Here is a 230686-nt window from a genome sequence, read left to right on the forward strand (position 1 = left end):
ACAATGGTCGACTTGCGGTCTAGCCCGCTCTCAAGCGCTAAGCCAGTCAGCCGTCCCAGCTCATCCAGCGACTTCGACGTCTCGCCAGCCGGGATAATGGCATTCATCACCGTAAAGCCAGCCGTTTGCAGAACAGATTCCAAGTGCGCTAGATGCCGCTCAGCGACGTTCGCATCTGTAACGATCATAAGCGGCGACTTCTTGCTGATGCCATGACGCTCGAACAATTCCCCCGCCTTGTCAAGCAGTCCTTCCCCGATATAGATCGGGTAGGACCGCTCGCCAAGCTCGACAGTCAGCTCACGATGGCCGCTCATTAGTAGCTCTCCAGCTGCGCCAAGTAGTTGTTGTAGTTCGACGTAATCTCTTCCATGGAATCGCCGCCGAACTTCTCGAGGAACGCCTTCGCAACTTCCCATGCCACGACATGCTCCATAACAACGCTCGCAGCTGGAACTGCGCAGCTGTCCGAACGTTCAACTTGCGCAGTGAACGGTTCTTTCGTATCGATATCAACGCTTTGCAGCGGTTTGTACAAGGTCGGAATTGGCTTCATTACGCCGCGAACGACGATCTGCTCGCCATTCGTCATGCCGCCCTCAAAGCCGCCAAGACGGTTCGTTCTACGGTGGTAGCCGCGCTCCTCTGTGTACAGAATTTCGTCATGTACTTGAGAGCCGCGAATTGTACCCGCTTCAAAGCCGATGCCAATCTCGCAGCCTTTGAACGCATTAATGGAAACAACCGCTTGCGCGATACGTCCATCCAGCTTACGGTCGAACTGCACGTGGCTTCCAAGACCGATCGGCACGCCTTCGACGATACATTCAACGATTCCGCCAATGGAATCGCCTTCTGCTTTAATCTGGTCGATATAAGCCGTCATCTTCTCTTCTGTTTCTTTATCCACAACACGTACCGGCGATTCTTCCGTCAGACGGATCAGCTCTTCAAGAGGCAGGTTGTTCGCTGGCGCTTCGATCTCGCCGATGCGAATGACTTGTCCGCCAACTTTGATGCCGAACGCAGCCAGGAATTGTCTCGCTACCGCGCCAACAGCTACACGCGCAGCTGTTTCACGAGCGCTGGAACGCTCCAGCACGTTACGCAGATCTTTCAAGTTATATTTCAATCCGCCGTTCAGGTCAGCATGACCTGGGCGCGGACGGTGCACACGGCGCTTCTCTTCGTCGCTGCCTTCAATAGGCTCAATATTCATTACTGTCGTCCAGTGCTTCCAGTCATTGTTCTCAACGATAAGCGCGACTGGCGCACCTGTCGTCTTCCCGTGACGTACTCCGCCGACGATGTTCGCGGTATCCTTCTCGATTTGCATCCGGCGGCCGCGGCCATGCCCTTTCTGTCTACGATGCAATTGAAAATTCAATTCCTCGAAGTCCAGCTTCAGGTTGCTCGGCAAACCTTCAATAATTGCCGTCAACTGTGGACCATGCGTCTCTCCTGCTGTCAAATAACGTAAACTCACAGTAAAGTCCTCCCTCATTTTAAACACCGCAAACGATAAATCCATCTATGTATGTTTGTCTGCCAAAATATCTTTTGCTCATTATAGTATAGCGTCGCCGGTTTGACAAGGAAATGAAAACCGCTGGAGGATCGTTCATCCACGCCTGCGCTCGCACGAAAAAAGCTGCCCGCCGCACCTTTAGGCAGGTGAGACAGACAGCTCTATACAGCTTATACGTTAACCATTAGCGGAATGGTGGTTCCGCAACAACTGCGGGTCCACGTTCAAATTTGGATCATTCATAAGACCTTTCATTTGACTTGTATCAATTCCGAGAATTTGGGCGCATTCCTGGACGGTAATAAATCCACGCTTGTACGCTGTAATTACTTTTCGCTTGTCCATATTTGCACCTCCAATGCCATAACCGTGACAGCATTAGTATTGCAGAAGATGGAAAACGATATACACGCTAAGCCTTGCGGCGATAAAAGAATGTTTCGATGGATTCCAAATTATATTGAGCTGGCGAGAAAATCTGCTCCGTACTGCCGACGAACAGAATGCCGCCAGGCTTAAGCGCTTTAGAGAACTTGTGATAAAGCAAGTGTTTCGCTTCTTCTGTAAAATAGATCATAACATTGCGGCAAACGATAATATCAAAACCTGTGTCGAACGTATCATGAAGCAAATTTTGCTGTTTAAATGAAATATTCTTCTTCAGCTGAGGCGTAACTGCAAGTAAATCCTCGCCCTGCTTCACGAAATATTTGGACATATAATTGCGGGGTACATCACGTACAGAACGATCTTGGTACAAGCCCTGCATCGCCTTCTGCAGCACGACATTATCAAGGTCCGTTGCGAGAATTGACGTTCGGTCATGCGCGCCAAGCTCAGCCAAAATCATGGAGATCGTATAAGGCTCTTCGCCCGTTGAGCAGGCTGCGCTCCAAATCTTGACCCGGCTGTTGTTCTTCAGAGCTTCCGGGAGAAACTTCTTCTCCATCGCGTCCCACCTGCTTGGGTTGCGCCAGAACTCCGACACGTTGATCGTCATCCGGTCCAGAAACTCAGTCATCAGCTTCTTGTCTTTCTCAAGCCCACTCCAATACGCTGCGAACGTATCAAAACCGTATTTCTGTCGCAAGGTCGTCAACCGACGTTTCATCTGGGCTTCCTTGTACTGCGATAGATCGATTGCGGTCTTCTCTTTAATCTTCGTAATGAATAAACTGAAGTCCTTATCCTCTAACATGCACGAACCCCCATTATGCCGACTCTTGGTGGCAAAGTGTTAAGCTAAATCCACTGCTGAATGGTTTGGTTATAATCAACCAGCTCATGCGGCGCAAAGAAAATGCCGATTTCCCTTGCTGCGCTCTGCGGCGAATCCGAGCCGTGAATAAGATTAAAATTAGTATGTACGGCGAAATCGGAACGAATTGTGCCTGGAGCTGCTTCAAGGGCGTCCGTCTTGCCAATCAGGGCACGGGTCAGACCGATGACGTTATCTCCTTGCCACACCATAGCAAATACCGGCCCAGACGTTACAAACGCTACAAGAGGCGGGTAAAAGGGCTTCCCGATGTGCTCTGCATAGTGGCGTTCAGCGAGCTCAGGTGTAATCATCATAAATTTAGCAGCGACTAGCTTCAGTCCCTTCCGCTCAAAGCGTGATACTATTTCTCCGATTAACCCCCGCTGTACGCCGTCTGGCTTAACCATTAGAAACGTTCTTTCCATCGAAATTCCCTCCTTGACGCGATTAGTAGTTTCGTTTTCCTACAAAATGGGCGATATCCGTTAAATTCTTCTTTGCTGGAATGTTTGGCAAACTGCTTAGTGCTGCTATCGCTTTGTTGATATAGCGGTTCGCCATCGCGTCTGCAGTATGTATGCCCTCACTCTTACGTATAATGTTCAACGCCCGCTTCGTTTCCCCTGCTCCATTCGACTCACGAATTTTAAATATTTCCGCGAACAACTCCTCCGAATGTCCTGGTTCTTTCAGCGCAAGCAGCACTGGCAATGTGATATTGCCTTGCTTGATATCAGAGCCCGGCGGTTTACCGATCTGCTTCTCCGTGCCGAGCAGGTCAAGCAGATCGTCTCGGATTTGGAACGCCATGCCGACGTTGTAGCCGAACCGGTACAAGCAGCTAGCGGTCTTGCGATCCGCGCCTGCGGCAATTGCGCCCAGCTGGCAGCTTATTGCAATGAGCAACGCGGTCTTACGACGAATACGAAGCAAATAATTGCGAACGGATTGATCAGTATTGAAGAAATCACGAATTTGCTCCATCTCGCCAATGCACATCTGAACCATCGCATGCGATAAAATTTGATGAATTTGCGGGTTCTGAAGCTCAGTTGCGAGCGCAAGCGCTTTTCCATAGATATAGTCGCCAGTGTACATCGCAATCCGGTTATCCCATTTGGACTTTACGGTCAGCTGGCCGCGGCGCGTCTCCGCGTTGTCGATAACATCATCATGGACAAGAGAAGCCATATGTATAAGTTCCAGTGGCACGGCAATTTTCTCGAGCACATCGAGACGGTAGTCGCCGAACTTGCCCGCAAGCAGCACAACGACCGGACGTATCCGCTTGCCGCCTGCTTTGAGCAGATGCGTAGAGGCATCGCTAAGAAGCGCGTGATCACTCGTCACGCTGCTTGCGAGCTTAGCCTCGATGGCATCCAAATCGCTTTTCAGTTTGGCGTAAATATCAAGTAGTCTCATTTATTCACCTTAAGGACGTTTTGGTCTTCAAAAAATTGCATCTGTACTGAATTAGGTAGCAAGCCCAGCTGATGCGCATAATCAAAATAAAGTGTGAGCCCCGCCTGTTCATTCGCTCCGAAATCGTAATGCAGCTCCTTGAAATAACGGCTCCAATATTCCGGTTCGCCTCCAAGCAGCGTACAAGCTTTCTCTACGAGCGGTGTCAGCTCGCGCAAACTCTTCTCCTTGCTCTCCAATAACGCACGATGAACATCTGCAACCGCTTCTGGATATGCTACCGCAATTTCGCGGCGTACGGCTACGAGTGCGAACGTCATGCCGTAGCCTGTCCAATTGCGCCACAGCTCACCGAGATCAATGACCCTCCGGCCGCGCTTTGCATTCTCCCACGAAGCATGGATGGCTGTATCTCCGATGAGCAAGGCGGCATCTGCCTCCTCCAGCATCTCATCCAGCTTCGGTTCCATTGTAATATAGGATGGCTCTGCATTGTAATAGAGCTTCATGAGTATTTTGAGTAAATTAACGCTTGTTGCCGAGGTCGCTGTTAACGCAATCCGTCCTTTAAGCACTTCTTCAAGCGGCTTATTCAGGAAAAGCAATATCGAATTGACCCGTCCCTTGGCGCTGACCGATAAATCCGGCAGCAGCAAGTAATTCTCCGCGTTCTCCGCATAAGCGAACGACGACATCGAAGTGATGTCGATTTCGCCTTGACGCAGCGCGCGGTTTAATGCGGACGGCACCCGCTTCTCGATCTTGAACCGATCGGCTGGGAGCTGCTCCTCCGCATAATGAAAAATAGGCCAAACGTTCGCATAGTCAATGCGACCGACGGTAATCGGACGATTAAACGCCATGCTGTTCATCTCCCCATCTTCTGTACAAATCATGATCCAGCGGGAGCTGATCGAGTACTTTCCCAACTAGAAAATTCACCATATCGCCAATCGTTTGCGGTCCATAATAGAACGCCGGCATAGCCGGGATAATCTTAACCCCAAGCTTCGCCAGCGTAAGCATGTTCTCTAGATGAATCGCATGAAGCGGTGTTTCGCGGGGCACGATTAATAGCTTGCGCCCTTCCTTCAGCATAACATCCGCAGCGCGTGTCATCAAATCGTCCGAAATGCCGTGCGCGATCGAAGCAAGCGTACCCATGGAGCAGGGCATAATGATCATGCCTTCTACCCGGAAGGAGCCGCTTGCAATACTTGCGCCGATATCGGCATTCGGGTGAAGCTTCAGCCGTCCATTAGCGATAAGCTCCGGGAATGCAGCCTCGATCGCTTGTTGGCGCTTGGTTGTATCCCAGCCAAGCTCCTCCTTAAGTACACGCCAGCCTGCCTCCGTGACAACCAGATGCACGTCCTGTTCCGCTTCAATCAGACTGCGAATGAGCTGGATGCCATAGAGAGCGCCGCTTGCTCCAGTAATGCCGACGACCCAGCGTTTACGCGATGCTCCTTCTACCACTTATGAAGCACCACCAAATCAAGTAGTGCGGAGACGAACAAGACGACGCTCAGAGTGCCGTTCATTGTGAAGAATGCCGTCTGAACGCGGCTCATATCATCTGGCCGCACAATCATATGTTGATAGCAAAGCATGCCGACCGAGACAAGCGCGCCAATCAAGTACAACCAGCTTAGCGGCGTTAGCCAGAATAAAGATATGAATCCAATTGCGGTAATCAAATGAAATCCGCGGGCAAGGCGCAGTGCCCCAGCTTGCCCGAAGCGGGCAGGAATGGAATGAACGCCTTCCTTACGGTCGAAGTCGAAATCCTGACACGCATAAATAATATCGAAGCCGGCAAGCCAACAGACAACTGAACCATACATCACCCAAGCGGATGCTTCGAACTCACCTGTAATCGCAACCCAGCCGCCTAGCGGCGCGAGGCCGATCGTCAGCCCGAGGAAAACGTGGCATAACCATGTAAAACGTTTTGTATACGAGTAGAGCACGAGCAAGAAAACAGCAATCGGCATCAGCTTCATGCAAATCGGATCAAGCTGCGAGGCGGCAATAAACAGCACCACGAACGAGACTGCGATAAACAAGATTACTTCGCCGACTTTCAGTAAGCCAGCCGGAATCGCCCGCTTTGCTGTGCGCGGGTTCTTCGCATCAATGACGCGGTCAATGACGCGATTAAGTCCCATCGCAGCGCTTCTTGCTCCGACCATCGCGAGGATGATCCAGCCGATTTCCGCAAAGTGCGGAAGCCGGTTCTCCAGCATGACCGATCCGAGCAGCGCACCCATAAAGGCAAACGGAAGCGCGAAGATGGTATGCTCAAATTTAATCATTTCGAGAATTATTTTTATTTTGCGAATCATCCGTTGTCCGTTCCCTTCGTCCCCATGTGTAATGCCGCGACACCGAAAACAAACGGATAGACGCGCACATTGGTCAGACCGATCTCACGGTATTTGGCCGCAAGCTGCTTGGAATCCGGGAATGTCTTCAGCGACTCCGGCAGCCACTTGTACTGCTCGTACTTCTTCGCTACAAGCTTCCCGATCGCAGGCATGACCTTCTCGAAGTAGAAGTAGTAAATCCCTTTGAACGGCTGCCAAGTCGGCTTGGACATCTCCAGACAAACAACTTGTCCGCCAGGCTTCACGACGCGCATCATCTCGCGAAGCACTTGCTCCAGATCCGGCACGTTGCGAAGGCCGAAGCCGATCGTCGCGTAGTCGAACCGATTATCCTCGAACGGCAGCGACATCGCATTGCCCTGTACGAGCGAAATCTGATGATCCAGCCCATCGCGCTTTACCTTCTGCTTGCCAACGTCGAGCATGTTCTGGCTGAAGTCGAGTCCGACTATGCCTCCGCTCATGCTTTCTCTTGCCAGCGCAATCGTCCAATCACAAGTGCCGCAGCACAAATCAATCGCTGTCGCACCAGGTTTCATGCCCATCTTACGCATCGTAAATTTACGCCATGCTTTATGTCGGCCGAAGCTGATCAGATCGTTCATTAAGTCATACTTCGGCGCTATGCTCTCAAATACGGCGTGTACGTGTTCTTCTTTTGACTTGGATTGCATTGATTTCACCTAACTTTCTCTATTCAAAAGCCGATGCTGCCGGCAATAACGGCCGTAGAAACGACTCGCCGAGCTGCTGCAGCTCGCGGACAAGCTTATCGGATTCTAGCTTTGATACAAGTGACTGCACGTTCTGAACGGACTGTTTCAGCTTCTCGGCTAATTGGCCACGGACATCATACTTTGCCAGCAACGACATGGTAAACGCCGGCTCACTCGCTGCATCCGTAGTCAGCTTGCGCTTCTCTTCATCGGTTCCACTGTCCATGACATGCCAATAACCCCAGCTGCCGTCGAATGCCTCCGGCTTCTCACTGCGGATCAGTTCTTCCATGACAATCTCACAACGACCAACACTGTGAAGCAGTTCAGGCCAGATTAACGCCATCTTCTCATCAAGTATAGCAGTGAACGAGTGGAACAGCTCAGTCTTAATGCGCACATATTGCGATATATACTCTTCCGCAGTCAGCTTCAGCTGCTTCATCCGCGTGTAGAGAGTTACCTTAAGCTTGTTGACTTCCGTAACACCATTGCTGATACTGCGAATCATCTCAACCTGGCCAGCCTGCGCCAAAAGCTGATAGAAGCGGCTTGAGTAGTAGTCGCCAGCAAGCACCTTCAATTGCCGCGACCGCATCTCCTTCTCGTGGAGTCGTCCGGACTCGGAATCAATCATATCATGCGTATCCATGCCAAACTGCACGAGTGAAACGACGAGCGGATACAGTTCACTGTGAATCAGCGGCGTTCGCTGATTGGCTAGAAATGTAAAGAGCAGCCGGATCCGCGATTCAGGAAATTCCGGCAGCTCCGTGTGTGCTTGAATCATATCGTATTCAATGTACTTTTTAGCCATTTCAGGTATTCTATACGATTTCATTGTGGCCTAGCCTCCGGACAGTACAACGAGAGTGTTGCTGCTATTTATTGCTGCTTTTTAATCTAACTATTATAGCACTATGTTAACCGTTATGCTACAACTTGGATACGGACAACCGCAGCCGCTTTCGCCAAATTTCGTCATTAAACGACTCGGCGCCATTTAATTTTGACAGATCTGTGGACAGCCATGAATCCGTTTTTCGCACATCCGCCGCAGCGAGCAGCCGCAGCTTCGTTTCACCGCTCTCACCAGCTTGGCGAACAGGCGTAACGAAGCGGACTAGCACCCGGCTCACATTGTCGGTCCGGACAAAAGCAAGCTCGAGCAGCCGCTGCAAATCTGCGATCCATACTTCTTCAGCGTCCCCATACCCGTCAGTAGATAAATCAACGGACAGTACAGAGCCCTTCCATGCAACGCTCTTCACCTGAAGCGAGAGTCCGAGGCTCAGCATCGTGTCTACGATCACGTCGGAGCTCAGCCGCTTGACCGGAACAGGATGAAATACAGATACATCACCCTTGTTCTCCGATGTGCGATGCGCGATCAGCGGGAAGACTGATATGAGCAACGTGAGAGAGAGAGTAATTGAACAAGCTAAGAGAAGCCTTCGCCATTGTGACGACCACCGAGAGGATCTATATGACATGACTGCTTCCGCCCTTCACGCATAGAATGTCCACCTTCTCTTAGTGTACAAACTAAAAAAGCAGGCTATGCCTGCTTTTAACGTTCATCGTCCGTATCGACGGTGCCATATTTGGTTAGCACGGTTGCTTTGCCGCGAATCTTGATCGCGGACGTATGATTCGTGAACTGACAAATGAGCACTTCGCCTTTGTCGAGCTTCTCCGTATGATGAAATTTCGTATCTTGCCCGCGAGTCAAGCCAATCACCTGAACACCTTGAGCCTTCGCTTTGATGACGATATACTCGCCGTTCATGTCCTCCATGCGCACAGCCTCCGTTTCATCAAGCTTCTTGTTTTCCATATGTATATGAGCAAGCAACAGTCTACTGGAATTGCATACCCTTGTCAATAGAGAGTCCCCCGCGCTATTCTTTCACGAAAAACGCCCGAATGCGCTAAGCACTCGGACGTCATCAAACGGCGTTAACCGCTTCTTATTGGGAAACTTGATCCTTCAGAGATTTACCAGCTTTGAAAGATGGAATTTTGCTTGCTGGGATATCGATCTCTTCACCCGTTTGCGGGTTGCGACCTTTGCGCGCTTCGCGGCTCTTCACTTCGAAGTTACCGAAGCCCACCAATTGTACTTTATCCCCGCCTTGCAGCGATTCGGAGATGGCATCAAAAACGGCATCAACCGCTTTGGAAGCATCTTTCTTGGAAAGGTCAGTCAATTCGGCTACTTTCGCAATCAGTTCCGTTTTGTTCATTTCTTTCACCTCCCCTGACGGCAGTTCTTATGCACACCATTATCATCTTGTTTTACCGAAACCCGAAAAATTATACATGCAGGCTCTGGTGCAAAGAAATTCCGTTATGTGCAAATCCTGCATATTGATCACATGAACAGATTTATAGTAATACAGTTAGCACGTAGATTTCAAGAGGCTGTAGGCGATTTCCTAGGCAATTCCTAGGTTTTTTATCATTTTTACCGCTTTCACAGGCGAAAAAAAGACACGCCGCAGGGCGTGTCTTCCTTCTTTTACAAGATAATGGCAATCAAACCGCCAGAACCTTCGTTGATAATCCGGCCAAGAGTCTCCTGCAGCTTGTAGCGTGCATTGTCCGGCATCATCGCGATTTTGCCCTGGATACCCTCCCGCACGATCGAGTGGAGCGACCTGCCGAAGATATCGGATTCCCAAATCTTGATCGGATCGTTCTCGAAGTCCTGCATTAAGTACCGGACGAGTTCCTCGCTCTGCTTCTCTGTTCCGATAATCGGCGCAAACTCGGACTCGACATCGACGCGAATCATATGGATAGACGGCGCAGTCGCTTTCAGGCGGACACCGAAGCGCGAGCCTTGGCGGATAAGCTCCGGTTCATCAAGCGCCATCTCTGCAAGCGTTGGCGCTGCAATGCCGTAGCCTGTCGTCTTGACCATCTCCAGCGCTTCCGCGAACCGGTCATACTCCCGCTTCGCATGCGAGAACTCCTGCATCAGCTGGAGCAGATGGTCTTTGCCGCGAATCTCGACGCCGACAACCTCCATCAAGATTTGGTCGTACAATTCATCTGGCGCATAGAGATCGATCTCTGCGACCCCTTGCCCCATGTTCATGCCGCTAAGGCCGGCACGAGCGATAAACTCGTATTCCATGAACTGCGATACGACGCGGTCAACATCGCGGAGACGGCGAATGTCCTTCACGGTATCGCGTACGGAATTCTCGTAGTTGCTGCGCAGCCAGTGGTTATCGTTCAGCACCATAACCCAGCTCGGAAGGTTCACGTTCACTTCATGCACTGGGAACTCGTAGAGCACCTCGCGCAGAACGGACATGACTTCTTCTTCACCCATCGTTGCCACGCTAAGCGTAATGACCGGAATATCATACTTCGCTTGGAGCTCGCTGCGCAGCTGTAATGCCTCATCACTCTTCGGACGCGTGGAGTTGACGATGAGAACGAATGGCTTGCCGACTTCCTTCAGCTCGCCTATTACCCGCTCCTCGGCTTCGATGTACGAGCTGCGCGGAATCTCTGCAATCGTTCCGTCAGTCGTTACAACGACGCCAAGCGTCGAATGCTCCTGAATGACTTTGCGTGTGCCGATTTCGGCCGCTTCCTGGAACGGAATCGGTTCTTCGAACCACGGCGTCGTAATCATCCGAGGGCCATTCTCGTCCTCGTATCCTTTCGCTCCAACAACGGCATAACCGACACAGTCAACGAGCCTGATATTGACATCAAGCCCTTCCGCTACCCGAAGCTGCACCGCTTGGTTCGGTACAAATTTCGGCTCGGTCGTCATGATTGTTTTGCCTGCGGCGCTTTGCGGTAATTCATCAATCGCTCTAACCCGATCGGCATCGTTCGTGATGTTGGGCAGCACAACCGTCTCCATGAACCGCTTGATGAAGGTTGATTTGCCTGTGCGGACCGCACCGACGACGCCGAGGTAAATATCCCCGCCGGTTCGTTCGGCAATGTCCTTGAAAATGTCCACTTTCTCCACTGAATATCCCCTCCCAATCGTAATTCGCCTGTACATGGACGTACCGTACTGCTGTTTTGCCTCCTGCTGTTCGTCGTCAGGTTTCGCCGCTTGCGCTTCACACTAGCAGCGCAACTCGTACATGATTTTGGACTAGTAATAGCTTATTGCGTCCTCTTCCTGTTTATGACGAATGCAGCGATGAAATCTTATAGATTTCCATAAGCCTTAACGGTTCCGGCCTTCCAAGATTGAGATATATGAGAGAAAGACGTAACCTATGCATCACTCGAAAAAGTTTCTCTGCTGGCGCGGAGAAACTTCTTTGCGAGAATTCCTCAAAGTTACGCTGCGCCAGCTGTGAGATCTTTTTGGCGAGCCAACAAAAAATACTCCCGCCGCGATCGGCAGGAGTATCTGATGGGTTCGTGAACAGGTTATTTGGATGCGGCTTGCGGCTCTCCATTCACCAGGTGATAAACAGGCGATTTGACCGGGACAAAATCGGAGTTTCTGACGAGAACAGCGCGCAAATCCTCGCTTGCTGCTGGCTGTTTGCTCTCTTTGGAGAGTGCCTGCATAATGTCCGGCCCGTAGTCAAGATAGACCGTTCCTTTGGCATCAAGCATTGGCGTAAGCGTACTGCCGGAGAACATGCTGCGCAGATCCGGCTCCTTGTCATCCAGTGTCTTGAAGTCGATCGTAGAGAAGCCTGGATACAGCTCCGTGCTTGCGGGCAGCTTGCCGCTATGGGCATCGCTATACGCTTTAATAGAAGTCTGCAGGTCATTTAATTGCTGATAGACCACGAGATTCATAAGCTTAACAGTAGGATCGACATCCTCGTCAATGATTAAATAATAGAAGCTGCCGCCCTTCTCAAAGGCGGTTTCCGGCACGCTCGACATATACCCCATCCGCTGCAGCTTATCGAAATCGACTTTAAACTTCTCATATATCGGCGTGCTTGCTTCACTATTCTGCATAGGGAGCAAACCCGTATCTTTCTGATATTGGTCAATTACGGCTTGTACATTCATTATTGCGTCTTTCGGCGGCTTCTGATACTGGCCCAGCCTATCCTTCGGATACAAACAGCCGGACAGCATGACAGCCATACATAGTAGTACAATAGCTGCAGCCGCGCTTCGAGTCCCTCTCATGGTGCGTTTATCCCCCTAGCCTCACCTAAATTACCACAATTCATCTTCTTCTGCTTGACGCATCATTTGTTTCCGGACTGCTGCACGCAGCGGATCTTCCGGCACTTCTACAACGGTACGGCCGAATACTCTAGCCTGACAAGCGAGCCTTGTTCCCGAACGGTCAAGACCTGCGAGCTTATGACGCTCATTGTCATTCAGCGGAGAGAGTCCCGCAGAGCTGTTAGGAGCTGTCACTTTGCACATGAGACATGCGGCCTTGCCATCGCATCTCGTGCGAATAGGCACGCCTGCCCTTCTTGCGGCTTCCAGCACTGTCGTCCCTGCACGTACAGTTGCACTGCGTCCGGAAGGGAGAAATGTAATCGTCACGTTCAACGTAATCTCCTCGCTTCCTTATTCGTTCTTACATCCAGCTTACTGGATGAGACGCTGTACATTCGCTACCACTCTTGCCGATAGCTGATTTCTGGAGGCAATATACTGCACCGCCTCCGTATGCTGATCCGGCTCTCGCCGAATCTGAGAAGCAATAAGCGCTACGCGGTCTTCGCGCCCTCTAAGCACATTGAACCATAGCTCATGTCCCAGAGGAACAATGCCGAGCTGATAGTCACCTGCCTGAATGAAGGCTTGGCGAGCCGCTAACGTATCTCGAACTTCAACCCTATAACAGTCTTCGCCTGCCGTGACGACGAATCCGCCGACAAGCTCGACCTGAATACCTTCAATCAGGTAATGGCTGAGCACCGAACGATAGATCGGGCTCACAGATTGTTGCTGTTCATCGATGGAGTAAGGCAGCAGCGCCTGATGGAGAACTGCCGCGTCCGCTTCATCTGCGTATAGATCCAGGTCTCTGGGAAGTTTCTCAAGCTCCATTCCCCGCAGCAGCAGCCCTGTACTGCCGCCGATCTGCCACTTGGCCTCTGTTTCCTCGGCCGCTTCGGCAATTTTCTCAAGCGCACGGATGAATGGCGCAGCTTCGTTCATAACTCTCGTCCCTCCTCAGAAATAAGGCCGGTTCACAGCTACGATCGTGCCAGCGCCAGGCTTAATGATAGCCTGACAGCTCAGCCGGTAGCCTTCCTCCAGCTCTTGAGGCTCAAGACGGTCCCACTCTTCATCCGTCACTTCCTCCAGAAATTCCGCGCCAGCTTCAATGAGGCAACGGCATCTGGCACAAGTGCCCCTCGTGCACGAAAATGCAAAATCAACATTATGCTTGATAGCAAGATCAAGCAATGACATCCCAAACTCTGCTTCAACCGTTGCAAGTTTCGTCCGGCCTTTCAATTCCAGCATGTATAACTCGTCCCTTCCACTCCATAACTAGTAAGATCTAGGCTGCAAATTAGGCGATGGAGAATAGGCCGAGTAGCCCGCCAATTACAAGAAGCAGAAAAGCAGTCGTCGAGAGAATTCCCCGCAATATGCCTTTCGTCTTCAGCCTTGCCAGCGATATCATAACCGCAGCGATTGCCATTAAACCGATGCCTACAAAGGACACCCACATCTTCATCATTGGATCCATAATGCTTACGACCACCTTGTGCGCCAATTATGCATATTATTATAACACTTGTACGGTTTAATCAGCTACTTTTGCTGTAAATTACGGGCATCTGCGCAGAAGGCTATTGTATAGAAAAAAGGACTTTCGCAGTAAGCGGGCCAGGCAGCTGCCTAAGGCCGGTCGCTTCATACGAAAGTCACTACCATTACTTCTTAAGCAGCATAATCTTCATCAGCGTTTCGAGGTTACTCATATTCATGCCGCTCTTCTTCACGGCTCCAACGATGTCGTTAATCGTTTTGTCCGTCACAGGCACTTTCGCCATCGCAGATACGCTCATAATCAGCTTCCGAAGCTCTTCTTCGCTCTGCATTGTATCTTCAGTCACGCCGCTGGCAAGCTTCTTCACGGCGCCTTCTGTTACTGGCTTCCCTGTCTTCTTGTTCACAGCGCTCAGAACATCTTTGGAAAGATCCTTCTTACCGCTCAACTCCAGTCCCTCCTTCAAGTTTTTACAGCGTTAGGTAAAAACTTGCAATCGCTAGCCACCTGCCGTGAGGTGCTCCTAGCATCATATGAGGGAGGGATAAAGATGGTGTAGGCTATACGCCTGCCATGTCTTCTGTCTCGTGTGTGCGGCCGCGGCCCATGAGCGACTCAACTGCGCTGCGTGGCGTCTTGTTCTGGAAGAGCACGGCGAACAGCTGCTCCGTAATCGGCATCTCGACTCCGTAGTGATGAGCCAGCTCACGCGCTGCACTTGTCGTGCGCACGCCTTCGACGACCATGCCCATCTTGCTCAGCACCTCGTCAAGCGAGAGTCCTTCCGCCAGCATGGAGCCTGCGCGCCAATTGCGGCTGTGCTTGCTCGTACAGGTGACGACAAGGTCGCCGACTCCGGCGAGACCGGCGAAAGTTAGCGGGCTTGCGCCCATTGCCGTGCCGAGGCGGCTAATTTCCGCCAATCCTCGCGTCAGCAGCGCAGCCTTCGCATTGTCGCCGAAGCCAAGCCCATCCGTCAGCCCGGCGCCGAGCGCGATGATATTCTTAATGGCACCGGCAACCTCAACGCCGATGACATCCTTGTTCGTGTAGACGCGGAAGTGGCGCGTAATGAACGCATCCTGCGCCTTCTCCGCAGTTTCGATGCTGGCAGATGCGACAACAACCGTTGTCGGCAGCCGTCTGACGACTTCCTCTGCATGGCTTGGACCCGACAGAACGACAAGCCGCTCAATCGGGATTTGGAGCTCTTCCGCCAGCACAGTCGTCATCCGTTTGTATGTAACGGATTCAAAGCCTTTCGTCGCATGGACGCAAATCGCGTCAGGCTCCAAGAATGGCTGCGCCAGCCTCGCAACATCGCGCATCGCTGCGGACGGTGCTGCGAAGAGGACAAGCTCTGCTCCCGTAACGGCATGCTTCATATCCGTTGCAGCCGTAATGTTTTCTGGCAGGATCGCATCATTCAAATACCGGCTATTCGTATGGCGTGTATTGATCTCATCAGCTTGCGCCTCACCTCGTGTCCAAAGCGCAACGTCATATTGATTGTCTGCCAGAACTGTGGCCAGTGCCGTTCCCCAGCTTCCCGCAACGAGTACAGCTACTTTACGTTTCGTCGACATAGAGGCCTCCTACCCTTTTCTAGCACCAAGCTTATTCTCTTTACCTTGCAGCAGCTTGACAATATTCGTGCGGTGTCGAATGAATGCGAGAATACAAACAATTAGTCCTGCCCACACATAGGACATCGGCTTATCGCTTACATTCCATATGAAAATAGGTACGAGCAGGGCAAAAATAAGCGAGCCTAGCGAGACGAAGCGAGTAATCGCGATAATAACAATCGCAACGATACCGGCAATAAGCGTCGGGATAAAAGCAAGCGTCGCCATCGCGCCGACAGTAGTCGCAATGCCTTTGCCGCCCTTGAAGCCGAACCATACCGGCCAGTTATGCCCGAAGATCGCCGCCAGCGCGCACAGCACCGGTCCCCAATCTCCGCCAGCCATGTAGATGCCAAGCAGAACCGCTACGACACCTTTTGCAATATCAAGCAAGAATACCGCGATGCCTGGACCTTTGCCCAGTACGCGCAGCGTGTTGGTCGCCCCTGCGTTGCCACTGCCATGCTGGCGAATGTCGATTCCTTTTACCCATTTTGCAATTAATATGCTGAATGATAGCGAACCAACCAAATAACTAATGAGAATCGCAAGGACAGTATACACGAATAATCGCCTCTTTCTTCATAAATGCAGCAAACTGGTGCCCCGTGAACGGGACACCAGAAACGGACGCTGCAAAATTAATCTTCGTCTGATTTCTTTCTTGTGAAGATACGGACTGGTGTGCCTTCAAACTGGAAGGCTGCACGAATCTTATTCTCGAGGTAACGCTCATACGAGAAATGCATCATGTCCGGATCATTTGCAAACAGCACGATCGTCGGCGGCTTCACGGCCACCTGTGTCGCGTAATTGATACGCAGACGTCTGCCTTTGTCCGATGGAGGCGGATTAATAGCAATCGCATCCGATACAACATCGTTCAAGACATGCGTCGGAATACGCAGCGCATGCTGCTCCGACACGTGCTGTACTACAGGCAGCAGCTTATGCAAACGCTGCTTCGTCTTCGCCGAGAGGAATACAACCGGCGCGTACGTCATGAACAAGAAGTGATCGCGAATCGTCTTCTCGAAATTTTGCATCGTCTTGTCATCCTTCTCGACGACATCCCATTTGTTTACGACGAAGACCGCCGCTTTGCCCGCTTCATGTGCGTAGCCGGCAATATGCTTGTCCTGTTCGATGATGCCTTCCTCACCGCTTATGAGCACAAGAGCTACATCCGCACGCTCGATCGCCTTCAAGGCACGCATGACGCTATACTTCTCCGTCGATTCGTACACTTTACCGCGCTTACGCATACCCGCTGTATCAATGAGCACATATTTCTGACCGTCACGCTCGAATGGCGTATCGATCGCATCGCGCGTAGTGCCCGCTACGTTGCTGACAATAACGCGCTCTTCGCCGAGCAGTGCATTGACAAGCGAAGATTTGCCGACATTCGGGCGCCCGATTAGAGCAACACGGATGACATCGTCTTCATACTCGTCTTCCACTTCCTCTGGCAGCTTCTCGACAGCCGCGTCAAGCAGATCGCCGATGCCCATGCCGTGTGCGCCTGAGATCGCAACCGGATCACCGAAGCCGAGATTATAAAACTCATAAATATCGTCGCGGCGGTTCAAGTTATCGACCTTGTTCACCGCTACAACGATCGGTTTGCGCGAACGAAGCAGCATCTGCGCCACTTCATCGTCCGCATGCGTCAGCCCTGCTTTCGCATCAACCATAAAAATAATAACATCCGCTTCTTCAACGGCAAGCTCCGCCTGCATCCGGACGGACTTCATAATTTCGTCTTCGCCGTCGATTTCGATACCTCCGGTATCGACAATACTGAACACACGGCCGTTCCATTCGCCGGAACCGTACAGACGATCGCGGGTAACGCCAGGTTTATCTTCAACGATCGCAAGGCGATCGCCGATTACACGATTGAATATCGTAGACTTCCCCACGTTTGGCCGCCCAACAATGGCAATAATGGGTTTAGACATAGTTTCACTCCTCAAATTCTCTTGCCGACTATGATGATGAGACTTATGTGGCAACAGCAACCAATTTGTTTAGTAAAGATTGGGTACCTCAAATACTCACGCCTACCATCATAGCAAAAAACAGCGGGAATGGCTAACATTTCATGATTAGTGATGACTGACCAGAATAAAGCATCCGTTCTTTAAATCGTGTACGGCCGCATCCAATATTTTCTCGAGCAGAAACGCGGTTGCCTCACGCTTCTCTTCGTCAGGCTCAACAAAGATTGGAGCGCCGCCGGCCACCTTCTCATGCTCCGTCGTAATAATCGCTACAATTTTAGCCATGCTGCCGTTCTCCTTCCTGCTTATTCACGCTCGCCTCTGTTGGCATCCGCACCGCAGATTCCAGAATTGGAACTTTCTGAACGACTGCCATCGCTTTCTCCGGATCCAGCTCATGAGGCAGCAGGAAGATCGCAAGACGTCCATCTCTCATATCGAGCTTCGCGAGCGGCACGAGTGCAGGCTCACCATCGTCCCGATGAACGCCGAGTATCGTGCAAAGATCGAACAGAATCGCTTGCCTCTGGCCGAGATTGCTCAGCGTCGCCTTCCCGTTCGGATTGTACGGCTTCAGAATAATGCCGAGGCCTCGCTCCGCAATCAGCTGCTGATTCACTTTAAGTCCGACGTTCATGATGTAAATATCGCCGACGAGGAGATCCGGCCCGTTAACTACGACAGGAGCGATTTCCGCTTTCGCTATATGCGAGATAGACTTGCCTGATTTCAACCGATTGACGAGCAGCAGCGAGAGGATCCCCATAATAACGCCGAAAGGCAGCCCGAGCGACAGCGAAGCTAAGCTTGTCAAGAGCGCAGATAGAATAACGAGATAGTTGCGTCCTTCGAACACCATCGCGGTTCCTTCGATATAGGTAGATCCGCGGGACACAAGTTCCATGCTGTCGATCTTCGTCAATGTCTCCCGTTCCATGTTGCGGACATCGCGGAACTGCTGCGCTGCCAGCGTTAAGAACGTAATCGCCGTAAAGTCCTTCTTATACATCGCCGGAACAGCTACCGCGCCAAGCGCCGCTGCGATTACGCCAAGCGCAATATGGATAATGCGTCCATGCGGGTACGTCGGATATTGCCGGTAGTCCGATCGCAGCATCGAGAGCCGTGCAGTAATACCAAAAGCTACTCCAAGCAGAATGCCTAACAATACATGGTGCGGATGGCCTGCTAACAAATCGGTCCAAATGTGTTTGAGATCAAACATCCGTTATGCGCTCCCTCCCCTTTCGCCTCGGCCCTCCAACATTCGCAGCGTCTTCTCTTTGAGCCAGTGCTTCACATTCCCTGTCAATCTCGCAGCGCATAGAGCAATAACAAGACCATCCCACCATGTTGCAGTACCAATCATAAGCGGTTTCGAAAGCGCAATTGGGCTCAGAAGATGACTGCCCTCTGAGAGCACTGCGGCGAGTACGACAATGATGAATTGAGATTTAAACCGATCTGCGAGAAGCCCTGCGAACAAGCCTGCAAGAAGCGGTCCGTCCCATACGGGATGCACGACGATAAACACAGGATCGATGCCGTAGATATAGCGCATCCACATCCACATAAATCCGGTCAACAGCGCGGAGAACAAGACAAAGAGCATCGCGCCGACATTTCGCATGGCAATCAAGAGTGCAGCAGCTAATGTTACAGCGAGCAATCCGCTGCCTGTAATGCCGGCAGCTTCACCAATCGGCAGCTGAACGTAGTGCAGCAGCAGCGCGAACAAGATAAAGTACACGATTACTCGGTGCGGAACCCCATCCGTTACATGCTCCTTCCAGCCGGTCATGTACAAAATAGCCGCCATCGAAAGAAGCCAGAACGCAATAAATCCATCATTCACGATTGGTTTCACCTCATTGCCCTATTATGCGCCGCAAATGGTGAACCTAATCCAGTGCAGGGGCTAACAGGCAGCGGCAACCGTAAAATAAAAAAGAGCCGCCCCGCTAAGGGGCAGCTCTTTCAAGTAACTGAAACCAATTATTTCAATTTGCTCAACTTATCGCCGAAACGTTCAGCAAGCGTGAAGCTCATGCTTTCGTTGCTGAGCGAAACGTTCGGGTTGTTCAGCTCGACTTTAGGCTGGCGTGGTGCACGCTCGCCGCGTTCGCCGCGCGGTCTTTCTTCGCGAGGAGCTTGCTCAGGAGCTTCCTCAGTTTCTTTAATGCTGAGGGAAACACGCTTCTCAGCAGGGTTGAAATCAAGGATCTTCGCTTTCACTTCTTGACCTTCTTGAACAACTTCGTTCGGAGTTGCTACATGACGGTGTGCAAGCTGCGAAATGTGTACCAAGCCTTCAACGCCAGGCGCGATTTCGACGAATACGCCGAAGCTCACGATACGGCGAACGGTACCCGTTACGATGTCACCGATATTGAATTGGCCGCCGGATTGCTCCCAAGGACCTGGTTGCGCTGCTTTAATGCTCAGGCTGATCTTGCCGTTAGCCGGATCAACTTTAAGTACTTTCACGCGCACGGATTGGCCTTCTGCCACAACATCCTTCGGATGTGCAACATGCTGCCAGGACAGCTCGGATACGTGAACGAGGCCGTCGATGCCGCCGATATCAACGAATGCGCCGAATGGAGTCAAACGTTGTACCGTGCCATCAAGCTCTTGGCCAATTTGCAGGCCGCTGATGATCGTTTGTTTATTTTGTTCGAAATCGGCATCAAGAACTTCTTTCGCAGAAAGGATTACTTTGTTGTTTTCTTTATCGATTTCTTTCACTTTCACGCGAAGCGTGCGTCCTTTGTAATCGCTGAAATCTTCTACGAAATGACGCTCCACCATGGAAGCTGGAATGAATCCGCGTACGCCAACATCGGCTACAAGGCCGCCTTTAACTACGTCAGCGACAGTTACTTCGAATACTTCACCGGAATCGAAGCGGCTTTGCAAGGAATCCCAAGCGCGCTCGCCGTCGATTACTTTTTTGGAAAGAACGAGCTTTTCTTTCTCATCGTCAATGCTTACAACTTTCAGTTGTACTTCTTGACCAACTTGAACAGCATTTGCTGCGCTGTCGAGCTGTACGGAGGAAAGCTCACGGAGGGGAATAACGCCGTCATATTTATATCCAAGGCTAACGAACACTTGGTTATCTTCGATTTTGACGATCGTACCATTAACGGTGTCCCCTTTTTTCAAGGACACGAAATTGTCCATAGCTTCTTGGCTTTCCTGACTTACGGATTCTTGAACTTTTGTTTCTTCTGACATCGAAAATACCTCCTCAATTCATACCCCAACTTTATTTAAACGTGCAGCCTCAGATTGAAACACACCTCGCAGGAGCACCGTCTAAAACGCTAATAAAACCAGCTTCGCGATCCCGACACTAGCAGTCGGATGCGACTCGCTCTTACACTACTTACCCTTCCTTCACCATCGAGCGAATGCTCGCCATAATGGTGTCGGTTACACGCTCAAGCACATCAGATGATGAATCTTGAATAAAGGCCGTCATATCAATAGGCTTGCCATACTTAATGCGCATCTTACGGAATAAACGATAACGACCGATAATAGCCACCGGGATTACGACTGCACCGCTTCGGAGCGCGATCATCGCGGCCCCTTTCTTGCCTGCACTGTTGTCACCCGCACTTCTTGTACCTTCGGGGAATATCCCCATCACATTGCCTTCCTTCAGCAGCGTTATCGCCGTTCGGATTGCATCCTTGCTGACACCGCCCCGTTTCACCGGAAATGCGCCAAGCGTCCTGATGAGCTTGCCTAAGAGCGGAACCTCGAAGAGCTCTGCCTTGGCCATATAATGGACCTTGCGTCGCAGCTTCGTTCCGACTGTCGGCGGATCAAACAGGCTAATATGATTGGAACAAAGAACGACTGGCCCATCGGCAGGTATGTTCTCCATCCCCGTCGCTTCAAATCTGAAACAGACGGCGTAGATGATGCGCAGCAGACCACGGCAGATGTTGTATATCATAGTTTACTTCGCCTCCACCGTTTTGGTTCGGCATAAGTCTAGAATAACTGTGACAACTTGGTCAATTGACAGCTCTGTACTGTCAACAACTACAGCATCCTTCGCACAGGTTAGCGGAGATATCTCTCTGCTCTCATCGCTCCGATCACGTTCGGCGATTTCTTTCTCCAGTTGTTCAAGCGGTACGCTCTCGCTCCCGCTTAGCTCCTGGAACCGGCGAAGCGCCCTGACTCCCACGCTGGCGATTAGAAACACCTTCACTTCCGCATTCGGTAGCACATGCGAACCAATATCCCGTCCATCCATGACAATGCCTTTCATTGCTGCAAGGTGCCGCTGCATCTCAACGAGTTTCTTGCGAACCGCTTCATGAGATGCGATCTCAGATACCTGCAAGGTAACTTCGCGCGATCTGATCGCTGTCGTAATATCCTCGCCGTTCAAGCGGACAAGCTGTCCGTCTGGCCCTGGTTCGAGTGCAATCTCAACTGTTGTCATGAGCTCTGACAGTCTTGCCGCGTCACTAGCCGGAATGCCGGCCCGGTTCGCTGCGTAAGCGACTGCCCGGTACATCGCGCCTGTATCTATGTAGACATATCCTAACTGCTGCGCGACTTTGCGGGCGACGGTGCTCTTGCCTGCACCTGCTGGACCGTCGATCGCCACATTAATGCGGCTGCCCATGTTTCCCCCATCCATGCCCAACTTCCGTTGCCTCCTTGACTGTAACCTTGCGCGAATCGCCATTAAAAAAGCAGGCTCTGCCTGCGATAGTGAAAATTATACCACAGCACAAACCCAAGTGCAAAGAACGAGATGCCTGCTAGAAGGGGGTTCCTTCCAGCCGATCAACGCCCGTCACCCATAATCGAACCGCTGGAATTTGCAGTGCCAGCTGGCTTAAGAGGATTGCGGCAAGCAGCACAATAATGATCATTTTTAGTACTTTCGTCACGTTATCGAAGGCGGCCTCATAATGCTTCTGAGATCGGTCAACCATGGAACAAGCCTCCTCGTATTCGAACAAAGCTGCTCGAGATTAAGGCTAGCTTTTCCACACGTGGCAAACCTTATGCACTATGCGCATGCACTTATATGTACTATCTCTTGCGGAAATCCAGCTGACGTTCAAAGCAATAGCGAATGATGCGCTGTCTCTCGCTGTCATTAATCGTCGAGAACTTCGCCATGATCTGATTCTTCCCGCTCTCGAGCGGCTTGACGCGAACCACTTCCGCTTTGAACTGGGAGTGATCGATCGAACCGTTCCGGTAAGGTACAAGCAGCCAGCAATCGAGATCCATGCCTTGCTTAATCGGCCACTTCCCATCGATCAGGAACGAAATCCCGCCTCCGCCGACATCGTCAGTCATTCCAAGAATACGGATTTGACTCGCCAGCTTGATTGCAATTTCCAAATCAGCAGCAACACGCAAGAAATTACGGCGCTGCACCTTCGTAATGGCTTCAAGCTCCGGTTTGCGAATTCGAATCAGCTTAACGCCATCCTCCAAAAAGCCTAAGACATGGCTGTTAAAATAGTTCTTTACGCCTTCTTCAGAGACGAAATAAGCAGAAATCTCATCGCCAAGGAACAATCGTTTCAAGCGCCCCGTCTTCTCCAAGATTGGCACTTCAATCAGCAATTCTTCCCCGACAATATCAGCAATTCTGGACTTATACTCAACAGCCGCTTCCTCTTCATCGGAAGAAGCAACGTGCAAGAATAGAAACTGGTTTATCTTTGGCAGCATCTAAGCTTCCCCCCTCCAATAGTTCGATTATAGCATAGGCTGTCGAAATTTGGGGAGGAGCCTGAAAATAAAGAAAGGACGCGCATCCGTGCAGGTGCGCGCCTTTTATAAGGTTTTCGTTACTCCGGCATTTGCTCGATGGACTCCTCGACGCCAGTTACCGCGTTCACGTAAATTTTGTACAACACGCCATTAATATTGCCTACAAACTCATAGCAAAGCACTTCTTCACCCAAGTCGTTATCAATTAGCGACATTTGCTCCTTCTTCACCTTGAAGTCAGGATTTAGCACGGCGCGAGCTTCTGCGCTCATCAGCTTCGGCTTCGGCAAATTGCGCTTATGATGCTCATAGACGTAATCAGCAGCCTGCAACCCGACAGCTTCGCCGTTGTCGAGCGCGATCTTAACCGTCAGCTTCTCTGGATAGATCAGCACGCCATTCTGATTCGTCACACAGGTAAACACAGCCGTCGAATCATTCTTATCATATGTGATAGCTTTCATCTTCGGATAACCGTGTCTTGCAAGAAAATCAGCAGCCTTCTGCTTCGCCGTCTCGACTGAAACGATTGGTTTACCGACATTGCGCGGGTTCTCGTACCAGATCAGCTGTGCGCCCTGCTGGGTGTAGTCGAGCTCAATCGGATTGTCAGCGCCATTTTCTTTGTATGTAGCCGAGTATGACTCGTATTCGGTCCCTTTACCGTTCTCGGTGACGCGAATGCCCTTCGGATCATCGAGCTTCAGAAACTTTGCAGCAAGCCGCTTGATATCCTCTGGCGTACTCTTCTTGCCTGCAAGCATCTTCACCGTACGTTTCTCATACATGCTGGCAACCGAGGGACCCCAGTTGATTTCCGGATATTCGCTAACCTTCTTATCCACCGTCTTGAAGCCGTCGATAATCGTATTGTCCAGCGTCGATTTCTCGGTAGCAAGCGCAATCTCGACGTCCATCCAGCGCAAATTGTTCGCGATAACTTTATCCTGCACGCCGTAAAGCGATTTGGAGATGTCATCCGAGTCTTGGTACAGCGTCTTCAGCGTCTTAAACTCAGCAGGAGAGAGCGGGGTTTTGCTCAAATCCCGAACCGAGGTTTTATAAGAGAAATTGGCGATTTTCGATAAAAACTCCTCTGTCTTGCTGAACGGCAGCAGCGTAAGCGGCAGTTGGTTAATCTCGTTCTGCGCCTCGCTCGTAAGCCGCCATACATTCACAAGCCCTTTCCGGTGGAACGCTTGCGACGTGCTGTTCACCGCCAGCGTATTGCCAAGCTCCCGATGCAGCTGATCAACATGGTAGGACAGATCATGAAATGCCCGCTGGTACTGGTTCTCAGCTTTTATCAGGATGGAGTTTTTCTCCTGATGCTCTTGATAACCCCAATAGATCGAGCCGATGAAGAATAGCGTCATCACCGGAAACAGTATAGCGCTCAATCGACGATACATATGGCAAAAGCTCCTTTCGTATGCAAAACCTGGTGTTAGTTTGGTTTGCCGAAAGGAGCTTTATTCATTTTTGGAAACATATCCTGTTCTCTGACTTAAGACATGCTATAATGCGACCTCTTCCACGTCAAAATCATGGATGTTATTGCATAAGCACTGTTTGAAGCCGGTATCAATCTTGTCTTTCTCTCTGCGGCCTCGAAGAACGAACTTCTCACCGCACAAATTGCACCGAATCGCTACTTTGACACGAGCCGAAATCATGGATACCTCCTGGGTCTTTAATGCTTTTTCCCTTATTATGGACGGATATCCTAAAGCTTAATCTCTTCCTCGTGCCCCAACATCCGAAACGGAGAGCCGGCGTTAGCCCGGTTCATCTTGCGGACGCCTTTAATCCATAGATATACCATAAGCGGGACGATAAACCATGCCCAATACGTAGAGCCTGAGCCCATAATCCAGTCGTAGATGCCGTGCTCCAAGAGAGGCACCGCTGCAGCAAGGATCAGAAACTGCAGCATCTTCGGCTTCTCCGCGAATTTTGCTTTCCCTAAATAGTAGCCCATCGTCACGCCAAACAAAGCATGCCCCGACACTGGCAGCAGCGCACGAATAATCAGCGAGCCTACTGTTGCCGGCTGGAACACCGCATAAAGCACATTCTCAACCGTCGCGAAGCCTAGCGAGATCGCAACGGCATATACGATGCCATCGTAAGGCTCATCAAATTCGGTATGATTAAAAATAATATGGTACAGCACAAACCATTTGACCAGCTCTTCCACGCCTGCCGAGATGCCAAACGAGAAAAGGAACGGACTGTCGCCAAGCCACAGCACGAGCCCTCTCTGAAGCACCATAATCGGTAGTACGATGAGCACGCCTAGCAGAAATACCCGAATAACCATATGAATCGGCTCTGCGTCGTACCGATCCTTCAAATAGAAATACGTAAGCAGCGAAATGCCTGGCGCAACCGCAGCCGTTAAGATTGAGAAGAGCAGCATAGAAACGAATCACCTTCCGACGTAAAAACTTCTCGCGCGAGTAGCACCCTGCTCTTATAGCAGCAAGCGGCTGCGCGTCAGGATGTGTTATACCCAGCCGCGCAGCCGAACTGCTTCCGCCATTTTGCGCACGCCTACCATGTAGGCGGCAAGCCGCATATCTACTTTCTTCAGCATATGCAGCTCATAAACACTATTAAAGCCACGGATCATCATGTCGCGCAGCTTGGAATCCACTTCAGCTTCAGACCAATAGTAGCCTTGATTGTTCTGTACCCACTCGAAGTACGATACAATAACGCCGCCTGCACTTGCAAGCACATCCGGCACAAGCAGGATGCCCCGTTCTGTAACGGTGCGTGTCGCTTCGAGCGTCGTTGGGCCGTTCGCGGCCTCGACTATTATCTTAGCACGAATTCGATCTGCGTTGTCTGCCGTTATTTGGTTCTCGATCGCAGCAGGCACGAGCACATCGCAATCCAGCGTCAGCAGCTCATCGTTCGTGATCGTATTCTTGAATAGATTCGTGATGGTACCGAACGAATCACGGCGATCCATCAAATCTTCAATATCGAGTCCTTGCTCATTATACAACGCGCCGTTCACATCGGAAATACCTATAACCTTGGCTCCTGCGTCATGCATGAATTTCGCCAAGTAGCTGCCGGCGTTGCCGAAGCCTTGTATGACGATTCGCGAACCAGCGAGCGGAATGCCTTTCTTCGCCATCGCTTCGTCGATCATAATGGCGACGCCTCTTGCCGTTGCGCTTTCACGCCCCAGTGAACCGCCAAGCACGAGCGGCTTGCCGGTAATAAAGCCTGGCGAATCGAATTCGCGAATCCGGCTGTACTCATCCATCATCCACGCCATAATTTGCGAGTTCGTCATCACATCCGGCGCCGGGATGTCCTTCGTCGGCCCTACGATCTGGCTGATCGCTCTGACGTAGCCGCGGCTAAGCCGCTCAAGCTCCCGAAATGACATTTTGCGCGGATCGCAAATAATGCCGCCTTTGCCGCCGCCATATGGCAGATCGGCTATGCCGCACTTGATGCTCATCCAGATGGATAGCGCCTTCACTTCTATCTCATCGACATCCGGATGGAACCGGACGCCGCCTTTGGTCGGTCCTACTGCATCGTTATGCTGCGCCCGGAAACCGACGAATACCCGCGTCTTGCCATCATCCATCCGTACCGGAATCCGAACCGTCATCAAGCGCATCGGCTCTTTCAATAGCGCAATCATATCATCGCCATACCCAAGCTTCCGAAGCGCGTCTTCGATGACCGTTTGCGTCGAGGTCAATACATTGCTGTTCTCCATTCCATTCACAGGAATGTTCACCACCTTTTCCTTTGTAATATGAGCGGCAAAAGGTCAGGCTATGCGGTGAAACAAGAGTGCAGAACGTAACGCATAACAAACAAAAGCATCAGAAGTACGGAAAAACCGCATTCTGATGCTTTCATGACATTGGACTACTTTAGAAATGAGTGCAAATTTCGAGAACGGCTTTGGCAGGGACGATCACTTTACCGTATTCTTCAAGAACAGCGGTCGTGATTGAAGTCGCCTCTCCGTACTCGGCTAGCAGCGCAATAATCGCATGATAGCGCGGCAGCTCAAATCCAACAGGTTCGAACGCAAGCATATATTTACCGTTGTAGGCGTATAGACGTCCATCTTCGATCAGTTCGGCAGCCTTCAGCTGCTTACTTACGGAGATGACATCCTCGATGTCCCGAAACGCGTAAAGAACGATGTCGCTTTGTTCAAGCGTTACTTCCATCTCGTATACGTCTTCATCGTTCTCATCTTCCTGGGTGTGATCCTCGTTCTTCCCGTTCACTTTGCCGCGTGTCACGATAACGACCATTCCTTGAGCAGGCAGTGCGAACACTTCAACAGCAAGTGGGCCGTTGGCGTCAAAACCGAGCTCACTGTAGGCTTGATCCATCATTTCACTGAATAGCTCGTGCACCTTCGGAATTTCGCGCCACATGTCTTCCTTCTGGATCCCCCGCTCCAGCAAGTCGTCGAACGTCAGGAATATACGTATTTTGTCTTGATTGAGCCGTTCGATTTTCATGATAGGATCCTCCTCTTCGAAAAGCATCTGCTTCGTTCTCGGAGCAAAAACTGTCTTCGAAAGCACACTGAACGTGAACGCGTATCTGTTATACACAGCGTATGAAGCAAAAGCTGTTTGAGTGATTAAATTGTGCTATGTAACTATGTTAGCATGTCTGTGGGTGGAATACTACTCGCGGATACAAAAAAAGAATCGCTGCCTCGTCAATTGTTTATACGCAATTGAAGGGCAAAACGATTCTCTTTTCAGCACTTTATTTTGATTTTTTTAATGAGGTTTCGCTGCTTCCGCTTTAATTTCATCGACCTGCTGCTTAACTCCTGGATCACTATTTAGCAGCATCTCAATCTGGCTCCATGAATCTCTACCAGAACCGCCGCCTGCGGAGGCGCCTGTATGCTTTGGGACTGCATGCGACGCCTCGTGCGCAAATTGCCGGCTCACCATAGCACCCATTGCCTTACGTGTCACTCCGCGCGTCACTCCATTAAATGCTTGACCTGCAGCGCTGCTCGCCCATGCGAACATACCGGGACGCTTTCTCGCCACATAAGCCGCGGCCGCCATACCAGCAAGACCTCCAATAACAAATCCGGTCAATCTCACTCGTCAAACCTCCTTATGCTATGCTGCTGTAAGGCTCGCGTATAGATTGCCCTAGGCAGATTCGTTCATCCCAGCACAAATAAAGGAAGTAGTAAAGTTCGTGACAAAATCGAAATATGATACAATGAGGGCATTGTTTTGGAAGCGAATGCAGCCATGGGCAACAGGAGGTTTACTTATATGCCGAAACGACGTGCATACCAGATCAGTATCGCTACAATGGTGATGTTTCTAGCCTTGACTGGCTGCGGATCCTCGGGCAGCAATACGAAGACAGCTGTAAACAATCAAACGAATGAGGCATCGACCGGTTCTGGATCAACAAACACGAACGCGAACGCGAATACGAATACGAAATCAGAAACAAATCAGGAGCCTGCGGACAATGGCCAGACCGGCAATAATGCGAATCAAGGGACGACGAATACAGCCCCTGCCGATTCGAACCAAGCCGACAATCCGCCGATAGCGGTAGCACCGAAGAAGCTATACCGAATGAACAAAGTATACAGCTTCGTACCCATCGATAAGACGACGACCACGAACAAAGTCGTCCTTCTTACGTTTGATGATGGGCCCAAAGCTGACAAAACGGTCACTGCCCTGCTGGATACATTAGATAAGCATAAAGCGAAGGCCATCTTCTTCGTAAACGGGTACCGAGTAAAGGCACATCCGGAGCTGCTCAAAAAAATAGCCGATCGTGGGCAGACGATCGGCAACCATTCTTGGGATCATATCGACTTAAAGAAAGAAACGGAAGCTTCAGTGAAGAAGCAGATCGGCGATGTACAGCAAATTGTGAAGGATGTCACCGGAAAGGAACCCGTCTTCTTCCGCCCTCCGTTCGGCAATGGCAATGCTTTCGTGAAGAGCGTCGTTCGGGGCCACGGGATGCTCTATATGACTTGGTCGGACGGCTCGCTCGACTGGGACGCAAGCACGAAGGATAAGCCGGACAAAGTCATTGCGAACGTGCTCGAGCAGCTTCATCCGGGCGTCAACATTCTCATGCATGAGCTGCCTTGGACAACAGAAGCATTGGATACACTGCTTACGAAGCTCGAAGAGAAAGGTTATGGATTCATCGATCCGGATACGATCGATCTTGAGCTTAATTCTCCCCCTGCCGCGCAGACCGCAAAGTAATGCGATGCAGCTCCGGCGGGGTCATAAACCGGATCGGCAAGCCAGAGGTGCCGAATCCGCAGCTTACGAACAACCGGGTCAGCTTTGGCCCGGTTGTTCGCTTGCCCGCAAGCTCAAACCAGCCCCGCACGTACTGCGAGTCGCTCTTCCTACGCAGGACAGGCCCGATGAATGGAAGTGCAATCTGCCCGCCATGTGTATGGCCTGCCAGGATGAGATCTACAGCTGCATCATCAGGCAGCCTCGTTGCCAGAATCGGCGCATGCGCAAGCACAATGGTGCACAACTCGCCGCCATCCTCCGGCTCCCTTAGCGCAAGCGACAGCCGATCCCGCCTTGTGCGCGGATCATCAACACCGACGAGCCGGACTCGCCTTCCATCCCGCTGCTCCAGCACGACCGATTCGTTCACAAGCACGCGGACACGTTCCTCTGCGAGCATCACTTCCAAAGCTCTCATATCTTCATCAAAGTCATGATTGCCATAGACGAGGTAGATCGGCGCGATACGTGCCAGCTTCTGAATGTTGCTGCGGGTGCGCTCGAGCGGTACATTCCGTTCCCTAAGATCGCCACCGATCAGCACCAAATCTGCTCCTCCGGCTGCAATACACTTCTCTATCATTTTCTCAGGAATGATGCGGCGGTGAATATCCGAGATAAATAAGAGGTTTGTACCATCGAACGATGCCGGAAGCCGCTCCAGCACAGCGCTCTGTTCATCCAAACGATACTGATAGGACAAAATGACGAATAAGGCATAGCAAAACAATCCAACTATAACAACCGCTGCGGCTGCAAGCAGAAATATCACAATCGTTAGCTCTCCTTTCTATTAGTAGAGAGAGAACCGCAAAGTCACTAAGAGTATTGTCGCCCCCACAATAGCAATCCAATCATTAGCAGCACAAACAGAGCAATTACGAAACGGAAGAACCATTTCGTCATTTGCTGTTTATTGGATGGGTGGGCCTCTCTGCGCGAAGAAAGCTCCTTGTTCTCTTGTTCATTACCTGTACGTTGTTTCGATGTCATCTTATTATTGCTTCTTGCTTGATCTGGAACAGCATTTCGTCTGCCAAATTTCTCTACTCTGCTCATTTATGCCCTCCGAAAACGTATAACCAGACCCATTATCAAATCAATCAAGAAGTGCGCTGTTATTGGCGCCCATAAGGTACCGGTCTTAATATAGATCCAGCCAAGCGCGTAGCTAATCGCGAACACAAGGCCAGTTGGAATCCAGTGGCGAAGATAGCGGACATGGATTGTTGCGAAGATTATGCTCGTCCAATAGGGCCCGATATGATACTGCACGGCTCCACGGAAAAGCGTTTCTTCGCATATCGCGACAATGAGTGATATTACAGCGATATGCCATACAGGCCGATTGCCGAATATTCGCTCATTCACGCCTCCGTCATCGTTTGCTTCCTCTGGAACAAACCTCGCAACAAGCAGATCCACGACGATGACAGCAGCGGCTAATCCGACTCCCCAGTAAAGGTAGTCCAACTGGCTAGCCTTGGAGAATAAAAAGAATGGATTGCGATGCTGAAATAATAGCCAGATAAAACCGATAACTAAAGTAATCGCCTGTGTGGCGTATAAATTAATAAGCAGCATTCGATCATCCAGTTGGTCTATGCTTATTGTTTTCAGCTTTATATTTCGAATGTCGAATTTCTTCATGTTCAGCTCCTGGCATGGAAGGTTGATATTTCCTTTTCAAATCTTTTATCCTATACTTGTTTAGGACATCCGAAACATGACGTTCGTGCTAGATTTGCGGGAAGTCTATCAACCTCATTATACATATATATTTATTAATAGGACAAAGGGGATTCATAATGGAGAAACGACTAACACGTACCGAAATGTTCTTTAGCCTCGGGTTCCTATTCATGCTCATTGTCGCTGTTGGCGCCTTCTTCTATGGTGTACAGGTTGGATCAGACAAGACGGAAGCAAAGTTCGTTGAGAGCGCAAAGAGCTTATCCAGCAAAAGCGCCAAGATCGGCAGCTATCAGCAGCAGGACCTCGTATCATTCTATCATACTGTATTTTTACCTTATCGTGAATTTCAATCTGAATGGTTCGACACGATGCATAAGCTATCCACCTCGCAAATCAGCGATATCAGCTCTGCTCTGAAGGAGCTTGCAAGCATAGCGAATCAGAAATACAAAGAAGCGGAGCAAGCAAGCGTTCCGAATAGTGCATCACTGCTTCAATCGGCGCAGCTTGATCTGTTGAAGAGCCTCAAGATGTTCAGCGAGAATGCTCAGCGCGCTGCCGGGTCTTCCATGGATATGGAAGCCGGCGCGTTACTTAAAACGCTCAAGAAAGATCCATATTATATAGACGGCGTCAAATTCGCATTAAGCGGCCAACAGAATTACTACTCCGCAATGCAGAAGTGGGGCGCTTCGGTAGACCCGAACATCCCAAACAGCTTTAGCGCTACTTCGTCCATCAGCCTCAAAGGCTGGAGCGCACTACCGCTGACGATCAAGAATAAATTAATGGCCGATGAGCTGAACTCGCGTAAGCTGCTTGCGCCATACTACCCACAAGATCTCACCGCACGCGTCGATCAATTCATCGGCTCGGGCCAAGCTGCTACTATGAATAAGCGGACAGTCGCATCGGTCGTCGACTTGCTTATCCGTACGGACGCTGTTCGTCAAGGAGACTTTGCAGATAGCAAAGCGGAACTGTATGCCAAGCAATTAGTCCCGCAGCTGCCATTCTTCTTCCCAGAGAAATAACTTAGTCGTACTGAAAGCCTTCCAGAGAGGATACGGCAGCCATTCCGCCAACAACGTTGGTGAGGTTGCCGTATCCTCTTTCGCTTAAGTAACGGCAGACCGCGGCACTGCGTACGCCATGCGCGCAAATAATGTAGACTGGCTTCTCCATGCTAATCTGCTCCGCGCTTTCCTCGAAGGAGGATAACGGCATAAGCGTACTCTGATCGAGGTGATAATAGTTCCACTCTTCCTGCTCCCGCACATCGATGATCTGCTCATCGGCCAGCTTCCCGCTCTTGACCAGCTCCATGAAAGACTCTGGTTTCATATTGCTCCACTGCTCCACGTTCACTTCCCCCTCCTAATTAGTTGCGTCGATCATAACGAAATTTTCACAATTGAGCAAGTTTTAGTCATTGCTTTTATAGTTCTTCTTGCTATAAAATAGTAAACAATTATGCAGCCTTGTCTCGACATTAATCCGGTACAACATTAGCTTGACGTGTGATCGTGTGAATTGACCCTCACCTAAGCTGCTGCGTTTGTGCAATAGCTTTCAGGAGAGGGTCTTTCACTTCCACTATACATCTATCATACAAACGCTTTAGGAGGCAAATCCAACATGTTTAAAGTATTGGTATCAGATCCAATCAGCGATTTAGGCATTCAGAAGCTTATGGATGCAGATGATGTCATTGTCGACAAAAAGCCTGGATTAAGTGAAGATGAGCTAGTTGCAATTATCGGTGAATATGACGCACTTCTCGTGCGCAGCCAAACACGGGTTACAGCCCGTATTATGGAAGCCGGCAAAGCGCTCAAAGTGATCGGACGTGCAGGCGTCGGCGTAGACAATATCGACTTGGAAGCAGCTACTCAGCGCGGAATTATCGTTATTAACGCACCAGACGGCAACACGATTACAACTTGTGAGCACACGTTCGCGATGATGATGTCGGTAGCCCGCCACATTCCGCAAGCTTACCACAAGACGGTAGGCGGCGAATGGGACCGTAAGTCATTTGTAGGCGTTGAGCTTCGCGGCAAAATCCTCGGTGTTCTCGGCATGGGCCGCATCGGCAGCGAGGTCGCAAAACGTGCGAAAGCATTCGGCATGGTCATTTGGGGCTATGACCCATTCTTAACGGAAGAGCGCGCTGAGAAAATGGGCATCCGCCTATCCAGCGTTGACGACATCGTTCGTAACGCAGATTTCATGACGGTTCATACACCGCTTACGCCGGAAACGCGCCACATGATCTCGCGTCCGCAATTCGAAGTGATGAAGAAGGGTATGCGCATCGTAAACTGCGCACGCGGCGGCATCATTGATGAGCATGCGCTTGTAGAAGCTGTGGATCAAGGCATCGTTGCAGGCGCTGCGTTCGACGTATTCGAGGTTGAACCACCAGCAGCGGACCATCCGTTCCTGAAGCATCCGAAGATCATCGTAACTCCGCATCTTGGCGCATCGACAGTTGAAGCGCAAGAAAACGTTGCGATTGACGTTTCCGAGCAAGTACTTAACATTTTGCGCGAGCAGCCGTTCATGAACGCAGTGAACATGCCTCCTATCCCGGCTGATGTTCTGAACAAGCTGCAGCCTTACTTCGGTCTTGGCGAGAAGCTCGGAAGCTTCGTCGCTCAATTGATCGAAGGCGCAGTCGAAGAAATTACAGTGAGCTACGCAGGCGATCTATCCGAAGTCGACACGCAGCCGCTCACGCGTTATGTCGTACGCGGTGTGCTCTCTCATCACCTTGGCAAAGATCAAGTCAATGTCGTGAATTCGATGCATCTGGCAAAAGAACGTCACGTCAATATCGTTGTTCAAAAGTCGCATGTAGCGCGTGACTTCACGAACTCGCTCACTGTTGTGCTTCGTTCCAAAACAGCAACTCGCCAAGTAACAGGCACGATGCTTACTGGCTATGGTCCACGCATCGTTCAGATCGACCGTTTCCCAGTCGATGTTGCGCCAGAAGGCAATCTCATTCTGATCTCGCACAACGATAAGCCTGGTATCATCGGTAACGTTGGTACACTGCTTGGCAACAACAACGTCAACATTGCAACGATGCAAGTAGGTCGTGAGCTCGTAGGCGGCGCAGCTATTATGGTGCTGACTGTTGACAAAGGTGCATCCAAAGACGTTATTGCAGAGCTTGTGAAACTGCCTGATCTGAATAAAGCAAAAGAAATTAACCTCCTGTAACAAGTGTAAACGACTGACGCCGTCCTTATGGCAAAAGCTAACGTTTCGCGGAGACATTATAGAAATGCATATAAGCGAAGCATATAAATTCTATAATGTAATAAGCAGCGCCGCCCTTCTTCTGTTGGGCGGCGCTTTTGTTATGGGGATCGTGAGCGGGCGACTATCCATGAAAATGTTTCACGACCAACAAGATTTCTCTACTTCCTTCAACAAGAACCGACTTTATAATTGTTGAAAGCCGACCATCCATCACCGTCCGTCCGCCGGATCTCACGCTGCCTCACCATAGCAGCCTCTCAAGCAGCTGACACGGTCTCTCGATCAGCTTGCTCGAATATTCGACGGCATGAATAGGCTCGTGCCTCCAGCAACCCAATGCGGCAGGCTGAGCCGCCTTATCCATGGTCGTACGCATGCCAGGTGATTACTGAACAAAAAAGCCGTTCCCGAAGGAACGGCTTTTTGGGTTATTGCACTGGCAGCTTGATCGTAAATGTCGTTCCGGTTCCGAGCGTGCTTTCAGCCTTGATCGTGCCTCGGTGCGACTCGATAATGTTCTTCACGATGGCAAGCCCAAGGCCTGTCCCTCCAGATGACGCGCCGCGCGTACGCGCTTTGTCCGCTTTGTAGAACCGCTCGAAGATGAATGGCAGGTCCTCATTCGGAATGCCTTCTCCTTGGTCCCTCACCTTCAGCTCCACAAAAGGTTTATTGTCCACGGTAACCGGCTTCGCAGTTAGATGAATCTCGGCATGCTTAGCTGTATGCCGAATCGCATTGTCGAGCAAATTCGTGAGCACCTGCTCGAGACGGTCCTCATCCGCTTGCGCAATGATGAGCGGGCCATCAGGCAGCTCATAGCTCAGCGAAATCTCCTGCTCCTTGGCGAGCACCTGGAACTTGCGGTGCACACGCCGCACGAGCACAGACAGATCGGTAGCTACCAGCTTCATCTCGATATGACCAGCTTCCATGCGGGCAAGATCAAGCAAGTCTTTCACAAGCCGTCCCATACGAAGCGACTCTTCATATATGACCTGCGCGAGCTCCTTGCGCTCTTCCGGCGAGCCTGCAATATCGTCCAGCAGCGCTTCGCTGTAGCCTTGCAGCATAGAGAGCGGCGTCCGAATCTCATGTGAGACATTCGCAACGAAATCACGGCGGAGCTTCTCGAGCTTCGACTCCTCCGTTACGTTTCGCATAACGGCTACTGCGCCGCGAACGGTATCGTTCGACTTGAGCGGTGCCATAACTACAGACCAGACGCCACTCTGTACGTGGACTTTGTCCGTTAAATCCTTGCCCTCCCGAAGCACCTTGCGGAACAGCTCGAAGAGCGGTCCCGGCACTTGCGTTTGTGGACGGTAATCTTCCGCCCACTCCAGCTCGTTCCACGCTTCGATGAGCTCTTGACCGTGCGGATTCGCCAGAATGACCTGGCCTTCTGCATCGAAGGTGACAACCGCATCAGCCATACTGCGATGAACGCTCGCCAAATGCTCCTTCTCGTGATTCAGATCACGGATGAGCGTGTCCAGCTCAGAAGCCATATGGTTGAACGTATTCGCCAGCTCACCGATTTCGTCCGTTGAACGAATGGGAACCCGCGTCCGGTATTCACCTTGTGCGATCAAGTCCGCCGCTTTCTTCATTTGCAGCAAGGGCTGCGTAATCTTGGTCGATAGGAAGAACGCGAAGAACGTAGATAATAGAAACCCGATAATGGATGTATACACGAACAGCATCTTCACATCATGCGAATTCTTCTTGAACGCTAGATCTATATATTGCAGCAGGAACATGCCTAGAATAAGCAGCACAACTGCAACAAGCACAATAATCGTAATCCACAGCTTGCCGACAACGCTACGCCAAATCTTCACTTACTTCGGCACCTCTAGCTTATAGCCTACGCCCCAAACGGTAGTAATCATCATCGCCGCTTCCGGAGAAACTTTGTTCAGCTTCTCGCGCAGACGCTTCACATGCGTGTCGACGGTACGAAGATCACCGAAAAACTCGTAATTCCAGACGTCTTTCAACAGCTCTTCACGCGAGAACACCTTGTCCGGGGAAATCGCGAGGTAGTGCAGCAATTCATATTCTTTCGGCGTCAGACTGACTTCCTGACCGCCTGCCATAACGCGATGCGCATCATGCTCGATGATGAGATGCGGGAACACAATGTTGTTGCTCGTGATCGCTTCCTTCGTCAGGAATGCCGTCGCCGACGAGCGGCGGAGGATCGCTTTTACCCGATAGATCACTTCGCGCGGGCTGAACGGCTTCACGACATAATCGTCGGCACCGACTTCAAACCCTTGCACTCTGTTCATCTCTTCGCCCTTGGCAGTCAACATAATGACAGGTGTAGCCTTAATCTGGCGGAGTCTCGAGCACACTTCAATCCCGTCTATGCCTGGCAGCATGACGTCGAGCAGAATGAGATCAAAATCGTTCGCCGTTGCAAGGCGAAGCGCAGTCTCGCCATCTTCCGCTTCTTCAATGACGTACCCTTCCTTCTCCAGGTACATCTTAAGCAGTCTGCGAATACGCTCTTCATCATCAACAACGAGAATACGGTGAAGTTCTTCTGACATGTCCCTCAAGTCTCCTCTCAAGTCTTAACTTAATCGCGATCTTAAACACCTGCATAGGAGTGCAAGCCGACAAGGACAAGGTTAACCCCGATCAGCGTGAACATAACAACGACGAAGCCGATAACGGCAAGCCAAGCCGACTTGGAGCCGTGCCAGCCGCGGGATAGGCGGAAGTGCAAGTAAGCCGTGTAATAAAGCCAAGTAATGAGCGCCCATACTTCTTTCGGGTCCCAGCCCCAGAAGCGCGACCACGCAATATATGCCCAGATCATCGCAAAAATCAACGCACCTAGCATAAAGATCGGATAACCGATCGCGATCGCCCGGTAGCTGATTTCGTCGATATCGTCCGCATCAATATCACCAAGAAGCGGGTTAATCGCAGCTCCAATCCGCTTGCGAAGTGCAAGGCGGAGTAAACCGTATAGAATCGTACCGTTAATGATCGACCACGAGATGGTGTTCAGCTTGCGCGCTGCATTAACGCCTTTCATCCAGTGCGGCGTTTCAAACAGCGGTTCTTTCATGCCCAAGAACGAATCAACTGCAACGACTTGACTGTTGTAAGGCTTGAAGATCGGCGGAAGCGAGTACTCGACTGTCTCCGTCGTGGAGCTCTCAACGCCTTTCGCATCGATCGTTACATTCTCTTGCGTGAATGATGCTTCGTAGCCCGCGCCGCGGAAAGCAAACACGGAGCTGATAAACGCGATAATGATGATAATGACATACAGCGTGAACTCCACCCAGCGCTGCTCGCGTCTTGCTTTCTCGCTAGTTTGCTTGAAGTCGACCGTGCGAAGCAAGTACATGAGGCCAGCTGCAAAACCGACCGCGAAGAATGCTTCACCTGTTGCGGCTGTCGTTACGTGAACCTTCAGCCAGATCGATTGCAGCGCCGGGATGAGCGGCTGCACTTCTTGCGGGAACACCGCTGCGAATGCCACGATAATGACGACAAGCGGCAGTGTGAACAAGCCTAGCAGCGGCTTGCGGTAAATTGCATTGACGATGATGAAGGCGAACATAATCGCCATCCCCAGGAACGTCATGAACTCGTACATGTTACTGGTCGGGATATGACCTCCGCCCGCCCAACGTGTAAAGAAGAACGTCAGATGCGAAGCGAAGCCGAGCAGTGAGACGATGTAAGCGACGCGCCCCCAGCGGCGCACATGCTCCTCTGGGCTCCGGTTGCTCCACTTGCGCCCGAGCGCCGTAACGCCATATAACATAAAGCCAAAGCAGTATAGAAAGAATGCGACGATAAACGCGTCGCTGCTGAAATCAAGCAAACTCACGATTTGTTCCTCCCGTTATCGAGCGACTTCGGCTCTACGACGATGCCTATACCACGTAGCGCGGAAGCGACCTCGGCACGCATGCCGTAATTATTCTTGTTCGTATGTGCGCCAAGCGTCACTTGTCCGTCATCGATACGAAGCCATATTCTGCGGTGATGCCAGTAAGAGCCGATGAGCAGGCCGAACATCGAAATCCCGGCGCCGAACCAGATGTATGGCATTGCGCGATCTGTGCGGATATTCAGCGACGTCTCTACAGGAGCAAACTCTACGCCAGTCATAGCCGGCACCTTGATCTCAAACCGCTTGGCAAGATCACCGTTAATCATATCCTGGCTGAAGCGGACTTTATCGTTCTGCTTCGGAAAATACATATACGGCTCGCCGCTAGGAGCGAGGTCCGGTCCCTTCAGAACGAATACGAACGCAGGCGCATTCGGCTCGCGAGACTTCGTCGTCGGCTTGCCTTCCGCATCAAGCGCAAAGTCCATATACGTTTGCTTCAGTTCAAGCGTATAAGGTCCGAGGCTGTACGCAAGCTTCGGATCCTTCATCTCCAGATTGAACGGACCATACGTCTTGCCTGTTTTATGATCGATCAGCACCGGATTGACCGCCGCAAGCTTAGGCGTATCGTCGAATCCGAACTGATAAGCTTTCAATCCCTTATAAGAAAGCGGGTCATTCACGACGATATCGTGCTGCTTAACTTCTGTCAGCTGCGGCTGCTTCGACGGATCGTCGCAATCGGTGCTGCACGTATACAGCACTGCTCTCGTCTCATAGAGCTTGGCACGGGCAGTACCTTTGAGCTCCTTAGGAAGCTCCGCATCCGTATAATAGACGATCGTGAATTTCTCGTTCTTAATATAGTACTTCGTGTCGGGGATCTGGACGGTCGAGCCTTCCGGCACCGTCACGTAGTTATCCATCGCCCAGCCTGGCAGCGACCTGAGCAATACGGCAAGAAGGAACACGATGAGGCCGATATGGTTAATATAAGGACCCCAGCGGCTGAACCGGTATTTCTCCGCGAGCAGCGCATTGCCATCTTGGTGAACGCGGTAATGCTTGCGCTTCAATTGCTCACCAAGGCTGCTTGTCCACGTTTCTTCCGAACCTTCTACCCTACCTGCGTATACCGTCTTCTGGCGGGTCAGGAAGGTGTTATGCTTGCGGATTTGCTGCTTATTGAGTGCTCGGTACAGTGGCAGCACCCGATCAAGGCTGCATATAACGAGCGAAGTGCCAATCATGACAAGCAGAAGGATAAACCACCATGACTCGTACGTATTCGAGAAGCCGAGCTTGTAATACCATTTGCCGATCCAGCCATATCGTTCCTCATAATAGGTAGAGGGATCGAATGAAATGAAGGCATTTTCCTGTGTAAAAATCGTTCCAATCATCGCCGCCAGCAGCGTAATGATAATGAGCCGGATCGCGACTTTAACCGACGAGAAGAACTTCCATACGCGGTCGATCACATTCGGATTGGACTTCTGCGAGCGGCGGGCGATGCCGTCGTAACGCATTTCAAGCGGCGCATCATTGTCCTGTTCACCGGCTTCGAGCGGATAGCCGCAGCTTTCGCACAAGACGGTGCCTACCGGATTCTGGTGGCCGCACTCGCATTTCGTATTTTCAAACTCTAACACCTGTAGCTACCTCCTTCACGGCTAGGACTTCAGCAGCTTCGTGATGCGCTCATCCATGTCCTTTTCCGCCATTGCACCGACGAAAACATCCATAATCGTTCCGTCTGGCTTCACAAAGAAGGTAGTAGGATACGACCTTAAACCGTATTTACTCTGTACATCGTTGCGTTCGTTGCGCAGAATCGTGTAATTGATGTCGTATTGCTTCACGAAATTGTTTACAGCCATGCTGTCTTCACCTAAATTAATGCCAACTACTTCGAGCGGTTCCCCGCTATGCTTCTTGTACTGGGCGACCAAATCCGGCGTCTCCGTTACACAGCCCGGACAATATGTACCCCAAAAATTGATGACAAGCGCCTTCCCTTTGTAATCCGACAGCCGATGGGTCTTCCCGTCCGTGCCAAGGAGCGCAAACTCCGGAGGCTTGGACCCTTTGCGAGGAAGCTGTCCGTCCTTCGCTGCAAACAACGAGTGACCGATCGCATAACCTCCGAGCAGCAGGACGCCGAGAAAAATAACCAATTGAATCATTCTGCGGTTCGATTTCATAAAGTAACGTCATTCACCGCCTGTTCTTATGCTGCAAAATACTTCATTTGGACTATATTCATTATAACGAAAACTGGACGGCAATTGAGGTTGCCGCCGCTTGTTATTTTTGAATTTTATGTGTCTTGGTCGCCGCTCCGCGCAGCTCTTGGACTTCCTTCGGCGTTAAATGGCGGAACTTGCCACGGGCTAGTCCATGCAAGCCGAGATCGCCGAAACGTATTCTTCTCAGCAGAATTACAGGATGGTTGATCGCGTCGAACATCCGGCGTACCTGACGGTTCCGTCCTTCATAGATCGTAATCGTAATCGTTGCCTGATTCTTCTCTGTGTTAACATCGTGATATTCAACTTCAGCAGGCGCAGTCATTCCGTCCTCAAGCAGAATGCCTTGCTGCAGCCGCTCCAGAGCGGAACCGTGCGGAACGCCCTTCACTGTCGCCCAATACGTCTTCGGCACGTGATGGCTTGGATGCGTCAGCAAATTGGCGAATTCGCCGTCGTTCGTCAGCAGCAGCAGCCCTTCCGTATCGTAATCCAGCCGTCCGACCGGATAAACACGCTCTTTAATGCCTGGCAAGTAATCCTTAACAACCTTACGGCCTTGCGGATCGCTTGCGCTTGTAATAACGCCTTTCGGCTTATGAAGCATTAGATAAAGCTTGCTCTCGCCTTTGATCTGGCGCCCTTTAACCGTAATAACATCCACGGCCGGATCAGCCTTCACGCCGAGCGTTGTGACCGGTTCTCCATTAACCTCGACAACACCGGACAAAATCAATTCCTCACATTTGCGGCGCGATGCGACTCCCGCCTGCGCTAAAATCTTCTGTAAACGTTCCAAATGATCTTCACCTCACCCACCATCATACCCTAAATGATACAAGGAAAGAAAGTGCAGGTACTCCAAATAAGCTGGCTGCTTGGCATAACAATGGTTTATGTTGGAATGCCAAACAGCCCTCATAAGCGAATACCGCTATATAGGCGGCGTTCAGCTAACTTGGGCTTGTATTCTAAGTACGATTATTGGAAGACGATAAGACAAACGATGATTGCAGCTAAAAACCCGACCAAATCGGAGAATAGTCCAACTTTAAGCGCATACTTGCTTCTGCGAATGCCGACTGCGCCGAAATAAACGGTTAACACGTACAGCGTTGTATCCGTGCTGCCTTGAATCGTCGAGGCAATCCGTCCGATCATCGAATCGGGTCCATAGGTCTTAATCAGCTCAGTCGTGAAAGCGAGCGAGCCAGCTCCTGTTAGCGGACGAAGCAGACCGAGCGGCAGCACTTCGCTTGGGATGCCAAGCCCGTCAAACAGCGGACGAATGAGCGACGCCATCATATCCATTGCTCCAGAGGCGCGGAACATGCTGATTGCTACCATCATGCCGACCAGATGCGGAATGATGTTGATGGCGGTACCGAAGCCATCCTTGGCCCCTTCGATGAACGTTTCGTAGACCGGCACTTTTTTGAATGCGGCATAAAGCGGGATGAAAACTATCATGAACGGGATCAGCCAGGCTGATATCGTCGTGATCCATTCATACAATGGCCTCACCCTTTCCTTGTCCTGAAGCGGCAGCCCCAGGCGGCGCTTGCGGCATCGCATCGCTATGATGCTTGCTGGCATGATCGGTCCACTTTGGCGGTTTACGCTTGTCTCGTGTGCGGTACCAACGGTCCGCGAATATGGCTGCTGCGGTTGCAATTAAAGTGGCTGCAAGTGTTGTGCCGACGATTTCGGCGGGGTGTACGGAGCTGTAGGTCATTCGAATGGCAATTAACGTAGTTGGTACGAGGGTTATACTTGATGTATTGAGCGCCAGCAGCGTGCACATCGCCGCTGACGCTGTTTCTTTATCGGGATTGAGCTTCTGAAGCTCCTGCATCGCTTTAATCCCCATTGGCGTTGCGGCATTGCCGAGTCCCAATATGTTGGCGCTCATGTTGCTCATAATGTAACCAAGCGCCGGATGCCCTTTGGGCACATCTGGGAATAGAAACCGCACGACGGGCTGAAGCATAACCGCAATCTTGCGTAGCAGTCCTGCATCTTCGCCGATGCGCATAAGCCCCATCCAGAACACCATGACGCTGATGAGGCCAAAGCTGACCGTGACGCCGCTCTTGGCGCCTTCAAACGCCGCTTCGGTTAAAGCTTCCATTCTGCCATTTACGATAGCGCAGACGAAGCTGACGACTATGAAGAATAGCCAAATAAAGTTTACCATCCCGCCGCCTCCTTCCCACCAAACAAGGTCGACAAGGTCGATTTTAATGCATGCCAGAACGTATCGGATGAAAGGGTGCCGAATGCCGCCGCAGACGAATCACCGCCGATTACCCAAGATGGCTTATCCGCTGCTTTAATGCGCTGGCTCTGTGAATCATACACCGGTGTCGAGCCGATCTTCGTTTCACCGACGAACCAGTCGATCGTTCCTCGCTCACCTAGCAAATACGCCGTTGTCTTCATATTGATGAGGTTCATCTTCGAGTGAAGCTGTTCCTTCTCGCCTTCGGCAAACGGATAAACGAGCGTGCGCCCGACCGCGAACGGATAGCCGTTGATCGGCTGCCCTTTATGTGCAACCTCGCTCAGATGATAATTAGCAAAGCCGAAATCGAGCATCTTCTGATGATCGTTCCAATCATCGCCATCATTCAACGTAACCGCGACAAGCTGCTGACCATCGCGTGTTGCCGAACTGACAAGGCAGCGAAGCGACTTTTTCGTATAGCCGGTTTTGACACCGTCCGCTCCATCGTACATCGTGAGCATTTTATTTTTATTTTTCCAAAGATAGTCCCATTGATCGTTCGGATTCGGCGCGGTTTTGCGCTGTGTCTTCACAATCTCCTTGAATATCGGATTCTTCAGCGCATAAGCCGTCAGCTTCGCGAGATCGTTCGCAGATGAATAATGCCCTTCCGCATCGAGACCGCTCGGATTCATGAACTGCGAATTCTCAAGCCCAAGCATCTGCGCCTTCTCGTTCATCATGAGCACGAACCCTTCCTCAGAGCCGCCGACATGCTCGGCAATTGCTGTAGCAGCATCATTGCCGGACCTCAGCATCAGCCCATACAGCATATTGTGAAGGGTCATCTTCTCCCCACGCTGCAAATAAATCGAGGAGCCTTCTTTGCCCGCCGCGCGAATGCTCGTCTGTACCATATCGTTCAGATTGCCATGTTCAATCGCGACGATCGCCGTCATGATCTTTGTCAAACTCGCGATGAGCATCGGCTTGTCCCCATTATGGCTGAACAGAATCCGTCCAGATTCAACATCAATAAGCGCAGCTCCTCTCGCATGTGTCGTCACTGTTCGATTCGGTCCTTCAGCTGCCGAAGCCATATGAGTATTCGCTGAAGGCAAGCCCGAGAAGAAGATGCAGCTGGCAGCAAACACGCGAAATAGACCGATTGTTAAGCGGGTAAGCCTCATACAGTTCCTCCTAGTCTCCAAATGCGCGATCAAAAAACAAACATCCTTGTACAGTATATGAATGGGACATGAAATTATCCCAACCTGTCCAAAGGCTTAAATAGGGAGTGATAAAAAAAAGAAACCGCCCACATGGGACGGTTCCTTTCTCCTTTAATGGCCATCCATACTTTCGATGAGAACGGATTCCAATCCACTATCGCTCGTTGACGAATTTTTCTTGAACATGGTTTGAATTTTCTCGAACACCTGTGGCGCGGAATCAATAACTTTTTCCATAAGATGGGTCTGGTTATCAAGCGGTACAATCCGGACACCTTGACTGCCTACAACGAGAAAAGCAATCGGCGTAATGGAGACGCCTCCGCCGCTACCGCCGCCAAATGGCAGCTGCACATCTGCGTTATGGGCATCCCCCTTCGAACTATGCTCGTCGAAGCGAATATCGCTGCCGCCTGCTACGAACCCGAAGCCAACTTTGCTTATTGGCATTATGACGCTGCCGTCAGGGGTTTGGACAGGGTCGCCGACAATCGTGTTGACATCGACCATTTCCTTAATATTTTCCATTGCGGTTTGCATTAAGCCTTGAATTGGATGGTCAGTCATCGTAAGTTTCGTCCTCCTTGATCGAAGCGTTAATCTGCACCTTGCCGAATATAGCGTTCCCTTGCACAATGCTCATTATGTAATTAACTGCGCATGAGGATTCGCTGTAGACCCATGAATCCGCCTGGTATATTCTGGGCTTTACGCATTTTGAAGATAAGACGGATGGCTGCGAAGATCGCATACCCAAACGATAGCTTCGCCGTGAATTGGCCTTCTGTCTTGAAGTAAGCACGCTGATAAACGGGATCGACCGATACCTTCGGCTCGGCTGTCAGTCGAATGAACTGTGACAGCACACCGATCGCGGTTGTCTTCACTGACCAGATGAGACCTGTCAACATTGCCGTCCACATCGCATCATCCACGCCTACAGTCGTCTGCCATTTCCACTCTGTCAGCTTCACGTGGGAAAGTGTTTTGCGAACCCAGCCCAACATATCTTGCGTCTGCTTCAGCAGCAGCTGTGCCCGGTCGATCGACTGCATAATGGTGTGAGAGTTGATATGCTTCATGTGCGCATCGGTTTCCGATCCGCCGGCATTCTCTGCCGTCTTCTCTTCCTTGACCTCCACGTTCGTTAACTTAAACTTGACGATTGGTAGCTGCCAATGATAGTGGATAAGCCCAAACAGCGCACGAATGCGAAGCTCGGCATCATCATCGGTACCGATCCGCTGCATATGCCCTCGAATGACAACTGGCGAAAGCGCAGCAATAAGCAGCAGCAAAAAAAAGAGACCTGTCCCGATCATCCATCCGAACGGGTAGCCAAGCATAGCGCTTCCCCCATTTCCCTTAATAGGTCGGATATAGTATGACCTTGCGGACAAATCTCATTCTTTAATCTTCTTGCTCCTTATGCGATTCGGAATCAAGTTCTGAATCCGAATCCAAATCAGGCATCGGCATTTCTTCAATCGTCATCTGACGACCTTCGAACCGTTCAAACAGCAATTGGGTCTGCTCATCGAGCGAATCATCCGGAATCGACGACGGCTCCGGAAGTGCATCGAGGCCAGCAAGGCCAAAGTAATCGAGGAAGGACTTGGTCGTGCCATACAGAATCGGACGGCCGATCTGCTCGGCACGGCCCACCTCTTCAATTAGATCCTTGTTAACGAGCGATTGAAGCGCCCTGTCGCTCTTCACGCCGCGAATCTCTTCAATTTCAACTCGCGTGATCGGCTGGCGATAAGCGACAATCGACAATGTCTCCAGTGCAGCTTGCGATAAGCTCGAACGTGACGGCGCATAAGCCATACGTTCAAAATAAGCCGCATGCGCCGGATTCGTCGTCAGCCGGTATGCGCCAGCGACGAAGGAGACCTGTACGCCACGTTTCTTGCTCTTCAATTCCTTCGTGAGATCACCGACCAAACTTCCCGTTATTACTGCATCCAGCTGAAGAATTTCGGCAAGCTGCTTCGTCGTAAGCCCCTCATCTCCAGCCATAAACAGCAGTCCCTCAATAATCGACCTCAGTTTCGAGAAGTCCATCTAGGGCCGCATCCCCTCTCCAGTGCACGACAATATCATCAAACAGGCTGTTCTGAAAACAGCGAATATGCTTCATCTTCATCAGCTCGAGAATCGCCAGGAATGTCACCACAATCTCATGCCGGCTCATATCCTCTCGGATTAGCTTAGAGAAGCGAACCGTCTCGAATTCGCGCAGCACATCGATGATATCTCGAATCCGGTCTTTAACCGAAATCTCATCACGCTGAATGGTTGCAATGACATTTCGTCTCGATGCTTTGCGAAGCGCCTTCCGGAAAGCAGCAATGAGATCGCCGACATTTAAGCCTTTGACCGGATTCTCAGGCACGACTTTCATGAATGGCGTCAAATCTTCCGGTTCCTTCGTGTATACGAGGCTGCGCTCAAATTCCTGTTCCCTGAGCTGCTCGGCGATTTGCTTATATTTGCGGTACTCCACCAGCTTCGCGATGAGCTCATCACGAGGGTCCAGCCCATCATCGGGCCATTCCTCATATTGGTCATCATCAATGATCGGCGGCTTCGGCAGCAGCTGCTTGCTCTTAATGGAGAGCAGAGTTGCCGCCATGACGAGGAATTCGCTCGTTACCTCGAGCTCAAGCTCCTGCATCGCATTCAAATAGTCCATATATTGATCCGTAATTTCGCTGATGGACACCTCATGAATGTCGATTTCCGCTTTATCAATAAGATGAAGCAGCAGATCGAGCGGGCCTTCGAACGATTCCAGTTTATACGTCACCGCCATGGCGAGTGCCAACTCCTAAACATGAAAAATGATTTACTTTAAACCCTAGTCGATAAAATTCGCTGCGCGTGCAGGATCGTTGTTCCGATCGCTGTTGTATTTCGATTCCCCTTATCTTATAAGGCAATTTATTGTAGAAATCGAACTACAAAGGCGCAAATGATAGGCGTAAACAACGCAGATCATTTCGCCTAGGCGACCGCTAACGCTTCTCCACTAACGATTCTGCCCTCTTCGCTTCTAGTATCACACAAATTTCAATACAACGAAATAGCTTATTAGCCTTGAAGCACTTTCGTCAAATTCACCATTTCAATAGCAGTAACAGCCGCTTCCCAGCCTTTGTTGCCGGCTTTCGTGCCTGCACGCTCAATCGCTTGCTCGATCGAATCTACCGTCAGTACGCCGAAAATCGTCGGAATGCCTGTTTTCAGGCCGATTGCCGCAACGCCCTTAGCCGCTTCATTGCACACATAGTCAAAATGTGGAGTTGATCCCCGAATAACCGCGCCAAGCGTGATGACTGCATCATACTTGCCGCTCTCCGCCATCTTCTGAGCGATGAGCGGAATTTCGAATGCGCCTGGAACCCATGCTACATCGACTTCGCTATCTGCTGCGCCATGTCGCTTGAACGCATCAAGCGCGCCGCCAAGCAGCTTGCTGGAAATAAATTCGTTGAAACGGCCGACTACGACGCCGTAACGTAAACCTTCAGAAATTAAATGGCCCTCAAATACATGTGGCATTAATGATTCATCCTCTCGTATGTCCCTTTAATATATAAAGGGTTATCTGTTATTTGGATTCGTATTAGTTGGTTACATCGTCGAACTTAAGCAGATGGCCTAGCTTCGATTTCTTCGTTTGCAAGTAATTGTTGTTGCTTTCGTTCGAATCCATCTGAATCGGAACACGCTCGACCACTTCAATACCGTAGCCCTCAAGCCCGCGGATCTTACGAGGATTGTTCGTGAGCAGACGCATTTGGCGAATGCCAAGATCCTTCAAGATTTGAGCGCCTATACCATAATCGCGCAAGTCGGGAGCGAAGCCAAGTTTAATATTCGCATCAACGGTATCCAATCCCTGCTCCTGCAGCTGATAAGCCTTCAATTTGTTAATGAGGCCAATTCCGCGACCTTCCTGGCGCATATAGAGGAGTACGCCTTTGCCGGCTTCATCAATCTGGCGAAGCGCCGCTTCTAGCTGCGGACCGCAATCGCAGCGGTGCGAGTGGAATACATCGCCAGTCAAGCATTCCGAATGAACGCGGACAAGCGTTGCTTGTTCAGGATCAATATCGCCCTTGACAAGCGCAACATGCTCTTTGTTATCCACTTCGTTCGTGTAGGCTATAGCCCGGAATATCCCGAAGTCTGTAGGCATCTTCACATCGACGACGCGCTCCACGAGCTTCTCTTTCTCATTGCGGTAATGGATCAGCTCGCGGATCGTGATGAGCTTCAGTCCATGCTTCTCTTTGAATTCAATCAGATCCGGCAGACGCGCCATCGAACCGTCTTCCTTGATGATTTCGCAGATAACTGCAGCTGGCGCCGAGCCGCACATTCGCGCTAAGTCAATCGCAGCTTCGGTATGGCCTGCACGGCGCAGCACGCCGCCCTTCTTCGCTATAAGCGGGAAGATATGACCAGGTCTACGGAAGTCGTCCGCCTTCGTCTTCGGATCAATCATCGCTTGAACCGTCTGCGACCGCTCATACGCCGAGATGCCAGTTGATGTCGAGACATGGTCGACGGAGACGGTAAACGCTGTGCCATGGTAGTCGGTGTTGCGCTGTACCATAGGCGGCAGCTCCAGCTCTTCCGCTCGTTCCTGCGTAATTGGGACGCATACTAATCCGCGCGCTTCCGTAATCATGAAGTTGATGATTTCCGGTGTCGCTTTGCTCGCCAGTGCGATTAGATCGCCTTCATTCTCGCGGTCTTCGTCATCCACAACAATGACTGACTTGCCGAGCAGCAAATCCTGGATCGCTTCTTCAATCGTATTAAATGCTTGATCGCTCATTACGCTCACGCCCCTTATCTTTAGAAAAATCCGTTCTCAGCCAGAAACGCCGCCGTAATGCCGTTCTTTGCTGCCGGCTTGCTGCCTGCGTCAAGTGTGTCGCCGGCTCCTTTGAAATGGAGCAGATGATCGACGTACTTCCCGAGCACATCGCATTCAATATTAATGACGCTCCCCCCCTGCTTCCATTGAAGCGCGGTTTCACGCAGCGTGTGCGGGATTATAGAAACGGAGAAGCTATTATGATCTGCTCGCACGACGGTAAGGCTGATGCCATCCAGCGTAACCGAGCCTTGCGGAATGACGTAGCGCATGAGCGCTGGGTCATGCGGCCGGATCGTGAACACGACCGCGTTCACATCGTTCTCACGGGAGACGATTGCGCCTATGCCGTCCGCATGTCCTTGTACGATATGCCCGCCGAAGCGGCCGCCCGCCTGCATAGCCCGCTCGAGGTTCACTCGTTCGCCAGGACGCATATCTTTGAGGTTCGTATGTCGGAATGTCTGCGGCATCACATCGACGGTAAAAGCGTTCGGGTTCAATTCTGTCACCGTCAAGCAAACGCCATTTACTGCGATGCTGTCGCCGATTGCTGCATCCGTGAGGATACGCGAAGCTTCAATGGAAAGCACCATTGCCTCACCCTGTTTATACGTGCGCTTCAGCGTTCCGATCTCTTCAATAAGTCCTGTAAACATGCTTCGTTGTCCCCTCTCCCTTCGCTATAGTTTGGGGTTTATCAGCTGCGAGCAGCTGTATAATCCGGATAGCCGCTAAGCAGGAAGTCTTGCCCGACCCGCTCCACCTGCATCTCCTTGAATGCGATCGCATCTGCCATCAGCTCGAAGCCATGAAAATCAAACACGCCTGTTGCCTCGGCCCCGCCGATTACCTTCGGAGCGATGAACAGCAGCAGCTTGTCGATGAGGCCTTGCTCCAGCATTGCCCCGTTCAGCTTGCCGCCGCCTTCGAGCAAGATCGAACCGATCTCGCGCTCACCAAGCTTCCGCATCGCATCCGCAAGATCGACGCGGCTTCCGCTGCCGCAAGCGATCACTTCAGCGCCAGCCGCTTCAAGAGCAGCACGCCGCTCGGCGTCAGCTCCATCTACCGTGAGCACGATAACCCGTGCCGCCCGGTCCTGAAGCAGACGCGATTCAAGCGGCAGGCGCAGCTTCGAATCGACGACGATGCGCACTGGATGCACTGCCGGTACGCTCAATCGCGTCGACAGCTCTGGATCATCTGCCAGCGCGGTTTCCACGCCGACCATAATGCCCATATGCTGGTGCCGGAGCGTATGCGTTATCGCCCTCGCTTCCGGCCCGCTCACATACCGGCTGTCGCCAGTCTTGGCCGCAAGCTTGCCGTCCAGCGTCATAGCAGACTTCATCGTCACGAATGGCAGCCTCGTCACGATGTACTTGTTGAACATCTCGTTCATTCGCAGCGACTCTTGCTCAAGCAGCCCGACTTCCACTTCAATGCCGGCTTCACGCAGCCTTGCAACGCCTCTGCCTGCCACCTGTGGATTCGGATCCGTGCAGGCGACCACAACACGCTTCGCCTTCACGTCGATTATCCGCTCGCAGCATGGCGGAGTCCGCCCGTGATGGCTGCACGGCTCCAACGTGACGTACACCGTCGCGCCTTCCGCCTGATCGCCTGCCATCCCGAGCGCATGCACTTCAGCGTGTCCTTCACCGCGGCGAAGGTGTGCGCCGAGCCCAACAATTCGTCCATCCTTGACGACGACACAGCCGACGATCGGATTAATATCCGTCTGACCTTTCGCCTTCTGCGCCATATCGAGCGCAAGCCGCATATACATTTCATCATTCAACACTTCAATGGACATAACAAAAATCACCCCTTGGCGATTAGCCTACGGGGTGATGGGTTTCAAAAAACAGAAACGTGAAAGGGACGCATTCGAAGACACATTCAAACAAACTCAGCAACTATGTGAAAAAATGAACAAAGTTGGCGAGACATGAAAAAATGGAATTCGCGTACCGTCTCCTTCTCCCATCCAGACTATACTGTCGGTCCCGGATTTACACCAGGTCCACCGTTTCGCTTCGATTGTACTCCCTGCATAGGGTTCGCCAACTGAAGCAACCCGGGTCACGGACTGACAAAGTTAACAGCTGTCATTCGCTTAAACGAGAAGAGCAGCCCTTTGATCACCGCCGGTTGGGAATTTCACCCGACCCCGAAGGAAAAAACGCAAATACTTTGAGGAAATGTTACCACTTACGCCTTGAAAAAGCAACTTGTTTTGCACAATTCATACTTCTGGACTCGGCTTTATACACATTGCCCTATAACGCAAAACCCGCAGACGGTCACGGATGACCATTCTGCGGGTTCTAAATTACGCGTCGTAAACTTCGACTTTTTCCATTTTGTCGCGGCCTTGGAGTGCATCAACATGCTCCATGCCTTGAGTCACTTTACCAAACACCGTGTGACCGCCATCGAGGTGCGGTTGTGGCGCGTAAGTGATGTAGAACTGGCTGCCGCCTGTGTTACGGCCGGCATGCGCCATTGCAAGCGCACCGCGCTCATGCTTGTTCGGGTTGATCTCGCAGTTAATTTGGTAGCCGGGGCCACCAGTTCCAGTGCCGTTCGGGCAGCCGCCTTGAGCGACGAAACCAGGAATAACGCGGTGGAACGTCAAGCCGTTGTAGAAGCCGGAGTTCGCAAGCTTCTCGAAGTTAGCTACTGTGTTTGGAGCATCCTGATCGTGCAAATCGATGTGGACTTCCGAACCGTTAGCTAGTGTAATCTTTGCTTTTTTTGCCATTGTGGAAAAGCCTCCTTGATTATTTAGCTGCAGATGCTTGTTGCATCCGTGCAGGGACGAGGTCGTTACCGACAATATCATCCAACGATTCACGTTTTACAGCCAGGTCTGCTGCACCGTCTTTTACAAAGACGACTGCAGGGCGGCGAATGCGGTTATAGTTGCTCGCCATAGCATAATTGTACGCGCCTGTGCAGAATACAGCAAGTAAATCGCCGTTATTCGCCTTAGGAAGCTCAATATCGATAATTAATTTGTCGCCGCTCTCGCAGCATTTGCCCGCAACGGTAACGGTTTCTTCAAGCGCGTCATTCGCACGGTTCGCAAGAATCGCCTCGTATTTGGACTCATAAAGCGCTGGGCGCGGGTTGTCTGTCATGCCGCCGTCAACTGCGATGTACTTACGTACGCCAGGGATATCTTTGCTTGTCCCTACCGTGTACAACGTTGTACCTGCATCGCCGACCATGCTGCGGCCCGGTTCAACCCAGATCTCAGGAAGCGGGTAGCCTGCAGCCGAGAAGTTGGACTTGATCGAATCCGTGATTGCTTTCACGTATTGCGAGATTGGAAGCGGTGTGTCGCCATCTACATAGCGGATACCGAAGCCGCCGCCAAGGTTGATAACGCGGAACAGAATGTTCAGCTCATCACGTACTTGTACCGCGAAGCCAGCTACTTTATCAACCGCCATCACGAAGCCTTCAACTTCGAAGATCTGCGAGCCGATATGCGAGTGAACGCCGAGCAGCTCGAGGTTCGGTTGAGCGGAAGCTTCTTGAATCGCTTTGTACGCTGTGCCATTGCCAACGTCGAAGCCGAACTTGGAGTCCGTTTGGCCTGTCGAGATGTAGTCATGCGTATGTGCTTCTACGCCTGGCGTAATACGAAGCAGGATGTTGACCTTCTTGCCTTTGTCGCCCGCGAGCGCGTTCAGCAAGTAAAGCTCATTGAAGTTGTCGACTACGAAGCAGCCGATGTTCGCATCAAGCGCCATGTTGATTTCTTCCGGCGTCTTGTTGTTGCCGTGGAAGTGAATGCGTGCAGCAGGGAAGCCTGCTTTCAATGCTGTATAAAGCTCACCGTCGGAAACGACATCAAGCGATAGATCTTCTTGTTCTGCAATCGCGCACATCGCCATAACGCTGAACGCTTTGCTTGCATATGCGACTTGGAATTTCAAGCCTGCTGCGCGGAATGATTCTACATACTCCCGTGCGCGCTGACGAACGAGCGCCTCGTCAACAATGTAAAGCGGAGTTCCAAATTGAGCTGCCAGTTCAGTGGTATCACAACCACCAATAACTAAATGACCTTGTTCGTTGATTTTGCTAGTACCGTGTAAATACATATATTTCCCCTCCGAGTTCTCCTGGCTATACCCATAGTTAATGTTTGCACCATTTAACATCAGTATAGCGCATTCGTTCCATCCCCGAAATGGATAATTTCACATTTGATTTGCATTTTTTGTAGCGCGCTTCTTTCTGATCAGCTGCTTTCCATTCGGTATCCGTTCCATCCGCGATGATCAGTGCTCCTCGTTAGGCATACGGTCACGCTGCTGCGGCTTCAGATAATTCGGCCTTGTACGGTTTGAGAGCACCGGAACACGGATGAAAATGCTCATGAGCGCTTTGGCATCAAACGGAATAAATGGCCACATGTACGGGCGGTTGAACGAGCGCATCAGCGTCAAATAGACGACGAACAGCGTCGTGGCAATCATAAAGCCGGGCACTTTGAAAAGTGCGACCGTCACTATGAGCAGCAGTCTGACGATCCGGTTGGCGAGTCCAAGCTCATAGCTCGGCGTTGCGAACATACCGATTGCTGAGATCGCCATGTAGAGCACCACCTCGTTGACGAACAGCCCGGTCTTGACGGCAATGTCGCCGATCAAGATCGCGGATATCAAGGACATTGCGGTAACGAGCGGCGATGGCGTATGGATTGCAGCCATCCTCAGAAGATCGACCCCTAATTCAGCGATCAGAAACTGGGCGACCATCGGAATTTTGCCCGCCTCCTGTGCGCCGATGAAGCTTAGGCCTGGCGGCTTGAGCTCAGGCCGCAGCGTGAACAGAAACCACAGCGGCAGCAGGAACAAGGACGACGTAATTCCGATAAAACGAACCCAGCGCAAGTACGTGCCAATAAATGGTGTCTGACGATTCTCCTCTGCATGCTGGATCAGATCGAAGAATGTCGTCGGCAGGATCATGACGCTCGGCGTCGTATCCACGAACAACGCAATATGTCCTTCCATTAAATTAACAGCTACCGTATCCGGACGTTCAGAATAACGGACCAAAGGATATGGATTCCAGCCGCGCTTCACTGTCGCTTCCTCCAACTGCTTATCCGCAAGCGGAAGACCGTCTATCTTGATCAGCTTGATTTTATCCTTGATCGATTTCAATAACTCTTTATCGACAATGTCATCAATGTATGCGATACAAATATCCGTTTGCGTCCGATCACCGACCCGCATAATTTCGTAGCGCAGCTGCTTATCCCGCAGCCTGCGGCGCACTAAGGTGACGTTGGTCAGCATTGTCTCAACAAATCCATCGCGTGAACCCCTGACGACGCGTTCAAGAGAAGCCTCCTCTGGATTACGGGCCGGGAAAGCTTTGGCATCGATCAGAATCGCTGTCGCCTCGCCGTCGATGAACATCGCCGTGCCGCCAGAGAGAACATTGGTCATTACATTATCCCAATCCTGCTCCTTCACGACTTGAATAGCGGGGACATAAATATTGAAGAACGAGTGAAGGGCATCTGATGACAGACTGTCAGACTCTAAGAAGGTTAGCCGCTTGAGAACCTCGGTTAGAACCGTATCTTTGGCGAATCCGTTCATAAAGTAGAACGCTGTCCGTTTGTTGCCAAATGTCATCTCACGCACGACGATATCAAAGCTTGTTTTATAGCCGACATCCTCAACCAGCTTCGAGATGACGTCATCAATTTTGATCGGAATCGGCTTGACCGGTTTCTCTTGCTGCTTCTTCGACTGTTTGTAGTGGCTGATAATGGGCAGCTCAGACTCATCGAACGGCGGTTCAGTGAATACAATCTTCTCTTGGCCCCGAGGATGGCCCTCTGCTTGATGCTCTGATCCAGCTCCTGCCTCCTCCGATTTGTTCGCGCCATGCTCGTCGTACCAGAATACGTGCACCGGCTTCTTGAACGAAGCGCCGGATCTGTCTTCCCCGTTCTTATCACGATCAGTCATACGGTATCACCCTTTCATCAAGACAATCCTTCTACTTACGATTCATCATCCAACCATTGAAATACGAGCCAATCAAACAATGAGCCGGTTACTTTCCCAAGCACCATCGCCATTACGAGACCGATCATATAGCGACTTAACCGCATCCGTTTTGCGAGAATCGGGAGCACATTCATCACCTCGGTCAGCGCGGCGCCGAGCATGCCGACGAATATGCCGTCAAACGTTCCAATAATCGCGAGCGTCACCGTTCTCGGGAGCCACAGCCGCCATTCGAGGAAGTCAGCCAGCGACCAGAAGACCGCTCCGCTCATCACCGCTGTCTCAAACCAAAGCGACTTGCGAAATGCGTACGCAATTTGCGCGAGCCTTGGAATGATGTCCAGCACGATTAAGAGCGCCACGAACGCACTGCCGACGCCGAGCCCGCCGGCGAATCCGAGCACAGCGACGAACAGATCGGCCGCGATCATCCTAACCATCGTCTATACCCGCTTCCTGCTCGCGCTTGTCCGGCATGTTCGACTGCGGTTGCTCGCCTGGCTTATTCAACTGCGGTTGCTCATCCGGCTCGCTCTTCTTGCGCATCTCATCGGCAATGACATAGGCGTTGACGTTCTCTTCATACATGTAGAGCTCAACCTCGAGCGGATTAGGCTCTTCATTGAACCTTTTTCGAAACAGATGATTGAAGAACACCAGCATTCCGACGCCAATTCCGATTGAGTAAGGCACCTGGAACCATAACGGATGCTCGATCTTCCTGCCTGTAACCAGCTCCGTAATCCGGGTATGGACATCCTTCATATTGACGTCTGTGTGAAAATTCATTATTGCAAGCCCTGCACCGAAGAATAGCAGCAGCCAAGCTAGCATGAGAACCCACAGGCGAGGCTTGCGCGGCTCATCAGCGACAATGACGAGCACCTGCGGATCGCCATATGAATCGACAACCGTACCCGGTGCTGCGTCCCGGATCATCTTCACGATTTGGAGCAAATCAATGACGACCCGATTGCCGTCCTGTTGCCGGTGACGATGAAGAATAAGCGACTCCATCTGCTTCTCAAGGGCGGAATCACTGGAAAATAAACGGGCTGCCCGACCTAGCGTCACATGCTCGCCCGGTCTAATGCCCACCCGCTTGCGCAGCCGCAAATAGAGACAGGATGGCTGGCCTTCACTCATCCACTCTCCCCCTTACCGTTTTGTGCGATACATCCCAGATCTACTTCCTGCGAGCATGATTGATCCCTACGGAAGCATTGGCTACACGCGTTCATTTCCTCGTTAGTATGATTAAAGGAGCCTCAGGATAATCAGAGCAAACGCAGCAAAAAAAGCCAAATCGCCCTTGATGGGCAACTTGGCTTTGCGTTGTACTTGCATGCCGCAGCAGTCACTGCGCAATTTGGTTGCGTATGAGCTGCAATATTTTTTTCTCCAGCCGCGACACCTGCACTTGCGATATCCCGAGCCTCGCAGCGACCTCGGACTGGGTCTGATCACGGTAATAGCGCAGAAATACAATGAGCCGTTCCCGCTCCGACAAGCCGCCGATCGCTTCATTCAGCGCCAGCTTATCGAACCAGCGTTCCTGCGAATCGTCCGCGATTTGATCCATGAGCGTAATCGGATCGCCGTCGTTCTCGAACACCGTCTCGTGAATCGAGGTTGGCGGCTTATTCGCTTCCTGTGCGAAGACGACATCCTCCGGCGTAATGCCGAGCCGTTCCGCCACTTCCTTGATCGTCGGGAGCCTGCCAAGCACTTTGGACAGCTCGTCCTTCGTCTTGCGCACTTTGTTCGCTGTTTCCTTCAGGGAACGGCTGACCTTGAGGGTGCCGTCATCCCGCAGGAAGCGCTGAATTTCTCCGATAATCATCGGCACTGCATAGGTGGAGAACTTGACCTCATAGGACAGATCGAATTTATCGACCGATTTGAGCAGCCCGATGCAGCCAATCTGGAACAAATCCTCCGGTTCATAGCCTCGCCCCATAAACCGCTGGACGACGGACCAGACTAGCCGAATATTGCATTGTACGAGCGTATCGCGCGCCAGCGTATCTCCGGATTGACTAAGCGCTATTAACCGCTTTACTTCCGAATCATCCAAATAAGGCTGCGCCGTTTGTTTCATATTGACATCCATGCGGTCCAACCCCTATGCGCCTAATTGAAAAGCGCTTTTTTCGATTCGATGCGCTTCGTCATCGCAATGGACGTCCCATTGCCCGGCTGGCTGTGTACGTCGAAGCCGTCCATGAAGTTCTCCATAATGGTAAATCCCATGCCGGAGCGCTCCATCTCTGGCTTGGACGTATAAAGCGGCTGGCGCGCCAGGTCCAAATCTTCTATGCCGCGACCTTGATCCTTGACGATAAGCGTTACGGTGTCGCCTTCAATCTGACCTTCGATGGTGACCATGCCGCTTGGGTCGCTGTCGTAGCCATGGATGATCGCATTGGTTACCGCTTCGGAAATTGCTGTTTTCAGGTCGTTAAGCTCATCCAGCGTCGGGTCCAGCTGGGAGACGAAAGCCGCTACCGCAACACGCGCAAACGCTTCATTCTCCGAACGGGCGGAGAACGTAAGTGTCATCTCATTTCTTCCGTTCATGAAACGACCTCCAAACTTGTGAGCGCGAGCCGCTCGTTATCGTGAATCGGCAATATTTTAAACAAACCTGACAGCTCGAACAGCCGGTGGACGCTCTGATTCACGTCGCATACGACCATTTTGCCGCCCTTGGCCTTCAGCTGCTTGTAACGGCCGAGAATGACGCCAAGTCCGGAGCTGTCCATAAACAGCAGTTCCTTCAAGCTAAGAATGACATGGGCGCTATTGCCGCGCAGAATCGCTTCCTCCATCTTGAACCGAACAACATCGGCCGTGTGATGGTCAAGCTCGCCTCGCAGTCTAACAATGAGCACATTCCGGTAATGCTCCAATTCAACCTGCAGACTCATCTTGTTCACTCCTAATCTTAGATTGCGCATCAAAGCGAGGGATAGGTTAGTGTTGAACAAGCATTTCTACGTTTCTGCTGCCATTTCCTGCCCCCCGACAAAACTAGAAGAAGAGTGCTATGAGCAGACAAAATACGCTTCAACTCTGCAGATTTTGTATGTGAATGGTACGGTTTACGAGAACAGGCTGCCGCAGGACCGTTTGAACAGCGTCCACCAGCCTGCCTTATTGACAGACGCCGGTGAATCGACAGCGAACTCCGTCAGCACCTGATCGCCTTGGAAGACGATGAGCTTGCCTATCGGTTCATTGATCGTAATTGGCGCCTTAAGCGGATTCAGCTGCAGCTCATAGCGAATATCCTTCACGGAGCTGCCCTTCTTGAGCAGAACACTGTAGGAATGCTTAGCCTTCAGCTCCATCGACGGCTGCACGCCTTTTACTACTTGAACCGTGCCCATCGAATCGCCTTTTTTGAAAATCGTATGATTCATATACTGCGCGAACGAATAATCGAACATTTGGGACACTTCTGCGTTGCGGGTCTTCGTGTTCGGCTCTCCCATAACGACGGCAATGACGCGCAGATTGTCACGGCGTGCAGTAGCGGTGAGACAGAATCTCGCTTCGTTCGTGAAGCCTGTCTTAAGTCCGTCTGCGCCGGAATAGAACCGAACGAGTTTGTTCGTATTTACGAGCCAGAACGGCTTCTCGCTCGACTTGCGAAGGTAGTCTTGGTACATGCCCGTATACTTCGTAATTTCGCTATGCTTGAGCAGCTCACGCGACATCACGGCAATATCATGCGCAGACGAATAATGCTCCGCGGCAGGCAAACCATTGCAGTTGGCAAAATGTGTATTTTTCAGTCCCAATTCCTCTGCCCGCTTGTTCATCATATCGACGAATGCAGATTCGGTGCCTGCGATCTTCTCCGCCATTGCGACGGAAGCGTCATTGCCCGATGCGAGCGCAATGCCCTTCAGCATCTCATCGACACTCATCTGCTCGCCCGGCTCAAGGAAAATCTGTGAACCGCCCATCGAAGCGGCATACTCGCTTGTCGCTACTTTATCCGTCAGCTTGATGCGGCTCTGATCGAGCGCTTCCATGATGAGCAGCATCGTCATAACCTTCGTTATGCTCGCCGGCGGCAGTGCCGCATGGCTGTTCTTCTCATAAATAATCGTACCGCTGTCAGCATCCATAAGAATTGCTGATCGTGCAGACGGAGCCAAATCCGCGCTCGCGGACGGCGCCGTATTCGGTGCAGCCCCTTCTTTCGCCCAGCTTGCTGCCGGTGCGGACAAAACCATCATCGCCGCTATGCTAATAACGAGCAGTGGTTTCCATTTGCTGTTCATAGGTTGTTCTCCTCCTGAATGGTAAGTCAAGCCGAGGCTCGGCTAAAATCTCCATTCCTATTGTGGACGAACCAAGGGGAAATTATTCCAGCGAGTTCGCTTATAAAGCTAAACATATCATGCGGGGGCCGCTTCGCAGTCGAATGTTCTTCCGATCGCTGTTGTACTTGGGAAACTCTTAACAATATCAAATGTAATTTTCCAAGTACAAAGGCGACCGCTATCGCTTCTCCAGAATCATTCGGCTGCTGCCGCTCTTCGCCGGAATAAAAGAGAGAGCAAAAGGCTTGCCAGGGTGGATTTCCTGGCAAGCCTTTCTTTTGGGGGCCAAAGCGCTAACGGTTGGCACGCACGTTCTAAAACCTCAATTGGCTCTTTTGAAATCGTAACGGTTGTGAGGAACGTTATTTGGCGGTTTCGGCAGCAAATTCATTCGATTTGAGCCAAATAACCGCTGCGGCAACCGTTAGCTTTTGATGAAGGGGCATTATTCTGCAAATAAACGCTGCAGCAACCGTTAGCACACTTCACTTAATCAGCCTCCGTCTACTTCAGCCATCCGCATGACTGCCACACACACATAAAAAAGCCCAACCAGCTAAGACTGGTTGGGCTTCAACATGAAACAACTATAAGCGCTTCACGCCGTTCTCCGTCACAACGGAGAGCAGCAGAGGCGACGGCTTCACCGGTTCGTCTGAGAACGTGTAGGCGCTGCGAACTCGCTCCGCAACCTCGCTCGCCGTTGCATTCTCCTCACGAACATGCAGAAGCGCGAGCGAGTCGCCCTCGCTCACTTTGTCGCCAACCTTGCGCTTCATCGTGACGCCGACGGCGAAGTCGATGACCGACTCCTTCGTCGCGCGGCCTGCGCCAAGCAGCATCGCAGCGAGTCCGAGCTCTTCCGCTTGAATCGCCTGCACATATCCGCCCTGCGTCGACTTCACTTCAAGGATAAACGGTGCTTGCGGAAGAAGCGACGGATCGTCCGCAACAGCCGGATTGCCGCCTTGAGCTGCGATGAACGCTTTGAACTTTGCCAGCGCCGCACCGGACTCGAGCTTCGCGCGAAGCATAGCTTCCGCTTCTTCGAGGCTATCCGCCTCTCCGCCAAGCACGACCATATGCGAGCTCAGCGCGATACAGAGCGCTGTCAGATCCTCCGGACCGCGTCCATGCAGCGTGTCAATTGCTTCTTGCACTTCAAGCGCATTACCGATCGCATAGCCGAGCGGCTGATCCATATCGCTTATGAGCGCGGCAGTCTTGCGACCCACTTCCGTACCGATTTCCACCATCGCGTGAGCAAGCTTCTCGGAATCCTCCAGCGTCTTCATGAACGCGCCGCTTCCTGTCTTCACGTCGAGCACAATCGCGTCCGCTCCTGCAGCAATCTTCTTGCTCATGACAGAGCTCGCAATGAGCGGAATAGACTCTACCGTAGCAGTTACATCGCGCAGCGCGTACAGCTTCTTATCGGCAGGCGTCATATTGCCGCTCTGTCCGATAATTGCGAGACCGATATCGTTCACCTGTGCGATGAACTCGTCACGCGTAAGCTCCGTGCGAAAGCCTTCCATCGCTTCCATTTTATCAATTGTACCGCCTGTATGACCAAGACCCCTGCCCGACATCTTCGCAACGGGAACGCCGCAAGACGCAACAAGCGGTCCAATAATGAGGCTTGTCTTATCGCCAACGCCGCCAGTGCTGTGCTTGTCTACTTTAGTGCCATGAATCGGCGACAGATCCACCTGATCGCCGGATTCCGCCATCGCCATCGTAAGAAACGCAGTCTCTTCCGCATTCATGCCGCGAAAATATACCGCCATAGCCCATGCCGAAAGCTGATAGTCCGGGATTTCGCCTTTACTGTAGCCTTCTATGAGAAATGACAGCTCGTCCTTTGTAAGAACGCCGCCGTTTCGCTTCTTTTGAATAATATCTACTGCACGCAAGCGTGAAGCCTCCTTAAGTCAATTCCGCATATGTACATCTGCTTGCATTATCTCTGTGATACCACTCGCTTATACTTCTCCCGCTGCACTTTTACAATCATCTGATCGAGCGCTTGACTGAGCAAAATGACATCGGGATGAAGAAAGGTTTCCTTGTCTAGCGCCGCGGCAATCAACTTATTGCGCAGTCGCTCAAGCCGCTGGTTGTGATTTTCCATGTGAATCCCCGCTTATCTTATATAGATTCTCACGGACATTATACGACGATATGCAAACAAAGAATGTCACATTGAGTCGAGGGTATTGTTACAATTTTGTTACAATTAGAGCAATGTTACGACACCTTGCACAAGCCCAAGGAACTGCGATTTCACCCGCTCTGTCGTCTCCATCACTTCATCATGCGAAAGCGGTTGATCGAGAATGCCCGATGCCATGTTGCTAATGCACGAAATACCGAGCACTTCCATGCCGGAGTGCTTCGCCGCGATGACTTCGGATACCGTCGACATCCCGACAGCATCTGCACCCAAAATCCGCATCATCCGAATTTCTGCTGGCGTTTCATAGGATGGTCCGATTACCGCGATGTACACGCCCTCTTGCAAAGTGAAGCCTTGCTCCTTCGCAACACCGGCTGCCAGCTCGCGCATACGCTTGCTGTAAGGCTGAGACATATCCGGGAAACGGACGCCAAGCGCCGAATCATTCGGTCCGACTAGCGGGTTGCGGCCCTGGAAATTGATGTGATCGCTGATCAGCATCAGATCGCCTGGATTGTAGCCCGTATTCACGCCGCCTGCTGCATTCGTCACGATCAACTTTGTTGCGCCGATCGCTTTCATAACGCGAACAGGGAACGCCGTCAAATCCGGACCGTAGCCTTCGTACATATGGAAGCGGCCGCGCATAAGAACAACTGGACGACCTGCTAGCGTGCCGATAAGCAGCTCGCCGGCATGGCCTTCAACGGTTGAGATTGGAAAATGGGGAATCTCGTGATACGGAATCGTTACCGGATTCTCAATGTAATCGCCAAGAATTCCGAGACCCGATCCCATGATGAGGCCGACTTCCGGCTTGACTGATATTTTGGAGTTGATATAGGTTGCCGCTTCGTTAATATGAGTTGATTTAATTGCTTCCATCGTAAGAAAGCCTCCTAGAAAAAGTAATGGTATTTGCCCCTTGCTAACCCCGCTTAGCGCAGCTCAGCCAAGAAGGATGTGCCGTTCGCTGGCGGCTTCACACCGAAGTTATCGGCAATCGTCGCTGCAATATCAGCGAAGGTCGACCGAACGCCAAGCGAGGCAGGCAGCGTGAACGCCGGCGAGTACACGAGCAGCGGCACATATTCTCGTGTATGATCAGTGCCAGTATAGGTTGGGTCATTGCCGTGATCGGCTGTAATAATCAGCAAGTCCTTCTCGCCGATTAGCTCTGCCAGCTTCGGCAGGCTGCGATCGAATGCTTCGAGTGCCCCTGCGTAGCCTTGTGGATCGCGGCGGTGACCGAAGAGCGAATCAAAGTCGACCAGGTTCGTGAAGAGCATCCCTTTGAACGGTCGGCCTAGTGCGGCGAGCGTCTTCTCGACGCCATCGTCGTTGCTTTTCGTCGGCAGCGCTTCGGTAACCCCTTCACTGCAAAAAATATCATCGATCTTACCGACCGCAATCACGTCAAATCCGCTGTCCTTCAGCGTATTCAGCACCGTCGGCTCTGGCGGCTTCACCGCGTAATCATGCCGGTTCGGCGTTCTCTTGAACGCGCCTGGCTGACCTACATACGGCCTTGCAATAACGCGGCCGACGGCGTAGCGGTCGTCAAGCGTCAGCTCGCGCGCAATTTCGCAGGCGCGGTACAGCTCTTCGAGCGGAATAATCTCTTCATGCGCGGCAATTTGAAATACGCTGTCCGCCGAAGTGTAGACGATCCACTTGCCTGTACGCATCTGCTCTTCGCCAAGCTCATCAAGAATTTCAGTGCCGCTTGCCGATTTGTTTCCGAGTACGCCGCGGCCTGTCCGTTCTTCGAACGCATTAAGCAGCTCCGCCGGAAATCCGTCACTGAACGTTCGGAAAGGTACCGTTACTCTCAGTCCGGCAATTTCCCAATGGCCCGTCATCGTATCTTTGCCGACAGACACCTCGGCCATCTTCCCATAATAGGACCTCGCTTCGCCTTCAGGCTTCCAACTGCCAAGCTCCGCAATGCGGTCAAGGCCCCAGCTGCGCATATTCGGCAGTGCAAGGGCCGGCACTTCTCGCAAAATATGGCCAAGCGTATGGGAGCCCGCATCTCCGAAAACCGGCGCATCCGGCAGCTCGCCAATACCGACGCTGTCGAGCACGATTACTGCTATTCGATCAAATTTCATCGCTAGTATCACTCCGTACTTCGATTATTTCATTCTCGCCCGAGGGTGCGCAAGGTTGTACACTTCTTTGATACGCGGCTTCGTCAGCCCGACATACACCTGAGTCGTGGAGATGTCGGCATGTCCAAGCATCTCCTGAACGGAACGCAAATCCGCCCCATTCTCCAGCAGATGAGCAGCAAAAGAATGACGCAGCGTATGCGGCGTAATGTCGCTGACGATGCTAGCCTCCGCAGCGTATTTTTTTATAATTTTCCAGAAGCCCTGTCTCGTGATTCGCGCTCCTTGCAAATTTAGAAACAGTGCCTGCTCCGCCTTATCATGCTTCAGCAGCTTGTCCCTAACATTGTTTAGGTAAGCATGGAGCGCCTCTGCGGCAACTGCGCCAATCGGAACAATTCGCTCCTTATCGGCAGCGCCCATACAACGGATGAAGCCGAGCGGCAAATTAATATGATCGCAATTTAACGAAATAAGTTCAGATACCCGGATCCCCGTTGCATAGAGCACTTCAAGCATCGCAGAATCTCGACAGCCAGCGTTGTTGCTCGTATCAGGTGCTGTAAGCAGCTTCTCAACATCATCTATCGAGATCACCTTAGGCAGCTTCTTCTCCTGCTTTGGCGATTCCAGATGAATGGAGGGATCCGACTGCACATGCCGTTCCGTCACCAAATAATGAAAAAAGGCGCGAATAGACACCATATGCCTGGACATCGTCGCAACAGCTCTCCCCTGCTGCTTCAATTGAAGCATGTATAGGGACAAATGATGCTTTTGGATATCGGCTATTTGGGTTACGCCTTGTTCATGGACATATTCAATGAAATTCGACAAATCACGCTCGTAGGAGTCTAGTGTATTGCTGGATAGCCTACGACGTTCCCGTAAAAAGTGAATAAATGTTCTCAGATGCGCTCTCATAGGTCGTTCCTTTCCCGGATCTACAGCTTAGCAGGTTATCCTGCTATATTCCACAATCGCTGCACAATCTCCTGCCAAAGGACACCATATTTGTCGAATATACTTACACACTCTACTCCCCATACCAATAAAACAGCCGCAGCCGTTCATAAATACTGCTTCCATTATCTTGATAATCATCATGCTGAAACACTTTAAGCGCCTGGCCTTGCGGAACGCGGTACGGGTCCTGCGGCGCGATCCATACTGCAATAAACCGGCAGCCGCCGTACATCGTGATCGTGAAAAAGCAAAGCAGAAGCACGAACAAAACTCGTCTCAGCCATCTGCGAACTGACACCACCATACGCACTATGCTCCTCTCCATGAAACTTCGCCCTAGGAGTTGTCCTCTACAACACCTTATGAGTTCAAGGATTGAAACATGCATAGCTGCGATAGGCTGGTGCGGAGCTAGCTCAGTTTGTCAAAAGCAACGCTCTCGAGCAGCTGCTCCATACTGATATAAGGCATATTAACAGCACTAGCCACTTGCGGATGGGTAACGCGGCCTTTGTACGTATTCACGCCTTTGCGAAGCGGCTCGTTCGCTCTAACGGCATCTTCCAGCCCTTTGCCAGCGAGCTCCAGCGCATATGGGATCGTCACATTCGTCAGCGCGAGCGTCGATGTGCGCGGAACCGCACCAGGCATGTTCGCCACAGCATAATGCAGCACGCCATGCTTCTCGTAGACTGGATCTTTATGCGTAGTCACTCTGTCGATCGTAGCAATAGTGCCGCCTTGGTCGACCGCAACGTCAACGATGACAGCGCCTTTCTTCATCGTTTTGACCATTTCTTCCGTAACCAAATGCGGTGCGCGAGCGCCTGGAATAAGTACTGCTCCAATGAGCAAATCTGCTTTTTTCACTGCGCAAGCAATGTTATAAGGATTGGACATGAGCGTCCGAATTCGGCCGCTGAACACTTCATCTATATAACGCATCCGATCTGCGCTGCGCTCCAAAATAACGACGCTCGCACCCATGCCAAGCGCAATTCGCGCCGCATTCGTACCAACTATGCCGCCGCCGAGTATAATAACTTCCGCAGGCGGAACGCCTGGAACGCCGCCAAGCAGAATGCCTCGGCCGCCATAGAACGCTTCAAGAAATTGCGAACCGACCTGAACCGCCATGCGTCCAGCGACCTCGCTCATTGGAGTCAGAAGCGGAAGGCTGCCATTCGGCATCTGAATCGTTTCATAAGCAACTCCCGATACACCTTTCTCAACCAGCGCTTTAGTCAGCTCCGGCGCAGCGGCAAGATGCAAATAAGTGAATAGCAGAAGCCCATCATGAAAATAACCGAACTCCTCTGGCAGCGGCTCTTTTACTTTCATTATCATTGCCGCTCGCGCCCAAACCTCTTTGACATCATTAATAATCGTTGCGCCTTCCGCGATGTATGCATCGTCCGTGAAGCTGCTGCCGACTCCTGCGCCCGCTTCCACCAACACTTCATGACCGGCCGCCTTCAGCATTCCCGCTCCAGCCGGGGTCAGCGCAACCCGGTACTCACTTGATTTGATTTCTTTTGGAACTCCGATAATCATATGCGCACTCCCTCTCCTACTCCATGCTTCTTCATATGCAGGCAGAGGACGGGTTGACAGTCCTCCATGATACGTTTACCTTACATGCCTAAAAATATGTACGTAAGGTCAGCGTCTACCCATGCCCTTGTACGAATGTCTCCATACATTAGGAGTAACCGTTATACCATTGATCTGCAAAATCAAGTTGCCAAAAAGGAGGAGCATCTTTGCCAAATGTGGAACGGCTGCTGCTCAGCTGCTCAAAGAGCAAGTCTACCGGGTATACGTCGCGCAAGTTAATCGGATTCAAGCGTGACTCCGACTATAAGCAATGTATGGAAGAGCTGTCCAAGTACGGCATCCGTCCGGTGAAAAGCATCCAGAAAAGCCGAGTCATCTGCTGCCATTTGGACAGCCGCAGAACCGAGCAGCTGAAATCACTTGCTCAGCATCCGAACATCAGCTATGTCGAACCTGATTTCAAGATCCATGCGCATGGCTTTGTGCCGGGCAACGTGATTGGCAAGAGAATAAAGTCAGATCGCAAGCGTCCAGCCCCCTATACGCGTAAACGAGTGCAAACGAAGAGTGTGAACGTAAAAGGTCGAAGCTCCGCCTCATCATCGGATTCCAGCACCACTCCATGGAACCTCTCCCAGATCGGAGCGTCGAAGGTTTGGTCAACGACTCGCGGCAAAGGCGCAGGCATCGCGATTATCGATACCGGCATTGCAAAACACTCCGATCTGCGTATAACCGGAGGCGTCAATACGATGGGCGGGTCTTCGTATTATGATGATAATGGGCACGGGACGCATGTCGCCGGCATTGCCGCAGGCTCTGGATATTACAAGAGACCAGGCGTTGCGCCGCGGGCAAGCTTATACGCCATTAAGGCGCTGGACGCGAATGGCGCGGGATATGTATCCGACATCATTAAAGGGATTGATTGGTGCATCAAGAAGAGCATCCCGATCATTAATATGAGTCTTGGACTCGAAGGAGAAACGAGCAGCGCGTTAAAAGAAGCGGTGCAGCGTGCGCGCAAGAACGGCATCCTTATCATTGCATCAGCAGGCAATAACGGCTCAGTCGGCGGTCGAATCGACCAGCCTGCAAGGTATACCGATGCCATCGCCGTAGCCGCCTCTACTCGCGGCGGCAAGATCGCGAACTACAGCAGTCGCGGCTACGGCATCGACGTAACGGCACCAGGCAGCTATATCAAGTCGACATGGCCAGGCGGCCGCTATCAAACGCTCTCCGGCACTAGCATGGCGAGTCCGCATGTCGCTGGCGGAGCGGCGCTCCTGAAGTCGCTCCATCCGAGCATCACACCGTACGGCATCGCGCAGCGGCTCCGCAATACGACGAAGAAGCTGTCGAGCTACGGCAAACGTTCGCAGGGCTACGGATTAATTCAACTCGACGATGCGGCCGCAGTTGCGGACAATGGAGCTAGTACTGCCGCACGCACTCGTTCAACCGGGCGACGTCGTGGCACAAAACAATAGAAGAGCACAATTGGACAGCTTTTGAACAGCACAAAAAACTCCCTTCGGGAGCAGTGCAGAATTAGCATGAATGACTGCTACCTGCACTGCAAAAGGGAGTTATTGTTGTTCGGCTTTCGTACTATCGTTCTTGCTCCTGCAGCTTGCGCACACGCCTTGGAAATCGAGGCGGTGATCCACAACGGTGAAGCCGTATTCCTTCTCAAGCCGTTCCTCAAGCGGTCCAAGCCAATCCTCTAAGATCTCGCTCATAGTTCCGCATTGTACACAGATGAGGTGATGATGATGGTGCTTATTGTTATCAGCTCTCAGGTCGTATCTTGCAACGCCATCGCCGAAATTCATCTTCTCTACGACATGAAGCTCGCTTAACAGTTCAAGTGTCCGATATACGGTTGCAAGGCCGATCTCTGGCGCTTTATCCTTAACGAGCATAAATACATCCTCAGCGCTGAGATGATCCTCTTCGTTCTCCAGAAGCACACGTACTGTCGCTTCACGCTGCGGGGTGAGCTTGTACCCCTGTGACTGGAGCTGCTGTTTCACTTTGTCAATCCGGGATTCTTCCATGGCTTCCCCCCCTTACCACAACAACTAGTGCCATCACCAGAATCGGTTTGCTTTCATTATAGGTGCTCGTCAGGAGCAAAGTCAATTTTTTTTAGAATGATTACAATCCAGCGCTGGCTCCTTGAACGAGCGGGGCTGCCCATTGTAGCAGCAGAGGCGTTAGATAAGACTCGATCATCGCTGCGCCTAGCAAAAGCACAAGCATCATCGCAGTCTGTACGACATAACGAAGCAACGGCTGACTCAAGTTGCCAAATCGGCCGAGCAGCCGATTCTTCACAATGTAAAGTGTGAACGAAACTGCTGACACGCTGGCGATTAAGAACGCCGGAATCGCAATAAGATTTGCAGGAGCAACGGAGGCTAGCGAGAAGATCAGCCCTTTCCACGCGAACTGCCGCACGAGAGTGCCGACTGCGAAGCCGAGAAGCACGCCTTTCAAGAAGTCGAGTGCCAACACGAGCGGCATGCCGACGACGGTGAGCCCAAGCACCCATACGAGCAGCAGCCACTTCGCGTGAAACCACGCCCGATCCCAGAACGACTCGGTTCCGCTCAGCAACGTGCCATCCTGAATCCGGCCGATAAACTGCTGCACGTCGCCGGCAAGATCCTGCTGCTGATCCAGCGTCAGCGCATTCACGAGCAAAGCACCGAAGACGACGCCAACGACGAACAGGACGGAGACAAAAATATATAAATTCAGCTGTTCTCTCATCGTCGGCTGCATTGCGGAAGTGCGCATATCCCATACCCCCAAAAAGAACGAATGGTATAGAATATGTGTGGTAAGGGTTGTCTATGACTTTGGAGCTCGCTGCGGTACGCTGCGGTACAGTCATTCCGATGATCACTCCCGTGGTCTTCGACCAAAGCCATTAAGTGGAAATGTCCACTTATTACAGCCTAAAACAGCGCTAACAACAAATATAAATGCAAAAATCCACTTATTTGACCTTAAACCCACAAATCGAACCGATTTGGTCTATAATAAGTGGAGTTTTCCATCTATGGCCAACATTCCGCAAATCAGGTCGCAATAATTGGATTTTTCAACTTATCATGGGTCAGCAGAAGCGCAGTTTGCAACAATGAGCATTAGCTGCGCATACACGACAAGCTAGCCTACAGCCGCATGCTCACACCGAAGCTCCAATTACGCCGAGCTCACCATACCCCTGCCGGCACCCTCCGTGAGCATGTCGAGGGGAACTTTGGATGATCGCCGCGACAGCCTCTCCCGCCATACCCGCCACACAAAACTCACATACCCGCACCAGCACTTTCTACTGCCCCGCGCTCACCTTGCCATACTTTCCACCGCCGCCCGCTTCCAGCTGCAGCATGCCGCGGCGGGCGCTGGCTATTATCGCTGCGGCGGGTTCGCCCGCAATCGCCGCAATGGCAGCCTCCGGAACATCGTGGATAATCGCCATCTCCGTCCCGAACGCTTCGAGCAGCTTGCCCAGCTTCACTTTTCCAAGTCCTGGGATGAACTCCAGCGGGACCTGGTACACGTAGCGCGGGCGCCTTGCCGGCACATAAGGCTGCTCGCGTCCAGCCTGCTCCGCCAGCTCCAGGATGCGATCGAACACGCCGCGAACCTGCTTCAAGCTGCCGCATTGCGAGCAGCGCTCGGCGTCCAGCCGTTCTTCCACGAGCGAGCCGCAATTGACGCAATACGTGCGGTGATATTTGCCGAGTACAGGGTTCAACCCGTAATTCGTCATGATTCTCCGCCCCTCAGCTCCCTCAAGAGCAAGCTTCAGCTCGGCAAAGGACGGCTCGCCGAGCATTAGCTCATTATATTCTCGGCCGATTTTGGCAAGGGAATGGGCATCGGAGTTGGTCAAGAACGGATACGCATCAAGATCCGGAATGTAGCCCGCCATCTCACTATCTGCGCTCAGTCCAAGCTCAACGGCGTCGACGAGCGCTGGGTCCAGCGTATCGCTGAGATGATCCGAGCAGCTTCCGAAGAGACTCTTGTGCGGAGTGAAAATATGCGCAGGTATAAACAATCCCCCACGCATCTTCACTTCCTCCTGCAGGACACGGCTCGGCACATACAGCCGCTGCGAGCTGAGCTGCACATTTTTCATATGCCCCCTCATCCAAGCCGTTAGCGATTTCATCTTATCTAAATCCGGCATAAACACAAGATGATGCGCTGTCCCATAACCTGCGTCTCTCACTTCGATCTCCGCACCAAGCAGGATCGTCGTATCCCGATATCGGATGCCTCCGCCGCTAATTTCCGTCATTTCGCCGGACTCCAGCAACGCCTCGATATCCCTTTGCACCCCAGGGGAGTGGCAATCAATAACGCCTAGAAGCTGAATCCCCTTGCGTACTGCTGCCTCATGAGCAATATTGCGGAAGGTTAAGTCACGACTGCCGCTGATCTTCACAGGTTCGCCCCGTTCCGTGCGGCCAATATGCAAATGAAGGTCCGCAAATACACGCCGCAAACCTCCACTTTCATGCTTCATCATTAAATTTCTCCTGTCAGCCTATAGATGTGCCACGCGTAAACAGCAAGAATCGTCTTCGCGTCGCTAATCCGTTCTTCTCTTATATATTGCTGCGCCTGCTCGAAACTAATCGCCTCAACCGCCAGAAACTCATCCTCGTCCGGTGCGCTCTCGCCCTTCATAAGATCCTCTGCGATGTAGACATATAGCTTTTCATCTGCAAAGCCCGGCGATGTATAAAATGCACTCAGCGGACGCAGCTTGCCTGCGCGATACCCAGTCTCTTCCTCCAGCTCACGGGCAGCTGCAACCATCGGATCTTCGCCAGCATCAAGCTTGCCGGCTGGAATTTCGATTTGGAATTTCTCCATCGGCTTGCGGTACTGCTCGACGACGAGCATTTTATCATCGATTAACGCTAGCACAGCAGCGGCACCAGGATGTCTAACGATCTCACGCGTTGCCGTACCGCCATTCGGCAGCTGCACCGTATCCACCTGCAGCGAAATGATTTTTCCATCAAAAATCGGTTCTGTCTTCACAGTCACTTCACGGTATTGATCCGTTTTCTCCAGCATCTTCTCATCGTCTCCTTCGATTTGTATGCATAAGACCTACAACTCTCTCATATCTATCTATCAAGTATAGCAAAAAGGGGCGATAGAGTATGAAACAATATACAAAGCAGAACCAATTGGCGCTTGTCGGCAAAGCATGGGAAATCAAGCATCAGCTCAAGCTGCTGGCCAAAGCCAGCACCAAATCCGGACTCACAGCGCTTGGGCCAAGCCGCACGCTTCGCGAATACTTACAGTCCGCTCAATAATCCGCGCGAAGAACCACCTACACCTAATCCGCATAAAAGACAAAGGGGCTGCCTTGCCGCTAGAGTCGATCGGATGCGATCGCTACTGCGGCAGGTAACCCCTTTTTACTATTGCTTACGCTTTCTGTTCAGCAGCCTGTTCCACAATCGCCACTGTCAGCTCAGCTGTCTTCACAAGATCCGCTACTTTAATTTGCTCTTTCGTCGTATGAATATGCTCGTAGCCAATCGCCAAGTTAACCGTTGGGACGCCATGCCCGTTGAAAACATTCGCATCGCTGCCGCCGCCTGAATGGAACACCTTCGGTGTTCTGCCAATCTTCACAATCGCCGCTTTCGCAAGCACGACAACCGGATCGCCATCGCTAAAGTTGAACGAAGGATACATCAACTTAGCCTCGAATTCAGCTTTTGCTCCATACTCCGCTACGACCGCCTCAACAGCTTCACGCATCTGTTCGACTTGCTTGTCGAGCTTCTCCATGACGATACTGCGCGCCTCTGCGTCAAGCTTCACGTAGTCGCAGACGATATTCGTTGCGCCGCCGCCCTCGAAACGTCCGATATTCGCCGTCGTCTCATGATCGATACGGCCAAGCTTCATACGCGAAATCGCTTTGCCCGCTACTTGAATCGCGCTGATGCCGTCTTCTGGATTAACGCCGGCGTGTGCGGATTTACCATAGATTTTGATCGTAATCTTCATTTGGGATGGCGCTGCAACAGCAATATCGCCAATCGGACCGTTCGAATCAAGCGCATAGCCAAACTTCGCTTTCAGCTTCGAGCTATCCAGTGCCGCTGCGCCAACAAGTCCGCTTTCTTCACCAACGGTGATGACGAGCTGAATCGGACCGTGCGGGATGTTGTTCTCCTTCAACACGCGAATCATTTCGAACATCGCGGCAAGTCCTGCTTTATCGTCACTGCCGAGAATCGTCGTACCGTCGCTTCGGATGTAGCCATCCTCGTCCAGCTGCGGCTTAATGCCTTTACCTGGCGTTACGGTGTCCATATGGGAAGTGAAGAAAATAACCGGCGCATCCGTAGCGGAGTTCGCTGGAAGCATCGCAATCAAGTTGCCAGCTCCATGACCTGTAAGGCTAGCGGCGTTATCCTCTTCCACCGACAAGCCGAGCTCAATCAGCTTCTTCGTCAGCACATCGCAGATTTGGCGTTCATTCTTCGTTTCGCTGTCCACACGGACAAGCTCCATAAATTCCTCAACAATACGCTTCTCATTAATCATCGTCTTTCCTCCGTCCATCCTTTTCGTTTACAATGTACAATAACGTCTTCATTATTCTGTACGAAAGGAGCATGCTGACATGCGTTCCAATCCGCTTATAAAAGTATTCATCTGGGTTCTTATTGCGGCAATGCTGCTATCCACGCTGCTCGTTGGTATCGGCTGGATGTTCGAATAGTCCGCCGGATGCCTCTTCCACAACAAGCCCGAATTGCTTGCATATAAAAGGGGTAAGCTCCAGTGCAGCCTGTTCAACGCTCAGGTGATTGCCAGTTAAATCAGCGAATGAAGTGACGGCAAACTCCTGAATTCCACAAGGAATGATGCCACGAAATCCGTCCTTAGCAATGCCGGCACTCACATTAAGCGCAAAGCCATGACTCGTCACGAACCCGCGGCGAGTTCTGGCTTTATTAAACTTCACGCCAATGGCGGCAATCTTCTCATCGCCAACCCATACTCCGGTATATTCAGGTTTACGCCCGCCTTCAATGCCATATGTAGCTAACCATTCAATAATGGCCTGCTCTAGCTGCCTCAAGTAGCCATGCAAATCCAGATTCGCCCCGTCCAAATAAAAGAGCGGGTAACCGACCAGCTGTCCAGGCCCATGATAAGTAATGTCCCCGCCACGGTCGATCTGAAATACACCGATGCCGCGTTTGGCCAATTCTTCCTCGGAATAAAGCAGATGCTCGGGATGCTTCTGTGAGCCGATCGTATAGGTCGGCGGATGCTGAAGAAGGAGCAGCGTGTCACGTCGCTCCTCCTTGTCAATCTGTTTCACGTAGCTTTTTTGCATATCCCAAGCTTCGGCATATCCCATCATCGGAATATATTGGACATCGATCGCCTTCACGTTCGTTGTCATGTCTGCCTATGCCTCGTTTCAATACAGCTTCGTTTCTAGATTGAAGCCTTCCAGATTTTCTTTCACACGCTGCAGGAATCGTCCGCAGATAACGCCGTCCAAAATCCGATGGTCGAGCGACAAGCAGATGTTCGCCATCGAACGAACCGCTATCATATCGTTAATGACGACAGGACGCTTCACGATCGATTCACAAGTGACAATCGCTGCTTGCGGGTAGTTTATGATCGGGTACGACAAGATTGATCCGAACGAGCCGGTATTGTTTACTGTGAATGTACCGCCTTCCATATCGGAGAGCGTCAGCTTGCCATCGCGTGTCTTACGCGCTAGCTCTTCAATCTCGCGAGCAAGCCCAGCAATGTTCTTCTGGTCTGCGTTCTTGATGACTGGCACCTTCACCGCGTCTTCTGTACCGACAGCCAGACCAATGTGAATGTCACGCTTGACGATGATTTTGTCGACTGCCCAGACAGAGTTCATAAGCGGGAAGTCCTTGATTGCATTCACGACCGCTTTTACCCAGAATGCGAGGTAAGTGAGGTTCACGCCTTCGCGCTTCTTGAAGTCATCCTTCAGCTTATTACGGAGACTGACGAGATCAGTAACGTCAACTTCCATCATCATCCAGGCATGCGGAATCTCTGTAACGCTCTGGCGCATATTGCGCGCAATCGCATTGCGGACTGGGGTTACATCTATAAAATACTCGCTGCGTCCCGGCACTTGCTGGCCTTCGAGCTCTACTTGCGGGATACGCGGCGGCTCAGACAGATGAAGTCCAGTTGAACGAACCGGCTCCTTCGATGTGAAGATCGGCTGTGCGGGTTGAACCGGTGCGCTGCTCGCGCTCGCGCTTCGTGCCGCAGGAGCGCTCGCTCCGCGTCCGGACGCAACGTACGCAAGAACATCCTTGCGCGTAATCCGTCCGCCGATGCCTGTCCCTTGAATGTGGGACAAGTTAATGCTATGCTCCGCTGCTAGCTGCTGGACCGCTGGCGAATAACGATAACGCATGCTATCGTCTCCGCCTTCGGCAGCGATCGATGCTGCCCCTTGCGCGCGCACTGCAGCTCGCTCGCTGCTGCCAACATGGCCTTGCTGTGGCGCTGCAGCCGATTGCTGCGCGGCAGGAGCAGGAGCCGTTGTCGCATCATCGGCTCCCTCTTCCTCGATTTCGATCAGGCAGACCGGCGTGCCGACAGGTACAGTCTCGCCGGCGCCGACCAATATTTGAACCAACTTCCCTTGAATGGTCGAGGGTAGTTCAGCGTTTACTTTATCCGTGATAATCTCACAGATCGGCTCATACATGTCGATGACATCGCCCGGTTGCTTCAGCCATTTGTCAATCGTTGCGGAGACGAGCGATTCTGCGAGTTGCGGCATGATGACTTCCGTCACTTTCTTCAATCCGACCACTCCTTACATGATTGCGTTAGAGCTCTCCCTAGATTCTAGTAGAGCGCGAGACGCTTCATCGCTTCTTTCACTTTATCTTTATTCAGCATAAAGAATTTCTCGCCAGGCGGGTTTATCGGCATTGGCGGGACATCAGGGCCGCATAGACGCATAATTGGCGCATCCAGCTCATAGAGCATCTCCTCCGCAATAATTGCAGATACCTCTGCGCCGATGCCGCCAAATTTATTATCTTCATGAATGATAAGTACTTTGCCCGTACGGCGGGCAGCTTCAAGAATACCGTCCTTATCAATCGGCTGCAGCGAACGAAGGTCAACCACATGCGCGGTAATGCCTTCTGCTTCAAGCTCTTCGGCCGCTTCCATAATGAAGTGCAGCGGCAAGCTATAGCTGATAACCGTAATGTCATCGCCTTCGCGCAGGACATTCGATTTGCCAATTGGCACGATATAATCGTCTTCCGGCACATCACCGGAGACAAGCTTGTAGCACTTTTTATTTTCGAAGAAAAGAACGGGATCCGGGTCGCGGACAGCTGCTTTGAGCAAGCCCTTCGCGTCGTACGCCGTGTAAGGTGCCACAATCTTAAGCCCTGGCGTTCCGAAGAATACCGACTCCGGGCATTGCGAGTGGTATAGACCGCCGAAGATGCCGCCGCCGATTGGCGCGCGGATAACAATAGGGCAGTCCCAGTCGTTATTAGAACGATAGCGGATTTTAGCCGCTTCGCTGATAATTTGGTTCGTTGCCGGGAACATGAAATCGGAATACTGCATTTCGGCGATTGGCTTCATGCCGTACATCGCCGCGCCGATTGCGACGCCAGCGATTGCAGATTCCGCAAGCGGTGTATCGAGCACGCGCTCTTCGCCGAACTGCGCGAGCAGTCCTTTGGTCGTCGTGAACACGCCGCCTTTGTGGCCAACGTCTTCCCCAAGAATGAACACGTTCTCGTCGCGTTCCATTTCTTCCTTCATTGCGAGGCGGATCGCATCAATATAGTCCATTTTCGGCATCTTAGCGTCCTCCTTCGCCTATTGAATCATCGGCATATACATGTTTCAAAATATCTTCAGGCTCTGGGAACGGCGCCTTATCGCCAAAAGCTGTCGCATCATCGAGTGCAGCCTTGATCTCCTGCAGCATCGTCGCTTCCATCTCTTCGTTCCAGATACCGCAATCGATGAGATATTGCTTGAACTTCGGAATGCCGTCCTTGTCGCGGTGCGCATCTACTTCTTCTTTGGTCCGGTAGGCCATATCCTCATCGGAAGTGGAATGCGGTGACAACCGGTACATGACCGCTTCGACAAGTGTCGGACCTTCGCCGCTAGCTGCACGCTGACGCGCTTCTTTCATGACGCGGTAAATTTCTAGCGGATCATTGCCATCCACGGCTACGCCCGGGAATCCGTAGCCAAGGGCGCGGTCAGCGATTTTGCCGCTTACTTGCTTGTGAAGCGGAACCGAAATCGCATAATGGTTATTCTCGCACATGAAAATAACCGGAAGCTTATGCACCCCAGCAAAGTTCGCGCCTTCATGGAAGTCCCCTTGGTTGCTGGAGCCGTCGCCGAACGTGACGAAGGAAACGAAGTCCTTCTTCTTCATCTTCGCTGCAAGCGCAAAGCCGACTGCATGCGGAACCTGTGTCGTAACCGGGCTCGAGCCTGTTACGATTCGCAGACGCTTGCTGCCGAAGTGACCAGGCATTTGACGACCGCCACTATTCGGATCATCAGCTTTCGAGAATATGCACAGCATCAACTCGCGCAGCGTCATGCCAACAGACAGTACGAACGCGTAATCGCGGTAATATGGCAAGTAGTAATCTTGATCCCGGTCAAGCGCGAAAGCAGCGCCAACTTGCGCGGCCTCCTGGCCGATACCGGATACATGGAACTTAATTTTTCCTGCCCGTTGCAGGAGCAAACAACGCTCATCGTACTTGCGGGCGGTATTCATAAGCTTATACATTTCAATGGCTTGCTCGTCCGTAAGGCCAAGTGCCGCATGTCTGGATTGCGTCACGGCAGATTCGGATTGTGTCATGAGGGATGCCCTCCTTTTAGCTGCTATTATAACCAGGTACTAAGACTTGACTATACCCATTATAACCGAGTTCCTCTGAAAAAGAAATGTTGGATCCGCTGACTCATGTAAGCGATTTATTGAGAAAGGTGTTTACTATATAAAGATGCAGCAAGTGCCTAAAATGCGATTGATTTTCCATTCACAGCGAGCATTGCTTCACCAATAACTTCCGACAAAGTCGGGTGCGGATGAATTACTTGTCCCACTTCCCACGGTGTTGCATTGAGCAGCATCGCAAGCGAAGCTTCGGACAGCAGGTCCGTCGCATGCGGACCGACAAGGTGAACGCCTAGCACGTCGCTTGTCTTGGCGTCGGCGATGACTTTTGCGAACCCTTCGGTTTCGCCTAGCACATGTGCCTTGCCGATTGCCTGGAACGGCACTTTACCGACTTTAATATCATATCCCTGTTTGCGCGCTTCGTCTTCGTTAAGTCCGATCGAAGCAATTTCCGGTCGCGAGTAAATCGCCCGCGGTATACGAGAATGATCCGGTGCTTGCTCCTTGCCTCCGGTCATATGATCAACGGCTACAATCGCTTCATGTGCAGCAGCATGCGCAAGTTGAAGCCCGCCGTTCACATCCCCGATCGCGTAGATATGCGGCTCATTCGTCTGGAAGAAGCTGTTCACGCGGATGACACCTTTCTCAATGCGGACATCGGTATTCTCAAGACCGATTTCTTCGACATTCGCCTGCCGGCCAACGGATACAAGCAGTCGCTCTGCATTCAGAATAACAGTGCCATCCTCCGTATCAGCCGTAATTGAAGCTTGTCCATCATTATACGTATACGTCTCCAGCTTCAATTGAATGCCAGTTAGAATACGCACTCCGCGGCGGCGCAGCTGCTTCGTTAGCTCAGCTGAGCTCTCTACATCCTCACCTGGCAGCAGACGGGATGCAGCTTCAACGAGCGTCACTTCGATGCCGAAGTCGATAAGCAATGATGCCCACTCGACACCGATGACGCCGCCGCCGATAATGAGCATCGAGCTCGGCAGGTTGTCCATTTCGAGTGCTTCATCACTGGTCATCAGCTGACCTGGAACCGGCACCAAGCCTGGAAGCGTACGCGGACGTGAGCCTGTTGCGATAATGAGATGCGTCGGCACGATCGTTTCCATCTCGCCATCCTCATACTCAACCGCGACACTGCCGCTCTTGGGCGAGAAGATCGATGGTCCGATTACACGCCCTCTTCCTTTTATAACCGTAATCTCATGCTTGCGCATCAAATACTGCAAACCTTTATACAATCCTTCGATCGTATTCTCTTTGCGCTGCTGTATCTTCGGAAAATCAATGCTGACCGCACCTTCAGCGACAGTAATCCCATAGGTGTCCGCCTTGCGCAGCGTTGCATAAATTTCCGCGCTGTGCAGAAGCGATTTACTTGGAATACAGCCTTTATGTAAGCATGTGCCGCCGAGCTTCTCTCTCTCGACGATAATGACCTTCTTGCCTGCTTGTGCCGCCCGGATTGCGGCTGTATATCCTGCAATGCCTCCGCCTATGATGGCCAAATCGCATTGTAATGTCATGTTCGTTCCCCTCTCCAATTCACCTTGCTATACATTCCCTATTGTACCTTTTTTCGCTCCGTCAGAAAACATCCCCCACCTAAATGGACAAGTCAGGTGAGAAAAAGGTATGATATTACCGTATCTGCTGCATGTGTACAGGGGGATTTAATTAACGTATGAGACAAGTCATTATTCGATTTATTGCTGTCCTATTGCTTGTTATTCCAGGTCTTGGAGCCACATACGGCTTCCTGCTAATGAAGGATGCTGTATTTCATTATTTCTCATCTTTCGGCGATGAAACCGCAACTGTGCGCCATTTTGAATGGTGGATGTTTCTAGGTGGACTTGTGCTGTTCCTGATCGGTGTCGCATTCATCGGCGGCTGGACATTCTACCGCGACCGTAAGCGTAACTACGTAGCACCACGCTATCGCCAGAAGCGGCCTCGTCCGCCTCGGCCAGGCGTATAACTTAGGTTGTATGTAATAAAAGCGGGCACTCCTCAACTTAGGAGTGCCCGCTTGTTCGTTCTGGTTCTATCCGATTACGCGATCCACGATGCCGTAAGCGACTGCATCCGATGCGCTCATGAACCGGTCCCGGTCTGAATCTCGTTCAATTTGCTCCACGGACTGTCCGGTGTGACTCGCAAGCAGCTTGTTAATTTTCTCTCGCGTCTTCAGAATCCAGCTCGCATGGATTTGGATATCTGATGCCTGCCCTCTGGCTCCACCAAGAGGCTGATGAATCATAACCTCGCTATTCGGAAGCACGAACCGTTTCCCCTTCGCTCCACCAGCGAGTAAAATCGCGCCGAAGCTGGCTGCAAAACCGGTGCATATCGTCGAAACATCGGGCTTAATGAATTGCATCGTGTCATAAATGGAGAAGCCAGCCGTCACAGATCCGCCTGGACTGTTGATGTACAACTGTATATCTTTATCCGGATCATCAGCCGCGAGGAACAGCATTTGCGCCACAATTGAATTCGCCATCTGATCCTCAATCTCACCGCTCACCATAACAATTCGATCCTTAAGCAGCCGCGAATAAATATCGTAGCTGCGTTCCCCGCGATTTGTCGATTCAATAACGTATGGCGTCAAATTCATCGTATTCATCCTCTCAGGCCCGTTTATGATGCCATCATCATACTAACGGATGAGCCGATGCCTGTTGATATTCGAAGCTGACCGACAGCCTGAACCGGATCGATGCGCTGTTCTTCGGCATTCGCAAGCACGATCAGCGCCTGTGGATCAGCTGAACGGATCGCATTTACATACGCGTACAGCATGCTGTCGCTGACTGGATTCTCAGCGCTAAAATGTGCCGCACCGCTCATCTCGCGCTGCTTCAATCGAGAAAGCACCGATCGAGCCCTGTGCAGCGCGGCTTTTACAGCACCCTCTGATGTGGACAGCTTATTTGCCACCTCACTGCCCTTATAACCGAACAATTCCTTCAACAGGAAAACAGTCCGCTGCAGCGGAGACAAATGAGCGAGCAGCAGCCGTACTGCATACTCCATCTCATGCGAATCACCATACAGCCGAGTTAGAACGGCTTCATTGCGCTCAATGCGTCTTGCCAGCTGCTTCCTGCGCATATGGTCCACAGAAATATTTTTTGCAATACGCAGCAAGTAAGCAGTTGGGTTCGGATGCTCCACCTTTCCGTTCATGACAGGAAGGGCTCGCAGACATGTTTCCTGGACAATATCTTCAGCGTCCCAGGTCGAACGCGTAAGCGACAAGCAGTAACGGTACAGCACGAAGCGCATTTCATCGACAGTTGGCTTTGTTATCATTCTGGCACCTCCTCATCTGTTAGCTTGTGATGCATAACGTAAACGAATGAAGGTACGAAAAAGATACGCACAGAAAAATAAACAAAAATTAAATTAAACGACAGTTGTGGTTTGCGATTGCGTATTTCGGCGGAACATCGGACCAATTAGCGCGAAAAGCGTAAATGCGCTTCCGAGCATAATGAACATACTCTTCTCGGATATATATTGTATGCCAAAGCCGCTGATGCTGGGTCCGAGCAAGCTTCCGACACTGAAATGAATGGATGCGATAACATTCGCCGATGGCAGCAGCTCGCGCGGAAGCAAGTCAGCCGCGTATGCAAGGCCGAGCGAGAAGAACGAGCCGATACAACCGCCGATTAAACCGAGCAGCACGAATAACATGGGAGCGTTATTCCCTGCGAGCGGCACCATGAAGAACATGATGCCAGCTGCCAGTGAACAGAATATGAGAACTGGCTTGCGCCCGATCCGGTCACTTAGCATGCCGAGCGGGAACATCACAATTAGACTACCGACTCCAAGCGCAGGAAGCAACATGGAGATAACTTCTTTGCTAAGATGAATGCGAAGTCCATATAGCGGGAAATTACTGTTCATCGTCGCTTCCATCAAGCCATAAAGTATCGCCGGAAACAACGCGAACCATGCAATCCGGTACGTTTGCCAGTAGCGGTTCGTTGAAGCGGCAAGCTTCTCCGCTCTCTCGGGATAGATCGACGGTAACCTTAACACAAACATCAATATGATAATAAATAAGATCGTGTTCAGCGCAAAAGGCAGCCATTTCCCAATAGAGATAAAGTTGATGCCCATAGGTCCGATGCTAAAGCCGATTCCATATGCCATGCCATATAACGAGATATATCGTCCCCGGCTCGCCGGTGGGCTACTGCTTACAATCCAAAGCTGTGTGCAGTAATGAAGCGCACTGTCACCGATACCGACAGCGATTCGCAGAATAAACCAAATCCAGAGGGCATGCATGAACGGGAACAGAATCGTCCCAAAGCCTGCTATTACAATGCCAAACAGAATGCCGTATTTATAACCGATTTTCCTTATCGGTTTCTCGATGAAGAACATTGTGCTGAATGTGCCAATGTACAATGCCATCGAATTGAGCCCGTTGAGATCGGATGAGACGCCCCGCTGATCGAGCAGAATAGCCAATAATGGGAGCAGCAAGCCCTGATTCAAGCCTGATACGAGTGTGACCGATAGTAAAATGATTAACCTTTTCAGCGAAGGAACAGATGTATTTACTGATGTTGTCAAAACAATCCTCCTAGTTGACATGAAATACTACGAAATAAAAACGCCACATTCGCGGCTTGCACGAAAGTGGCGCTCCATTCGATTCGAGCTATTCTTTATCTTTTCACGACACTTTATGTTCGATGCGCAGCTTGTCTGCGACCATAGCGATGAACTCGGAATTCGTCGGCTTCGACTTGCTTATATTGATTGTATACCCGAACAAGTGACTGATGCTGTCGATGTTGCCACGTGTCCAAGCTACCTCAATTGCATGGCGAATGGCGCGTTCCACACGGGAAGGCGTCGTCTTGAATTTCTCCGCAATAGCAGGATAAAGCGTCTTTGTAATGGCACCGAGAATTTCGATATTGTTATAAACCATTGTGATCGCTTCACGCAAATATTGATACCCTTTAATATGGGCAGGAACGCCGATCTCATGAATAATGCTCGTAATGTTCGCATCCAGGTTTTTACCTTTTGCGATTGGCACAACGTTCGATTTCGACATTCCAGCAGTTGCAGACGTGGATGTAAACGTCGAAGAAACGGTCGGATTGCCAACGAGCTGGCGGATTCGGTTCGCGAGAATTTCCATGTCAAACGGTTTAAGTATGTAGTAGGAAGCACCAAGTTGTACCGCTTTTTGAGTGATGTTTTCTTGACCAAATGCTGTTAACATAATGATTTTAGGCATTTTAGGCAGATTCATTTCGCGCAGACGTTCCAGAACACCGAGGCCGTCAAGATGCGGCATAATGATGTCCAGAATAAGAACGTCAGGCACTTCATGAGACTCTTCCAGTAAACGAAGAACTTCCTCACCGTTATAAGCGACACCGGAAACTTCCATATCATTTTGTTCAGAGATGTACTCTGAGAGAAGGTTCGTAAATTCCCGATTGTCATCAGCCAACAAAACTTCAATTTTTTGCAAGGTATAGTCCTCCTTAGACTAAAATCCACACTCAAATGCAGTAACCGTCACTTAATACGTTTATTGTATTTGCTTATAAACATTTTCGACAGACCGAATGAAATTCCTTCTGTCGAATAATATTTTTCTTTATTTTTATTTTCAACTCATTTATAATGAATAATTTATTACACGAATCTTCAGAATTCGAATTAATTCGACATGAAACCAAAAAATCTTAAGGGGCTATGCCGCCTTAAGATTTAAGCTTGCTGGTTTCAACAATACTCCGGCATCCTGCAGCATCCACTCGATAAAGCATCCATAACCAGATGTAGGATCATTAACGAATACATGAGTTACAGCACCGATCAGTTTGCCGTCTTGGATTATTGGGCTTCCTGACATCCCCTGCACAATGCCACCTGTCTGCTCCAGCAATCGGCGATCTGTAATTTTAATTACCATCCCCTTAGTTGCAGGAGATTGCTGTTTCGTAACATGAACGATCTCTACATTGAATCGCTCAACCTTCTGCCCGTTTACAACGGTAAGCAATTGGGCTGGTCCTTCCTTCACTTCTTCCGCGAAAGCAACTGGAACCGATTGATCGTTATAGCTATGCGAAGGCAGCTCCTTCATTTTACCGAAAATACCAAATGACGTGTTCCGCTCAATATTGCCAAGCACTTTGCTTTCTTTCACGAACTGCGCTCTCTTCTCGCCTGGCTCGCCGTTCTGGCTCTTGTTAATGGAGGTTACGTTGGATTGCAGAATCTGTCCTTCGCCCACTTCAATGGGTGTTTGGGTATCCATATCGGTAATAACATGTCCAAGTGCACCATAGACGCCTTGATCTGGAGCATAGAACGTTAATGTACCCACACCAGCTGCGGAGTCACGAATATATAACCCCAATCGCCAAGCGCGATCTTCAGAATCAAACACAGGAACGAGCTTCGTATCGAATAATCTCGATCCTCTTTTCACTGTCAAATGAAGCGGCTGTTTCGTGCCACCAGCTTCCTCCGCCATTTCTGCTACCTTATGCACTTCGTTTACATACTTGCCATTAATACGAACGATGAGATCACCCAGTTGCAGCTTCGCTTGCTCGCCTGGAGATACTTTAGTGCCCTTCGCATCAACTACCTGATGATGACCGACAACCATTATGCCTGCAGATTTCACTTTAACACCAATCGTTTGTCCACCCGGAATGACACGTAAATCCGGTACAACGTTTACTCGAACGGTTTTGAAAGGAATTTTGCCGAATAATTTCAATTTCATCGTTGTTTTGCCGCTTTGTGATGATTCAATTGATAGTGGCTTGTTCAGATTAATCGAAAGTGAACGATCAGTTGAGCCGTTTACACGCAGCATATGCGAATCAACGGTTACTTGAGCATGTACAGGCATACCATAGTCTAATTGTTTCAACTGGCCGGAAAACAAACGAACTTCGTTCGGAAATGCGGCGAAATGTTGAAGTGGAGAGGATAGACCAAGCATGCAAACGATGATAACGAGAAGTAGACCCAGCCACCGCTTCCGCTGATTGGCATTCAATGACTTCACGCTCCCTGTTGCAAAATCGCTTGACGAGAAAGGTGGTTCGCCATTTGCGTACCTTTAAGTTATCCCTGCCCCTACTGTTTTATGTCGCCAAAAACATTCCCTGATTCCCTTCCATTACGCCCCCTTTTGCCTTACAGCCAAGTCAAGCATTTCTTGTGCATGATGGCGTGTTTTTTCCGTTACTTCCACACCACCGAGCATACGCGCAAGTTCTTCAATTCGTGTTGCAGAACTCATTTCCGTTACCATTGTAGACGTTCGCTCAGCAACAATGATCTTCTTAATTTCATAATGATGGTCTGCCATACATGCCACCTGCGGCAAATGGGTAATCGAGAACACTTGGCACTGGTTGGACAAACGCGACATCTTCTCAGCGATTGCTTGAGCAGCACGTCCGCTTACACCAGTATCCACTTCGTCGAATACAAGAACCGGAACTTCATCAATCGAAGCGAAGATCGTCTTGAGCGCCAGCATAATACGCGACATCTCGCCACCAGAAGCAATCTTGCTGATTGGCTTCATCGGTTCGCCTGGGTTCGGCGCAAAGAGGAATGCCGCCTCATCTATGCCGTTCGCGTGCAGCTTGTAGTGCTCGCCATCTTGCGCCTGCTGCAATTGGACGTAGAACTTCGTCCGATCCATCTGAAGGCCGCGCAGCTCGCTCTCAATGGCTTCCGCAAGCAGATCCGCAGCTTTGCGGCGTTGATCGGAAAGCTGCTTACCAATCATCAATGCTTGAGCGAACAGTCGATCCAGCTCAATTTGCAGGCGAGCCAGATGCTCGTCACGGTTCTCGATCTTATCAGCTTCTGACTGAATGCTCGACAAGTAGGACAGAATATCAGGGATAGTCTCGCCATATTTGCGTTTCAAGCTATTTATCATATCCAGACGGTCGTCAATATCCGCGAGCCGTTCTGGATCAGAGTCGACATTGTCCCTATAATCGCGCAGTTGATATACCGCATCCTCAAGCTGATAAAATGCGGATTGCAGCTGTTCAAGCAGCGGATCAAGAGCAACAGGATCATAATCCCGAATATCGCTAATCCGGCTTACAGCTCGACTGACTGCATCCACTCCTTTGCCTCCATGCAATAAGCTGTAAGCTTCAGAAGCGGAATCTCTGCGTTTCACTGCATACATTAGCTTCTGCTTCTCCTCGGCAAGAGATTCGTCCTCTCCCGGTTTTAGGCGGGCAGAAGCAATCTCCTCAATCTGGAAGCGATATAAATCAAGCATCTGCATATTCTGACGTGATGTATCTTCTATATCCCTTAGTTGAATTCGAACTTTATCATACTCGCGGTAAACACTGCGATAGGCATCTAAGGATGCAGCGACTGAATCACCAGCATACGAATCAAGCCACTCCAGATGCTTCTCCGTGCGCAGTAATGACTGATGCTCATGTTGACCATGGATATTGACGAGGCATTCCCCTGCTTCGCGCAGCATTGACAGGGTGACAATGTGTCCGTTTACGCGGCTGATGCTCTTGCCTTGCGCGGAAAGCTCGCGACGAACAACGAGTCCTTCCTCAGGCGAAGCATGAATTCCGAACGATTGAAGTGTGTACCAAACAGGATGAGATGGGGGCAGCTCGAACATCGCCTCGATCTCGGCTTTGTCACAGCCGTAGCGGACCATCTCTGATGCGCCGCGTCCCCCTACAACAAGACTGAGCGCGTCGATTAGAATCGACTTCCCTGCTCCAGTCTCACCTGTCAGCACATGAAATCCATCGTGGAATTTTACTGAAACATATTCAATAACAGCCAAATTGCGTATCGACAACTCGCGAAGCATAGTTGCTCTCCTCCTCCAGGTTCATTAATCCAAACATCAATGTCCTAATTCATTAATCCAAGCAGCCTGTCCACAATATCTTCGCTCTGCTGCTTCGTTCTGCAGATCAGCAGTATCGTATCATCTCCACAGATGGTTCCCATCACTTCAGACCACTCCATATTGTCAATCATGGCGCCGATGGCGTTAGCTGTTCCCGGCAAACACTTCATAACAACAAGGTTGTCAGTAAAGTCGATATGTAGGAAATGATCGGATAGTGTGCGCTTAAGCTTGTGGATTGAATTGCTCCGCGTCTCCTGCGGCAGCGAATATTTATATCGGCCATCCTCGATTGGCACTTTGATAAGCTGCATCTCTTTAATGTCACGGGATACTGTCGCTTGCGTAACCGCAAGACCTGTTGTCCTCAAAGTATCGACCAGCTCGTCCTGTGTTTCAATGATTTGGCTTGTAATCAGTTCACGTATTTTCATTTGCCGAACGCTCTTCATGAATAGCCTCCTAAAGTTGGTCAAGATTAACTGCTAGGTTCCGAAACGGAATGTAATTTTACGGATCGTGAGCTCCTTGTGATCTACGAACAAGACACCTTCACACTCTGGCAAGAGCAGTGCGTAGACGAGCAGTCTATCTCTAACCCCGCTGCCAGTCCAATCAATCGGCATCCGTTCTCGTGCCGTCTTCACAATATAATGTTTGCCATCTTTCTCCGCAATTAAATCGATGAACAGCCTGCTCTGAAGCATAGTGCCGTCAAGATCAATTGTGATTGGCACACGATATTTGCCATGCGTGACCTCGTATCCTGATTTCTCCAGAAACTGTACATTTACATCATCGTCCCGAACATCCTCTGCCTCGCTTAGAAGCAGCTTCGAGTTCATGCCTGGCGGTTCATGCAGCCAACGGTAGAAGCTGCGATACAACCAGAAAATGATCAATGCACCGGCAATAAGCATGACAAGCCAGTCCCCGTACCTTCCCAATCCAATCCCTCCCCCAGCATGAAAGAGTCACACTATTCATTTCGCGCTGAAGAACTAATTTCCTCTCCATCTGAGTATGATCGGCAATATCGAACATTCGTTTCCGAACACCTGTTGCCAAACGTCTGTTCGCTTTCGTTCTTAGTGTACCAAATATTTGCCGATCTGCAAAGAGGGCGCACGCGAAATTTTGCATCAAAACAAAAAAAGCCTTTCACTTCAGCAGCCGCCAAAATGAAAGACTTTCCTTATTGTTTGAAGTCCTGTGCGAACGTACCAGCTGCTTCCTTCACAAGTGCAGCAATCGCTTCCTCGCTCGGAGGAGTTGAACTGCTACCTGGTTCCCACAGCCAGTGGGCAAGGAATTCTATATTGCCTTCTCCGCCCGTTATTGGCGAGAATGTTAAATGCTGCAGCACGAACCCTTCTCCAGCAGCCATAGCAAGCACCTGATGCAGCACTTCACGGTGGACACTCGGCTCACGAACGACGCCAGACTTGCCGACCTTCTCGCGTCCGGCTTCAAACTGCGGCTTGATAAGCGCGACGACGCCAGCTCCTCGCTCGAGTAACGTGCCAAGAGTAGGCAAGATCAATTTCAATGAGATGAAGGATACGTCAATCGTCGCGAATGTCGGTTGCGCACCAGTCAAATCAGCCGGTACCGTATAGCGGAAATTAGTACGTTCCATTACATTGACCCGATCATCCTGACGAAGCGACCAGTCCAGCTGATTGTAGCCAACGTCAACCGCGTAGACGTAAGACGCGCCGTTCTGCAGTGCGCAGTCAGTGAACCCGCCAGTGGATGCGCCGATATCAATCATGACTACTCCATCCAGGTTTAGCTCAAACTGCCGGATCGCTTTCTCCAGCTTCAACCCGCCGCGGCTAACATAAGGATGAACAGCGCCTTTAACAATTATATTCGCCGAGCGCGGCACTTTCATACCGCTCTTCTCGATCCGCTCACCGTCAACAATCACAAGCCCTGCCATAAGCGCAGCTTTCGCCTTTACGCGGCTTTCGTAAAAGCCTTGTTCCACGAGTAAGACATCAATTCTTTCTTTTGCAATTGTCATCGGTTTCTCCTGCTCTTATACCTGACCCGGAACGCGCTTGCGGACGCGAGGCAGCAATGCTTTCAATTCTGTTGCAGCACGCTCTGCCGTCAATCCGATCTCTTGGCGCTGCTCCTTAATGGAACCATGCTCAACGAATATATCCGGCACACCCATAATTCGTACTGGCACGCCATGTTTGCCATTCAAGGAGTAGAACTCCATAATCGCACTGCCCAGGCCGCCGAGCTCGGAGCCTTCCTCAAGCACCAGTATATGGAGACCTTCTTCGGCGATTTGAAGCAGCATAGCTTCATCCATCGGCTTAATGAAGCGTGCATTCACGACGCGAACCTGCAGCCCTTCACGCTTAAGCAGCTCAGCCGCTTCCTCAGCAACTTGAAGCATCGGCCCGATAGCCGCGATAACAGCGGAATCGCCCTCGCGAACAACTTCCCATGATCCGATCGGGATCGGCTTCATCTCTTTATCGATTTGAACGCCGAGACCGCTAATTCGCGGATAACGAATACCAATCGGTCCATCATTATAATCGAACGCCGTCTTCATCATCCGGCGAAGCTCGTTCTCATCTTTCGGCATCATGAGCGCCATGTTCGGGATGTGGCGTAAAAATGCAATATCATATACACCCTGATGTGTTTCGCCATCCGGGCCAACGAAGCCCGCACGGTCAATCGCAAACACAACATTCGTATTTTGGCGGCAAATATCATGCACCACTTGGTCATACGCACGCTGCAAGAATGTGGAGTACACCGCATATACCGGCTTCATCCCTTCCATCGCCATCGCGGCACACATCGTCGCCGCATGCTGCTCTGCGATGCCGACATCGATCATACGATCCGGATATTTCTCCGCGAATTTAATTAAGCCGGAACCGCCAGGCATTGCAGGCGTGACTGCGACAATTCGCTTATCCTGTTCCGCCAAATCCATAAGCGCATCAGTGAACACCTCGGTGTACATCGGTGGTCCAACCGCTTTCAATACTTGACCGGATTCAATCTTGTATGGAGATATTCCATGCCATTTATGCGAATCGGCTTCCGCCGGCGAATAGCCTTTGCCTTTAACCGTAATAACATGAACAAGCACCGGACCTTGCACACGGCTTGCTTGCTCAATTGTCTCCATTAATTGCTCTAGATCATGGCCATCAACAGGGCCAAAATACGTCAATCCGAATTGCTCAAACAGAACCCCGTTCATGAGCAAATACTTCACGCTGTCTTTCAATCGCTCAACCGTCTTCGCGACCTTGCCGCCGATGGCCGGAATTTTGTTAAGCAGCTGATTTAGCTCTTCCTTCGCCTTCTGATAATGGCGGTCCGTTCTGATTTTGCCCAAATAATGGTGCAAAGCCCCAACGTTCGGTGCGATCGACATTTCATTGTCGTTCAGGATTACCATTAGATTCTTCTTCTCATGGCCGATATGATTCAGCGCCTCGAGCGCCATACCGCCTGTAAGCGCGCCATCGCCAATAATGGCAACGACCTTATTCCGCTCGCCCTTCAAGTCGCGGGCAAGCGCCATACCCATCGCTGCGGACAGCGAGGTGCTGCTGTGGCCTGCCTCCCAGACGTCATGCACGCTTTCCGAGCGCTTGACGAAACCACACAACCCTTTATATTGACGGAGCGTATCGAATTGATCTTTACGGCCCGTTAAAATTTTATGAACGTAAGATTGATGGCCCACGTCGAAAAGAAACTTATCTTTAGGGCTGTCAAATAAGTAATGCAGCGCAAGTGTAAGTTCGACGACACCTAAATTAGGCGCAAGATGTCCGCCCGTCTCCGACAGCTTCTCAATGAGGAACGCGCGGATCTCCGCAGCAAGCTGTTCCAACTGGGCTATCGAGAGGGATTTCAAGTCAGCCGGCTCATGTATATGTTCCAGTAACACGATATTTCCTCGCTTTCACGGGTATTCATTGATCCCGTTGTCCATTAAACGTCAAATGTGGCTAAATTATAACATAGTTCGTGCAGAAAGACCTAAGCATTGTCAAATTAATGATCACGATTCATCAAATAATCTGCAATTGCCATTAAATATTCCGGATTCGCGAGCTTCGCATCCACCAATGCTTGCTTGGATTCCTCCGTTAATCGTTCAACGAGCGCCGCAGACTTCTCCATGCCGAGCAAGAACGGATACGTCACCTTCTGCTGCTTTACATCGCTCTGCACCGGCTTGCCAAGCTTCGCCTCGTCTCCGATCAGATCGAGAATATCGTCTTGGATTTGAAAAGCAAGCCCAAGCTTCCTAGCGAATTGCTGCAGCGATTCCAGCTGCTGCTGCGTTGCTCCGCCGATTCTTGCACCGGCAAGAACGGAGAATACGATCAAATCACTCGTCTTGTGCAGGTGGATGTACTCCAGTTCAGCAAGCGAGGTCACGCCCTGTTCACCTAGTATATCCGCCGCTTGGCCGCCAACCATGCCCGGAGCGCCAGCCAATCTGGCCAGATCCGAAACAATAGCAAGCGCCGTCTCTGGCGAGGTGCCAAGCGCCACCGTGCGTGTAATCGCATAGAAGGCATGCGTGAGCAGGCCGTCACCGGCTAATATAGCCATCGCTTCCCCGTATACTTTATGATTGGTCAGTTTGCCTCTTCGATAGTCATCGTTATCCATTGCAGGCAAATCATCGTGAATAAGCGAGTAGGTGTGAATCATCTCAATCGCGCAAGCAACAGGCATCGCCTGGCTGCGAGCAAGGCTATCGCTCTGAACCGCTTCAGCAGCTGTCAGAACGAGAATAGGCCGCAGACGCTTGCCGCCTGCTTCCAAGGAATACATTATTGACTCCCTGAGAGCTGGAGGAATATCCCATTCCTGGGGCAGGGAAGTATGCAGTGCCTCTTCGATTTCCAAGACGGAGCGATTCAAATAGTCAGCGGTCGAAACCGAAGTCTTCACATTAATTACCTCTATTCCTCGTTTGCCGCTGCAAACGGTTTTTTATGTAAACCATTTTCCGTTTCGATCAACACTTCAATCTTCCGTTCAACATCCTCAAGCTTGGAGCCGCACAGCTGGGACAATTTCATTCCTTCCTGGAACAATTCGATCGCCGTCTCAAGCGGAACATCTCCGCTCTCCAGCTTGCTTACGATCGACTCGAGACGTTCCATCGCCGTTTCGAAGCTAATCGCCTGCTCTTCAACTACTTTTTCTTTAGCCGCCATCTGCTTTCGCCTCCCCATTGATTCCCCAAACTTGGCATTCCAGCTGACCGTCCGCAACCTTCACCTTCAGCAAATCGCCAAGTTGAACGTCGTTCACCGATTTAATAAGCCGCTTCTCCCGATCATCATAGACCAAGCTGTACCCTCTGGACATGACTTTCAAAGGACTCAGTGCATCAAGCTGCCTGATCGAAGCGAGTAAATTCATCCGCTTCTCCTTCATGTCAGCTGCCATCGTCGCTTGCAGCCGGTCCGACATACGCTCCAGCTGCTTCGCTGCAAGCGCTGCTTGAGCGCCCGGATGTACTTTCGCCAGCGCGTGGCCAAGTCGTGTATATCTATCTCTGCTTCGTTCCGTGAAGCGAATCACTCTCATTTGCAGCCTTTCCTCAGCGCGGTCAAGGCGCTCAGCATGCTGCAATAAATATTTGCGCGGATTGATGAATACCGGCGCTCTGCGAAGCCTTGTTAGCCGTTCCTTCCGGTTGTTCACCGTCATCCGCAAGCTATTCACAAGTCTCGACTCCGTCTGTGCCAGCCTGGATTTCAGCTCTTGCACACTCGTAACGGCAAGCTCAGCTGCCGCTGTCGGGGTCGCTGCCCTCAGGTCAGCGACGAAATCAGCTATCGTAAAATCCGTCTCATGTCCAACAGCCGATATAACCGGAATTACGGAAGCGGCAATGCTTCTCGCCACCGCTTCTTCGTTGAACGCCCACAGCTCCTCAAGTGATCCGCCGCCGCGGCCTATTATTAATACGTCGACTTCGGCTAAACGGTTCATCGTTTCGATTGCTTTTACAATTGAAGGTGCTGCGAGCGTCCCTTGCACGAGAACGGGAAAAAGCAGCACCGGCACTGATGGGTGACGGCGCTGCAGCGTGATGAGAATATCTCGGACGGCTGCTCCAGTCGCAGACGTAATGACACCGATTGCCTTTGGAAACTGCGGAATCGGCCGCTTACGTGCAGAGTCGAACAGCCCCTCATCCTGGAGCTTCTTCTTTAATTGCTCATAAGCGAGGTAGAGACTTCCGATACCATCTGGCTGCATCGAGATACAATAAAATTGATAATTGCCATCACGCTCGTAGACCGAAATATTGCCACGGGCAATTACTTTCGCGCCTTCCTTCGGAATGAAGGGCAGCCGCTGATTGTAAGAAGCAAACATGATGCACTTTATTCGGCTGTCCTTATCCTTAAGCGTGAAATACATATGACCGCTCGAATGATGTGTGAAATTCGAGATTTCCCCGCGGATCCACACATCGCCGAGAAGCTCGTCCGATTCCAACTTCATTCCGATATAGCGATTAATTTCTTTTATCGAAAATATTCGCGTGCGATCCGCCATCTTCCGCTCCTCACTCCTGAATTGCGTGTTGTTGTTTCGCCGCTTTCAACGTATTCAGCATCAGCATCGTAATAGTCATCGGTCCAACTCCGCCTGGTACCGGCGTCACATAGCCCGCTGTTTCCAGAACATCTTCGTAATCTACATCACCAGCGAGCTTGCCGTCTTCAAGGCGGTTAATGCCAACGTCGATAACGACCGCACCGGGCTTTACATATTTGCTGCCGATTGCTTTCGCTTTGCCGATCGCAACGACCAGAATATCAGCTGTTCTCGCGATTTCTTCCATATTCGCGGTGCGCGAGTGGCAAATCGTCACTGTCGCGTTCTCACGAAGCAGCAGCATCGAAACCGGTTTGCCGACAATGTTGCTGCGACCAATGACGACAGCATGCTTGCCTGCAATGGAACCAACTGTCCGCTTAATCAGTTCAATGACGCCAGCTGGTGTACATGGCAACAAGCTGTCATCACCGATGACGAGATTGCCTACGCTAACCGGATGGAAACCGTCTACATCCTTTGCAGAGCTGATCGCATCAATGACAGCTTTCTCATTAATGTACTTTGGCAGTGGAAGCTGGACGAGAATGCCGTGAATCGTCGATTGGTTATTTAGTTTATCAATTAGTGCCAATAGCTCGTCCTCGGATGTATCGCCGCTCAGACGATGGACCTCCGAATAGAAGCCTAGCTGCTGACATGCTTTCTCCTTGCTGCCTACATATACTTTCGACGCTGGATCTTCTCCGACAAGCACGACAGCAAGACCAGGCTGAATGCCATGTGCAGACAGCTTCGCAGTTTCTTCACCAATTTCTATTCGGATAGCATCCGAAATCGCTTTACCTTCGATACGCTGTGCAGTCATTTCGTAATCACTCCTGAATCCAAGTTATGAGGGCATCCAAGCAAAAACCGACTTTCGCTATCTCCTCGATAGGCGAGTACTATAAAAGGGACTAAATTTTCTTAAAGCCCCTTAAATCCTTTATAAGGGATCCAAGGGGCTAATGTAACGTAAACAACAAAGCATGTCACACGCCTAAGCGCTACGCCTTTGGTTTGAGCTCATCAAGCGCTTGCAGCAGTCGGCCAAGAACGCCATTGACGAATTTACCGGACTCGTCCGTTCCAAAATGCTTCGCCAGCTCAATCGCTTCATTGATGATCGCTTTCGGCGGCACGTCATCCCGGAACACAAGCTCATAACAAGCAAGACGTAGAATTTGCCGGTCAACACGAGACAGACGATCAACTTGCCAGCCCGTCAAATAGTGCTGCAGCATATCGTCAATCGCTGATTTGCGCTCGAGCACGCCTTGTACCATCTCGCGCACATATTCATCGATGCGGTGAACGTCCGCTGCGTCCGCTTCGATCTCATTCTCTTCCTGCACTTCATCCACCAGCATATCTACTGCGGATGCTGCGGTTGCTTCCTCATTCATTTCCATATGGTACAAGCTCTGTACCACAATTTCCCGCGCTAGCCTACGTTTCATGGGGCCTCCTGATTCATCACAATGTTCAAAATATGATCTCCTCCCTGCCCCGAACGAAGCCACATACGGGTCCGGGGTACGGAGGAGATCATAGTATTATTTAAACGGTCTCCATCGTTCCATTAGCCACTCGCTAAGGCGCTGCCATGGAAGGATAGGACCACGCTGCTCGTCTTTCAATTTGCCGACGGTATAGCCGATACAAAGGAGAAAGGCGAAGAAAAGCATATCCCAAAAACCTACAATAAGATAAAGAAGACCAAGAATGATACCTGTTGCTACACCGGTTATCCGTCCCCCGTAGGTTGCCCAGACTTCCTTCCACATCGGTATCACCTCTATTCTACGCGACTTTTAAAGTTCGCGGTTTGGATGATATTAGCTACAAATACAGAAACGCCTGCTACAGGAATACCTGTAATCTCTTCCACATGGGATTTGACGGCACGCTGTATTTCTTCCGTAAGAACCGGAATCGAGCTCTCACCATCAGCAATTGCGCGCAGCGACACTTCAATGCCTGCCTCGCTAATTCGAATTCGTGCTTTCAGTTCCTTCACGCCGCGCTGGCGGCTCGCTGCCTTCAAAGCCAGATTCTCAACCGTCTCAAGCGAGATGCGAATGTCGCCGAACTCCGTACGTTGATCAATCGAAGGCGAAGATGCATTGCTCCGTTTAAGCGATACGTAGAAGAAGCGAAGACTAAGGAGAAATACGATAGCGGAAACGATCAGTACAGTCGCCTGCAGCCAGTCGTAATCACCGCTGTATAAATTATGTACAAGATTGCTCAGCCAATCTTCTGGAAACCAGTACATGCCTGCGCAGAACGCAATGACAGCCACCGCACCGATTGCCAAGCTGTATAAGAACAATAGAAACTTGTCGAGCACTCTAATCAAAGCGAGATTCCTCCTTGTGGCGGACTAGATAAAACCCCCTAGCGCCGAGCGGCAAGCCCAACCACTAGGGGGTATGTCATCATTTTTTTACGACACTAATCTCTACTTTACTCGAATAGCGATCTCATCTTCTTCTGGTTTCTCCGCTGTTTTGAAATGAACGTCATGGATATGCACATTCACTTCTACAACATGGAGGCCTGTCATCATTTCGATGGAACGCTTCACGTTGTTCTGAATATTAGCCGCAACCTCAGGGATACGATTGCCGTATTCCACAATGATGGAGACGTCGACTGCCGCCTCACGCTGCCCAACCTCAACCTTTACGCCTTTGGACAAGTTTTTCCGGCCCAGAAGCTCTGCAATGCCGCCGGCGAAACCGCCGCTCATGCCTGCTACTCCTCTAACCTCAATTGTCGCAAGTCCAGCAATGATCTCAATCACTTCGGGTGCGATTTGAATAGTGCCCATGTCTGTTTTCTCATAGTCCGCTGCTAACGTACTCATGGTTATCCTACACCTCCCGTAAAGTTACGTTATTCCGCCATATTGGCTCAGGTAGCTTATCCGCTTCTTATTCCTATACTATAGCATTCCGGAGGAATTATGACAAACCAGTCCAATTGTCGCAAACCATGAAGATTCGCGATTATTCTACGGGATTGTTAATGTCATTATCCTCTAAGAACTTAATATCGAAATTGCCTTTCACGAACTTCGGATGATTCAAGAGCTTCATATGGAACGGAATCGTCGTCTTAATGCCATCGATGGCAAATTCGGCGAGCGCCCGCTTCATCCGAGCAATCGCATCTTCACGCGTTGCTCCCCAGACGATCAGCTTGGCGATCATCGAATCATAATAAGGGGAAATGGTGTAACCCGGATACGCGCCGCTATCAACACGAACGCCTAAACCGCCCGGAGGCAAGTAGAATTGAATCGTGCCTGGCGATGGCATAAAACCACGCTCCGAATCTTCCGCGTTAATGCGGCATTCGATCGACCAGCCGTTAATCTTCAAGTCCTCTTGCTTAATAGTAAGCTCGTTGCCTTCCGCAACGGAGATCATCTCTTTAATCAAGTCAACGCCTGTAATCATTTCGGTTACAGGGTGCTCAACCTGAATACGAGTGTTCATCTCCATGAAATAGAAGTTACCGTCTGGTCCAAGCAGGAACTCAAGCGTACCTGCACCCGAATAATTAACGGCAAGCGCAGCACGTACAGCTGCTTGGCCCATACGCTCGCGAAGTGCCGGACTAAGAACCGGACAAGGCGCTTCCTCAACAAGCTTCTGGCGGCGGCGCTGCACGGAGCAGTCACGCTCGAACAAGTGAACGGCGTTGCCGTGCTTGTCAGCCATAATCTGAATTTCAACGTGCTTCATGCCCGTCAAATATTTCTCAAGGTAAACGCCGGCGTTGCCGAAGGCTTTCTGCGCTTCCTGCTGAGCCGTCGAAATTTGCGAAATGAGATTTTCTTCGTTCTCTGCAATCCGGATGCCTTTGCCGCCTCCGCCCGCAGTCGCTTTAATAATGACCGGATAACCGATCTCGCGAGCGACGCGAATCGCTTCGTCCATATCCTCAACGAGGCCATCAGAGCCAGGAATAATAGGCACATCCGCTTGCTTCATCGTTAATTTCGCAACCGCTTTATCGCCCATTTTATTAATCGCTTGCGGGGACGGGCCAATAAAGGTCACGTTGCAAGACTCGCAAATTTCTGCGAAATCCGCGTTCTCCGCCAAGAAGCCGTAGCCCGGGTGGATAGCATCGCAATCGGTTAACGTTGCAACGCTCATGATGTTCGTCAGATTCAAGTAGCTGTCCTTGGATGCGACAGGTCCAATGCAATAAGCTTCGTCTGCCAGACGCACGTGAAGCGATTCACGGTCGGCTTCCGAATATACAGCAACGGTCTGAATGCCGAGCTCGCGGCAAGCGCGAATAATACGTACGGCAATCTCGCCACGATTTGCAATTAAAATTTTGTTGAATTTCATGGGTAAGCTCCTTTCGTGCATGCTATGTTCTTGATGTCACCTTCGCCTATTGCTACTCCGGTTTAACAAGGAACAACGGCTGCCCGAATTCGATAAGCTGACCATTCTCAACGAGAATGTCGACGATCTCTCCGCGAACTTCCGCTTCAAGCTCATTCATCAGCTTCATCGCTTCAAGAATACATACGATCGATTTCTCGTTAATGCGATCGCCCACGTTCACGAAAGGCGCTTTATCTGGCGAAGACGCGCGATAGAACGTTCCTACCATCGGCGATAGAATTTGGTGGTAGTTCTCATTTGCTGCCGGCTGTTCTGGCGCTGGCGCGCTCTGCTGCCCACTAGGAGCCGGTGCGTTCACCTGTGGCTGATAAGCCTGCGTATATGTAGGAACGACTGACGCGGCTTGTACATTCACCACTTCTGTTTTACCTGGTTTACGAATCATCAGGCGTGCGCCATCGTTTTCAATTTCAAGTTCATGTACAGAAGTACCGTCAACCAGCTTGATCAATTCTTTAATCTCGCTCAGCTTAAACATCGTTTCACTCCTAAAAATGTAGTGCATCTTCAGGGAAGATGCTTCTTGGTAACTATATTATTGGGGACGGTGCAATTTACCAAACCTGCACAATCCAAACCCCATTATAGCATAAACCACCCGGAACACGAACCCATTTTTTATATATGGCTAGATGGAAAAAAGCCCCACTGCTTATATCATTAGCAATGGGGCGCTCTCTTAGACCGTTACTTCACATATTGAATCGTCACTTGATCCGGCGATACGCCAAGCTCATTAATGACCATCGAGAGAATGCTCTCTGCTTGGCTGCGCTCAAGCTTCTCGCTTTGAACGACGACTTTGTAATGCTCGTTGTCATCAGATACGACAGCCGCATTGCTGAATTGCTTCGTCAGTTCTTCTTCAAGACCAGTGACCTTCGTGCTCTTATCTTCAAGCGAGTTCAGCTGATCAACTGCTGAGCCGGCAGCCTTCTCATTCTGTTTCGTATCGGAGATTGTGCTAAGAAGCTTGTTGTATTCCTCATAAAACTTCTGGTCGCGCTTCTCTTGCATTTGGCTGAATACACTCTCGCTAACCGCGCCGGATTTCTCGAGCTGCTTGAGCGTTTCTTGATCCGCCGCTGCTGCCGCTGCATTGTCTGCCGTTGCCGTGTTATCCTTGGTATCCTGCGAATTGTTTGCTGCTGCGGCGTCTGTGCCTGTACTCGCATCTTTGTTGCCTGTCACTTCGGATACCGTAATGCCGTTGTCATCGCCCGCTTTGCCGGAAGCCTCCGTTGCATTCGAAGCTGCTCCCTGCTCCTGCTTCGTGCCGTCAGTGACCATGTTGCTAGGCGTGCCTACATCCTCGGTGAACAAATAATAAGCCGACAAAATGACCATTAAGCTTAGCATGGATACGAGCCAAATCGTTTGCCTTTTGTTATTCATTTACGAACAGCCTCCCTTTTCATTGTCCAATTGGAATTTTATTGATGTTTGCGGGGAATAACCGAGATTCGGTTGACCGCAACATTAAGGCCCTTCTCGACAGCGTCGACAATGAGCCGTCTTACCGTACCGTTCTCTGCGCCTTTCGCAACGATCAGAATGCCGCGAATTTTAGGCTGAAGTCTCTTCACAATGATCGGCGCTTTGTCGCCGGATGTATCGTAGAGCACCACTTGTCCTTCCTTCGTGAGGGAGGTGACGGTGCGTTTGCCGCCATTCTTGTCGCTTTCATTCGTAATTTGCTGCGATTCCTTCTCGTTGAGCTGCACGACCGTTTCCTCGGTGGAGTCTACCGTAATCATCACATCCACAGTACCGACCCCAACGATCATCTCTAAAATCTCCTTCAGCCGATTCTCCAGCGAATGCTCAATGTCAGCGATAGGGCTGTCCGATTTGCTGCTATTGTTGAAAGCAGGATCGGTCGGCGGTGTACTAGAGGAAGTGGTTTGCTGATCAGAAGCAGGTACTTGGCGATAGTTGAGAAAAGAGTTCATGATGACAAGCGCGACTCCGATCCCACCTAGTATGAGCAGCCAGCGCATCGACTTCACCCGCTTCGGCCCGCCGCGGCCGCCTCCAAACGTTGACTCCAGCCCATCTAGCCATTTGGCCAACATCGCTCTCCCCTTTCCCTACTGTGCCGATTCAGCATCCGCTTGCTGCTGCATCACTTCTATTCGCTTCGGGTTCACGCTCCACCCTTGCCTTAGCACTTCCTTGACAGCCGCCGCCACTTCACTGCTAGCTGGTTGCTCTTCCTGGCTATCCGAGCCATTCGTCGATCCCGGTGAATCCGCTGACTGTTCTGTCATCGGCTGCACCGTAACTTCGATCGCTTCAACTTCATCGACCGGCTTCACTTCGTTCGCCGATTTGGAATCTCCTGTCGCCGTAGAGCTCTCCTTCGATTCCGAATCCGGCACCAGCTTCGCCAGCGTCACCACGATCGACTCAATTCTCGCCTGATCAATAGTGTCTGCGGCCGTCAGGTTCACTCCCACATCCGCCACTTGCAGGCCGGTAGCTTCTGTAATGCTGTCTTTCATCGATGAACCAAGTCTCTGCTCCACCAGCGCCAAGGCAGAAGCTTTCTGCTGCTCCTGAAGCTTCTTGGCATCATCTTGAATATCTTCCAGCGTCGGCATGCGGAACTGATTGTCATTCGTCGATTGAAACCAGTTATCCACCTGCTGATTCAGCCGAGCATTGAAGTCGCCTTGGAGCAGACGGATGATCGGCGTTAAGATTGTCAGCAAAATGATCAGCCCTGCGACGAGCCTCACATAGCGCTGCATCGCTTTGTTCGGCAGCAGCAGATCGATAAAGCCCGCCAGCAGCACAACCGCGATAATTTGCTGTAGCCATACGGCAAGCCAGTCCAGCATGCGAACCCCTCCTGCAACACGTGCTTCACCTGATCATGACCGCCGCATTGCCTGCTGTTAGCACGATTGTGATGGCCAGGAAGAACATAAGCCCGACTGCGGCGAGCGCAGCGAAGACATAAACCAATGTTTTGCCAATCGTCTGCAGGCAGGTCACGATAGGACTATCGCCGAGCGGCTGCATGATGGCGGCGGATACGTTGTAGATAAGAGCGAGCGTCATAATCTTCACAGCAGGGAATGCACAGAGGAACAGAATGATAACGACACCAGCGATCCCAATTGCATTCTTGACGAGCAGCGAGGCCGACATGACCGTATCGGCGGCATCGGAGAAGGTTCGTCCAATGACCGGAACGAAGTTGCCTGTTATGAACTTCGCCGTCCGCATCGTAACACCGTCTGTGACCGAGCCTGTCGCTCCTTGCACCGAGATGACACCGAGAAAGACGGTCAGCATAATGCCCATGAGTCCGACGCTGAAGCTCCGAAGCACATTCGCCAGCTGCGTTACTTTGAACTTATCCGACACGGCGCTTGCGATATGAAGTACCGCCGAGAAGAACAGCAGCGGGAAGACCACCGAGTAGATGACAGTGCCGACCGCGTTGATCATGAAGATAATGAGCGGATGCAGCACCGATACAGTAACGATACTCCCCATCGTGGCGAGCAGCGTCAGCAGCAGAGGCACCATCGCAAGCATGAACTGAATCATTCCGGTGATGGCATCCTTCGCGTAACCGATTGCGACATTGAAGCTGTTGACCGCCAGCACGATCATGACCATATAGGTGATGCTGTAGGCCACTTTGCTTACCGTATTGCGCTCGAACGCGGTTTGCATCGTCTCCAGCATCATGCTGAATACGGTCAGGATGACGATCGTTACAAGCAGCTTGCCATTGTAAAGGATTTCGTGCAGCACGTATCTCAGCAAGCCCGAGAGCACGGTTGTCAGCTTGAGTCCTTTACCGCCTGGCATGACCATCTCAGCAAAGCTTGGCACCTCGTTATCCGGGAAGAAGCCGCTGTACTCCTTCATCAGCTTGTTCCAGTAATCCTCAACCGCTTCCGTGTTGACGCCTTTCAGCTGTTGATTCGCAAGCGCAGCATTCACATCCGACGCGTTGTTATCAGGTTCTGTTCTCGATGGCGCCGATTGTTCCAACTTTTCCGTAAGTTCCCCCGGCTCGGCCCCTGCTGCTGCTGCTGCAACGGGCAGAAGTGCAAGTATGGATAGCAGCACAACGGCAACGAGCATCGCGCTGCGAATCAACCACCGCCTCATTACGTTCAACTCCCTACCGGCAACAGGCCGAGCACTGTTTCTACGATGACGCTGATGATCGGCACCGCGAGAACGAGAATGAGTATTTTGCCGGCAAACTCGATCTTGGTGGCTATGCTCTCCTGCCCGGCATCACGTACGATCTGTGAGCCGAATTCAGCGATATAAGCGATACCGATGATCTTGAGTATCGTCTTTAGGTAGATCGACGGGATGCCTGACCGATCCGCGAGCTGCTCGAGCACAGTTAGCACCGTGTCGATCTTGCCTACGACATATAAGAAGATGAACAGCCCTGTAAAAGCACCTAGCAGAAAAGCGAACATCGGTTTCTGTTCCCGCAGAACCAGAACGAGTGCTGCTGCAACCAAACCTAACCCTACAATTTGGATGATTTCCAAACACTGATCACCCGCCTAGCTGTAAAAAACTGAAGTTATTGAAATAAGAAAGTCGTTTTTATTTCCTGGAACAGTTCACCTAGTAATCGTAAAATCATGAACAGCACAATGATAAAACCGACGAGCGTCGCCCAATGCGCATATTCTTCTTTGCCGCTTTGCTTCAGAAGCGTATGGATCATTGCGGCAATGAAACCAATTCCGGCAATTTGAAAGATAGCCAACACATCAAAATTCATGCTTGCGGCACCCCACTAAAAAATCAAAATGACGACGAGTAGAGCAGTGAGTACGCCAAGACTCTTCCACATCTTCGCAAATCGCGAAGCATCTTCCCGCGCTATTTCTTCTTCTGCATGCAGTTGCTGCATCGCTAGCTTCAAATGCTTGATCTGATCTTCTCGATCGCTGATGCCGAGCGTCGAGCCGAGCCGCATGAGAGCTGCCTGCTCCTGCTGCCGCATTGCGGTATTCGGCCAGACCTGTGCTGCTGCCTGCTCCCAGCATTCGCGGAAGGTGAGCTCGGACTGTTCATCCAGCCTTCGCTTCACCTCGCGGAGAAAGCCTGCAGCCGGCTCCTGCACCATCGCGCTGCTACGGCCGATTGCTTCCGGGAGCGGCGTGAAGCCGTACCCGATTTCAGTCTCGAGCCGCGTAAGCGCGTAGATCAGCTGGCGGATCTGATTCGGGCGTGAAGTAAAGCGCGAAGCTTGTACGAACCCGATCATCGTGCCAGCGAAGAGAATGAGCGCAGCCCCAATCAGCTTAACCACTCGCGCCGCCTCCCTTCACTGCAGTAGGCTCACGCGCCGCTGGCGCTCGACTTACCATTGCCGCCGGCAGCACTCTGCTCATGAGGCTTCCCCCGCTCCGACGAAGCTCGACGATATGATGGAAAGCTCCCGCCTCGAGCAGATTGCAGAGCAGCGGACGTCCCCTTGCATCTTCCAAGTCATTGGCATGAGCGGTTGCTATAACGGTCACCCCTGCGTGGCTGGCATCCAGAATGGCTGCGCCATCCTCTTCGCGGCCGATCTCATCGACGATAATAATTTCCGGTGACATAGAGCGAAGCATCATCATCATTCCTTCCGCTTTAGGGCAAGCATCCATAACATCTGTCCGCGGGCCGACATTGAATGTGGGAACACCTTTGACGCAGGCTGCGATTTCCGACCGCTCATCAATAATGCCAACTTTGCGTCCAGGCCAGTCCGTTGCGGCAGGATGGCCCCAAGCACCACTGCTAATCGCCCTAGCCAAATCTCGTACGAGTGTTGTTTTCCCTTGCTGCGGCGGTGCGATGATCAGCGTCGAGTGCAGCGTCTGTTTCTGAAGATCAACGAGCTTCGGCAGCAGCCCTGCCGCCGCGCCGATTACTTCTCTGGCGATCCGCACATTGAATGCTGCGATATCGCGGATGCCACGGACATGGCCTTGCTCAAGGATCGTTCTGCCAGCCAGTCCGATTCGATGGCCGCCTGCGACTGTAATATAGCCTCGGCGTAGCTCTTCCTCCATCGCGTAGAGCGAATGGTTGGTCACGCGCTCTTGCATTTTGCGGCACAATTCCGTTGTTGGCTTGTACGCTTCCTCTGGCTTCGCAAGCAGCTTTCCAGTTGTGGATACGAACCAGAAGCCTTGGCTCGTACTAATTTCAAGCGGCCGGCCTTCTCGGATGCGGATCTCTTCAATAACATCTTGAACCTTCTCCGGAATTCGGCAAAGCACGTAGGCCAGCTCGGAAGGCAGCAAATGCAGCACTTTCTTCAGCATCGTTCTCCCCCTCCTGGGCAGCAGCTTCTACGCTAGATTGCTAGAATCGCATGATTGTCCAGCTTTGTATCCCATTCTATTCGAATGAGCCCAGCAATATGACAAATCTAGATGTCTATGAACGACTGATGGAAGGCTACTTCTTCAGCACCCCAGTCAAAATGCACGCGACACCGCCTACAATCCACAGCATTTTGCCAAACGACATTTTGTCCGAGAGCCCGACTAGACCGATCGTAGTGGTGGAGATAAGCACAAGCGGACCGACAAACGCCAGCGAGGAGTTCACGATTAGCGCCTTATCAATCTGATTGAGACGCAGCATGAGCAGAGCCGCCATAATTTCAAGCGAGCCGGAGAATATTCGGATTGTCGCCATGGTCAGTACGATTTTGTTCAGCATATCTATCTCCTTTCTTCCAAGAAATGCAAGATTCAGGACACTACGGAATGCAAATTGAAACTTGTCCTTCTACTTCTTCTACTACTATCACGGCTCTCTTCTAGCTTATGCGCGCTTGCTATTCTTTCATTCTCACAATATTGACTCTGAATGAGCCGCAGCCAGCACACGATCTGGGCGCATTGCATATATTGCTGTGGATATGAAACGAATGCGAGGAGATATCATGAAATCAATTTCTATGGCGGCTTGGCCTTCCGTACTAAGCGACCCAAGCGGCCAGCGTGAGCAGTCCAGCCATAACGCTCTCGAGCGCGGCAAAACGATGGTCATTGACAAAGGGCTCGGACGCCATGCGTTCTCCGATCTTCTTGAAACATCTGCAAGCTACATGGATTGCATTAAATTCGGATTTGGCACTGCACCGCTCTATCCGACCGATCTCCTTCTGAGCAAAATCGAACAGGCGAAGCGCTGCGGTCTAACCGTCATGCCAGGAGGTACACTGCTGGAGTCTGCTGTGCAGCAGGATGTTGTGCCTGCGTTCTTTCGCACGATCTGCCGGCTTGGCTTTAACGGTATCGAAGTGTCTGACGGTACGATCGAGCTTAGCCGCAAGCTGCGCACCGAGCTCATTCAAGAAGGGGTTAAGAACGGGCTTCGGGTCGTTTCCGAATATGGGAAGAAACTGACTGGCTCGCTTGTAGATGTGCAGGAGCTCGTGGTTACTGCCGAGGCTGACTGGCATGCGGGATCTGAGATGGTCACGATTGAAGCAAGGGAATCCGGAGTTGGCGTAGGGCTGTTCGATGCGAATGGAAACTGCGCGCAGAGCGTGCTGGAAACGGTAAGCCGCTCCCTCGGCGGAGATATCCGGCGCATCATGTGGGAAACGCCGCTGAAGCAACAGCAGGTGCTGCTGCTTCAAACATTCGGCTCCGATGTTCACCTCGGCAACATTCAGCCAGGCGAAGTATTTTCGCTCGAAACGATGCGGCGGGGGCTGCGTTCAGACACATTCTGCTTCGGTGTACATGTTGAGCCATTCGTTTATATGATTTGATTTGGCTGGCCGTGGTGGACCAGTCCTTGTAGGAAGGAAGCGTTAATCGTATGCAAATTGAAGTCATCTCCAACGTAAATGAGGCGCAGTCCGAGCGATTCGCTCATCGGACGGCAATCGTTATTGACGTGCTTCGCGCGACAAGCACGATTGTCGCTGCGCTTGCCTCTGGCGCTGCAGGGATCGTCCCTGTTGAAACCGTGCTGGAAGCAAGAGCGCTTCTATGCGATGGACAATTGCTGGCGGGAGAGCGATTCTGCCGCAAAATCCCCGGGTTCCACCTCGGCAATTCCCCCGAGGAGTTTACCGCCGAAGCCGTACGCGGCCGCCGGGTCGTCCTGACGACGACGAACGGCACGCGGGCACTGCACAAAGCGATGCGCTCCGACCATGTGCTGGCCGGATCGCTGAACAATGCGGCGGCATGTGCTCGTACAGCGCTCGAGCTGCGCCGAGATCTGGTGCTGCTGTGTGCCGGCAGCCATGATGAATTTGCGTTGGAGGATGGCGTATGCGCAGGTCTGATCATCAGCGAGCTTCAGACGATGTGCGCGACTCCTCTTGAGATGAATGATCTCGGCGCGGCCATGCTGGGACTCTATCGAAACAAAGCTGATAACCTGTATGACCTGATATCGGGGAGCGTAACGGGAAAAAGACTAATCAAATACGGCAGCGGCCGAGACGTTGAACGGTGCAGCTTAGTCAACTGCAGCACGATTGTGCCGCGTATGCAAGGTGACATGCTCGTGCATGGGTGAAGCTGACATACAAGGCTGAAGAGACATATCGGGTAGGCTTGTTCCATACACTGGAAGTATGGACGCTCTATGCTTATTCGCGGGGCGGCGACTACGTATTGAAGGAGTCGGGCAAGTATGAGCGGGGAAGTCGTATTAGTTGTATTGATCATTGTAGGCTTAGTCGGGCGCTCGCCGATTATTTCCACGGCGGCATGTGTGCTATTAATCGTGAAGCTCATACATCTCCAGCGCTTCTTGCCCACGATAGAGCGTAGAGGGCTGGAGCTCGGACTGCTGTTCCTCACCTTCAGCGTGCTTGTGCCTTTTGCCTCCGAACGCATCAGCTCCAAGGATATGCTCAGCGTCGTAACGTCCTGGCCCGGTATCCTCGCATTGACTGGAGGAGCCATCGCCACCTACGTCAACGGCAAAGGGCTCGAGATGCTCCGGCTCGACCCTCAGCTAATCGTCGGCCTCGTTGTCGGCTCGATCTTCGGCATCGTCTTTCTGCGCGGCATCCCCGTCGGCCCCTTAATGGCAGCCGGCATCACCGCGATCTTGTTCAAACTGTTCTCCTTTCTCGCAGATCGCTTCTAGCGTTGGAATGGGAATTATAGTAAGAAGCTCCATAGGGGGCTTCTTTTTGCGTTTCCGGTTGTTCCACGTTGTGTATCCCTGGGGGCATTCATTTGCTAAATCCGCGAGTTTCCCATCTATGTGTATCCCTAAGGGACGCTCTTTCCCCCCATGTAGAGTACTGGATACCCTTTCTTTACCAAACTCCCCTTGCCCTCCTTTTACCCTCTCTCATCCTCCACCTCGAGCCCCGCCACAAAACAAAAAACAGCAGCACCAAAAGGCACTGCTGCTCCATCTTATAGTCCTATATCCTATCGGCGATCCTGCGGGCCGCCAACGAAAGCTTGCTCAGCAGTATCAAGGTCGTACGCTGTGTGCAGCGCGCGGACAACATCATGCGTATGCTCTTCGCTGATTACGACGGAGAGACGGATCTCGGAAGTCGTTACAAGCTTGATGCTGATGCCTTGCTCATAGATCGCAGCGAACATTTTTGCAGCAACGCCAGGGTTGCTAACCATCCCTGCCCCAACGATGGAAACCTTCACGAGGTTCTCCTCGGAAGTCACTTCACGGTAAGGCACTTCAGCACGAATACGCTCTACAACTGCAATGGCTTTATCCTTATCCGTCAGAGTAACGGTGAACGCGAAGTCCGCTTTACCGTCTTGCGTGCCGCTTTGTACAATAATATCGACGTCGACGCCGCTCGATGCAAGCGCTCCGAATACTTTTGCAAGAACGCCTGGAATATCTTCGACACCTAGGATGCTAATACGTGCTACGTTTTTGTCAAATGCAATACCGCGAACGGCATTTCCTTGTTCCATGACTGCAGTCTCCTTCACACTTGTGCCTTCGTTTTGCGTAAAGCTAGATCGTACAACAAGATTAACATTGTAATTTTTCGCATATTCAACCGCACGAGGGTGCAGGACTGCTGCGCCAAGATTAGCCAGCTCCAGCATTTCATCGTACGTGATTTCATCCAGCTTGCGTGCGCACTTCACAACGCGCGGGTCGGTCGAGTATATGCCGTCTACATCGGTATAGATCTCACACACGTCTGCTTTGAGAGCTGCCGCCAGGGCAACTGCTGTCGTATCGGAACCGCCGCGACCGAGTGTCGTGATCTCGCCCTGTTCTGTCGCGCCTTGGAAGCCCGCTACGATTACGGCGAAGCCATTGTCCAGCGCTGAGAAAATCCGATCGGGTTGAATGTCAGTAATACGTGCCTTGCCGTGAACCGCTTCCGTTTGAATGCCGGCTTGCCAGCCTGTGAACGATTTGGATTTCAGACCAATTGCATCTATAGCCATCGACAGCAACGCGATCGATATTTGCTCGCCAACTGTGAGCAGCATATCCATCTCACGTGCAGGAGGATGGGCATTAAGCTGTTTAGATTGATCAATTAAATCGTCTGTAGTATCGCCCATTGCCGAAACGACAACAACGACTTTGTGGCCAGCCTCTTTATAATCGGCGATACGTCTTGCAACGCGCTGCATCCGCTCAGTTGAGCCAACGGAGCTGCCGCCGAATTTCATTACTATCAACGACACTGCTAATCCACTCCCAACGTTGTTCGATCTTCAGTAGAGTATGAAGTACTTTTATAACACAAGATTATAACACAACTGCATGTTTTTGAATATCAACAGACAACAAAAAACCGCACGGCACTAAGACCGAGCGGTTTCGTCTGCAATTAATTAAGCACGGGAAATGTACTTGCCATCGCGCGTGTCGATGAGAAGAACGTCGCCTTCGTTGATGAACAGCGGAACTTGCACGTTCAAGCCTGTTTCAACTGTAGCTGTCTTCGTTGCGCCTTGCGCTGTGTTGCCTTTAACGCCTGGCTCTGTTTCTGTTACTTTCAGGTCAACGTTATTAGGCAATTGGATACCGATGATTTCACCGTTGTAGCTTGTGATGTTAACTGTCATGTTTTCTTTCAGGAAGTTGATTTCCCACTCCAATTGCTTCTTCTCGAGCGTGAATTGATCGTAAGATTCGTTATCCATGAACGAATACTCAGTGCCGGAGTTGTACAGGTATTGTACGGCACGGTTCTCGATGTTCGCTTTGCCGATGTTCTCGCCAGCACGGAACGTTCTTTCAACTGTATTGCCATTGCGCAGGTTTTTCAGCTTGGAACGAACGAAAGCTGCGCCTTTACCTGGTTTAACGTGTTGGAAATCAAGAACCGTGAAGATATCGCCGTCTATCTCAACGGTTAGGCCTGTTTTAAAATCATTTACTGAGATCACTGGTATTTCCTCCTGTGGTTAGGTGATTTGATTCAAGGATTCAAACTCACCTTGCTATTGGTAATGCGGAGTTAGCAGACTCGCTGCTATTCCCGCTTTTTTATAAAACTCATTCCAAAATAAACAATGCCTTCGGAGATGAGGTTAATAACGAATTTCCATTCTCGGTAATGACGATGTCATCCTCGATCCGAACGCCGCCGAATCCCGGCAAGTAAATGCCCGGTTCCACCGTAACTGTCATTCCCGGCTCAAGCACAGACGTTCCGCCGACCGACACTCGCGGCGCTTCGTGAATTTCCATACCAAAGCCATGACCTGTTCCGTGACCGAACTTGTCACCGTAGCCATACTTCGTAATGATGTCACGAGCGATTGCATCCGCTTCACGGCCTGTCATGCCTGGCTTAATGCCGGCAAGTGCAGCCATCTGCGCTTCAAGTACAATTTCATAAATCTCGCGGTGCTTGTCTGTCGGCTTGCCAACCACGATCGTTCTCGTCAAATCGGAGCAATAGCCTTTGAGTAGAGCACCAAAGTCAAGCTTCACAAACTCATTATTGCCAATGATCCGATCGCTTGCAACACCGTGCGGCAGCGCGGAACGCTCACCCGATGCGACAATCGTATCGAACGAAGATGACGTTGCGCCCTTGCCCCGCATGTACATCTCCATCTCAAGTGCAACAGCGCGTTCGCTGATGCCTGGCTTGATGAAACCAAGGATGTGCTGGAACGTCTCATCCGCAAGCGCGCATGCTTCACGAATAACGGCAAGCTCTGCTTCATCCTTATACAAGCGAAGCTGTTCAATTGCACCCGACACCGGTACGAGCTCGATCGAGCCAAGCGCACCTTTCCAGTCAGAGTAGCTGCTGAATACGACATGATCCTGCTCAAAAGCAAGTTTGCGTACGCCTGCTTGTTCAGCCAGCTCCCTCACGGTCTCAATCCATTTCGGACCGTGCTCCACGACAGTGAACTGCGGAGCTTGCTGCGGAGCTTGCGTCATATAACGGAAGTCCGTAAGCAGCCAGCTGTCTGCAGCCGTGATGAGCAAATAACCTGAAGAACCTGTAAATCCGCTTATGTACCGACGATTAACGGCACTTGTTACGAGAATCGCATCTACCTGCAAGGCAGGCAGCTTATCTCGCAATCCGGCTAAACGTTTCTGTGTCAAAAGTATCACCCTTTTTCTTATTACTGCTTCAGTTGATTCACTAGTGCGTGAAGTCCAAGCACATAGCTTTGAGCGCCAAACCCTGCAATCTGTCCGACCGCAACTGGCGCGATGACTGAAACATGACGAAACGCTTCCCGCTTATGAATGTTCGATAAATGCACCTCAACGACAGGGATGCCGACACTGCTGATCGCATCGCGAATGGCAATGCTGTAGTGAGTGAACGCTCCGGGGTTAATGACGATACCATCAATATGGCCATAGGCCTCATGAATCCGGTCGATAATAGCCCCTTCGTGATTCGATTGAAAGAACGAAATATCCACGCCAAGGGATGACGCGGTCTCCTGCAGCAGCTCCTCAATCGCTTGAAGCGACATGGAACCGTAAACACCAGGCTCACGAATGCCAAGCATGTTTAAATTCGGCCCGTTTAATACAAGTATTCGAGTCATCGAGAATCCTCCCGGCGCATAGATCATTAGACATTTTACCACAAAGACCCTCGCTTTGAGAAGTGCTCGCCCTCACACTCATGCAATGCTCTTATTCGACCCCGCCGGCTCCCGTCCTGCCTCATCCGTAAATTCAAATACGATCGTATATCCAATGAACAAACCCCACAGCACGAATAAGCAGCACTCAGTAATCAAAGTCTCGTAGCCAATTTTGTTATAAGGCTTCGTCATGCTCATTGCAGGCCCAATCGTCATGAAGAGCAGCGCCCACCAGAGCAATCCATAGAGGATACCCGGCCACGGTCCGAACAAGCGCCCAAGCAGCAGCTTATAAATGAACGTTGCGACGATCGAGAACACAATGAACGCAGCAACTCCGACTAGATGCCCATACCACATTCGCAGGAAGGACTGCTTCAGGAACGGGTCGACAAGAAACCCAGGCATGACCTTCGTAAAGTTTATCGCAAAGAGCAGCCAATGCACCAAGCCCCAGAACAGCCCCGCAAAAAAGCCAAGTTTCAAGCAATACGCGGTAGGGTTCGTATGTGTGCTGCCGTCGTAATCGTTTTTTGTCCCTCTGTGCTGACCGTGCGTCTGTATTTTACGCAAAATAAGTTTCCTCCATTACCTTATAGTTGTGCATTGCTGTAATTGGGTAATAGTATGCGCAGCCGAGCCGCTCCCAAATCGGCTTGCCCCAAGTGAAATGAGGGAATGGATGGCGCTCGCAAATAGCGGCAGAATCAAGTACAATAGAGGTAGTGGGTAGCGTATTCATAGCTATTATCGAACTTATGTCTAACTAAAGGATGGTGATTCGCCCTTGTCTCAAAGCACACAAAATATTTATGGCGGACAAGCCGTCATCGAAGGTGTTATGTTTGCAGGCCGTCACGCGAATGTCACTGCCGTACGGCGCAAAAATAATGAAATTATTTTTTACGAAGTGCCGAGAACGTCAAAGCCTTGGATTCAAAAACTGAAGAAAATTCCGCTTGTCCGCGGCGTAGTCGCTATACTCGAATCGAGTGCGAAGGGCTCGCAGCATTTGAACTTCTCCATGGAATCCTACGCGGAAGACGAGCTCTCTGAGCCGAGCAAGGAATCCGAAACCAGCGATGCGAAACTGGCTAAAAAAGAAGAGAAAAGCGGTTGGAGCCTCAGTATGATCGTTGGCGTCGCCGTTGCAGGTATATTGTCTTTCGCTTTTGGTAAGATCGTTTTCACTCTCGTACCTGCCATTATTGAACAACTGCTCTTCCAGAACTCCTTCAACAACCGGGTCTTGCACAATCTTATTGAAGGTGTTATCAAAATTTTGTTCTTGCTCTCATATTTATATATTATCTCGTTAACACCGCTCATTAAGCGCCTGTTCCAATATCACGGCGCGGAGCATAAAGTAATAAGCGCCTATGAAGCGGGAGCGGAACTAACCGTCTCTAATGTTCAGAAGTTTACGCGACTTCATTACCGCTGCGGTAGTAGCTTTATCGTCTTCTCTGTACTCGTCGGCGTTATCGTCTATTCCTTCTTCCACTGGGATTCGCTCTGGGAACGGATTTACTTGCGTCTTCTGCTCCTCCCAGTTGTTCTAGGCGCATCCTATGAAGCGCTTCGCTTCACGAACGCGCTTCGCGATTTGCCTGTTCTGCGTTTCCTCGGCTATCCGGGCCTGTGGCTCCAGAAGCTGACAACGAAAGAACCTACGGATGACCAGGTGGCTGTGTCGATCGCTTCCTTTAACCGGATGCTTGAGCTCGATGGCCAAGTGAGCAAGCCGTAAAGAACCGTTTTGCAATTGAGTCTTAGATTCGGGAAGAAAGGGTGAGAACCATGCCTCGTAAAATGAGCCTGTTGTCCATCGTCATCCTTGTGCTCGTCGTCATCGGCATTGTTTCGCAAACGATCAGCAATCCCTATCAGCTTCTCATTCCAGTTGTTGTGTTCGGCGTTGTTTATCTGCTGTATAAGTTTCCGCCAGGCGGCGTCAGAACGAAAGCGAAGCCGCGGTACAAGACGCAATCCCGCAAAGATCAGCCTGCCAAGAGCAAGCAGCGCAAGAACATGCCTTTCCGCGTTATTGAAGGCGGCAAGGATGACGACAACCTACCTAAGTATCATTAACACGTAATTAATAAGGGGCATCCTTCAGCCACGGCTGAGGGATGCCCCTTTCGTATATTTATAAGTTATCGCTATTCAGCTCGGCATGAACCGACCGAAATTCCTCCAGCCGCGCCGGCTCTCTACGGAAAAACTCAACTAGCGTTTCGATGCAAGTGATTGAATCCCAGCTCAAGTGATGCTCTATGCCTTCGACATCTTTGTAGATGTTCTCTTCCTGAACACCAATGACAGTAAGAAACGATTCCAGCAAGTGATGGCGTTCCACAAGCCGCTTGCCCATCTTCTTCCCTTTACCCGTGAGCACGAGCCCCCGATATTTCTCATAGATCAAATAATGGTCTTTATCCAGCTTCTGAATCATCTTCGTCACTGAAGAAGGATGAACCTCAAGCCCTTCAGCGATATCCGAGACACGGGCGTAGCCTTTCTCGTCAATCAATTTATAAATCCGTTCCAAATAATCCTCCATACTTGGAGTAGGCATTTGCTCGTTCCTCCATTCACCGTCATCCCGTACGTTAGGATTGTTCGACTAGTGCTAAATTATGCTAACTGACTCTTCACTCTTAGTATTCTACACTGCCTTCTATAGGTGCCGCAACCTGTCCGTCTGAACTTTCCATGTTTGATCCTGCCCTTATACCACCAAACTACAGGTATGTCCGATGATCTTAAAGGAGGCAGCTTCCACCTTGATCACCACCTTGCTTGAAAGGCCTGCAGCTAAGAAATCCGTTCATGAGTCGTTCATTCCGGAACTTGTTTATTTTGAGCCCTCCGCACTCGATTATCCGAAAGGGCAGCACATTATGGAATGGGTCAAGTCGCTCGATATCCCTTACCGGATGACCACCTCCCATAACCGAATAACGAACCTGCCCGGCGAATCCGAGCTGGAGCAGTACAAGATCGCCAAGCGTACACTTGTTGTCGGCATCCGCAAAACGTTGAAGTTCGATACGTCCAAGCCATCAGCGGAATATGCCATACCAATCGCAACGGGCTGTATGGGACACTGCCACTATTGCTACTTGCAGACTACTCTCGGTGCAAAGCCCTATATTCGTGTGTATGTCAATACGGATGAAATCATGCAGGCTGCAAAAGGTTACATCGATGAGCGTATACCGGAGATCACGAGGTTTGAAGCCGCCTGTACTTCTGATCCGGTCGGGCTTGAGCCGATAACCGGCAGCTTGCGGGAGCTGATCACCTTCATGGCGGATCAGGAATACGGCCGTCTGCGGTTCGTGACCAAGTTTCATTATGTCGATTCGCTGCTTGATATCCGTCATAACGGCCATACCCGTGTTCGCTTCAGCGTAAATGCCAAGTATGTGATCAAGAACTTCGAGCCGTCCACGTCACGCTTCGAGGACCGCATCGAGGCTGCCGCCAAGATAGCCCGCGCAGGCTATCCGCTCGGCTTTATTATCGCGCCGATCATCTGGCACGAGGGCTGGCAGGAGGGTTATGCCGAGCTGCTCTCCTCATTGGCGGCGTCTCTACCGAAGGACGCGTCATCCGGGCTTACGTTCGAGCTCATCCAGCATCGCTTCACGAAGACAGCGAAGACCGTTATCGAGAAGCGCTATCCCCGCACGAAGCTTGAGATGGACATTGAGAAGCGCAAGTACAAGTGGGGCCGCTGGGGACAGGGGAAGTACGTCTACCCTGATGAACAAGCAGAAGCGCTCCGGATGTTTATCTCGGAGCGCATCTTTGAGCATTTTGAGGATGCAAAAATCGAGTACTTCACTTAAGAGTTCAAAGCAATCGCTGCAGTGAAATGAGCTTCAGATAAAAGGATGTGCCTGCGGCCGCTGTTGTTACGGTGTTCTATCTGATTAGATTAGATGGTTACAACACCTTCACAAAGGCGGCACGTAAACTCTCCGGCACAATCCTTTTTCTTCCGCTCTGTTCACTTTCGCTAATTATTGAATAAGTTCCGTACACATCAAAACCATTAAAACCATTAGAACTTAAGCCACTCTGGAGTAATCGAGTTCAGCCATATTGTGATTTGAGTCATTTGGTCGGTGAACAGAAGGATGCCCATAATCAGCATGCCTGCGCCGCCGACTTTCATCATTATGCTGGAATAGCGGACGATCCATCTCGTGGAGCCGATGAAGAAGGCAAGCACGAAGAATGGAATGGCGAAGCCAAGCGCGTACGCCGTCGTCAGCTCAAACCATGTGCCCGGCTCCGATGCTGCCATGAGCAGAATGCTCGCCAGAATCGGGCCGGTACATGGCGACCAGCCTGCCGAGAAGCCGATACCGAAGATGAAGGAAGCAAGATAGCCTGAGCGCTTCAGCCTCAACGGCATTTTTAGCTCTCGAAGTAAAATCTTAGGTTGAATGAGCCCCATGAGTATGAAGCCCATAAAAATGATTAGGACAGCGGACAATTGCCGAATCAGATCTTGATATTTCGAGAAGACCTCTGCGAATGCATTCGTTCCATACCCAAGCGTGTAATAAACGATGGAGAAACCAAGAATAAAGAACAGCGTATGGCTCATCGTCCGTATCCGCACTTCGCGGCCGGGATGCTCGCTCTTCAAATCACTGACAGAGACGCCTGTTATGTAGGACAAATAGGATGGATAGAGCGGCAAGCAGCAAGGGGAAACGAATGAAGCGATTCCCGCGCCGAACGCTGCCCATACCGTTACATCAGACATGATGTCACCTTCGCTTTCAACCTGCGCGATGTCTCCGGCGAACCGAGAGCAGCAGCAGTAATATTACAATTAAGAACATGACGATTGTTCCGCCTGGTGCCAAGTTCCATACACCTGCAGCCAACAGGCCGGCAACAACTGCAAGCTCCGCTATGACGACAACGGTAACGACAGACTGCCTGAAGCTCCTTGCGATAACAAGGCTGCATGCGGCAGGTATTGTAAGCAGCGCGGACACTAGGAGCGCACCTACGATTTTGATAGAGACACTAATAACAAGTGCGGTAAGCACACTAATCATAAAGTTAAAGAAACGTGTTGGCAAGCCGCTCACAGCTGCGGCATCTTCATCGAACGTAAGCAGAAACAGCTCTTTGGCATGCAAGCCTACCGATAGCAAAACGACAACTGTCACGATCCCGATTAACACCAAATCCGTCGTATCCAGCGTGTAGATGCTGCCGAACAAATAACCGCTGACGCTCACGTTAAAGCCCTTCCCCATCGTGAACAGAAGCGAAGCAAGCGCTACGCCGCCTGACATAATGATAGCGATAGAAAGCTCCGCGTACGTCTTGTACGCCTTACGCAGCTTCTCAATTGCAAACGTCGCCGCAAGAGCGAAGATGAGGCCTACCGCGACCGGATATACGCCGATCAGGAAGCCAAGCGCCACGCCTGCAATGGAGACATGCGCAAGCGTATCGCCAATCATCGAAAGTCTTCGCAAGACAAGAAACAGCCCCATGAGCGGAGCCGTAATCCCAATCAGAACGCCGCCGATGAGCGCCCTTTGAAAAAATTCCGTCGTTATAATATCCAACCTCTATACGCCCACTTTCCCTCGTTCCATCGAATGGCGCAGCTCTCGCAAGCTGTGCGATATATTCGTCTCCACGCAATCTTCCAGATCATGCGAGTGCCTCACATAAAACTTGATTTTGCCGGCTTCCTGCTTCGGCTGCTCGCCCAAGTAAGACCGGATCATCTCCATGTCATGCGATACCATCAGAAACGTAATATTATGATGCTGATGCATATGCTTGATGAGATGGAAGAAGCCCTCCTGCGTCTCGCTGTCGATGCCAACGGTCGGCTCATCGAGAATGAGCAGCGCGGGATTGTTGATAAGCGCCCGAGCGAGAAAAGCACGCTGTTGCTGCCCGCCCGACAATTCCCCGATCCGCTTGCCTGCTAGATCCTCGATCTTCATCGCGTGAAGCGCCTCGTCGCACTTGATGCTGTCGGCCTTCGTCACGCGCTTGAACAACTTGTTGCGGCTGAATAGCCCGGAGATGACAACCTCGCGAACGGTGGCTGGAAACAATGGATTAAACGAGTTTTTCTGTGGGACGTATCCGATTAAATTCCAATTGCGGAATTGCCCAATCGGTTCGCCGAAGAGCTTCACCGTGCCGCTGGTCGGCGTAAGCAAGCCTACGATCATACGAAGCAGCGTCGTTTTGCCTGCGCCGTTCGAGCCAATTAACCCGACAAAGTCCCGCTCCTGCGCCGTGAAATTGATGTGATTGATGACCGGCTTCTGCTTATAGGCAAATGATACATTCTCAAGCTCGATGATCGGCCGGTGACAGATCAAGGAAGTGGTATCATGCTGAGGTTTGTGGAGCATCCGTTTTTCCTTCTTTCTATTGTAAGGCTTGGACTAGATTTTGCAAATTCGCCTTCATGAGAGAGAAGTAATCTTCACCCTTCTTCTCCTGCTCCGGCGTTAGCCCTTCAAGCGGGTTCAACACCATCGTGCTCACGTTAGCTTCATTCGCAAGCGTCTTCGCAAGCTCATCGGAAACAAGCTCTTCGAAGAAAATAAATTTGATGCCATTATCCTTCACGAACTTCGTAATGCGGAGCAAATCTTGCGCTTTCGGCTCTGCATCAGGCGACAACCCCATTATAGCCACTTGTTTCAGTCCATAATCGCGTGCGAGATAACCGAACGCCTGATGGGACGTTACGATATCTTTGCGCGGAGTCCTCGAGAGGGCATCCGTATATTCCTGGTCCAAGTCTTTAAGACGCTGCTCTAGCTTGTCATAGTTAGCCGTATAAGCATCTTTATGTGCAGGATCAGCCTTCACGAAGTTCTTCAGTACCGTGTTCGCCATAATAAGCATCGACTTTGGGCTTACCCATGTGTGTGGATCAACATGCTTCGCATCCGTAGCGTCTTTATCTTCTTCTGGATTGCCGGAAATCTTCGTGATGCCTTCGCTTGCCTCAACTGTTATCAGCTTCGAATCGCTGGGCAATCCTTCTAGAAAATCGTCTACCCAGCCTTCAAGCCCCGCTCCGTTATACAAGAACAGCTGAGCTTTCGCGGCAGTATCCAGGTCGCGGCTCTTCGGACTCCAATCATGCGGCTCTACGCCAGCCGGGATCATATTAATGACATTCGCGCTCTCACCGCCAATCTGCTGAGCTAGAAAATAAAGCGGATAGAAGCTAGTGACGACGTTCGTTTTGCCCTCAATGAGCTTGCCATTGCTAGAGGACGCACATCCGGCGAGGATAAGAATGAAAAAAGCCAGCATCGCGGCTGACAAGACGAATTTGCCTATGAAACGTTGAATAAACATGAACCTCAGCACCTCTATCTATCTTATTCATAATCGTAAACATTACAATTAGATTATATAGACTGCAAAATATAGTGTCAATATGAAACCGCCGGAGCAATAAGCCCCGGCGGCATACGTTCATGCTTATTTCACAATTGCGCCATTCGGCATATCTTCAGGCACAGTTGCCAGCGTCAGTTGATCACCATGCGATGCGGCTAGGATCATGCCTTGCGACATTTCGCCGCGCAGCTTCACTGGCTTGAGGTTCACCACGCAAATAACTTTGCGTCCGACAAGCTGCTCCGGAGTGTAGAACTTCGCGATGCCGGATACGACTTGGCGCTGCTCAAAGCCGAGGTCAAGCTGCAGCTTCAGCAGCTTGTCGGCCTTCGGAATCGGCTCCGCCGCCAGCACTTGCGCGACGCGCAGTTCCACCTTCATAAACTCGTCGATGGAAATTTCCTCTTTCGCTTCAGGTGCTGCTGCAGCTGCCGGAGCTTCCACAGCCGCCGGCGCTGCCGCCGCTTGCTCCGCTGCAGGCGCTGCAGCCTCTGCCGCTTCAGCTGCCGCCGCTAAGCCGCCGCCCATTGAGACTGCGATGAACTCCATCTCGATCGCGACGTCAAGACGCGGGAAGATCGGATCGCCCTTCGTTACCTTCGTGCCGCCAGGCAGCTGGCCGAACTGCTTCGTGCTCTCCCAAGCCGTCAGCGCGCCTTCTTCAATGCCAAGCTGCTTCCGGACCTTCAGCGGCGCATTCGTAAGGAATGGCTGCAGCAGAATGGAGATGATGCGAAGCGATTCCGCCAGATGGTGCATAACGGAAGCAAGCTCGCCGCGTTTCTCTTCGCTCTTCGCAAGCGTCCAAGGCTGCGTCTCGTCAATATATTTGTTCGTACGGCTTACAAGCTGCCAGATGCCAGTGAGCGCTACGGAGAATTCCATCTTCTCCATCGCTGCCTCCACTTGCATGGATGTGCTTGTTGCCAGCGTCGACAACGTCTCGTCGAACGCCGTGACATTGCCGTCATACGCCGGAATGTCTCCGCCGAAATATTTGTCGATCATCGCAATGGTACGGTTCAACAGGTTGCCGAGGTCGTTCGCCAGATCGAAGTTGATCCGCTCTACGAAGTTCTCAGGCGTGAACGTACCGTCAGCGCCGAATGGCACCTCGCGAAGCAGGTAATAGCGCAGCGCATCTAGTCCGTAACGGTCGATCAGCGTAACGGGATCAACAACGTTGCCCTTCGACTTGGACATTTTGCCGTCCTTCATGAGCAGCCAGCCATGCGCGAATACTTTCTTCGGCAGCGGCAGACCGAGCGCCATCAACATGATCGGCCAGTAGATCGTATGGAAGCGGACGATTTCTTTGCCGACCAGATGAACGTCAGCCGGCCAGAATTGATCGTATTTGCTCGAATCGCTCGAACCGTACCCAAGCGCTGTAATGTAGTTCGACAATGCATCGATCCAAACATATACCACATGCTTCGGATCGCCCTTTACCTTCACGCCCCAATCGAACGTCGTACGGGAAACAGCAAGATCCTCAAGACCCGGTTTAATGAAATTGTTGATCATCTCGTTCTTGCGGGATTCCGGCTGGATAAACTCCGGGTTTTCCTCGTAGAACTTCAGCAGGCGATCAGCATATTTGCTCATCCGGAAGAAGTAGCTCTCTTCCTTTACCAGCTCAACCGGGCGTCCGCAATCCGGACAGTTGCCGTTTACGAGCTGGCGCTCCAGGAAGAACGACTCGCACGGCGTACAGTACAAGCCCTCGTAGTTTCCTTTATAGATGTCCCCTTGCTGAAGCAGCTGATCGAAGATTTGCTCAACGACTTCTTTATGGCGGGGCTCCGTCGTGCGGATGAAGTCATCGTTCGAAATGTCGAGCTTCTTCCACAGCTCCTTGATACCGACAACGATATCGTCAACGAACTGCTGCGGCGTTTGCCCTTTCTCTTGCGCCTTGCGCTCGATCTTCTGACCGTGCTCATCGGTACCGGTCAAATACCAAACATCATAGCCGCGCAGACGCTTGTAACGCGCCATTGCATCACCGGCAACAGTCGTATACGCATGGCCGATATGGAGTTTATCGCTTGGATAATAGATCGGCGTCGTAATATAAAAGGCTGGTTTCTTCTCACTCATTGGTCATTTCTCCTTCACGTTCATCTGTAAAAAAACAAAAAAAGCCTCATCCTCATATGGGACGAAAGCTTGTCGCTTACGCGGTACCACCCAATTTCCTCTCCCGAGAGCAGCGAACCATTAAATAGGTAAGCATCTCAAGAAAGCTTCATTAGGTCCATCCGAATATACGGATGAACGTTACGACCGTTAACGAGGTCAGCCGCCGCACCCTTGCATCAGCCTCCTAAACAACTGAATGCTCGAGCACGAATTCTCCAGGACCATTTTCCAAAAGCTGCGCCTTGCCGGTTTCCAGCTCCCCCGGCTCTCTGTAAAGGCCATATCCTCTGTACTTATCCGTTCATCGAATAATGATATTGGTAATGATTCTCTTGGGATCAACTATACCGAATCCTCCGCAGCGCTGTCAAGGGCGGCAGAAGCCCGTCGCTGCTGCATTTCTTCGCGTGTAGGCGGGACATAATCAATGCCTCCGGGATGAAAAGGATGACAACGGCAAATCCGTCTGACGGCAAGCCAGCTGCCCCGGAGCGGCCCATGTTTGTCGATCGCTTCAAGCGCGTACGCCGAGCAGGTAGGATAGAACCGGCACGTCGGCGGCTTGAGCGGCGATATAAACCTGCGATAAGCATGTATCGGCGCACTAATAACACGACGCATAACGGACCACCTCCTTCTTTAACTATAGTCGAAAATTCGGCATAACGCCAATCCACAGATCGAACTATGAACACGCGACATGTAATTTGTCGCGATTTTGTAGTTTTTTTGTCACGGAAATGGATTATTAAGCGTTTTCTATTGTGTTACGGTATGGACATGTCGCATAATTAGAGAAGAAAAAACTGTGATCACGCGACATCGATCACAGAAAAACCCCCACTCTAGGAGGAATACATTAATGATTCGCGTAGCAATGCTTAGCTATTGGCATGTTCATGCCTGGGACTACACTCGTAACGTACAAGCCAATCCAAACACAGAAATCGTAGCCGTATGGGACGAGATCCCTTCCCGCGGTCAAGCTGATGCAGAGAAGCTTGGCGTTCCATTCATCGCAGACCTTGACGAGCTGCTCGCTCGCACGGACATCGATGCAGTCGTTGTTGACACACCAACTAATATGCACCGTGATGTTATGGTAAAGGCTGCTCGCGCTGGCAAACACATCTTCACTGAGAAGGTTGTAGCGCCAACAAACGCAGAAGTTAACGAGATTCTTGCCGCTGTTAAAGAAGCAGGCGTGAAGTTCACTGTTTCCCTGCCGCGCCTCAATGATAACTATACACTTGCTGCACAAGAAGTATTGGCTAAAGGCTACCTCGGCCAATTGACGCAAGCTCGCGTTCGCCTGTCGCACAACGGCGCAACTGCTGGCTGGTTGCCAGAGCACTTCTACAACCTGGAGCAATGCGGCGGTGGAGCACTGATCGACCTTGGTTGCCACCCAATGTACCTCACTCGTCTGTTCCTTGGCATGCCACAAAGCCTGAACGCAATTTACGGCTATGTAACTGGCAAGGATGTTGAAGATAACGCAGTAGCAACGCTTCGCTACGAGAACGGTGCATTTGGCGTCGTAGAAGCTGGCTTCGTGAACCCTAACTCGCCGTTCTGCTTCGAAGTACACGGCACAGAAGGCACAATGATCTACGGCTTCGAATCCGATGAAGTTCTTGTTCGCAGCAGCCACTTGAAAGGTAACGAATGGGTTAAGATCGAGAAACCGGACAACCGCGAAATCGCCTTCAACCAATTCGTAGGCCACATCTTGAACAACACGGAAGCGACTGAGAACGTTAGCCTTGCAGCTGACCTCACGAAGCTGATGGAAGCAGCGAACATCTCGAACAAAGAGCGCCGCGAAGTTACAATCGCAGATCTGAAGAACTAATTCATCTTTTGAAGAAGGAGAGGTGGTACATGCATGGCTAAACCGTTTGCTTACTCGTTGATGGCTGAACGCGGCGACGCGATCGACAGGCTCGATATCCAGTTCCGCTGGGGCGGCTATGGCTTTCGCGTATTGCGCTGCCACCTCGCCACCTTCCCTCCTGGCAAGATCGTACGGTTTCATAAGCACTCGGAATACGAGTTTCATTTTATTCCTCGGGGCAAGGGGACGGTTATTATGGAAGATACCGTCTATCCTCTGCACGAGGGTCTCTTCTACTTGACGGGACCGAACGTCCTTCATCAGCAGGAAGCGGACTCGCGGGAAGCGATGGATGAGCTCTGTCTCCATATCGATATCGTACCGATTAAGGAAAGCGAGGATGAAGCAGCCTGGGGCGACCCGTGGGAGCGTCATGAAGCGGAGAGCTGCATGAATGCGCTGAGTGGTTTGCCGCTACGTCCGCATGTCGATCAGTATAATGCGATGTCGTGGTTTCTCACCGCCTATCGCGCTTGGAACGAGGGGCAACCAGGGGCATTCTCGACAATCAAGCAAGCCATTATTCAAATCTTGTTGCGCGCTTCACGCATGTCTTCTGAGCCAAGCCTCACCTTCGAACCTCCGTCCCGCAATATGAACGAGCATCGGTTTCGGATTGCAACGCAATTCATTCACGATAACTACGCACAGCCGCTAACGCTTCAGGAAGTTGCCGAACGAATTCCGATCAGTGCCCGTCAGCTGCAGCGGATATTCCGCGAGCAAGGCGAGGAATCGTTTAGCGCTTATCTGGAGAATTACCGCTTGTCCCAAGTGTGCTCCGCCATTATTGAAGGCCAGCATTCGATTGAGCATATTGCGCTCGAGCATGGTTTTGCCAGCAGCAATTATTTGTACTATGTGTTCAAGAAAAGATTCAACATGACACCTAGGCAGTTCCGCATCCAGCAAACGTCTTAGACTAAGTTGACAATTAAAGAGGAGATGACTCAAATTGGCTAAGCCTATTCGAATCGGTATTATCGGCAGCGGCGGTATCGCCCATGCGCATATTCGTCAGTACAAACAGATCGCAGACGTAGAAATTGTAGCAGTAGCAGACGTTATACCCGGCAAAGCACAACAATTCGTGGAATCGCTTTCATTAACAGATGCACAAGCATTTGACAGCCACCGTGCGATGCTGGAGCTTGATCTCGATGGTGTCAGCATCTGTACGCCGAACGTGTCCCATCATGTAACGACTGTTGATGCTCTTCGTGCGGGCAAGCAAGTCCTTCTGGAGAAGCCAATGTCCGTTACGCTTGATGAAGCAATTGACATGGTGCAAGCGTCCAAGGAAACAGGCAACATGCTCACAATCGGCTTCCAGCCGCGCTATGACCCGAACATGAAGCTTGTTGGGGACATCGTTCAATCCGGCAAGCTCGGCAAAGTGTACTATGTTGAAACTGGCGGCGGCCGCAGACGCGGTATGCCTGGCGGCACATTCATTAGCAAAGCGCTTGCTGGCGCTGGCGCAATGGCTGATATCGGCTGCTACTCGCTCGACATGGCGCTTAATGCACTCGGCTACCCTCGTCCGCTTACCGTGTCCGCGTTCACGAGCAACCATTTCGGCACAAATCCGATTCATCATTCTCAAGCAAGCCAGTTCGAAGTAGAAGACTTCGGCGTAGCGCTCGTTCGTTTCGAGAATGATCTCGTGCTTCAGTTCAAGATTTCTTGGGCGATGCATATGGATACACTCGGTTCGACAATGTTCCTTGGCTCTGAAGGCGGCCTGAAAGTGAATCCTCACGGCAAAGGCAACTGGTCAGGCGTATGGGACGGCAAAGTCGGCGACATCACACTCTTCCATGACTTCATGGGTCAACAGACTTCTACACCGGTTCCAGGTATCGAACATAATAAAGATCTGTTCTTCGAGAAAGTGCGCGACTTCGTCGATGCGGTTCGCGAAGGACGTCCAGCTCCAATCCCAGGCGAGCAAATCTTGATTCAGCAAGCAATCATTGACGGTGTACTCCGTTCGGCAGAACAACGCCGCGAAGTTGAGATCAAGCTACCTTACTAATTGATCGCTGCAATCATATCGAAATCGAAAAGGCCTTCATCAGCAGATGAAGGCCTTTTAACCTTTTTGTTTATTACCAGCGTGCCCCAGGCAGCGGCACGAACATCATGGCGAGCGGAAGATTGCTTCCGGCTGACAACGTGAACACGATCTCAACCGATTCCTCGCTATCGCCAGTTCGATATAACACCGCCGCTTCCTTATTATCTTTCAGTATGCTGGAATTTGTAACCGGAATAACCTGACCGTTAACCATAAAGGCGCCTGTGTAATAGCCGCCGCGCGCATTAAGCGCAATCAGAGTATGCGGCGCAACATGCGGCAGACTCAGCCGATATAGCACGCCGAAGTTACCGATGTTGTATTCCAGATCGCCTGTCGTATCGTCAATTCCATCCAAATACGTATCCATCGTCTTGTCGCCAAGCTTGATGTACTCTGCTGTGTTGCCCAGAATATCTGACATTTCGATCGTACGGTCAGCCTTATTGAACGTACCGCGAACATGCTTGCCGTCACGCGGCATTTGTGTCAAATTCGGCAGCTCTGCAAACACATTCTTATTCGATGCGACAACGACGATTTTGAACTGCAGCTCCTGATCCGCAAAAAGATCCGCGTAAGTCGTAAGAACATTGAGCGGCTTCATTGGAATTTTGGACAGCTCAGGCAGCACTTCCTTCGTCTCGCCCGGCTTAATCGTCATCCAACGTGGAGACGGATTGGCAATGAGAGATTGAAGATAACGAATCGTCGACATCTTCGCTGTATTCTCCACATACGGGTCAGGACCGCCCACCCCGATCGAGCTCGTGCTCAAATTGACCGGCATTCGATTATTGTTCGTTGCGATCAGATACATTTTGACCGGATACCCCATATGATTCACGTTATGGAACAAGAAACGCACTTGCCCTGTCAGCTGCGTTTCATACACAATGCCTTCTTGGAGCAGCGCTTCTGGGCTGTTGCTGCGGACCATCTGAGATTGTTCCGAGTGGAAGGTGTATGGCAATGAAGGCATTTTGAGCACAGCGCCACTGTCAATTGGGAACTTATCGCCAATCGGCGTGAACAGCTTGTAGTACTCGTCCTTCGTATAGAGCACTTCGCTCGTTACCGTTACCGTCTTCGTTACTGAATGTACCAAGCCATGACGGTCTACAACCTCAAGCGTAACCTGTTTATCGCCTGGCTCGAAGAAAACTTTGGCATTCCCCGTCCATGTCCGGCGAACGATCGCATTCTCATCATCGGTGCTCAAATCGGTGTAAAGGACATCCTCACCAATTCGGTACGTCGCCTTCTCTGTCGTAAAATCCGCTACAGGCGGTTGGTTCGCAGGTTTAACGGTAATTGTAACGGAGTACGGATCACTCCAGATGCCATTAATATCTTGAACCTGTCTTGTAATGGTATAAGTTCCTGGATCAGGAAACACATCCATTCGGCCTTCCCAGCGTTCATCGACGAACGGCGCATCCGCCGGATTATACGAACGATCCACATAGGTGACATTCGTTTGACCCGCGTAAATTTCTGCAGGCTGCACTTCGAAATTCGCTTTCGGCTGCTGCGGCAGGATGACCGTATTCCACGACAGTGTAATTGTCTTCCCCTCAACCGCGATTACGCTATCCGTCACAATGCCCCATGAACGAAGCGGCACCATGAGAGAACCGTTCAAAATATATGGAGCCCCTGTCAGCTTCACATTATAACCGTCCACATTCGCAGCTGCACTGTTCAACTTGAATTTCAACGTATGAAGCGGACCCGTTGCAATCGACTCTTTCGTCAGCGAGTTATACGAGATGTTGTAACCATATTGGGCGGCCACGGAAGCGAACGGAATAAACGAAACTCCATTAATCGCCGTAACCGGCTGTGCCGATTTCGTATATGAGCTATTATGCTTCATATTCTTGCTTCCAATTGTCAGCGTAAGCTTATCCGAATAATCTAGCGCTGACGCTGCTCCACCGGAAGCATAAACAAAAGGCATAAGCAAGAATGATAGAACCAACAACCATTTCAAAGATTTCATTATGCGTCTCCTTTTCCTCCACTGTTTCAGCCATGCATGTCACAATTAAACGCAGCTGCAGCTGATAAAGTTGCGAAATTAGTCAAAGAGACACGTATTAGACACATCTGATCGATGATTCTTTAACCGTTAACTCGCATATTCACAAGGAAAAATGACGCCATCACCACAAACGCAATAACGGTGAAAATCCCAATAACCGCGCGGGCTTTGCGCATTCGTGACAGCTTCAGAGCGTCATTCTCAAGACGCGCTAGCGAGACGGAACGATGAATAAATAAAAATACGATTGCGAGAGTAACAAAAACCATATTCGTAAGAAACCATAATTGCTGCCACATCATTATTAGACCTCTCCTAACATCCGCTTCCTTAGTTACTAGAGATGACTGTAACGGAATCAGCGGCGGATTGCAAACATGTGCTATAATGGGGCAAAAGAAGGTTTGTCTTGAACGCCCGAAAGGAATGACATTCGCACGATGACGACACAAGCTGCTACAGAACAGATCCGCACCTTTACCGGTTTCACTGCGGATGACTTTGACGTATTTGCCGTCCCTGGCCTCGAAGCGCGGATGACGGTATTAATTGAACGAATTCGTCCCAAGCTGAATGAGCTCGGCGAGCTTCTGTCGCCTTGGCTGACAGAATTGTGCGGAGAGCCGATGTTCCCGCATGTTGCTAAACACGCACGCAGAACGATTAATCCTCCGAACGATACGTGGATCGCGTACGCGCCGGGCAAGCGCGGCTACAAGATGTTCCCACATTTTCAAATCGGCCTATTCGGCTCGCATCTGTTCATCCAATTCGCCATTATTTATGAATCAGACAATAAAACCGTGTTCGCTGATCATGCGCTCGCGCAGATGGATGACATTATGGAGCATATTCCTGCTAGCTATGTTTGGTCAGGCAATCACATGGTCCCAGGCGGCGATACGCAAGGCGAGCTCGGCCGTGAAGGACTTGCGCAGCTGCTGCAACGGCTCCGCACGGTGAAAGCGTCCGAGGCGCTCTGCGGAATTACGATCGACAGAAACGACCCGCTCCTAAAGGACGGAGAAGCGTTCGTCTCGAAAGTGAAAGAAACGTTCCAAACTGTACTTCCTCTCTACAAAATGTCTTTCTAAGACAACCCGACCACAGCTGCCAACAAGCAAAAGGGCTGCCCGCGTGCCGACGATTATGTCGACAAGGGCAGCCCTTTCTTATGCAGCCGATCGTGATGACGATGATGCTCCCTATCACTCCGAAACTGCTGCGGAGATATCGTCGTCCAGCGGCGGAATTGCCGGCTGAAGCTGCTTAGCGATGTGAAGCCTAGCTTCTCGGCGATTTCGCCAGCCGATGCGCCCGAGTGCAGCAGCAGCTCTTCCGCGGCACGCTGCTTCATGATGCTTAAGTAATGCTTCGGCGCGATGCCATATACTTTCTTGAACACTTCATTGCAATGGCTGCGGCTAATGAAATATTGCTGCGCGATCTCATTAATCGTGGTCGAAGCGTGCACCGCTTCGAGCAGCTTTTGCTGGATGCCATGCGCCAGCTCCACCTCCGCGGCATGCAGCTTCTTGCGGCCGGGCTGCTGCTGCTGCTGCGCGTTCTGAGTGTCACGGTCAGCCAGCACGAAGCCGACCGCGTTGATGACGAGCTGCTGTACTGTCAGCATACAGGTTTGCCTAACGACCGGCGGGAGTTTGTCAATCGTAATTAGTCCGCTCGCCCTTTCTGTCTCGACAGCGTTGTTATTTCGCAGCTGATCGAGCAATCCTGCAAACAGGTGTTGAAGCGGTCCTTCTCGACTGGACAAATGGGCAAAATGCAGCTCCTTCAGCGCATTCGTCAGCTCCGCGTCATCAATGCCGAAATGGACGGAGAAATAGGCAAATGGCTGCGAGGACTCGTTAATGGTGCTATGCTTCACCCCAGGCCCGATGAACAGCCAATCTCCCGGATGGAGCACGACAGATTCTCCATGGATCCATTCGCCCATTTGACCGTATGCGCAGTGCAGCAGTTCATAGCCGCTATGCTCATGGAGCTGATAGGACCAGCCTGCCTCTACTTCCCGAAAGTGGCAGTTATACAATGCGGTCAGGCTGCGCATCGAATGAAAGTGAAACGGATTAATCAGCTCCATTACGCTCATAGGCTCACTCCTTCGTTTTGATCAACTATTCAGCCAATATTGTAGTCTTTCACTTTCATAGTAACGACAAATGGTCAAATCGCAAAGTGTTTTCGCTATAGTCACCTCTCTCGACCTTGCACTACAATCGATGTATCAAGCAAGGTGAAGGGGAGAAGCTCTCATGCAAGTGCGTTTGACCGATGAGCAATTGGCGTTCTACAAGCAGCACCATTATGTTGTCCTGCGACAAGTTGTACCGCAGCAGGCGCTTGATCGCGCTACGCAGATCATTAGCAAATGGGTCGATGAGCTTGTCGAGGCGTGGTACGACCAGAAACTCATTACTGACAAGCGTAATGACCTCGACTTTCAACATCGCCTCGTAGAGCTATGGCATGCTGCCGGCAAGCCAAAATATGGCCGGAGTCCACGCCGCGATCTCATCGGCGAGCCGATGTATCAATTTCTGAAGGAGCCTGCGCTCGTCGATATCGCCAGTCAGCTGCTGGCAACGGAGGATATCTCCGTACACGGCATATTCAATGCGAGACCCAAGCTGCCCGACCAGAAATGGACAGACACACCTTGGCATCAAGATGCCCAGTATTACCGCGATGCCGAGCATACGCACGTCGTGTCGATGTGGATGCCGCTGCAGCGTGTCACTGAGCACAACAGCTGTCTGCAAGTGGCGCCTGGCTTCTTCGACAATACGCTGCTGGACGGCGAGATCGATGCCGAGACCGATTTTCTCGGCTTGAAGCGTGAAGATGCCAATGCGCTAACCGGCATATCGATCGAGATGGATCCAGGTGACGTGCTCTGCTTTACGCAGCTGCTCCCCCACCGTGCGCTGCCGAACCGTTCAAATGCTGTTCGCTGGTCGATGGACATCCGCTACGAAGCGACGGCTGTCGCAACAGAGAGCGGCATGAGACAAGGGTTCATCGCGCGAAGCCCGCGTAATCCGCAGCTGGAAACAAGCTGCGACGAATGGCTGGGCAAATGGGTCTCCATTCCGGCTGGCAGCTACTAAAAGCCACTAAAAGCAAAGAAGCCTTACGGTCAACCCTCTTGAGAGGGTGCCGTAAGGCTTCTTTGTCGTTCAATTATGCTGCGTGGACAGCTGACGCCGCTGCTTTACGCTGGCGCTTCGATTTACGGAAGAAGAACAATTCGTAGATACAAGGTACGATCAGCAAGGTGAGCAATGTCGCTGCCGCCAGACCGCCGATTACGACGATCGCGAGGCTTTGCGATACGATGCTTCCGCTCTCGGAGGAGCCGAATACAAGCGGCAGCATCGCGGAGATCGTAGCGATTGCCGTCATCAGAATCGGACGGGCACGCGTTGTTGCCGCTTCGATCAGCGCTTCGCGGATCGTCATGTGCTGCTCGTTCTGTTTCACGCGGTCGATGAGAACGATCGCGTTCGTTACGACAATTCCGACAAGCATTAATGCGCCGAACACCGCTGTGAAGTCAGGCGAGATATTCGATACGATCAAGCCGACCACTGCGCCGATTGCTGCAAGCGGCAGCGAGCATAGGATGGCAAGCGGTGCACGCAAAGTCTTAAACGTAACAACCATGATCAAGTATACGATACCGATTGCAATCATCATGATGATGCCGAGATCTGCGAAGTCGGATGATTGATCTGCCGATGCGCCGCCAACCGTAAACTTGACGCCATCCGGTGCTTTCAGCTCGCCGACCTTCTTCGTAATTTCTTTACCTACGATCGACAATTGGCTTGGCTCGACGTCAGCCATTACCCGAACGTACGCTTTGCCGTCTTTGTGGTAGAACACACTTGCTTGCTCTGTCTTCACAAGCTTCGCAACGGAAGATACCGGTGCCGGGCCTTGTGCGGTCATTATCGTGAGATTGTTCAAATCAGCTTCTGTCTTCGGATCAACCGAAGGCTGCAGAATAACGCTAGTTACGCGATTATCAATGTTTACAGTGCCGAGCGGGATCGGGTTCAGCATGCCTTGCAGCTGCTGTGCCACTTCGCCGCCTTTGGACTTCAGCGGATCCATTTGGAACGTATACACTGGTTTCTTCTGCTCTTGATTCGATTTTACTTTAATGACGTCTTTCACCGGCTTGATGGCTGCAATGACTTGATCTGCGCCTTTCGCAATATCGTCAAGATCATCGCCTGTTACGTCAACCAAAATTTGCGTCGAGCTGCTGCCGCCTGCGAAATCCATCGCGCCGGCATTCAGGTCAGCACCAGGATACGAAGGACGCTGCGCCTTGATGTCATTGATGAGCTTATCGGCATCTGCGCCGTCTTTCATATCAACCAAGTAAGTTACGAGTGTCGGCGAAGAAACTTCACCGTATTTCGCGCCGTCAGAGCTGTTGCCGTTCTGCATCAGCGCCCAGTCGATATCATCGCGGGCACTTATGAATTTCTCAAGCTTGCGGCCTTCTTCTATCACCTTGTCATGCGGCGTATCGCTTGGATATTCCAGTGTAATGTTCAAATTCTGTACGTTCGATGAGTCGATTGCGCCCTTCGGCATCGACATGTATGCACCAACCGAACCGACGAGCAGTAGAACTGCGACTAAGAGCGGCACCCATTTGTGCTGCAAGTTCCAACCTAGGAAGTTTGCGAAACGTTTGGAGCCTTCATGCTCCTTCATCTTCGTATTACGCAGCAGCACTGCGCTCAAGATCGGCACGACGGTAAGTGCAACCAGCAAGGATGCCAGAAGCGAGTACGTCACTGTCAGAGCGAAAGGAAGCAGGAACGCTTGCAGCGAACCCCGGAGCAAGCCCATCGGCAGGAATACCGCTACGGTTACGAGTGTCGAAGAAGTAATTGCTGTTGCTACTTCTTTTGTTGCATCCATAATGAGTTGAACAGAGAATTGCTCTTTCTGCAGACGACGATAAATGTTCTCGATCACGACGATACTGTCATCGACGAGACGGCCAACTGCAACGGCAACGCCGCCAAGCGTAATAATATTAAGCGTAATGCCGGACATTTGGAGCAAATACAATGTAATACCTAGCGAAAGCGGGATCGATACGATCGTTACGAGTGTAGCGCGCAGGTTGCGCATGAACAGCAGGATAACGATTGTAGCGAACAATGCGCCCATCAATACTTCACGAAGCATCGAATTTACGGAATGAACAACTTGCTCCGATGTGCTCGAGAGCACTTTAATGTCGACTCCCTTCATCTCTTTGTTCAGACGGTCTACTTCATCTTGAACGCCATCGCCGACTTTAACAGCATTGGCATCTGCAGTTTTAGAGATTGTAAGCATAAGCACGTTTTTGCCATCGAGGCTGCTGATGCTCTCCAGTTGATTTTGCGGCTGTACATCAGCTACATCGCCAAGTGTAACGCCCTCAGTGACAGGCAGCTTGCGCAATGTATCCAGATCGTTAATCGAAGCTTCTACGTTAATGTTGCCGGAAGCGCCATCGATCGTTTTCTCTCCGATGGATGCTGCTACTCCGCGGTTTTGCAGAACGCCCATAAGTGCTTGGAAGGGTACGCCTTTGGCTGAGAGCTTAGCCGCGTCTGGCGTTATTGTAATGCTTGGATTCGATTTGCCGCCGAGCGATACGTCGCCTGCGCCGTCCACTTTCTTGAACGCGTTGATAACGTCCTTCTCCGCCTTCTCGCGGTCTGCTTCTTTGATACCGTCAAGATTGATCGATACCCAAGAGATCGGAATCATCGAGGTGTTGAATTGCACCACATATGGTGTCATAACACGTTCAGGAAGCTGCACGGAGCGAACAGCTGCTTCAACCTCTGCTTTCGCATCCTTCATATTTGTTTTTGAGTCAAAAGAAAGATCGATCTTCGAGAAGCCGTTGCCAGATGACGAAGTCATAAGGCTCTTCCCTTTTACGAATTGCACAGCCTCTTCAATCTTCGCTGTTACTTCCGTTTCCATTGATTTGGCATCATAGCCAGGCCCAATCGCGGCAATTGTTACCATCGGATTGTCGGCTTCAGGCAGAAACTCCATCGGGAGACGGTAATAACTGATGACCCCCATTACGAGTGCCATAAGCACTACTAGCTTCATTGCGGCTTTGTTATTGAAAGCCCATTTGGTAATCCATTGCATTGCTGTTCTTTCCCCTCTCATATGGTTCTCCTTAGAACTCCTTGTTAAAGAATACCTAATTCGCTTGTGCTGTGTAAACGTCTCTAGACCAGTCTTTATCCCCGACCTAAGACGGAGGCGCGAATGCGTCTTGAGACAAGTAGTGAGTGATTACTCACTTTACAAGTAATGGGTTGTTGAGTACTATTGAAGTGAGTAATCACTCATTTTATAACTCCAATTCAAGGATGTGATAATGTCATGTGTGCTCTAGCAATCGTAGAAGTACGTAACATCACGCGCCGCTTCGGCAGCAAAACCGTTCTCGACGACATCTCGTTCGGGGTCGAGCGCGGCGAGCTTCTCGGCCTGCTCGGTCCGTCAGGCTCGGGCAAAACAACGCTTATTAAGCTAATCACCGGCATTGATAAGGCAGATGGCGGCAGCGTCGTCATGCTTGGCGAGCAGATGCCGAAGCTGTCCATGCTGCAGCGCTTCGGGTATATGGCACAGTCCGATGCCCTTTATAACGAGCTCACAGCCAAGGAGAATTTAAATTTCTTCGGCTCCCTCTTCGGGCTGAAAGGCAAGCGGCTCACGTCCCGCATTCAAGAAGCGATGGCTATCGTGGGTTTGCAGGAGGATCTGAACAAGACTGTCTCTGCCTACTCCGGCGGGATGAAACGCCGCTTGTCGCTTGCCCTTGCACTGCTTCACGAACCAGAGCTGCTCATACTGGATGAGCCGACTGTCGGCATTGATCCGGTTCTCCGCCAGTCGATCTGGCACGAGCTCGGCGCGATGCGAGAACGCGGAACGACTATCATTCTGACAACGCATGTTATGGACGAAGCAGAGAAATGCGATCGGCTCGGCCTCATCCGCGATGGCAAGCTAACCGCGCTCGGTACGCCAGCCGCTATCAAAGAGAAGAGCGGCACTTCGACCATCGAAGAAGCGTTCATCTTCTACGGGGGAGGTGTGAGAGCATGAGAATCCGTGCGTTAGCTATTCGAATTATTCGCCAGTTTGTGCGCGATAAGCGGACACTCGCGCTCTTGTTCCTTGCGCCTCTGCTCATTCTTACATTAATGAAGCTTGTCTTTAACGGAAACTCAGTTGAACCAAATATCGGCGTCGTCCAAATTCCGAACGCAATCGTCGAACGGTTAGCGAGTTCAGACGCAACGGTTACAACGTACGATAATTCCGCAGCTGCCGACGAGGCTATGAAGAAAGGCGATCTAGATGCGGTGCTCTCGCTAGCTGGCGGTAAGCCTGCGATTATGCTTGAAGGCAGCGACCCTTCCACCAGCAAAATGGTACTGCTCCTGCTCCAGCGCACGATGAGCGCAGAAGCCCCAGGTGTCGCGCCGGCTGTCACCTATTTGCACGGAAGTGCGGATATGGCGTCCTTTGACTATTTTGGCCCAGTTCTGATCGGCTTCTTCTCTTTCTTCTTCGTGTTCATGCTCGCAGGTGTCTCTTTCCTTCGCGAACGGACCAGCGGCACGCTTGAGCGGCTGCTTGCGACACCAATTCGAAGATTCGAAGTCGTGCTCGGCTACTTGACCGGCTTTGGTCTGTTCACGCTTCTGCAGGCTGCACTCATCGCCTGGTATGCCATTGACGTGCTCGGACTGTATATGGACGGTTCAATCTGGCTTGTGCTGCTGATGAATTTGCTGCTGTCGTTAACAGCGCTGACGCTTGGCACGCTGCTGTCCTCTTTTGCAAGCAACGAGTTTCAAATTATTCAGTTCATTCCGCTTGTTGTCGTACCGCAGGTGTTCTTCTCCGGTCTATTCAACCTGGAATCCATGACGCCATGGCTGCAGCAGCTGAGCCACATTATGCCGCTCTATTACGGCGCAGATGCATTGCGAGGCATAATGATCCGTGGCGAAAGCTGGGGGGACATTCAGCTCGATATCTATGTTCTGCTTGGCTTCTCGACGACCTTTGCGCTGCTCAACATCCTTGCGCTGAAGAAGCATCGTTCGATTTAACAAGAACCTAGCGGATGTGGTATGATCGTGGCTAGCTAAAGGTACCGGGTCCTAGAGGAGTTGACGTGAAGATGACCGAAACGATGGAGCTGTGGATGGAAGAATTGCTGAAGAGCGAGGCCGCCAGCGAGAAAATGACGGAGAAGCAGGCGAAGATCTTGGCCACCGCCATTGAGGTGTTCGCCGAGAAAGGCTACGCCGCCTCTTCAACAAGCGAGATTGCGCAGCGCGCAGGAGTCGCCGAAGGCACGATCTTCCGCCATTATAAGACGAAGAAGGAGCTGCTCCTCTCCATCGTAGCACCGGCGATAACGAAGCTCATCGCACCATTCGTCCTGCGCGGCTTCGGCAAAGTGCTCGACTCGAACTACGAGAGCTTCAACGAGGTGCTGCGGGCAATGATTGAGAATCGAATTGAGTTTATCGCGAAGCATCGCAGCATTCTGAAGATTCTTTTGCAGGAAATTCCGTTTCATCCGGAGCTGCAATTGCATCTGCAGAAGGATATTCTCGCGAAGGTGCTGGAGCGTCTCCAGAAGATCGTCGTCAAGTTCCAAGCGCAAGGCCAAATGGTTGACATGCCTTCAATGACAGTTATAAGGTTGTGCATCTCCGCCATTATGGGCTATATCGCGGTAAGAACCGTCTACGGCGAACGTGAAGATGCCGTCTGGGACGATGCGCGGGAACGTGAAGATACGATCAAATTTATTATGCGAGGGCTTGGCTATAACGGTTAAGACCGGCTAAGCTTCAATCGTTAGAACCCTTTCTCTACAGTCTGAGCACCCCTACAACATCGGGTGCTCTTTCTTTTTGTCATCGGGACAGACCCAACAAGCAACAAAAAAGACGTGCCTGGATATGGACATCCATCACACGTCTTTTGATTCATTTATTCCGATATCGTTCTCGCCTGATGCGCCGGCGAATTGTCCAGCATGCGGAAACGCAGCAGCAGTGCGATTCCGGCAAGCGAGAGCAAGCCTCCTGCCACGTATGGCAGCGTAATGTCCACCGAGAACAAAGAAGCCCCGACGAGCGGACCAACAATTCGGCCGAGGCTGTCCATCGAAGAACTAAGTCCTGATGCGACCCCTTGTCCAACCGTCGTCTTCTGGGTAATCAATGATGTTACGCATGGACGGATTAGCGCGTTCCCGATTCCGAAGATTGCAAGATAGATTGTCGAAGTCGTCAAGGAATGTGCGGTTACGAGAAGCAAGAAGCCTACTGCCGAGATGATGAGACCTGCCGCAATATACATCGGCTCTTGTCCTTTACGAATACGTCTGCGAACGACTCCGCCTTGGATAAGCGCACCAACAAGGCCGCAGACGAGGAACATGACGCCAACCTGCAGCGGAGTTACATCGAAGCGCTTCATCCCGAACAATTGCAGTGTTGCTTCAAGGCCTGCAAGCGAAACCGATACGATCAGAGCAAGAATATACAAATATTTGAGCGAGCCGGTGAACGCCTTCCAGCGGGACGGCTTCTTCTCGGTAGCCGCTGCTCTCATCTCTGGTGTCAGTGATTCCGGCAACTTCGTCACGGCAATCAGAAACGTAATGAGTGCGAGCGCAGCTGCCGCGAAGAACGGCGTATTTTGCGATACGAGACTTAATAATCCACCAAAGCCAGGCCCGATCGTGAAGCCTAGGCCGATCGACATGCCGACAAGCCCCATGCCTCTTGTCCGTTGATCGGGTGGCGTAATATCTGCTACATAAGCGACAATAACGGAAGTTACAGCTCCTGAGAACAGGCCGCCTAACAATCTGGAAGCATACATAATCGGCAGGCTGCCGTCTGCAATGCCGAACAGCAGGAAGCTTGCAGCGAAGCCGAGCACACCGATGAGAATTACAGGACGTCGTCCGATACGGTCAGACAGGCCGCCCCATAGCGGAGACAGCAGAAACGCTACCGCAGAATAGACCGATAACATAAGGCCGGTATGGTATTCAACCGCTCCCGGACTTGCTTTTTTAATAAGCTCCGGCAAAACCGGAATAATAATCCCAAACCCGATAAATGTCGTAATTAGCATCAGCATGACGACGCCAAGTCGTTTGTCTTTGTTCATTTTGTTCCCTCCACTCCATCATCGTACCACAACTGCCTTATGTCTTGTTATGAACAAATGAAGAACAAACAAGAGCAGCAGATCGACACCGCTGACGAGAAAAGGAGCATGCGGTCCCAGCATATCCCATAGCTTGCCTGACATAATGCTGCCGAATACCGTTCCCAGCCCTTCGATGGTTAGGAAGAAGCCCCACACTGCACCCCGCTCCGCCTTCGGTATCGCTTGAGCGATTAGCGCATTCCAAGCCGGAATTATGCAGGCGTAGCCAATGCCTACGAAGGCGATAATAACCATAACTAGCGGCAAATTGCGCGTATAGCCTAAGACCGACAACGATACCGCAGCGACTAGGAAGCCTACATGCAAGAACCACTTTGTGCCAAACTTATCGACCCATTTGCCGACAGGAATGAGACCAAGCACGATAACGGCTCCACTGCAGATCAGATACATACTGTACTGCTGCGGCGTGAGATGAAGCACGGTCCGCGCGAATTGGGTCAGCACAGGGGTCAGCAGCCCGAGCGCGAAGTTCTGCATGAACATCGCCGGGTAGAGCAGCTTGCTCGCATGCAGAGACTTGCCCACCTTTGCTAAGTAGCTCCGGACGCGTGCCAGCCACGGCAAGTGCTTCTCTTGTGCACGCTCAGAAGCTGCGGCAACAGGCGCTTCGTCCCGATTTTCAAGCGCCAACGACTGCTTCCTGCCTGGTAAGAACCACGCGACAAGAATGACGACAATCATCATGACAAGCAATATTCGAAAGGCAGGTGTATATGTATGTACGATGAAGAAATTAATGACGATCGGCCCGCAGCCAACGCCCGTGAGCCATGCCATGTATACGACGCTCATAATAGTACCGCTGGATTCGTTCCCTGCAACTGTAGTCGCCCCATTGATGACACATGGCCAGAGCGGCGAAGTGCCAATGCCGAGCAGCAGACAAGCGACGACAATCCACCCGAGCCCGCTCGTGTACGAGACGATTACAACGGATGCGGTCGTGAACAACACGCCGAACAACATCACGTAGCGGTAGCCGATCCGATCGATGACCCAGCCAAGCGGGCTGCGGAATGCGTTATCACCTATATATTGAAGCGCGAGCGCCCAGCCGACCGCATAAGCGGACAGATCAAGCGATTCCCTCATATAAACTGGAAGAATCGAAACGAGCAAAGCCCCTTTCACGAATTCAACCAAATACATAATAATGAGGAGCTGGACGACAAATGGTGACGATAATACTTTTTTCCCTGCCCAGCCTTTAGCGATTCTCATACTTGTTCCCCTTCCATGCTTGCTTTGCACTAGACTCGTGTCCAAGTTATTCTAAGCAAAAAAGTTACTTGCAATCCCCCCTAGTTTTGCTATACTGGGCTTTGTTTATAAACACACTAACCACGAAAGGCTGGGATGAATGCAAATGGATCATACCCGGACTCCGCTGTTTAGCGCACTGCGCAGACATGCGGCCAATAACCCTGTTCAATTCCACATTCCTGGACATAAAAAAGGTCTAGGCAGCGATGCTGAATTTCGCGAATTTATCGGTGACAACGCGTTGTCCATCGACCTTATAAATATTGCGCCGCTAGACGATTTACATCAACCGACTGGCGTTATCGAAGAGGCCCAAAAATTGGCAGCCGATGCTTTCGGAGCTGATTATACCTTTTTTTCCGTACAAGGAACAAGCGGTGCCATCATTACGATGATTATGTCCGTCTGCAATCCGGGCGATAAAATCATAGTGCCAAGAAATGTTCACAAATCGGTCATGTCCGCCATTATATTCGCCGGTGCCCGTCCCGTGTTCATCTCGCCAGCCCGCGATTCGAATCTCGGTATCGATCATGGCATTACGACGAAATCCGTAAAACGTGCTCTTGACCGTCACCATGATGCGAAAGCGGTGCTCGTCATTAACCCGACGTATTACGGCATCTGCGCGGATTTGAAAGAAATCGTCGATCTTGTCCACAGCTACGATGTTCCTGTTCTCGTTGATGAAGCGCATGGCGTGCTCATTCACTTCCATGAGAAGCTGCCAATGTCAGCTATGCAAGCTGGTGCGGATATGGCAGCAACGAGCGTCCATAAGCTTGGCGGCTCAATGACGCAGAGCTCGGTACTCAACCTACGCAGCGGCCGGATTAATCAGCATCGCGTGCAGACGATCATGAGTATGCTGACGTCTACGTCGACCTCTTACATCTTGCTCGCTTCACTAGACACGACTCGCCGCAACTTGGCGATTAACGGTCACGAAATTGCGGAGAAAGCGATCGAGCTTGCGCAACATGCTCGTACCGAAATTAATAAGATGCCAGGCCTTTACTGTATCGGTGAAGAAATTCTCGGCGGCGAAGCGACGTACGATTACGATCCAACGAAGCTGACCATTCACGTCCGTCATCTCGGCATTACTGGCTACGAGACAGAGAACTGGCTGCGCGACCATCACAACATCGAAGTTGAGATGAGCGATATGTACAACATTCTCGCTCTGGTTACACCAGGCGATACGTCTGATTCGGTTGGTACGCTGCTGCATGCGCTTCGCGATCTGGCAGAACAGCATAAAGTGAATGAAGCGAATGAATTGATTGTCAAAATTCCAGAGATTCCACACTTGTCGCTGACGCCGCGCGAGGCATTCTATGCCGAGACGGAAGTCGTGCCTTTCAAAGAATCAGCTGGTCGGATCATCGCTGAATTCATCTATGTCTACCCACCGGGCATTCCGATTCTGCTCCCGGGTGAGGTTATCTCTCAGACGAACATCGACTACATCGTCGATCACGTCGAAGTTGGCCTGCCGGTAAAAGGTCCGGAAGACCGCAGCATTCAATTTGTAAAGGTAATCGTAGAGGAAGAAGCGATTTCCTAATCTCAAGAATCGAATCTATTACAGCAACGTTTGCCCCTGCTCTCCTTCATTCGAAGGAACGGCTGGGGTTTTCTTTTTGCTTGCTACCCTATTAGGACTGGCGGTTATTGTCAATCTTATTGCGATAATGCTATGATGTGGAAGGAGGTGGGCATTATGAGTCAAAGCGCTTACATCAAATTCGTGCAAGGTTCTGCCGTGGATCAACTCAGCCTAAGCGACGTGAAGGAACGGCTCGGCCGTTACAAGGAACAAACCTCGCTTACCGGTCAGCAATTGGCCTGGGACTATCAAGGCGCCGCATTTCCTTATACCATTGAGACGAAGCCCGGGGAAGAGAATCGGTGGTTTTACTTGAAAGGAACGACACCGCAGTACAATCATATCCTGTTCGGTGTTGGAACAGAGAGCGCTGGCGAAGCTACGATCTCGCATGTACAAGTGGTGCTTCCCGACTCCGCTACACATGGCGATAAGTCGAAGGCTAATGAGCTGTGCAAATATTTTGCCAAGCATCTGAAAGCTGAACTAACAATGTTTAACGGGCGTACCATTTACTATAATCCGCGCAAATAAGAAAACTCCGAGGCCCATGGGCTTCGGAGTTTCTTCGTGCATCGTGCTATAGGTTCTAAGCCTCGTTCTCACGCTGCGCGATTTCTTCATAAAGCTTAGTTACGCGTTCCCACTCCGTATCGTCTTCGATACCTACCAGGAATGCTTCACCGTCTTCTTCTTCAATACGGAAAATAATTCCGTCAGCCTCCGGATCGTTGCGGTCCAGCAATACGGAGTATACTTGGTCTTCCGATTCAAACGTAAATACCATCACCATCTCACGCTCGACGCCTTCTTCGTCAGTGACTAGGAAAACATGCTCTTCGTGGTCATGATCATGGTTGCAATTCTCATCATGTACGTGATCGCTCATTGTAAAGTAACCTCATTTCCATTCTTGATTCTTTTCCTTCGTATCGTAACATGTAAGCATCCTCAGGGTCAAACGAAAGCGCCTCTACTAAGTAAAGGCGCTCGGAACGGCATGATCCTACTTGGAATTGGACGTGATTGTCTTCTCAGACACGAGCTTCCAATCTTCCGATCCCGCTACTTTCATATAGAAGTTGATTGTATACTTGCCTGCCGATTCGAACTTATAATCGTAATCGTCTGTCCGATACCAGAAATTATCCTTGTCAATCGCAACGTTATTCGATTGAATCAGGCTCTCGTTGCCGCTTGGATTCGCAATCGTAACCCTCACAGCAGAGATATCGGTCTTAAGATCGTCAATTTGGGCGAAGACCTTGAACGAAATTTTATCGCCCTTGTTCACGTTTCCGAAGATCTTCGTGTCCTGGAAGAGGAACATGTGCACGTTCGGTTTGTAGATCGTTACTTTCTTGGAATTGTCGTCCCATAGTACAATCGACTGCAAGTTGTTGGCGATTTGTCTAATCGATAAGTAGGTTTTGCCGTCAGTGAAGATGCCGCTATCATCTAGCTCGCTCCCGTTTAAGAAGACCCGAACACGCTGTGAAGCTGCGTCCGCGAAGAGCATCGTTCCACCCCATAGCGACAACACGAGCGTCAAAAGGAGTAGTTTTCTGAACTTCATGGTTGTAACCTCCGTCCGTTAATCTGGATGTATGGTTATACTCACCAAGTCGTCCAAAGTTGCGCCAATTGAAAACATTTTTTCCTTACCAAATCCTGTCACATTATGTTGAATATTGCGCTTGCCCGGGAAATATTCAGGTCATAATCCTTTGCTCGCTACACGAACGTCCGGGTCAAAATGCAAGGTACGCCTTTGCCCACAGCCCCAGGCTGCTTCATGTTTTCGTAATAGCGCATCCCTCTCGCACATGGCGTTTTGCACACTCCGCATGTGTCCGACAAGACGAGCTTCAACACCGCCTGTTTGCGGTCTGAAGCGCTCTTCTTCTTCTTCTTTGTTGCTTTGCCTTTACCGGCCATGTTATCCGCACCTGCCCATCTTAACGATCCGTTCATAGCCATCGTATGTAGGCGGATGCGCCTTTGTGCTTGACCAAGGTTTTCCTTTTCATTTGTATTAAGAAGTGATAAATTTGAATGGAACCTATCGCTATAGGAGGACAATTGCTTGGATATCCAGATGCTCGGCACGGGCAATGCTTTTGCGAAGTTGTACTTCAATACCAATGCGCTGATCTATACGCAGCAGCATACCATTCTGCTTGATTGCGGCAACACAGCGCTGCTGTCCATGCACAAGCTGGGTAAATCAGTCAATGACATCGATGCAATTCTCATTAGCCATATTCATGCTGACCATATCGGCGGCTTGGAAGAGCTGGCCTTTCAGATGAAGTTTATTTATAAAAGAAAACCGCTGCTATTCATACCGGAAGCGCTTGTCACGCCGCTCTGGGAGAGCTCATTGAAGGGCGGTCTGCTGCAGGATGAGTGCGGGTCGCTTGACGAATATTTTGAAGTCAGACCTATCGTACCTGGAATTAACAATGAGCTGCTGCCGGGATTTACAGTCGAGCCGATTCAAACGGATCATATTCCGAACAAAATCAGCTATTCGTATTACATAAATGAGATGTTCTTTTATTCCGCCGATCTGAAGTTTAATCCTGAGCTTCTTCATAAGCTCGTGGATCGTGGCTGCCAGAGAATCTTCCACGATTGCCAACTGAGGCCGCCAGCCGTCGTACATACGTCATTGGACGAGCTCTCTTCGCTCCCAGATTACATTAAAGAGCGGATTTGGCTCATGCATTACGAGGATACGAAACCTGACTACGAGGACAAGGCTGGCATCATGCAATTCGTTGAGCAGCATGTGCGCTATACATTGTGAGATAGAAAATAGACAATATAAAAAGCCCGCTGAGCGGGCTTTTTATATTGAAGCTTATCTAGAAGTTAGGCAATTGATCGAGGTTGTTCGTTGGATCACCGTCGGCATTGCCTCGGATATACGTTTCGCCGTCTTTGCCTTTGAACGAGTTTACTCCGGCAATCGCACCGCTCTCTACTTCCGCAAGTGCCTCCTCATAGTTCAATACTCGTCCAGTGGACGTTTGGAACGAGGTTAGATCACCATCGCCATTCTTCTGCACCGCGACGAATGACTCTCGCTGCTCACCGGCTGCTTCTCCGGATTGTTCCGGCATTCTCATGTACATGGGGATTCCTCCTTTTGGCAAGTCATTCTTGTAGGATGGCTGATCGGAGGCTTAATTATGCGGGAATCGGAATTTATTGGCCATAAAATGAAAAAATCCGGGATGCCCTTTAGGAGCATCGCCGGATTTAAGGCGTGTTATCTTCACGTAGTGGAGGCTTCATTCTGCCCGTTTCTATTCTGCCTGACGACGGTGGCGGCCCAATTACTCTTCCTTTATCGGATGAATCATAAACGTCGCTGAATACTGATGTCGAGCTCGGCATAACCGTTTCTGACTGCTTGCGCAAGCAACCCGTACACACGAATAGGAATAGAACGATACAGCACAGCATGATTGTCTTCAAGTATACCACTCCCGTTGGTGAGATGGGATTAGTATACCCGTGAAGCTAACATAGCAAACATTTCCTCATTTACCGTTTGGATGCCTTCGCTTCTGGCGGGAGCTTTCTCTTCCATACAAAGGTTTCATCATAGGCGATCGTATCATTGATGACCATCTTGGCTACACACAAGCAAACCGTACCGACGATACCAAACAAACCAACCAGCCATACAAATAAATGAGCAGCTTCCGCCACTAGACAACCCGCCTCCTCAAGGTTAACCTCTTGAATACACCTTATGCGGCTCGGTGTCGATTTAGACTAATTTTTTGTGAAAAGTGGTTGACATCTATTTTGCCGTTTGCTATATTATTACTTGTCACTAATGAAGTAGCTCATATGATCTGATAGCTCAGCTGGGAGAGCACTATCTTGACAGGGTAGGGGTCACAGGTTCGAACCCTGTTCAGATCACCATAATTCAAACCGCAGAACCCTTGATAGATAAGGGTTCTTTTTGTTTATATAAGGAGAACTGAACTGTAATACAGCAAGGTTGATGTAAAGACTGATTTAAACGAACCTAGCTCTTGCCGAGACAGGCGATCTAGAAATACATTTTAAATAAAGGACTATGTCCACTCGAGATGATGAAACCATCTTTCGAGTGGATATGGTCCTTTTGAATGTATCAAGAGATTCAGATTCATTGTTTTTCCGTAACGCCCCGTCACCTGCAGCCCTTAGAAGTCATCCTTATTACCCGAGCGGTTCCATCGTGAAGGAACTGAATTGAGCATAACCCTCTAACTCTCCGAATACGCCTTTGGCATAGAGGCCAATTCGCGGCGCAGTGAAGCACAAGAAGCGATTGCTTCGTTCCGGGTAAAGAGATTCTGCTGATAATGCGATACCGGTTTCTTCGAAGACTAGGCCGTCTATGGAATAGAAAAGCGTAATAAGCTGAGTCCTCGGTTCTAAACGGATTTTAAGCCAAATCCGCTCGCCATGCTGTATAGGCAGGCGCCATGTGCCTAGCGTTGTCTTTAGCACGTTCACATATTGTCCGACCTCTAAGTAGAGACCTTCGTGCTCTTGATTCTCGTGCAAACGCTTGACGTCGAACGGCTGGGCCGCCGTTTGGCCGAGCCCATTGCGAACATTGAAGAACAGGAATGCATCTGTGTCCCGATACATCGTCATCCCGGCTTCCTCGCCCCTGCTCTCTGGATGGAAAGCTACCGTGGCGGTCGCTTCAAATCCAAAACTCTGCCAGCGCCTCGTTAATAGGAGCGTCGATTGCAGGGAATATGGAATAAACGGTTTACAAGCTATCCGAAGCCCTTCGGACGACAACGAATACCCCTCTTCAACAGGATGTCTAACCCATTCCCAATCGGGAGAAAGCTCGTTCCCTGTAAACGAATCATGGATCTCGCAAGCCGATGCATGTTCCTGTCCCTGTCCGGCAAGCGGCAGCACCATTGACGCGCAGGGTTCGCCCGCGTCTCCGACCGTGAACCATTCATCATCCGTCCATTGAACCGGCTGAAGGAACGTTTCCCTGCCAAGCGGGCAATAACCTCCCGGCGTTAATGGTCGTCCTCCGAGGTGGAACATCCACCAGTTGCCTTCCTCATCTTGAACGAGCTTACCATGGCCCGCCCGCTGTATAAGTTTCTCTGGATCACGTTGCGTAAGGACAGGATTATGCGGGCAAGACTCATAAGGCCCCCATATCGAACGGCTCCTCGAAAGAGTTTCCATATGATCGAAGAAGGTGCCACCCTCGGCAAGCATGAGGTAGTACCATCCGTTTCGTTTCAAGATATGCGGCGCTTCCGGGGCTGCGCCTCCCGTTCCCGGCCAAACCTGCTTCGCTTCACCGACGAAGCATGAACCATCATGCTTCATTTCATGCACCCATCCGCCGCCGAATACCAAATAGCGCTTCCCATCGTCATCGTTGAAGATCGACGGATCTATAAAGTGATGATTAAGAATGATCGCCTCGCTGTAAGGCCCCTCCGGCCGGTCAGCCGTGAACAGCAGCGTCGTGCAACGCGGCTGACCGTGATAATAAGGAACGACTACCCGGAACTTGCCGTCATAATAGGAGATATCAGGCGCGAATACGCCGAAGGAATCCGGCATCCCGGTTAGATCGAGCTGGCTCTTCCGCGTAATGACATGACCGATCGGCTTCCAATTCGCCAAGTCGCGGGAATGGAATACTTGAACACCAGGGAAATACTGAAACGTCGAGGTCACCATATAATAGTCGGAGCCTACTCTGACAACCGAAGGATCGGGATTATCTCCGGGTAGAACCGGATTGAAAACTCGGTGAGCCGCATCGGTGATCATGACCTGCTCCTTCCTCGGATCGGCTGCTCTTGACTTGGATTTGAAATTGGATTTGCATGCGGCCAAGGCAAGTCATACGAAGGGGTATTCACGTAGCGCTCCATCGATAGGCGCAGCGTGATACCAGTTCCAGCTGGCATGGAAACGTGCAGCCATTTCCCATTTACTTCTATTGTTTCTTGAACATTGCCGAGTAGGTCGGTTACTTCGCCAAGACCAAAGCTATGCTCGCCGAAAACGCCTGCTTGGACGATTAATTCTTGGGTCTCGAACAGGCTCGTGTTGACCAAATGCAGCGTCATGGAATCCTCCCCTAGCTTATCTACTAGGGCTGAAATTCCTGCAGGCAGTCCTGGACGTTTAGCCAGCGCGTCAAAATATCGCACGCGGCCATGCTGAAGCCCGCCATGCGAAATATGCATCGGTCCGCCAAGGGTCAGTTGAACAAGCCCTTCGAAGTAGAGCGGACACATCTCCTGCCAAATGTGAATGGCAGAGTAAATCCCATCGCTAAAATGCTCCGTCCAATTGTACGGATCTCCTTCAGGAGCGCGCATCTTGGCAAGCTGATTTCCAACCATTTCATAGTTCGCGCTTAGAATTCTCTCCGGGTAATCAGGGTTGAGCCCTCGAATGTACTGATACCACGGCTGCGTATTGCCAATATAATGCTTCGTTTCGCGGCCTGTTCTTGGATCTCTTCCTGAGAATGCCGGGACAATCACTTCGTTCCAGTCATGGTCCTTCGCAATTCGCTCAACACGGACCAGATCTTCATCCGCCATCGACATGGTCCAGAGATAAATCGGATATTTGGGAAGCGCTTCGCGGAAGTCCGTCCAACCGGAGTCAACATGTTTATAAGGAACAAGCCATTTGCCATCTTGCTCCCGTCCTAGCTTCCAATTGGCGTCCAGTTGCTCCCTTGCTAGCCGCAGCCCGTTCATATCCCCTGTTAACAAGACGGTATTCATGCAAGCGTTCGTCAGCGGTTCGATAATCGTCATAAACCCGTGCGGCCAGCGCCAGCCGTAATAGCCGCCCCACCACTTGCCATCATTATACTCTCCGATTTGCCCTGTCAGGCCGATGTTGTCGGGAATGATACCACCGTTTAAACGAGTCCGTTCCTGCCACGCCTCCACATAATCGATCACCCAGTGTTTCAGCTTCTGATCCCCTGTGTGAAGAAACGCATGCGTGATCAAGCCCGTTGCGTTCAAGTTAAGCGGAACATCGCCGCGGTTCATTCGTTCGTTCATCATTCGAATGATTTGCTTATAAATGCCGTCGTTCGACCAGGCGCATTTCATGCTTTCGAAATCCACGCCAGGAATATCTTCATATGGAGCTAAATAATCGTCGAGGATGCCACGGTGCGTGCTCCAATCCTCTTCATCGACTTCAAAACGCGGTCCTCGGCTTCCATTTAACGGTGAACGGATTAACTTCAAATCGGAATCATAATTGAGTGCTTCCGGGTCTTCCCCTGTGTACATCCGCGCAAAATTAACAGCGCGTTGGCGGTCCTTCAGTGTCGCGGGGCCCGCCAAGCCTAGGAAGTAGAGATATAAATAGCCTTCTCCGTGGTGCATCCAGTCATAGTAAGCATCAAATTCCCGGTGAAGTTGACCATACTCTGTCCACTGCCAGGTGATACCGTCCCAAATTTTACGCGACACTTCATAGAGCTCGCTGCTTCCGCCAAGGACATAGAGCAGTGCCAGGTTCATGAAGCCCTCATAAGGATCATCCGATCCATCCATACCCGGCCAATGATCAAACCAAATGAGCGTCCCGTCCGGATGCGTGTAACGTTCGACGAACTCTTTCGCAGACTTGTTTAAGGTTTCGAATAGCAGCTGCTCCTGAAGCGCCCATTGCGGAGGGACAATTCGTGACGACGCGCCTACTTTAGGCATGGTTGATGTCATTTCATTCACTCCTCTAACAACTAGTCAAACAATGGCTGGCCTTGAAACAGATCGTAGACACGCTGAAGTTTATCATTATCCAAGCCTTTCCCATCGCAGTAGGACAGATTGGTTCGAAGAGACTTCCGCGAAGACGTTCCCGTTAATGTCACATGTATAGCGGGATGACTTAAGCTAAAACGCATGGCCGGTTCAATAAGGCCCTTCGGCTCTGTCTTACGCAAGAATTGGAGCTGGTCGATACGGCTTAGAGCTTTGCGCGAGATTTCCTCTTCCAGAAAATGAGCAGGCGCATCCGCCAGCATGCCCAACCCCAGAACGCTGCCATTGATGACGCCGATACCGGTTTCCTGCGCAAAAGGCATCACATCATCCTTAGCCGTATGGTCGATTAGCATATAGCGGGTATAGAATTGAATGGCATCGAAGCTGCCTGTCCTCATATAATCCATCAGTAGAGGCAGGACGCGAGTCGTCACGCCGGTAAAACGAATTTTCCCATCCCGCTTCAGCTTCTCGAGTGCAGGAACCGTTTCGTTCATTATGAGATCCACCGGTTGCGTTTCCACATCGTGCAGCTGCAGGATATCGATGCAATCGGTTTGCAGCCGCTGTAAGCTGTCTTCAACAGAACGGATCGTGCTGTCGTAATCGTAGCGAAGATCCGAACGGACCGCTTTCGATGCGAGAATGACCTTATCTCTACGTCCAGCAAGCGCTTTGCCGATCCGGCGCTCGGATTCACCCATGCCATACTTCGGCGCGGTATCGATGAAATTGATCCCGGAATCGATTGCCTCGTGAACGAGGCTTTGTACCTCCGCTTCATCCGTCCTGCCAAAGTCTCCTGCAAGCGGTGCGCCGCCTAAGCCAAGCTTGGAGACGCGAAGACCGGTTTGTCCGAATGTTGTATAAATCATAGCGTTACCTCTTTCGCTGCTTGATGTAAACGAGGGAGAGCGCGAATGCCGTTCGCTTCTATCAAAACGCTGACAGGCGTTGTTTGCATAGGCTCCCACGGGAAATCGCTCTTCAGACCGATCAGACTCTGATCGATCGGAGTAAAGCCGAGCGCCAAAGCCGGCGAGTCCGGATGAAGTCTGAAGTCACCGTTCTCGGCATCCACGAAGAGCGGATCCTTGCCTTGTACGGTATGGACATCGTATCCATAAGCCGCTTTCCAGTTCTCGTAGGAGAGATAGACGGTATTCTTGTCGCCCATAAGTACATCCGTTGACCCGAACGGCTCGTAAATGAAATTATGATCGAGGCTCGCAATCCGCTCCGGCAGCTCGCCTTCATAGACGGATGTGTAAACGGGATTCCCCGCAAAACCTTCACGGAGATGTTCAAAGCCATAAATCGCGGTCGTATTATTGTTGAATAGAATGTTGCAGCCAAGCTTTAACCCATAGGAAACCTCGGCAAATTCCTGCATCCAGATTGCCCATGTCAGTCCGTTGTTTGCAATAATGTTATTAAAGACGCGATTCTCAATGCCTTTCTCCATAATGCCGAAAGCATGTCCCCCGTGTATCCCATATACGATGTTGTTTGTAACCGTCATGTAATCCGAGCAGTCATCCAAGTAGATACCGCCGAACCAATTACGCCAATGGTTCAGGTTGATGAAGTCGTGTACGCAGTTATGGTCATATACGTTCCCAGTACCCGTTCCCCAGGATTCAATGCCTGCTCCGTCCTCGGAGTTCATCATCACGTTAGATACGTCATTAAACATAATCCGGTTATTTCGGGTATAAAGGAAATCATAGCGGTTGTCTCTCGTCACAGGAATTCCATAGATATACCCGTGATTTTCGAGCACGCCGTAACGATCCCCTTTCATGGAAATGCCATATCTCGGCGCTTTCATAATGCGGTTATGAGAGATCTCGTTGTCACCGCTCTGATGAAGCTGTATACCTGAGCCTCGCGTCAGCTCGAATTTGCCGCTGTCATAGATGAAATTGTTGGATACAAGATTAAACTTGTTGACATAAGCATCTTCAGCTGACTTAAACGGCCCTTGGTCGAAGGACCAGCCCGTTAGAAAAACGCCATTTAAGCCGGATCCTTCAATCCAATTCCCATAAATTTCGTTATGCTGCGCATGCTTGTTGAGCCATACTCCACATACGCCGGCATTCAAGAGTCTGCAATTCTTAACCGTAATGAATTCCGCATTTTCCATATAAATAAGACCGTGCTTTGTCTCTTCGCGCTCTGCGTTGCCGTTGACAAAATCAATGGAGTCCACATAATCAAAATGTTTAACGGTATCCGTTAATTGAAGCTGCAGCCCTATAATTTGAATGTTCCTTACCGGAGCAGAAGATGAACTTCCAATCAGCCGGAACATATCTTTCATGATCGGTGCGGCAATGATTACACTAGAGATGTCCGAGCTCCGCGGCCAATAGACCAGTTCTCCTGCTTGTTCGTTCAAATACCATTGGCCAGGACCTGTAAGCGCCGCGCTCGCATAACGAATCCCCCATTCGTCGTGCTCGATTAAGGATTGAAATGACCAATTACGATCAACCTTCGCTTTATAAACGCCAAATTTGATGTGTTCCCAATTTGTAATTCGATGTCCTCCGTAGAGAATCGGCGTTTCGCCAGGGTAATTGCGGTATTGAACGTTAAATCCGTTTGAACCGCTATCCCGGTCGTCAAGCACGAACTCCCTATCCAGATAATAGAGACCCCCGCGCATATAAACGAAGGTATCCTCCTTCATTAGGCCATTAATCGAGCGAACGCAGTCGCGCGCCTTTTCAAGTGTCGCGAAGGGCTCTTGTTCTGTACCCGGATTACCATCACTACCATGAACAGCTACGTAATAATTCAAGTTCAACGCCTCCTGCAATCCGTTCTTAAACAGAAAGCGGCCATACTTGGAGCCCGTAGCTTCCAAATATAGCCGCTCGCAACTGTTATTGAACGTGATATTCCGTATATTGGGATGCTTTTGCAGTTGCGGCAGCCAGCTCGGTTTGAGCCCATTGGAAGTTTTTATCCGCACCTAATTTCGTTGCCTTATCGATAAGCTCGTCTTTAAGCACGTTGAATTGCGCGTCATTCTTCGCGTAGACCATCTTCCAGGACATCGATTTGAGAATTTCGCCCAGCTTCTGCTGAATAACCTTGATATCATCAGAAGGAGCTCCGGCAAGCGAAACTACGCCATCGTCTTGAACAACCGTCAGATTCTTCTTGGCATAGTCATACACATTCAGCGCGCTGTTCGTCGTGGCCCACTCTTGCTCGGCCGCCGTCAAGTTCTTCTTCACGAACTGCGACCAGCCTTCATGCGTAATCGATTCGTTCGTTCTAGGATCAATGTTCCATTTGTTTAGCATCAAGAAGCTTTCATAGCCGGCTGTGGAAGGATCGTTCTTTGCCACTTTTTCCAAGTATTCAGGCGAATACTCGTCTTTGCCGTTGTTGAGCGTCCATGCCTTGCCTTCGACGCCGTTCATCAGCTCTGTCGAGCCCTGCACGGTTGCGGAGTAGTTCAGCAGTTTAATGATACGGTCCGCATTTTTGGAATTTTTGCCGATGCCGAATACATACCCGCCGCCGACCGGCGATTCTGCTTGTATGAGCATTTTTGCTTCGTCTTTCGGGAACAGCGGGATCATTCCTGCCATCGGATTGGCTTTAACGAGATCGTTGCCGTTAAAGATTTGCGATTGCCAACCCCACATTGTCGTCAGCACGCGGCCTTCTTTCGTTTTGCTTTCTGCATTCGGCCATTTTTGAGAGATCGAATCCGGGTCCAGGAGGCCCATCTGGTTGGCCTTGTAATAGAACTGAACGCCTTTCATGTAATCGCTCGTTGGATCAAATACGCTCTTCAGCTGTTTTGTAGTTGGATCATACTCGGTAAACTGCAGCGTTCCTGCATTTGCGTTAACGCCCATATACCCCGGGAGCGTAAAGTCTACCAGACTCATGCTGATCGAATCCCAGTCGCTCCAGAGCTGCAGCGGATAAACCTTCTGTCCTTTGTCATTCTTCGGATATTCCGCTTGCATCGTTTTCAACGTATTCAGAAGATCGTCATACGTATTCATTGCAGGAGATCCGGCTTTTTTGTAGAGATCATATCGGGAATAGAGTGCCATATGAAGGAGGTTCGTCGGCTGGCTGACGCCGATTTGCGAAGCCAAGCCGTACAGCTTGCCTGTTCCGTCGCTGTAGTTATCTCTCATGTATTGAAGCATCGAAGGCAGATTATTTGTGATGTCAGGGCCGTACTGTGCGACCAGATCATCCAAAGACATCAGAACGCCTGCCTTGACAGCGCTTTCGAATTGTTTCTTATCCTTGAACTCGATGAGGTCCGGCATATCGCCGCTTGCCATTATTGCGGAAAGTCTTTCATCGAATTTATCGCCGGCGAAGATGTGATCGATTTTGAGACCAAACTTTTTCTCGAAGATCTCCGTTGCAATCTCGTCGCTTTGAACACCGGACAGATTGCTCGGACCAATTAACGCCGAGATCTTGACCGGCTCAAGCGGCGCACTCTCATCAGTCGCAGCCGTCGTATCGTTCGATGTCGTCGCATTCTTCGACGTGTCGTTCGAGGACGCCTCAATCTTCGTATTTCCAGTAACATCACCGTTGTTCCCCGTGTTCTCGCTTCCGCAGCCAACCAAACTGACCGATAGCATGGATACGATTGTTGCTGCCGCTAATACTGAAACCCTCTTCTTCATTCCCTTGTGCCTCCCCATTTGTATCTCGCATCTATATTGTAGTTCTACCCTTTCACTGCACCTAGCATAATCCCTTTGGTGAAATAACGTTGCATAATAGGATAAATGCAGACAATCGGGAGAATAACAACCATGGCAATCGTCATGCTGACCGCGGTTGGCGTGAGCGTGAAATTCGAGGCTGATAAGCCCGCTCCACCGTTAACCATAATCTTGCTGGCTAATGCATCCGCTTCCGACATGAATTTGTACAAGATAAATTGCAGCGTGTTCAGCCGTGAATCTGTGATGAGAAATAAATTATCACGCAGGTTGTTCCATTGATTGACCGATTCGAATACGGCAACCGTAGCAAGAATCGGTTTGGATAGCGGCACTAATATGCTCCAGAATATCCGGAATATACCGGCTCCATCGATTTGCGCGGATTCCTCTAGAGCGCTCGGAATACTCTCCAAATACGTCTTGATCAAAATGATATAGAATGGAGCAACGATGTAGGGAATGATATACACCGCGAATGTATTCATCAAATGCAGGTTCTTCATGTTGATAAACCATGGAATCAAGCCTGCATTGAAGTACATCGTAACGAGCACGAACCGGTACAGGAATTTCCTCATCAACATGTTGGGCTTCGTGAACAAGAACGCCAGGAATGACGAGCCTGCCAGCGTACAAACGGTACCGACAACCGTTTTCAGAATCGTAACCCACAGTGCCATGCCGATTCCGTCTAGCTTGAGAACTTGAACATAGTTTTCAACGTTAAACCCTTTCGGAAATACGACCAGCGCCCCGGAGGCTACCCACTTGTTGTCGCTCACCGTGAGCACGAAGATGTAGTACAAGGGAAAAATACATAGCAGCGCGAACAGGATAAACGCCGTACTGTTGATGAAGCTGAAGCTGACGCTCCCTAATGTCGCCTTTTGTTTCATAATGGGCAATCCCCTCTTTAAATGATTCCTTCTCCGCGAACCTTCTTCGAGGCATAGTTCACCGAGAACAAGAGCGCAATGCTGACAACCGATTTCAGTATGCCGACCGCCGTAGCAAACGAATAATTATAGCCCGACATGCCGTTTCTTATGCCGACATTGTAAACATAGAGATCTAGCACCTCGATGGAATCGGTGTTCAGTGCATTCTGGAAGACCAAATACTGATCGAGACCGTTATTCAAGAAGTTGGCTACGCTAAGCATCATCAGTACGAAGAAGGTTGGCATCAAATGCGGTACCGTGATGGACCACATGATCCGGAACCGCCCGGCGCCGTCGATTCTGGCAGCTTCATACAGCTCATTGTCAATCGACGTTACGGCAGCAATGTAAATAATGGCTGTCCATCCGATCGTTTTCCAAGCCAAGTACGCCGTTTGCGTCAGCCAAACGTGGTTCGAGCTGACCAAGAAGCTGATCGGATCATCAATGATATGGAGCTGGATCAGCAGCTTGTTGATAAAGCCGTCGGATTCCGAGAACATTGAGAATGCAAACGCATACACTAACGGCCAGCTCAGAAAGTTCGGAAGCGTTGTCAACGTTTGCACCGCTTTCTTCAGCGGCTCAAACTTCATCTCCACGAGGAATAGCGCGAAGATTAGCGGCAAAACTTGAACGAGCAAGCTTAAGAAACTAATGCCTAGCGTATTCGCCATAATCCGCTTCACTTCATCGACCGTGATCGGATCGCTGAGAATCATTTTGAAGAAGAAGAAGCCTTTGAACTCCGAGTCGAACAACTTATGGCCGAGCTTGTAATCGAAGAACGCATACAGCCATCCGTATAGAGGCAAGTAGTTGAACACGAATACCAGTGCAATGAAAGGCATGGCCATGTAAAACAGTTTCTTGCCTTCCTTCGCGGAAACGGTTACAGTTTTACTGCTTGCTGTGCTGCTCATGGTTGAGTGTCACCTCCCTTGACTCTAATGGTAACGGACGAGCAGGAAGGCTCTCAATTGTCAAAACTCTCAATCGTACTGTCAAAACTCTAGAGCCTTTTCACGCCATTATCTTTGTGCTATCTTAGATGCTAACTGGAGGGACCTGTCACATGTACAACGTACTGATCGTAGATGATGAACCGATCGTAGTCGAAGCATTGAGGAAATCAACCGTTTGGGATGACTTTGGCCTTGAAGTAATTGGGGACGCTTACAACGGAGTTGAAGCTCTTGAGCTGATGGAAAAACACCATGTCCATCTTCTGATTACGGATGTTCGTATGCCGCAAATGGACGGAATCGAACTTATTCGGAACATCCATCAGCGTGGATGGGATGTCAAGATTATTATCCTGAGCGGTCATGACGATTTCTTATATGTGAAGCAGGCCGTCAAGCTTGGCGTCGATAATTACATGCTGAAACCTCTGGACAAGAACGAATTCCTTGCAAGCATCTCAACGATCGTAGAGAAGCTGCAGGATACAACGAACCGTCAAATCGGACTTGCCGAACAGTTGAACGCGTTTCGCGAGAACATTCTGCTTCGATGGGTTACCGGGTCAATCACGCGGGCCGAATTACAAGAGAAGACGCAAATCGCGCAATTCGAGCTAAATTTCGATTGTTATCGCATTGCGTTAATTAAAGTACTGAACGGCGAAGATAACGCACGGAAGCATAGGTTTGCCTTATCGATCCGCGAATTGATGGCTCGGCAATTTAACGACGATACGTTGCGTTTGTCTTTCTGCGACACGTCTTATGACGTGGTTGCCGTATTCACTGAAGCGCGTGAAACAAGCGCTGGCTCCTCTCTGCTAGAACAGCTGAATCAATTTCTTTCCGAGATTAAAGCTCGAACCGACTTCCAAGTTCTAATCACGATTGGGCAACTGACAACCGACCTGCTTGGCGCTGATCTCAGCTATCGGACTGCCAAAGAGCTGCAGGGATATAGCTTTCTGTTGCCTCCAAACAGTCTGATCGATTCCGAGGCTGATACGAAGAACCACTCCGGACAAGAACAGTTACCCAGCCTTCCATACGAAACCATCAACAACTTGATCTTGGCTGGAAAGAAAGAAGAATGTCTGGAGTTGACGCGTGCTGCGTTAGAAGCTCTTCAAGATTCATCGCATCTCCCGCTTTCATTACTCAAGAACTCGCTGCTTGAGCTGCTGTTTCAAATCGCCAACACGGTGAAAAAGTCCGTTATTCATCCGCAGCATGTCCCGGATCAGTTCAGACATCTCTACCTTCGGTTCGAATCCTCGACCCGTTTCGATGATTTATCTAAGCTTGTTTATGACACCGTTGCGCTCGCTTCGGATCTCTTCGGGGACAAGGGCGGTACTGCCAATGCGACAATTAAACCGATCTTGGACTATGTCATGCAGCATTCAAATCAAGATTTATCGCTTAAGACGTTGTCTTACAAATTCAATATCAATGCTTCTTACTTGGGTCAGCTCTTCCGGAAGGAAACCGGAATCTTGTTCAGCAGCTACCTGAATGCGCTGCGAATCGAGAAGGCAAAAGTACTGCTATTGCAAACGGAAATGAAAGTGACGGACATCGCAGCCAAGGTTGGCTACTTGGAACCGAGCCACTTTTATAAAATTTTCAAAAAGGCGACCGGTGTTTCACCGGCAGAATTCAAATGAAAAAGCGGATACGCATCAAGCTGTTCACCCGAATCCTGCTGCTCTATATTCTGGTTCTATCCATCGCCCTCTATATTTTTACAGGGTATGTGTCCAGAACCTCCTATGGGTTGCTGAAAGAAGGACAAATCGGGATCCATCAGCAAATTATCGCAGCTATGCAGAATACGATGAACATCCGTACGAAGACGATGAAAGACATCTTGCTCAAGATATACGATGACGAGCAGCTCTTTGCTTACATCATGAGCATGATGGACGTTACGGACCAGTCAGGCTCTGCGTCCTTAGACTCCTATGAGAAAAAGAACATGGCTTACAAGCTCGAAGACCTGTTAAGCCTTGACCATAACATAAACAACCTCACCTTCTATAACAGCCATACGCAGAAAGCCTATTTGTACATGTATGATTTGGACTATACGTTCTTTGACAATACCGGAGACATCCTGCAGAACATTCCTCATTTAAGGGATTCGTCGCAGGAGAGCTTTATTATTCCTGCCCATCCGGGAAACTATATGGCTACACAAGCTTCCAAAAATTATTTTGGGATCGCCAGCAACTTCTACTATCCGAGCTCCAGCCTCTATCTTGGCCGTTTCATTGTGGAATTCGGGATGGACGATCTGCAAAATACCATCGATCAGTTTGGCAAAGACATGAAAGGCTATTTGCTTGTGTTAACGAAGGAAGGCGATGTTGTCTTCGATTCGTCATCGGCCTATTATGGGCGCAGGTATCCCTACTTCGAGCAGCTCCGTCAATCGTCGGATTCCGTCATGCTGGCCGAGGACAGTATTGTCAGAGTTGCCAACTCCGATCAGGATCCGTTCATCTATGCGGCCGTTTTGCCCAAGTCAGCATTGAAAAAGCAGCTGAATATATTTAACAACTCGACTTATATCGCAGCCATTATCCTGCTGCTCTTCATCTTCTCGGTTTATTTTTTTGTGACAAGCATTATATCCAAGCGGGTAAACCGGATCGTCAAAGCGATGAGCAAGACGGTTGAAAGCAACTTGGTTTACCGGATCCCTTTGAACAATAAGGATAATGAATTTGAACAAATCGCCATTCATTTCAACCAAATGTGTGACAGCCTGCAAGACCATATTAACAAGTCTTACGTTTACGAGCTGCAGCAAAAAATAGCGGAGATGAAGATTCTGGAGAATCAGATCAATCCGCATTTCTTGTACAACTCGTTAGAAGCGATTCGGGCAAGACTGGAGATAGACGGGAATGACGAGGGCGGAGAAATGATTCATTCGCTCGCTTCTCTCTTCCGCGCTTCGCTCAAAGCAGATTCGGTCGTCACGTTGGCTGAAGAGATCGACTTATGCAACATGTATCTCAAAATATTCAATGCCAGATATCAGAACTTCTTTAACTACAAGATCGAAGCCGAACCGTCGATCTTGGGATTTGGGATCATTAAGTTGATTCTCCAGCCACTCATCGAGAACTATCTTATACACGGCTTCGACCGTAAGCGACAGAACAATCTGCTTACCATTCAAGGCTATAGGGATGAGAAGGATCTGCGTATCACGATAGCTGATAACGGAAGCGGAATTGGACCGGAGAAGTTGAGCGAAATTAGGCAGAAATTAACTCTCCCTGCCTCATCCGCAGAAAGAAGAAGCATAGGGTTGTACAACGTTAACGATCGGATTAAGCTTTTATTCGGACCAGCCTACGGTTTGGAGATTGAGAGCTCCGAGCTCAAAGGGACGACGATTATCGTCCGAATCCCTTGCAAGCAGCCGGAGGACATCAAAGCAGCCCAGCTAGAGTTTTAAGAACGTATAATTGGGTAAGGCAACGCCAAGAAGGCTACCTCTTATCAACGATAAGGAGTGGCCTTTTTTGGTTCTATATATTTGCGCGAATATGCTTGGTCATTCTATTTTACCGGAATTAATGATCAGCACGGTAAAGGAACAAGTTACCTTGAGCGTCGGGTATACTTCACGCCAATCCATGCTCTTCCAAGCCCTGTAGCTCATATGGTTGCGAACCGCTATTCCGATTCCCAAGCTGTCGACATTATTCTTTTGCATATAGCGAATCATTTTCTGACCTTTCCCTTGAAGCTGAGCCTCAATTTGATGCTCGATCATCTTTCTTTCTTCCGGTTTGCTAAGTGAGAGCTTGCCGCTATATTCAAGAACCGACCCTTTCAAACGAATATGGATATTTACAGAAGGCAGCCCTTCGGCATGGCGATGAACCGTAATTTTGCGGTGGCAGTGCACGGAGCTCATCATGACGTTTTCCTCCGCTTTCTTCGCATCCCCCAGATGAATGCTTAATTCCCCTTGCTTAAATGAACGGCCGAGGAACGCAAATATCAAACCATCCTTTGCCGGTATCTCAACTACATAACGGTCATCCCGGAACAAGCCGATGCCGTCTATGACAATGTGCTCGCCCGTGTCCCTTAGGACAGGCATTACGGGATCGATCCCATCATCATAGTAATCTCGTATATATGAGTATAAAGTGGTTTTCGGAATGTTTCGGTTTGCAGCTTCCTTCTCAAGGAGTCCTTCTAAATATCTCCCTGTAATTGGATGCTGAGGATAGTTTTTCTCAAGCAGTGCCTTCGCATTACCTTTTACAACCGATAATTTCGTATGGGGTGAAATGGATGGATCGCGTATAAAGGTGTCGAGGTGCACCCTGAGTCCATCCTTCGCAAGCGAGATCCCAAATAACGAGTTGCGCAGCTGCCCGCTCACAAGCATCAAGCTGGTCTGCTGCGAAAGCTTCATTCTTGCCTCTTTACCTGTGACCGCAGTTGCGCTTAGTACCTCGCGCTGCGCCTTGGATAAAGGATCCGCCTTCGGCACGCTGATTGCAATTTCAAGCATGCCGCCATCCTTCTTGTCATAACTGTTCGTTTGCGTATAGCCGAGCTTCTCCAAAATCCGTTGATCTTCGCAGCTTGTTGCGAGTACTGCTATCAACAATACGGCAATTATCCTGTACAACCTCATCATCAAGTCACCGCCTCTTTCTTCCTCGTCACGCTTAGGACGATGATTAGCAGCAGCGGCAGACCGAATGCGATTCCAATTTCAACAAAACAAAGCCTCGTTATCCAAGTTTGAACATCGTTTATCGTTTCAGGCAAGAAGGCAACCGCATACGTCAAGAAGACCAGTATCAAAGCAGCTATATTATCCTTCAAACGCGGAAGCATGCTTCGGCAGACTTCCTTCGCAGACCATAGATACATGACGACGGTATTAAGTGTGGTGAGTAGAAAGAGACCATACAGTAAATTTTCCACACGCTCTACAAACGGCAGTTTGATATAAGCCATAATGTCCAAGCCGGGGTATAACATGATTTTGAGCTGATTCAGGCTGAAGAAGCCAAACGCGATAAAGCAAATACATGTATAAATCAGCGTCGTAATCAGACTGCCAAGCAATGTCGATCGAATCAACTTTGTTCTTGAATCGGAATAAGGAAAGAGAAGCAAACAAAGTTCGTAACCGAGATAGGCAGGATAGATTTTGACATATTCGATCCATGAGCCATCTCCGCCTTTGAACAAGAACGGAGTCAGCCTTGACCAGCTGAAATCATTAAAGAAAAAGAAGAGCAGCAGCATCATCCACATGGTCAGCCAGAAGAAGATCGTAGTCGCCTTCGAAATATTGTAAATGCCTTTTATTAAGAGCCAGAAAACCAAAACATCGAAAGCAAGTTTAAAGAACATCGGATTCGTTGTCGGAAATGCAAGCATTTGGAAGATTAGCACATACTCCTTCGCAACTAAGCACCCTAACAATGACCACACGCCTATGAGAAAGAGATAGAGAGGATATAGAATGATCTTGGGAAACGCTTGGCTCAAAATCGTTAAGATTGACCGTCCCTTGCCCATTTTATATACCGCACCAATCAGCAGTACATTGACAATCACGATAATTCCGTATCCAAGATTGGCCAGCCAACCGTTCGTGCCATATGCCTTACTTAACAGCTGTGCCAAAGCAAAGAGCACAACGCCAAGCTGCGTCATATTGATTAGTATTGTTATGTGGAAAGGGGAAAGCTTCTCTTGCGTATTCACGACTGCCTCACCTCTTCATCTTGTTCCTTACTGTATTAGGTGCACGAACTTGAGAGGGGCGCTCCTTTAACGTACTGAACGGAGCGCGAATGAATAAATCCTTCCACTCCTTTGGTTTAAAGGGGGCAATTGGCGACAAATAAGAGGTGCCTAGACTCCTTATGCCACTCAGATGAATAATGACGCCGGCCAATCCCATTGCTAGACCCATGTTTCCCCAGAGCCCGGCCAATAAAATGAGACCAAATCGAATAAGTCGAATCGATGCACTCATCGTGTAATTGGGTATGACGTATGAAGCGATCGTCGAGGAGGCGATTGCAATAATCAATATATTACTGGTAAAACCGGCTTGCACCGCTGCTTGACCAATAACAATACCGCCAACGATACCGATCGTTTGGCCGATCTTGGTCGGCAGCCTTGCACCCGCTTCCCTTAGCAGCTCGATGGTCAATTCCATGATCAATGCTTCGTAAACGGGAGGGAACGGCACCCTGCTTCTTGATTCAGCTAATGTCAGCAGCAAATTCTGAGGGATCATTTCATAATGATAGGTCGTCACAGAAACATAGAGCGCCGTGAATATCATCGTAATGAGAAGCGCTGCGAACCTCAGCAGCCGGGTTGCTGTACCGAGCATCCACCGCTCATAATAATCGTCCGACGAAACGAAGAATTCGTTGAAAGTCGACGGCACGGTGAAGGCTGTCGGGCTTCCGTCCATAATGCCGACTACTCGTCCCGCAACTAGCTTGGAAGCGATAGCATCAGGCCGCTCTGTCGTTAATATTTGAGGGAAGATGGCATAGGGACTGTCGTCTATAAGCTGAATAAGCATGTTCGTATCAAAAACAGCATCTAGCTCAATGTCCTGAATACGCTTCTTTAGCTCAAGAACAAAGTCCATATTCGCTATATCTTTGATATACAGAAGATAGACGTCCGACTTCGTAATCTCACCTACCTGAAGTCGCATGATCTTAAGGTGGGAGCTCTTCACACGCTGTCGGATCATGGAGAGACTTGCTCCGGCATTCTCGGTGAACCCATCATGAGGTCCGGTAATAGTGGTCTCAATCTCCGATTGCGTGACGGCTCGACCCTCATGTCTGGAAACATCAACCAAGTATGCTTGCCCATCATAGAATAAAGCTGCTTGACCGGATAATATGCCTTTGATTAGTTCTTTGGAATCTATCACCAAGACAAACTGCGATTGCCGAAAATAAACGGCCAATTTATCGCTTTCCATATTCAAAATCTGGTTCAGTAAGTCCCGATTCAGCTTGTCTGTATCTGTCAAATGTCCGAAATAAACGGCTTCGACTCCAAGATCCGGAAAAGAACGGTGAATGATATCAAAACAATCCTCGAATTCATGAAGAGTATGCTCGAGAGTAGGTAAAGAATGTTCATGGCTGCTAGTCATATTGACCTCGGATTGGATGGTTTTACCTTTCATTATGCATCTAAAGGAATCGCTCTAAACCCATACATAGGACAGTGATCTAGACGTTCCAACCTAAGAATGATGTCTTCGTATAAAGCAAAAGAAGCCTGCCATCATGGCAAGCTCCCTATCAAAGTTCCCGACTTAAACGTCGAAAGCCTTGAGAAATCAAGCATATTTCTGTTATTTGTTTATTTGCAGATTGTCTGATTCCGAATGCAATCTCCTTGACGGAACTCCGGGAAATCGCAGAGCAAAAGGAATAATGATAGCCGTGACCACCACGAGCGCGCCGATTGCCAGCACTCGCTCATCCAGAAGCAGCTGTACAAGCAGCGACAGCACGATGCCGCCCAGATTGCCGAATAGAAGCAGCAATCCGGTTACCACGCCAGCAGTTCTAGGTTCTGCCTTGGCTTCAGCGAATGATAGGACAATGGGCAAGTCGGCGAGCAGAAGCAGACCTGTGAGTGCAAGCAGAGACATAAACAACCAAGTGGGCAAGCCTGCCGCGAGGAAAATCAGCAGAACGACGCTAACCGCGAGCGATAGCACCAGTATGCGCCTGGCTCGATTTCCGCTCATGGCGAAGTCCGGCAGGAACGCCGCCCCGATAATGCCAGCCGCTGTCATGAGCCCAAGACCCGTTCCGACCTGCACCGAATTGTAACCGATTGCATCCGCCAGCACCTCAAGCCATGTCGCCAGCGTAATGAAAATGCCGAAGCCTGCAAACAGAAGCAGGCTGAATAGGCGCACCCACCGCTGTGACCAAATCTCCCGAAGCGTGCGAAGCAGAGGTGCAGGCGCTCCCTCCCCCGTCGCTTCCACATAGAGAGGATTATGCCGGAGCGCGAGTAACATCGCCACACAAGCGAATGCACTAATCAAAGCCTGTGTCCAAAGTACGGCAGGAAGTCCGCCCCATTCCATCAGGAAAGGCACCGTCACGTTGGAAATCATAACGCCGACGAACAAGCTGGCCGTGCCAATAGCAATCGCTATCGGTCGTTTTGGCGGTGCCACATAGAGAGTTGCTATTTTGTTAACCGCATTGAGCACAAAGGGCTGCCCCACTGCAATCGCAATTTGACCGACCAGTGAATAGTCATAACCAGGCACAACCCGGATAAACGCACCTGCTACGGTAAGTCCCGCTCCCCAAGCTAGCGCGCCGCGAAAGCTGCGATCCGCTGCAAAGCCAAACGGTATAGATAACAGGACATAAATAAGCGGAAACACGAGCGACAGCCACCCGACGGCATCCACCGATACGTTCCACTGCTCTGCAGCATCGGTTGTGACAGGGGTAAACGTGACCCAAAGTATCTGCGTGACAGCCGCAAGCGCGGCATATGCGATAATGACTGACCAGCGTGAAGCTGTTTGGTTCAAGCCGACGCCCCCTTGTTAATTGCTCACTATAGGAATTGATCTTGTCATTGAGATATTCCTTTCTATTGAATAAATTCCTTTATGTTAAATAAATATTTCATGTGCCCTCGGATTCCTCGCCTATTCTCCCTATTCCAAGCTGGAAATTCCACTCAATATTGGGATAGATCCGCTATCCAAACCTAACATAAACGAAATCTGGCATGAGAAGGCTATGCATGAAGTGAGAGTCAAAGGAGTGCCATTACAACCATGCTGAAAAAGATCATACTAGTGGCGGCAATGTCCACAACATTCACCGGATGTCTACACAAGTCGCAAGAGGCACCTAATCACGTAAGCCAGCCAAATTCGATCTCGACTAAGCAGCGGATTATCGACACTGTGGAGCAGCCCCTGCGCATGCAGGCAACAGGCACGGCTATTCGGTTATTCGTGAATGGAAATCAGTCAACCTCTTCCCCAAAAGTCATTAGCGGTGCTACCTATGTTCCTGTACGTGCAGCCGGCGAGCTCCTCAAGAAGACCGTGTCATGGGACGCGGCGACGAAAACGGTCTACATTAATGATCAGAATCAGTCAAGCCCGAAGCCTGCCAGTCACACTCTAAAGTTAATTGTTAACGGCAAACAAGCAAGCACCGCCCCTAAAATAATGAATAGCGTTACGTATGTTCCCGTACGAGCAGCCGGTGAACTGCTTAAGAAATACGTGACCTGGGATGCCACAATAAGAGCGGTTTATATTAATAACCAAGCGCATAGCAAGGTCATTTACTTCCCTGCAGCCCGCTACCCCCAAACGTCGGCTCATATTAAAAATGCGATGAGTCGAGGCGAGTCTCCGATCTGCACCATTGCTCGAGGAGGAGCTGATCATAATCGGGAGGAGTCGCTTAGCGGCATCCCAACGAAAGACGGCTACGATCGAGACGAGTTCCCAATGGCCATGTGTGCAGAAGGTGGAGCAGGAGCAGACGTTGCTTATGTGAAGTCCTCGGATAATCGCGGTGCAGGCTCATGGGTAGGCAATCGGATGCAGAGTTTCCCTGACGGTACACGAGTACTGATCGTCATTGATATGAACACGGGTACCGCCACCACCCCAGCTAAACCGATTGCGAAACCAACGCCCAAACCGACGACAACACCTAAGCCTGCAACGAAACCGAGCAGCGCTTATTACAAAAACTGTTCTGCCGTAAGAGCCGCAGGCAAAGCTCCACTTCGCAAAGGTCAGCCAGGCTACAGCACCAAACTGGACCGTGACCACGACGGCGTCGCTTGCGAATAAAAATTCACCTGCCAAAGAGACTTCCTAGAAGTTCAATTAGAACTTGCGGGAAGTCTTTCTTTTTTCTTGAGCTAAGCTGCCACTCGGGATAAATCCACTTCAATCGAGGAACGCTAATTGCTGATTATTTCTAATGGAGGGAGGCATCTAGTTGTCCACAGAACAGCTCAGTCCGTCATTACAGAACAATGAACGCGAGCTTAGTCTTGGATGTTCGGAACGCCTCCCCTTGAACGAGATAAGCCCATCTCATTTGACAACATATTGGAGCAGCTCTTTCCTATTGCAAGCATACAAACAGCGGACAACTTCGAGGATATCGAGAAGGACATCTTGTCCGGCTGTGCAGCTCTATTAATTGATGGCTACGAGCGAACGGTCATTGCTGACTTGAGGGGCTTCGAGCATCGAACTGTCGAAGAGCCTTCCACAGAAGTTACCATACAAGGCCCGCGCGAAGGATTTACCGAGAGCTTGAACGTGAATACGGCTCTCGTGCGCAGGAAGATTCAGAGCAAAGATTTGAAGATGGAATCCGTAACCGTCGGCAGTCTCTCAAGAACGACGATTGTCATCGCCTACATACATGGAGTCGCGAATGAATCGGTCATTGAAGAGGTGCGCAATCGCATTCGCAAGGTGCGGATCGATACGGTGCTGAGCGGGAATGTCATCGAGGAGTTTATCGAGGATCAACCGTTTACGGTTTTCCCGCAAGTGCAGAAGAGCGAGCGCCCGGATATCGTTGCCGCAAGCCTTGCGGAGCGCAAAGCAGCCATATTCGTCGACGGCACTCCGCTCGTCCTTATCGTCCCTTGTACATTATGGACCGCTTTCCAGTCGGTTGGAAGAAAAGTATATGGCTCATAACGCCAATCGTATTTGCCGTCTCGCTCCTGCCGCGAAATATTGACGATACGATCAATTTCGCCAACTTTTGGCGTGATGTGATCTTCCCCGTTAATTTGGTCGGCATCCCGATATTGTTATGGATTGTTGGGTCGATTCGCAAGAAATACGGCGCAAATGCAAAAACCGTATGAAGCTCTATGTTCCATACGGTTTTGAATTTAAAGCACTCTTCTTCCCCACATAATCCGATTATCCCAATTTCCGATCAGCTTCGTAATCGTGACCCCAGGATCGCCATACGTCTGAAGCACCTGATTATTCCCGATATAGAGTCCGACATGTCCGACGATATTGTTCGTCCTGTACCTGCCCGGCGTATAGAAGAAGACGATATCGCCCGGGATAAAATTTTTGCGTGACACATATTTGCCTACCGTCGATTGTGAACGTGAGGATCGCGGCAGATCGACCCCGACATGCTTGAAAATATACTGAATAAACGAGGAGCAATCGAACTTGTGGCTCTCTTCGTAGGCCGCTGCATTGAATTTGTAATCCACGCCCATGAAACGCTTCCCATACGAGATGACCTCGTCGACCTTATCCTGATCGGCTGTATTGTTCCCGTTCTCGACATCATTGCCATTGTTGCCATTGTTACCGTTATTGCCATTATTGCCGTTGCTGCCAGGATGGCCCCCACCAATGTAATTCCCGTATTCATCATAGTTGTCTGGATTATCGTAGTCGGGATTGTAATCGCCACTGCTCATATCCGTCGACTGGGCACGGAACTGATTCGTTCCAGGAGGTGTATTCACCAGCTCATTCGTAGGCGGTTGATGCTTCTGTGCCTCGATAATGACCGTACTGCTGCCGGAGTCCCATCGTACAGGCTGCTGGATGAGCTGAGACAAAGAACGAAGCTCCAGACAGACGTTGTTGTCGATCATCCGCGGCGCATCGCTCAGCAGAATCTGCTGATCGCCAATCTTCGCTTGTTTCGAGCCTACTTTAAATGTGTAAACCGGATCTGCATACCCCATAGAAGCAACGTGATTTTTCGGATTCTCATCAAAGCGGTACTGCATATATGCAGCCGCCCGCTCCGCAGGTATCCATACGCCGCCTTTTTCTTCCCAATGCCTCGTCTTAATCGTGGATGCTTGCCCTTGCGCTTTCAAATTGACGACTGAGCCTGCCGCATTATTCCTTGTGACGGTGCCGCCGCCATTGCCCGACGAGCATGACGCGAGAAGCAGCACAGCGCTCGCAAGCAGCATCGAGTGTTTCAGCATCTATCTTCCTCCCTTTTATGGTGATCAGCTAGCCTAAGGTTTGATTTTCCACACGGACATGTAGTATCACCTCAATGGCAGCGAACTATGCACCTGTAAGCAATTACCTTGCTGCCCATTCCTCGCTTAATGCGGGTACATATGCTGACGGAAAGGAGTGAACTTTGATGCCACAGTATCGGATCATCGTTGATCTGTCCGACCGCCAATTATATTTGCTGGATGGCAATATTGTCGTCAGAGGTTTCCCTGTCGGTATAGGCAAGATGCTCACAAGGACGCCAACAGGCGAATTCGAGATTATTAACAAGCAGCCGAGTCCCGGCGGTCCGTTCGGCGTACTATGGATGGGCTTGTCCAAGCCGCATTACGGCATCCACGGAACGAATGATCCAGGCTCAATCGGCAGAGAAGTATCTCACGGCTGCATCCGAATGTATAATGAGGATGTTCTGGCATTGTCCGCGCTCGTCCCGATCCATACGCGAGTGACCATTCGGCCATAGTCACTTCGTTTCCGAGCAAATAGCACCGCAAGTTCATGCAACATTGTGACATGTTGGTGCGTCTACATAGTACAAAGGCAAACAAAATAATCCAATAACTTTCGAGGTGAATGAATGTGAAGAAACCGCTACTCGTCATAACCATGCTTGTTGTGCTGTTTCTGGCAGTAACGCAGTCTGTGTGGGCGTTCTCCGATACGAAGAATGATCCGAATGATGTGAAAATCACGGAGCTGCAGAAACGCGAGATTTTGAACGGCAACGGAAGCAAGAATGATCAATTTGCGCCAAACGGCAAGCTGACTTATGCTGCAGGCATTACGATGCTGGTAAAGGGGCTTGGGCTTAACATTGATGATCTCCGCTTCTTCAAGAAGCCTGAAGTGTCCGACAGCTTCTCCATGATGAAGAATGATGCTTGGTATGCAGACACCTTCATTATCGCTGCGTACAATTCACTCGATCTCGCTAGAGATACGAACCCTGCAGCTAACATGACACGCGAGCAGTTCGCGCATCATCTGTACAAAGCGCTCATTCGCGCAGGAAACTTTGCCTTCAACGATCTCGGAGTCGTACTGAAGGATGAGGCTGACGTAAATCCGTCTTACATGGGCAGCATTCAAACGCTAATCACGACGCATATTATTGGAATAGATGCGAGCCAGAAGTTCAATCCGAAAGCCGCGATTACGCGCAGCGAAGCTGCTGGCTGGCTTTACAACACAATCAAATTCGTGGAGGACCAACCATCGATGCCAGTTGAACAACCGGACTCGTCACCGCTCTTTGAGGTGAAGCTTACAACGACAGCCGTTAATAACGATGTCAATGCTGTAACGGTGTCCGCGCAGGCACCGAACCCGGGCTACGGCGTACGAATCTCCTCGATCTCTTTCGAGGGCGATCAAGCGATTATTTATGTAGAGCCAACTTACCCGGATAAGGATAAAATGTACCCGCAAGTCATTACCGAAGTGAAAGCAGTCACCTATGTATCTTCTGCCTTCAAGCCAGTTCTAGGCGTATCTGGCAATTCCATTGGCGGCTCGACCGGAATCATCGGCGATAATGGCACCTCTGCCGCGAATTCAGATGGAACAGCTGCGTCAGCCGCAGAGAATCAATAAACGCGAAGAAGACCCTTCTAGCAAACAGATTGTTCGCTAGAAGGGTCTTTCTCTGTCTCTGTTAGGGCATGAATCCTGCCTGCCCGAAGTAAACTGCGCCTTCGGGCATATGCCGCTTCAGCTCAGTGACGAAGCGGTCAGCCGTCTTCGGCGTATAGAGCTCGCCATGGCCGAGCGCCCCATAACGCTCGGCCATCCCCAGCTGCGCCGAGCGTTTTCCGTTGCTGCCGTCGCCGCGGAAGAAGTCGTCGACGACAACGCGCGGGGCTGCATCCGCCAGCAGCGCGGGGAACGCATCGCTGCAAGGAAGCAGCGGCGACACAGCTGCTTGCACGGCGATGCCCGCTTCGCGAAGCAAGCGAAGCGCACGCAGCCTTGCGGCGATTGGCGGCGCCGCAGGTGTCAGCTCTTTGCGGACGGATTCGAGGTCCGTCTCCACCGTCATGCTGACGCGCACATGATCTCCGAGTCGATGCAGCAGGTCGATATCCCGCTCGACGAGCGGGCTGCGCGTCTGCACGAGCACGAATGCGGGAGGCGCTTCGACCATCGCCTCAAGCACTCGGCGCGTCACCCGCTCTTTGAATTCCGCAGGCTGGTAAGGGTCGGTCGCGGATGACATGAAGACGGTGACTTCGCCTTTAGATAGCGCCTTATGCCACTCTTTGCGGAACTGCGCCTCATCCAGTGGCTTGGCGTCCACCCACTCCCCCCACGGTTCGTTCCGAAACAGCGCAATGGGCATTCGCCTTACATAACAATAGGAACATCCGAACGCGCAGCCCGCATACGGATTCAAGGTGTAGCTATAACCCGTCAAATAACCGGATGCGGGGTTCAGCAAGCGGATAGGCGCTTTCTTCTTCGCACTTGCCGGCTTCGAATCAGTCATTACTCGCAGCCTCCCTACCTAGCAGCTTCAGCCTCAGTTACACTGCTGGCTGCATCATCCTGCTCTGTTCGCTCACTAATTGCCCAATCAATCTCTTGCATTCCGAGCTCAAGCAAATATCCGTTCGCACGCGAGAACGGCTTGCTTCCGAAGAATCCACGTCGCGCCGCAAAAGGGCTCGGATGCGCCGATTCAATCACTCGGTGCCGGCTCGCATCAATAGAAGCCGCTTTCTCCTGGGCATGCTTGCCCCACAGGATGAACACAATCGGCAGCTCCCTCGCATTCAATGCCGCAATGACAGCATCGGTGAACGTCTCCCAGCCGATTCCCTTATGCGAAGCAGGCTCCCCAGCTCTCACCGTCAATACCGTATTGAGCATCAGCACGCCTTGCTTCGCCCACGACTCCAGATTGCCATGCTCAGGAATATCGCAGCCGAGGTCCTCCCTCAGCTCTTTATACATATTTTGCAGCGATGGCGGTGTCTTGACTCCGTGCCTAACAGAGAAGCTAAGTCCGTGCGCCTGACCAGGTCCATGGTACGGATCTTGCCCAATAATGACGACTCGGGTATCCGCATAAGGCGTGAACCTTAGCGAGTTGAATACATCGATCTGATCCGGGTAGATCGTCTCCGATTCATATTGCTCCGTAAGCTGCGACATGAGCTGTGTGAAGTAAAGCTTCTGCGTCTCTTCCATTAGCACGGATGACCAGTCGTTCACAACATTCCAATGCATAATGCCCTCCATATAATGAAATAAAAACCTCCCCTGCAGCCATTCTGACTTTCAATCAGAAAGAAGCAAAGGAGGTGTTAATTCGTCGACTCTTAGCTATGATTCTATCATGCCCATTGCAAAAGCACAAAGCGATTACTTATGCAGCATATGGAACACTTGCTCAACGTCCTTGTCGCCCCGACCGGACAAGTTGAGGATCAGAATCTTGTCCTTATCTAGCGTTGGCGCGAGCTTCTTCGCATAGGCAACCGCGTGCGAGCTTTCAAGCGCCGGAATAATACCTTCCGTCCGCGAGAGCTCCTGGAACGCTTCAAGCACTTCTTCATTCGTTACCGTGACATACTCCGCACGGCCGTTCACTTTCATATTGCTATGCTCCGGTCCGATACCCGGATAGTCCAGCCCAGCTGCAATCGAATACGTCTTCTTCGGATTGCCTTCCTCATCGAGCAGCACGAGACATTTAAACCCGTGCAGCACGCTAGGCACGCCTTCCGTGAGCGACGGCGCTTGATCCGGCTCAACGCCGATGAGACGAACGGTTGGCTCGTCGATATAGTGAGCGAACGCCCCGATTGCATTACTGCCACCGCCGACGCAAGCGAGGACGGCATCCGGCAGTCGGCCTTCTTTTTCGAGAATTTGACGCTTCGACTCTTCGCTGATCACCGATTGGAAATGCTTCACCATCGTCGGGAACGGATGCGGCCCAACCGCCGAACCGAGCAGATAGAACGTATTGCGATAGTTTGCGATGAGATCGTTAAGCGCTTCGTCTACCGCATCCTTCAATCGGCCTTGGCCCTTCTCAACCGGAACGACTTTGGCGCCGAGCAGCTCCATCCGGAACACGTTCAGTGCTTGGCGGCGTGTGTCCTCTGCACCCATGTAGATGATGCATTCCATGTCGAACATCGCACATGCCGTTGCTGTTGCAACTCCGTGCTGTCCTGCGCCTGTTTCTGCAATGACGCGCTTCGCGCCCATTCGTTTGGCAAGCAGAATTTGTCCGATTACATTATTAATTTTGTGCGCGCCTGTATGGTTCAGGTCCTCGCGTTTCAGATAGATTTTCGCGCCGCCCCACTTCTCGGTCAGCTGCTTCGCAAAGGTTAGCGGATTCTCCCGGCCAACGTATTCGCGCAGATAATAGCGGTATTCTACATTGAATTCCGGGTCGTCTTTGTACTTAAGAAACTGAGCTTCCAGATGATCTAACACTTCCTGCAGTTCAGGTGGAACGAAGCTACCGCCAAACTCGCCAAAATATCCTCTTTCTGTCATCTCTCCAGCCTCCATAAGATCAATTTCGTTAACCTATGTAACCCCTTCCATTTTAAGGATGCATGTCCCTTTTTGTCAAAAGAATTCTGGATGCACAAAAAAACAAGACAGAGCGATGAGAACCGCTTTAATTTCGCTGAAAATGAAAATCTAACAAAACTCTAATACGAGTTAGAGATGTTCCTTAACACGATTCGCTTAAAGTAAACTTATCCACCGTTGAAAGTGAGGAATTTTTTTGAAACAGCTATTCCAATCCATAAGGGCTAAAATTTTAATTATTCTGCTGCTTGTCGGACTTGTTCCGTTACTCGCTGCATCATCACTATTCATCTACTTGCTAAGCGGCAACTTGAAGCACAATGCAGAGCAAACTCTCGAGCAGCGCGCCCAGCTAAACGCTAATGACTTAGATACATGGATGACTCAGAAAATTAACACTCTCGTCAATGTCACGAACGCACATCCCGAGTTTTTGGAAGCGAAGCCGGAGCAGGTTCTGCAAGTACTGCGCACTCTAGCTCAAAGCGATAAAGAAGTCGATGATTTCGCTTATGTAGATCCGAGCAAGATGGCATACGACACCAAAGGTCCTGTATTCGACGCATCGACCTTCACAAACATCATTCAAGCAGAGCAGCAGAAGAAGCTTCAGGTTTCCGATATTCTCGTAAAGGCGGGATCGGACCAGAAGATTGTTATCGTCGATAATCCGCTCGTGAATGCGAGTGGCGAGTTCCGTGGATTAACGCAGGAGCTTATTCTAGCGGATGAAATTTTAAAGCGGATAGAAACCATTAAATTCGGTACAAACGGATTCGGTTATTTGGTATCGCCTTCGGGTACGATTCTCGTCCATCCAAATGCAGATTTTATCAGGAAGAATATTTCGGATGTCGCATCGAGCGAAACCGCGAATACATTCAAGCAAATGGCGCTCTCCTCCGATAACGGTTATTTCACGGATAATTGGGATCAACAGCTGAGAAGCACATCTTTTGCCGCGATGCAGTCTACCGGATGGAAAGTGGTCATTACCATTCCACAAGCCGAACTCATGAAGGAAGTTAATAGCCTTACCCGGACGATCATCATCATTATCGTCATCTGCTTGCTGGCAGTCATTGCGCTCGCTGTTGTCGTAGCACGCCTCTTTCAGAAGCCGGTGCTGCAGATAAGCGCCTTGATGGAGATTGTCGCAGACGGTGACCTAAGAGAACGTCTGGACGCGAACGGTCACGATGAGATCAGCGCGTTAAAGCGCCATATTAACACGATGCTGGATGCCATGCAGAGCATGATCGGAAAAGCGCTCCAGACATCACGAAGCGTTGCAGCCGCAAGCACCGAAATTTCACTCAGTACCGACGAAGTAGCACGAGGCAGCATGAGCCAGGCTTCAGCATCGCAAGACATGTCCGATCTGTTCAGAGGATTGACAGCGGCAATACGCGGTATCGATCAAATCTCCACACAAGCGGCGGCGTTATCGGAACAAACGGTTGCCATCGCTGTGAGCGGCGGCGAAGCTGTGAATACATCAATTGAGGGCATGCAGCAGTTGAAGGAGAAGATGACACTGTTAGAGCGAGACTCCGCAAAGATCGGCGAAATTATCGATATCATCGATGAAATTTCAGAGCAGACGAATTTGCTCGCTCTCAACGCGGCCATTGAGGCTGCACGCGCAGGAGAACAAGGCAGAGGCTTCTCCGTCGTAGCCGAGGAAGTGCGGAAGCTTGCTGAACGTAGCGGGGAAGCAACGAAGGAGATTACAGAAATTATCAAGCAGATGCAGCAAAATACAGTAATGAGCGTAAATGCGGTCTCCGAAGGGGCAATCCAATCCCAGAAGAGCTTCACCGCATTCGATCAAATCGCCCAAATCGTCAATGAAACTTCGCAGAAAGTGAAGGAGATCAAGGTAGCCAGCCATTCCCAATTAATGCAAACTGGGAAAGTGATGGAAGCCATTGAATCCGTTGCAGCAGTAAGCGAAGAGACAGCTGCTTCCGCTGAGCAGACGGCGTCCTCCTCGCAATCTCTTGAGTACCTCGCTGAAGAGCTTAGCAGAACGGTCGATAGGTTTAAAGTGAATGGCTGAGTGACCCGTAAAAATAACAAGAGAAGCCACTAATGATGGCAGTATATTCTTATTCGGTTTACTCGAATTTTTACAATGCACACGAGATCTGGGGTTGGATCATATTTTATTCGGCACTGATTAGCTCAACAATTGTTTTGCTTTTCATCCTCATCACTAGCCCTATTAAAGTAATGAGAAGAATCATTCGTAACAGCACTGCAAACACCAAAATAGAAACTTTTAAATTGATTATTTATCTGTTTTATTTATTAATCTTACCTCATTTACTTTTTGCACTGATTTACTTATTTTGGGGTACTGCTACTCTTGCTAATAATATAACGATTTTTGAAGGAATCTATTTTAGCTTTTCACTGATTTTTTCTTTGCCAACCAGTAGTTCAATTGATACCTTTAAAGCTCACATTTCAAATGAGCATTCGATCCATTTTTTTTATATGCTGCATGTCATTTTTACAAAAGCATTTGAAATTGTTGTGCTTGCATTTGTCGCGTCTAGATTACTAAGATTTGTAAGTAACCACCAAGAAGAACGCTAAAAAAACCTCCTTATCTATCTAAAATAACTAGATGGACAAGGAGGTTTTCTGCTTTTGTCAAAAGAATGATGCAGAATCTCGGGGTATGCTCGGAATGAAGCGTTCAATCGCCCCGTCAAAAGGAAACTGATTCAAGGCGATCCGTTCCTGCAATCGCTCGACCTCTTGCCTAACTCTAGCAATCAACTCGGGAGGGTATTCGAACTTCACGGCGTGACTTACAAATTCATCCTCGTCAACGATCTCCCACTTACCGCGCTTATAGATGAGGTCAATATCCAAATCAACGAATGTGACCATACCGCCTTCCATTCGTGCCGGCTCACTAATGTTGCAATAGTACTGCACAATCTTCCCATCCACGATATCCGCGCTTACCGTAAACCAGGAATCGAACGGGAAACATTCGATCGTCCAATTTTCCACCGTAAACGTCTTACCTTTTGTAAAATGCTTCAGCTTCCTACCATTGTGTCCAAGGACGAAAATATGCGAGTCTGTTCGCTCAAGCAGCGTAGTCCGCCATTCATAATGCGGTCGATCACCGTATTTTCGAGCTTGTATGGTAATACTCGTTGACAACCACTTCGCGGTTTCTTCGAGAATGGTAAGATCGCGGAGCAGCATGAATCGATTAGAGGCTGCCTCGTTCTGCCGAAGCGCTGCCCTCATGAGCTGAATTGCAGTATCTATGTCCATCCATTCTACCTGCATGCCGAGAGCAATCTCTTCATCCGTAAGCGAAATGCTATTAGAATGCTGCATAACCTTCCCTACATAACAAGAGGAATGTTGGAAGAACTTATGGCGAGCTTTATGTTCCTCGATAACTCCTACTTCATGAATCACTTCGGCTTCGCAGCCTGTTTCCTCAAGAATTTCCCGCAGGAAGGCACTCTCGGGGTCTTCCCCTCCTTCAATGCCACCACCAGGAAGCTTGTAAAGCTGCAGCTTCGTCATATGCATCATCGCTACTTTCCATTCACTGTCGAACAGAACACCTCTAGCAGCATAGCGGGAGACGGTATCTAACCATTTTGGCGTGTCACCTGACCAATCGCTGTCTGTAATTCTTCTAATTAATTGCATCTGCTTGTCCTCCAATCCGCTGATACTAGCACGATGTGATCCCATAAATAAACAAGTTATATTGTTTTGATTAATTCCAGGTTTGCAATCGTGCTTTCCGTGTACACCTAATCACCATAAATTCCACTTATGCCGTTAAAGCCTGCTTTTATCCAGAAACGGATTGCTGGCCAATTCTTTTCTGAGCAAATATATAGACGTACGATATAGGCTGAATCAATGTTGGGATATCCATGGTATACGCTTAAAATCCCTATTAATTCATGATTATTTCTGCGTCTAATAACGAACATCCGATAGTTCTCCTTACTCCAGATGGAGGCAAATCACCAGAGAGAAACCATTGTTCGATCTGATTAGCCACATATTCATTACCTTCCCACTTGTTTATATATTGACTACCTAGATACAATTGCTGAACCTCAGCTATTTTGTTTCTAGAATGCTTCTAAACGTAAGATCTTTGGATTTCCATCTGTAAGGTAGAATAAAAGGTAGAATAGATACCAACTAAATCCGCCCCTTCGATATTCATCAAATTTAATAATAGTCTAATCGATAAGATATGGGAATATATGGTTGAGGGGGAAGCTGCGCGAACAGAACACGTTGCCAATCGTTTTAGAACCCAATTTTTAACATAAAAAAACTCCTCCTCATCGCTTCTAATGGCAAGTGATGAGAAAGAGTTAGTATCCATGCTATGTAGTTCTGGATACCAAATTTAAAATACTTAGGCACACAGAACCTTTGGAATTTGCAGACCACTTTAATATCCAGGAAAATAAAAAAACCTTGATTCATCAAGGTTTCTTGTTGGATGCCGAGGACGGGAATCGAACCCGTACGGTGGTCACCCACCGCAGGATTTTAAGTCCTGTGCGTCTGCCAGTTCTGTTAAACCGGCTGTTCCATCAACGTTTAATCGCTTTTCAATCCGCGCAATATTCTATCCAGTTCGCAGGATTCATTTATAATCTCTTCGTTAACTGAACCGATGAGAAGAAGATGGCCGAACGTAATCATACCACCTTTGTCCAATCCTGTGCACCTCATAACCAATCAAATTATATCTTCGTCTATCATACAATGTCAATTCTATACAAATTCCTTGAACACTAAAGTAACGGTGGGTTTGTCGTAGTCTATCAATATTGAAAGCATGGAACAAGCACTAAAAAAGACTGATCATAGTCTGACATGGCTTTGCTGCCAAGTTAGATCGATTTTGATAGACGTTGATCATGCAACCTTAGCTGCTCCCCCCCGGGAGGTCAAGGTCGAAATCCCCCCCTTCCCCCACGACCGCACATGCCTAGTAAGGCGAAAAATTCTCCCTAAATAAAATAACTCAACTATCGCCCGGACATGAATCAACTGGAACAAAGAAAGTATCACCCCGTTTAAGGGATTAGATCATGATTCGCTTCGTTTTTATAATGCCCGCTGCTCAAACGTTGCTTTTCAGACCGTACCAAGCCAGTTGGCCATAATGCCGATCATTAACCGTATCTAAATAAGAGCCGTCCCAATTGTGTTTAATAAGGGTTATGAGATCGTCAATGACACTTTCAATACGGAAGAGTGACCCCATGTTCGTGTTCAATTCCACTGTGTGAATAATGGTCAACTCGTGATTCTCGGTAAAGTTTTTGTGCAATGTGATTTTAAATTTGGCTTTAAATCGCCAGTTACAAGTAATGCGGAGCTCATAGCCATTTTCGAACCTACGCCAGATGTACGGTTCTCCGTTTGTGTGAGTATGGTATACATCTTTTGCAGAGTAGTCGGGTGTGAACTCAGTTTTATTACGATGCCAGTTGTTCAGGAACTTTGCTACACGCCAAAAATTATTATTAGGTTTCTTCATTGTTAACTCCTCCAATTTTGTTTGTGTCAATTTCAAATTCTTGTGTCAGTCATGTGCAATGTCCTGACACAGCGAAAGCCCAGTAACGACGCGGGTTTCAACGTTTTTGTGTCAATGTGTCAAAAGTTTGCAAACTTTAGCCACCCTACAGAATACAGAGAGTAAAGGTGTATACCTCTCTATTGCGAAATATCATTAAAATATTGACACAATGACACAAGAGTGCGTTAAACCCGCGCCATTACTGACTTTTTTCTGTGCCAGTCTTGTGTCAAAATCTATTTTCCGTGTCAAAAATCGGCACAGAAAAGGGTACGAGTATTTTCTACTTACGTACAAACCGTTTAACAGGATTGCCATCTTCCTTCCCTGTGTGTGCATTGAGCAATCGCTTACGTACCAGTTCAAGGTTGAAACGTTTCATTAGCTCGTTCCCAAAACGCTGTTTAGAGTAAGCATAACGGCGTTCCCCTCCACTCTCTTCATCCGAACGAAGGTATGATTTATAAATAACATCCAACGATTCATAATCGATCACATCATAACAACCATCCTGTTTAGCAGTGAGTGTTTCATCATATCCAGTAGAAGCCAGCCAATCACCGAGTTTGTCGTTGTTCATTTTGAATTCTTCCTTCTGTTGGTTACGCTTCTCGTTTGGAGATGGCTCACCTTTATTCTCGATCAGGCGATACATACCCTCGATTGCCAGTTTGAGAAGGTACTCTTTAGCATCATCTTCTTTTGCCAAAGTTTCAGCAGCAGTGTCAGCCAGCTTGTTCGGATCGAGTGCAAAGTTGTAATCGAATGGAATAATCTCCAACCGGCGATTGACTTGATTGCCTTCCTCACGAATGTTTGGAAAGAAGTTACTCGCCCATACCTGAACAACCTCTATCTTTGCCGTGAACGCTCCTTTGCCCTTGAACTCAATAGATTGGATACCACCTGTAATGAGCGACTTAATCTTGTCGAACTCTGGAATAGGCGCTGTCCCAATCTCGTCAATGAGATTGACCTTCTTTCCATATAGTTCAGCAACCTTGAACTGGCTCTTTGCAACATCATGCGGTGATAGCCCACCTATGAACTTCTGGTTAACCAGTTGCATGATCAGATGTAGGAAAAATGATTTCCCGTTGTGGGCAGTACGTCCGAACAAGAACCACGCGAAGCGCGGTAACAATTCGGGCGAAACGACTGAACCCAGTATTTCCTCCAAATTATCTCGTGTTGGAGCATGATAGTTTGAAATCTTGTTCAGAGTCTCGTCAATGAACGGTGAAAATGCGGCCCCATTGTAGTTAACATCAATTTTATAATCGAGGTAGACATCTGGTCTAAATGATTCAAGCCGCTGTTCAGCAACGTTCCACAGACCGTTTCCAACTGGAATATGTGTCTTGTGCCATTCTGAGACTTTCTTTGAAGACTCATAGATCGCCATTGCAACCTCACGTACCTGTTGAATGGTTAATGTCTCGTCCAATTCTCGGATAGTCTCGTTTACGAGTCGCATATTTGCATCCATCTTGTAAAAACCTTCGTCAGCATCGTAGTAGTACATGATGCCTGATTCATCACCATAACGGATAAGTTGGAAGTTTTGCTTAATGAACTTTGCCATGATGTAATGTTTGAATACTGGGAAACCTCTTGGCGATAGTTGCCACCATTGACCCAGTTGTACCTCGGTTTTGCGTTCTAATTGCTTTTGAGCAAACTCTTCCAGGTGAGATTGTCTCGCCTCAACGTATTCATTTTTGAACACACTCTCGATTACGGCGATTACTTCGCCCTCACCCCAATCGTCATTCTCTTTGATCTCGACCAGATACTTACCAATGATGTGAGCAGCGATAGATACTTGCTCCTTGGTTTGCCCTTGACTTGCCAACTTAGAACACCAGCGAAATAGGAAGTCATTACGGCCAGATGCGATTGGATAGTGTGGAAGTGCCTTCTCAGTGCCATCAGTTGGGGTTGTCCATAATGGAGCAAGCCAACCAGGGAATGCGTCTATTTCGTCCAGAATCGATTCAAAGAATCGTCCGTCGGTGTTCGGTGTTGGTAAAACGATGTAGCCTTTGCCGTGTGTACGTGTGTCCACCGATAAACCCAAGACGTTGTATTGTCCTGCAACTTGTTTGACAGGAAATTCAGGTGCATTGAAAACGAACTGTCTTCCATTCGGGGTAACGATACGGTGACACTTGACGTTCATCCCTTTCAGGATCGCGTCAACCATTTCTGGTGCGTTCTTACGGTGCGTCCGGTCGATGTCCAGAATGACCAACCCTTCTGGAATCTTAAACCCCAACCAACCGTCATGACCGCTTACCCAGGTTTCGCTAACGACCCTAACCTGACCATTGTAGTGAGGCTTGTTCCATCCGACTTGGCTCGGAGAGGGTTCCTTTGCCTTCTTATAACGCTCATCAGCCTTATGCCCTTCGTTCTCGTCCGAGTAACCTTTCAGACGGAATAGAGCAGGACTGGGAAATGCGTATTCAATCTGGTCATACCACACTTTTTTCTCGGTTAATTCCATTCAATTTCCTCCTCGTTTTTATGTTCATTTCTCTAACCCCTTGGAAAATTCGTACGCCTTGTTTGGTATTAAGTCTGACCTTGTGCAGTATCGCTTTACCGTTGAAAATGCCTTGAACATACTTGTCCAGCATGGACAACTCAATTAAATTGATTGCACTGCTCGCACCAATCTTGAAGAACGAAATTAGCTTCATATTTTAAAAAATGTTGCATCACCTCTCGCTCTCCTCAATCTGAAATTTGCCCTGCATCCGACTAATCACAGGTCACAATCGAAATTCACAATTGCCCACTAATTAATTTTCGTGACTAGATTCGATTTGGATTTTTACAAAAACGACTAGACCCGCTACACGAACCCTCCTTTCGGGTTTCATGTCGTAACAAGATTTGGATTTTTACAAATGAGATCAAAAAAAGCCCTGATCCACATTGGACAGGGATTGAGACAAGTATTTCAAAAGCACTTTACGACCTGTTACAATCGCTGAGCTACTATATGCCACCTCTGATTTATTTACGAGTCGATGTTGGGAACATACAGAAGTCTATAACGACCCCACCATTGATTCGATTGGCCCTGTAATCTGTCATTTTAGTTTTTGCACATTAAGCGAACGGGCAGGTTAGTTAAATAAGTTTTGGGGAAATTTACTTATGGAATTAGGTTAGATTTTCGTGGGCCATCTCTTCACTTTTTGTGGTTGCATTGTGGGTGGGGTTGATGAAAATATGAAAAAACACAAAATCACCGCTTACATTTTGTGAGGGAGTTAGATAATAAATTTTTAAGATTTAAAGCTTATTATATTCGTGATTTACATCGCATTTTTGAAAATAGTCGAGCGAGGTGGACGCTATTAAAAGGATTGAAGGGAATGAAAGATTAGTGAATCTGCATACTTTAAGAATTACGACAATTTGGTTTGGTATTATTGGGGTTTCTTTATTAATAGGTTCTTTAATGGAAGATCAAGGGCTTCCTTCGCCCCATTTATTTGCTGCACTTCTTGTTGGGATAATCGTGGCGTTCACGCCGTTCAACCGTTATAGTAAAGTAATTCCACCTGTTGTCTACACAGCTGCTCAGGCGGTTACGGGAGTACTCCTTGGCACTTATTTTAGCCCGTCATCTCTTACTTCGCTAGGGAATGCATGGCTAGTCGTACTCCTTGTCACTGGATTCACTTTGGTACTAAGTGTCCTTACAGGGCTTGCATTTGCTCGCGTGACAAAGACAGATATCGCAACTTCGACCTTAGGTATGATTGCAGGTGGATCTGCTGGGGTCATAGCTACGAGTGATGACCTAAAAGCTGACGGGCGACTTGTAGCATTCATGCAATTTGTTCGTCTTTTTTTGGTCGTATTCATCACCCCCCTTCTAGTCCGACTAGTCTTGTTACCCACAGGAATCTATGAACATACTGGGTCACTTGAAATTGAGGCCACCGGTCCAATTATCGCGGGGAGTATCTTCACATTATGTATTGCTGCAGTTGGAGTATGGGTAGGGGCGCGCCTTCGTATCCCTGCTGGCGCTTTGATTGTACCGTTAATATTTGCTGCCGTGTTGAGTCCGTTAAAACCATTTCACGGCCTCACATCACCTGAATTGTTACGGGAGCCAGCATTTGCTTTGATCGGTCTGCAGATTGGATTGCGCTTCGATATGGAAACTCTACGACGAGCTCGGCGACTATTACCTGCAATCCTGGGCTTTGTCTTAGTACTCATTGTTGTCTGTGGTGCTTTAGGTTTGGTTCTTACAAAGTTTGCCCATCTTAATTTGCTTTCCGGTTATTTGGCAACTACACCTGGTGGTATTAATGCAATAATGGCTATTGCTTTTGGGAGTGGGGCCGATACAACCTTAATATTTGCCATGCAAACCTTCCGTCTCTTTATCATGGTGTTGGTCGCAGTTCCTTTAGTACGCTGGTTGATACGCAGATATGATCCTAAAGAGATTTGAGGGTGAACAAGATCCACCACACAAATCAATGCAGCTACGAGGTGAAAGACAAAAGGATTTTAGCGATACTTTTAGAAGCCATGAGTTGGCTCCTTTATTTTTGTCACAATAGCTAGAAATTCTATGTGGTGTTGTTTAGACTATTATTGAAGTAACGGGAATTTAGTGTAAAGAAAGTTGTGAGTATAAATTTTTTTTCAAATGTAATGTTATTAATCGACATGTGGAGGGCGATCATGTTAGTCGCTTTGAAAATGACTGCTTTAATTTTATCGCTCGGAATAGATACACTTATGATTTCGATATCTTTGGGCTTTATTAATACTAGAGCCAAGAAAAAAATCGCGCTTACATTTGCCTTGGCTGAAACATTAATGCCTCTTATTGGATTATTCATCGGGAACAGTGTGGGTCAACTTATAGGTAATTGGGCATCTCTTATTGGAGGAATTGCCCTTTTAGGGGTCGCCGTTTGGCTAATATTCTTTGAAGACGAGGATGAAGCAGAAGAGAAGTTAGAGCGAAATTTGGTTGGATGGACTTTAATCGTAACAGCACTTAGTATCAGTTTGGATGAACTAGCAGTTGGTTTCTCAATTGGTTTTGTTGGAATACCTATTCCATTAACGATTAGTTTCATTGCACTTCAAGCATTCATTTTTACTTACATTGGACTTACATTTGGTTCGAAATTAAAAAGATACCTCGGTGAATGGTCAGAAAAACTTGCTGGTATCATTCTTGGATTACTTGGATTATGGATACTAATCGAAGCAATCATCCAAATTATACACAACTAAACTGCTGAAGATGGGCTCATTCAGCTAACGGGTACGATAGTTCAATTAATCCGTCCTTTTTGTGGGCGGTTTTCTTTTTGTCTAAAATCAACATCGTCCTGATCAATGATGATCAAAGATCCCTAAAACGGTGGTTTCCGGGAAACATCTCAGTTCTGTCTATGGATCATTGAAACAGCGCTTTTCAATTCCCGATATTCGTCCCTAAATCATTTTCCCTATAGTTGACTAGACAAACGCTTTAGGGAATAATAGAGTGTAGACATATCGGGAGGGGAATCACTATGGCTAAAATCGGGTATGCTCGTGTATCGACAAAGGATCAAAACCTTGACCTCCAACTCGACGCGTTGAAAGCGTTCGGCTGTGATCGCATTTTTCGTGAGAAGGCCAGTGGTAGGAAGGACGACCGGGAGGAGCTCGCTGCCTGTCTCGACTATCTCCGTCCTGGTGATGTTCTCGTCGTCTATAAACTGGATCGGCTTGGACGCTCCACAGCAAAGCTCGTTAATCTCGTCGATGAGCTGCACAAACGGGAGATCATGTTTGCAAGCGTTGGCGATAGTATAGACACGTCAACAGCTGCAGGAAAAGCGATGCTCACGATCCTCAGCGCATTCGCCCAGCTTGAAGCCGATCTCATCAGGGAGCGTACAAGAGACGGTCTAGAGAGTGCAAGAGCTCGCGGCCGTGTCGGAGGACGACCATCACAGGACAGAGATAAGCTCGCTCAAGCGCTAAAACTCCACGCCTCCAAGCAGTACACGATCCAAGAGATCCGGGACATGACCGGAGTTAGCAAGTCCGTTCTATATCGCGCGCTTCAAGCTCATTCCTAGTGGCTGGGCTTTTTTCGTTCAGCTCAAAAAATTGCCACCAACTCAGATCACACTACCTGTGCCCACACCAAGCAACCTAGACGAATAAATAGTAATTATTAGAATCCATGACACAGGACAAAAAAAAAGCCCCCACGAATGGGAGCATCGAAGCATATATCCAATAAACCTTGACGAATAACGTCTATTGATTCTTAGACTATCGTGCCCGTTAGCTGAACAGGCTGCCAACAGTCAGCAGATTGTTCATTGTTGCGGAATCGCACCCGTAGTTTTAGAGAATATCACTTACTTTGTAATAAAAAGCATCGGTTTGATGGAATTCTTAAAACGAAAAAGATAATGACTCAACAGGACTAGAATCCTATGAGCCTCTTTTCTGTTTTTATTTTGGGAAAGAAACCATTTTTCCGATTAGTTGAACCTCTGTTATTCGATATTCTAAAAAGTCCCTTAAATCCTTTGGATCTACATGGACTGACGATCCATCTAGATATTGTATACGAGCCATGTCGGCACCGCAGTAGGCTATTTCTTTATATATCATGTGGTATTGTTTAGGTGTTGGCGTATTCGTACTCAGATAGACAGAGATGGTTTGTAGCCCGTAACCTGGGGTGAGTACTCCGACTGAAGCCACGTTGTAATTCTTGAGACGTTCATAGATGCTCATGTAATCGATGCCGACTTGCGGTTTCGGTTTATGCACGTCTACCGTTTTGTTTGCGTTGTCCCATGTGTAGGAAATTCCAGCTTTTGCCAACAGGCTAACAGGAATCATAGTCCGATTGTTAAAGCTAATGACAGGTACGTCTGATACTTTCACAGGCGCACCGTCTATCGTGAGGCGTATTACGTCATTGCCCTTGTATGTTCCCCATAGGCTTGCTGCACTCACTACTCCAGATAAAGCGACTAGCCCTGCAATCGTCAGACCAATGACCCTCTTTTTCATTTTTCCATCTCCTTTATTTACGTTTCCAATAAGTCTATATATGCATTTTTCAACCTCTGCTCGTGATATCCCATTCAACAATCCTGCCCATTAGCTTAATCATTGGTAACTTTGCGTTTTTCACGAGACGCCCAAGATGATCTAAACACTGTTCACTATATGAGAAGAGTGTTATTTTTTCAGTACCCATATACACATAAATGGCTGTTAGGTTCCATTGTCTTTTACTTGGGTATAGATTTCCTATTCATTTTTATCATGAATATTGAATTGAAAAATAAGGTTCTTCTACAAAACTGCCCATTAGCTTAATGATCGATTGCTATGGGTATGACTTTGCGCGATTGGAAAGAACACCAGTCGGTGGCTATTCGTGTCGCTCTCTTTTTGCCGATAGATGTAATCCATCCATCCGAGAATGGATTCAAGCCATCTAGTGTGTGCGACCGCTGCAGCGTGAATATAATGTTTATATGAAGTCCCCACATCCTCGACAGAGTTGAATTATTATTACTGAAATGGTAAGTGCCAATGCAATTCCTAGCATCCAATTTCTAAACTTAAAAGTTTTTTTATTTTCTTTATATTTGAATTGAATTATTGCTGTATTAATATCTAAAAAAGCATTCTCATAATCAAAAATCTTAAGTTTATTTATTTTATCTTCTATCTCACGAGAGTTGTCGAACACTATGTTTTGAAGTTCATAGATTTTTTTATTGCACAAAGCAATAGCTGCTTGTAACTGCTGATCACGAATATCAAATAAGTCTTTTCTATACACTTCGGTAACAGAAAATAAAAAATCCAATCGATCACTATCTCTTGTATTAATGTATTTCTTACATTCAAATACAACTTCATTAAAATATAGCTCAGTTTCTTTTGCGTAATTGAATATTTGATTTATTATTTGTAGCTTTCGATAGTATTCTGAAACGGCAACACCGGATAATATCCCCAAAGTAATACTAATAATTATTGTAATAATAAGGTCATATGTTGAAATGATTAGTTCCTCCTGAATTAGATATTTGCGATGCGATTCGGTTAGGTTGTTGCAAGTGTTGAATTAGTCAATGATTACTCTCAGGCTCCAATTTCCTAACGACTTCAATAGCTTGAATGAGTATTCTGTCTATATCCTCAATAATATTATCTAATTCAGATAATAAGGATCGCTCTTTATACCTAAATGATGAAAAATCAATTTCGTTTTCTTTCATTACTGGATATCTTAGATTGACATGTAAATTTGATTTATTTAAGCTTTGATTTATTTCATTAAACTCATTAAATAATTTATTTTTCGGATTTGTTCCTGTATACTTAGAGATCAATTCTATAAACTCATAATTAAAGTGATGGTCTCTTCTTAGTATTTCTATTATCTTTTCAATATCATGGATTCTATCGATATTCTCTCCCGTCAATATCAAGAAACCTTTAAGTAACAATTCAAATCCATGTTGCATTAAAAAAATTGAAGGGACAAATGTATTAAAATCACTCCACTTTGTAGCCTCGAAATATGTATCCCATTCGATAGGATGATTGTCAATCAACACCCACTTGTTATTACTAACTTTGATCTGTTCCATAATTACTTTGCTAGTCTTGAGATATTGTTCAGATAATGTGAACCAAATATTATGATTGTTATTTCTCATATTTCCTCCAATTCAATTTCACATAACGTCTTTTTTACTAACTCCCTAAAATTATTCATATTATGGCATTCGCGAAGAGGTTGTACTATCCGTTAGCTCAATCGAGGTACTACCTACCCTCGCTTATTCATATGTAACGGCCTCAATCTCACTTACAGGGATATAGATAATTCCGTCATGCAGTCGCAGCGTTACTGTCCATTGTGTGATATCCTCTACCTTCCCCTGCATATGCTCCCCGTCGTCCGTCTTTACGGTTATCACCTGCCGTGACAGCTTGGCTTCTATTAATTGTAATCTAAACTTCTCCACCACCTCTAACGCCCTATTCGCCGTGATAATCACTTTCCAATAAACGATGCTCAAATGCCTCCTCCCATACACTTTTGTTAGGAAGTTTTGGGATACTCCGTTCTTAGACAGCTTAACCCACTTAAATCCGTATTCATTTCCTTCCCGCTCTCGATAACGGTTTCTGGCTATGCTAAAGACCCGTCCAGTAACCGTTATTTATACGCGCGCTTCATCCAGCAATAATAGACCCCCATTAATAATTCTAGCATCAGGACTTGTATCCAAGAGCACAGCCCATTGCCGCTGGTAATCGTGATCACATTGCCAGCGCTTCAAAATCCAATGTTGTGTGACCCTCGAGAAAGATTCCATTTTCAATACAGCTACTGTTACGGTTAAATGCGAGCACCAAAGACGGCACATAAAATGATGTGTAGTTTCAATACAGCTACTGGTACGGTTAAATAGGCATTCAGCCAATGACGCGGATTCATCAGCGGTAGTTTCAATACAGCTACTGTTACGGTTAAATATTGGAACAGCTTGAATTGGTAGAGGTAGGATACAAGTTTCAATACAGCTTCAGTTACGGTTAAATGCGATTCCCGGACGCAGACTACCTTGCAATCTGGTTGTTTCAATACAGCTACTGTTTCGGTTAGATTGAGTACATCGGGATCACTCGTAAAAACTTATCGTAGATTCAATACAGCTACTGTTTCGGTTAAATGGCTTTCTCATTCATAAATTTAACACCGGCAAAGTCGTTTCAATACAGCTACTGTTACGGTTAAATTGTCGGGGGGTCATCTTGAACGTATTGAGCGCATTGTCGTTTCAACACAGCTACTGTTAAGGTTAAATATTCCAACTTCACTAGACAGTTTGCCTTCTGTCGCGTTTCAATACAGCTACTGTTACGGTTAAATTGCAAGGGCTGGCGCATGAACGGTACCGTCCATGAGTTTCAATACAGCTACTGTTACGGTTAAATAATAGATGGTCGTATCGTTCGGCGTGGGCTCTTTGAGTTTCAATACAGCTACTGTTACGGTTAAATGTAAACGCAGGCCCTAGCACAAAAAGACATGAACTAGTTTCAATACAGCTACTGTTACAGTTAAATGCTTGGACTATTCCTTGCCGCCATTTTCACACCCGAGTTTCAATACAGCTACTGTTACGGTTAAATGCTGCCGATATCCTTGACTGCCAGATCGAAGACCTCTAATTTCAATACAGCTACTGTTTCGGTTAAATCACCATTGCGAGAAGAAGGTCGATGGCATGAAGTTGTTTCAATACAGCTACTGTTACGGTTAAATGAAACTGTTCAATCAAATTGTGCGGCAGCATCACCAGTTTCAATACAGCTACTGTTACGGTTAAATGTGCAACAAGTGCGCAGGAACTCTGACGATCAACTAGTTTCAATACAGCTTCTGTTTCGGTTAAATGCTAGGGCTATTCCTCGCCGCCATCTTTGTACCAGAGTTTCAATACAGCTACTGTTACGGTTAAATTACGCCAGAGTTTAAAGCCACGGCTGCTAAACGGATGTTCGATACAGCTACTGTGAATCTGACATCCTAGCGTCACACTCCCTTGTTTCAATACATCTACTGTTACGGTTAAATGATGCAAGCGGAGGACGAACCTGGCTTCGTTAACCTGTTTCAATACAGCTACTGTTACGGTTAAATAGCCCAAAAAATTCGAACGTACAATAATCCAATGTAGTTTCAATACATCTACTGTTACGGTTAAATGTGCGTACAACGCCTGCGGTGGGCACGGGGGCACTGATTTCAATACAGCTAATGTTACGGTTAAATGCTCTCGACGGAGGGACGTATCAGCTCGCGCCTTAGTTTCAATACAGCTACTGTTATGGTTAAAATGCTAGTAAATTCATGGTTTTGATTAAAAAGCTAGATATCAAAGTAATAACGCATCCTCCTTGCCCATGTATGAGAAACGATTAAATTTCTTAGTACCCGATGCTCTATCCAAATCCATAAAACGTTCACCATCGGATACATAGAATAGATCTCCTATCCTCTCTGTATAATACGATGGAAGTTTCGGCTTCCCTTTGTCAAAGCTTCTGTAGCTATACGTAAAATAAGCCATCTTCTCCTGTATGAGTGACAGTTCAATCTTCCGATTAGCAAATTCCAACTTTTTATCCTCCAAAAGATGTTTGAAGCGGTTCCAAACCTGACTTCCATCTAATGCTACGGTTTCTCCATTACCAGTATCGTATTGCACCGTATGATTAATGAATAAAGTGTAAGGCTTGTCTTCAATAAGCTGCATATGTTTCTCCACTTCTAGAAATTGCAGCGTCTGTACCATAGCGGTGAAATAAGACCAATGCTTCGAATCTGGCTTATTACGTTCTTCATTCAACCTCCCCATACATAACTGATAAAAATCCCCGAAGTCCTTGTTCTGCAGCATCTGTTGATAAAACTGGTAACGAAGATCGTACTCTGTGCGCTTATCTTTTCGATAGATCCTGGAAGCATCAAACATATTGAAGAAATATGCATGGCAGTCCACTCGTAAACAAGAACGATTGATCCGTCCAAGAAATTGTTCTTCGCTGTCGAGTATGGATATGTCTTTAAAACCAACATCCATATCAATATCCACTCCAGCCTCAATAACTTGAGTAGCCACAACTATCACATTCAATAAACGAAACTTCTTATTATCATCTTTACCAAGCTCGTATAAAACTTTCTTTCGTGAAAGATTACTATCATCCCCGGTTAGTTCAAATAGTTTTATTCCTGTATTTTCTCTTTCCAATCGTTCATAGAAGCTCCGCGCAGTGGCTTTTGTAATAAATTCGATAAAAAGCCGTGTTGTTACACCTCTTGCCCCTCGCTCCCTCAACACACCAATTACTTCTTTCAACAACAATTCCTCATTCAGTTTCTTATGCTGAAGCAGTTCAAAGTGCGGTTCGACCCGATTACGAAACAATGGATGTTGAAAATAATCCTCACGATTGACCACTAGCGAGCACGTCCTCACAGATGCATCTTCCAATAACACATCTAACTTAGGTAAAGTCGCTGACATAATGATAATTTTCATGTTAAGAATCTCGGCAAACGAACGAAGAAAATGGATGATTTCTTTCCAAATCTCGTTGCGATAGCTTTGAATTTCATCCAAAATAATTACACTGTTGCACAAATGGGTGAAAGCAAGGTTAGATTCCCGACCGACCCCAAACAAATAATTAAAAAAATTGACATGGGAAGTCAAAGTAACTGGGTATTGCATCATTTGCCGGTGTAAGAGCTCCGTTTTATAATCAGGTGAGATATCTGGTTCTTGTTCTCCTTCACCATTCATCTGAGCTTTCCCAGAAGCCAGTTCTTGCTCGGACACAATCGGTGTAACCGAATTGATGACCTGCATGCGATAGTGATTCTGCAAATCTGGTGGAAACACTTCATCTATTGTTAGTTTCGTTTGCTCGATCAACGCATTAAAAGGAAAAACATAAATTAGCTTATTGAACCCCTTACCACAATCGAGTAACTTCAAGGCTAAGTTGAGTGACATGAAGGTTTTTCCTGAGCCAGTGGGTGCTTCTAGATAGTATAAGGACTGATCAAGATTCTTCATCATTTGAGCTTCTGTCTCTAAAAACAAAGCAGCACGCAGCTCATTAATAGGGTCCATCTCAACCGTTTTATCCAAAAGATGATAAGCTTGTACCCCTCGATAAATCTCCTTATTATGAAACACTTCCAACACAGGCTGCAATGAACGCTTCTCGTTAAAATATTGAAATTCTGGTCTCACTCCCGTTTCAAAGGTATTTGTAGCATAAAAATCGCAAGCTACCATAGTCGAGTACAATAACTTACTCAGAATATAGAAGGGAAATGGAGAATGCCTATCGTTGAAACGATTATTGCGTCGGTTGCATACCTGTTCGTAGATATATGAATTTGCCTCACTATCTACTTTTTTATTCAGCAGACTTTCTTTATGCCGATAGTAAAATAAATAATCCGGTTTCTTAACTAACTGCTTCTGGAGCACTTCCAACTGCCGTTCAAATTTAGTTAGATCCCCATCGATTTCATCAATAGGGGCCAAATACGTGTGATGCCGTGAAATCACATAAGCAAATGTATAGAGGAAGTGTCTCATCACATTACATATTAATTCGTTTCTTTTGCTATTTTGAGAAAACTCTATAGTCTCGAGCTCTGGAAGATATATATGCAGGTACAATAGCCCCGACAGCAGCGCATGATTGGAATCACCAGACATAACAAGATTACCTAAATTCTCGTTACGCATCCGTTTCCTCTGAAATACTGGATTCAACTTACCCAAATCATGTAGATAAATCGCCTGTCTAAACCAATTGTTAATTATAAACTTCGCCTTTTCACAAAGGGGCTCATCCATAATCGTCATTCGTTCAATTGCTCTTCGAACAGCATCTGACAAGCCATTCTCCTCGCAGAGCTTATCCACAAATTCAAGCACTAGGTTAGAATGATCAATCAATAGCTCCGGCTCTCCCCCAGGGGATTTATCACCTGTATGTGCTTGCAAAATAAACTCTGCACCATCTATTAAATGCGCACGTAATCCCAATCTAACCCTCCCTCAAATTAAAAAAACCCAGGATGCAGTACACTGTCATCCCAAATTATGAAATTATATAAAATAAACAACGCGTTCCTCATCAACATAAAGGTTATGACGATCTGCATCCGAAATTGATTCTTGATCAATGGCGTGGTTTGTCATGACGAGAGGATGAAGGATATAGCCATTATTAGTTTCATTCAACCCCATCGGCATGAATTCTTTAAAAAAGCTCTTGCCGAGCTTTCCTTTAATTTTACCATCTGCATCACAGCGAATAGAATCTACCCTGTGTAAGGAATCGATGTAGCGAGGAGCATCAGATTCAGTAAGTTCCACTAATGCAGGGTCAGAGATTGCCGCAGGATGATCGTTTTTGCCCAAATAAGGCATGTATGCACTTTGCGACGACAGCATTAGTTCAGCTAACTTATTGAAAACTTCTGATGGTAGGCCTTCATCATCCGCTACATAAATCGTCCAGTGCGGCCTTTCAAGCCATTGCTCTCGTATAATTAACACATTGCCGTCTTCTTGACTAGCATATCCGACCGTGTTATTGAAGATTTGAATCTTTTTGGTAAAATATCCCCGATCCCCATACGGAACAATACTCACTCTTGCATGCTGAAGGACCTCATAAAACTCAGGGAACACTTGCTGAATGTCTGCTCTTTTGCGATTTCTACTCAAGGGATAGTTTTTGTCATACTGCTGCATGTACCCACCAAGTCCTAAAATTGCACCCAATAACCCGAACAAAGCGACCTTATGGATATGACTATAAGTAAAATATGCATACACATTCACATCTGGCTTTTTGAAAAATGCCGTTTCACCTTTTAATTCAAATCGAAGTGCTCGCATGGTGTTCCTCCTTAAGGCTTACCTTTAGCTTCCTTTTATAGTAATCTATGATTTTATAACTCATTGCGAGTAATGATGTTATATCTTTTTAATCCATTAATCCCCAAACGAACTTCTGCCGCATAATGATTCACATACAGCTCAATTTTTTCAATTTGATCATGCAAACCTTCAACAATATCCTCAATTTTCGTTAAATCATAAATTGTTTCCCCGGCTTCTTTATAAACCTCAACATAAGGATCGAGATTAGGTAAATAGCTACGTGAGTTTTCTTTGAATGTTATAAACAAGCTAAATGCATTTTCACAGCCAGCTTTACTATTCGTATTTAAAGCAGTAGCACCGATTAAAGCAGCATCCTTAAACGAGGCATAGGCTTCATCGGTATATCCGTCGAATAATTCCAACCCTGGTAAACCTATAAAATCATCATAGTGATTCGGGTTCACTGTGAATGGATAAATATAGTGGGCTTCATCTACTGTTGTTTTCTTACCAATTGAGGTTGCCTCGTTCTCTTCACTTTTCTCATTCGAATTACGAAAAGGTGATAATATATCCTGGACCTCAATATTCGTATCTGCATATTTATTGAAACCTTGTCCCATTTGTACTATACCGGTAAGACCTAAATTTTGTCCCTCAACAGCAAAAGTGGCTCCAAAATTCATTACATCCACACAAGAAAACAATTTTTTCAAAACGGTTACCGAATCCTTGGATACCTCTTCTTCAAACAAATACTGATATCGCTCCTTCAACTCACGTGGCAGCATCTTCTCGCCATCTTTTCCTTTACCGAACTTATAGGAACGAATGTATAGTACCCGTTCTCCTCTTTCCACCCAAAGTCTTTTCATACTATATTTCAACGCCTTATCACTGCCAAAAATAACACCATCGCTTGTCGTCTTAGGCAATCCAGTAAAATCTGCATTCCAATTCGCCATTCTACTGACCACACCTATTAAACCAATCACTCTTTTATTCATTTTCGACATTAACTTCCACTCCTTTAGCCGATTTTTCATACAATAGATTGTCTGCAAAAAGTCCAGCCATCATCATCTCACGTGCATCGCCTTGATTACCCTGCTCGGGTATATAACCATTGACCATCGCCATCATTTTATTAAATTTGCGATTTGTCGTTTTGATTTTATATTTGTACCGACTAAACGCATCGTCTAATCTCTTTTTCAATTGTTGCCCTGTACGCGCGCGTAAGAATGGTTCATACAGTTCACCAGTCTTCTTCTTGGTTTCGGATTGACTAACTAAGTAGTATGCCAGCTGTCCTACCGTAAAGTAGAACTCTTCATCTGATGAAAAACCATCAAGTTCTTCACCTGCCAATTTAACTCGCAATGCTTTGACTGTACTTTGAATACGGTCTCCCAACTTACTACCTCCTTGATTATTAAGAAAATTTTCAATCGAAAGCCGTAAATTATAGGTGTCTGCTAAATCTGGCAATCGTACAGTTTCTACATGTATTAATTGCTCCTCTAATAAACGAAGCGTAACTTTGGAAAATATCCCACGTACTGAAATGATAGTTCCTTTATGAAACCAATCGTGAAATGCCTGTCTGCTCTGTAAAAAAAGCGCAACCATCACCGTAGTAAAATCCTTTCTTTTCACATCAGGAGGATCATTCAGAAGAAATTGATTGTTCATCCGCCCTCGGAAAAATCTACTACTAATTGTTTTTTGTAAATCTCCTGCATCTCTAAGCGGTTTATACTCTTTAACATCATCATCCTTATCTTTCAATTCCAAAAAATTATTCCATTCTAATTCAATAGATAATGTAGATGGAAAAGGAACATTCTCAAAGCCGTGAAGCTCGTTATTTCTACCATCCATGTAAATATGCAGCGAGCCTTCAGGAGGCAATTGGCCCATCGTTGGAGCAAAGCCTGTCTCATACCCTAGCTTATTGGTCGTGTACTTAGGTGTAATCAATGACGAAGCTAACCATTCTGTCGCTTCCTTGGCCAATAAAGCTTCCTTTATAGAAACACGGTTGGGAGCTTCAACTCTCATTGTTTTATGCTCCATAAATGGCTTTTTGCTATTCATCGTCATATCTAAGCCTGGAAGTCCTACAAGCTCATCGTTAATCAGTTGATTGTAATCATTGCTGTTATAAATTTTCGGAATGGTATAGAGGTCATACTCGAATTTATAAACTTGCTCGCAGGATGGAGATTCTGAGGTTGTGACGGAATCTAATGAGAAGAAAAGCTTCACATACTTTTTGTATGAAATTTTTCTGATAAACTCGGTAAGTTCTGAAAAATTATTGTTATACCACTCTGTAATTCGTTCAGTCCTTAATAGACGGTGCGGGCTTTCTAAATAATTTAATGCTGATTCATAATCCGAAGTCCGGAAAACACTTAAGCGATCAATGTTACTCTTCAATGCTGGAATTAACTCATTCCATCTTAACTTCACTTGTTCAGCAATAGTTGCTTCTAGATAACGCCTGATATTTTCCGCCATGTTGGACTTGAGATCCTTTTTATCCCCAACAAAAACATCTTGCTTTACGAATAATGCATATGGATTGTTGCTATGTATCTGTTTCTTACTGTCTACCGGTTTGTTCATATTGATTAATGAACTCCAATAGTCTCTAAGTTTAAACCATCTTAATAATTCTACTTGTGTAGTTTCATCCTCTTTGGCACGAATCACTAGATGGTTTTGCTCGAATAGTGCGGACTGCTCTTCCCAGCTTTTGTCCAGATACAGCCTGATGTAAAGACCTTCCTTCAGTCTGTAGTTTTCATGAACAATATTGGGCCACTGCTGCTTTGCTTTTTCAAATCCGACCGTTAAATCTTTAATCATAATCTCTCACCTCAATGGGTTAGTCGAGACACTTTGCTAAACAAAAACCCGCTCCGACGGAAGATCCTTTTTCCGCTAGACCTGATCCCATCACAACATTAGCTAGCTTCTGTGAAAACGGATCATCATTAATAAATAATCTAAGTTTATTGCCCAGCATCTTACGCCCTTTGTACCTTAAAGCAACGGGCTTATGATTCTCAACTCGGATCCCTTGAATAAACGGTTGAAATACTTTCTCAGCTATCTCGGGTTCAAGGCGTTTAAACTTCTTCTCTGCATTCGCATGAAGCTGTTGTAACAAAATTTCGATACTATTTTCGTGCAGCCATGGCTTGTTATCAATCGTAACAATGGTTGGAGTAATTGTAATCATCTCCGTTACATGACGTAATTGCCTATTGCGTTGCTCACAGGAAATTAAATGAAAATATTCATCTTCACTACAGCTTTGCAAACAATTTTTTATCCGAGCAAGTGTGTCTTTTAACGAGCTTCGAATCGTCAGAATATACGCTCGACCTTTTTGGTAGATGCCATCCTTTTCTAGCGGATATAAACTGCTAAAATGATAGAATTTATAGACGATATCATAATGAGTACGTTTAAATTCGGCATCTGCTAACTGTGCACGATTAATCCATTGTCCAATATACTCCTGAATCTCTAGGTGATGAGTTGAAATCTTAACAAGCACAGTCACTTTTAACTCGTAGTACATTATCCTATACCTCGCTTTTCGTGGATCCATTTAGTATGGTTTAAACACTAATACTTCTAATATAGGTAAAATTACCCATTCCGTGACATAACTTTTTTCCTATAACATTAATTCCACAGAAATACACTTTTCCCTTTATTATGACGAAATTTTCCTCGCTAAAAAAAAACAGACCCCGTGGCGTAAATACCGGTGGTCTGAGAATTGTTATTCTATTTCATTTAATCGTTCAAGCGGCGAAAACTTAGCATGCTGCTTTGCAATATCAGTTCCAAACAAGTTCACATATACACGAACCATATCAAGACTTGTATGTCCTAATATTCTTTGAAGAGAAAAAATATCGCCACCCGCCATTATGTACATTTTTGCCATCGTATGGCGGAAGGTATGTGGAGATACTCGAACGCCTTTTATTCCAGCTGCAACTCCGAAGTTCTGAATATTCTCCTGCATAGTTCGCTTTTTCATTGGACTATTGTCGATATTGACGAACAAATAATCATGCTCCAGTAAACCCCGTATGGCGATATACTCCTTTAAATGCTTATCCAACGTCGCTTGGAAAGGAACGTACCTCTCCTTCCGACCTTTACCATATACGCGGATCAGCCTTTCTTTCCAGTTGATATGAGGAATTTGAATGGAAACAAGTTCGCTTGCACGACAGCCACATTCAAAAAGGCATAACATCATCACATAATCCCTGTAGCCGGTAAAAGTCTGCTTATTGGGTGCATCAAGCAAAATCCTCATCTGTGGCTTAGAAAAAGTTTCGATTATCCTCCGCTCGGATTTGATATTTGAAATACGCTCAAAAGGATTCTCCGTTATATAGCCTTCCATATTCAAATAGTTAAAAAATGCACGCCAGCCTCTCAAATATTTGTTAATTGTAGCGTCAACAACACCTTCGCTTCTTTTAGCAAGGATACATTCCTCAATAATCACCCGAGTTACTTCGACTGGACCACGAATTTCTTTATCTTCAATTAATCGTTTAAACATTCCAAGAACGTCTTCGTAATATTTGATTGTAAGCCCAGTCAGATTCTTGATTCGGCAATGACGTAAAAAAGTCGATATCGCGACATCCAAATCTGTTGATTCAGCCGCTAATTGTGTTCCTCCTTCACTTACCGCAGCAATCGTATTCTTTCGTCTTACTGGATGGTTTCTTTGCATAAAAAAAGCACCTCTCCTCCGCGTAATTGTCGTTAAAAAACGAATAAAGCGCGGTTATGAGGTGCGTTCAGGAAGGTCCTATCGCACAGGATTATGAATAAAGCGCGGCGCAAAACAACGAAAAAATCCGCCACACTAACGTCTGACTCGACGTTGGCATAAACGGATTAAACGTTGATATAAGTTGGATGCCGAGGACGGGAATCGAACCCGTACGGTGGTCACCCACCGCAGGATTTTAAGTCCTGTGCGTCTGCCAGTTCCGCCACCCCGGCATGAAAGTTATGATTGAGGAAATGATGGGCCCTGAGGGACTCGAACCCCCGACCAATCGGTTATGAGCCGACCGCTCTAACCAACTGAGCTAAGGGCCCTTACGATAATAATCGAAAGGTTGGTTGCGGGGGCAGGATTTGAACCTGCGGCCTTCGGGTTATGAGCCCGACGAGCTACCGAGCTGCTCCACCCCGCGATATCATCAATTCTCTTCAAACATTCAATGGCGACAAGAATTAATATACTATATGAGGCAAGTATTAGTCAAGCCTTAATATTCTAAGGGAGGAACCGAACACCAAATCGGCCTTTGCGCGACCGGAACACTTCGATTTCTTGGGGACACTCATAGCCGTACACCCACCAATCATTCTCCATCCTTCTTACTAAGCAGCCTGCCTGAAACTTGGTCTCGTACAGCTTCCCCCAATAGATCCATTTCATGTGCCTCGCTCCTTTCTTTGCCGTTTTGACTAGGATACCCGAATTTCGGAAAATCAAGCATTCTCCACCAAAACGATAAAAAACCGCACCGGCGCAAATGCACCGATGCGGCTCCTTTAACCATTGTAAAGCCTCTAATTATTATCCCTTAGCGCCACCTGGATTCACATACACGTCCCCGCCTACGCCACCGCCGCCAACCGGATCAAGCGGGCCATTCGGGTTGTCCTTGATCTTCTGCAGCAAGGCGTCGCCCTTCGTCTGCCATTCCTTCAGTGCATCCTCCACCGATTTCTTGCCCTGGATGATCTCCTGGAAGAGCGGCTGCGCAAGGTTCTGCACTTGGTACAGATTCTGACGCTCGCGATACAGTTTTTCTATCTCAGCATCCTGAGGCGGTACCGGCTTCAGCGCGTAGAACGCGCCGATATTATAAGTCATGCCTTCCTTCGGCTTCAGGAACGACTTACGAGATACCATCTCGTACGTGCTGCGCGACTTTAGCTTCGCCCATTCCTTGCTGTTATTGAAGCGAATGAAGTCCCACGCGTCTTCGCTGTTCTGCGCCTTCGCGTTAATCGCCATCAGATTGTTCATATAGATATTGCCGCCGATGCCTGGTGCTTCCTGAAACTGCGGCACTGTTACGACATCCCAGTCGATAACTGGTTTATTGGGATTTTTGGATGCGTAATCTTTCAGCTTCGACAGCTCGTTAATATAGTCGTAGCCTGCTATTGTCATGGCTAGGCGCCCGTTAATGAACAAATCGCCTTGGAACGGATCGTACACATCTTTAGCCGCATCATCAAGCGGTCGCGGTCCTCCGCCCCCGTTGTTGAGATCTTCGCCTGTCGGCACGATTTTCTCCTTGTATAAGCCAGCAAGGTCATTCCATACTTTGCGCCATTGAGGCTGGTCGACGGTCATTTTCTCCGCCTTGTTGTCGAACATCTTCAGTTGTAGCGGAGCCGAGTAGGACTGTGAATCATAATAGGGGTCGCCGCCCCAGCGGTTGAAGGCAAGCCCGAACTTACGCTCTTTGCCCTCTCCCTTGGCTACCCGCTTCGCAAGCGTAATAACGTCCGGCCATTCCATGTTGTCTGACGGCAATGTAACACCAGCATCCGTGAACAGCTTCTTGTTATAAAAGAGTGCTGAACTGCTGAATGTCGGCGTCAGTGCATATAAGTTACCATCCCCGGCATCCTTAATTCCGTTGATGACCGTCGGAACGAAGTCATCGATATCGAACTCGTCTTCCTGAATAATCGGATCAAGCTGCTTGAGCAGATTATCCTGTACGGCGCGCTTGAGATAAGTAGACTCGAGGATAACGACGTCTGCAGGATTGCTGCCTGTCAGCATCTCTTTCATTTTCTCATAAGGGTCTGGCTGCTTCTTATTCGGATCTGGCTCCTCGAATCGCTGTTCGTCATAGTTGATTGCGGAGACGATCTCGATATCAATGTTTGGATGCATCAGCTCATAACCATCTGTAAACTGCTGGCGCAAATACGGATCATTGTCCGAGTTCGAATACAAAAATCCGACGCGGAGGACATGCCGATCCGCATCGCTGTCGCTATCCCCTTTCGTACACGCCGCTAGCGTAGACGTGATCATGAGCGCGCTGACTGCAGCCGCTGCTGACCTCTTCCATACGACTCGCTTACGATTCTCTCTTTTCTCCATGTTCGGTTACCCCTCCAATGATTTAGGCGGTGAAATAATAATACGTTCCCCATCAAACTCCATCGACGCGCGATCTGTAATTTGCAGCGCGGTTAAATACGCTTTTGGGATTTGGAGCCTGCCCACGCGGTCTACGACAACATACTCCTCATGAATCGAATGTATGCCGCCTTCGCCCTCGCTATGGCCCACACCGTCCCCGCGCTGCTGAACGTCATCCAGGTTCGGATTTCTCTTTACAAACTCCGTGCTCGTCAGCCCATCCCGAATCGCCACCACCCGGTCAACTTTGCTAGCGAGCGATAGATCATGCGTTACGATGACGACGGTGATGCCAAGCTCTTGGTTCAGCCTGCGAAAAATATCCATAATGAGATCGCTCGTAACCGTATCTACCGAACCGGTTGGCTCATCTGCAAGCAGCAGCTTCGGCCGATTTGCGAGCGAGATCGCAATGGCAACCCGCTGCTGCTCCCCGCCGGAGAGCTGATGCAGCTTGTTGTGCATTCGCTCCTTCAAGCCGACCCATTCGAGCAGCTGCTTCGCATACGCGCGATCGAGCCGAGTGGACAGCATCATCGGCATCTCCACATTTTCGAGCGCCGTCAAGTACGGCAGCAGGTTACGAGCATTGCTCTGCCAGATGAAGCCGACCGTATCGCGTTTGTACGCAACAAGCTGCTCCTCCGTGATTTTGAGCAAATCCCATGGTCCGACATGAACCTGACCGGCAGACGGCCGATCCAAGCCGCCGAGAATATTGAGCAGCGTCGACTTCCCGCTTCCGCTGTTGCCGATGATCGCCATCATCTCTCCGTCTCGCACATGGAGATTGAGTCCTTGCAGCGCGACGACCTCGAGATCGTCTGATTTATAAATCTTTACAAGACCTTCGCACGTAATCATAATGCGGTTACCGCTCCTCCCCCATCTTCACGGCTTGATGAACACGCAATCTGCGGATGTGAACGAGCAAGAGCAGCGCACCCATCAGCATCATACAGCCGACGACGATATACAGCTGCGTCGTGTCCTTCGCCTCAAACACAACCCGGAATGGCGGAACAGAATTCGCCACATTATCCGTCGTTTGCAGGAATGGCAGGAACAGCAAGCTCGTAATCTTGCCAATGATAATGCCAAGCCCGATAGACAGCCCAGCTGTAAACAGCTGCTCGAGCAAGAGCATTCCAGTGAGCTGCTTGCGAGACAGCCCCATCGCTCTCAATACGCCGAACTGAACGATCCGACCAGACAGGTTGAAGAACCAGAAGAGCAGGTAGCCAACCAGCGATACGATGATCGAGACCAGGAAACCGAGACTTAGAATGCCGAACACACCGCCCCGAGTCGGATGCTTCGACTCCGCAGCGAGCTCGATCCGGACATCCTGCACATTCGCGAGCTCAATGCCTTTGCTCTCAAGCTCCTTCATGATCGGCCCGGTTAGCGCTCCTGGCTTCATTTTGAGCCACACGTCGTAAGGGATCATTGGCACTTGGTCGTAGATGTAATCGAGATTCGCGATCAGGAATGGCGATTGGTCCGGATACTGACTCGGCCAATACGGGACGATGCCGACGACGACGAAATCAATTACGCCGTCCGGCAATCCTACCGATATTGGAGAGCCCAGCTTCAGCTGATGCTTCTCTGCTACCTTCGAAGGGATAATAGCTGCATGCTCATAAAGCCCTAAGTTTTTCAAATAGTTATAGGGATGAGACGGATACAGGTCATTGCGGAACCAGCCGACTTTGGCAAAATCGACATTATCAATCCCCATCAATGTACCTTGGCCGATGGACTTGTCAGCTACAACGATGTTGGCTTTCGTCTGCAGCACGCGAGCCGCCGCTTCAACGCCGGTCAACGTACGGAATACTTCAAAGGGTGGTTCAGAATAGATAATTCTCGTCGGAACTGGCGTACTGCCCCCTCCGGAACCTGAACCGCCTGAACCGCCTCCATTTCCGCCGCTTCCTCCTCCGTTTCCTCCGCCGCCTTGACCGCCGCTTCCGCCATTGCCATCGCCTTGAGAGCCAGAGCCGCCAGTATTCCGCACCTCTGCAGTGCCCTCCCACACCGTCTGCATCACGACATCGGTACCGTACTTGTAGAGCGTTCGCTCCGTGGAGTTCAGATCAATCGTTCGTGCAGCTGAAGCGTTATAGACGCCAAGGCCGAGAGTTAAGATGAGCAAAATCATAAGCGGATAGTAGCCTCTCGATGAACGGGACAGCTGGGATAGCGTCAGGAATAAAGGAACAGGCAGCACCCTGCGGCCGATCCAATTAAACAGCTTCAAGAGCCATGGAAATACACGCAGGAAGAATAATCCCAAGGCGAATATCGCGAGTGCCGGCACGAAGAACAGAAACGGCTGCACGTTCAGCTGATCCGTCGTCAGATTACTCTTGAACGAAATCATCTGCCGTTCATTGAATAAGTACCAGCCGTATGCCGACACAGCGAGGAGCAGCACATCGCCATACCAACGCTGCCATAACGGCTTGCGGTCTGAACGCGCAAGCTGCTTCTTGTAATCGACAATAGACGCCTTCGCATAGATAAGGGCGGGAATAATCGTCGCGAGCAGCGCTAGCACGACTGCTCCTACACCAGCCAGAATCGCTTCAGTCGAGAATCCAACCGGAAGCGACTTCCGATTGACGAATTCGAGAAATCCATTAGCGGAGCCTATGCTCTTCGCCATAAACCAGCCGAGCATCGGCCCGATAATAAGCGCGATAATGCCTAGCAGCAATCCTTCAATGAAGTAAATACGGAAGATCTGCCGCGTTCCTGCGCCCCGGCTCCGCAGCACCGCAATATCGCTGCGCTGCTTATCCAGCGCTTGCCGCGCATTCATCGTAATGAAGTAGAAAACCATCGCGAGCATCGGCGCAGCCAGCGTGAACAGGAGCAGCTGCAGCTGCAAGCTCTGCTTCTTGAACTCGCCGAGCAGCTTCGCGAACGAAATCTCTACTCGCGTTTGCTTGAGCCGTTGATATAGCTCAATATTGAGTCGATCGAGCGTCTTCCCTAGCGGTGTCAGCTGCCTCGTTTGAATGTCCTTCAGATCAAACGCATAGAACCAGTTCGCGGTATGCATCGGGATTTTGCGATCCTCAAGCAGTCCTTGCTGGAACGCTTTCTCCCCGATCTGCAGCGTGCTCATCATGCCTTCCAGCCCTTGATACCAATATGGATCAGTATCGCTGAGCGGCTTGTATGCGCCGACGATCTTCACATGAAGCGTCAGATTGAGTCCGCTATAGATCGGATATTCGAACACGTCTCCAATATGCACGTCGCTTCGGTACATCGCTTCTTCCATCATTACCGCTTCGACTGTATCATCCGCCAGGGCTGAGTCTGCGTACCAGCGCCCTTGCGTCAGCTCGACTTTCTTATCGAGCCCGGACATCGTCGTCAGTGCCATTGTCCGTCCGCGGGATGCATCCACCTTAGTCGGATCAACAGGAGTGAGCTCTGCACTTCGGATCGAATAGCTCTGCACATAAGTGCCGAACGGGAATCCGATCTCCTTCGGCACATCCTCCCGCACATAACGGCTAACCTCCGCAAGCGCCTTCGTATCCGTCTTTCCAGTCGTCTCCTGATATCGCATTAAGAGAGAGCCTGCCGGCAATCCGCCGCTCTCATCCTTCAGGGACTGCGCGACAACCCGCTTCAGTGCACCGTCCGCATACATTGGGATGCTCGTTGCAAAGGCGACAGCAATAATTAACCCGACAAGCGAGCTTAACGTGAGCCATCTGGTATTCCACATTTTACGCAATAGAAATCGAAATAACGGCATCCCCATACGTTAACGCCCTACGACTTTCTGCCCCGGCTTCAGCCCTTGCAGAATCTCAACCTGCGTAGCCGTCGTTAGTCCGACCTCTACGTCTTCTTCGTGCTTGCCTTTCTCGTCCACTACCTGCACATACGTGCGTGAGCTAATGGTGCGGAGCGCTGACGGAGGGATAACAATCGCATTTTCCTTGCGATTCATAATGATGGAGACGGACAACGGTGTTCCGCGCGTCACACCTTTTGGCAAGCTATCGAGCTTCACCGTGAGAAAATCCTCAGGCCGTTCCGGACGCTGGCCTCCATTGCCGCCGCCTTCACCGCCGCTGCCCTGATCCTTCTGAACCGGAAGCTGCGCAACGACACCTTTCATCTCGCCGGCGTTGTTTATGTCCACGACAACCGGCATGCCTACCGACACGCCTTTCAGCTCCTCTTTGGTCATGACCGCTGCCGCCGTTAGCTGGCCCGTATCTGCAATGATACAGATAGGATCATAGGCTTTAATCAGATCGCCCTTCATCACATTCAATGCAACGACTGTACCCGTGAATGGAGCAAGCAGCACCGCTTTATCAATCTCCTCTTGCGAATCGACAAGATGCTGGCGCTTCTCTTCGAAGGCGATCTTGGCAAGCTCAAACTCGGTCGGGTCCATCTCATCCTTCTTGCGCAGCGTATCCTTCATCTGTACCTGATCCCGAGAGAATTGCAATTTATCGGTGCGCAGCTGCTTGCGCAAATCATCGACATCTAGGGAACCGATCGCTTGGCCTTTGGTCACCTTCTGACCGGCCTTGATGTTAAGCTCCTTCAGCCTTTTACCGTCGAGAGTGAAATAAAGCGTCTCTTCCTTCTGTGAAATCATCTTCCCAATTGCGGTCTTCTTCGTTTCAATCGTCGCAGTCGTTACTTCATATTCCGGCTTCTTCGAAATTTGCGGAGGTACAATTGCAGGCAGTACTTCCTCATTATCTTCATCCGGCAGCAGCGAACAGCCTGTCGTCATCAGGAGCGAGGCGCCTATAACAATAGCTGCCGCTGCTTTAGAGGAACGAACCGTCAACCATTTCGTAAACATGATCGGCAACCTCCAGAATCGTAGGATCGTGTGTAGTCATACAGATTGTCACTTGTTCAGTCTCGATAATCGCCCTGAAGAGCGACATCACTTGCGCAGACATGTGGGAATCCAGCTCCGCAGTCGGCTCATCGGCGAGCAGCAAGCTCGGTTTATGAGCAATCGCTTTCGCAATGGCGACACGCTGCTGCTCCCCGCCTGAGAGCTCAAAGGGCCGATGATGCATCCGCTTCGACAGCCCGACAAGATCAAGGCATTGCTGGGTTCGTCCCTTCCAAGTGCTGCTTGGCACGCCCGCCATTCGCAAGCTAAGCTCGACATTCTCATATGCGGATAAGAGCGGCATGAGCGCGTACGCTTGAAAAATAAAGCCGATCTCCTTGCGCCGCACCTTCGTCCTCTCGTCGTCACTCATCGCGTGGAAGGGGAGCTGCTTGAACGTAATTTGACCTTTGGTAGGCGTATCCAGACCTCCGATTAAATTAAGCAGCGTTGTTTTTCCAGAGCCCGAGCGTCCGCGAAGCATGACAAGCTGCTGCGGGTTTAGTTCCATCTCAATGCCTTTCAACACATGCAGCGGCTGACCGCCAACTTGAAACGTCCGCCATACGGAATCGGTCTTGAGCAGAGGCTCTGCATTCATTCTATATCTAACCCCCTCTCCGATTAGAAAACTCTAATCTAGCTATCTTTTAGACGCACCCGACCTCATTAAGGTTACACGCCTAAGCGACCGATTTTGATAAAAATTTCATTAAGAACCAATCTTAACCCCGCAGCGTGATGGCATTGCCGGACGAGTACCTTTTCAAGCCTTGATGGAAGAAGAGAATGCTTACCGCCAGGAAGCCCACTGTGATGGAGACAGCCTCCAAAAGAAATACCGCATCGAAGTCCCGAAGCAGTCCAATCGGCATATAACTGATGAAACCTGCCGGAATAATCGAGAACAGAAGCGCCTTGGCGAACCCCCGGAAGATATCGGACGGATACGTGGAAAGCGCGATGAAGCTGTTAAACACTTGTCTCGCGATCCCCTCGGAATTCCCCACATAGAAGGAGAAGCAGCCGGCAACCATCGTGACCGCCATAATCAATAAGCCGCTAATCAATAGGCTAGCCGTGAACAAGAGTACGCCTCGCAGCGAATGATCGCCGACCCATGCGAAGACGGTCAAGCTGAACAAGAAATCCCCGACCGCGGTTAGCGACATCCGGCTCGCCAGCACATGCAGCAGCACGGGCTTCGGTTGCGTCAAATAAACATCCATTTGTCCGCCGGAGACGATTGCAGCAATCTGGTTGAAGTTGCCGAACAGCATGTTCGACCAACCGAATCCGCCTGCCCCGATCGCCCAGAGTATCATCACGTCGTTTAGCTCCCAGCCATTCACAACCTGGAACCGACTGAAGAACAAGCTCCAGAATAATAGCCACATAAAGTTATTGATAAACATCATGCCAGCTAGCATGAAGAAGCTAAGCCTGTATTCCATCGCAGATGCGAGATTCACTTTCCAGCAGGTAAGCAGAAACTTCAAAGTTCCCCAGCTGCTCGAACCTCTCTGCCTCTCATTCGCACGATTGTTATCCGCCATTGACATGCAACTTTGCCACTCCTCTCCGGTACATCATCATAACGGCAGCTGCCAGCACAGCAATCCATGCAGCTTGTATGCCGAACTGCTCCATCACGCTCGCTTCGCCATAATTAACAGCGGTCCGAGCTGGAAAATACAACATCGCCTGAAACGGCATCCATTCGCATATCCGCTGAAGCCATTCCGGCATCAGATCGAGCGGAAGCAGCATCCCGCCGACCGTGAATTGGAGCTTGTGGAGGACGAATTCCATCCCTCTCGTCTCTTCGACCCAGAAAGCGCATAACGCCACAATCATATTGAGTAGAAAAGCAATCGTGATCGCTCCGAGCGTCAATGCGAGTAGACCTGCCCAGCCAAGCCCGAATGCCGGCGGCCCAGCGAACGTCCAAGCAATGATGCTGCCAACCGCAAGGTGGATGAAGAAGCGGAAGATCGCTTCCGCCATATAGGAGGAATAATGATATCCGACATACGATAATGGCCGTATGAGCCGAATAGCGATATCGCCATTTTTGACCTCGTTCTCCACGATTCCGCACAACGCTGGAACTGCCATCGTAATGGCTTCTGTGAAGACGAGGTACCAGATGATCTGCTTCAGCGTGTACCCATCGATCACCCGTGTCGTGTCGCCTTCATAAGCCGCGCCCCAGAGCTGAACGAAGACGAACAGAATGAGCAGCAGAAACGTCGATCGCATGAGAAAATCGGTTTTGTACGCCAGCTGCTGCCGCAAGGTGATCCGCGCAACAGCCGCTGCCTTCAGTCCTTTCAAGGACCAGGTGCCAAGCTGCCTGCTTTCATGCACATTCATGGCGCTAACCTCCCGATCCGTAAATATGTGAGATGATCTCCTCCATCGGAGGATCTTCAACCGTGACATCCTCCAGGCGGAACTGGCCGATTAAGCTGCCGAGCACCGTTTCGATCTCCGTCTGCTGCAAGTCGACGGCGAGCTTTATGCGTCTGCCCTCTGATTGCACAACTTCCGTGCCAATCATGCTCGGGAGCATCGCTGCGTGAAAACCGTTTGCCAAGGTGAGCGAAATGATTTTGCGGTTCAGCACTTCCCGCTTGAGCCGATCTACAGGCGCATCGAGCAAAATACCGCCATGGTGAATCACGACCGCCCGCGAGCACAGCTCCTCGACATCGCCGGCATCATGGGATGTCAGAAACACCGTCATCCCTTCTTCCCGGTTTACTTCGCGAATGAGCTCGCGAATACGCTGCTTCACGACGACGTCGAGTCCGATCGTTGGCTCATCGAGAAAGAGCAGCTCCGGACGATGTAGGAAGGATACTGCGATTTCGCAGCGCATCCGCTCGCCGAGCGAGAGCTTACGAACAGGAATGTTCAAATACGGTCCAAGCTCGAAGCGTTCGATCAGATCATCCCGGCGAGCGGCGTATTCGCTGCGGTTAAGCTCATAGATGCGGCTGATCAGATCGAAGGTGTCGATCGGCGGAAGATGATACCACAGCTGCGACTTCTGACCGAAGACTGCGCCAATTCGGTAAGCCAGCTTTGTTCGTTCGCGCCAAGGCGTCAGTCCCAGCACCTCCGCTTCACCGGAGGAAGGATGCAGAATGCCCGTCAGCATCTTGATCGTCGTTGATTTGCCCGCTCCGTTCGGTCCGAGGAAAGCGACCATCTCGCCGCGCTGCACCGTCAGGTCGATGCTCTTCACCGCGATTTTCTCCTCCCAATCTGGCTTGATCAGAGAGCGGATACTGCCGGTTAATCCTGCGCGTTTCTGTTTGACCGTGAATCTTTTGCTAAGCGCATGTGTTTGCAGTGCTACCGTTGCCATCTTTGTTTCTCCCCCTGTCTGCTCCTCGTTCGGCGGTGCCACTTAAGCGAATAAAACAAAAAAGACCTCCTGCGAGCACCGCCTGTCAATTGAGGCGGAACTTGCCGAAGGTCTTTTATCCCTACGGTGTAGCTTGACTATCGTCGTTAGCCCGGTTTCGCTCGGTTCGCCCATTCGCGGATCCCTAGAAACCCTTCCGTTTAATGTAACATGTTAGCATCCATTTTTTAGGATGGCAACAGATTTTTTGCAGGGATTGTCTCCACTTGAATCGCGCCGTTGGACGTCGTTACGTCAAGGCGGTGGTACTCCTCATCCCCTTGGCGAAAAGCAATGGTCTGGGTATCGCTTTCACCTTGCATATCAGCGTAAGTCTCCCCGTTCAGCATACAGCTCGCTCTTCCCCGACTGAACTTAAACTCGCCGCAGACGCCGGTAACGCCTTCCTCGTACACAATGTTGATTGCGCCGTTCTGTGTCTCCGCTTGCAGTTCAGACATCAGTCCGCCATCGAACGTTTCTTTACGCTGCTCAGTCTCTCCGCTTTTTAGAACCTGGACACTAATGGCCCCGTTCTGCGTCTTACAAGCCATTTGTTCAAAAGCAGCAGCCGCGTCAATGTTCCCGTTCTGCGTATGAAGGTCAACCTGTTCCGCGATCAGATCAGTCAGCGCAATCTTGCCGTTAGTTGTATGGCAATTAAGCTTCTCGTACTTGCCGCTAACCTGAATCTTGCCATTCGTCGTCTTCAGCACTGCCGTTTCCATAATGCCGGATTCGAGCTTAATCGCACCGTTCATAGAGGTCGATTTAAGATTCTCGAGCCTTGAGTCATTCATCTTAATCGTACCGTTATTCGTTGAAAGCTCGGCAGTTTCAGATAACAGCTTGTCTATCTTGAGAGTTCCGTTCATCGTCGTCGCTCTGAAATACTCAAAGCTCTGCGTCTCAGGAACATGAATGGTAATGACAATTCCATTCTCCAGTTCACGATCACGATCATTGTCCGCCGGCTTCATCGTCCATATGTATCGTTCCTCGCTGCGACTTACTAAGATTGACTGATTAAGCCATTCGTTCAGCGCCCTCTCACTCCACCCGTTCTGCTCTTTGAAAGTCGCCTTGACCTCTGTGTATGATTCGTCCCAGGTTTGATATTTGATCGAACCGTCATACGCGGTAAATTCCATTCGTTCGATTCTGGATGCATCGAAGGTGCTTGTCCACTCGGCGGCAGCAGCTTGTCCACTATCGGACAGCTCAAGCTCTTCACCTTGTTCTTCCTGTTGCTCTAGCGTAGGCGCAGCTTGAGATTGCGGTTGTGATTGCTCGAGCGCTTCAAGCAGCGCCAAGCCTTGCTCCGCGGTAATCTTACCTTCCTCAATCATTCGAATAATCATCGTCCGCTCTTCGTGCATCGCTCACCATTCCTCCTATTTTTTACTGGCTCCGATTAACTTCAACGCTTCTTCTACCGTAATTTCGCCTTCATTTAGCTTCGACAGGATCTGCTTCCGCTGCGAATCTTCCGTAACAGCTTTCTCGGGTGGCGTAGCTGCTGCTGCTGGTGTTGCAGGCGCTGCTGCTGCAGGCCAAGCTTGGAATCCGAGTGTGTCTACGATCTGATCGAGCCGATTCCTCACTGTCGGATACGAGACGCTAAGCTCCTTCTCCATCTCGCGGATGTTGCCGCGTACCTTCAAGAACACTTCGACAAAATGCAGCTGTTCCCCGTTCAGTGAAGCTAGTCTAGTCGATTCAAAATTCCCTCTTATCACTGTCGTGCAATGATCGCACTTCAGCTCTTGAATTGTCAGCTTGCTCTCGCAGACCGGACATTGCTGCGGCGGTGGATATTTCAGAGTTATCACTCCTTATGCAAGTGTGAATTGAATTATTCAATCTCTACATTGATTATATTAAAGCAAAATATAAATGAATTCAAGTTCTAAATTTAATAATTTGATTTCTAAGGATAAATCAGCTTTGAAGCTTAAAGTTCGGTATTAATCTTCAACTTTTCATGTCGCGAACAGTATGAGGCAGGTCATTCTCAAATTCGTTTATGCGGAATGGATGTATCAGAATTTCCAACCATGATTCACGAAGGACAGCATACCGCTAGTAAACTAATAATAAATAGCGCATTGCTGAGGTCAGCGATTAAACAGGTAGCGATAATGGCATCAACATCCGAGTCTAGACCCGTCTTAACGGGGATATTGCTTCATTGCGAGTATGATTGTCTTAACCTGATCGCCACTGATGGAATTCGCCTTGCCTCCCGAACGATACATATTAGCAATAATACAAACGAGAGCTTTAGTGCGATTATTCCAGCTAAAAACCTTTATGCAGCAACAAAAATGTTGAGCTATGGAGGAGAAACGGTTGAAATTGAGATGGGTAATAATCGAGTAAGCTTCTTCGCAAATGGGCTGAAAGCTGAATCCGCTCTTATTGAGGGAACATATCCATCCATCAAGAATGTAATCCCACAAGCTTGTTTATGCGAACTGATCATTGATAAAGACAGATTGTTGCAAGCAGTTGAATGTGTGACTGTATTGGCTAACGAAAGCATTATTAAGCTAACAGCTAGCGATAACCAATTAAAGCTTTATTCCAAAACAGCGGAAATTGGCGATATCGAGAATGAAATTCCTCTATTAGAGATGAACGGAGAACCACTTACCTTATCACTGAACGGAAATTATCTTATTGAATCCTTCGTAACTGTGATTGTGCGAGTGTCCGAATCAAATATTCAGGCAAAATGAATCCCATCGTCGTCCTTGCGAATGATCTCATTCAACCAACTCTGTTCTTACTTACTCCGATGAGGACTCCCTGAATGTGTGAACAGACATGAAGCTACAGCTAACGAATCATACACACCTTATTTTGTTCGTTAGCGCCCGCCCCACTTAGATCAATAGTTTGCGCGAGTGGCTCGAGTGAACCCAAACCAGAGTTACAGGAAGAAAGTGCCCGGGAGGAAGCCCCAGAAATCTCATTCTCCACAAAAAAAGACCTGAAGCTTCATTAAGCTTCAGGTCTTCATTCTATTATACGCCGAACGCTTGCGGGTTCTCGCGCCACGATTGCAGCAGCGCTACGTCACTGCTCTGAACGATGCCCTTCTCGGCTGCAACTTCGATCAGCGCCGAATAGTTGGACAATGTAGCGAGCGGAATGCCTTCCTGCTCGAATGCCGCCGCTGCGTGCGGGAACTGGTAAGTGAAGATTGCTACGACGCCTTGCACTTCGCAGCCAGCTTCGCGAACGGCTACAGCTGCTTTCAGCGAGCTGCCGCCAGTGGAGATCAGATCCTCGATCAGCACGACCTTCTGTCCCGGCTTGAAATGGCCTTCGATTTGGTTCGTCTTGCCGTGGCCCTTCGCTTTGTCACGCACGTACAGCATCGGCAGATTCAGCTTCTGCGCGACCCATGCCGCGTGCGGAATGCCGCCTGTTGCGATGCCCGCTACCGCTTCGCAATCCGGGAACTGCTCGCGAATAACGGTCGCGAAGCCTTCCGCGATCAGCTCACGGATTTCCGGATAGGACATCGTCAGACGGTTATCGCAATAAATCGGGGATTTCATCCCGCTTGTCCAAGTGAAAGGCTCATTCGGGCGAAGCGCTACTGCGTTGATGCTCAGCAGTCCGCTTGCGATTTCGCGTGGCAGTTGTTGTAGAGTTGTTGTCAACTAAATCAGCTCCTCGATGATGGATTGTAATGCTGCGCGCGGGTCGGCTGCTGCTGTAATCGGACGACCGATGACCATGTAGTCCGTTCCGGCTTCGATTGCTTGGCGCGGAGTCATAATGCGCGTCTGGTCGTTCACATCTGTGCCTGCCGGACGAATGCCAGGCGTGATGGTGCGGAATTCATCGCCGCAAGCTGCTTTAATTAGCACCACTTCCTGCGGGGAAGCTACGACGCCGCCAAGACCGGCTTGCTTCGTCAATTGCGCATAACGCACAACCGCATCCTGCACCGAACCGCTAATGCCGATTTCTTCGTTCAACACCGCCCTGCTAGTGCTTGTCAGCTGTGTTACAGCAATGACGAGTGGCCGCTGCAGCGACGAATCAGCTGCGATAGCAGCGTCCACGCCTTCCATTGCCGCTTTCATCATATCGACGCCGCCAGCTGCATGAACATTGAATACGTCAACGCCAAGCTTCGTAATGCTGTTCGCGCCGCCTTTGACCGTATTCGGGATATCATGCATTTTCAGGTCGAGGAATACTTTGTAGCCACGTTCCTTCAAGCTCCTGACGAAGCTAGGGCCTGCAGCATAATACAGCTGCATGCCGACTTTCATATAACACGGAATTCCTTCAAGGCTGGACACCAGCGCTTCCGCCGCCGCCGCGTCAGGATAATCCAGCGCAACCATAATACGGCCTGCCGCTTGCTCTCTCGTTAGACTCATTTCCGCTCCACCTTCCCGTGTTCTTCGCTATACGAGCATGGCGAAAGCCTGCTTGTGGGCAGGCTTTCGCGGCCGTTAACGACCGTAATCTCTATTATTTCTTCGCTAGCACTGGCATAGGACGCGATGCGAAGTTAATCGCTTCGAGCATGTTCAGCAATGCGCGAACTGTATCAAGCGATGTCATACATACAACGCCGTTCTCTACTGCTTCACGGCGAATACGGAAGCCGTCACGCTCTGGCGTCTTGCCCTTCGTGAGTGTGTTCACGACGAAGTGCGCTTGGTTCTCGCGGATCAGATCCAGAATGTTCGGCGAGCCTTCGCTCAGCTTGTTCACGCGTTGTACGCGCAAGCCAGCATCTTCGAGTGCAGTCGCTGTACCGCCAGTTGCGACAATGTTGTAGCCGAGCTCGTAGAATCCACGCAGAATCTCGATCGCTTCCGGCTTGTCTTTGTCCGACACGGTAGCGATGATCGAGCCTGTTGGCGGGATGCGCATACCAGCACCGACCAAACCTTTGTACAATGCTTTCGCATAATGATAGTCGCGGCCCATAACTTCGCCCGTCGATTTCATCTCAGGTGTCAGTGTCGGGTCAACGCGGCGCAGCTTCGCGAACGAGAAGACCGGCACTTTAACCGATACATACTCGTCTTCCGGCCACAGGCCGTTCGAGTAACCAAGACTCGAGAGCTTCGTGCCAAGAATCGCTTGTGTTGCCAGGTTCGCCATTGGAATGTTCGTTACTTTGCTCAGGAACGGAACTGTACGCGAGGAACGAGGGTTAACCTCGATTACGTACACTTCGTCCTGGAAGATGACGAACTGGATGTTCACAAGACCGATGACGTTCAAACCGCGAGCGATTTTGTCCGTAATCTCAACCATCTTCTGCTGCAGTTCCTGCGAGATCGATTGCGGCGGATATACCGCGATCGAGTCACCGGAGTGAACGCCGGCACGCTCGACGTGCTCCATGATACCTGGGATCAGAACCGTCTCGCCGTCGCAGATTGCGTCGACTTCCGCTTCTTTACCAAGCATGTAACGGTCGATCAGAACCGGATGCTCTGGATTGATTTTTACAGCTTGCACCATGTATGTCAGCAATTCTTCATCGGAGTATACGATCTCCATTGCGCGTCCGCCAAGGACGTACGATGGACGAACGAGCACCGGATAGCCGAGGCCCTCTGCAGCTGCAACCGCTTCGTCAACGGAAGTAACTGTTTTGCCCTTCGGTTGCTTAATGTTCAGCTCGTTCAGAAGCGCTTCGAATTTCTTGCGATCTTCAGCAGAGTCGATGCTCTCCAAGCTGGAGCCAAGGATACGTACGCCTGCTTTCGTCAGTGGAGCAGCGAGGTTGATCGCTGTTTGGCCGCCGAACTGTACGATAACACCGATTGGCTGCTCTTGCTCGATGACGTTCATAACGTCTTCGAAGAAGAGTGGCTCAAAGTATAGACGGTCGGATGTGCTGAAGTCAGTCGAAACCGTCTCTGGATTGTTGTTGATGATAACCGCTTCGTAGCCTGCTTTCTGAATCGCCCATACCGCATGTACCGTCGAGTAGTCGAATTCGATACCTTGACCGATACGGATTGGACCGGAACCAAGTACGAGCACTTTCTGCTTGGTTGTTTCCGTTACTTCGTTCTCTACCTCGTATGTCGAGTAGTAGTACGGCGTTGTCGCTTCGAATTCCGCTGCGCAAGTATCAACCATTTTGTAAACTGGCTTGAGGCCTTGCTCCAGGCGGTATTTGCGAATATCGTACTCATCGATCATCGTCGTGTGGTTGCCTTCGCGGCGAATTTCAGCAATGGAACGATCCGAGAAGCCTTTGCGCTTCGCAGCGTAAAGCTGCTCTTTGCTCAGAACGGACGCAGCGCGCAGCTCTGCTTCGAATGCGACGATGCCTTCGATCTTGTCAAGGAACCACCAGTCGATCTTCGTCAGGTCTTGAATGTTTTGCAGCGCGTAACCGCGGCGGAACGCTTCCGCTACGAGGAACATGCGCTCGTCATCCGGCTTCTGCAGGCGCATTTGAAGCACTTCTTCGCTCAGCTCGGCCGCGTCTTTCAAGTGGAAACGGTGTGTGCCGATTTCGAGGGAACGGACTGCTTTATGCATCGATTCCTCGAATGTACGGCCAATCGCCATCACTTCGCCTGTTGCTTTCATCTGCGTGCCCAGCTTACGGTTCGCGCTTGTAAATTTATCGAACGGCCAGCGCGGAATCTTCGATACGATGTAGTCCAACGTTGGCTCGAACATTGCATAGGTTTGACCCGTTACCGGGTTCACGAGCTCATCCAGTGTATAACCAACTGCGATCTTCGCAGCCATCTTCGCGATCGGATAGCCAGTCGCCTTCGATGCGAGCGCCGACGAACGGCTTACACGCGGGTTAACTTCGATGACGTAGTATTGGTAGCTGTATGGATCAAGCGCGAATTGTACGTTACAGCCGCCCTCGATGTTCAGCGCACGGATAATTTTTAGCGACGCCGAACGAAGCATTTGGTACTCACGATCGGACAGCGTTTGGCTTGGTGCTACAACGATGGAATCGCCTGTGTGTACGCCAACCGGATCGAAGTTCTCCATGTTACAAACGACGATACAGTTGTCGTTCGCATCACGCATAACCTCGTATTCAACTTCCTTCATGCCTGCGATCGACTTCTCGATCAAGCACTGGTTAATTGGGCTGTAACGAATACCTGATGCAACAGTCTCCAGAAGCTCCGTTTCGTTCGCGCAAATACCGCCGCCTGTGCCGCCCAGTGTGTATGCTGGACGAACGATGATCGGGTAGCCGATTTCATTTGCAAAATCAACCGCTTCCTGCACCGTCGTTACGATTACCGAATCCGGCACCGGCTGCTCCAGCTCACGCATCAGATCGCGGAACAAATCGCGGTCTTCCGCTTTCTCAATCGCTGTCAGCTGCGTACCGAGCAATTGTACGTTCTCGCTCTCCAGCACGCCTGCACGTGCCAGTGCAACCGCCATGTTCAGACCTGTTTGTCCGCCCAGAGTCGGCAGCAAGCCGTCAGGACGTTCTTGACGAATGATCTGTGTAACGAATTCCAGCGTGATTGGCTCGATATAAACTTTATCAGCCATGTTCGTGTCCGTCATGATTGTAGCCGGGTTGCTGTTGATCAGAACAACCTCGTAGCCTTCTTCCTTGAGCGCTTGGCAAGCTTGCGTACCAGCGTAGTCAAACTCAGCTGCTTGCCCAATGACGATTGGGCCAGATCCGATAACGAGAATTTTTTTCAGCTTATTATTTCTGGGCATATTGCAGTTCTCCTCTCAATGATGCAGCAAGCTCGGCTTGACGCGGTTTTTGCGGATTGTTCTTCTTATGGGTACGGATCATATCCAGGAAATCATCGAACAGGTAGCTCGAATCGTAAGGTCCTGGAGCTGCTTCCGGGTGATATTGTACCGAGAATGCCGGGAATTCCGCATGCTTGAGACCCTCGATTGTGCGGTCATTGTTGTTAATATGCGATACTTCAAGCTTCGTGCCTGCAACCGACTCTTCGACAACCGTGTAGCCGTGGTTCTGGCTTGTAATATAGCAGCGGCCTGTAGCCAGCTCCTTCACCGGATGGTTGCCGCCGCGGTGGCCGAACTTCAGCTTCGCTGTGTCAGCGCCGCAAGCGAGTGCGAACAGTTGGTGTCCAAGGCAGATACCGAAGATCGGATATTCGCCGAGCAGCTCTTGAATCATCTTCACCGCGTGCGGCACGTCTTTCGGATCGCCAGGGCCATTGGACAATTGAATGCCATCCGGGTTCAGGCGGCGGATCTGATCTGCTGTTGTGTCGTGCGGAACTACGACAACGTCGCAGCCGCGTTTCGTAAGCTCGCGGAGAATTCCGCTCTTCGCGCCGTAGTCGACCAACACGATACGCTCGCGGTCGCCAGGGCTCGAGAAGATGCTCTTCGTCGATGTACGAGCAACTTGATCGCGCATCAGCTGCGAGATGTTCAGACGCTCTGCAAGCTCTTCTACACGCTCAGCGCCAGTCGACAAAATGCCTTTCATCGTACCGAAGTGACGCAGCTTGCGAGTCAACATCCGTGTATCAATATCGCTAATTCCGATAATGCCATACTCTTTCAGCAGGCGGTCAAGCGTATATTCCGCTCTCCAGTTGCTTGGCACTGGCTCGTGACGACGAACGACAAACCCGTGAATATAAGGGCGAACCGCTTCAAAGTCATCGCGTGTAATGCCGTAGTTTCCGATTAGCGGATAGGTCATTGTCACGATCTGTCCACAATAGGACGGATCAGATAGCACCTCTTGGTAGCCTGTAATCCCGGTATTAAATACGACCTCACCCGCGGATTGTCCCTCAGCGCCAAAGCCGAGTCCTGTAAACAGTGTGCCGTCTTCCAACAACAATCTAGCTTGCATCCGTATCACTCCTAAAAGTTATTGCGAATCTTCCCATGTAGCAATTGAAGCATCCGCTGCGTTATCGAATTATGATCTTTATTTCGCTATTCTTACAGTTCCGACCAAACGACATTCCCATTCACGATTGTCGCTACCGGCCAGCCGTGCAGCTTCCAACCGCCGAACGGAGTGTTCTTGCCCTTCGAAGCGAAGCTCTCTGGATTCACTTCACGCTCGTTCTCAAGATCAACGATCGTGAGATCAGCCGGTGCGCCTGCTTGCAGCACGCCGCTCTTGAGGCCAAATACGCGAGCTGGATCTTCAGTCATGCGCTTCAAAAGGAATCCAAGCGTCCATTTGCCCGTGCGAACGAATTTCGTGTACATGAGCGGGAAAGCTGTCTCGAAGCCTGTGATGCCGAATGGAGCCAGCATCATCCCGCGTGCCTTCTCTTCTTGGCTATGCGGCGCGTGGTCGGTAACAATCATGTCGAGCGTGCCATCTTCCAGGCCTTCGATAACTGCCTGCACGTCACGAGGGGAACGAAGCGGCGGGTTCATTTTCCAATTTGCATCCATGCTAGGGATATCTTCATCCGAGAGGATCAAGTGATGCGGACAAACCTCGCCGGTCACTTTAATGCCGATCTGCTTCGCCATCCGAATCAGTCTTACCGATTGTTCTGTGCTGACGTGGCAGACGTGGTAGTGAACGCCGGTCGCTTCTGCGAGGAGGATATCGCGTCCAACGTGAATCGCTTCGGATTCGTTCGGGATGCCCTTCAAGCCATTCTCTCTTGCGAACTTGCCATCAGTCACCGCCGCGCCGACTACGAGGGAGTCATCCTCACAGTGTGCGATAACCGGCATGTTCATCGAAGCTGCCAGGTTCATCGCGTCCTTCATCATTTGCGCATTCTGCACGCCAACGCCGTCGTCCGTAAAGCCGATTGCGCCCGCTTCCTTCAGCGCCGCGAAATCTGTCAGCTCGCGTCCGAGCTCGTTCTTCGTAATCGCCGCATAAGGCAGTACGTTCACGATGCCGGCTGTTGCCGCTTTATCCAGTATGTAACGCACCGTTTCAGGCGTATCCGTTACTGGGCGCGTGTTCGGCATACATGCGATTGTCGTGAAGCCGCCGCGTGCTGCCGAGCGTGTGCCGCTCGCGATATCTTCTTTATATTCAAAGCCTGGTTCACGCAAGTGAACATGCATGTCAATGAAGCCTGCGGAAATCAATTTTCCATTCGCATCAATCGTATCATGGCCTGCCGTGTCTGGATTGCCTTCCGATGCATCTTGAATGGCTTGGATGAGACCATTCTCTACACGTACATGCTTGCGAGTCGCTTCGCCTCTCTGTTCGTCCCATACGAGACCGTTAAGTATCCATAATGCCATTGTAGGTTCGTTCTCCTTTATCGCGCTGAAGTATGTTGATTGACATCGATGTTAGGCTAGTGCCCGTTCAATAACAGCCATCCGAATCGGCACGCCGTTCTCCATCTGCGGGAAAATGCGTGATTGCGGGCTTTCGATGACCGCATCGTCGATCTCAACGCCGCGGTTAATCGGTGCCGGGTGCATGATGATCGCATGCGGCGCGATTGTTGCTGCACGTTCCTCCGTTAACCCGAACTGCTCGCGGTAAGCCTCTGCCGGTCCCATCATACCGTCTTCATGGCGTTCAAGCTGCACACGCAGCATCATGACGACGTCCGAGCGAAGAGCTTCTTCCATTGTGACATAAGGTGCGTTCAGCTCCGGCGCACGCAGATTGTCCGGCGAGCAGAACTTCACGTTCGCTCCAAACTTCTGCAGAGCGTACAAGTTCGAGCGAGCCACTCGGCTATGAAGCACATCGCCGATAATCGTGACCGTCAAGCCCTTCAGCTCACCGAACTGCTTGCGCATCGTATACAGATCAAGCAACCCTTGCGTCGGATGCTCATTGTTGCCGTCACCAGCGTTGATGAGCGGTACTTTGATCTTCTCGCTAAGCTCAGCCAGCACACCGTTCGGCTTTAGCCGGATGATGCCAGCGTCGATGCCCATCGACTCCAGCGTGCGGACCGTATCATAGATGGATTCGCCCTTCTGGACGCTGGACACGGCTGCCGAGAAATTCAGCACTTGCGCGCCAAGCCGTTTTTCCGCCACTTCGAAGGAGAACCTCGTTCTTGTACTATTCTCAAAAAACATATTCGCTACAAATTTTTCATGCAGCACCGGATTTAGCTTGTTCGAGCTGGCTTCCCAATATGCCGCCCGATCAAGAATCGAAGTAATTTCTTCTTGGCTAATCTCCTTCAGTCCGAGCAAGCTTCGTTCTTTAATCAATGTTGCTGTTCTCGTCATGTCCAAAGCTTCCTCCTTCTAATGGATGATTGTTACTTGTTCGTTCACGTCCACTTCCTGGAGGGACACTACAATTTGTTCAAGCTTCGAGGTTGGTACGTTCTTGCCGACATAGTCAGGTCTGATCGGCAGTTCGCGATTACCTCTATCTACAAGCACCGCCAGTTGAATGAGCTGCGGTCTGCCACAATCCATCAGTGCGTCCATCGCTGCGCGAATCGTCCGCCCGGTATAGAGCACATCGTCGAACAGAATGACTCGTTTGTCTTTCACGTTCACAGAAGCTGCATTGCCGATGGAGGCCTTCGAGATCCCGGCTTCCCGATCGTCGCGGTACGAAGTGATGTCGAGCTCCTGCACTTCTACCGGCGCACCTTCGATTTCGCAAATCTGTTCGGCTACTCGCTTCGCCAAGTAAATGCCTCTAGTCCGAATCCCGACAAGGACGCAATTGTCGATGCCTTTGTTCTTCTCGACAATTTCGTGGGCAATTCGCGTTAATGCGCGCCGTATAGCCGCTTCGTCCATAATGATGCGATGCTGTTCATCCATCTGGATCAATTCCCTCCTGGCGGTTCTTCACCGAATAGCTGCTTTAAACTGCTGGCTGGGCACAAAAAAAAACTCCTTGCGAGAGTTCGCAAGGAGTTTAACTGTTTACGCCGGTGATCAACTATAGGATGTAAGGCAAGCCCCGTCAATGCGTAGGCACGCAAAACGAATAGGATTGTCCTGCTATAAGTTGAATCAGCGAATCACGTTACCTTGCCAGCCTCTCTGGACTGAATTAAAGGTACTGCTGTTCATTAGAAGAATTATCTCATGAAAGAAACATCCATGTCAAGATTGTTTTCTTCTAATGCTACAGCGACAATTTCGTGATCCGTTCAATCGCTTTTTCCGTATTCTCGCGGCTACCGAACGCCGTCAAGCGGAAGTAGCCTTGACCTGCTTGACCGAAGCCCACACCTGGCGTTCCGACAATGTTCGCTTCCGACAGAAGCTTGTCGAAGAATGCCCAGGAATCAAGGCCGTTTGGCGTCTTCAGCCAAATGTAAGGCGCGTTCACACCGCCGAATACTTCAAGGCCGAGCGAAGAAAGACCTTCGCGGATAATGCCTGCATTCGTCATGTAGTAGTCGATGATGGAAGCGATTTGCGCTTTGCCTTCCGGCGAGTAAATCGCAGATGCGCCGCGTTGCGTTACATAAGATACGCCGTTGAACTTCGTTGTGTGGCGGCGGTTCCACAGATCGTTAACGAGCAATACGTTGCCGTCTGCATCCTTCGCTTTCAGCTCGCGAGGCACAACTGTGTATGCGCAGCGTACGCCCGTGAAGCCAGCTGTCTTCGAGAAGCTGCGGAATTCGATCGCAACTTCCTTCGCGCCTTCGATCTCATAGATGCTGCGCGGAACGTCAGCTTCTTGAATGAACGCTTCGTACGCGGAATCGTACAGGATGATGCAGTCATTCGCTTTCGCAAAATCAACCCAGCGCTTCAGCTCTTCCTTCGACAGCGTCATGCCCGTCGGATTGTTCGGGTAGCAAAGGTAGATAAGGTCTACTTTGCGGTCAGGCAGGCTTGGCGTAAAGTTGTTGGAAGCGTCGCATTTCAAGTAAACGATGTTCTCGTATTGGTTCGTTTCCTTATTGAACTTGCCGGAGCGGCCAGCCATAACGTTCGTGTCGACATAAACCGGGTAAACCGGGTCTTGTACGGCTACTACTGCGTTCTCGCTGAAAATCTCTTGAATATTACCAACGTCGCACTTCGAACCGTCGCTTACGAACACTTCGTTCGTTCCGATGTCGATGCCGCGTGCTTTATAGTCGTTATTGATAATATCGTTGATTAGGAAGTCATAACCTTGCTCCGGACCATAGCCGCGGAATGTGCCTGGATTCGCAAGCTCATCTACCGCTGCATGCATCGCTTTCGTAATCGCGTCTGGAAGGCCGCGTGTTACGTCGCCGATACCGAGGCTAATGATTTGAGCGTTCGGGTTATCTTGGATGAACTTCGTACGGCGTTTCGCGATTTCGGAGAACAGGTAGCTGCCTTGCAGCTGTGTATAGTTTTGGTTAATTTGCGTCATGGATATTCCTCACCCTTCGTTTCACTTATTACACTTTGAAACAATCATAGCGTATCGGGTGTATGAAGCCACATAAAGTATATGGCGAAAAGTTTGCACTAATCTACAGTTAGCGCTGCCGCAGAATCATCAATTCATGCTCAATATCTGACGGAATCGGCGCTTCGAATTCCAAGTATTCGCCTGTGCGCGGATGAACGAATCCAAGTACCGCCGCATGCAGTGCTTGCCCCTTGAGGCCGATCGTCTTATTCCGCCCATAGAGCGGATCGCCAGCGAGCGGATGCTCGATGTACTTCATATGTACACGAATCTGATGTGTACGTCCGGTTTCGAGCTTCAGCTCAAGCAGCGTATAGTCCCCGAATCGTTCAACCACTTGAAAATGAGTGATTGCGTGCTTGCTGCCTTTGTGAATGACTGTGAACAGCTTCCGCTCCTTTGGATCTCTTCCGATTGGCGCATCGACCGTTCCGTGCTCATGCGGCATATTGCCATGAACGAGCGCGAGATATTTGCGAGTGACGCTATGCTCCTTGAGCTGCGCCGCAAGCGATGCATGCGCAAGATCGTTCTTCGCCGCCATTAACAGACCCGAAGTATCTTTGTCGATACGGTGCACGATACCCGGGCGCATCACTCCGTTAATGCCCGAGAGGTCCTTGCAATGGTACATGAGCGCATTCACAACCGTGCCGGAATAGTGTCCCACAGCAGGATGAACAACCATTCCGCGCGGCTTGTTGATAACGATGACATCACTGTCCTCATAGACGATATCAAGCGGAATCGGCTGCGCCTCAATGACAGCTTCCTCCGGCTCAGGAATAATAACCGTGACCTGGTCGGCCACGGCTAGTTTGTAATTCGCTTTGACGGCTCGTCCGTTCACGAGTACAGCCCCGTTCTTGATCCAATCCTGCACTTGCGTACGAGATACGGTTCCTTCTTCGATGCTCTCCGTCACATATTTATCAAGGCGCTCGCCAGCATCAGTATCTTCAATCGTGAATGCTAGCGGTTCCTCACCCAATAATTCCTTGTTGTCCATTAAGCTCATCTTGTCCATTCCGTTCTTGTCTGTCATTTGAATCTCCGTTCTCATTCTTCGAAGTAATAAAAGCATCCAACAAAATCAGGACGACACCGACAAAAATACCAGAGTCTGCCAGGTTAAATATCGGGAACACATAGCTGCCAAATGTGAATTGCAGGAAATCGACCACTTCACCATACAAAGCGCGCTCCAGGAAGTTACCAAGTGCGCCGCCAAGAACCATACCAAGCCCCGACAAAAGCAAAATTTTTCCAGAGTTGCGAATTCTCGTTATGTACCACACGATGCCGACAATGACGATAATTGTAATGGCAACGAAAAAGATACGCTGATTCTGCAAAATGCTGAACGCCGCACCTTTATTCCGGACGGATGTAATGACGAAGAAATCGCCAAGCACAGGCTTCATCTCGCCGAGCGTCAAGCTGTGCTCAATCCATTTTTTGCTCAAATAGTCCACTACAAATACGAATACCGCGAGCCAATAATAGTAATATTTCACAGCATATGCCCCCTTGTCCCAAACATTGTAGCATATGAAGGCTATTGCAGACTAGAGGCGCTCCTGTCCCCCTTCTGCCAGTGTATCCATGAATGCCCGTCTCTAAAAATGGCGCACAGTGCAGAAACTAACGTCACGAAGCAGCGAAATGCAAATCACCACCATGCGAAGACGAAAAGAGGGCTTGCACTGATGACGAACCTAACGAATAACCAGCTCAGCAACTTGCGCAGCAGTCTAGTCGTGGAGAAGGCTGCCATCGAACAGCGGCTCGCCAGTAGCGATCATTATGGCTTAGCCAGTTCATACAAAGATTCCTCTGGCGATTTATCCTCCTATGATAATCACCCTGCCGATGCGGCAACGGACACTTACGAACGCGGCAAGGATATTGCGCTGCATGAACAGGAAGAGCTTCACTTGAACCGTATCAATGCAGCGCTGGAGGCAATGGAGAACGGCTCTTATGGCAAGTGCAGCACTTGCGGTGAGAAGATTCCGCACGCACGTCTGCAGGCGTTGCCAGATACGCTCTATTGCGCGGCGCATTCGCCTCGTCAGGACATCTCGGACCATCGGCCAGTGGAAGAACAGTTTCTCTATCCACCGTTCGGCAGAACGAGCATGGATGACCATGAAGATGGTTATAACGGCTTTGATGGCGAAGACGCTTGGCAAATCGTTGAATCGTACGGCAACTCCGATTCACCTGCCATGTCGGAGAACGCTAATGTGCAGCGATACGACGAAGTCGGCATTGAGGCAGACGAGGCTGATGGTTATGTCGAAACGCTCGAGAGCTTCCTAGCCACCGACATTACCGGCAAGCATGTCAGCGTAGTACGCAATAAAGAATATTACAGCTACATGGAGCATGAAGAAGGCGATCATACGCTGGAATAACAGCACTTAGATCGCCAAATTTTCGATCATTTGAACTTTTGATTCTTAGTAGGTCTTGCCTTCGAGCTGTCGCTGTACGATTCGAACAATGTCCGCAATGTAATCGCCGATAATCGGCAAATTGAGTGCGCCGAGCAACTGCAGCACGTAAAGAATTGTCGCAGCGAAGAAAGTAAATCCAATCGCAATGCCAATGCCGCGCGACGTGCCTGCGAGCAAGTTGCGCCATATAAGTGATAGCGGCCTATTCATCAGTAAAACGTAATCTGAAATTTGCGATCGCTCCATCCCGATGACGACTTTCTGCAGCCTTTTCTCCAGCGCGTCAATGGAATGTCGCACACCTTTCAGATCCTGTTCGTTGTTATCTTCCGACATGGATATATCCCTCCCCAGGGTGCATCACAAAAAAAGCCCATGCACGGCTTGCGGGGCAAGCGGCAAATGCCGCTCGCCCCGCAAGCTAAAGTACATGGGCGTTCGTGTTGTTTGCTGCTATGAGGTTACTATACCCTTACAACGGAAATTCCAATCTCGCGATCACCTAGCGATACACGTTCCATATCGTCTGCCTTCGCATACTCTACGCTCTTCAGCAGGACGTTCTCAAACAGAACGGATTCGAACGCCGTAAGCGCCGCTTGCAGCTCAGCATCTGCATCAAGCACGAGGTGAACACGCATCTCGATTGGCAGATCAAGCTTTTTGCGCGTATCTTGCACGGCACGAATGACTTCACGAACAAGACCTTCCTGTTCCAGCTCAGGTGTAATATCCGTGTTGATCGCAACGGTCAGCTGATAGCCGGAAGCCGATGCAAAACCGGACTTCGCTTGTTTCTCCACTAGCAGCTCATCAAGCGTAATGTCGAAGCTTTCGCCTTCCGCAGAAGCGAAGCTCAGCACGCCAGCCTTGACGATATCGCTAGTTTGCTGCGCCGTCAGCGACTTCAAGTAGCCTTGGATCGGCCCGACATGCTTGCCGTACTTCTTGCCCGCTACTTTCAGGTTCAGCTTGAACGTGAAGTCCACGAAGCCGCTGTCGCCGCTTGCGATCGTGATCGCTTTGACGTTGATTTCATCCTTGATGACATCCTCGTACGGCGCTAGATCGAACTCATTATCAAGGGCAACGATCAGCTCGGAAAGCGGCTGACGTGTCTTGATGCCTGTTTCGTTACGAACGTTACGTGCCAGCTCAACGATCTGTCTTGCTGTTTCCATATCACGCTCAAGCTTCTCGTCGATTGCGGCTTCATCTGCCTTCGGATAGTCCGCCAGATGAACGCTGCTGCCATCGCCAAGGTTCGTGTATACATCCTCGGCAAGGAGCGGAGCGAATGGAGCGATCAGACGGGAGAGGGTCAGCAACACGGAACGAAGCGTGCCGTAAGCATCCAGCTTATCGTCAGTTAAGCCGCTGCCCCAGAAGCGGTCACGGGAACGGCGGATATACCAGTTGCTCATCTCATCGACGAATACTTCAATGCCCTTCGCCGCATTCAAGAAGTCATAATTCGCAAGATACTTATTCACTTGCACGATAAGGCTGTTCAGGCGCGATACGATCCAGCGGTCCAATTGGTTGTCGGATACACGAACTGGCTGAGCAGCCGGGTCATATCCATCAATGGAAGCATAGAGCGCGAAGAACGCATGCGTGTTTACAATCGTATCGATTACTTTCGACTTCGCTTCGCCTACGATGCCGCGGGAGAACCGTTTACTGTTCCACGGAGCGCTATCCGCAAGAAGCGCCCAGCGGAAAGCGTCTGTACCATACTCGTCGATGATTTCCCACGGGTCGATAACGTTGCCCTTGGACTTCGACATCTTCTGACCGTTCTCATCGAGGATATGCCCTGTGGAGATAACCGCTTTGTATGGTGCTTTGCCGTTGTACAGCGTTGATACCGCCAGCAAGCTGAAGAACCAGCCGCGCGTTTGGTCGATCCCTTCGCAGATCATATCCGCTGGATACTGCTCGGCGAACGTTTGCTCATTCTCGAACGGATGGTGGTACTGCGCGAATGGCATCGAACCGCTGTCGAACCAAACGTCGATCACTTCGGATGTTCTTGTCATCACGCCGCCCTCGCAGTGCGGGCAATGCAGCTTCACTTCGTCCACATATGGTTTATGCAGCTCGATATCTTCCGAGATCGCTGTCGTCGAATGCGCGACGAGATCCGCTCTGCTGCCTGGGGAATGTTGGCCGCCGCAGCTATCGCAGATCCATACGTTCAGCGGCGTACCCCAGTAACGGTTACGGCTGATGTTCCAGTCTACGAGATCTTCCAGGAATTTGCCGAAGCGGCCTTCACGGAGGTGGCCTGGATACCATTCCACACCGCCATTGTTCGCGATGAGCTGATCCTTCACAGCCGTAGTCTCGATGAACCAGCTGTCTGTTGCATAGTAGATCAGCGGCGTCTTACAACGCCAGCAGAACGGATAGCTGTGTTCATAGCGCTCTTTGGAGAAGAGCAAGCCGCGCTCGCTAAGCATCTTTACGATATCTACATCGCACTCTTTAACGAAGCGTCCCGCAAGATCTGTAACGAGCTCCACATAGCGGCCAGCGTTGTCGACTACGTTCAAGAAGCTTACGCCGTTCGCACGGGCAACCTTGTAGTCATCATCTCCGTGTGCAGGCGCGATATGAACGATACCTGTACCGCTTGAATCGCTGACGAAGTCGCCAGGGATGATAAAGTGGCCATTCTCGACCTCCGCATAATTGAACGGAGGCGCATATTTGAGGCCCAGCAATTCTTCGCCTTTCAGCGTCGACCCAACCTCGTACTCGCCTTTAAACACGCTCTCCACGAGAGCCTTAGCGACGATGAACGCTTCACCCCCCTGAGCTACGCGTACATACTCCAGATTCGGATTAACAGCAAGCGCCACATTCGCCGGAAGCGTCCAAGGCGTCGTCGTCCATGCGAGCACAGACTCGTTCGAGCCAGCGAGCTTGAACTTCACCGTCGCACTAAGATCCTTCACGTCTTCGTAGCCTTGTGCCACTTCGTGCGAGCTAAGCGTCGTCTGGCAGCAAGGGCAATATGGGCTTACGCGGTGACCGCGGTACAGCAGCCCTTTGCTATGAATTGTAGATAAGATCTGCCAAACGCTCTCGATATAGTTATTATTCAGCGTAATGTACGGATCGTCCATGTTCGTCCAGTATCCGATCGCTTCGGTCAGCTCGCGCCATTGACGCTCGTATTCGAATACGCTGTTTTTACATTTGTTGATGAACGCTTCAACACCGTAGTTCTCGATCTCTTGTTTGCCAGAGATACCAAGTTGCTTCTCAACGCCTAGTTCAACCGGCAGACCGTGCGTATCCCAGCCAGCCTTACGCACAACCCGGTAGCCGTCCATCGTCTTGTAGCGTCCGATGAAGTCCTTGATGACACGGCCAAGCATATGCCCGATGTGCGGCGCACCATTCGCTGTCGGCGGTCCTTCATAGAATACGAAGTTCGGCTTGCCTTCCCGATTCACGATGGACTGCTTGAACGTATCTTCCTCTTTCCACTTCGATAGAACACGCATATCGCGGCTTCTTGCTTTCTCTTTCACATCGACGCGCTGCATACCTCATACCCCTTTTCCTGGTTCAAAATAAAAAAAGCCCCGCCCCTGTAAGGGACGAGACTAAATCTCGCGTTACCACCCTAATTCCAAGCTAAGCAAATAAACGCCCGCTAGCTTGGCACCTTCGTCACGGATGCATGCATCCGAGTTCCTTGTAACGGTGGACATCCGGCTGATGCTTACTGCTTATGGCGTCCATAAGGTTCTGCATCGCTTCTCGGAGATGATATTCCGCAAGTATAAGCACACCGGCTTTCAGCATAGACCGGCTCTCTGGGGAGCTAATAGCTTGCGTACTCGTTCTCGTCAACGAAATACACATATAGAATGATTATTACCATTTATACGCCATTCCATTACAAATGTCAAACCAAAACAAAACTTTCTTAACATTATAGAATGTTTACCGTCAGAAGACGGCGACAGCCGTTTACGCTTAGAACCCGCGACTGCTTTCCGCAGAAATGGTTGAAGGCGGTCCTTCGAGTGAATCCCAACTGTCATGGCTGAGCAGCTCAAGCTGCGCTTCCACGAGCGTACGGAATCTTGCGCGATAGATCGAAGCCTGCTTCTTCAGCTCTTCGACTTCAAGCGCGACTTTACGGGACTTGCTCAGCGATTCGTTAATGATGCGGTCTGCATTCTTCTCCGCTTCCTTCACGATCAGCTGTGCTTCCTTCTTCGCGTTGCCGCGTACTTCATCAGCCGCTTCTTGCGCGACGATAATCGTCTTGCTAAGCGTCTCTTCAATGTTCGAGAAGTGGTTCAGCTTCTCTTGCAGAGCAAGTGCCTGGTTCTGGATCTCTTTGTTCTCGCGAATGAGCGCTTCATAATCTTTAATGACTTGATCGAGAAACTCATTCACTTCATCCTCGTCGTATCCGCGAAGACGTCTGCCGAATTCTTTGTTATGTATGTCCAATGGCGTGAGCGGCATTGGGGCACCTCCTGAGTGTTATCGAAGGGGAAAAAACGTGAAGACGTTTAATCCTTCCAGAATAAGTCTACTTCTCAATTCGACAAGGGAAGCCAATTTCCTGCAAACAATTAGATATATTTGCCGATTTTGACTCTTACTCTGCCTTTTTTAGTTATTCCTTCAACAACAAGCACTTTGAAACGCCCGAGCCCTTGCATCGAGACGACATCGCCTTCCGCAAGCGGCGTGGACGGATCCTCCTCCACTCGCCAATTCACTCGGCATCTGCCAGCGCGAATCGGATCAACGATCTTCGTTCGACTAATCCGGTGCACGTCGCTTGCGATACCGTCCAGACGCAAAGAAGCCACCGACAGGTTCATCTCTTCCATGGCAGACACAGCCGGCTGCAGCTTCGCAAGCGGCAAAATTTCCGTCAGGACATGAACGCGGTGGACTTGACGCAGATGAATATTGATATAATCGGCGATCTCCTCCATAACGAGGCAATGACACTTGTCTTCGTGGATGTGCAGATCACCGACTCGGTCACGCTTAATGCCGAGTCCCAGCAAGGAGCCCAAATAGTCGCCGTGATCGAGCTCCAGATGGCCCTTTGTATCGCCGGATACTTCGATCAAAGCGATACCTTCCGGCTCATCGTCGAGATAGCGATAGTCCGGCGCGATAATAGCTCGTCTTCGTTCAGCGCCTTCGTATCCTCCGAACAGCTTGAGCTGTACTCCCTGATTCCGGTTCACAAGCATCGTTACGATCTCTGCTTGTCTCGGATCAAGAAAATCAGTCTTCTTCATCTCATGCAAATTCGCTGCCCGCTCCACCCATTCCTCTGCTCGGTCGACGAAAGCCCGCTCATCTGGATGAAAGTGAACATAGATCTCGTTCTTCATACGATCATATCGATAACCGAGATCAAACCAAGCGCGACGAAACGAAGTGCGAACAACGCGACGATCGGCGAGATATCGATTACTCCGCCAATGGACGGAATAAATCTGCGGAATGGCGCTAGATACGGCTCAACAAGCTTACTCAGCAGTTCGCCGATGAAGCTATCGCGCAAGCTAGGCAACCACGATAGCAGGACGTATGCAATAATCATATACGTGTAAATTTGGGATAGCGTCAATATTAGGCTTGCAATGCTCAACTTACGGTCACCTCATTTTTTTGTAGTCTTGCTCATCGACCAGCATTTCGGATATCGCGCCTTGAATCTCCACCGTGTCCGGTGTGCAAAGAAAAATATTCGCACCTACCTTAGAAATGCCGCCGTTCAGCGCATAGATCGTTCCACTTAGAAAATCAACGATACGTACCGCCTGATCGGAGCGAACACGCTGCAAATTGACGACGACTGAGCGATGTGAGCGCAGGTGGTCGGCAATTTCTTGCGCTTCCTCGTAGGAACGCGGCTCATTCAGTATGACGCGGACATTCTTCTGCGAATGAATGCTGACGATATTATTACCCTTTGCAGTTTGTTTACGTGCCTCGAAAGGAGAAGTTTCAACTTCTTGCTCTTCTTGGTTATCGATTCGCTCACGTTCTACGACTTCTTCTTCGTCTTGCAAGCCGAGAAAATTCATGAACTTGTTCATCATTTCCAATCGCCCTCTTTCTATTAGGTTAGTGCTGCGCCTTCATCACTGCGGGTGCAGCTAGCTCTTCCCGACAAGCACCGTTCCAAGTCTTAACCATGTAGCGCCTTCCTCGACAGCAACCTCGAAATCACTAGACATGCCCATCGACAAGCCTGTTATCGGCTTGCTCAGCACGGCGCTTTGATTCAATTCATCTCTAAGCTGCCGTAAGCCCCGAAACACGGGACGCGACTGCTCGCCATCGCTGTCCAGCGGCGCCATCGTCATCAAACCGACAGGCTCGATGTGCGAGAATGCAGCCAGCTCCTTGGCAAAATTCCCGAGATCCTCCGGTTGCAGGCCGTGCTTGCTATCTTCCCCGGAAACGTTCACCTGAATAAAGCAAGGTACGACAATGCCCAGCTGCTCCGCGCGGCGTTCAATCGCCTGCGCTAACGAAAGCCGGTCCAAAGAGTGTATGTATGTGAATTTCCCGACGACATCTTTTACTTTATTCGTTTGAAGCGATCCGATAAAATGCCATACAGCTTGTCCAGCCGGCGAATTGTCCGAGCTATCGTCCCAATTCGTCCCTGTAATTGCATTCCACTTCTCCGAAGCATCCTGCCAGCGGTTCTCGCCCAAATGAACGATGCCCGCTCCCAGCACTTGCTGCGTCTGCTGTACGCCTACATACTTGGTAACAGCGATAAGCTCAATCTCCGAGCGCGCTCTGCCGCTTCTGGCACATGCCTCAGCGACCCGCTGCTCTACATCATCAATTCTTTGCAGTAAGGTCACGCTTCAAAATCTCCTTCTCTCATACCGATCCAGCTAGCCATTCTTCCGGTCGCGCCGCCTTCCATTCGATGCGAGTAGAAGACATCCGTCGAGCAGCCGGTACACCACTCTGAACATTCGATATGGCTCGGCAAAATTCCTGCTTTTATCATAATCTGTCGGTTCAATTCTTTCAAGTTTATCCTAGCCTTGCCTGTTGTGGTCGGATGTACCAGCATGGATTCATCCAGCTGCAGCTCCTGAATGATCGGTTTCACGCGATCGAGTACAACATCATTAACCTCATAGCAGCAGATGCCAATCGACGGGCCGATCGCACCGCGTATCGTTGCAGGCTCACAACCGAAATTCGCCACCATCGCTTCGACCGTCTCGCGGGCGATCTCAAGCACGGTGCCTTTCCAGCCAGCATGCGCCAGAGCAACGACTTCCTGTACCGGATCATAGAAATAGAGCGGCACACAATCCGCGTAAAACGAAGTTAAGAGCATATTCTTCTCATTCGTAATAAGCGCATCCGTATCTTGCAGCGCAGCTGCACGGCTGTCCTTGCCTTTGCCGCGGTCTTCCGCACGCACGACATGAACATGGCTGCCATGGACCTGCTCCGCGCATGTCCACGCTTCGAACGAGTATCCGAGCGCTTCCGCGATGAGCTCACGGTTACGAATGACATGAGCATCCTCATCCCCAACATGCAGCCCGCAATTTAGCGATTGCCATGGTGCTGCGCTTACGCCGCCATCTCTTCCTGTGAAGCCTGCCGTTAATCCTTCGAACCCGTTCGTCCAGTCAGACAATAAAAAAAGCGAAGGCGTCTTCGCTGTATGTTCAATCCCTGCATCACTTGATCGTACAAATGGTTCCCTACTCATCGATTTCACCTCAAATTCCAGTTTACCATGCAAGCAGCCTCCCTTGCGAGCGCTCTGGCCCATCAGGAAGGCTGCTGCCTCAGTTCCTCATATCGAGTTTAGCGGCTTTCACGCACCTGCACGTCGTCCTCTTCCGCACGGTACACCTTCGCATCATCAATACGCACAAGTACGACATCCGTTCCGATCTTTACAATATTCCGCCACGGAATGATGACATCGGTACCGCCGCCGAACAAACCGAAGAAACGGGAATAATTCGGCACGACGATCGAATCAATTCGGCCTTGCCGCAAATCCAGCTCCAAATCGCTAACCTGCCCAAGCTTACGGCCGTCCACAATATTAATGACGTCTTTCGTTTGAAAATCGGAAATTTTCATATTCACCGTTCACCACGCTTCCAATAGGGCTGTTCCTCCAGCAATCGCTACTGTTATTACTATATGTGCCTAATGGGCAAAATGTCCTGCTAGGCAGTAATTAAGCCTTCGAAGCACGCAAAAAAACGGCGCAGTGCGCCGTTTCACGTTAAGGTCTATTAAGTTTTAACATGCTTCTGCATTTGCTGTATGGCTGACTTCTCCAGCCGGGACACTTGCGCTTGCGAAATGCCGATCTCGTCGGCCACTTCCATTTGAGTTTTCCCTTCGAAGAAACGCATAGACAGTATCATTTTTTCACGTTCATTCAGTTTATGCATCGCTTCGCGCAGAGCAATTTCTTCGATCCACGATACATCCTTGTTTTTATCGTCGCTAATTTGGTCCATCACATAGATGGGATCTCCCCCATCATGATAAATCGGCTCGAACAATGATACCGGGTCTTGAATGGCATCGAGCGCAAAGACAACATCCTCTTTTGGAACGTTCAGCGCTTCGGAAATTTCAAAAATCGTCGGCTCCCTTGAGTTTTTGTTCGTTAAGCTGTCGCGTACCTGTAACGCCTTATACGCAATATCCCGCAAGCTGCGCGATACGCGAATCGGATTGTTATCCCTTAAGTAACGGCGGATTTCACCGATAATCATCGGAACAGCATAGGTCGAA

Annotated in this window: 233 protein-coding genes, 4 tRNA genes, 2 pseudogenes, 1 riboswitch and 1 other annotated feature (2 of these 241 cut by a window edge); of the genes and pseudogenes, 40 read left to right on the top strand and 199 right to left on the bottom strand. The window is 49.8% G+C overall.

Annotated features, from left to right (window positions below; genetic code table 11):
* The 38 genes from aroB to AC0LWF_RS10100 form a co-directional block, all read right to left on the bottom strand.
* A protein-coding gene (gene aroB, locus AC0LWF_RS09915) for a 3-dehydroquinate synthase (protein ID WP_474651387.1) crosses the window boundary here: on the bottom strand, window positions 1–317 show its start. The gene continues 790 nt to the left of window position 1, outside the view; only the first 317 of its 1107 coding nucleotides appear in the window; its start codon is at window positions 315–317; the stop codon falls past the left edge of the window.
* On the bottom strand, window positions 317–1486 hold the full coding sequence (gene aroC, locus AC0LWF_RS09920) for a chorismate synthase (RefSeq protein ID WP_474651388.1): 1170 nt from the start codon (window positions 1484–1486) through the stop codon (window positions 317–319). Before aroC ends, aroB begins: the two co-directional genes overlap by 1 nt.
* Window positions 1487–1705: 219 nt before the next feature.
* The gene (locus AC0LWF_RS09925) at window positions 1706–1873 is read right to left on the bottom strand and encodes a hypothetical protein (RefSeq protein WP_474651389.1); all 168 of its coding nucleotides are present in this window, start codon (window positions 1871–1873) and stop codon (window positions 1706–1708) included.
* A gap of 67 nt (window positions 1874–1940) precedes the next feature.
* Complete coding sequence (locus tag AC0LWF_RS09930) at window positions 1941–2726, bottom strand: CheR family methyltransferase (protein WP_474651390.1); 786 nt, start codon at window positions 2724–2726, stop codon at window positions 1941–1943.
* A gap of 44 nt (window positions 2727–2770) precedes the next feature.
* A complete protein-coding gene (ndk, locus tag AC0LWF_RS09935) occupies window positions 2771–3214 on the bottom strand; it encodes a nucleoside-diphosphate kinase (RefSeq protein WP_474651391.1) in 444 nt (147 codons plus the stop codon).
* A 22-nt stretch (window positions 3215–3236) separates the two neighbouring features.
* Window positions 3237–4211, bottom strand: a complete 975-nt coding sequence (gene hepT, locus AC0LWF_RS09940) for a heptaprenyl diphosphate synthase component II (protein WP_474651392.1) — start codon at window positions 4209–4211, stop codon at window positions 3237–3239.
* Entirely contained in the window at window positions 4208–5074 is an 867-nt protein-coding gene (locus AC0LWF_RS09945; RefSeq protein WP_474651393.1) for a menaquinone biosynthetic enzyme MqnA/MqnD family protein, read from the bottom strand. The genes hepT and AC0LWF_RS09945 overlap by 4 nt, the downstream gene beginning before the upstream one ends.
* The gene (locus AC0LWF_RS09950; protein ID WP_474651394.1) at window positions 5064–5690 is read right to left on the bottom strand and encodes a UbiX family flavin prenyltransferase; all 627 of its coding nucleotides are present in this window, start codon (window positions 5688–5690) and stop codon (window positions 5064–5066) included. The genes AC0LWF_RS09945 and AC0LWF_RS09950 overlap by 11 nt, the downstream gene beginning before the upstream one ends.
* Window positions 5684–6559, bottom strand: coding sequence for a UbiA-like polyprenyltransferase (locus AC0LWF_RS09955; protein ID WP_474651395.1), 876 nt, complete (start codon window positions 6557–6559; stop codon window positions 5684–5686). Before AC0LWF_RS09955 ends, AC0LWF_RS09950 begins: the two co-directional genes overlap by 7 nt.
* Complete coding sequence (locus AC0LWF_RS09960; protein ID WP_474651396.1) at window positions 6556–7275, bottom strand: demethylmenaquinone methyltransferase; 720 nt, start codon at window positions 7273–7275, stop codon at window positions 6556–6558. Before AC0LWF_RS09960 ends, AC0LWF_RS09955 begins: the two co-directional genes overlap by 4 nt.
* Before the next feature lie 19 nt (window positions 7276–7294).
* The gene (locus tag AC0LWF_RS09965) at window positions 7295–8158 is read right to left on the bottom strand and encodes a heptaprenyl diphosphate synthase component 1 (protein ID WP_474651397.1); all 864 of its coding nucleotides are present in this window, start codon (window positions 8156–8158) and stop codon (window positions 7295–7297) included.
* A 94-nt stretch (window positions 8159–8252) separates the two neighbouring features.
* A complete protein-coding gene (locus AC0LWF_RS09970; protein ID WP_474651398.1) occupies window positions 8253–8810 on the bottom strand; it encodes a hypothetical protein in 558 nt (185 codons plus the stop codon).
* A 77-nt stretch (window positions 8811–8887) separates the two neighbouring features.
* The gene (mtrB, locus tag AC0LWF_RS09975; protein ID WP_090573989.1) at window positions 8888–9115 is read right to left on the bottom strand and encodes a trp RNA-binding attenuation protein MtrB; all 228 of its coding nucleotides are present in this window, start codon (window positions 9113–9115) and stop codon (window positions 8888–8890) included.
* Window positions 9116–9287: 172 nt separating this feature from the next.
* Window positions 9288–9563 carry an HU family DNA-binding protein gene (locus tag AC0LWF_RS09980; RefSeq protein ID WP_090573988.1) on the bottom strand — a complete coding sequence of 92 codons (276 nt, stop codon included), beginning with the start codon at window positions 9561–9563 and terminating at the stop codon, window positions 9288–9290.
* Between the two features lie 275 nt (window positions 9564–9838).
* Entirely contained in the window at window positions 9839–11317 is a 1479-nt protein-coding gene (gene spoIVA / locus AC0LWF_RS09985; RefSeq protein WP_474651399.1) for a stage IV sporulation protein A, read from the bottom strand.
* Between the two features lie 416 nt (window positions 11318–11733).
* Entirely contained in the window at window positions 11734–12459 is a 726-nt protein-coding gene (locus AC0LWF_RS09990; protein WP_474651400.1) for a hypothetical protein, read from the bottom strand.
* A 30-nt stretch (window positions 12460–12489) separates the two neighbouring features.
* Window positions 12490–12837 carry a 2Fe-2S iron-sulfur cluster-binding protein gene (locus tag AC0LWF_RS09995; protein WP_474651401.1) on the bottom strand — a complete coding sequence of 116 codons (348 nt, stop codon included), beginning with the start codon at window positions 12835–12837 and terminating at the stop codon, window positions 12490–12492.
* 39 nt (window positions 12838–12876) lie between these two features.
* Entirely contained in the window at window positions 12877–13452 is a 576-nt protein-coding gene (locus AC0LWF_RS10000) for a nucleotidyltransferase domain-containing protein (RefSeq protein WP_474651402.1), read from the bottom strand.
* A 15-nt stretch (window positions 13453–13467) separates the two neighbouring features.
* Window positions 13468–13764 (bottom strand): 2Fe-2S iron-sulfur cluster-binding protein, encoded by a 297-nt coding sequence (locus AC0LWF_RS10005; RefSeq protein WP_474651403.1) that lies wholly within the window; start codon window positions 13762–13764, stop codon window positions 13468–13470.
* Between the two features lie 49 nt (window positions 13765–13813).
* Complete coding sequence (locus AC0LWF_RS10010) at window positions 13814–13993, bottom strand: DUF2768 family protein (protein WP_474651404.1); 180 nt, start codon at window positions 13991–13993, stop codon at window positions 13814–13816.
* A gap of 187 nt (window positions 13994–14180) precedes the next feature.
* Entirely contained in the window at window positions 14181–14465 is a 285-nt protein-coding gene (locus AC0LWF_RS10015; RefSeq protein WP_474651405.1) for a stage VI sporulation protein F, read from the bottom strand.
* A 112-nt stretch (window positions 14466–14577) separates the two neighbouring features.
* The gene (locus tag AC0LWF_RS10020; RefSeq protein ID WP_474651406.1) at window positions 14578–15603 is read right to left on the bottom strand and encodes an NAD(P)H-dependent glycerol-3-phosphate dehydrogenase; all 1026 of its coding nucleotides are present in this window, start codon (window positions 15601–15603) and stop codon (window positions 14578–14580) included.
* Window positions 15604–15612: 9 nt separating this feature from the next.
* The gene (gene plsY / locus AC0LWF_RS10025) at window positions 15613–16209 is read right to left on the bottom strand and encodes a glycerol-3-phosphate 1-O-acyltransferase PlsY (protein ID WP_474651407.1); all 597 of its coding nucleotides are present in this window, start codon (window positions 16207–16209) and stop codon (window positions 15613–15615) included.
* Between the two features lie 77 nt (window positions 16210–16286).
* Window positions 16287–17609, bottom strand: a complete 1323-nt coding sequence (gene der / locus AC0LWF_RS10030; protein ID WP_474651408.1) for a ribosome biogenesis GTPase Der — start codon at window positions 17607–17609, stop codon at window positions 16287–16289.
* 147 nt (window positions 17610–17756) lie between these two features.
* Window positions 17757–17936 carry a capping complex subunit for YIEGIA gene (locus AC0LWF_RS10035; protein WP_474651409.1) on the bottom strand — a complete coding sequence of 60 codons (180 nt, stop codon included), beginning with the start codon at window positions 17934–17936 and terminating at the stop codon, window positions 17757–17759.
* Window positions 17929–18876 carry a YIEGIA family protein gene (locus tag AC0LWF_RS10040; RefSeq protein ID WP_474651410.1) on the bottom strand — a complete coding sequence of 316 codons (948 nt, stop codon included), beginning with the start codon at window positions 18874–18876 and terminating at the stop codon, window positions 17929–17931. Before AC0LWF_RS10040 ends, AC0LWF_RS10035 begins: the two co-directional genes overlap by 8 nt.
* A 3-nt stretch (window positions 18877–18879) precedes the next feature.
* Complete coding sequence (locus tag AC0LWF_RS10045) at window positions 18880–19506, bottom strand: YphA family membrane protein (RefSeq protein WP_474651411.1); 627 nt, start codon at window positions 19504–19506, stop codon at window positions 18880–18882.
* Window positions 19507–19646: 140 nt separating this feature from the next.
* The gene (gene rpsA, locus AC0LWF_RS10050; RefSeq protein ID WP_474651412.1) at window positions 19647–20891 is read right to left on the bottom strand and encodes a 30S ribosomal protein S1; all 1245 of its coding nucleotides are present in this window, start codon (window positions 20889–20891) and stop codon (window positions 19647–19649) included.
* Between the two features lie 151 nt (window positions 20892–21042).
* Complete coding sequence (locus tag AC0LWF_RS10055) at window positions 21043–21621, bottom strand: lysophospholipid acyltransferase family protein (RefSeq protein ID WP_474651413.1); 579 nt, start codon at window positions 21619–21621, stop codon at window positions 21043–21045.
* 3 nt (window positions 21622–21624) lie between these two features.
* On the bottom strand, window positions 21625–22320 hold the full coding sequence (cmk, locus tag AC0LWF_RS10060) for a (d)CMP kinase (RefSeq protein ID WP_474651750.1): 696 nt from the start codon (window positions 22318–22320) through the stop codon (window positions 21625–21627).
* Window positions 22321–22444: 124 nt separating this feature from the next.
* Window positions 22445–22621 carry a hypothetical protein gene (locus AC0LWF_RS10065; RefSeq protein ID WP_474651414.1) on the bottom strand — a complete coding sequence of 59 codons (177 nt, stop codon included), beginning with the start codon at window positions 22619–22621 and terminating at the stop codon, window positions 22445–22447.
* Window positions 22622–22721: 100 nt separating this feature from the next.
* Window positions 22722–23375, bottom strand: coding sequence for a flagellar brake protein (locus AC0LWF_RS10070; protein ID WP_474651415.1), 654 nt, complete (start codon window positions 23373–23375; stop codon window positions 22722–22724).
* A 119-nt stretch (window positions 23376–23494) separates the two neighbouring features.
* A complete protein-coding gene (ypeB, locus tag AC0LWF_RS10075; RefSeq protein WP_474651416.1) occupies window positions 23495–24829 on the bottom strand; it encodes a germination protein YpeB in 1335 nt (444 codons plus the stop codon).
* A 105-nt stretch (window positions 24830–24934) separates the two neighbouring features.
* A complete protein-coding gene (locus tag AC0LWF_RS10080) occupies window positions 24935–25093 on the bottom strand; it encodes a hypothetical protein (RefSeq protein ID WP_177182557.1) in 159 nt (52 codons plus the stop codon).
* A gap of 50 nt (window positions 25094–25143) precedes the next feature.
* Window positions 25144–25839 carry a glutamic-type intramembrane protease PrsW gene (prsW, locus tag AC0LWF_RS10085; RefSeq protein ID WP_474651417.1) on the bottom strand — a complete coding sequence of 232 codons (696 nt, stop codon included), beginning with the start codon at window positions 25837–25839 and terminating at the stop codon, window positions 25144–25146.
* 87 nt (window positions 25840–25926) lie between these two features.
* Window positions 25927–27168 (bottom strand): Glu/Leu/Phe/Val family dehydrogenase, encoded by a 1242-nt coding sequence (locus tag AC0LWF_RS10090; RefSeq protein ID WP_474651751.1) that lies wholly within the window; start codon window positions 27166–27168, stop codon window positions 25927–25929.
* Window positions 27169–27328: 160 nt separating this feature from the next.
* Window positions 27329–27934 (bottom strand): genetic competence negative regulator, encoded by a 606-nt coding sequence (locus AC0LWF_RS10095; protein WP_474651418.1) that lies wholly within the window; start codon window positions 27932–27934, stop codon window positions 27329–27331.
* 270 nt (window positions 27935–28204) lie between these two features.
* Entirely contained in the window at window positions 28205–28543 is a 339-nt protein-coding gene (locus AC0LWF_RS10100) for a hypothetical protein (RefSeq protein WP_474651419.1), read from the bottom strand.
* 180 nt (window positions 28544–28723) lie between these two features.
* On the opposite strand from AC0LWF_RS10100, the gene AC0LWF_RS10105 reads away from it, so the two are divergent.
* Entirely contained in the window at window positions 28724–29692 is a 969-nt protein-coding gene (locus AC0LWF_RS10105; protein WP_474651420.1) for a polysaccharide deacetylase family protein, read from the top strand.
* Here AC0LWF_RS10105 and AC0LWF_RS10110 read toward each other — a convergent pair.
* Genes AC0LWF_RS10110 through AC0LWF_RS10120 form a run of 3 tightly spaced genes read right to left on the bottom strand, consistent with a single transcriptional unit; the run spans window position 29658 to window position 31384 of the window.
* The gene (locus AC0LWF_RS10110) at window positions 29658–30506 is read right to left on the bottom strand and encodes a metallophosphoesterase (RefSeq protein ID WP_474651421.1); all 849 of its coding nucleotides are present in this window, start codon (window positions 30504–30506) and stop codon (window positions 29658–29660) included. The genes AC0LWF_RS10105 and AC0LWF_RS10110 overlap by 35 nt on opposite strands.
* A gap of 47 nt (window positions 30507–30553) precedes the next feature.
* A complete protein-coding gene (locus AC0LWF_RS10115) occupies window positions 30554–30793 on the bottom strand; it encodes a hypothetical protein (protein ID WP_474651422.1) in 240 nt (79 codons plus the stop codon).
* Window positions 30794–31384: a CPBP family intramembrane glutamic endopeptidase gene (locus AC0LWF_RS10120; protein WP_474651423.1), complete on the bottom strand. Its 591-nt coding sequence runs from the start codon at window positions 31382–31384 to the stop codon at window positions 30794–30796.
* A gap of 158 nt (window positions 31385–31542) precedes the next feature.
* Between AC0LWF_RS10120 and AC0LWF_RS10125 the strand changes: the two genes are divergently transcribed.
* Entirely contained in the window at window positions 31543–32463 is a 921-nt protein-coding gene (locus AC0LWF_RS10125) for a hypothetical protein (RefSeq protein WP_474651424.1), read from the top strand.
* A 1-nt stretch (window position 32464) separates the two neighbouring features.
* Here the strand turns inward: AC0LWF_RS10125 and AC0LWF_RS10130 are convergent, their stop codons facing one another.
* The gene (locus AC0LWF_RS10130; protein ID WP_474651425.1) at window positions 32465–32791 is read right to left on the bottom strand and encodes a rhodanese-like domain-containing protein; all 327 of its coding nucleotides are present in this window, start codon (window positions 32789–32791) and stop codon (window positions 32465–32467) included.
* A gap of 276 nt (window positions 32792–33067) precedes the next feature.
* Here AC0LWF_RS10130 and serA point away from each other — a divergent pair, with 276 nt between their 5' ends.
* Entirely contained in the window at window positions 33068–34660 is a 1593-nt protein-coding gene (gene serA, locus AC0LWF_RS10135) for a phosphoglycerate dehydrogenase (RefSeq protein ID WP_474651426.1), read from the top strand.
* Between the two features lie 470 nt (window positions 34661–35130).
* On the opposite strand, the gene AC0LWF_RS10140 is transcribed toward serA, so the two are convergent.
* From AC0LWF_RS10140 to ald, 33 genes are all read right to left on the bottom strand, one after another.
* Window positions 35131–36546, bottom strand: coding sequence for a HAMP domain-containing sensor histidine kinase (locus tag AC0LWF_RS10140; protein ID WP_474651427.1), 1416 nt, complete (start codon window positions 36544–36546; stop codon window positions 35131–35133).
* Window positions 36547–37263, bottom strand: coding sequence for a response regulator transcription factor (locus AC0LWF_RS10145; protein WP_474651428.1), 717 nt, complete (start codon window positions 37261–37263; stop codon window positions 36547–36549).
* Between the two features lie 41 nt (window positions 37264–37304).
* The gene (gene ccsA / locus AC0LWF_RS10150) at window positions 37305–38564 is read right to left on the bottom strand and encodes a cytochrome c biogenesis protein CcsA (protein WP_474651429.1); all 1260 of its coding nucleotides are present in this window, start codon (window positions 38562–38564) and stop codon (window positions 37305–37307) included.
* Window positions 38561–40225 (bottom strand): cytochrome c biogenesis protein ResB, encoded by a 1665-nt coding sequence (resB, locus tag AC0LWF_RS10155; protein ID WP_474651430.1) that lies wholly within the window; start codon window positions 40223–40225, stop codon window positions 38561–38563. Before resB ends, ccsA begins: the two co-directional genes overlap by 4 nt.
* A 21-nt stretch (window positions 40226–40246) precedes the next feature.
* Window positions 40247–40777: a redoxin domain-containing protein gene (locus tag AC0LWF_RS10160; protein WP_474651431.1), complete on the bottom strand. Its 531-nt coding sequence runs from the start codon at window positions 40775–40777 to the stop codon at window positions 40247–40249.
* 103 nt (window positions 40778–40880) lie between these two features.
* On the bottom strand, window positions 40881–41621 hold the full coding sequence (locus AC0LWF_RS10165; protein ID WP_474651432.1) for a pseudouridine synthase: 741 nt from the start codon (window positions 41619–41621) through the stop codon (window positions 40881–40883).
* A 182-nt stretch (window positions 41622–41803) separates the two neighbouring features.
* Window positions 41804–42292: a spore maturation protein gene (locus AC0LWF_RS10170; RefSeq protein WP_177182578.1), complete on the bottom strand. Its 489-nt coding sequence runs from the start codon at window positions 42290–42292 to the stop codon at window positions 41804–41806.
* Between the two features lie 37 nt (window positions 42293–42329).
* The gene (locus tag AC0LWF_RS10175; protein ID WP_474651433.1) at window positions 42330–43019 is read right to left on the bottom strand and encodes a nucleoside recognition domain-containing protein; all 690 of its coding nucleotides are present in this window, start codon (window positions 43017–43019) and stop codon (window positions 42330–42332) included.
* Window positions 43013–44149 carry a D-alanyl-D-alanine carboxypeptidase family protein gene (locus AC0LWF_RS10180; protein WP_474651752.1) on the bottom strand — a complete coding sequence of 379 codons (1137 nt, stop codon included), beginning with the start codon at window positions 44147–44149 and terminating at the stop codon, window positions 43013–43015. Before AC0LWF_RS10180 ends, AC0LWF_RS10175 begins: the two co-directional genes overlap by 7 nt.
* Window positions 44150–44392: 243 nt before the next feature.
* A complete protein-coding gene (gene ytfJ / locus AC0LWF_RS10185; protein ID WP_474651434.1) occupies window positions 44393–44848 on the bottom strand; it encodes a GerW family sporulation protein in 456 nt (151 codons plus the stop codon).
* Window positions 44849–44931: 83 nt separating this feature from the next.
* Window positions 44932–45627, bottom strand: a complete 696-nt coding sequence (locus AC0LWF_RS10190) for a DUF2953 domain-containing protein (RefSeq protein ID WP_474651435.1) — start codon at window positions 45625–45627, stop codon at window positions 44932–44934.
* A 64-nt stretch (window positions 45628–45691) separates the two neighbouring features.
* Window positions 45692–46348, bottom strand: a complete 657-nt coding sequence (gene scpB, locus AC0LWF_RS10195) for an SMC-Scp complex subunit ScpB (RefSeq protein WP_474651436.1) — start codon at window positions 46346–46348, stop codon at window positions 45692–45694.
* Window positions 46317–47099, bottom strand: coding sequence for a segregation and condensation protein A (locus tag AC0LWF_RS10200; RefSeq protein ID WP_474651437.1), 783 nt, complete (start codon window positions 47097–47099; stop codon window positions 46317–46319). The genes scpB and AC0LWF_RS10200 overlap by 32 nt, the downstream gene beginning before the upstream one ends.
* Before the next feature lie 278 nt (window positions 47100–47377).
* The gene (ribH, locus tag AC0LWF_RS10205; RefSeq protein WP_474651438.1) at window positions 47378–47848 is read right to left on the bottom strand and encodes a 6,7-dimethyl-8-ribityllumazine synthase; all 471 of its coding nucleotides are present in this window, start codon (window positions 47846–47848) and stop codon (window positions 47378–47380) included.
* Window positions 47849–47912: 64 nt separating this feature from the next.
* Window positions 47913–49133, bottom strand: coding sequence for a bifunctional 3,4-dihydroxy-2-butanone-4-phosphate synthase/GTP cyclohydrolase II (locus AC0LWF_RS10210; RefSeq protein ID WP_474651439.1), 1221 nt, complete (start codon window positions 49131–49133; stop codon window positions 47913–47915).
* A gap of 20 nt (window positions 49134–49153) precedes the next feature.
* The gene (ribE, locus tag AC0LWF_RS10215) at window positions 49154–49834 is read right to left on the bottom strand and encodes a riboflavin synthase (protein WP_474651440.1); all 681 of its coding nucleotides are present in this window, start codon (window positions 49832–49834) and stop codon (window positions 49154–49156) included.
* A 41-nt stretch (window positions 49835–49875) separates the two neighbouring features.
* Window positions 49876–50994, bottom strand: coding sequence for a bifunctional diaminohydroxyphosphoribosylaminopyrimidine deaminase/5-amino-6-(5-phosphoribosylamino)uracil reductase RibD (gene ribD, locus AC0LWF_RS10220; RefSeq protein ID WP_474651441.1), 1119 nt, complete (start codon window positions 50992–50994; stop codon window positions 49876–49878).
* Window positions 50995–51152: 158 nt separating this feature from the next.
* Window positions 51153–51363, bottom strand: a riboswitch (FMN riboswitch).
* A gap of 150 nt (window positions 51364–51513) precedes the next feature.
* The gene (locus AC0LWF_RS10225; RefSeq protein WP_090573944.1) at window positions 51514–51945 is read right to left on the bottom strand and encodes a peptidylprolyl isomerase; all 432 of its coding nucleotides are present in this window, start codon (window positions 51943–51945) and stop codon (window positions 51514–51516) included.
* Between the two features lie 19 nt (window positions 51946–51964).
* On the bottom strand, window positions 51965–53296 hold the full coding sequence (lysA, locus tag AC0LWF_RS10230) for a diaminopimelate decarboxylase (protein WP_474651442.1): 1332 nt from the start codon (window positions 53294–53296) through the stop codon (window positions 51965–51967).
* Between the two features lie 180 nt (window positions 53297–53476).
* Window positions 53477–55186, bottom strand: coding sequence for a spore germination protein (locus tag AC0LWF_RS10235; RefSeq protein ID WP_474651443.1), 1710 nt, complete (start codon window positions 55184–55186; stop codon window positions 53477–53479).
* A 35-nt stretch (window positions 55187–55221) separates the two neighbouring features.
* Window positions 55222–55668, bottom strand: coding sequence for a stage V sporulation protein AB (locus AC0LWF_RS10240; protein ID WP_474651444.1), 447 nt, complete (start codon window positions 55666–55668; stop codon window positions 55222–55224).
* Window positions 55661–56374: a stage V sporulation protein AA gene (locus AC0LWF_RS10245; protein ID WP_474651445.1), complete on the bottom strand. Its 714-nt coding sequence runs from the start codon at window positions 56372–56374 to the stop codon at window positions 55661–55663. The genes AC0LWF_RS10240 and AC0LWF_RS10245 overlap by 8 nt, the downstream gene beginning before the upstream one ends.
* Before the next feature lie 211 nt (window positions 56375–56585).
* Window positions 56586–57341 carry an RNA polymerase sporulation sigma factor SigF gene (gene sigF, locus AC0LWF_RS10250; RefSeq protein ID WP_090573939.1) on the bottom strand — a complete coding sequence of 252 codons (756 nt, stop codon included), beginning with the start codon at window positions 57339–57341 and terminating at the stop codon, window positions 56586–56588.
* 20 nt (window positions 57342–57361) lie between these two features.
* Window positions 57362–57808: an anti-sigma F factor gene (gene spoIIAB, locus AC0LWF_RS10255; RefSeq protein WP_474651446.1), complete on the bottom strand. Its 447-nt coding sequence runs from the start codon at window positions 57806–57808 to the stop codon at window positions 57362–57364.
* Window positions 57805–58158: an anti-sigma F factor antagonist gene (gene spoIIAA, locus AC0LWF_RS10260; RefSeq protein ID WP_090573937.1), complete on the bottom strand. Its 354-nt coding sequence runs from the start codon at window positions 58156–58158 to the stop codon at window positions 57805–57807. Before spoIIAA ends, spoIIAB begins: the two co-directional genes overlap by 4 nt.
* Before the next feature lie 174 nt (window positions 58159–58332).
* Window positions 58333–59523 carry a D-alanyl-D-alanine carboxypeptidase family protein gene (locus AC0LWF_RS10265; RefSeq protein WP_474651447.1) on the bottom strand — a complete coding sequence of 397 codons (1191 nt, stop codon included), beginning with the start codon at window positions 59521–59523 and terminating at the stop codon, window positions 58333–58335.
* Between the two features lie 629 nt (window positions 59524–60152).
* Window positions 60153–61481 carry a pyrimidine-nucleoside phosphorylase gene (locus AC0LWF_RS10270; protein ID WP_474651448.1) on the bottom strand — a complete coding sequence of 443 codons (1329 nt, stop codon included), beginning with the start codon at window positions 61479–61481 and terminating at the stop codon, window positions 60153–60155.
* Between the two features lie 47 nt (window positions 61482–61528).
* Window positions 61529–61699, bottom strand: a complete 171-nt coding sequence (locus AC0LWF_RS10275) for a Spo0E family sporulation regulatory protein-aspartic acid phosphatase (RefSeq protein ID WP_474651449.1) — start codon at window positions 61697–61699, stop codon at window positions 61529–61531.
* A 105-nt stretch (window positions 61700–61804) separates the two neighbouring features.
* Window positions 61805–62629 carry a purine-nucleoside phosphorylase gene (locus AC0LWF_RS10280; protein WP_474651450.1) on the bottom strand — a complete coding sequence of 275 codons (825 nt, stop codon included), beginning with the start codon at window positions 62627–62629 and terminating at the stop codon, window positions 61805–61807.
* Window positions 62630–62682: 53 nt separating this feature from the next.
* The gene (locus AC0LWF_RS10285; protein WP_474651451.1) at window positions 62683–63858 is read right to left on the bottom strand and encodes a phosphopentomutase; all 1176 of its coding nucleotides are present in this window, start codon (window positions 63856–63858) and stop codon (window positions 62683–62685) included.
* Between the two features lie 24 nt (window positions 63859–63882).
* Window positions 63883–64782 carry a site-specific tyrosine recombinase XerD gene (xerD, locus tag AC0LWF_RS10290; RefSeq protein WP_474651452.1) on the bottom strand — a complete coding sequence of 300 codons (900 nt, stop codon included), beginning with the start codon at window positions 64780–64782 and terminating at the stop codon, window positions 63883–63885.
* Window positions 64783–64894: 112 nt separating this feature from the next.
* Window positions 64895–65128: a DUF4227 family protein gene (locus tag AC0LWF_RS10295; RefSeq protein ID WP_474651453.1), complete on the bottom strand. Its 234-nt coding sequence runs from the start codon at window positions 65126–65128 to the stop codon at window positions 64895–64897.
* Between the two features lie 107 nt (window positions 65129–65235).
* Window positions 65236–66378 (bottom strand): alanine dehydrogenase, encoded by a 1143-nt coding sequence (gene ald / locus AC0LWF_RS10300; protein ID WP_474651454.1) that lies wholly within the window; start codon window positions 66376–66378, stop codon window positions 65236–65238.
* A 218-nt stretch (window positions 66379–66596) separates the two neighbouring features.
* Between ald and AC0LWF_RS10305 the strand changes: the two genes are divergently transcribed.
* A complete protein-coding gene (locus tag AC0LWF_RS10305) occupies window positions 66597–67874 on the top strand; it encodes a S8 family peptidase (RefSeq protein WP_474651753.1) in 1278 nt (425 codons plus the stop codon).
* Between the two features lie 99 nt (window positions 67875–67973).
* On the opposite strand, the gene fur is transcribed toward AC0LWF_RS10305, so the two are convergent.
* The 4 genes from fur to AC0LWF_RS10325 form a co-directional block, all read right to left on the bottom strand.
* The gene (gene fur, locus AC0LWF_RS10310; RefSeq protein WP_474651455.1) at window positions 67974–68444 is read right to left on the bottom strand and encodes a ferric iron uptake transcriptional regulator; all 471 of its coding nucleotides are present in this window, start codon (window positions 68442–68444) and stop codon (window positions 67974–67976) included.
* 100 nt (window positions 68445–68544) lie between these two features.
* The gene (gene spoIIM / locus AC0LWF_RS10315) at window positions 68545–69189 is read right to left on the bottom strand and encodes a stage II sporulation protein M (RefSeq protein ID WP_474651456.1); all 645 of its coding nucleotides are present in this window, start codon (window positions 69187–69189) and stop codon (window positions 68545–68547) included.
* A 541-nt stretch (window positions 69190–69730) separates the two neighbouring features.
* A complete protein-coding gene (locus AC0LWF_RS10320; protein WP_474651457.1) occupies window positions 69731–70939 on the bottom strand; it encodes an endonuclease Q family protein in 1209 nt (402 codons plus the stop codon).
* A complete protein-coding gene (locus tag AC0LWF_RS10325) occupies window positions 70939–71496 on the bottom strand; it encodes an NUDIX hydrolase (RefSeq protein ID WP_474651458.1) in 558 nt (185 codons plus the stop codon). Before AC0LWF_RS10325 ends, AC0LWF_RS10320 begins: the two co-directional genes overlap by 1 nt.
* Before the next feature lie 89 nt (window positions 71497–71585).
* On the opposite strand from AC0LWF_RS10325, the gene mciZ reads away from it, so the two are divergent.
* Window positions 71586–71744, top strand: a complete 159-nt coding sequence (gene mciZ / locus AC0LWF_RS10330; RefSeq protein WP_474651459.1) for a Z-ring formation inhibitor MciZ — start codon at window positions 71586–71588, stop codon at window positions 71742–71744.
* Window positions 71745–71859: 115 nt separating this feature from the next.
* Here the strand turns inward: mciZ and AC0LWF_RS10335 are convergent, their stop codons facing one another.
* Window positions 71860–72993: a M20/M25/M40 family metallo-hydrolase gene (locus AC0LWF_RS10335; protein ID WP_474651460.1), complete on the bottom strand. Its 1134-nt coding sequence runs from the start codon at window positions 72991–72993 to the stop codon at window positions 71860–71862.
* A gap of 79 nt (window positions 72994–73072) precedes the next feature.
* Between AC0LWF_RS10335 and prli42 the strand changes: the two genes are divergently transcribed.
* Window positions 73073–73171, top strand: a complete 99-nt coding sequence (gene prli42 / locus AC0LWF_RS10340) for a stressosome-associated protein Prli42 (RefSeq protein WP_177182554.1) — start codon at window positions 73073–73075, stop codon at window positions 73169–73171.
* Here the strand turns inward: prli42 and lipB are convergent.
* From lipB to lpdA, 5 genes are all read right to left on the bottom strand, one after another.
* Window positions 73130–73864, bottom strand: a complete 735-nt coding sequence (lipB, locus tag AC0LWF_RS10345; RefSeq protein WP_474651461.1) for a lipoyl(octanoyl) transferase LipB — start codon at window positions 73862–73864, stop codon at window positions 73130–73132. The genes prli42 and lipB overlap by 42 nt on opposite strands.
* A gap of 18 nt (window positions 73865–73882) precedes the next feature.
* Entirely contained in the window at window positions 73883–75253 is a 1371-nt protein-coding gene (locus tag AC0LWF_RS10350; RefSeq protein WP_474651754.1) for a dihydrolipoamide acetyltransferase family protein, read from the bottom strand.
* Window positions 75254–75321: 68 nt separating this feature from the next.
* Window positions 75322–76305 carry an alpha-ketoacid dehydrogenase subunit beta gene (locus AC0LWF_RS10355; RefSeq protein ID WP_474651462.1) on the bottom strand — a complete coding sequence of 328 codons (984 nt, stop codon included), beginning with the start codon at window positions 76303–76305 and terminating at the stop codon, window positions 75322–75324.
* 1 nt (window position 76306) lies between these two features.
* Window positions 76307–77341: a thiamine pyrophosphate-dependent dehydrogenase E1 component subunit alpha gene (locus AC0LWF_RS10360; RefSeq protein ID WP_474651463.1), complete on the bottom strand. Its 1035-nt coding sequence runs from the start codon at window positions 77339–77341 to the stop codon at window positions 76307–76309.
* A gap of 158 nt (window positions 77342–77499) precedes the next feature.
* The gene (gene lpdA / locus AC0LWF_RS10365) at window positions 77500–78927 is read right to left on the bottom strand and encodes a dihydrolipoyl dehydrogenase (protein WP_474651464.1); all 1428 of its coding nucleotides are present in this window, start codon (window positions 78925–78927) and stop codon (window positions 77500–77502) included.
* A 158-nt stretch (window positions 78928–79085) separates the two neighbouring features.
* Here lpdA and AC0LWF_RS10370 point away from each other — a divergent pair, with 158 nt between their 5' ends.
* On the top strand, window positions 79086–79382 hold the full coding sequence (locus tag AC0LWF_RS10370; RefSeq protein WP_090573916.1) for a DUF2627 domain-containing protein: 297 nt from the start codon (window positions 79086–79088) through the stop codon (window positions 79380–79382).
* Between the two features lie 66 nt (window positions 79383–79448).
* On the opposite strand, the gene clpP is transcribed toward AC0LWF_RS10370, so the two are convergent.
* From clpP to AC0LWF_RS10515, 29 genes are all read right to left on the bottom strand, one after another.
* Window positions 79449–80024 carry an ATP-dependent Clp endopeptidase proteolytic subunit ClpP gene (gene clpP, locus AC0LWF_RS10375; protein ID WP_474651465.1) on the bottom strand — a complete coding sequence of 192 codons (576 nt, stop codon included), beginning with the start codon at window positions 80022–80024 and terminating at the stop codon, window positions 79449–79451.
* A 23-nt stretch (window positions 80025–80047) separates the two neighbouring features.
* Entirely contained in the window at window positions 80048–80722 is a 675-nt protein-coding gene (locus tag AC0LWF_RS10380) for an RNA polymerase sigma factor (protein ID WP_474651466.1), read from the bottom strand.
* Window positions 80723–80815: 93 nt separating this feature from the next.
* Window positions 80816–82003 (bottom strand): MFS transporter, encoded by a 1188-nt coding sequence (locus AC0LWF_RS10385; RefSeq protein WP_474651467.1) that lies wholly within the window; start codon window positions 82001–82003, stop codon window positions 80816–80818.
* Between the two features lie 103 nt (window positions 82004–82106).
* Window positions 82107–82922 carry a sporulation transcription factor Spo0A gene (spo0A, locus tag AC0LWF_RS10390; protein WP_474651468.1) on the bottom strand — a complete coding sequence of 272 codons (816 nt, stop codon included), beginning with the start codon at window positions 82920–82922 and terminating at the stop codon, window positions 82107–82109.
* A 225-nt stretch (window positions 82923–83147) separates the two neighbouring features.
* Window positions 83148–84473: a SpoIVB peptidase gene (spoIVB, locus tag AC0LWF_RS10395; RefSeq protein WP_474651469.1), complete on the bottom strand. Its 1326-nt coding sequence runs from the start codon at window positions 84471–84473 to the stop codon at window positions 83148–83150.
* 123 nt (window positions 84474–84596) lie between these two features.
* On the bottom strand, window positions 84597–86297 hold the full coding sequence (recN, locus tag AC0LWF_RS10400) for a DNA repair protein RecN (protein ID WP_474651470.1): 1701 nt from the start codon (window positions 86295–86297) through the stop codon (window positions 84597–84599).
* Between the two features lie 44 nt (window positions 86298–86341).
* A complete protein-coding gene (ahrC, locus tag AC0LWF_RS10405; RefSeq protein WP_474651471.1) occupies window positions 86342–86791 on the bottom strand; it encodes a transcriptional regulator AhrC/ArgR in 450 nt (149 codons plus the stop codon).
* A gap of 33 nt (window positions 86792–86824) precedes the next feature.
* The gene (locus AC0LWF_RS10410; protein ID WP_474651472.1) at window positions 86825–87286 is read right to left on the bottom strand and encodes a hypothetical protein; all 462 of its coding nucleotides are present in this window, start codon (window positions 87284–87286) and stop codon (window positions 86825–86827) included.
* A 248-nt stretch (window positions 87287–87534) separates the two neighbouring features.
* Window positions 87535–88368 carry a TlyA family RNA methyltransferase gene (locus tag AC0LWF_RS10415; protein WP_474651473.1) on the bottom strand — a complete coding sequence of 278 codons (834 nt, stop codon included), beginning with the start codon at window positions 88366–88368 and terminating at the stop codon, window positions 87535–87537.
* Between the two features lie 15 nt (window positions 88369–88383).
* Window positions 88384–90282, bottom strand: coding sequence for a 1-deoxy-D-xylulose-5-phosphate synthase (gene dxs / locus AC0LWF_RS10420; RefSeq protein WP_474651474.1), 1899 nt, complete (start codon window positions 90280–90282; stop codon window positions 88384–88386).
* A 107-nt stretch (window positions 90283–90389) separates the two neighbouring features.
* Window positions 90390–91301: a polyprenyl synthetase family protein gene (locus tag AC0LWF_RS10425; protein ID WP_474651475.1), complete on the bottom strand. Its 912-nt coding sequence runs from the start codon at window positions 91299–91301 to the stop codon at window positions 90390–90392.
* 11 nt (window positions 91302–91312) lie between these two features.
* Entirely contained in the window at window positions 91313–91570 is a 258-nt protein-coding gene (xseB, locus tag AC0LWF_RS10430) for an exodeoxyribonuclease VII small subunit (protein ID WP_474651476.1), read from the bottom strand.
* Entirely contained in the window at window positions 91560–92927 is a 1368-nt protein-coding gene (gene xseA / locus AC0LWF_RS10435) for an exodeoxyribonuclease VII large subunit (RefSeq protein WP_474651477.1), read from the bottom strand. The genes xseB and xseA overlap by 11 nt, the downstream gene beginning before the upstream one ends.
* Window positions 92928–92937: 10 nt before the next feature.
* Window positions 92938–93798, bottom strand: coding sequence for a bifunctional methylenetetrahydrofolate dehydrogenase/methenyltetrahydrofolate cyclohydrolase FolD (gene folD / locus AC0LWF_RS10440; RefSeq protein WP_474651478.1), 861 nt, complete (start codon window positions 93796–93798; stop codon window positions 92938–92940).
* Between the two features lie 181 nt (window positions 93799–93979).
* Window positions 93980–94432 (bottom strand): transcription antitermination factor NusB, encoded by a 453-nt coding sequence (gene nusB, locus AC0LWF_RS10445; RefSeq protein WP_474651479.1) that lies wholly within the window; start codon window positions 94430–94432, stop codon window positions 93980–93982.
* Window positions 94433–94528: 96 nt separating this feature from the next.
* Complete coding sequence (locus AC0LWF_RS10450) at window positions 94529–94759, bottom strand: DUF2273 domain-containing protein (protein WP_474651480.1); 231 nt, start codon at window positions 94757–94759, stop codon at window positions 94529–94531.
* A gap of 11 nt (window positions 94760–94770) precedes the next feature.
* Window positions 94771–95334: an alkaline shock response membrane anchor protein AmaP gene (gene amaP, locus AC0LWF_RS10455; RefSeq protein ID WP_474651481.1), complete on the bottom strand. Its 564-nt coding sequence runs from the start codon at window positions 95332–95334 to the stop codon at window positions 94771–94773.
* Window positions 95335–95436: 102 nt separating this feature from the next.
* Window positions 95437–95844 (bottom strand): Asp23/Gls24 family envelope stress response protein, encoded by a 408-nt coding sequence (locus AC0LWF_RS10460; protein WP_090573847.1) that lies wholly within the window; start codon window positions 95842–95844, stop codon window positions 95437–95439.
* A gap of 142 nt (window positions 95845–95986) precedes the next feature.
* Window positions 95987–97345: an acetyl-CoA carboxylase biotin carboxylase subunit gene (gene accC / locus AC0LWF_RS10465; RefSeq protein WP_474651482.1), complete on the bottom strand. Its 1359-nt coding sequence runs from the start codon at window positions 97343–97345 to the stop codon at window positions 95987–95989.
* Between the two features lie 52 nt (window positions 97346–97397).
* Entirely contained in the window at window positions 97398–97886 is a 489-nt protein-coding gene (accB, locus tag AC0LWF_RS10470; protein ID WP_474651483.1) for an acetyl-CoA carboxylase biotin carboxyl carrier protein, read from the bottom strand.
* Between the two features lie 209 nt (window positions 97887–98095).
* On the bottom strand, window positions 98096–98803 hold the full coding sequence (locus tag AC0LWF_RS10475) for a SpoIIIAH-like family protein (protein WP_474651484.1): 708 nt from the start codon (window positions 98801–98803) through the stop codon (window positions 98096–98098).
* A 38-nt stretch (window positions 98804–98841) separates the two neighbouring features.
* Window positions 98842–99480, bottom strand: coding sequence for a stage III sporulation protein AG (gene spoIIIAG / locus AC0LWF_RS10480; RefSeq protein ID WP_474651755.1), 639 nt, complete (start codon window positions 99478–99480; stop codon window positions 98842–98844).
* A gap of 18 nt (window positions 99481–99498) precedes the next feature.
* On the bottom strand, window positions 99499–100251 hold the full coding sequence (spoIIIAF, locus tag AC0LWF_RS10485; RefSeq protein WP_474651485.1) for a stage III sporulation protein AF: 753 nt from the start codon (window positions 100249–100251) through the stop codon (window positions 99499–99501).
* 25 nt (window positions 100252–100276) lie between these two features.
* Window positions 100277–101542 (bottom strand): stage III sporulation protein AE, encoded by a 1266-nt coding sequence (gene spoIIIAE / locus AC0LWF_RS10490; protein WP_474651486.1) that lies wholly within the window; start codon window positions 101540–101542, stop codon window positions 100277–100279.
* 5 nt (window positions 101543–101547) lie between these two features.
* Complete coding sequence (gene spoIIIAD, locus AC0LWF_RS10495; protein WP_474651487.1) at window positions 101548–101943, bottom strand: stage III sporulation protein AD; 396 nt, start codon at window positions 101941–101943, stop codon at window positions 101548–101550.
* A gap of 35 nt (window positions 101944–101978) precedes the next feature.
* Window positions 101979–102182 carry a stage III sporulation protein AC gene (gene spoIIIAC, locus AC0LWF_RS10500; protein WP_090573842.1) on the bottom strand — a complete coding sequence of 68 codons (204 nt, stop codon included), beginning with the start codon at window positions 102180–102182 and terminating at the stop codon, window positions 101979–101981.
* A 15-nt stretch (window positions 102183–102197) separates the two neighbouring features.
* Window positions 102198–102716 (bottom strand): stage III sporulation protein SpoIIIAB, encoded by a 519-nt coding sequence (gene spoIIIAB / locus AC0LWF_RS10505; RefSeq protein ID WP_474651488.1) that lies wholly within the window; start codon window positions 102714–102716, stop codon window positions 102198–102200.
* Complete coding sequence (spoIIIAA, locus tag AC0LWF_RS10510; protein WP_474651489.1) at window positions 102709–103719, bottom strand: stage III sporulation protein AA; 1011 nt, start codon at window positions 103717–103719, stop codon at window positions 102709–102711. The genes spoIIIAB and spoIIIAA overlap by 8 nt, the downstream gene beginning before the upstream one ends.
* A gap of 136 nt (window positions 103720–103855) precedes the next feature.
* Complete coding sequence (locus AC0LWF_RS10515) at window positions 103856–104122, bottom strand: YqhV family protein (protein WP_474651490.1); 267 nt, start codon at window positions 104120–104122, stop codon at window positions 103856–103858.
* Window positions 104123–104348: 226 nt separating this feature from the next.
* Between AC0LWF_RS10515 and comA the strand changes: the two genes are divergently transcribed.
* The 3 genes from comA (at window position 104349) to AC0LWF_RS10530 (ending at window position 106525) form a co-directional block, all read left to right on the top strand.
* Window positions 104349–105185 carry a phosphosulfolactate synthase gene (gene comA, locus AC0LWF_RS10520; RefSeq protein WP_474651491.1) on the top strand — a complete coding sequence of 279 codons (837 nt, stop codon included), beginning with the start codon at window positions 104349–104351 and terminating at the stop codon, window positions 105183–105185.
* A gap of 50 nt (window positions 105186–105235) precedes the next feature.
* On the top strand, window positions 105236–105946 hold the full coding sequence (locus AC0LWF_RS10525) for a 2-phosphosulfolactate phosphatase (RefSeq protein WP_474651492.1): 711 nt from the start codon (window positions 105236–105238) through the stop codon (window positions 105944–105946).
* Between the two features lie 117 nt (window positions 105947–106063).
* Window positions 106064–106525, top strand: a complete 462-nt coding sequence (locus tag AC0LWF_RS10530) for a DUF441 domain-containing protein (RefSeq protein ID WP_474651493.1) — start codon at window positions 106064–106066, stop codon at window positions 106523–106525.
* A 293-nt stretch (window positions 106526–106818) separates the two neighbouring features.
* Here the strand turns inward: AC0LWF_RS10530 and AC0LWF_RS10535 are convergent, their stop codons facing one another.
* The 5 genes from AC0LWF_RS10535 to AC0LWF_RS10555 form a co-directional block, all read right to left on the bottom strand.
* Window positions 106819–108072, bottom strand: coding sequence for an aspartate kinase (locus tag AC0LWF_RS10535; protein ID WP_474651494.1), 1254 nt, complete (start codon window positions 108070–108072; stop codon window positions 106819–106821).
* 150 nt (window positions 108073–108222) lie between these two features.
* Window positions 108223–108780, bottom strand: coding sequence for an elongation factor P (gene efp / locus AC0LWF_RS10540; protein WP_474651495.1), 558 nt, complete (start codon window positions 108778–108780; stop codon window positions 108223–108225).
* 109 nt (window positions 108781–108889) lie between these two features.
* Entirely contained in the window at window positions 108890–109963 is a 1074-nt protein-coding gene (locus tag AC0LWF_RS10545) for a M24 family metallopeptidase (protein WP_474651496.1), read from the bottom strand.
* A gap of 20 nt (window positions 109964–109983) precedes the next feature.
* Entirely contained in the window at window positions 109984–110421 is a 438-nt protein-coding gene (aroQ, locus tag AC0LWF_RS10550) for a type II 3-dehydroquinate dehydratase (RefSeq protein ID WP_474651497.1), read from the bottom strand.
* 78 nt (window positions 110422–110499) lie between these two features.
* Entirely contained in the window at window positions 110500–111036 is a 537-nt protein-coding gene (locus AC0LWF_RS10555) for a YqhR family membrane protein (protein WP_474651498.1), read from the bottom strand.
* A gap of 268 nt (window positions 111037–111304) precedes the next feature.
* Between AC0LWF_RS10555 and AC0LWF_RS10560 the strand changes: the two genes are divergently transcribed.
* Complete coding sequence (locus AC0LWF_RS10560; protein WP_474651756.1) at window positions 111305–112213, top strand: DUF1385 domain-containing protein; 909 nt, start codon at window positions 111305–111307, stop codon at window positions 112211–112213.
* A 50-nt stretch (window positions 112214–112263) separates the two neighbouring features.
* Complete coding sequence (locus AC0LWF_RS10565) at window positions 112264–112554, top strand: hypothetical protein (protein WP_090573830.1); 291 nt, start codon at window positions 112264–112266, stop codon at window positions 112552–112554.
* A 58-nt stretch (window positions 112555–112612) separates the two neighbouring features.
* Here AC0LWF_RS10565 and mntR read toward each other — a convergent pair whose 3' ends face one another.
* Window positions 112613–113041 (bottom strand): transcriptional regulator MntR, encoded by a 429-nt coding sequence (gene mntR / locus AC0LWF_RS10570; RefSeq protein WP_090573829.1) that lies wholly within the window; start codon window positions 113039–113041, stop codon window positions 112613–112615.
* A 181-nt stretch (window positions 113042–113222) separates the two neighbouring features.
* On the opposite strand from mntR, the gene splB reads away from it, so the two are divergent.
* Window positions 113223–114320, top strand: coding sequence for a spore photoproduct lyase (splB, locus tag AC0LWF_RS10575; RefSeq protein ID WP_474651499.1), 1098 nt, complete (start codon window positions 113223–113225; stop codon window positions 114318–114320).
* 215 nt (window positions 114321–114535) lie between these two features.
* On the opposite strand, the gene AC0LWF_RS10580 is transcribed toward splB, so the two are convergent.
* The 6 genes from AC0LWF_RS10580 to yidD all read right to left on the bottom strand — a co-directional run bounded on the left by AC0LWF_RS10580 (window position 114536) and on the right by yidD (window position 120657).
* Window positions 114536–115249 carry a cytochrome c biogenesis CcdA family protein gene (locus AC0LWF_RS10580; RefSeq protein WP_474651500.1) on the bottom strand — a complete coding sequence of 238 codons (714 nt, stop codon included), beginning with the start codon at window positions 115247–115249 and terminating at the stop codon, window positions 114536–114538.
* Window positions 115250–115265: 16 nt separating this feature from the next.
* Window positions 115266–116072, bottom strand: coding sequence for a metal ABC transporter permease (locus AC0LWF_RS10585; protein ID WP_474651501.1), 807 nt, complete (start codon window positions 116070–116072; stop codon window positions 115266–115268).
* A 3-nt stretch (window positions 116073–116075) separates the two neighbouring features.
* Window positions 116076–116882: a metal ABC transporter ATP-binding protein gene (locus tag AC0LWF_RS10590; protein WP_474651502.1), complete on the bottom strand. Its 807-nt coding sequence runs from the start codon at window positions 116880–116882 to the stop codon at window positions 116076–116078.
* A 16-nt stretch (window positions 116883–116898) separates the two neighbouring features.
* Window positions 116899–117846, bottom strand: a complete 948-nt coding sequence (locus AC0LWF_RS10595) for a metal ABC transporter substrate-binding protein (protein ID WP_474651503.1) — start codon at window positions 117844–117846, stop codon at window positions 116899–116901.
* A gap of 126 nt (window positions 117847–117972) precedes the next feature.
* Window positions 117973–119994, bottom strand: coding sequence for a methionine--tRNA ligase (gene metG / locus AC0LWF_RS10600; RefSeq protein WP_474651504.1), 2022 nt, complete (start codon window positions 119992–119994; stop codon window positions 117973–117975).
* Between the two features lie 384 nt (window positions 119995–120378).
* Complete coding sequence (yidD, locus tag AC0LWF_RS10605; RefSeq protein ID WP_474651505.1) at window positions 120379–120657, bottom strand: membrane protein insertion efficiency factor YidD; 279 nt, start codon at window positions 120655–120657, stop codon at window positions 120379–120381.
* A 241-nt stretch (window positions 120658–120898) separates the two neighbouring features.
* On the opposite strand from yidD, the gene AC0LWF_RS10610 reads away from it, so the two are divergent.
* The 3 genes from AC0LWF_RS10610 to AC0LWF_RS10620 are packed head-to-tail and all read left to right on the top strand — an operon-like array spanning window position 120899 to window position 123971.
* Window positions 120899–121891, top strand: coding sequence for a Gfo/Idh/MocA family protein (locus tag AC0LWF_RS10610; RefSeq protein ID WP_474651506.1), 993 nt, complete (start codon window positions 120899–120901; stop codon window positions 121889–121891).
* 33 nt (window positions 121892–121924) lie between these two features.
* Entirely contained in the window at window positions 121925–122854 is a 930-nt protein-coding gene (locus AC0LWF_RS10615) for an AraC family transcriptional regulator (RefSeq protein ID WP_474651507.1), read from the top strand.
* Window positions 122855–122888: 34 nt separating this feature from the next.
* Window positions 122889–123971 (top strand): Gfo/Idh/MocA family protein, encoded by a 1083-nt coding sequence (locus AC0LWF_RS10620; RefSeq protein WP_474651508.1) that lies wholly within the window; start codon window positions 122889–122891, stop codon window positions 123969–123971.
* Window positions 123972–124044: 73 nt separating this feature from the next.
* Here AC0LWF_RS10620 and AC0LWF_RS10625 read toward each other — a convergent pair whose 3' ends face one another.
* Window positions 124045–126018: a copper amine oxidase N-terminal domain-containing protein gene (locus AC0LWF_RS10625; protein ID WP_474651509.1), complete on the bottom strand. Its 1974-nt coding sequence runs from the start codon at window positions 126016–126018 to the stop codon at window positions 124045–124047.
* A gap of 122 nt (window positions 126019–126140) precedes the next feature.
* Window positions 126141–126362: a hypothetical protein gene (locus AC0LWF_RS10630; protein WP_474651510.1), complete on the bottom strand. Its 222-nt coding sequence runs from the start codon at window positions 126360–126362 to the stop codon at window positions 126141–126143.
* Between the two features lie 138 nt (window positions 126363–126500).
* Here AC0LWF_RS10630 and AC0LWF_RS10635 point away from each other — a divergent pair, with 138 nt between their 5' ends.
* The gene (locus tag AC0LWF_RS10635; protein WP_474651511.1) at window positions 126501–127154 is read left to right on the top strand and encodes a YktB family protein; all 654 of its coding nucleotides are present in this window, start codon (window positions 126501–126503) and stop codon (window positions 127152–127154) included.
* A gap of 53 nt (window positions 127155–127207) precedes the next feature.
* Here the strand turns inward: AC0LWF_RS10635 and AC0LWF_RS10640 are convergent, their stop codons facing one another.
* Entirely contained in the window at window positions 127208–128173 is a 966-nt protein-coding gene (locus AC0LWF_RS10640) for an AraC family transcriptional regulator (protein ID WP_474651512.1), read from the bottom strand.
* A gap of 163 nt (window positions 128174–128336) precedes the next feature.
* On the opposite strand from AC0LWF_RS10640, the gene AC0LWF_RS10645 reads away from it, so the two are divergent.
* Complete coding sequence (locus AC0LWF_RS10645) at window positions 128337–129191, top strand: phytanoyl-CoA dioxygenase family protein (RefSeq protein ID WP_474651513.1); 855 nt, start codon at window positions 128337–128339, stop codon at window positions 129189–129191.
* Window positions 129192–129264: 73 nt separating this feature from the next.
* Here AC0LWF_RS10645 and AC0LWF_RS10650 read toward each other — a convergent pair whose 3' ends face one another.
* On the bottom strand, window positions 129265–132270 hold the full coding sequence (locus tag AC0LWF_RS10650; protein ID WP_474651514.1) for an efflux RND transporter permease subunit: 3006 nt from the start codon (window positions 132268–132270) through the stop codon (window positions 129265–129267).
* 240 nt (window positions 132271–132510) lie between these two features.
* Here AC0LWF_RS10650 and AC0LWF_RS10655 point away from each other — a divergent pair, with 240 nt between their 5' ends.
* The 3 genes from AC0LWF_RS10655 (at window position 132511) to AC0LWF_RS10665 (ending at window position 134998) form a co-directional block, all read left to right on the top strand.
* Window positions 132511–133242 (top strand): ABC transporter ATP-binding protein, encoded by a 732-nt coding sequence (locus tag AC0LWF_RS10655; protein ID WP_474651515.1) that lies wholly within the window; start codon window positions 132511–132513, stop codon window positions 133240–133242.
* Complete coding sequence (locus tag AC0LWF_RS10660; RefSeq protein WP_474651516.1) at window positions 133239–134258, top strand: ABC transporter permease; 1020 nt, start codon at window positions 133239–133241, stop codon at window positions 134256–134258. Before AC0LWF_RS10655 ends, AC0LWF_RS10660 begins: the two co-directional genes overlap by 4 nt.
* Before the next feature lie 71 nt (window positions 134259–134329).
* On the top strand, window positions 134330–134998 hold the full coding sequence (locus AC0LWF_RS10665) for a TetR/AcrR family transcriptional regulator (RefSeq protein ID WP_474651517.1): 669 nt from the start codon (window positions 134330–134332) through the stop codon (window positions 134996–134998).
* A 155-nt stretch (window positions 134999–135153) separates the two neighbouring features.
* Here AC0LWF_RS10665 and AC0LWF_RS10670 read toward each other — a convergent pair whose 3' ends face one another.
* Both AC0LWF_RS10670 and AC0LWF_RS10675 read right to left on the bottom strand, forming a co-directional pair.
* A complete protein-coding gene (locus AC0LWF_RS10670; protein ID WP_474651518.1) occupies window positions 135154–136347 on the bottom strand; it encodes an MFS transporter in 1194 nt (397 codons plus the stop codon).
* An 18-nt stretch (window positions 136348–136365) separates the two neighbouring features.
* The gene (locus tag AC0LWF_RS10675) at window positions 136366–137634 is read right to left on the bottom strand and encodes an MFS transporter (RefSeq protein ID WP_474651519.1); all 1269 of its coding nucleotides are present in this window, start codon (window positions 137632–137634) and stop codon (window positions 136366–136368) included.
* 145 nt (window positions 137635–137779) lie between these two features.
* On the opposite strand from AC0LWF_RS10675, the gene AC0LWF_RS10680 reads away from it, so the two are divergent.
* Both AC0LWF_RS10680 and AC0LWF_RS10685 read left to right on the top strand, forming a co-directional pair.
* Window positions 137780–139246, top strand: a complete 1467-nt coding sequence (locus AC0LWF_RS10680) for an aminotransferase class I/II-fold pyridoxal phosphate-dependent enzyme (RefSeq protein ID WP_474651520.1) — start codon at window positions 137780–137782, stop codon at window positions 139244–139246.
* A 156-nt stretch (window positions 139247–139402) separates the two neighbouring features.
* Window positions 139403–139822 (top strand): DUF1885 family protein, encoded by a 420-nt coding sequence (locus tag AC0LWF_RS10685; RefSeq protein ID WP_474651521.1) that lies wholly within the window; start codon window positions 139403–139405, stop codon window positions 139820–139822.
* 55 nt (window positions 139823–139877) lie between these two features.
* Here the strand turns inward: AC0LWF_RS10685 and AC0LWF_RS10690 are convergent, their stop codons facing one another.
* From AC0LWF_RS10690 to AC0LWF_RS10700, 3 genes are all read right to left on the bottom strand, one after another.
* Window positions 139878–140177, bottom strand: a complete 300-nt coding sequence (locus AC0LWF_RS10690) for a DUF1292 domain-containing protein (protein ID WP_474651522.1) — start codon at window positions 140175–140177, stop codon at window positions 139878–139880.
* A 117-nt stretch (window positions 140178–140294) separates the two neighbouring features.
* Window positions 140295–140864: a stalk domain-containing protein gene (locus AC0LWF_RS10695; RefSeq protein ID WP_474651523.1), complete on the bottom strand. Its 570-nt coding sequence runs from the start codon at window positions 140862–140864 to the stop codon at window positions 140295–140297.
* A gap of 158 nt (window positions 140865–141022) precedes the next feature.
* The gene (locus AC0LWF_RS10700; protein ID WP_474651524.1) at window positions 141023–141226 is read right to left on the bottom strand and encodes a hypothetical protein; all 204 of its coding nucleotides are present in this window, start codon (window positions 141224–141226) and stop codon (window positions 141023–141025) included.
* Window positions 141227–141386: 160 nt separating this feature from the next.
* Between AC0LWF_RS10700 and AC0LWF_RS10705 the strand changes: the two genes are divergently transcribed.
* Window positions 141387–142100, top strand: a complete 714-nt coding sequence (locus AC0LWF_RS10705; RefSeq protein WP_474651757.1) for an MBL fold metallo-hydrolase — start codon at window positions 141387–141389, stop codon at window positions 142098–142100.
* 58 nt (window positions 142101–142158) lie between these two features.
* Here the strand turns inward: AC0LWF_RS10705 and AC0LWF_RS10710 are convergent, their stop codons facing one another.
* Together AC0LWF_RS10710 and AC0LWF_RS10715 are read right to left on the bottom strand one after the other, a co-directional pair.
* The gene (locus AC0LWF_RS10710) at window positions 142159–142428 is read right to left on the bottom strand and encodes a DUF3892 domain-containing protein (RefSeq protein WP_474651525.1); all 270 of its coding nucleotides are present in this window, start codon (window positions 142426–142428) and stop codon (window positions 142159–142161) included.
* Between the two features lie 415 nt (window positions 142429–142843).
* Window positions 142844–143011 (bottom strand): hypothetical protein, encoded by a 168-nt coding sequence (locus AC0LWF_RS10715; RefSeq protein WP_474651526.1) that lies wholly within the window; start codon window positions 143009–143011, stop codon window positions 142844–142846.
* 146 nt (window positions 143012–143157) lie between these two features.
* Between AC0LWF_RS10715 and AC0LWF_RS10720 the strand changes: the two genes are divergently transcribed.
* Window positions 143158–143233, top strand: a tRNA-Val gene (locus tag AC0LWF_RS10720).
* Between the two features lie 282 nt (window positions 143234–143515).
* Here the strand turns inward: AC0LWF_RS10720 and AC0LWF_RS10725 are convergent.
* The 7 genes from AC0LWF_RS10725 to AC0LWF_RS10755 all read right to left on the bottom strand — a co-directional run bounded on the left by AC0LWF_RS10725 (window position 143516) and on the right by AC0LWF_RS10755 (window position 153696).
* Entirely contained in the window at window positions 143516–145123 is a 1608-nt protein-coding gene (locus AC0LWF_RS10725) for a glycoside hydrolase family 43 protein (RefSeq protein WP_474651527.1), read from the bottom strand.
* On the bottom strand, window positions 145120–147057 hold the full coding sequence (locus AC0LWF_RS10730) for a DUF8034 domain-containing protein (protein ID WP_474651528.1): 1938 nt from the start codon (window positions 147055–147057) through the stop codon (window positions 145120–145122). The genes AC0LWF_RS10725 and AC0LWF_RS10730 overlap by 4 nt, the downstream gene beginning before the upstream one ends.
* Before the next feature lie 20 nt (window positions 147058–147077).
* Entirely contained in the window at window positions 147078–147977 is a 900-nt protein-coding gene (locus AC0LWF_RS10735) for an aldo/keto reductase (RefSeq protein ID WP_474651529.1), read from the bottom strand.
* The gene (locus tag AC0LWF_RS10740; RefSeq protein WP_474651530.1) at window positions 147974–149911 is read right to left on the bottom strand and encodes a right-handed parallel beta-helix repeat-containing protein; all 1938 of its coding nucleotides are present in this window, start codon (window positions 149909–149911) and stop codon (window positions 147974–147976) included. The genes AC0LWF_RS10735 and AC0LWF_RS10740 overlap by 4 nt, the downstream gene beginning before the upstream one ends.
* A gap of 85 nt (window positions 149912–149996) precedes the next feature.
* On the bottom strand, window positions 149997–151787 hold the full coding sequence (locus AC0LWF_RS10745) for an extracellular solute-binding protein (RefSeq protein WP_474651531.1): 1791 nt from the start codon (window positions 151785–151787) through the stop codon (window positions 149997–149999).
* A 44-nt stretch (window positions 151788–151831) separates the two neighbouring features.
* Window positions 151832–152728: a carbohydrate ABC transporter permease gene (locus AC0LWF_RS10750; protein ID WP_474651532.1), complete on the bottom strand. Its 897-nt coding sequence runs from the start codon at window positions 152726–152728 to the stop codon at window positions 151832–151834.
* 17 nt (window positions 152729–152745) lie between these two features.
* The gene (locus AC0LWF_RS10755) at window positions 152746–153696 is read right to left on the bottom strand and encodes an ABC transporter permease (protein WP_474651534.1); all 951 of its coding nucleotides are present in this window, start codon (window positions 153694–153696) and stop codon (window positions 152746–152748) included.
* Window positions 153697–153848: 152 nt separating this feature from the next.
* Between AC0LWF_RS10755 and AC0LWF_RS10760 the strand changes: the two genes are divergently transcribed.
* Both AC0LWF_RS10760 and AC0LWF_RS10765 read left to right on the top strand, forming a co-directional pair.
* Window positions 153849–155405, top strand: coding sequence for a response regulator transcription factor (locus AC0LWF_RS10760; RefSeq protein ID WP_474651535.1), 1557 nt, complete (start codon window positions 153849–153851; stop codon window positions 155403–155405).
* Complete coding sequence (locus AC0LWF_RS10765) at window positions 155402–157210, top strand: sensor histidine kinase (protein WP_474651536.1); 1809 nt, start codon at window positions 155402–155404, stop codon at window positions 157208–157210. Before AC0LWF_RS10760 ends, AC0LWF_RS10765 begins: the two co-directional genes overlap by 4 nt.
* Before the next feature lie 99 nt (window positions 157211–157309).
* On the opposite strand, the gene AC0LWF_RS10770 is transcribed toward AC0LWF_RS10765, so the two are convergent.
* The 4 genes from AC0LWF_RS10770 to AC0LWF_RS10785 form a co-directional block, all read right to left on the bottom strand.
* Complete coding sequence (locus AC0LWF_RS10770; protein WP_474651537.1) at window positions 157310–158413, bottom strand: Ger(x)C family spore germination protein; 1104 nt, start codon at window positions 158411–158413, stop codon at window positions 157310–157312.
* Window positions 158413–159498, bottom strand: a complete 1086-nt coding sequence (locus AC0LWF_RS10775; protein ID WP_474651538.1) for a GerAB/ArcD/ProY family transporter — start codon at window positions 159496–159498, stop codon at window positions 158413–158415. The genes AC0LWF_RS10770 and AC0LWF_RS10775 overlap by 1 nt, the downstream gene beginning before the upstream one ends.
* Before the next feature lie 7 nt (window positions 159499–159505).
* A complete protein-coding gene (locus tag AC0LWF_RS10780) occupies window positions 159506–160963 on the bottom strand; it encodes a spore germination protein (RefSeq protein ID WP_474651539.1) in 1458 nt (485 codons plus the stop codon).
* 171 nt (window positions 160964–161134) lie between these two features.
* Window positions 161135–162346 carry an MFS transporter gene (locus AC0LWF_RS10785; RefSeq protein WP_474651540.1) on the bottom strand — a complete coding sequence of 404 codons (1212 nt, stop codon included), beginning with the start codon at window positions 162344–162346 and terminating at the stop codon, window positions 161135–161137.
* A gap of 402 nt (window positions 162347–162748) precedes the next feature.
* Here AC0LWF_RS10785 and AC0LWF_RS10790 point away from each other — a divergent pair.
* From AC0LWF_RS10790 to AC0LWF_RS10805, 4 genes and pseudogenes are all read left to right on the top strand, one after another.
* A pseudogene (locus AC0LWF_RS10790) lies at window positions 162749–163081 on the top strand (copper amine oxidase N-terminal domain-containing protein); the annotation flags it as partial.
* Between the two features lie 24 nt (window positions 163082–163105).
* Window positions 163106–163423: pseudogene (locus tag AC0LWF_RS10795) on the top strand (NucA/NucB deoxyribonuclease domain-containing protein); the annotation flags it as partial.
* A 3-nt stretch (window positions 163424–163426) separates the two neighbouring features.
* Window positions 163427–163639, top strand: coding sequence for an excalibur calcium-binding domain-containing protein (locus tag AC0LWF_RS10800; RefSeq protein ID WP_474651758.1), 213 nt, complete (start codon window positions 163427–163429; stop codon window positions 163637–163639).
* A gap of 210 nt (window positions 163640–163849) precedes the next feature.
* Complete coding sequence (locus AC0LWF_RS10805) at window positions 163850–164509, top strand: spore germination protein (protein ID WP_474651541.1); 660 nt, start codon at window positions 163850–163852, stop codon at window positions 164507–164509.
* Window positions 164510–164709: 200 nt separating this feature from the next.
* On the opposite strand, the gene AC0LWF_RS10810 is transcribed toward AC0LWF_RS10805, so the two are convergent.
* Window positions 164710–165789 carry a C40 family peptidase gene (locus AC0LWF_RS10810; protein ID WP_474651542.1) on the bottom strand — a complete coding sequence of 360 codons (1080 nt, stop codon included), beginning with the start codon at window positions 165787–165789 and terminating at the stop codon, window positions 164710–164712.
* A 167-nt stretch (window positions 165790–165956) separates the two neighbouring features.
* Here AC0LWF_RS10810 and AC0LWF_RS10815 point away from each other — a divergent pair, with 167 nt between their 5' ends.
* Together AC0LWF_RS10815 and AC0LWF_RS10820 are read left to right on the top strand one after the other, a co-directional pair.
* Window positions 165957–166295 (top strand): L,D-transpeptidase, encoded by a 339-nt coding sequence (locus tag AC0LWF_RS10815; RefSeq protein ID WP_474651543.1) that lies wholly within the window; start codon window positions 165957–165959, stop codon window positions 166293–166295.
* A 110-nt stretch (window positions 166296–166405) separates the two neighbouring features.
* Complete coding sequence (locus AC0LWF_RS10820) at window positions 166406–167425, top strand: S-layer homology domain-containing protein (RefSeq protein ID WP_474651544.1); 1020 nt, start codon at window positions 166406–166408, stop codon at window positions 167423–167425.
* Window positions 167426–167486: 61 nt separating this feature from the next.
* On the opposite strand, the gene AC0LWF_RS10825 is transcribed toward AC0LWF_RS10820, so the two are convergent.
* The 3 genes from AC0LWF_RS10825 to trpB form a co-directional block, all read right to left on the bottom strand.
* Window positions 167487–168317 (bottom strand): SPL family radical SAM protein, encoded by an 831-nt coding sequence (locus AC0LWF_RS10825; protein WP_474651545.1) that lies wholly within the window; start codon window positions 168315–168317, stop codon window positions 167487–167489.
* A 14-nt stretch (window positions 168318–168331) separates the two neighbouring features.
* Window positions 168332–169060 carry a uracil-DNA glycosylase gene (locus AC0LWF_RS10830; protein ID WP_474651546.1) on the bottom strand — a complete coding sequence of 243 codons (729 nt, stop codon included), beginning with the start codon at window positions 169058–169060 and terminating at the stop codon, window positions 168332–168334.
* Between the two features lie 135 nt (window positions 169061–169195).
* Complete coding sequence (gene trpB, locus AC0LWF_RS10835) at window positions 169196–170347, bottom strand: tryptophan synthase subunit beta (protein ID WP_474651547.1); 1152 nt, start codon at window positions 170345–170347, stop codon at window positions 169196–169198.
* A 238-nt stretch (window positions 170348–170585) separates the two neighbouring features.
* On the opposite strand from trpB, the gene AC0LWF_RS10840 reads away from it, so the two are divergent.
* Complete coding sequence (locus AC0LWF_RS10840; protein WP_474651548.1) at window positions 170586–172451, top strand: methyl-accepting chemotaxis protein; 1866 nt, start codon at window positions 170586–170588, stop codon at window positions 172449–172451.
* 32 nt (window positions 172452–172483) lie between these two features.
* On the top strand, window positions 172484–172993 hold the full coding sequence (locus AC0LWF_RS10845; RefSeq protein ID WP_474651549.1) for a hypothetical protein: 510 nt from the start codon (window positions 172484–172486) through the stop codon (window positions 172991–172993).
* A gap of 57 nt (window positions 172994–173050) precedes the next feature.
* Here AC0LWF_RS10845 and AC0LWF_RS10850 read toward each other — a convergent pair whose 3' ends face one another.
* The 3 genes from AC0LWF_RS10850 to AC0LWF_RS10860 all read right to left on the bottom strand — a co-directional run bounded on the left by AC0LWF_RS10850 (window position 173051) and on the right by AC0LWF_RS10860 (window position 178503).
* Window positions 173051–174082, bottom strand: coding sequence for a DUF402 domain-containing protein (locus tag AC0LWF_RS10850; protein WP_474651550.1), 1032 nt, complete (start codon window positions 174080–174082; stop codon window positions 173051–173053).
* Between the two features lie 1450 nt (window positions 174083–175532).
* Window positions 175533–175952, bottom strand: coding sequence for a hypothetical protein (locus AC0LWF_RS10855; protein ID WP_474651551.1), 420 nt, complete (start codon window positions 175950–175952; stop codon window positions 175533–175535).
* A 325-nt stretch (window positions 175953–176277) separates the two neighbouring features.
* Window positions 176278–178503 carry a DUF5906 domain-containing protein gene (locus AC0LWF_RS10860; RefSeq protein WP_474651552.1) on the bottom strand — a complete coding sequence of 742 codons (2226 nt, stop codon included), beginning with the start codon at window positions 178501–178503 and terminating at the stop codon, window positions 176278–176280.
* Window positions 178504–179394: 891 nt separating this feature from the next.
* Between AC0LWF_RS10860 and AC0LWF_RS10865 the strand changes: the two genes are divergently transcribed.
* From AC0LWF_RS10865 to AC0LWF_RS10875, 3 genes are all read left to right on the top strand, one after another.
* Window positions 179395–180480, top strand: a complete 1086-nt coding sequence (locus tag AC0LWF_RS10865) for an AbrB family transcriptional regulator (protein ID WP_474651553.1) — start codon at window positions 179395–179397, stop codon at window positions 180478–180480.
* Between the two features lie 236 nt (window positions 180481–180716).
* A complete protein-coding gene (locus tag AC0LWF_RS10870) occupies window positions 180717–181280 on the top strand; it encodes a manganese efflux pump MntP (protein ID WP_474651554.1) in 564 nt (187 codons plus the stop codon).
* 284 nt (window positions 181281–181564) lie between these two features.
* A complete protein-coding gene (locus AC0LWF_RS10875; protein ID WP_474651555.1) occupies window positions 181565–182119 on the top strand; it encodes a recombinase family protein in 555 nt (184 codons plus the stop codon).
* A gap of 385 nt (window positions 182120–182504) precedes the next feature.
* On the opposite strand, the gene AC0LWF_RS10880 is transcribed toward AC0LWF_RS10875, so the two are convergent.
* The 24 genes from AC0LWF_RS10880 to AC0LWF_RS10995 all read right to left on the bottom strand — a co-directional run bounded on the left by AC0LWF_RS10880 (window position 182505) and on the right by AC0LWF_RS10995 (window position 207915).
* On the bottom strand, window positions 182505–183074 hold the full coding sequence (locus tag AC0LWF_RS10880; RefSeq protein ID WP_474651556.1) for a stalk domain-containing protein: 570 nt from the start codon (window positions 183072–183074) through the stop codon (window positions 182505–182507).
* 469 nt (window positions 183075–183543) lie between these two features.
* Window positions 183544–183885, bottom strand: a complete 342-nt coding sequence (locus AC0LWF_RS10885; protein WP_474651557.1) for a hypothetical protein — start codon at window positions 183883–183885, stop codon at window positions 183544–183546.
* A 265-nt stretch (window positions 183886–184150) separates the two neighbouring features.
* Entirely contained in the window at window positions 184151–184744 is a 594-nt protein-coding gene (locus tag AC0LWF_RS10890; protein ID WP_474651558.1) for a HEPN domain-containing protein, read from the bottom strand.
* A gap of 123 nt (window positions 184745–184867) precedes the next feature.
* Complete coding sequence (locus AC0LWF_RS10895; RefSeq protein ID WP_474651559.1) at window positions 184868–185110, bottom strand: hypothetical protein; 243 nt, start codon at window positions 185108–185110, stop codon at window positions 184868–184870.
* A 1866-nt stretch (window positions 185111–186976) separates the two neighbouring features.
* Window positions 186977–189676 (bottom strand): CRISPR-associated helicase Cas3', encoded by a 2700-nt coding sequence (gene cas3 / locus AC0LWF_RS10900; protein WP_474651560.1) that lies wholly within the window; start codon window positions 189674–189676, stop codon window positions 186977–186979.
* A 63-nt stretch (window positions 189677–189739) separates the two neighbouring features.
* Window positions 189740–190537, bottom strand: coding sequence for a type I-B CRISPR-associated protein Cas5b (gene cas5b, locus AC0LWF_RS10905; RefSeq protein WP_474651561.1), 798 nt, complete (start codon window positions 190535–190537; stop codon window positions 189740–189742).
* 53 nt (window positions 190538–190590) lie between these two features.
* Window positions 190591–191541 (bottom strand): type I CRISPR-associated protein Cas7, encoded by a 951-nt coding sequence (locus tag AC0LWF_RS10910; RefSeq protein ID WP_474651562.1) that lies wholly within the window; start codon window positions 191539–191541, stop codon window positions 190591–190593.
* Complete coding sequence (locus AC0LWF_RS10915; RefSeq protein WP_474651563.1) at window positions 191525–193402, bottom strand: hypothetical protein; 1878 nt, start codon at window positions 193400–193402, stop codon at window positions 191525–191527. Before AC0LWF_RS10915 ends, AC0LWF_RS10910 begins: the two co-directional genes overlap by 17 nt.
* Window positions 193403–193421: 19 nt before the next feature.
* The gene (locus AC0LWF_RS10920; protein WP_474651564.1) at window positions 193422–194123 is read right to left on the bottom strand and encodes a CRISPR-associated protein Cas6; all 702 of its coding nucleotides are present in this window, start codon (window positions 194121–194123) and stop codon (window positions 193422–193424) included.
* 207 nt (window positions 194124–194330) lie between these two features.
* On the bottom strand, window positions 194331–195308 hold the full coding sequence (locus tag AC0LWF_RS10925) for a tyrosine-type recombinase/integrase (RefSeq protein ID WP_474651565.1): 978 nt from the start codon (window positions 195306–195308) through the stop codon (window positions 194331–194333).
* Between the two features lie 189 nt (window positions 195309–195497).
* Window positions 195498–195583, bottom strand: a tRNA-Leu gene (locus AC0LWF_RS10930).
* A gap of 25 nt (window positions 195584–195608) precedes the next feature.
* Window positions 195609–195682 (bottom strand) — tRNA-Ile (locus tag AC0LWF_RS10935).
* 21 nt (window positions 195683–195703) lie between these two features.
* Window positions 195704–195780, bottom strand: a tRNA-Met gene (locus tag AC0LWF_RS10940).
* An 83-nt stretch (window positions 195781–195863) separates the two neighbouring features.
* Window positions 195864–196028, bottom strand: coding sequence for a hypothetical protein (locus tag AC0LWF_RS10945; protein WP_177182534.1), 165 nt, complete (start codon window positions 196026–196028; stop codon window positions 195864–195866).
* Window positions 196029–196169: 141 nt separating this feature from the next.
* The gene (locus AC0LWF_RS10950; RefSeq protein WP_474651566.1) at window positions 196170–197723 is read right to left on the bottom strand and encodes an ABC transporter substrate-binding protein; all 1554 of its coding nucleotides are present in this window, start codon (window positions 197721–197723) and stop codon (window positions 196170–196172) included.
* Between the two features lie 6 nt (window positions 197724–197729).
* Window positions 197730–198629: an ABC transporter ATP-binding protein gene (locus tag AC0LWF_RS10955; protein ID WP_474651567.1), complete on the bottom strand. Its 900-nt coding sequence runs from the start codon at window positions 198627–198629 to the stop codon at window positions 197730–197732.
* 7 nt (window positions 198630–198636) lie between these two features.
* Entirely contained in the window at window positions 198637–201555 is a 2919-nt protein-coding gene (locus AC0LWF_RS10960) for an ABC transporter permease (RefSeq protein ID WP_474651568.1), read from the bottom strand.
* A gap of 3 nt (window positions 201556–201558) precedes the next feature.
* A complete protein-coding gene (locus AC0LWF_RS10965; RefSeq protein WP_474651569.1) occupies window positions 201559–202626 on the bottom strand; it encodes an efflux RND transporter periplasmic adaptor subunit in 1068 nt (355 codons plus the stop codon).
* Window positions 202592–203269, bottom strand: a complete 678-nt coding sequence (locus tag AC0LWF_RS10970; protein WP_474651570.1) for an ABC transporter ATP-binding protein — start codon at window positions 203267–203269, stop codon at window positions 202592–202594. The genes AC0LWF_RS10965 and AC0LWF_RS10970 overlap by 35 nt, the downstream gene beginning before the upstream one ends.
* Window positions 203270–203393: 124 nt before the next feature.
* Window positions 203394–204230 (bottom strand): ABC transporter permease, encoded by an 837-nt coding sequence (locus AC0LWF_RS10975; protein WP_474651571.1) that lies wholly within the window; start codon window positions 204228–204230, stop codon window positions 203394–203396.
* Entirely contained in the window at window positions 204214–205044 is an 831-nt protein-coding gene (locus AC0LWF_RS10980; protein ID WP_474651572.1) for an ABC transporter permease, read from the bottom strand. The genes AC0LWF_RS10975 and AC0LWF_RS10980 overlap by 17 nt, the downstream gene beginning before the upstream one ends.
* A gap of 4 nt (window positions 205045–205048) precedes the next feature.
* A complete protein-coding gene (locus AC0LWF_RS10985; RefSeq protein ID WP_474651573.1) occupies window positions 205049–206044 on the bottom strand; it encodes an ABC transporter ATP-binding protein in 996 nt (331 codons plus the stop codon).
* A gap of 227 nt (window positions 206045–206271) precedes the next feature.
* Complete coding sequence (locus tag AC0LWF_RS10990) at window positions 206272–207462, bottom strand: DUF4097 family beta strand repeat-containing protein (RefSeq protein ID WP_474651574.1); 1191 nt, start codon at window positions 207460–207462, stop codon at window positions 206272–206274.
* 15 nt (window positions 207463–207477) lie between these two features.
* Entirely contained in the window at window positions 207478–207915 is a 438-nt protein-coding gene (locus AC0LWF_RS10995; protein ID WP_474651575.1) for a DUF2089 domain-containing protein, read from the bottom strand.
* Window positions 207916–208053: 138 nt separating this feature from the next.
* Here AC0LWF_RS10995 and dnaN point away from each other — a divergent pair, with 138 nt between their 5' ends.
* On the top strand, window positions 208054–208824 hold the full coding sequence (dnaN, locus tag AC0LWF_RS11000) for a DNA polymerase III subunit beta (protein WP_474651759.1): 771 nt from the start codon (window positions 208054–208056) through the stop codon (window positions 208822–208824).
* A gap of 288 nt (window positions 208825–209112) precedes the next feature.
* Here the strand turns inward: dnaN and pyrE are convergent, their stop codons facing one another.
* The 10 genes from pyrE to lspA all read right to left on the bottom strand — a co-directional run bounded on the left by pyrE (window position 209113) and on the right by lspA (window position 220930).
* Window positions 209113–209757 carry an orotate phosphoribosyltransferase gene (gene pyrE, locus AC0LWF_RS11005; RefSeq protein WP_126015782.1) on the bottom strand — a complete coding sequence of 215 codons (645 nt, stop codon included), beginning with the start codon at window positions 209755–209757 and terminating at the stop codon, window positions 209113–209115.
* A complete protein-coding gene (pyrF, locus tag AC0LWF_RS11010; protein ID WP_474651576.1) occupies window positions 209758–210489 on the bottom strand; it encodes an orotidine-5'-phosphate decarboxylase in 732 nt (243 codons plus the stop codon).
* Between the two features lie 94 nt (window positions 210490–210583).
* A complete protein-coding gene (carB, locus tag AC0LWF_RS11015) occupies window positions 210584–213802 on the bottom strand; it encodes a carbamoyl-phosphate synthase large subunit (RefSeq protein WP_474651577.1) in 3219 nt (1072 codons plus the stop codon).
* Entirely contained in the window at window positions 213789–214934 is a 1146-nt protein-coding gene (gene carA / locus AC0LWF_RS11020) for a glutamine-hydrolyzing carbamoyl-phosphate synthase small subunit (RefSeq protein WP_474651578.1), read from the bottom strand. The genes carB and carA overlap by 14 nt, the downstream gene beginning before the upstream one ends.
* Before the next feature lie 92 nt (window positions 214935–215026).
* On the bottom strand, window positions 215027–216316 hold the full coding sequence (pyrC, locus tag AC0LWF_RS11025) for a dihydroorotase (protein ID WP_474651579.1): 1290 nt from the start codon (window positions 216314–216316) through the stop codon (window positions 215027–215029).
* A gap of 51 nt (window positions 216317–216367) precedes the next feature.
* Complete coding sequence (locus AC0LWF_RS11030) at window positions 216368–217273, bottom strand: aspartate carbamoyltransferase catalytic subunit (protein WP_474651580.1); 906 nt, start codon at window positions 217271–217273, stop codon at window positions 216368–216370.
* Window positions 217274–217291: 18 nt separating this feature from the next.
* Complete coding sequence (gene pyrR / locus AC0LWF_RS11035) at window positions 217292–217825, bottom strand: bifunctional pyr operon transcriptional regulator/uracil phosphoribosyltransferase PyrR (protein WP_474651581.1); 534 nt, start codon at window positions 217823–217825, stop codon at window positions 217292–217294.
* Between the two features lie 310 nt (window positions 217826–218135).
* On the bottom strand, window positions 218136–219371 hold the full coding sequence (locus AC0LWF_RS11040; RefSeq protein WP_474651582.1) for an LL-diaminopimelate aminotransferase: 1236 nt from the start codon (window positions 219369–219371) through the stop codon (window positions 218136–218138).
* A gap of 109 nt (window positions 219372–219480) precedes the next feature.
* A complete protein-coding gene (locus tag AC0LWF_RS11045; RefSeq protein ID WP_474651583.1) occupies window positions 219481–220458 on the bottom strand; it encodes an RluA family pseudouridine synthase in 978 nt (325 codons plus the stop codon).
* Window positions 220397–220930 carry a signal peptidase II gene (lspA, locus tag AC0LWF_RS11050; protein ID WP_474651584.1) on the bottom strand — a complete coding sequence of 178 codons (534 nt, stop codon included), beginning with the start codon at window positions 220928–220930 and terminating at the stop codon, window positions 220397–220399. Before lspA ends, AC0LWF_RS11045 begins: the two co-directional genes overlap by 62 nt.
* A 192-nt stretch (window positions 220931–221122) precedes the next feature.
* On the opposite strand from lspA, the gene AC0LWF_RS11055 reads away from it, so the two are divergent.
* Complete coding sequence (locus AC0LWF_RS11055) at window positions 221123–221833, top strand: TraR/DksA C4-type zinc finger protein (protein ID WP_474651585.1); 711 nt, start codon at window positions 221123–221125, stop codon at window positions 221831–221833.
* A 45-nt stretch (window positions 221834–221878) separates the two neighbouring features.
* On the opposite strand, the gene AC0LWF_RS11060 is transcribed toward AC0LWF_RS11055, so the two are convergent.
* From AC0LWF_RS11060 to sigG, 10 genes are all read right to left on the bottom strand, one after another.
* Window positions 221879–222211: a DUF5665 domain-containing protein gene (locus AC0LWF_RS11060; RefSeq protein ID WP_474651586.1), complete on the bottom strand. Its 333-nt coding sequence runs from the start codon at window positions 222209–222211 to the stop codon at window positions 221879–221881.
* Window positions 222212–222339: 128 nt separating this feature from the next.
* Window positions 222340–225435: an isoleucine--tRNA ligase gene (ileS, locus tag AC0LWF_RS11065; protein ID WP_474651587.1), complete on the bottom strand. Its 3096-nt coding sequence runs from the start codon at window positions 225433–225435 to the stop codon at window positions 222340–222342.
* Between the two features lie 47 nt (window positions 225436–225482).
* Window positions 225483–225754, bottom strand: a binding site (T-box leader).
* A gap of 117 nt (window positions 225755–225871) precedes the next feature.
* The gene (locus AC0LWF_RS11070) at window positions 225872–226372 is read right to left on the bottom strand and encodes a DivIVA domain-containing protein (RefSeq protein WP_474651588.1); all 501 of its coding nucleotides are present in this window, start codon (window positions 226370–226372) and stop codon (window positions 225872–225874) included.
* Between the two features lie 110 nt (window positions 226373–226482).
* Window positions 226483–227265 carry a YlmH family RNA-binding protein gene (locus AC0LWF_RS11075; protein WP_474651589.1) on the bottom strand — a complete coding sequence of 261 codons (783 nt, stop codon included), beginning with the start codon at window positions 227263–227265 and terminating at the stop codon, window positions 226483–226485.
* Window positions 227262–227525, bottom strand: a complete 264-nt coding sequence (locus tag AC0LWF_RS11080) for a YggT family protein (RefSeq protein WP_474651590.1) — start codon at window positions 227523–227525, stop codon at window positions 227262–227264. Before AC0LWF_RS11080 ends, AC0LWF_RS11075 begins: the two co-directional genes overlap by 4 nt.
* A 7-nt stretch (window positions 227526–227532) precedes the next feature.
* The gene (locus tag AC0LWF_RS11085; protein WP_474651591.1) at window positions 227533–227985 is read right to left on the bottom strand and encodes a cell division protein SepF; all 453 of its coding nucleotides are present in this window, start codon (window positions 227983–227985) and stop codon (window positions 227533–227535) included.
* 51 nt (window positions 227986–228036) lie between these two features.
* Entirely contained in the window at window positions 228037–228759 is a 723-nt protein-coding gene (locus AC0LWF_RS11090) for a YggS family pyridoxal phosphate-dependent enzyme (RefSeq protein ID WP_474651592.1), read from the bottom strand.
* Window positions 228756–229634 carry a peptidoglycan editing factor PgeF gene (pgeF, locus tag AC0LWF_RS11095; RefSeq protein ID WP_474651593.1) on the bottom strand — a complete coding sequence of 293 codons (879 nt, stop codon included), beginning with the start codon at window positions 229632–229634 and terminating at the stop codon, window positions 228756–228758. The genes AC0LWF_RS11090 and pgeF overlap by 4 nt, the downstream gene beginning before the upstream one ends.
* Window positions 229635–229732: 98 nt before the next feature.
* Complete coding sequence (locus AC0LWF_RS11100) at window positions 229733–230017, bottom strand: YlmC/YmxH family sporulation protein (RefSeq protein WP_474651760.1); 285 nt, start codon at window positions 230015–230017, stop codon at window positions 229733–229735.
* A 158-nt stretch (window positions 230018–230175) separates the two neighbouring features.
* A protein-coding gene (gene sigG / locus AC0LWF_RS11105; RefSeq protein WP_090573745.1) for an RNA polymerase sporulation sigma factor SigG crosses the window boundary here: on the bottom strand, window positions 230176–230686 show its 3' portion. It continues 272 nt past the right edge of the window; the window shows 511 of its 783 coding nt (coding positions 273–783); the start codon falls outside the window, past its right edge — the gene reads right to left on this strand; its stop codon occupies window positions 230176–230178.

The sequence above is a fragment of the Paenibacillus sp. sgz302114 genome, assembly GCF_056120345.1.

Excerpts from the sequence above, each read along its gene's own strand:
- AC0LWF_RS09925 (WP_474651389.1), bottom strand. The coding sequence starts at position 1,873 with ATGGACAAGCGAAAAGTAATTACAGCGTACAAGCGTGGATTTATTACC.
- AC0LWF_RS09930 (WP_474651390.1), bottom strand. The coding sequence starts at position 2,726 with ATGTTAGAGGATAAGGACTTCAGTTTATTCATTACGAAGATTAAAGAG.
- ndk (WP_474651391.1), bottom strand. The coding sequence starts at position 3,214 with ATGGAAAGAACGTTTCTAATGGTTAAGCCAGACGGCGTACAGCGGGGG.
- hepT (WP_474651392.1), bottom strand. The coding sequence starts at position 4,211 with ATGAGACTACTTGATATTTACGCCAAACTGAAAAGCGATTTGGATGCC.
- AC0LWF_RS09945 (WP_474651393.1), bottom strand. The coding sequence starts at position 5,074 with ATGGCGTTTAATCGTCCGATTACCGTCGGTCGCATTGACTATGCGAAC.
- AC0LWF_RS09955 (WP_474651395.1), bottom strand. The coding sequence starts at position 6,559 with ATGATTCGCAAAATAAAAATAATTCTCGAAATGATTAAATTTGAGCAT.
- AC0LWF_RS09960 (WP_474651396.1), bottom strand. The coding sequence starts at position 7,275 with ATGCAATCCAAGTCAAAAGAAGAACACGTACACGCCGTATTTGAGAGC.
- AC0LWF_RS09965 (WP_474651397.1), bottom strand. The coding sequence starts at position 8,158 with ATGAAATCGTATAGAATACCTGAAATGGCTAAAAAGTACATTGAATAC.
- AC0LWF_RS09970 (WP_474651398.1), bottom strand. The coding sequence starts at position 8,810 with ATGTCATATAGATCCTCTCGGTGGTCGTCACAATGGCGAAGGCTTCTC.
- mtrB (WP_090573989.1), bottom strand. The coding sequence starts at position 9,115 with ATGGAGGACATGAACGGCGAGTATATCGTCATCAAAGCGAAGGCTCAA.
- AC0LWF_RS09980 (WP_090573988.1), bottom strand. The coding sequence starts at position 9,563 with ATGAACAAAACGGAACTGATTGCGAAAGTAGCCGAATTGACTGACCTT.
- AC0LWF_RS09990 (WP_474651400.1), bottom strand. The coding sequence starts at position 12,459 with ATGAGAGGGACTCGAAGCGCGGCTGCAGCTATTGTACTACTATGTATG.
- AC0LWF_RS10000 (WP_474651402.1), bottom strand. The coding sequence starts at position 13,452 with ATGAACGAAGCTGCGCCATTCATCCGTGCGCTTGAGAAAATTGCCGAA.
- AC0LWF_RS10005 (WP_474651403.1), bottom strand. The coding sequence starts at position 13,764 with ATGCTGGAATTGAAAGGCCGGACGAAACTTGCAACGGTTGAAGCAGAG.
- AC0LWF_RS10010 (WP_474651404.1), bottom strand. The coding sequence starts at position 13,993 with ATGGATCCAATGATGAAGATGTGGGTGTCCTTTGTAGGCATCGGTTTA.
- AC0LWF_RS10020 (WP_474651406.1), bottom strand. The coding sequence starts at position 15,603 with ATGTCGACGAAACGTAAAGTAGCTGTACTCGTTGCGGGAAGCTGGGGA.
- der (WP_474651408.1), bottom strand. The coding sequence starts at position 17,609 with ATGTCTAAACCCATTATTGCCATTGTTGGGCGGCCAAACGTGGGGAAG.
- AC0LWF_RS10035 (WP_474651409.1), bottom strand. The coding sequence starts at position 17,936 with ATGGCTAAAATTGTAGCGATTATTACGACGGAGCATGAGAAGGTGGCC.
- AC0LWF_RS10040 (WP_474651410.1), bottom strand. The coding sequence starts at position 18,876 with ATGTTTGATCTCAAACACATTTGGACCGATTTGTTAGCAGGCCATCCG.
- rpsA (WP_474651412.1), bottom strand. The coding sequence starts at position 20,891 with ATGTCAGAAGAAACAAAAGTTCAAGAATCCGTAAGTCAGGAAAGCCAA.
- AC0LWF_RS10055 (WP_474651413.1), bottom strand. The coding sequence starts at position 21,621 with ATGATATACAACATCTGCCGTGGTCTGCTGCGCATCATCTACGCCGTC.
- cmk (WP_474651750.1), bottom strand. The coding sequence starts at position 22,320 with ATGGATGGGGGAAACATGGGCAGCCGCATTAATGTGGCGATCGACGGT.
- AC0LWF_RS10065 (WP_474651414.1), bottom strand. The coding sequence starts at position 22,621 with ATGGTTGACCGATCTCAGAAGCATTATGAGGCCGCCTTCGATAACGTG.
- AC0LWF_RS10070 (WP_474651415.1), bottom strand. The coding sequence starts at position 23,375 with ATGCTGCCAAAGATAAACCAGTTTCTATTCTTGCACGTTGCTTCTTCC.
- ypeB (WP_474651416.1), bottom strand. The coding sequence starts at position 24,829 with ATGTATCGTCGATTGAGCGCTATACTGTTTCCGGTGATGACGCTATTC.
- AC0LWF_RS10080 (WP_177182557.1), bottom strand. The coding sequence starts at position 25,093 with ATGATTTCGGCTCGTGTCAAAGTAGCGATTCGGTGCAATTTGTGCGGT.
- prsW (WP_474651417.1), bottom strand. The coding sequence starts at position 25,839 with ATGCTGCTCTTCTCAATCTTAACGGCTGCGGTTGCGCCAGGCATTTCG.
- AC0LWF_RS10090 (WP_474651751.1), bottom strand. The coding sequence starts at position 27,168 with ATGGAGAACAGCAATGTATTGACCTCGACGCAAACGGTCATCGAAGAC.
- AC0LWF_RS10095 (WP_474651418.1), bottom strand. The coding sequence starts at position 27,934 with ATGAAAATCGAACGGCTCAATCAAGACAAAATACGTATATTCCTGACG.
- AC0LWF_RS10105 (WP_474651420.1), top strand. The coding sequence starts at position 28,724 with ATGCCGAAACGACGTGCATACCAGATCAGTATCGCTACAATGGTGATG.
- AC0LWF_RS10115 (WP_474651422.1), bottom strand. The coding sequence starts at position 30,793 with ATGAGCAGAGTAGAGAAATTTGGCAGACGAAATGCTGTTCCAGATCAA.
- AC0LWF_RS10120 (WP_474651423.1), bottom strand. The coding sequence starts at position 31,384 with ATGAAGAAATTCGACATTCGAAATATAAAGCTGAAAACAATAAGCATA.
- AC0LWF_RS10125 (WP_474651424.1), top strand. The coding sequence starts at position 31,543 with ATGGAGAAACGACTAACACGTACCGAAATGTTCTTTAGCCTCGGGTTC.
- serA (WP_474651426.1), top strand. The coding sequence starts at position 33,068 with ATGTTTAAAGTATTGGTATCAGATCCAATCAGCGATTTAGGCATTCAG.
- AC0LWF_RS10145 (WP_474651428.1), bottom strand. The coding sequence starts at position 37,263 with ATGTCAGAAGAACTTCACCGTATTCTCGTTGTTGATGATGAAGAGCGT.
- AC0LWF_RS10160 (WP_474651431.1), bottom strand. The coding sequence starts at position 40,777 with ATGAAATCGAACCGCAGAATGATTCAATTGGTTATTTTTCTCGGCGTC.
- AC0LWF_RS10170 (WP_177182578.1), bottom strand. The coding sequence starts at position 42,292 with ATGATAGTTTTCATCCCGCTTTATGCCGCATTCAAAAAAGTGCCGGTC.
- AC0LWF_RS10175 (WP_474651433.1), bottom strand. The coding sequence starts at position 43,019 with ATGGTAAACTTTATTTGGCTATTCTTCATAGTCGTCAGCTTCGTCTGC.
- AC0LWF_RS10180 (WP_474651752.1), bottom strand. The coding sequence starts at position 44,149 with ATGGCTTCGGCAGCTGAAGGACCGAATCGAACAGTGACGACACATGCG.
- ytfJ (WP_474651434.1), bottom strand. The coding sequence starts at position 44,848 with ATGACTGACCATCCAATTCAAGGCTTAATGCAAACCGCAATGGAAAAT.
- AC0LWF_RS10190 (WP_474651435.1), bottom strand. The coding sequence starts at position 45,627 with ATGCTTGGCTACCCGTTCGGATGGATGATCGGGACAGGTCTCTTTTTT.
- scpB (WP_474651436.1), bottom strand. The coding sequence starts at position 46,348 with ATGGACTTCTCGAAACTGAGGTCGATTATTGAGGGACTGCTGTTTATG.
- AC0LWF_RS10200 (WP_474651437.1), bottom strand. The coding sequence starts at position 47,099 with ATGGCGGTGACGTATAAACTGGAATCGTTCGAAGGCCCGCTCGATCTG.
- ribH (WP_474651438.1), bottom strand. The coding sequence starts at position 47,848 with ATGCCACATGTATTTGAGGGCCATTTAATTTCTGAAGGTTTACGTTAC.
- AC0LWF_RS10210 (WP_474651439.1), bottom strand. The coding sequence starts at position 49,133 with ATGAGCGATCAAGCATTTAATACGATTGAAGAAGCGATCCAGGATTTG.
- ribE (WP_474651440.1), bottom strand. The coding sequence starts at position 49,834 with ATGTTTACAGGACTTATTGAAGAGATCGGAACGCTGAAGCGCACGTAT.
- ribD (WP_474651441.1), bottom strand. The coding sequence starts at position 50,994 with ATGTCCATTGAAGTGTTGAATGATGAAATGTATATGCGGCTTGCGCTC.
- AC0LWF_RS10225 (WP_090573944.1), bottom strand. The coding sequence starts at position 51,945 with ATGGCAAAAAAAGCAAAGATTACACTAGCTAACGGTTCGGAAGTCCAC.
- lysA (WP_474651442.1), bottom strand. The coding sequence starts at position 53,296 with ATGTATTTACACGGTACTAGCAAAATCAACGAACAAGGTCATTTAGTT.
- AC0LWF_RS10235 (WP_474651443.1), bottom strand. The coding sequence starts at position 55,186 with ATGACTGATCGTGATAAGAACGGGGAAGACAGATCCGGCGCTTCGTTC.
- AC0LWF_RS10240 (WP_474651444.1), bottom strand. The coding sequence starts at position 55,668 with ATGGTTAGGATGATCGCGGCCGATCTGTTCGTCGCTGTGCTCGGATTC.
- AC0LWF_RS10245 (WP_474651445.1), bottom strand. The coding sequence starts at position 56,374 with ATGAGTGAAGGCCAGCCATCCTGTCTCTATTTGCGGCTGCGCAAGCGG.
- sigF (WP_090573939.1), bottom strand. The coding sequence starts at position 57,341 with ATGGATGTCAATATGAAACAAACGGCGCAGCCTTATTTGGATGATTCG.
- spoIIAB (WP_474651446.1), bottom strand. The coding sequence starts at position 57,808 with ATGAACGGAAGAAATGAGATGACACTTACGTTCTCCGCCCGTTCGGAG.
- spoIIAA (WP_090573937.1), bottom strand. The coding sequence starts at position 58,158 with ATGAGTCTGCAGGTTGAATTGGAGCATTACCGGAATGTGCTCATTGTT.
- AC0LWF_RS10265 (WP_474651447.1), bottom strand. The coding sequence starts at position 59,523 with ATGAACAGCAAATGGAAACCACTGCTCGTTATTAGCATAGCGGCGATG.
- AC0LWF_RS10275 (WP_474651449.1), bottom strand. The coding sequence starts at position 61,699 with ATGGAAAATCACAACCAGCGGCTTGAGCGACTGCGCAATAAGTTGATT.
- AC0LWF_RS10280 (WP_474651450.1), bottom strand. The coding sequence starts at position 62,629 with ATGGAAGCAATTAAATCAACTCATATTAACGAAGCGGCAACCTATATC.
- AC0LWF_RS10285 (WP_474651451.1), bottom strand. The coding sequence starts at position 63,858 with ATGAAATTTGATCGAATAGCAGTAATCGTGCTCGACAGCGTCGGTATT.
- xerD (WP_474651452.1), bottom strand. The coding sequence starts at position 64,782 with ATGAGAGCGCATCTGAGAACATTTATTCACTTTTTACGGGAACGTCGT.
- AC0LWF_RS10295 (WP_474651453.1), bottom strand. The coding sequence starts at position 65,128 with ATGGTGGTGTCAGTTCGCAGATGGCTGAGACGAGTTTTGTTCGTGCTT.
- ald (WP_474651454.1), bottom strand. The coding sequence starts at position 66,378 with ATGATTATCGGAGTTCCAAAAGAAATCAAATCAAGTGAGTACCGGGTT.
- fur (WP_474651455.1), bottom strand. The coding sequence starts at position 68,444 with ATGGAAGAATCCCGGATTGACAAAGTGAAACAGCAGCTCCAGTCACAG.
- spoIIM (WP_474651456.1), bottom strand. The coding sequence starts at position 69,189 with ATGCGCACTTCCGCAATGCAGCCGACGATGAGAGAACAGCTGAATTTA.
- AC0LWF_RS10320 (WP_474651457.1), bottom strand. The coding sequence starts at position 70,939 with ATGATGAAGCATGAAAGTGGAGGTTTGCGGCGTGTATTTGCGGACCTT.
- AC0LWF_RS10325 (WP_474651458.1), bottom strand. The coding sequence starts at position 71,496 with ATGCTGGAGAAAACGGATCAATACCGTGAAGTGACTGTGAAGACAGAA.
- mciZ (WP_474651459.1), top strand. The coding sequence starts at position 71,586 with ATGAAACAATATACAAAGCAGAACCAATTGGCGCTTGTCGGCAAAGCA.
- AC0LWF_RS10335 (WP_474651460.1), bottom strand. The coding sequence starts at position 72,993 with ATGATTAATGAGAAGCGTATTGTTGAGGAATTTATGGAGCTTGTCCGT.
- prli42 (WP_177182554.1), top strand. The coding sequence starts at position 73,073 with ATGCGTTCCAATCCGCTTATAAAAGTATTCATCTGGGTTCTTATTGCG.
- lipB (WP_474651461.1), bottom strand. The coding sequence starts at position 73,864 with ATGACAACGAACGTGAAGGCGATCGATGTCCAATATATTCCGATGATG.
- AC0LWF_RS10350 (WP_474651754.1), bottom strand. The coding sequence starts at position 75,253 with ATGCCGCAACTCGCAGAATCGCTCGTCTCCGCAACGATTGACAAATGG.
- AC0LWF_RS10355 (WP_474651462.1), bottom strand. The coding sequence starts at position 76,305 with ATGCCGAAAATGGACTATATTGATGCGATCCGCCTCGCAATGAAGGAA.
- AC0LWF_RS10360 (WP_474651463.1), bottom strand. The coding sequence starts at position 77,341 with ATGACACAATCCGAATCTGCCGTGACGCAATCCAGACATGCGGCACTT.
- lpdA (WP_474651464.1), bottom strand. The coding sequence starts at position 78,927 with ATGACATTACAATGCGATTTGGCCATCATAGGCGGAGGCATTGCAGGA.
- AC0LWF_RS10370 (WP_090573916.1), top strand. The coding sequence starts at position 79,086 with ATGAGACAAGTCATTATTCGATTTATTGCTGTCCTATTGCTTGTTATT.
- clpP (WP_474651465.1), bottom strand. The coding sequence starts at position 80,024 with ATGAATTTGACGCCATACGTTATTGAATCGACAAATCGCGGGGAACGC.
- AC0LWF_RS10380 (WP_474651466.1), bottom strand. The coding sequence starts at position 80,722 with ATGATAACAAAGCCAACTGTCGATGAAATGCGCTTCGTGCTGTACCGT.
- recN (WP_474651470.1), bottom strand. The coding sequence starts at position 86,297 with ATGCTTCGCGAGTTGTCGATACGCAATTTGGCTGTTATTGAATATGTT.
- ahrC (WP_474651471.1), bottom strand. The coding sequence starts at position 86,791 with ATGAAGAGCGTTCGGCAAATGAAAATACGTGAACTGATTACAAGCCAA.
- AC0LWF_RS10415 (WP_474651473.1), bottom strand. The coding sequence starts at position 88,368 with ATGACAATTGCAAAAGAAAGAATTGATGTCTTACTCGTGGAACAAGGC.
- xseB (WP_474651476.1), bottom strand. The coding sequence starts at position 91,570 with ATGGCGGCTAAAGAAAAAGTAGTTGAAGAGCAGGCGATTAGCTTCGAA.
- xseA (WP_474651477.1), bottom strand. The coding sequence starts at position 92,927 with ATGGCGGATCGCACGCGAATATTTTCGATAAAAGAAATTAATCGCTAT.
- folD (WP_474651478.1), bottom strand. The coding sequence starts at position 93,798 with ATGACTGCACAGCGTATCGAAGGTAAAGCGATTTCGGATGCTATCCGA.
- nusB (WP_474651479.1), bottom strand. The coding sequence starts at position 94,432 with ATGAAACGTAGGCTAGCGCGGGAAATTGTGGTACAGAGCTTGTACCAT.
- AC0LWF_RS10450 (WP_474651480.1), bottom strand. The coding sequence starts at position 94,759 with ATGTGGAAGGAAGTCTGGGCAACCTACGGGGGACGGATAACCGGTGTA.
- AC0LWF_RS10460 (WP_090573847.1), bottom strand. The coding sequence starts at position 95,844 with ATGAGTACGTTAGCAGCGGACTATGAGAAAACAGACATGGGCACTATT.
- accC (WP_474651482.1), bottom strand. The coding sequence starts at position 97,345 with ATGAAATTCAACAAAATTTTAATTGCAAATCGTGGCGAGATTGCCGTA.
- accB (WP_474651483.1), bottom strand. The coding sequence starts at position 97,886 with ATGTTTAAGCTGAGCGAGATTAAAGAATTGATCAAGCTGGTTGACGGT.
- AC0LWF_RS10475 (WP_474651484.1), bottom strand. The coding sequence starts at position 98,803 with ATGAATAACAAAAGGCAAACGATTTGGCTCGTATCCATGCTAAGCTTA.
- spoIIIAF (WP_474651485.1), bottom strand. The coding sequence starts at position 100,251 with ATGCTGGACTGGCTTGCCGTATGGCTACAGCAAATTATCGCGGTTGTG.
- spoIIIAE (WP_474651486.1), bottom strand. The coding sequence starts at position 101,542 with ATGAGGCGGTGGTTGATTCGCAGCGCGATGCTCGTTGCCGTTGTGCTG.
- spoIIIAC (WP_090573842.1), bottom strand. The coding sequence starts at position 102,182 with ATGAATTTTGATGTGTTGGCTATCTTTCAAATTGCCGGAATTGGTTTC.
- spoIIIAA (WP_474651489.1), bottom strand. The coding sequence starts at position 103,719 with ATGCTGAAGAAAGTGCTGCATTTGCTGCCTTCCGAGCTGGCCTACGTG.
- AC0LWF_RS10515 (WP_474651490.1), bottom strand. The coding sequence starts at position 104,122 with ATGCTGAACAAAATCGTACTGACCATGGCGACAATCCGAATATTCTCC.
- comA (WP_474651491.1), top strand. The coding sequence starts at position 104,349 with ATGAAATCAATTTCTATGGCGGCTTGGCCTTCCGTACTAAGCGACCCA.
- AC0LWF_RS10525 (WP_474651492.1), top strand. The coding sequence starts at position 105,236 with ATGCAAATTGAAGTCATCTCCAACGTAAATGAGGCGCAGTCCGAGCGA.
- AC0LWF_RS10530 (WP_474651493.1), top strand. The coding sequence starts at position 106,064 with ATGAGCGGGGAAGTCGTATTAGTTGTATTGATCATTGTAGGCTTAGTC.
- aroQ (WP_474651497.1), bottom strand. The coding sequence starts at position 110,421 with ATGACTCGAATACTTGTATTAAACGGGCCGAATTTAAACATGCTTGGC.
- AC0LWF_RS10560 (WP_474651756.1), top strand. The coding sequence starts at position 111,305 with ATGTTTGCAGGCCGTCACGCGAATGTCACTGCCGTACGGCGCAAAAAT.
- AC0LWF_RS10565 (WP_090573830.1), top strand. The coding sequence starts at position 112,264 with ATGCCTCGTAAAATGAGCCTGTTGTCCATCGTCATCCTTGTGCTCGTC.
- mntR (WP_090573829.1), bottom strand. The coding sequence starts at position 113,041 with ATGCCTACTCCAAGTATGGAGGATTATTTGGAACGGATTTATAAATTG.
- splB (WP_474651499.1), top strand. The coding sequence starts at position 113,223 with ATGATCTTAAAGGAGGCAGCTTCCACCTTGATCACCACCTTGCTTGAA.
- AC0LWF_RS10580 (WP_474651500.1), bottom strand. The coding sequence starts at position 115,249 with ATGTCTGATGTAACGGTATGGGCAGCGTTCGGCGCGGGAATCGCTTCA.
- AC0LWF_RS10590 (WP_474651502.1), bottom strand. The coding sequence starts at position 116,882 with ATGCTCCACAAACCTCAGCATGATACCACTTCCTTGATCTGTCACCGG.
- AC0LWF_RS10595 (WP_474651503.1), bottom strand. The coding sequence starts at position 117,846 with ATGTTTATTCAACGTTTCATAGGCAAATTCGTCTTGTCAGCCGCGATG.
- metG (WP_474651504.1), bottom strand. The coding sequence starts at position 119,994 with ATGAGTGAGAAGAAACCAGCCTTTTATATTACGACGCCGATCTATTAT.
- yidD (WP_474651505.1), bottom strand. The coding sequence starts at position 120,657 with ATGCGTCGTGTTATTAGTGCGCCGATACATGCTTATCGCAGGTTTATA.
- AC0LWF_RS10610 (WP_474651506.1), top strand. The coding sequence starts at position 120,899 with ATGATTCGCGTAGCAATGCTTAGCTATTGGCATGTTCATGCCTGGGAC.
- AC0LWF_RS10615 (WP_474651507.1), top strand. The coding sequence starts at position 121,925 with ATGGCTAAACCGTTTGCTTACTCGTTGATGGCTGAACGCGGCGACGCG.
- AC0LWF_RS10625 (WP_474651509.1), bottom strand. The coding sequence starts at position 126,018 with ATGAAATCTTTGAAATGGTTGTTGGTTCTATCATTCTTGCTTATGCCT.
- AC0LWF_RS10630 (WP_474651510.1), bottom strand. The coding sequence starts at position 126,362 with ATGATGTGGCAGCAATTATGGTTTCTTACGAATATGGTTTTTGTTACT.
- AC0LWF_RS10635 (WP_474651511.1), top strand. The coding sequence starts at position 126,501 with ATGACGACACAAGCTGCTACAGAACAGATCCGCACCTTTACCGGTTTC.
- AC0LWF_RS10640 (WP_474651512.1), bottom strand. The coding sequence starts at position 128,173 with ATGAGCGTAATGGAGCTGATTAATCCGTTTCACTTTCATTCGATGCGC.
- AC0LWF_RS10645 (WP_474651513.1), top strand. The coding sequence starts at position 128,337 with ATGCAAGTGCGTTTGACCGATGAGCAATTGGCGTTCTACAAGCAGCAC.
- AC0LWF_RS10650 (WP_474651514.1), bottom strand. The coding sequence starts at position 132,270 with ATGCAATGGATTACCAAATGGGCTTTCAATAACAAAGCCGCAATGAAG.
- AC0LWF_RS10655 (WP_474651515.1), top strand. The coding sequence starts at position 132,511 with ATGTGTGCTCTAGCAATCGTAGAAGTACGTAACATCACGCGCCGCTTC.
- AC0LWF_RS10660 (WP_474651516.1), top strand. The coding sequence starts at position 133,239 with ATGAGAATCCGTGCGTTAGCTATTCGAATTATTCGCCAGTTTGTGCGC.
- AC0LWF_RS10665 (WP_474651517.1), top strand. The coding sequence starts at position 134,330 with ATGACCGAAACGATGGAGCTGTGGATGGAAGAATTGCTGAAGAGCGAG.
- AC0LWF_RS10670 (WP_474651518.1), bottom strand. The coding sequence starts at position 136,347 with ATGAACAAAGACAAACGACTTGGCGTCGTCATGCTGATGCTAATTACG.
- AC0LWF_RS10675 (WP_474651519.1), bottom strand. The coding sequence starts at position 137,634 with ATGAGAATCGCTAAAGGCTGGGCAGGGAAAAAAGTATTATCGTCACCA.
- AC0LWF_RS10680 (WP_474651520.1), top strand. The coding sequence starts at position 137,780 with ATGGATCATACCCGGACTCCGCTGTTTAGCGCACTGCGCAGACATGCG.
- AC0LWF_RS10685 (WP_474651521.1), top strand. The coding sequence starts at position 139,403 with ATGAGTCAAAGCGCTTACATCAAATTCGTGCAAGGTTCTGCCGTGGAT.
- AC0LWF_RS10690 (WP_474651522.1), bottom strand. The coding sequence starts at position 140,177 with ATGAGCGATCACGTACATGATGAGAATTGCAACCATGATCATGACCAC.
- AC0LWF_RS10695 (WP_474651523.1), bottom strand. The coding sequence starts at position 140,864 with ATGAAGTTCAGAAAACTACTCCTTTTGACGCTCGTGTTGTCGCTATGG.
- AC0LWF_RS10700 (WP_474651524.1), bottom strand. The coding sequence starts at position 141,226 with ATGGCCGGTAAAGGCAAAGCAACAAAGAAGAAGAAGAAGAGCGCTTCA.
- AC0LWF_RS10705 (WP_474651757.1), top strand. The coding sequence starts at position 141,387 with ATGCTCGGCACGGGCAATGCTTTTGCGAAGTTGTACTTCAATACCAAT.
- AC0LWF_RS10710 (WP_474651525.1), bottom strand. The coding sequence starts at position 142,428 with ATGTACATGAGAATGCCGGAACAATCCGGAGAAGCAGCCGGTGAGCAG.
- AC0LWF_RS10725 (WP_474651527.1), bottom strand. The coding sequence starts at position 145,123 with ATGATCACCGATGCGGCTCACCGAGTTTTCAATCCGGTTCTACCCGGA.
- AC0LWF_RS10730 (WP_474651528.1), bottom strand. The coding sequence starts at position 147,057 with ATGACATCAACCATGCCTAAAGTAGGCGCGTCGTCACGAATTGTCCCT.
- AC0LWF_RS10735 (WP_474651529.1), bottom strand. The coding sequence starts at position 147,977 with ATGATTTATACAACATTCGGACAAACCGGTCTTCGCGTCTCCAAGCTT.
- AC0LWF_RS10745 (WP_474651531.1), bottom strand. The coding sequence starts at position 151,787 with ATGAAGAAGAGGGTTTCAGTATTAGCGGCAGCAACAATCGTATCCATG.
- AC0LWF_RS10750 (WP_474651532.1), bottom strand. The coding sequence starts at position 152,728 with ATGAAACAAAAGGCGACATTAGGGAGCGTCAGCTTCAGCTTCATCAAC.
- AC0LWF_RS10755 (WP_474651534.1), bottom strand. The coding sequence starts at position 153,696 with ATGAGCAGCACAGCAAGCAGTAAAACTGTAACCGTTTCCGCGAAGGAA.
- AC0LWF_RS10760 (WP_474651535.1), top strand. The coding sequence starts at position 153,849 with ATGTACAACGTACTGATCGTAGATGATGAACCGATCGTAGTCGAAGCA.
- AC0LWF_RS10765 (WP_474651536.1), top strand. The coding sequence starts at position 155,402 with ATGAAAAAGCGGATACGCATCAAGCTGTTCACCCGAATCCTGCTGCTC.
- AC0LWF_RS10770 (WP_474651537.1), bottom strand. The coding sequence starts at position 158,413 with ATGATGAGGTTGTACAGGATAATTGCCGTATTGTTGATAGCAGTACTC.
- AC0LWF_RS10780 (WP_474651539.1), bottom strand. The coding sequence starts at position 160,963 with ATGAAAGGTAAAACCATCCAATCCGAGGTCAATATGACTAGCAGCCAT.
- AC0LWF_RS10800 (WP_474651758.1), top strand. The coding sequence starts at position 163,427 with ATGAACACGGGTACCGCCACCACCCCAGCTAAACCGATTGCGAAACCA.
- AC0LWF_RS10805 (WP_474651541.1), top strand. The coding sequence starts at position 163,850 with ATGTTCGGAACGCCTCCCCTTGAACGAGATAAGCCCATCTCATTTGAC.
- AC0LWF_RS10810 (WP_474651542.1), bottom strand. The coding sequence starts at position 165,789 with ATGCTGAAACACTCGATGCTGCTTGCGAGCGCTGTGCTGCTTCTCGCG.
- AC0LWF_RS10815 (WP_474651543.1), top strand. The coding sequence starts at position 165,957 with ATGCCACAGTATCGGATCATCGTTGATCTGTCCGACCGCCAATTATAT.
- AC0LWF_RS10820 (WP_474651544.1), top strand. The coding sequence starts at position 166,406 with ATGAATGTGAAGAAACCGCTACTCGTCATAACCATGCTTGTTGTGCTG.
- AC0LWF_RS10825 (WP_474651545.1), bottom strand. The coding sequence starts at position 168,317 with ATGACTGATTCGAAGCCGGCAAGTGCGAAGAAGAAAGCGCCTATCCGC.
- AC0LWF_RS10830 (WP_474651546.1), bottom strand. The coding sequence starts at position 169,060 with ATGCATTGGAATGTTGTGAACGACTGGTCATCCGTGCTAATGGAAGAG.
- trpB (WP_474651547.1), bottom strand. The coding sequence starts at position 170,347 with ATGACAGAAAGAGGATATTTTGGCGAGTTTGGCGGTAGCTTCGTTCCA.
- AC0LWF_RS10845 (WP_474651549.1), top strand. The coding sequence starts at position 172,484 with ATGATGGCAGTATATTCTTATTCGGTTTACTCGAATTTTTACAATGCA.
- AC0LWF_RS10850 (WP_474651550.1), bottom strand. The coding sequence starts at position 174,082 with ATGCAATTAATTAGAAGAATTACAGACAGCGATTGGTCAGGTGACACG.
- AC0LWF_RS10855 (WP_474651551.1), bottom strand. The coding sequence starts at position 175,952 with ATGAAGAAACCTAATAATAATTTTTGGCGTGTAGCAAAGTTCCTGAAC.
- AC0LWF_RS10860 (WP_474651552.1), bottom strand. The coding sequence starts at position 178,503 with ATGGAATTAACCGAGAAAAAAGTGTGGTATGACCAGATTGAATACGCA.
- AC0LWF_RS10870 (WP_474651554.1), top strand. The coding sequence starts at position 180,717 with ATGTTAGTCGCTTTGAAAATGACTGCTTTAATTTTATCGCTCGGAATA.
- AC0LWF_RS10875 (WP_474651555.1), top strand. The coding sequence starts at position 181,565 with ATGGCTAAAATCGGGTATGCTCGTGTATCGACAAAGGATCAAAACCTT.
- AC0LWF_RS10880 (WP_474651556.1), bottom strand. The coding sequence starts at position 183,074 with ATGAAAAAGAGGGTCATTGGTCTGACGATTGCAGGGCTAGTCGCTTTA.
- AC0LWF_RS10890 (WP_474651558.1), bottom strand. The coding sequence starts at position 184,744 with ATGAGAAATAACAATCATAATATTTGGTTCACATTATCTGAACAATAT.
- cas5b (WP_474651561.1), bottom strand. The coding sequence starts at position 190,537 with ATGCGAGCACTTCGATTTGAATTAAAAGGTGAAACGGCATTTTTCAAA.
- AC0LWF_RS10910 (WP_474651562.1), bottom strand. The coding sequence starts at position 191,541 with ATGTCGAAAATGAATAAAAGAGTGATTGGTTTAATAGGTGTGGTCAGT.
- AC0LWF_RS10915 (WP_474651563.1), bottom strand. The coding sequence starts at position 193,402 with ATGATTAAAGATTTAACGGTCGGATTTGAAAAAGCAAAGCAGCAGTGG.
- AC0LWF_RS10920 (WP_474651564.1), bottom strand. The coding sequence starts at position 194,123 with ATGTACTACGAGTTAAAAGTGACTGTGCTTGTTAAGATTTCAACTCAT.
- AC0LWF_RS10925 (WP_474651565.1), bottom strand. The coding sequence starts at position 195,308 with ATGCAAAGAAACCATCCAGTAAGACGAAAGAATACGATTGCTGCGGTA.
- AC0LWF_RS10945 (WP_177182534.1), bottom strand. The coding sequence starts at position 196,028 with ATGAAATGGATCTATTGGGGGAAGCTGTACGAGACCAAGTTTCAGGCA.
- AC0LWF_RS10950 (WP_474651566.1), bottom strand. The coding sequence starts at position 197,723 with ATGGAGAAAAGAGAGAATCGTAAGCGAGTCGTATGGAAGAGGTCAGCA.
- AC0LWF_RS10955 (WP_474651567.1), bottom strand. The coding sequence starts at position 198,629 with ATGATTACGTGCGAAGGTCTTGTAAAGATTTATAAATCAGACGATCTC.
- AC0LWF_RS10960 (WP_474651568.1), bottom strand. The coding sequence starts at position 201,555 with ATGGGGATGCCGTTATTTCGATTTCTATTGCGTAAAATGTGGAATACC.
- AC0LWF_RS10965 (WP_474651569.1), bottom strand. The coding sequence starts at position 202,626 with ATGTTTACGAAATGGTTGACGGTTCGTTCCTCTAAAGCAGCGGCAGCT.
- AC0LWF_RS10970 (WP_474651570.1), bottom strand. The coding sequence starts at position 203,269 with ATGAATGCAGAGCCTCTGCTCAAGACCGATTCCGTATGGCGGACGTTT.
- AC0LWF_RS10975 (WP_474651571.1), bottom strand. The coding sequence starts at position 204,230 with ATGTCAATGGCGGATAACAATCGTGCGAATGAGAGGCAGAGAGGTTCG.
- AC0LWF_RS10980 (WP_474651572.1), bottom strand. The coding sequence starts at position 205,044 with ATGAATGTGCATGAAAGCAGGCAGCTTGGCACCTGGTCCTTGAAAGGA.
- AC0LWF_RS10985 (WP_474651573.1), bottom strand. The coding sequence starts at position 206,044 with ATGGCAACGGTAGCACTGCAAACACATGCGCTTAGCAAAAGATTCACG.
- AC0LWF_RS10990 (WP_474651574.1), bottom strand. The coding sequence starts at position 207,462 with ATGCACGAAGAGCGGACGATGATTATTCGAATGATTGAGGAAGGTAAG.
- pyrF (WP_474651576.1), bottom strand. The coding sequence starts at position 210,489 with ATGAGTCTAACGAGAGAGCAAGCGGCAGGCCGTATTATGGTTGCGCTG.
- carB (WP_474651577.1), bottom strand. The coding sequence starts at position 213,802 with ATGCCCAGAAATAATAAGCTGAAAAAAATTCTCGTTATCGGATCTGGC.
- carA (WP_474651578.1), bottom strand. The coding sequence starts at position 214,934 with ATGCAAGCTAGATTGTTGTTGGAAGACGGCACACTGTTTACAGGACTC.
- pyrC (WP_474651579.1), bottom strand. The coding sequence starts at position 216,316 with ATGGCATTATGGATACTTAACGGTCTCGTATGGGACGAACAGAGAGGC.
- AC0LWF_RS11030 (WP_474651580.1), bottom strand. The coding sequence starts at position 217,273 with ATGACGAGAACAGCAACATTGATTAAAGAACGAAGCTTGCTCGGACTG.
- pyrR (WP_474651581.1), bottom strand. The coding sequence starts at position 217,825 with ATGGATGAACAGCATCGCATCATTATGGACGAAGCGGCTATACGGCGC.
- AC0LWF_RS11040 (WP_474651582.1), bottom strand. The coding sequence starts at position 219,371 with ATGACGCAAATTAACCAAAACTATACACAGCTGCAAGGCAGCTACCTG.
- AC0LWF_RS11045 (WP_474651583.1), bottom strand. The coding sequence starts at position 220,458 with ATGACAGACAAGAACGGAATGGACAAGATGAGCTTAATGGACAACAAG.
- AC0LWF_RS11055 (WP_474651585.1), top strand. The coding sequence starts at position 221,123 with ATGACGAACCTAACGAATAACCAGCTCAGCAACTTGCGCAGCAGTCTA.
- AC0LWF_RS11060 (WP_474651586.1), bottom strand. The coding sequence starts at position 222,211 with ATGTCGGAAGATAACAACGAACAGGATCTGAAAGGTGTGCGACATTCC.
- ileS (WP_474651587.1), bottom strand. The coding sequence starts at position 225,435 with ATGCAGCGCGTCGATGTGAAAGAGAAAGCAAGAAGCCGCGATATGCGT.
- AC0LWF_RS11070 (WP_474651588.1), bottom strand. The coding sequence starts at position 226,372 with ATGCCGCTCACGCCATTGGACATACATAACAAAGAATTCGGCAGACGT.
- AC0LWF_RS11075 (WP_474651589.1), bottom strand. The coding sequence starts at position 227,265 with ATGAAGAACGAGATCTATGTTCACTTTCATCCAGATGAGCGGGCTTTC.
- pgeF (WP_474651593.1), bottom strand. The coding sequence starts at position 229,634 with ATGAGTAGGGAACCATTTGTACGATCAAGTGATGCAGGGATTGAACAT.
- AC0LWF_RS11100 (WP_474651760.1), bottom strand. The coding sequence starts at position 230,017 with ATGAAAATTTCCGATTTTCAAACGAAAGACGTCATTAATATTGTGGAC.